This window comes from Phaeobacter gallaeciensis (assembly GCF_001678945.1).
In the GTDB taxonomy this organism is placed as follows: Bacteria; Pseudomonadota; Alphaproteobacteria; order Rhodobacterales; family Rhodobacteraceae; genus Phycobacter; species Phycobacter gallaeciensis_A.
Map to the genome: position 1 here is coordinate 2,469,303 of NZ_CP015124.1, position 227,182 is coordinate 2,696,484.

The following is a 227,182-nucleotide window of genomic DNA, read 5'->3' on the forward strand; positions in this document are numbered from 1 at the left end:
CATAGCCATAGCCACGCAGGCGAAATTGCCATTCACGGGTGCTCAGCGCCTTTTCACGCTCATCACGGATCATGGTCAGAACGCCCGGTTCAATGGCGCCAACAGTGCGGGTTTCGATGGGTTCCTGTTGCATTGCGATTCCCTTTTCAACAGCATTGTTTTCGGAATCGAAACTGTTCCAGCCAAATGGCGAAATTGCACCCGAATATAGGAAAAAATGAGGCAGCCCATTTCGCTAAATGGCGATATTCGGACCTCAATCATTCCCGTTTAACCCCTGAAATTATTAAAAACTTATTAAAGATGCGCTGAACTGCGCGGTTTCCGCCAATCTCAAGCCGCATGGCAGCCACATTCCCTGACGAAACGTTGATGCGTGGAATTGGTGTGTGGAGATTGGGATGTCTGAGGTATCCGATTATTCGGCCCTATTATATTATCTGGACGATGACGTCTTTCGCTGGAACGGACAGACATCCGTGGGCACGCAGGTCGTTGTCACCTACCGTTTTGTCGAAACGCAGGATCTGGCGCCGGTATCGACAGATCCCTATGGCGCGAGCTCCTATTGGTCCTTCAGTGAGGTGCAGCGCGGTTATTTCCGGCAGGTGACAGAAGAGTTTGAGGCCACAGCCGGGATACGGTTCGTCGAGGTGGACGGCCCGGCCATGGTCAATGTCTTCGGTTTCAACGGTGGCAGTGCGGGCGGCTGGGCCGATATCGCGCTATCTCAGGACGGTCACACCAGTCAGGGGGACCTTGCGATCGGGACCAGCGCACTCAGCCCCGGTAGCTATGGATACGAAACCATGCTGCACGAGTTGGGGCATTCGATGGGGCTGAAGCATCCGCATGACGGGGATCTGACCCTGAAAGAGAGCCTGGATAATCAGGAAAACACCGTGATGACCTACAGCTATGATGGCTACAGCGTCACGGATCTCGGAACAATGGACGCCCAGGCTCTGCAGAACATCTATGGTGACGCCAGCGCCTTTGAAGGTTGGAATGTCGGGCTCAATCGCGTGGGCAAGGTCAAGATCCGCGCGACGGGCGAGGACGATGTGATGGTCTCCACCGATCAGGCCACCGTGCTGGTGGGGCGCGGGGGAGACGACCAGCTCATCGGCCGCGAAGCAAAAGACGTGATGCGCGGCGGCGCAGGACAGGACACGCTGATCGGCGGGCTCGGCAATGACAAGCTGAATGGTGGTGGCGGCAGTGATGTACTTTATGGCGGCATCGGAGAGGACGACTACTCGGGCGGCGAGGACGATTCCGATGTGCTCCACGGACGCGGCGGACATGACCAGATCTTCGGTGGTGGCGGTGACGATCGGTTGACCGGTGCGCGGGGCGCGGACACCCTTGAGGGTGGCAACGGAAACGACCGCTTGCTGGGAGGCGGCGGCAGCGACATTTTGAACGGTGGCGACGGAGATGACGTCCTGACCGGTGGCGGCGGCGCGGATGTCTTCGTCTTTACGGACGATGATTTCTACGATGTGAATACCATCACCGATTTCACATCCGGCGTCGATGTAATCGATGTTTCGCAGGTCGATCCCGCATACTTTGGAGAAATGAACGCGCAGCAGGATGGCGGAGACACAGTGCTCAGTTACGGTTCCTGGTTCGAGATACGGCTGGAAGGCTTTACCGGCTCTCTGACTGAAGGCGATATTCTGTACCTATAGGAATACCGTCTCGCGCGTTTCGGCAGACCGGTGTTGCGGTCTGCCTTTTCTCAGTCGGCCTATCACCAGCCTCAGGACGACGTGCCTGTCTCGGCCTCGATCTGCTTGCGGCTTTTGCGGGCGCGTTCGGTGGCCGATTTCAGCTGACCGCAGGCCGCCAGAATATCCTCGCCACGCGGGGTGCGGATCGGCGAGGCATAGCCTGCCTGGTAGATGATATTGGCAAAGGCGTGGATGCGATTGTTCGACGACCGTTTGTAGGGCGCACCGGGCCATTCGTTGAACGGGATCAGGTTCACCTTGGCCGGAATGCCCTTGATCAGCTCTACCAGACGATGCGCGTCTTCGTCGCTGTCATTCACATCCTTCAGCATCACATATTCAAAGGTGATGCGTTCGGAATTTGTCAGCCGCGGATAGTCGCGCAGCGCGTTCAAGAGCGCCTCGATATTCCAGCGCTTGTTGATCGGCACCAGCTTGTTGCGCACCTCATCCGTGGTGGCGTGGAAGGACACGGCCAGCAGGCAGCCGATTTCCTCGGCGGTGCGGGCGATTTCCGGCACCACGCCCGAAGTGGACAGGGTGATCCGGCGGCGCGACAGGGAAATCCCCTCGGGGTCCATGGCGATCTTCATCGCATCGCGCACGTTCTCGAAATTATAAAGCGGCTCGCCCATGCCCATCAGAACGATGTTCGACAAAAGACGGGTTTCGTCCTTGGGCGCGCCGGGTACGGGCCATTCCTCCAGATCGTCGCGCGCCATCATAACTTGCCCGACGATTTCACCCGCTGTCAGATTGCGCACCAGCTTCTGGGTGCCGGTGTGGCAGAAGGAGCAGGTCAGGGTGCAGCCCACCTGGCTGGAAATACACAGGGTGCCGCGGCCCTCCTCGGGGATATAGACCACCTCGACCTCGTGCCCGCCGGCGATGCGCACCAGATACTTGCGGGTGCCATCGGTCGACACCTGCTTGCTGACCATCTCGGGGATGGCGATTTCGAAATGCTCGGCCAGTTGGGCGCGATAGGCCTTGGCGAGATTGGTCATCTCAGCAAAGTCGCGTTTGCCCCATTGGTAGATCCATTGCCAGATCTGCCCGACCCGCATCTTGGCCTGCTTTTCCGGCGTGCCGTGCTCGATCAGCGCCGCGCGCATCTGCTCGCGGGTGAGACCCACAAGGTTGATCTTGCCGCCCTCGGGCTGTTTGCGGGGCAGGGTCAGAACGTCTTGGGTGATCGGCGCGTTGGCGGTCATGGCAGGGCGACTCGGATTTATGGGCTGGATGCGGCTCTATATAGGAGTTTGACCAAAGATCAAAAGATTTCCTCCCCGGATACCACTGCAGAGGGGCTTGGGGTGGGGCGATAGCAAAAGCCCCGACTGCTGTCGCGGCCGGGGCAAAACGGTACTTTTATGCGAAACGCCCGGCTTAATTACTGGATGCAGCGCTTTTCCGCATCCTCGACTGCGGCAGTGAACCCAAGCAAGGAGAACCGGTCCTTGGTTTGGGTGCCCCGAGCCGAACGGGCGGTCAGCACCGCGTCTGATCCCCGTTTCATCGCGGTGATGATTTTAGCATCATCCGCTGGGGTCGCGGGCCAGGCCCATTCACCTTCGGTGAAGAGTTCGAATTCGGAATCCCCGATCACCATGTTGACGGTCGATCCGGGCGCGAAGGGGTATCCACCGGTAAAGCTGACCTGACCTTTGTCACTGTCATCCGGGCGATAGAGCACGAACAGCTGAATGTCGCTGCGGCGCACGGCGACAACCCGACCATCACGCGTATTGACGGTTTCCTTGGGGGCGGAAACGCCCCAGCATTCGGTTGGGTTTTCGGCCTGAAAAACGCTCCAATCCACGTTGGCGCCAACGCGGTTATCCGTTTTTGCTTGCTGTGCGTTCGCGCTGGTGGCCAATGCGGCCACACACAGGCCCGCGGCCAAGCGGGCGAGTTTCGATGCCATTTGTCCCGACTCCAAGACTGTCATAACCTCAATTTCAGGGAGATCGTACCGGGTCTGGCAGCGTTGTGACCGCCGTCTTCGCCCGTTTCCCCTGCTTGCCTTACTGAAGCACACTAACGTAACAATCACCACGAGCGAAAGTGCGTTTTGGCAGGATTTCGCCAAGAAGCGAGGCAGATATCATGAATAAACCCGTACCTATGGCCGAGATCTGGCGTGGCTCCCTTTTGGAAAGCCTGCATCTGGGGCATGCGGTCATCTGTGACGCCAGCGGCCAGATCGTGCGAAGCTGGGGTGACCCGGAGGCGGTGATCTATCCGCGCAGCTCGGCCAAGATGATCCAGGCGCTGCCGTTGATGACCTCTGGCGCCGCCGCGAAATACGGGCTGACATCCGAGCAGCTGGCGCTGTCCTGTGCCTCGCACAATGGCGCCCATATCCACACCGACCGGGTCAATGCCTGGCTCGGTCAGCTGGGGCTGGCGGATAGTGATTTCCGCTGCGGCCCGCAGGAACCGGCCGATATCCCGGCGCGCAATGAGCTGATCAAGACCGATCAAAGCCCCTGCCAGGTGCACAACAACTGCTCGGGCAAACACGCGGGCTTCCTGACCCTGAACCAGCATCTGGGCGGTGGGGCGGATTATGTCGAGATCGATCACCCGGTGCAGCAGGCCTGCCTGTCTGCCTTTGAAGAGGTGACCGGGCTGGAGAGCCCCGGATATGGTATCGATGGCTGCTCGGCGCCGAATTTTGCCACCACCGTGCACGGTTTGGCGCGGGCGATGGGCTGGTTTGCCTCGGCGCACACACGGTCCGACCGGGCCTCTGAAGGGGCGGCGCAGCTGGTGGCGGCGATGGCGAAACACCCCGAGCTGGTCGCCGGGGAAACCCGCGCCTGCACCAACCTGATGCGCGCCATGGGCGGCCGGGTGGCGATCAAGACCGGGGCAGAGGCGGTGTTCGTCGCCATCCTGCCCGAGCAGCAGCTGGGCGTTGCGCTGAAGATCACCGATGGCGCAACCCGGGCCAGCGAATGCGCCATTGCAGCCATTCTGGTGGGGCTTGGCGTTCTGGAGGCGGATCACCTGGAAACTCGCAAATATCTGAATGCGCCGCTTCTGAACCGGCGTAATATCGATTGCGGCGCCATCCGTCCCGCTGCCGAACTGGCATTCTGAATCGCTAGGGCGGGCTCCCGCCCGTCGGTCAGCTTTTGAAAAGCCGCCCTCCCGTTGGGCGTGGCGCCGCGCGATGCGCGGCGCTGGGCCCAAGGCCGCCATGGGGTGACGGCCCCAGGGCCGTTGCACCTGCGGGCGCGGGAGAGGCCCGGACGCTACATGGCGCGCCTTCTCGTCGGCCCGGGGTTCTGCCTTTAGAGCATGTCGAAGATCAGTTTCATCGCCAGCGCCACCGAAGTCAGAACCAGCAGCGGTTTGATCAACCGAGCGCCAATCTTCTGCGCCAGCCCGGCGCCCAGCCGCGCCCCTGCGATCTGCGCAAGACCCATGGCCAGTCCGGTCATCCACCAGGGCGTCGCAACAAAGGCAAAGGCGACCAGCGCCCCGGCGTTCGAGGCGAGGTTTAGCAGCTTGGTATGGGCCGTCGCCTTGAGAATGCCGTAGCCCGCCAGCGACACGAAGGCGAGCATGTAGAAACTGCCCGCACCCGGTCCCAGCAGCCCATCGTAGGCTGCGCAGAGCGGCACCATGGTACCTGCGAACAAGGCAGGTGACAGGCGGCGCGCGCGGTCGAGATCGCCAAGCCCCTTCTTGGTGGCAAAGAAGACCGCGATTCCGATCAGCAGCAGTGGCAGGATCATCCGGATCCACTCTGTCGGCAGAACCGAGACCAGAAGTGCCCCGGCGATCGCTGCGACAAAGGCGATCAGTGCTGATCCCCCCTGCCGACGCAGGTCCACATGGCCGCCGCGGGCATAGGACAGGGCGGCGGTGGCGGCGCCGAACAGGCCCTGAATTTTGTTGGTGGCCAGGGCTGTGACCGGGTTGGCTCCCGCGATCAGCAGCACGGGAACCGTGATCAGTCCGCCGCCCCCGGCGACGGCATCGATGAACCCGGCAAGAAACCCGGCTGTCATCAACAGCAGAAGGGTTTCGATCCCGACCTCAAAGCCGGGCAATAGGTCGAGCACGTCTATCAGGCCTGGAAATCGCTGCGGGCATAGCCCTGCACAAAAAGCAGCGCAGTGAGATCCCCGTGATTGATCCGGATATCACATTCCGCCGCCACCGACGGCTTGGCGTGCAGCGCTACGCCTGCGCCCGCACGGCTGAGCATGCCAAGATCATTGGCGCCATCCCCGACGGCGATCACCTCTGCCTCAACCAAGCCCAGCCGCGCGGTGATCTCTTCCAGCGCGTTGACCTTGGCCTCGCGTCCCAGGATCGGGCGGGCCACATCGCCGGTCAGAGTGCCTTCTGCCGTCAGCAGGGTATTGGCGCGGTTTTCGTCAAAGCCCAGCTGGCCCGCGACCCGCGCGGTAAAGGCGGTGAACCCGCCCGAGACCAGCGCCGTATAGGCGCCGTTTGCCTTCATCGTGGCGACGAGCTCCGCCCCGCCCGGCATCAGGGTGATACGGGTGTTCAGAACCTCGGTGATCATGCCTTCGGGCAGGCCTTTCAGCAGGCCGACACGTTCGGTCAGGGCGCCTTCGAAATCAAGCTCGCCGTTCATCGCGCGGGCGGTGATGTCCTTTACCCGTTCCCCGACGCCAGCAACCTCTGCCAGCTCGTCGATGCATTCCTGCTGGATCATGGTGGAATCCATATCCGCCAGCAGCATGCGTTTGCGGCGTCCCTCGGTCGGCTGGATGACCAGATCAACGGCCATGTTCTGCAGGTCCTGCCAGACGTCCCATTGGTTATCCGGCAGCGTCTCCAGCGCGAACTCGGCGGCCACGTCGGGGGCCAGCCACTGGGCCTCGCCGCCGCCCCAGGCATTGCGCAGGGACTCGACCAGGGTCGCCTCAAGGCAGGGCGCCGCAGGATTGCAAAGCAGGGTGACGGTATACATGGGCAGGCTCCGGAGCGGGGGAGAGACAGGAACAGGGTGAATTGCGGCATGTCATAGCGAGGCGGGATCGCCGGGGCCAGCCCCTGCGGCCAATCGCGCATGTGTGCCCGCGCCAGTGGTCAGACCTTGCCGTTCTGCGACATCAGCACCGCGAGCCAGCGGGTGGTGGGGATTTCGGCCAGGATGATCATCACCATCGCGGTTAGTGGTACCGCAAGAATGGCGCCGGTCATGCCCCAAAGCTCGGTCCAGAGCGCCAGCGCCAGCAGAACCGAAAACGGGCTGAGGTTGACCGAATGCCCAAGGTATTTCGGCTCAACGTAATAACCGATGATCATCTGCGGCGTCATCAGCGTCACCAGCGCCAGCGCCGCGTGGCCGAAGGAGCCGAACTGGATCAGGCTGATGGTGACCGGAAAGAACACCGCGATGATCGAGCCGATATAGGGAATGTAATTGAGCAGCCCGATCAGGATCGCCCAGAAGGCCGGGTGGGCAATCCCCAGCATTAGAAGGATCGCATAAGACACCAGCCCCAGAATGACGTTCACCAGCGTCTTTGCTGCCAGATACCCGCCGATCTTGTCGTTGATCTTGCGAGCCAGCTCCAGTGTGCGCTCGGCATCTTCCGGTTCACGCATCGCCATCAGGGTCTTTTCCGGCAGTCGGTCCAGTTCCGTCAGGATGAATACGGCGTATAGCGCGGCGCTGACGATCAGGGTGCCGCCGTTGCTGATGGTGGCAAGCATCGCGGGCATCAGCGTGGTGGCGTCGATCAGGTCCAGCAGGCTTTCGCCCAGATTGGCCCAGCTGGGCACCTCGTCGACGCCGAGATAGGTCAGGAAATCGTGCTGCAGCTTATCGAGATTGGCGGCGTATTGCGGCAGGGCGGCAGAGATCGCCGTGGCGCTGGCTGTAATGAAGGAGGCCAGCACCATGAAGGCGGCAAGAATGGCCAGCAGCACCAGCAGCCGCCGCGCAGTACGGGGCAGGCGGCCGAACCCAGGCACATCGGCCAGAACCTCGGCGGCGGTGGTCAGGATGTAGACGGCGATCACGGCTACGAGGATCGGCAACAGCACGGCCTGACCGGCCGTCAGCAACCAGCCCACCATCAGCAGCAGCGCAAAGGAATAGGTCACCAGCGCCAGTTTGCTCATCCGCGAAATCCGATTCGAAACACCATGGAGACAGACAACAGCATCCCATACCTCGCCGCAATGACAGAGCCTGTACGGGGCAGATCGGGTGCCGATCCGGGGTGGAAAGTTTCCGAAAGGCGTCAGGAGGGGTCGCAATTGCGCGCCAGATCGCCGCAATCTGTCGTTTTGCGTATTGCGCGGCCGCGCGGCAGGCCTTAGCTCCGTCCGTGGGACACCCCTCCCCAACGAGGGGCATTTATCTGGAAGGATAGCATCAATGGCTAACCAGCAACCGGCTACGCGGCCGGCCAATCCGCGTTTTTCCTCTGGCCCCTGTGCCAAACCCCCCACATTCGATCTGACCAAACTCGCAGATGCGCCTCTGGGCCGCTCGCACCGTGCCGCTGTCGGCAAGGACAAGCTGAAGGCCGCCATCGAAGGCACCCGCGAAGTTCTGGGGATCCCCGCTGACTACAAGATCGGCATCGTGCCCGCCTCGGATACCGGTGCCATGGAAATGGCCATGTGGAGCCTTCTGGGCGCCCGGGGCGTCGAGATGCTTGCCTGGGAAAGCTTCGGCTCCGGCTGGATCACCGATGTGGTCAAGCAGCTGAAACTGGATGCCGTCGCCAAGACCGCAGATTACGGCGAGATCGTCGATCTGGCCTCGGTCGATTTTGCCAATGACGTCGTCTTTACGTGGAACGGCACCACCTCGGGTGTTCGCGTCCCGAATGGCGACTGGATCCCGGCGGATCGCGAAGGTCTGACCCTTTGCGATGCCACCTCGGCGGCCTTTGCGCAGGACCTGCCTTGGGAAAAGCTGGATGTGACCACCTTCTCTTGGCAAAAGGTGCTGGGCGGCGAAGCGGCCCACGGCATGCTGATCCTCTCCCCGCGCGCGGTTGAGCGCCTGGAAAGCTACACGCCCGCATGGCCGCTGCCGAAAATCTTCCGCCTGACCAAGGGCGGCAAGCTGATCGACGGTATCTTCTCCGGTGCGACCATCAACACGCCCTCTATGCTGGCGGTCGAAGACTACCTCTTCGCGCTGGACTGGGCGCGTTCGGTTGGCGGTCTTGAAGGGCTGCAGAACCGCGCCAATGCCAACACCAAGGCGGTTGCCGATTTTGTCGAGCTACACGATTGGATCGATTTCCTGGCCAAGGATCCGGCGACCCTGTCGAACACCTCGGTCTGCCTGAAGTTCACCGATGACCGCATCAAGGACGGCGCTGCCTTTGCCAAGGCCGTGGCCAAACGCCTGGAAGCGGAAAACATCGCGCTGGACATCGGCGCCTATCGCGATGCGCCTGCCGGTCTGCGGATCTGGTGCGGTGGCACGGTCGAAACCTCGGATATCGAGGCCATGCTGCCCTGGCTCGAATGGGCCTTTGAGGCCGAGATCGCCGCGCAAGGCTGATTTTTCCAAGCTTACTCCGGGGCGTAGGCCCCGGATCGCCCCCGACCCGCCCCCCAGGGCGGGGGCGATATCGCCCCCACCCTCGTGCCGGGGACGATCCTTTGAATTCAACCGGGGACAATGAAACCCAGTTTAGGTCTCTCGCAGAGGCCCCCGCACAAAGGACCACCAGACATGGCCCCCAAAGTACTCATTTCCGACAAACTCTCCGAAGCCGCCGTTCAGATCTTCCGTGATCGTGGCATCGAGGTCGACTTCCAGCCCGACCTTGGCAAGGACAAGGACAAGCTGGCCGAGGTGATCGGCAACTACGATGGTCTTGCCATCCGTTCGGCCACCAAGGTCACCGAGAAGATCCTCGAGAACGCCACCAACCTCAAGGTGATCGGCCGCGCCGGTATCGGCACCGACAACATCGACAAGGAAGCCGCGTCGAAAAAAGGCGTGATCGTGATGAACACGCCCTTTGGCAACATGATCACCACCGCCGAACACGCCATCGCGATGATGTTCGCCGTCGCCCGCCAGATCCCCGAGGCCTCCGCCTCCACCCACGCGGGCAAGTGGGAAAAATCCAAGTTCATGGGTGTCGAACTTACCGGCAAGACCCTGGGCGTCATCGGTGCTGGCAACATCGGTGGCATCGTCTGTGACCGTGCCCGTGGCCTGAAGATGAAAGTCGTCGCCTATGATCCCTTCCTCGGTCAGGAGAAGGCCGACAAGATGGGTGTCGAAAAGGTCGAGCTGGACGAGCTTCTGTCCCGCGCCGACTTCATCACCCTGCACGTGCCGCTGACCGATCAGACCAAGAATATCCTGTCGGCTGAAAACCTCGCCAAGACCAAGAAGGGCGTGCGCATCATCAACTGTGCCCGCGGTGGCCTGGTCGATGAAGAGGCGCTGGCGGAAGCACTGAAATCCGGTCACGTTGCCGGTGCGGCCTTCGACGTCTTCTCGGAAGAGCCGGCCAAGGAAAACGTGCTGTTCAATCTGCCCAACGTGGTTTGCACCCCGCACCTGGGCGCCGCCACCACCGAAGCGCAGGAAAACGTCGCCCTGCAGGTGGCCGAGCAGATGGCCAACTACCTGCTGACCGGTGCGGTTGAAAATGCGCTCAACATGCCGTCCGTCACGGCGGAAGAAGCCAAGGTCATGGGACCCTGGATCAAGCTGTCCGAGCATCTGGGCGCCTTCATCGGCCAGATGACCGATGACGAGCCGATCAAGGCGATCAACATCCTCTATGATGGCTGCGCGTCCGAGATGAACCTTGAGGCCCTGAACTGCTCGCTGATTGCCGGGATCATGAAGTCGATCAACCCGGATGTGAACATGGTCTCCGCCCCGATGATCGCCAAGGAACGCGGCATCAAGGTCTCGACCACCAACCAGGAACAGTCCGGTGCCTTTGAAGGCTACGTGAAGGTGACCGTGGCGACCCCGACGCGTGAACGCTCCATCGCGGGCACCGTGTTCTCGGATGGCAAGCCGCGCTTCATCCAGATCAAGGGCATCAACATCGACGCCGAAGTGGGTGAGCACATGCTCTACACCACCAACAACGACGTGCCGGGCATCATCGGTACCCTGGGTAAGACCATGGGCGATCACGGCGTCAACATCGCGAACTTTACCCTGGGCCGCGCTGTGGCTGGCGGTGAAGCGATCGCGCTCTTGTATGTCGATGGTGTGGTCCCAGCCGAGGCGCGCGCCAAGCTGGCCGAAACCGGTCTGTTCAACCAGATCAAGCCGCTGCAGTTCGACGTCAAATAACCTGTCTTATGGCCTGAAATCGGAAAAGCCGCCCCTTCACCCGGGGCGGCTTTTTCATGTTCCGCTGAGCTGCGCGCCGGTTATTTCCGGATCGACCGCAGCACGACCACAAAAAACACCAACATCCCCGCCAGGGTCAGCACCGAACCAAGCTTGGCCAGCATTTCATTGTGACTGGCAATTGCCATGGCGATACCGGGCACAATCAGGCCCAGCCCGGCGGCAGACAGCGCGAAATGCAGCTTTGGCAGCAGTCCCTGATCCGCGGCTGGCACCAGATGATAGTAAAAGCCGAAGATCGCAAAGCTGACCCAGCCGATCAGGTTGAGATGCCCATGCGCGGGCGACAGGACGTGATCGCCCGTCGCGGCCATCTGGATGCCCCAGACCATCCCCCCAAGCGCCGCGCTGACCGCGACAATGAAAAATGCGGATGAAATACCTTTCATCTGATCGTCCCCCTTGAACTCACCAAAAACGCCTGCCGTATCATCCCATGCCCGCCTTGAATGGCGGATCGGTTGCGGCAGGTGGCGACAACTGTGACCGGTTTCCGGTTTTCGTTCCACATATTTCCCGCGCTGCGTCACCGGGCAGAGGGCGTCATTCGCGGCTAACCTTCGGCGTCTCACAGGCTGCCCCTTGTGATAGGGCGGTGCATCGGCCATCTATTCCGTATCGCAGCCAAGGAGATGCCCATGCCCGCGCCGATCTACGCCATAGGAGACATTCACGGACAGCGCGAGATGCTGGAAGAGGCGCTGGAGCGGATCGCGGCGGATGGCGGCCCGGACGCGCAGGTGGTGTTCCTTGGCGATTACGTGGATCGCGGACCGGACTGTCGGGGGGTCTTGGATCTTCTGATCGAAGGGCAGGCGGCGGGCAAGAACTGGACCTGCCTGATGGGCAACCACGACCGCATGTTCTCGATGTTCATGGAAGACTATCCGCGCAACGATGCCCGACTGCTGGTCGGCTATCACTGGCTGCACGAGAAGATCGGCGGGGTGCAGACGCTGGCCTCTTACGGGGTAGATGTTCCGGAACGGGCGCGTATCCACGAGGTGCACGAAGAAGCGCGCGCCGCAGTGCCGGAGCGCCACCGGGATTTTCTGGCGGCCCTGCCCAGCCACCATGAACAGGGCGAGCTGCTGTTCGTCCATGCGGGCATCCGTCCCGGCGTGCCGCTGCAGGCGCAGACCGAGGATGACAAGATCTGGATCCGGCATGAATTCCTCGACGACACCCGCCGACACCCCTGGCTGGTGGTGCATGGCCACACCCATGTCCCAAGCGCTGAGCATCGCGGCAACCGTGTAAACCTGGACAGCGGCGCAGGCTTTGGCCGCCCGCTGAGTGCTGCCGTCTTCGAAGGAAAGGACTGCTGGCTTCTGAGCGATCGGGGGCGCAAAAGCATAGGCTCCGCCTAACCAAAAGAACCGCGTTTTTTACGCAGAATCCCAGCGCTTTTCGTCGCAAATCACAGAGAAGTGTGCTAATAGTGAACTGTGGCTGGACGCTGCTTTACGAGTTTTATTCTGTTTTTCTTCTCGGTTCTGGGATGACATGTTTTAGCGCCAGTCACGCCAATTTACCGCGCTTGACCAGATTGCAAACCGCCTCTTGATAGGGCGGTTTTTTGTTATTTTATTGGATGTTACGCATAATTTTGGGCGTTGTTCTGTCCGCGCCGTTTGGTCAGGTCCAGTCTAGAATCACCTTGCCGCACTGACCGGATTTCATGGTGGAAAACCCATCTTTGAACGAATCTATTCCGAATCGGTTTGTGATGATTTCCGAGATATCGAGGCCGTTTTGCAGCATGGCGATCATCTTGTACCAGGTCTCGAAAATCTCGCGCCCGTAGACCCCTTTCAGGGTGATCGCCTTGAAGACGATACGGCTCCAGTCGACCGGGGATTTTCCGGGCGGAATGCCAAGAAGCGCGATCTTGCCGCCCATCACCAGTGCTTCGATCATCTGATCAAGCGCGGATTGGTTTCCTGACATCTCAAGCCCGACATCAAAGCCCTGGGTCATGCCCAGTTCCGCGATGACGTCTTGCAAGTCTTCCTGAGCCACGTTCACGGCACGGACATCCGCGACCTTTTCGGCAAGGGCCAGCCGCGCTGGGTTCACATCGGTGATCGCCACATGGCGCGCACCAACGTGGCGGGCAACCGCTGCGGCCATGATGCCGATAGGTCCGGCGCCGGTGATCAGCACGTCCTCCCCCACCAGATCAAAGCTGAGCGCGGTGTGAACCGCATTACCCAGAGGGTCCAGAATCGCGCCGATGTCATCCGGGATTTCATCCGGCAAAGGCACCACGTTAAAGGCGGGCAGGCGCAGATACTCGGCAAAGGCACCCTGTTCGTTGACGCCGATGCCGCGGGTTTCGGGATCCAGATGGAACTTGCCAGCCCGCCACTGGCGCGAGTGATGACCGATCAGATGCCCTTCGCCCGAGCAGCGTTGACCAATCTTCAGATCCGTCACGTTGCTGCCAAGCTCGACGATCTCCCCGGCGAACTCATGCCCGGTGATCAGCGGGACGGGCACAGTGCGCTGGGCCCAGTCGTCCCAGTTCCAGATATGCAGATCGGTGCCGCAGATGCCGGTCTTGTTGATCTTGATCAGCACATCATCCGCGCCGATCTCGGGCACCGGTGCGTCCACCATCCAGAGCCCCTCTTCGGGTCTGGATTTTTCCAGGGCCTTCATGGTGTTCGGTATCCTGTCAGGCCGTGTCATGAGATCACTCCCAGCGATTTGCCCACCTTGCCAAAGGCGGCAAGGGCGCGGGTCAGTTCTTCGCGCGTCAGGGCCGCGTTCATCTGGGTGCGGATACGCGCCTGGCCGCGCGGCACCACCGGGAAGAAGAAGCCAGAGACATAGACGCCTTCGTCAAAAAGCTGCGCCGCCATGTCCTGCGCCAGCTGCGCCTCGCCCAGCATCACCGGCACAATGGGATGCTCGCCCGGCAATAGATCAAAGCCTAGGCGTTCCAGCCCCGCGCGCCAGAACCGGGTATTCTCGAACAGGCGTGCGCGCAGATCCGCGCCCTGTTCGACAAGGTTCAGCGCCTCGATCCCGGCAGCAACGATGGAGGGCGGCAGCGAATTGGAGAACAGATAGGGCCGCGCCCGCTGCCGCAGCAGGTCGATCACTGGCTGCGGCCCGGCGATATAACCGCCGATGGCCCCCCCAAGTGCTTTGCCCAAAGTTCCCGTCAGAATGTCCACATCGACACCGAAATGGTCCGGTGTCCCGGCGCCATTCGGCCCCATAAACCCCGTGGCGTGACAATCGTCCACCATCACCACGGCGTCGTATTTGTCCGCGAGCGCGCGGATTTCGGGCAGTTTGGCCAGGTAGCCATCCATCGAAAAGACGCCATCGGTGGCGATCATGATATGGCGCGCGCCGTCCTCGCGGGCTTGTTTTAGCCAGGCCTCCAGATCATTCATGTCACTGTTGAGGTAGCGATAGCGTTTCGCCTTGCACAGGCGCACCCCGTCGATGATCGAGGCATGGTTGAGGCTGTCCGAGATGATGGCATCCTCGGGGCCGAGCAGGGGTTCGAACAGCCCGCCATTGGCATCAAAACAGGCGGCAAAGAGGATGGCGTCATCCTTGTTCAGGAACTTTGCCAGCTTCTGCTCCAACTCGCGGTGGATGTCCTGCGTGCCGCAGATAAACCGGACCGAGGCCATACCGAACCCCTTGTCATCCATGACATTGCAGGCGGCGGAGATCAGATCGGGGTGATCCGCCAGTCCCAGATAGTTGTTGGCGCAGAGGTTGATGACCTCGCGGTCGCCCACCGTGATTTCGCCCCCCTGTGGGGAGGTGATCATTCGTTCCCGCTTGGTCAGACCTTCGGCTTCGATCGCGTCCAGGGTCTTGGCGATATCTGTCAAAAAGGCATTGGACATGGGGAATCTCCTTCTACGTCGGAAGTGCGTCTACCATAGCGGATTTGATTCCCAAATAGGGGAAATTCTTAATGACGGAAAAATATCCGTAAAACTGGAATTCTGGAGTGAGACGATATTGAAATCTAATGACCGGATGGCATCGATGTGCTCAGCGTCCGCCGTGGGGCGGGCAGGGGCGTGCCTGCCGCATGTGCGACAGGCCAACAGGATCGGCTTCGGATCGGGCTCAGCCGTTTTTGACGATCAGAAAGACCCGCGCAGCGCTATCTGGTGCGGTGATGTTGTGGGGGATATCGGCGGCATAGCGCGCGGTATCCCCTGTGTGTAGGCGCATATGCGCGCTGCCCGATGTGACCGTGATATCGCCCTCCAGCACCGTCAGATGCTCGGCCGTGCCGCGCCCGTGCGGCTGGCTGTCCAGCGCGCCGCCCGCATCAAGCAGGATATCGTAAACCTCGTGCCCGCCTGCGTCCTCGGGCGGGGAGAGGATGCGGATCCGGCAGCCTTGCCCCATATTGTCGATGGTGGGCACATCACCGTCGCGCAGCACCTCGATCCGGTCCGCCTTGTCAGCGGCGTCCAGCAGCCCGGCAAAATCCACCTGCAAGGCGCGCGTCAGGTTCCATAAGGTCGCAATCGTGGGGCTGGATTCACCGCGCTCAATCTGGCTGACCATGGAGCGCGAGACGCCCGACAGGTTCGCCACGGCTTCTAGGCTTAGGCCCTTGGCGCGGCGGGCCTCTTTCAGGCGCGATGGCAGTAATGTCAGGATATCGTCTGTGTTTTCCGGCATAACGGAACCGTGCGGTTTGCGTCTTGATTTGTCAATGACGGTACGTTTGACAAGACAGCGGATGCTGCATCTGCATAATGCGCGCAACTGACTCGTGAGGAGAGAAAAATGACCGATATCGTGATCCTGGACGGCGCCCGGACCGCCATTGGCACCTTTGGTGGCGCTTTGGCCAACACCGCCCCCATCGACCTGGCCACCGTGGCTTCCAAGGCGGCGCTGGAGCGTTCGGGCGTGGCCCCGGAACAGATCGGCCACGTGGTCTTTGGCCATGTGATCAACACTGAACCGCGCGATATGTACCTGTCCCGTGTCGCAGCAATGCAGGCAGGCATTCCCAACGGCACCCCGGCGATGAACGTGAACCGCCTGTGCGGATCGGGTGCGCAGGCCATCGTGTCGGGTATCCAGTCGCTGATGCTGGGGGATGCGGATTACGCCCTGACCGGCGGCGCCGAGAACATGTCGCGCAGCCCTTTCATCACGCCGTCGGCGCGCTGGGGTCAGAAGATGGGCGATGTGAAATCGCTGGACATGATGCTGGGCGCGCTCAGCTGCCCCTTTGGCACCGGCCACATGGGGGTCACGGCGGAAAACGTGGCGGATGAACACGGCGTCACCCGCGAGCAGATGGATGAATTCGCGATGACCAGCCAGACCCGCGCGGCAGCTGCGATCGAGGCGGGGCATTTCGCCAGCCAGATCGTGCCGGTTGAGGTCAAGGTCAAGCGCGACATGGTGCCGTTCGAGGTGGACGAACACCCCAAGGCAACCTCGATGGAGGCGCTGGCCGGTCTGCGTCCGGTGTTCCAGAAGGATGGCCGTGTGACCGCGGGCAACGCCTCGGGCATCAATGATGGTGCAGCGGCGCTGGTTCTGGCGCGGGCCGAGGCGGCTGAAAAGGCGGGTCTCACGCCCAAGGCGCGGGTCGTCGGATACGCCCATGCCGGTGTGCGCCCCGAGGTGATGGGCATCGGCCCGGTGCCCGCGGTGCAGAACCTGTTGAAGAAAACCGGTCTGAAGGCGAGCGATTTCGACGTGATCGAGTCCAACGAAGCCTTTGCCGCGCAGGCGCTGGCTGTGAACAAGGAACTGGGACTTGATCCGGCCAAGGTGAACCCGAATGGCGGCGCCATCGCACTGGGCCACCCGGTTGGCGCCACCGGCGCGTTGATCACCATCAAGACGCTGTATGAACTGGAGCGCACTGGCGGCAAGCTGGGGCTGATCACCATGTGCATCGGCGGCGGTCAGGGCATCGCCCTGGCGATTGAACGTCTCTGATAAGCGATAACTGGCGCGCGTGGCAGGTCCACGCGCGCCGGGTTTCAGGGGGCAGACCTCCAACAGGAGGGCAAATCCGCGCGGGAGACCTTGTTCTTGCTTGCCGCGGTCAGCCTGCAAATACTGCTGTGCTGCTTTTGGTCGTTTCTGCTGATATTGATTTACCTCAACTACAAAACCATTTGGCGCGCCTAGTCTCCGAGTCCGGTGGACGCGATGGAGCGGTGTTTTGATAGGTGCACTTTCGAACAGTGTTTTGAGGGCTTTATCGATGTTCGCGGCGTCCCTCTGTGTCGGTTGTGACCAAGAGACTGCTGGCGCAGCGGGATTGACTGCGTCAAATGTTCTGGTCGCCCCTTTGGTCTACCCAGTAGCGGCTACAGCGCAGTTGGGTAGAAACCAAGAGAACACTGTTCAACCCGTTCTTGTCACGACTGGTGATGGAAAGGTTCTCTCGCCAAGTTTCGAAGGAACGCCTGAAGCTGAATTCCGGACTTCAAGAAGAACGGTTATTTGTTCAGGAGAGATCCCGTATTTTCGCGGAGCTGACGTCCACGATGGTTTTATCCCCTGCAGTGGCGGAAAAAGAGCGCAAGCGAAGCTTTTTTCTCACTACGGTAAGCAACTGGTTCTGGACATTGGTCCGGCGAATGTTGCTGTCAGGGAACTTAATAGACCTCAAGCCGCATATCCGATTTATGCGCTGGGGGAGGTCGAATTCCGTTGCAAAGGCAACTACTCCAGCTCATCTGGTCGCGCAGCGCCATTTATGGTCGGCTGCGGTTCTAGGTTCAGCGAGGGGGTGGGAGCCGTTTCGCTTCAGGCCAAGGACGGAAAGCGAAAACACTTGACGGTTTGGGTCGACGCCCCCCTCTGATTTTCGACCAGCTGCGGATTGTGGGCATCTTCACGGCCCTATGGTTTCGGCTTTTTGCGTGACTTTCCGGAGCCGACCGTGTTCAGAGAACAAGCGCCAACAGCCCCACACACAGACCACCTGCACCGGCTCCGATCATCGCCGGAGCAAGCCAGCCCCAGGAACTGCGCGGGTGCGCCTCTGTGTCCTGCACCTGCGCGACAAGCGCTCGTTCCACCAGCGCGGGCAGGCGCGGGCCAAAGCGAGCCATCACCCGGGCAGTGCTGAGCAGATCCGACGCCACCGCGCGCGGGCCGATGGATTTCTTGATGTAATCCTCGACCACGGGACGGGCGGCTTCCCAGATGTTGATATGAGGATCCAGCGAACGGGCGACACCTTCAACAACGACCATGGTGCGTTGCAAAAGGATCAGCTCGGTTCGGGTTTCCATGCCGAACCGCTCGGTCACCTCGAACAGATAATTCAGCAGGCGGCCCATGGAGATATGGCTGGCATCCATGCCAAAGATCGGCTCGCCTACCGCGCGCAGGGCGCGGGCGAATTCATCCACGTCTCGGTCGGCGGGGACATAGCCGGCTTCGAAATGCACCTCGGCGACACGTTTGTAATCGCGCTTGATGAAGCCGAACAGGATTTCGGCGTAAACCCGGCGGGTGTATTCGTCGATGTGCCCCATGATCCCGAAATCATAGGCGATGATATCGCCATTGGCGGCGACCTTCAGGTTGCCTTGGTGCATGTCGGCGTGGAAGAAGCCATCGCGCAGGGCGTGTTGCAGGAACAGGGTCAGCACCCGTGCGCCCAGTACCTGCCTGTCGTGGCCCGCCGCATCGATGGCGTCATTGTCACCCAGCGGCACCCCGTCGGCCCAGCCCAGCGTCATCACCCGGCGCGCCGAATGGTTCCACTGCACCTGCGGCAGGGTGAACCCTTCGTCCTGGCCGGTATTGGCGGCAAATTCCGAGGCTGCAGCACTTTCCAGGCGCAGGTCCAACTCGCCCTGAACCACGCCGTCGAAATGCTCGATCACATCGATGGGGCGCAGGCGCCGCGCGCCGGGGGCAAAGAGATCCACGATGCGGGCCGCGAAATAGAAGGCGTCCACGTCCTTCTTGAAGGCGCGCTCGATGCCGGGGCGCAGCACCTTTACGGCGACAAATTCGCCGCTATCAGCCAGTCGCGCACGGTGTACCTGCGCAATCGAGGCGGCTGCGATGGGTTCGCTGAACTCGGAAAAGACCTCATCCACCGGGCGGCTCAGCTCCTTTGCCACTTCGGCCATCGCAACTTCGCGTGGGAAGGGGGGCAGCTTGTCCTGCAGGACGCGCAACTGCTGAGCCAGATCCTCACCCACCACATCGGGGCGGGTGGACAGGACCTGTCCGAACTTGATGTAGGCGGGCCCCAGTGCGGTTAGGGCGCGTGTGGCGGGCGGCATCTTGGGATCGCCCTTGTAGCCCAGCCACTTGAACGGCCAACCCAGGGTATGGGCCAGAATGCGCAGGGGTTTGGGCGCCTCGAAGGCATCCAGAACCACGTTCATGGCGCCGGTACGCTCCAGCGTGGCGCCGGTGCGGATCAGGCGGATAATGTTGTGGGGACCGCGCATGGATCAGATCTTCCAGCCGGAGTGCAGCGCCGCGATGCCCAGCGACAGGTTGCGGTATTTGGCGTTTGCGAACCCGGCGTCCTTCACCATTTGCAGGAAGGTCTCTTGGTCGGGGAATTTGCGGATCGATTCGACCAGATACTGATAGCTGTCGTAGTCATTGGCGATCAGCTTGCCCATCCGGGGGATGACGTTGAAGCTGTATAGATCATAAAGCTTCTGCATGCCGTCATTCGGGAGCTGCGAGAATTCCAGCACCATCAGGCGGCCACCGGGTTTCAACACGCGGTAGGCCTCCTCCAGTGCCTTTTGCGGGCGGGTGACGTTCCGGATCCCGAAGGAGATCGTGTAGACGTCAAAGGTATTGTCCTTGAACGGCAGCGCCATGGCATCGCCTGTGACCCAATCCAGGCTGTCGGCCATCTGGGCGGCTTCTGCGCGCATACGGCCTTCCTCCAGCATTGGCTGGGTCAGGTCCAGCACGGTGGAATGCCCGTGCCCGGCGCGTTTCAGGAAGCGGAAGGAAATGTCGCCGGTGCCGCCTGCCACGTCCAGAAGACGCTGACCGGGGCGCGGCGCCAGCCAGTCCATCATCGCATCCTTCCAGATGCGGTGGATGCCGACGCTCATCACGTCGTTCATCACGTCGTATTTCGAGGCAACAGAGTTGAAGACGCCCTGCACGCGGCCCGCCTTTTCCCGCTCGGGAACGGTTTCAAAGCCGAAATGGGTTGTGGTGTCGTTTGTATCGCTCATGCGGCTTGCCGTTTTCCTAGGTTCGTCCCAGTTATAGGGCGCTTGCGGTCGGGCACAATGCGGCCCATGCATCTAAAGTGTCAGGAGCGATGTAATGCCAGAATTGCCAGAGGTCGAGACGGTGCGCCAAGGTTTGGCGCCTGCAATGGAAGGCGCGGTGATAACGCGGGCCGCAGTGAACCGCCCGGATCTGCGCTGGCCCTTCCCCGATCGCATGGCGGAGAGGTTGACCGGAGCCCGGGTCAATGCACTGAGACGCCGGTCGAAATACATCCTGGCCGACCTCGATACGGGGGAGACCCTGCTGGTGCATCTGGGCATGTCGGGCCGCATGACGGTGTCGGGGGATCCGCTGGGGCGTTTCGTGCATGAACATCCGCAGGCCCAGAAGCACGACCATGTGGTGCTGGACATGGACAATGGCGCGCGCATCACCTTCAACGACCCGCGCCGGTTTGGGGCGATGGATCTCTTGGAGACCTCCACGGCAGAGCAGCACAAGCTGCTGTCGGTGCTGGGGCCTGAGCCGCTTGGCAATGATTTCCACGAAGATCACCTGACCGCTGCCTTCAAAGGACGCAACACGCCGGTGAAATCGGCGCTTCTGGATCAGGGAATCATCGCCGGTCTGGGCAATATCTACGTCTGCGAAACGCTGTTCCGAGCCGGGATCTCGCCCAAAAGAAAGGCAGGGCAGATTGCCGCGCCGCGCGTGGCGGCGCTGGTGCCGATCATCCGCACCGTGTTGGAAGATGCCATTCGCGCCGGTGGCTCCTCGCTGAAAGATTTCCGACAAGCCAATGGAGAACTTGGATATTTTCAGCATACCTTTGATGTCTACGGCCGCGAGGGAGAGCCGTGTCGGCGGGAGGGATGCGGCGGAACCATTGCGAGAATCACCCAATCCGGGCGATCGTCTTTCTACTGTGGCAAGTGCCAAAGATAGCTTGAACGAGATATGTCTCGTGATAATGACTCGTTTCTGAACGGAACAATCGAAAGCGATACCCATGGCCTATGAGACGATCAACGTCGAAGTGAAGGACCACGTTTGCCTCATCAAGCTGAACCGACCCGAAGCGTTGAACGCGCTCAATCAAGAGCTGCTGACTGAACTCTGCGCCGCCCTGGAAGAGGCCGACGCCAGCGATAAGGTGCGCTGCATCGTTCTGACCGGTTCGGAAAAGGCATTTGCCGCAGGCGCCGACATCAAAGAGATGTCTTCGATGAGCTTCACCGAGGTGTTCTCGACCAATCTCTTTGCTTTTGTGAACGATCGCATCACGGCCGTCCGCAAGCCGATCATTGCCGCGGTATCCGGCTATGCGCTGGGCGGTGGCTGCGAGCTGGCGATGCTCTGCGATTTCATCATCGCGGCAGATTCGGCCAAGTTCGGTCAGCCCGAAATCAACCTCGGCGTCATCGCCGGTATCGGCGGTACCCAGCGTCTGACGCGTTTCGTGGGCAAATCCAAATCCATGGACATGAACCTGACCGGTCGTTTCATGACCGCCGAAGAAGCTGAGCGCGCCGGTCTGGTGTCGCGCGTTGTGCCCGGCAAGAAGCTGATCGAAGAAGCGATGGGCGCAGCCCAGAAGATCGCCGAGAAATCCCTGCTGACCGCGATGGCCGTCAAGGAAACCGTGAACCGCTCTTACGAGCTGCCGCTGAGCGAAGGCATGCTGTTCGAGCGCCGCGTCTTCCATTCGATGTTCGCCACCGAAGATCAGAAAGAAGGCATGGCGGCCTTCCTTGAAAAGCGCGAAGCGCAGTTCCGGGACAAGTAAGCCAGCCGTACCGATATGAACGCGAAAGGGCAGGCGCGGCCTGCCCTTTCTTTTTGAAAACCGGCCTCGTGTCTATTGGCCTTGCCAAGGTTCGGCAGCCTCTGTATAGACCTCCGCCATACATGCGCGTGCAGCCCGCCTAGGCTAGAATCACACCGGTGGTCGGATCCGGGTTCGGCTGGCATTGCGTCTATTGAAAAACACGAACTCGATACAAAGGTCAGACACCATGGCAAATTCGCCCCAGGCAAAAAAACGCGCCCGTCAGAACGAAAAGCGTTTTGCTGTAAACAAAGCCCGTCGTTCGCGCATCCGTACCTTCCTGCGTAAAGTTGAAGAAGCAATCGCATCCGGCGACAAAGAGGCAGCAACCGCAGCTCTGCGCGCAGCCCAGCCCGAACTGATGCGCGGCGTGACCAAAGGCGTCTACCACAAGAACACCGCCTCGCGGAAAGTGTCCCGCCTGGCCGCCCGCGTCAAAGCGCTGGGTTAAATCTTAAGAAATCTGAAATCTGCCATTGGTGGGTTTTTTACGGAAGGCATCGCGATTTGCGGTGCCTTTCTTTTTTGATCGCTTCTTAAGCCAGTGCTGCAGGCGCGAGAGATTCTTTGCGGCTAAAGCACGAGTCAACATCATAGTTTCGTTGCCGCTTCCCCCCACAAATTGCTACCACTAATACAGCGATTCACTCGCTGGGGGACAGGCTGCTCGCGGTGATCTTAACGGGCATTAAGATCACTTCCAGGGCTCAGATATATTGCGGTCATGCCAGATCGCAGTGGTCTGATACCAGAGCCGTGCCAGATGATCTGGCACATGGTCTTGTTTCGATTTTGGTGCATATCGACTCAACGCGTGTTGTGCGGCGGTCGAAGGATTTTGTGTGTGTTTCAGGATCCGTACCGCCCGACATGGGTACTGCGTCTGGTCTGACCGGCACGCACCGAATGTCCTGTGTGTGAACGCGCCTCCGGACGGGGAGGCTTGATGAAACGATAGGTCGAAAATGGCCGCTGCTTTTGGGGACGCGTGAGGCGTAGCATGACGGAAGAAAAATGGGGACAGCTCAGACAACGATTGCTCAAGACAGTCGGTCAAAACAATTTCACCACCTGGATCGAGCCGCTTGAATTCAGTTCGGTCGATGAAGGCGTCGCGGTCTTTCATGTGCCGACGAACTTCATGGGGAACTATGTCAGCCAGAACTTTGCAGATCTGATTCTGCACGAGCTCAGCATGTCCGGTGAATCGGTACAGCGGCTTGCGTTTAAGGTGGCTGCCAACTCACCTGCCCGCCCGGTGCGGCAGACGGAACGGGCCGCTGAACCCTTTGCCGAAATGGCCGAGGCGAGTACTGCTCAGGCAGGCGCTGCTGCGCGGACCGAGGATGCGGCTGCGTCGTCTTCGTCGTCGCGTGACGGGCTGGATGCCTTGCAGGCGGCACCGCTGGATCCGCGGTTCACCTTTGACAGCTTTGTTGTCGGAAAGCCGAACGAACTGGCCCATGCCGCTGCGCGCCGCGTGGCCGAGGGCGGTCCGGTGACTTTCAATCCGCTGGTGCTCTATGGCGGTGTTGGCCTGGGTAAAACCCACCTGATGCACGCCATCGCCTGGGAGCTGAAAGAACAGAACCCGCAGCTGAACGTGCTCTACTTGTCGGCGGAACAGTTCATGTACCGCTTTGTGCAGGCGCTGCGCGAACGCAAGATGATGGACTTCAAACACCTGTTCCGCTCGGTCGACGTGCTGATGGTGGATGACGTGCAATTCATTGCGGGCAAGGATTCCACGCAGGAAGAATTCTTCCATACCTTCAATGCGCTGGTGGACCAGAACAAGCAGATCATCATTTCGGCGGACCGTGCCCCGGGTGAGATCAAGGATCTTGAGGACCGCGTGAAATCGCGTCTGCAATGTGGTCTGGTGGTGGATCTGCACCCCACCGATTACGAACTGCGTCTCGGCATCCTTCAGACCAAGGTGCAGCAGCACCGCGAAACCTATCCGGGCCTTGAAATCGCTGATGGCGTGCTTGAATTCCTGGCGCATCGCATCTCGACCAACGTGCGTGTTCTCGAAGGCGCTCTGACTCGTCTCTTCGCCTTTGCCTCGCTCGTTGGGCGCGAGATCGACATGGATCTGACACAGGACTGTCTGGCCGATGTGCTGCGCGCCTCGGAACGTAAAATCACCGTCGAAGAGATCCAGCGCAAGGTGTCGGAATATTACAACATCCGCATGTCGGACATCATCGGCCCCAAGCGTCTGCGCTCCTATGCGCGGCCGCGGCAGGTGGCGATGTATCTGTGCAAGCAGTTGACCAGCCGGTCGCTGCCGGAAATCGGCCGCCGTTTTGGCGGGCGCGACCACACAACCGTGATGCATGGTGTCAAACGGATTGAAGAGCTGAAGACGACCGACGGCCAGATCGCCGAAGACGTCGAAATGCTGCGCCGCTCCCTGGAGGCATAAGCGCGATCCGACCGAGACGTGACAATGCGGCCCCGGCAATCCGGGGCCGTTTTTCCATGCAGGACCGGGATGCCATTTGTATGCCAGCGGGCAACGTTTGACGGTGTTCTGCGCCCTGCCGATCACAGGCCCCTTGACGCTGCCTCCTTTCCCTTGGAGAAGTCGATAAAAAGCCTTGTATGGCAGGGGTAAACCGCTAATTTGCTTATCCCGGCCACTGCCTGAGGCAAGACAAAAAGGACAAGGGACATGAAGATCAGCATCGAACGCGGCACGCTTCTCAAGGCTGTGGCCCAGGCACAATCGGTCGTAGAGCGGCGTAACACCATTCCGATCCTCGCCAATGTGCTGATCGAAGCCGAGGGCGATACCGCCCAGTTCCGCGCCACCGATCTGGACATCGAAGTGGTCGACAAGGCCCCCGCGCAGGTTGAGCGCGCCGGGGCGACCACCGTGGCTGCGACCACCCTGCATGAAATTGTGCGCAAACTGCCCGATGGCGCGCTCGTGACCCTGACGGCCGATGCCGCCACAGGCCGCCTGACGGTCGAGGCAGGCCGGTCGAACTTCTCGCTGGCGACCCTGCCGCGCGAAGATTTCCCGGTAATGGCCTCGTCCGAGTATCATTCGAATTTCACCGCCAACGCGGCCATGCTGCGTCGCCTGTTCGACAAGTCGAAATTTGCGATTTCGACCGAAGAGACGCGCTACTACCTGAACGGTGTCTACATGCATGTGGCCGACAGCTCCGAAGGCGGCAAGGCACTGCGCTGCGTGGCGACCGATGGTCACCGTCTGGCGCGGATCGATGCGCCGCTGCCGATGGGCGCCGAGGATATGCCGGGCGTGATCGTGCCGCGTAAAACCGTGGGTGAGCTGCGCAAGCTGCTGGACGATGACGAGATGGACATCGCCGTTTCGGTCTCCGAAACCAAGGTCCGCTTTGCCACGCCGAATATCACCCTGACCTCCAAGGTAATCGACGGCACCTTCCCGGATTACACCCGCGTCATTCCGGTGGGGAACACCCGCCGTCTGGAAGTGGATGCAGCCGAATTCGCCAAGGCTGTGGACCGGGTCGCCACCGTCTCTTCGGAACGTTCCCGCGCGGTCAAGCTGCAGCTGGAAGAAGATCGCCTGATCCTGTCGGTCAACGCGCCCGACAGCGGCGCAGCCGAGGAAGAGCTGGCGGTTGCCTACAGCGACGAGCGCCTGGAAATCGGCTTTAACGCCAAGTATCTCTTGGAGATCGCCAGCCAGGTGGACCGGGAAAACGCGGTGTTCCTGTTCAACTCCTCCGGCGATCCGACCCTGATGCGCGAAGGCAATGACGAAAGCGCGGTTTACGTCGTCATGCCGATGCGCGTCTGACGGCACGGATCCGGCGCTACGGACCCGGCATAGGGTTCTCACTATCAGGAAAGGGGCGCCCTAAGTGCTTGCCCTGACAGAGTTGACCATGTCTCACTTCCGCTCGCATTTGCGGGCGGAACTGCATTTGGATGGGCGGCCCGTGGCGCTGTTCGGGCCAAATGGGGCGGGTAAGACCAATATCCTTGAGGCAGTATCGCTGTTTTCCCCGGGCCGCGGCCTGCGCCGCGCCAGCGCTGCGGAAATGACCCGCCGCCCAGAGGCGCTGGGGTGGAAATTGAAGGCGACTCTGCAGGCCCCCACACAGTCCTACGAGGTGGAAACCTGGTCCGAAGGCGGCAACGCCCGGCAGGTCAGGATCGACAACAAGGCCTCCAACCAGATCGCACTGGGGCAGATCTGCCGCGTGGTCTGGCTGATCCCTGCGATGGACCGCCTGTGGATCGAAGCCGCCGAGGGCCGTCGCCGGTTTCTGGATCGCATCGTGCTCAGCTTTGACCCCTCCCATGCCGAGGCGACGCTGGCCTACGAAAAGGCGATGCGCGAACGCAACCGCCTGCTGAAAGATCAGAACCGCGATCCGGCCTGGTACCGGGTGCTGGAAACGCAGATGGCTGAAACGGGCCACCGCATCAGCGCCGCGCGGATTGCGGCGGTGTCGCTGCTGCAAGAGGCGCAGGCGGCCGCCGAAACCGCCTTTCCCGTGGCTGAACTGGAGTTGATCCAGACCGAAGGCGCCATGCCCGCAAGCGCAGAGGACCTGCGCGAGGCGCTGGCCGAAAGCCGGTTCCGTGATCTGGCGGCGGGGCGCACGCTGGTAGGCCCCCATCGCACCGATCTGATCGGGACCTATGCGGCCAAGGGCGTACCGGCCCGCGATTGCTCCACCGGAGAGCAGAAGGCGCTGCTGGTGTCGCTGATTCTCGCCAATGCCCGTGCGCTTGCTGGGCGCGAAGGGGCGCCGCCGATCGTGTTGTTGGACGAGGTCGCAGCGCATCTGGACGCGGCCCGCCGCGCCGCGCTTTATGATGAGATCTGTGCGCTGGGGGCGCAGGCCTGGATGACAGGGACCGAGGCAGAGCTGTTTGCAGAAATGGGTGGTCGCGCCCAGATGCTGGAAATCACCGAGGGCGCAGGCGGATCAAAGGTAGAGGTGCGGTCATGACCCTGTCGATCTGGGATCTGGTGCTTTATGCGGGCGGGCTGTTCGTTCTGTTCCTCACCCCGGGTCCGGTCTGGCTGGCGCTGCTGGCGCGGGCGGTGTCCGGCGGGTTTCATGCTGCCTGGCCACTGGCGTTGGGAGTGGCTTGCGGCGATATTCTGTGGCCGCTGGTGGCGGTGGCGGGCATGTCCTGGCTGGTGTCCGAATTTGCAGGCATCATGACCGTCCTGCGCTGGGTCGCCTGCCTGATGTTCCTGTTCATGGGCATCACCCTGATCCGCCACGCGGGCGCGCGCATTCAGGAAAATAGCGCGCTGCTCCGGCCCGGCACCTGGGCTGGGTTCATGGCCGGGATTGCCGTTATTCTGGGCAACCCCAAGGCGATCCTGTTCTACATGGGGCTGCTGCCGGGGTTCTTTGATCTGTCTGCGGTCACGAAGGTGGATGTGGCAGTGATCGTGACGCTGTCCTTTCTGGTGCCGCTGATGGGTAACCTGATACTGGCGGCGCTGGTGCACCGGTTGCGGGCGTTGCTGTCGTCGCCATCGGCGTTGAAGAAGGTCAACCTGGTGTCCGGCGGCCTCTTGATCTGCGTCGGGCTGATCATTCCCTTTTCCTGACGCCTTGTTGGCCCCGGGTCAGGCCTGCGGCGCCAACCAGGCCTCTAGAAATGGGCGCAGCGCATCCAGTGGGGTCTGTTCGTTGGGACTGGACATGCAGAACCAGATCGCGATCACCTGATTGAGAAAGGCCTGAATGCCTTCGGCCAGGAATTGCGCCGGGTAATCGTCGCGCACCAGTCCTGCCTGTTGCAGCTGCGCGATCCAACCGCCCCAGATGGCGATCTGGCGGTAGAAGCCTTCGGTCACGACCTCATCCGTTTCGGTGCCGGTGGATCCTGAATAACGCAGCAGCAGATCAAAGATCACCCGGTCTCCGGCCACATACTCCAGCAGGGGTGCGATATGTTCCAGCAGGGCCTCGCGGCTGTCTGGCGCCCCCTTTTCCTCCATCTGGTCAAGATGGCGCATCACCTCGGCCCCGATCAGCACCGCGAGCAGTCCGTCCTTGTCTCGGAAGTGGGAAAACAGCGTGCCCTTGGCCACGCCTGCGCGGTTTACAACGTCTTCAACCTTGAGACCGCTGTAACCTTCGGTCGCAACAAGCTCGGCTGTGACCTCCAGCAGTTTGGCACGGGTTTCTAGTCGGCGTTTCTGGGGCTGTCGCGGCATCTGCGTCCTCATCAAGAAAATGTGACCCTGGTCAATTTAAATATTGACCAGGGTCATTTATTGAGTCAATAAACTGACCAAGGTCAATTTAGTTGTAGGAAGTGTCAGATGTCCACCAAGAAAATCATCGTCCTGAATGGTCACCCCGGTGAAACCTCGCTGTCGAAATCGCTGTGCGATACCTATGCCGCCTCGGCCAAGGCCAAGGGTCACACGGTGCGCTATCACGATATCTCTGCTATGCAGTTCGACATGGATTACGGGCAGGGCGGTTATAAGAACCCCAAGCCGCTGGAGCCGGATCTGGAAGCCTTCCTTGCAGATCTGGAGTGGGCCGATCACGTGGTGGTGGCAACGCCGCTGTGGTGGGGTGCGATCCCGGCCAAGCTGAAAGGCGTCTTTGATCGCGCGCTACTTCCGGGTCGGACGTTTGACACGCGCAACCCCAACATGATGGGAGTTCCGGCACCGATGCTGACCGGCAAGACCGCCCGGGTGCTGCTGACATCGGACACGCCCCCACTGCTGCTGAGGCTGATTTACAGCAATGCGATCAAGAAAATCATCAGCCGCCAGATCCTTGGCTTTGTCGGTGTGAAGCCGACCCGGTTCTCCTCCTTTGCGCCTGCCACGGATGCCAAGGGCAAGAAGGTCGAGGGGTGGCTGCAAAAAGTCGCCGGTCTGGGGGCAAAAGCCGCTTGAATCCAAGAATAAAAGGGGCGCGTGCGCGTGACATTCCCCCCCGGACTGCGTATAAAATCTGAAAGCAAAAACAGGAACGCGCGAATGTCCGGAAACGAGCACGCCCCCGCCGAATACGGTGCGGATTCCATCAAAGTTCTCAAAGGCTTGGAGGCGGTTCGCAAACGCCCCGGCATGTATATCGGGGACACCGACGATGGATCGGGCCTGCACCATATGGTGTATGAGGTCGTCGACAATGGCATCGACGAGGCACTGGCGGGCCACGCGGACGCCGTGACGGTGAAAATTCACGCCGATTCCAGTGTTTCTGTCAGCGACAACGGTCGCGGCATTCCGGTGGATATCCACGCCGAAGAAGGCGTCTCGGCGGCCGAGGTCATCATGACTCAGCTGCACGCGGGCGGCAAATTCGATAGCAACTCCTACAAGGTCTCTGGCGGTCTGCACGGCGTGGGTGTTTCGGTTGTGAACGCCCTGTCCGACTGGCTGGAGCTGCGCATCTGGCGCAATGGCAAGGAGCACATCGCGCGGTTCGAGCGCGGCGACACGGCCAAGCACCTTGAGGTCGTGGGCGACTGCGGTGACCGTACCGGCACCGAGGTCCGCTTCCTGGCGTCGACCGACACGTTCTCGAACCTCGAATACTCCTTTGAAACGCTGGAAAAGCGTCTGCGGGAACTTGCCTTCCTCAACTCTGGTGTGCGGATCATCCTGATCGATGAACGCCCGGCCGAGCGGCTTGAGACTGAGCTGTTCTACGAAGGCGGTGTGAAGGAATTCGTCAAGTATCTCGACCGGTCGAAAAGCCCGGTCATGGATGCCCCGATCTATATCGTGGGTGAAAAGGACGACATCGGCGTCGAAGTGGCGATGTGGTGGAACGACAGCTACCATGAAACCGTGCTGCCCTTTACAAACAACATTCCCCAGCGCGATGGCGGTACCCATGTGGCGGGCTTCCGCGGTGCGCTGACGCGGACCATCAACAACTACGCGCAATCTTCCGGGATCGCCAAGAAGGAGAAGGTCTCTTTCACCGGTGACGACGCCCGCGAAGGTCTGACCTGTGTGTTGTCGGTCAAGGTGCCGGATCCCAAGTTCTCCTCTCAGACCAAAGACAAACTGGTCTCCTCCGAGGTTCGCCCGGTGGTGGAAAGTCTGGTGAACGAGAAACTGGCCGAGTGGTTCGAGGAAAACCCGACCCAGGCCAAGGAAATCGTCGGCAAGATCATCGAAGCCGCCCTGGCCCGCGAAGCCGCCCGCAAGGCGCGCGAGCTGACCCGGCGCAAGACGGCAATGGATGTGAACTTCCTCGCCGGCAAGCTGAAGGACTGTTCCGAGAAAGACCCCTCGAAAACCGAAGTCTTCCTCGTCGAGGGTGACTCCGCCGGGGGTTCTGCTCAGACGGGTCGTGACCGCCAGACGCAGGCAATCCTGCCCCTGCGCGGTAAGATTCTGAACGTGGAGCGCGCGCGCTTCGACCGGATGCTGGGAAGCCAGGAAATCGGCAACCTTGTGATGGCGCTGGGCACCGGTATTGGCCGGGATGAGTTCGACATCTCCAAACTGCGCTACCACAAGATCGTCATCATGACCGATGCGGACGTGGACGGCGCCCATATCCGGACGCTTCTGTTGACCTTCTTCTATCGCCAGATGCCCGAGCTGATCGAGGGCGGCTATCTCTATATCGCCCAGCCGCCGCTTTATAAGGTGGCCCGTGGCAAATCCGAGGTCTACCTGAAGGATCAGGCGGCGCTGGATGATTACCTGATCCATCAGGGCGTTGAAGGCGCGGTTCTGAAGCTGGGATCGGGCGAGGAAATCGTCGGGCAGGATCTGGCCCGCGTGGTGGATGAGGCGCGTCAGCTGCGTCGTGTCATCGATGCCTTCCCGACCCATTACCCCCGCCATATTCTGGAGCAGGCCGCCGTTGCAGGTGCGTTTGTTCCCGGCGCGGTGGATGCCGACCTGCAGGGCGTTGCCGACAGGGTTGCCAAGCGGCTCGACCTGATTGCACTGGAGTATGAAAAGGGCTGGCAGGGCCGCATCACCCAGGATCACGGTATCCGTCTGGCCCGCATCCTGCGCGGCGTTGAGGAGGTCCGCACGCTGGATGGTCCGATGCTGCGTTCGGGTGAGGCGCGCAAGACCGGCAGCTTTACCCAAAGCTTGCAGGAGATCTACGGCCAGACCGCGACGCTGGTACGCAAAGAGCGCAGCCAGCTGATCCACGGTCCGCTGGAGCTGTTGAAGGCGATTCTGGAAGAGGGTGAAAAAGGCCTGTCGCTGCAGCGCTACAAGGGGCTGGGCGAGATGAACCCGGATCAGCTGTGGGAAACCACGCTGGACCCGGACGCCCGCACCCTGTTGCAGGTGCGCGTGGACGACATGGTCGAGGCCGACGATCTGTTCACCAAGCTGATGGGGGATGTGGTCGAACCGCGCCGCGAATTCATCCAGAAAAACGCGCTGAGCGTGGAAAACCTGGATTTCTGATCCACAGAATTGCGTTCCGTCAGCCGGTCTATGTGTCGGCTGACGAGCCTGCGTGTCGCAGGGCGGGCGATCAGCCGATTTCGATCAACTGGTTTGTCGCCTTTTCGATGCTCAGCTGCTGGGCAATCCAGGCCGCAAACATCTTGATCAGCTCCAGATCGCTGCTCTCAAAGGGCGTGCGCGGTTCTGATGAGGTGAAGTTGACCGTGCCGAACCGTTCGCCATCGACCACCAACGGTACCCCGATATAGGTTTCAAGAACAAACAGACTGTAACAGGGGTGGGGTGCGTCTCCGACCTCTTGAGCTGAGCTGCAGGCAATCGGGCCATTGGCCTCCATCGCGCGTGCGCAGCAGCAATCGGCGATCTTGAACCGGCTGCCGCGTTCGATTTCCGCGATCTGGGAATAGCTGTAGAGCACGGTGTAGTCTTCGCCGTGAACCCAGCTAACTAAAGCCGAATCCGTTTGAAAATGGGCGCAGCCCATTTTGAGAATTTCACGGATCTTTTCATTGGTCTCAAGCTCTTGATCCGAAGAAACCCGATAGAGCCTAGCGAGCAATTCGTCAAAAGCGCGCGGTTTTGAAATGTCGCGGGTAATACCGAAATACCCCAAAACGACGCCACGGGAATCGCGAATTGGGCCGCCTGTTGTTTCGCCTAAAAAGGTTTTTCCATTTGATCGCAAATAGTTGCTTTCGTAATTATGTTGCTCTGCGGATCCGGATGGATTGAAATGTGCCGCGCCTGCGGACAGGTAGCCTTCTTCAGTGGGGTAAAGAATGGTGGTGCTGTGGCCGACCATCTGATCGATGGTGTGGCCAAACATGCTTAACGCGGCATTGTTGGCCCAGACGATGCGGCGGTTTTCATCCGCTACGATGACGGCTTCGGGCAGGTCGCGGAACAGGCTGGGGATCGATACTTTTCCAAGTTTAATATTGGCCGCTTCCTCTGGACGGTGCAGCAGCTCGGCTGAGCAATTGATCATCGAAATCACCTCATCTCAACATTTCTAAAATTGACTGTGCAAAATGGCACAAGCACCAGCGATCGAGCTTTGAAATACGCAAGCCTTGATAGGAGTCGCTGGCTACAATTAAATAAAATGAAAAAGTCGTGAAGAGAATGCAAGATTAAAATTCCACCACGAGGGGTATCGTGAAGGAAACTATTCTGCTTTAAGGCTTATTTCTGAAGGTTTACAGAACGGTCCACCTTAAAGAGCAATCGTGCCCAGATGATCCGCCCCGCGCGCCCGGGCCAGTTGCATTTGCTTCTGCCGCTCCCGGAACCGGGCTTTGTCGGCCTCGCTGGTCTCATGGATGCACATATGACAGGAGACCCCGGCCTCGTACTCGGGGCGCGACTTGTCCTCGGGCAGCAGCGGGCGACGACAGCCGTGGCACAGCTCATGCGGACCTTCCTTCAGCCCGTGCCCGACAGAGACACGGTTGTCGAAGACAAAGCACTCCCCCTGCCAGCTGCTGTCCTGTTCCGGAACCTCTTCCAGATAGCGCAGGATGCCGCCTTTCAGGTGGTAGACATCCTCTACGCCCTGACCTAGCAGGAAATTGGTGGACTTCTCGCAGCGGATCCCGCCGGTGCAGAACATCGCAACCCGCTTGTTGTGGAAACGGTCCTTGTTGGCCTCCCACCAGGCGGGGAATTCCCGGAAACTGCTGGTTTCGGGGTCGATCGCGCCTTCGAAGGTGCCGATCGCCACCTCGTAGTCATTGCGGGTGTCGATCACCACCACATCGTCCGAGCGGATCAGATCGTTCCAGTCTTCCGGCTCGACGTAGTTGCCGACGCGGGCCTTGGGGTCCACATCGGGCTGGCCCATGGTCACGATCTCTTTTTTCAGACGGACTTTCATCCGTCCAAAGGGCGCATCGGTGGCGGTCGCTTCTTTCCACTCCAGGTCGCTGCATCCGGGCAGGGCGCGGATATGCGCCAGCACGGCGTCGATCCCGGCGCGCGGACCGGCAATGGTGCCGTTGATCCCCTCACGCGCCAGCAACAGAGAGCCTTTGACCTCCTGTCTTAGGCAGAGATCCAGCAGCGGCCCCCGCAAAGCGTCGGGGTCGGAAAAACGGGTGAAGTGATACAAGGCAGCGATGGTGTACATAGCCAGCCCTTTACACCAGAGTCCGAAAATCCTGCAAGACGGGCTGTCGTGACGGCCCGGCTTTTCAGCGTGGTAATTGGTCGCGTTGCCGATCAGGCAGCATGTCGGAATGCTTCGCCCCGCAGTGGGCGCGGGGATTGACGCAACAGATGCTGCGCCCTACGCCTTGTGAAACGAGACAGGATAGTTTCATGCCCAGTGCTTTGATCGTTATAGATGTTCAGAATGACTTTTGCTCTGGTGGTGCGCTTGCAGTGGCCGGCGGCGAAGAGGTCACCGCTCCGATCAACGCCATGATGGATCGCTATGATGCGGTCATCCTGACCCAGGACTGGCACCCGGCGGGACACTCCTCCTTTGCCTCCAGCCATCCGGGCGAAGCTGCCTTTGGCCTGGTCGAGATGCCTTATGGACCGCAGGTTCTGTGGCCCGATCACTGTGTGCAGGGTACCCCCGGCGCTGCCTTTCACAAGGATCTGCGGCAGGACGGGGATCTGATCATCCGTAAAGGGTTTCGTGCGGCAGTGGACAGCTATTCGGCCTTTTTCGAGAACGACAAGACCACGCCGACCGGGCTTGAAGGATACCTGCGCAATCGGGACTTGATGGATCTGACGCTGGTAGGCCTGGCAACGGATTTCTGCGTTGCCTTCTCGGCGCTGGATGCCGCGCGGCTGGGATTTGATGTCCGGGTTGATCTCTCGGCCTGCCGTGCCATCGATCTGGAGGGATCGCTCAATACAGCCTTGAAGGACATGCAGGAGGCGGGTGTCCATTTGGGCCAGGGACCTGCTTAGTGTTTCTTAAAGGGAGTTTCGTTAACTCAAAGAGCGGATTGACACGCGCAAGGATAGACGATGAATGAGCAGCGCATGTCTGGTAATGGACCGCTGACAAGCCACTACCAGAAGTATAGCTCGGCCGGCTTGTTTGATCGCTATTCCAGAGGGCGCATCAAGGGTTTCAAGTCGCGCCTTGTGTTTGCGGTGCTGGTGTCCCTTGCGCTGGCCTATCTCATCTTGCCTGTTGTCGCTCTTCTCAGCTTTCTGGCGTCGATGCTCCCCGACCTTTTGGACTGCTGGTATCTGCATCAGGCCCGCAATCGCCTGCGCCGGGATGCCGCCGCTGAAAAACGGGTGCGGAGCGTCAGTTCCGCGACGGCAGCCCTTCACGGGATTGGCGTTGCCATCGCTGCCACGGCGCCGCTCTGGTCCGTTTATGTGGATGCAGGGTCGCCGGAGTTTTCGGAACGGCATGACCAGCTGTTTTCCATTGCCCTGCTGACCAGCGCGGCGATCAACGCAGGCTTGCTGTTTCCCTTCCACCGGATCGCGGTGTTCTTCCGTCTGGCGATCTATACGGCGACGCCTATCCTGATACTTATCGTGCGGGGGCCGGTGCTGCGCGGCAGCAGCACGGACACGCAGCTTCATTTCGCCGGGCTTTTGGTGTTCTTTGGCTCGCTGATTTGGCTGCTGACCTTTACCACGCGCGGTTTCCACCGCACCCGCAGTAGCCTGCTGGCCCAGGCCCTTCAGCGGCAGGAGTTGGAGACCGCCTATCAGCGCCTTTATGCGCAGCAACTTGAGACCCAGCGGCTGGCGCTGGTGGCCCGTCACGCCAATGACAGTGTCATGCTGATGGACAAGACCGGCAATATCATCTGGGTCAACGATGCCTTCACGCGGATCACGGGATGGCGCGCGGAAGAGGCGATCGGCCGTCAGCCCGGTGATCTTCTGAACCACCCGGACACCGACCCGGCGAGCCTTGACGTCATTGTCGAAGGGCGCAAGAGGGAGGAGCCCTTCAGGGTACAGGTGCTGAACCAGCGGCGGGACGGGAAAACGCTCTGGCTGGAGACCAATCAGGTGCCGATGCGGGACGATACCGGCGCCGTCACCACCTATATCGCGGTAGAACGCGATATCACCGAGTCCAAGGAATACGCCGCCAAGCTGGAAAAGGCCCGCCTCGCCGCCGAGGAAGGCGCGCGGGCAAAATCCGAATTCCTTGCCACCATGAGCCACGAAATCCGCACCCCCATGAACGGGGTGATCGGCATGGCGCAGCTGCTCGAAGACACCGACCTGGATGAAGATCAGAAGCTCTATGCGGATACCATCCTTAGCTCGGCCCGGACGTTGCTGGATCTGATCAACGATGTCCTCGACCTGTCCAAGCTGAACTCGGGCGAGGTGTCCCTTGATGCCGTGGATTTCAATGCCCGCCGCTGCTGTGAAAACACCATCCGCCTGCTGAAGTCGCAGGCCGATGCCAAGGGGCTGAAGCTGGTCTTTGAGTGCGATGATACCGTTCCGGCGTTGCTGAATGGCGATGACCGCAAGCTTGGCCAGATCCTGACCAATCTGGTTGGCAACGCCATCAAGTTCACCGAGACCGGCCAGGTCAAGGTCACGCTGATGGCGGAAAACAGCGACAGCGGCCGGGACATCACCATACATGTCGCCGACACCGGGATCGGGATCAGCAAGGACATGCTGAGCAAGATCTTCGAACGGTTCTCGCAGGCAGACGCCGCCATCAGCCGCCGCTTTGGCGGCACCGGCCTGGGGCTTGCCATCTCGCGTCGCCTCGCAGTGGCCATGGGCGGGGAAATCACCGTCGCATCTGAGCCGGGGCAGGGATCCTGTTTCACTGTGCGCCTGCCCTTCCAGGAAGCGAAAGATCCTGCCGCCGCTGCCCAGCAGGCCTGCGGCGCCTCCGTTGTAGACGAAGAGGTGCCCGCGGCGCTGAACGGATTGCGTCTGCTGGTGGCGGAGGACAACAAGGTCAATCAGATCCTGGTCCAGAAGTTCCTCAAGGATTTCCCGGTGGAGATCGAACTGGCCGAGGATGGCGCCAGAGCGCTGGAACTGACCCAGTCTTTTCAGCCCGATATCATCCTGATGGATATGAGCATGCCGGTCATGGACGGTCTCGAAGCGACCCGGGCAATCCGGGCGTTGCAGATCCGCCAGCCGGTGATCATCGCCCTGACGGCCAACGCCTTTGACACCGACAAGGCCGATTGCCTGGCGGCGGGCATGGACGAATTCCTCACCAAACCGATCAACCGCAAACAATTGATTGATGTCCTGCTGACCCACGGGGGCCACAGACACAACCTGCGCGCAGGCTGATTTCCTTGCTCCGGGCGTGGGCCTGCCCTATCACGTTGTGAAACAACGGAGCGAGGCCGCCGGTGGATATTGCAACCCGCGTCTACAATCACAAATGGAAGATCGATCCGATCATCCGGTCATTGATTGATACTGATTTTTACAAGCTGCTGATGTGCCAGTCGGTGTTCCGCAGCAAGCCGGACACCCAGGTCACCTTTTCGCTGATCAACCGGTCTTCGCAGGTGCCGCTGGCCCGGCTCATTGACGAGGGCGAGCTGCGCGAACAGTTGGATCACATCCGGTCGCTGTCGCTGTCCCGCGGCGAAAGCACCTTCCTGCGCGGCAACACCTTCTACGGCAAACGCCAGATGTTCCGCCCCGATTTCATGGAGTGGTTCGAAGGCCTGCGTCTGCCGCCCTATCATCTGGAGCGCAAGGGTGATCAGTACGAGCTGACCTTCGAAGGCAAATGGCACGAGGTCATGCTGTGGGAGATCCCGGCGTTGGCGGTGCTGATGGAGCTGCGTTCGCGCGCGGTTCTGAACGACATGGGCCGGTTCGAATTGCAGGTCCTTTATGCCCGCGCCATGACCCGCGTGTGGGAAAAGATCGAAGCCCTGCGCAAGATCGACGGGCTGTCGATTGCCGATTTCGGCACCCGGCGGCGGCATGGCTTCCTGTGGCAGGACTGGTGCGTGCAGGCGATGATGGAGGGGCTGGGACCGAAGTTCACCGGGACCTCAAATTGCCTCATCGCCATGCGTCGCGAGGTCGAGGCGATCGGCACCAATGCGCATGAGCTGCCGATGGTCTATTCCGCCCTCGCCGAAACGGATGAGGATCTGGCCCGCGCGCCCTATGATGTGCTGTCGGATTGGCATGATGAACACGACGGCAACCTGCGCATCATCCTGCCCGACACCTATGGCACCAAGGGGTTTTTGGAGCACGCGCCGGACTGGCTGGCGGGTTGGACCGGGATCCGCATCGACAGCGGCGATCCCGCTGCGGGCGCCGAGGTCGCGATCAAATGGTGGCGGGACCGCGGAGAGGATCCGAAACAGAAACGGGTGATCTTTTCGGATGGGCTCGACGTGGACAAGATCGCCGAGCTGCACGCGCAGTTCGCGGGCCGGGTCAAGGTGTCCTTCGGCTGGGGCACCTTGCTGACCAATGATTTCCGCGGGCTGGTACCGGATGATGCGCTGGCGCCGTTCTCGCTGGTCTGCAAGGCGGTCAGCGCCAATGGCCGCCCCACGGTGAAACTGTCGGACAATCCCGAAAAGGCGATGGGACCGGCGGATGAAGTCGCCCGTTACAAGCGGGTATTCGGCGTGGGCGAACAGGAACGCATCGACGTCATCGTCTGAAGCGCTTCTAACGGAGGCGGTGGCTCCCGCGCGGAAGGCTCGCATGGAACATGCAAGTCTTCCCCTTGGGCCCCGCAGGCCGCGCCGAAGGCGCGGCCTGCGGCCTCGCGATGCGCAAAGCGCAGCGCAAAACCTCTTCTGTTGGGCTGTGTCAACCGTGATAGGCAGCGACGGTTTTCAGCTGGGAGAAGCCATAAAGCGCTTCAAAGCCTTTCTCGCGGCCATGGCCGGATTTGCCGACACCGCCAAAGGGCAGTTCCACACCGCCCCCGGCGCCATAGTTGTTGAGGAAGACCTGACCCGCACGCAGCTTCTTTGCCAGCCGCATCTGGCGGGCGCCATCGCTGCTCCAGACGCTGGCCACGAGGCCGTAGTCGGTGGAATTTGCGATCTCGACGGCTTCCTCTTCGGTGTCAAAGGGGATCATCACCTGCACCGGGCCAAAGATTTCCTCCCGCGCCAGCGCGTGATCGGCGGGCACATCGGCAAACAGGGTCGGGCGCACATAGGCACCGTCCTCGGGCGCGCCGTCCACGATAATCCCCTGCGCGGCCACGGTCAGATCCGACCCCTTGGCCAGGAAGCCTTCGACGATCTCCTTCTGCCGGGCCGAGATCAGCGGCCCCAGACGCAGGTCTTCCGGGGCCGGTCCTACGGTCAGCTCTGCGTAGGCGGCGGACATGCGGGTCTTGACCTCTTCATAGACGCCGCGCTGCACCAGAATGCGCGAGGAGGCAGAACAGGTCTGGCCGGCGTTCTGAATGCCCGCGTTGACCAGAAACGGCAACGCGGCATCCAGATCAGCATCGTCAAACACCAGCTGCGGGGATTTCCCGCCAAGCTCCAGCGTCACCGGCACCACGTTCTTGCCTGCGGCCTGCTGCACCAGGGCGCCGGTGGCCACCGAGCCGGTGAAAGAGATGTGATGCACGCCGGGATGCGCGGTGAGAGCCGCGCCGGCTTCGGCGCCCAGTCCCGGCACCACGTTCAGCGCCCCGTCGGGCAGGCCCGCATCCAGCGCCAGCTGGGCAAAGGCCAGCGCGGTCAGGCAGGCTTCCTCGGCTGGTTTCAGAACGCAGGCATTGCCCATCGCCAGCGCTGCGCCAACCGAGCGGCCGATGATCTGCATCGGGTAGTTCCAGGGCACGATATGTCCGGTGACCCCATGCGGTTCGCGCAGCGTATAGACGGTGTAGCCGTCCAGATAGGGAATGGTCTCCCCGTGTACCTTGTCCGCAGCGCCGCCGTAGAATTCGCAGTAGCGCGCCAGCGCCACAGCATCGGCACGGGCCTGGGTCAGGGGTTTGCCGACATCCATTGCTTCCAGCGCGGCCAGCTCATCCACCCGCTCCAGCACCAGCTGGCCGATGCGGCACAGGATACGGCCACGCTCCAATGCGGGCATCTGGCCCCAACCGCTGTCTAGCGCCGCTTCGGCAGCCCGCACGGCGGCGTCGATGTCCTTGGCGCCGCCACGGGCGATCCGGCACAGTTCGTTGCCGTTCGACGGATTGATCAACGGCAGGGTCTCCCCGCTTGCCGAGGCCTGCCAGCTGCCGCCGATCAGGCAGAAACTGGGATCGAACCAGATATTGTTTTTTTCAGTCATGAGTGGGTCCTGTAATCTGGAAGGAATAGCTTTTGCTTTGCAACTCGGTAAAGGGTGCGCCCTCGCGCAGCTCGGTAACCCCGGGCAGGACGCTCAGACAGGTGCCCCAGAAGGCCAGGGCCGACGGGGACTGGGCCGAAATGCCCATCCGCCAGCGCCCCGGAAACTCCTGAAACAGGATCTCTGCCGCCACCCGGCCAAAGCCATGGCGGCGATGCGGGGCAAAGATCGAAAACTCGGACAGCTCGCGCCGGTCGTCGGGCAGGTTCAGAACCAGGGCAAAGCCGATGCGTTTCCCGTCGTTCAGCACCCAGAAGGCGATGACATCCTTGCGGTGCAGCATCTGCCGTGCCCTGTCGCCCGGATCGATCCGGGCCTGGCTTGCGGTTTCTTCGAAATACCCCGCCAGAACACTGGTCAGAACCGCATGCTCCTTTGGCAGGATCAGGGACAGTGTCAGGCTCATGCCGCTCCCTGCGTCAGATCGGGCAGAACAGGGGCGGCGGCAATCAGGGCCTGCGTATAGGGATGCCGGGGCGCCGACAGCACCTCTTCGGTGGCGCCTTCCTCGACGATCTGGCCTTTCTGCATCACCAGGCAGCGATCGGTGATTGTGCGCACCACCGAAAGATCGTGACTGATGAACAGGTAGGTGAGCTCATAGGCCTCACACAGCTCGGCCAGCAGGTCGAGGATTTGCGCACGGACAGAGACATCAAGGGCCGAGACCGCTTCGTCGAACAGGATCAGCTCGGGCCGGGTGATCAGAGCGCGGGCAATGGCGATGCGCTGGCGCTGACCGCCGGAGAACTGGTGAATGTATTTGTTTGCATCCTGCGGCCCCAGGCCGACGGCGGTCAGGGTCTCCGCGATCAGATCGGTGCGGGCGCTGCCGGTGGGGGCATCGGGCTGGCTGTAGAAGGGTTCGGTGATCAGCCGGTCGACCCGGTGACGCGGGTTGAAGCTGCCAAAGGGATCCTGAAATACCACCTGCATCTTACGGCGCGCCTCGGCCGCGTGACCGGCCGAAATCGGCTTCCCATCAAGCAGGATTTCACCACTCTGAAGTGGCTCCAGCCCCAGAATTGCCCGTGTCAGGGTCGATTTTCCGCATCCTGACTCGCCGACAAGGCCCAGCCGCTCGCCGCGGTTGAGGGTAAAGGAGACCTCGTTCACGGCGCGGAAATGCTGCTGCGGGACAAAGGGTGATTTGCGCGGCAGGCGGTAGTCACGTACGGCGCCCTTGACCTCCAGCAGCGGTTTCGGCTCCGGCGCCGTTGGCAGGGTGACCTGATGCGAGGAGGCGGCGAAGAGCATCCGCGTATAGGGGTGGCTCATGTTGTGCAGCAGCCAATCGGTTTCCCCGGTTTCGACCACTTCGCCGTGGCGCATGACGACGATCCGGTCGGCCAGATCCGCCACCACGGCCAGATCATGGGTGATGATCAGCAGCCCCATGCCGAATTCCTGCACCAGATCCTTCAGCAGGTCGAGGATCTGGGCCTGGGTGGTCACGTCCAGCGCAGTTGTCGGTTCATCCGCGATCAGCAGTTTCGGGCGCAGGGCGATGGCCATGGCGATGACGACCCGCTGGCGCTGACCACCGGACAGCTCGTGCGGGAAGCGGCTGAGCGGGAAGCGATCCGCAGGCAGACCGACCCGGTCGAGCATGTCGCGGGCGCGTTGTTCGGCCTCTTGTTTCGTCATGGCGCCGTGGATCAGGATGGTCTCCATCACCTGATCGCCAATCGTCCTGACCGGGTTGAGCGCGGTCATAGGCTCCTGAAAGACCATGCCAATAGATTGACCGCGTAGGGCACACATCTGCGCTTCGCTTTGCCGGGTCAGATCGGTGTCTTCCAGCAGGATCTGCCCCTGGATTGTGGTCCGCTCGGGCAGCAGTTGCATGACGGAAAAGGCGGTCATGGATTTCCCGGAGCCGCTTTCGCCGGTGACGGCGACGATCTCTCCGGCAGCGACCGAAAGGGTCACGTTCTTCAGGATCGGGTGGCTGCCGATGGAGAGCGACAGGTCGGTGATATTCAGCAGGCTCACGTCTGGCGTCCTTCCATAAGATCACACCAAGGGGAGCGCCCGAGCCTGGCTGGGCGCAATGCGCCCTCCCGGGGGGAGGGTCGGGCGCGGCCCGGCTGTGCCGGGCACATGGCCATTGCGGAGATGTGGGAAAGCGGTGTCATGTGCGGGCCTCCCGCAGTTTGGGGTCCAGCCAGTCGCGCAGCCCGTCGCCCATCAGGTTGAGGCCAAGCACGGTCAGCACGATGGCCGACCCGGGAATGATCGCGAGATGCGGGGCAAAGCTGACCATGGTTTGCGCATCCGCCAGCATGCGTCCCCAGCTGGGGGTCGGCGGCTGCGCGCCAAGGCCGACATAGCTGAGGCCTGCTTCGGCCAGAATGCCAAGGCTGAACTGGATGGTGCCCTGCACGATCAGCAGGTTCGCCACGTTGGGCAGGATATGCTCGGCTGAAATCCGCGCTGCGCCTTTGCCCGCAACCTGCGCCGCGAGAATGAATTCCCGCTGCCAGAGCGACAGGGCCGCCCCCCGTGTGATGCGGGCGAAGACCGGGATATTGAATATGCCGATGGCGATGATCGCGTTGATGGCGCCGGGGCCAAAGATGGCGGTGATCAGGATCGCGATCACAAGCGACGGGAAGGCAAAGACCAGATCGTTGCCGCGCATGATCAACTCGTCCAGAACAGAGCCTTTGCGCGCCGCCGCCGTTAGCCCCAGCGGGATGCCGATGGCCATGCCGATACCGACGGCCACCAGCGCCACCGCCAGCGAGGTGCGCGCGCCCACCATGATCATCGAAAAGATGTCGCGTCCGAAGTGATCGGTACCCAGCCAGTGCACGGCGTTCGGCCGTTGCAACTTGTCCGGGATGGCCATCGCCGTGTGGTCAAAGGGCGTCCAGACGAACGACAGCAGCGCCGCCAGCAGCACCAGCGAGGACAGGAATATGCCAAGGAACAGACTGCGGCTCATGTACGGCTCCTTAGCCGGGGATCGACCAGCGCATAGGCCAGATCGACCAGAAAGTTCACGGTGATCACGGCAAAGACCAGAAGCATCACCACCGATTCCACCACGATCAGATCGCGGGAGGAAATCGCCTGGAACACCAGCCGTCCAAGGCCGGGCAGGTAGAACACCTGTTCGATGATGATCGCCCCGGCCAGCAGAAAGGAAAACTGCAGACCGATGATGGTCAGCACCGGGATCATCGCGTTGCGCAGCCCGTGCCGCCACAGCGCCTGCCTGCGGGTCAGACCCTTGGCACGAGCGGTGCGCATGAAGTCCTCGCCCAGAATATCCAGCAGGGCGGAGCGCATCACCCGCGCCAGAATGGCCGCCTGCGGCAGGGCTAGCGCGATGGCGGGCAGGGTCAGGGATTTCATCCCGGCCCAGATTCCGTTTTCCCAGCCGCCAAAGCCCCCGGCGCTGAACCAGCGCAGGTTGATGGCAAAGACAAGCACAAGCAGCATCGCAAACCAGAAGTTCGGAATGGCGACGCCCAGCTGGGTTGCGCCCATCACCGCCATGTCTCCGGGTTTCCCACGCCGTGCAGCAGCATAGATCCCGGCGGGAAATGCGATCAGCGTCGACAGCGCCAGCGCATAAAGCGCCAGCGGCAGCGATACCCACAGCCGGTCGGCGATCATCTCGGCCACCGGGGTGCGGTAGGTATAAGATGTGCCGAAATCGCCGGTCAGCATGCCGCCGATCCAGGTCAGGTAGCGGTGCAGCTTCGATTCATCGAGCCCCAGCTCACTGCGCAGGGCCGCCACGGTGTCAGGCTGGGCGTTGATGCCCAGCATGAAGGACGCCGGATCGCCGGGCGCGATTTCGATCACCGCGAAGATCACGATAGAGGCCACAGCTAGGCTGAGGCACAGCGAAAGCAGTCGTTTGAAAGAATATTGTATCATTGTGACACAGGCTAGAATCAGCAGAGGGATCGGTCCAGAGCAAGCAGCGCAGAGGGTGAAACTGGCGCTATTATTTTTGTGATCTGGCCGTGAAAAATTGCCATTTCGGTCATCTTTTGTGCGGCTAACGCGCAGCCGTCGTGGAGCGTGCGGAATCCGAGCTAAGCAGCAGACATCAAAGCCATTTTTTCTTCAGGGCATTCACGATTCGATATGCGAATCCGTCTGGTCCGAGCCGCTGGCCGACGGAGAGGTGAAAGTACGGTGCGGGCATGAAAAAGGGCGCGCCGCAGCGCGCCCTTTGTTGGGGCAGATTGGCAGGGCTTATTCGGCCCAACTGACAGCAGTCAGATCGGTCGCCTGTGTCGGCGCATTGGCCCAAAGACCCTGAAGATCAGCCTTTGCCACGCTGAGAGAAGCCAGCTGGAACAGGTAGCCGTTGACGTAGTCGTCGGCGATGATCTGTTGCGCCTGCTGCAGCATCGCGGTCCGCTGATCGGGATCGGTGGTGCCGTTCAGGTCGGTCATCAGCTGCTGGAAGTCCGGATTGTCATACTGGAAGTAGTATTCCGGGCGGGCATAGATCCCGATGTCCATCGGCTCGGTATGGCTGACGATGGTCAGGCCAAAGTTCTTGCCGCGGAACACGGTTTCCAGCCACTGCGCCCATTCCACGTTGATGATCTCGGCCTTGATGCCGACATTTGCCAGCTGGGCGGCGATGATCTCACCGCCACGGCGGGCATAAGAGGGCGGCGGCAGGTGCAGGGTGGTTTCAAATCCGTCCGGCAGACCGGCCTCGGCCAGCAGCGCCTTGGCCTTTTCCGGATCAAAGGCGGACTGACCGGTCAGATCCACATAGGCCGGGTTGTGCGGCGCAAAATGGGTGCCGATCGGAGTGCCATAGCCGAACATGGCGCCATCGATGATGGCCTGACGGTCGATGGCATGGGCCAGCGCCTCGCGCACCTTCACATTGTCAAAGGGCGCCTGTTTGTTGTTGGTCGACAGGATGGTTTCCCCCTCGGTCGAACCGACCAGAACCTGGAACCGCGGATCGGCGTCGAACTGCGGCAGGTTCTCGGGCGCGGGGAAGCCGGAAAAAGCATCGACATCCTCGGCCATCACGGCTGCAAAGGCGGCGGTGGGGTCCGAGATGAACTTGAAGGTGGCCTTGTCCAGTTTCGCGGGGGTGCCCCAGTAATCGGCGTTCTTTTCCAGATCGATGCGGTCGCCCTGCACCCAGCCTGCGAATTTGAAGGCACCGGTGCCCATCGGCGCGGTCTTGATGTCCTCGATGCTTTCCGGCGCCACGATCACGGCATCGCCCCAGGCCAGATTGAACAGCAGGCTGCCGTTAGGCTGGCTCAGCGTGACTTTGACGGTCATCGGATCAACCACGGTGACATCTGCGATGTCCGAGAACAGCGCCTTTTGCGCATTTGTGCTGTCTTCGGCGCGGGCGCGGTCCAGGCTGAATTTCACGTCTTCGGCGTCCATGCTGGTGCCGTCATGGAAGGTGACGCCGTCGTGCAGGTGGAATGTATAGGTCAGACCGTCCTCGGAAATGTCCCAGCTTTTGGCGAGACCCGGCACAACCGAGCCATCCCCCATAAAGCGGGTCAGACCTTCGAAGACGTTGGAGTAGAGGACCTGATCGATGGCCCCGGCAGCGGCGCTGGTCGGGTCCAGATGCGGCGGTTCCAGCTGCAGACCGATGGTGACGCTGTCTTTGGCCCAGGCGGCTGCGGTGCTCAGCGCCAGCGCGGAACCGGCGGCAAAGAGGATGGATCTGAATGTCACTTTGAAACTCCCTGATGTTGGAAACACGCCCTTGTTGGCGGGCTTGCCAGAAGTCTGTCCTGATTTTGCAGTGTTAATCAAGAGCCTGTCGCGTTTTGGCGTTGCGGCAGAAAGAGACAAGGGGGGAGACATTTCGCGCACTGGATGCTGCGGGTGCGAAATGATACCCCTCCGCAACCCAAAACCAACGTGGGAAGAAGATGAGCGCGAACCTCCAGACCAAGGCCATCACGGCCGAAGATATCCGCGCCCGAAAGGGCCAGGATCCCATCGTCAGCCTGACAGCCTATACCACCCCGATGGCGGGGCTGATGGATGACACATGCGATTTCGTTCTGGTGGGGGATAGTGTCGGCATGGTGCTGCATGGGCTGCCCTCGACTCTGGGCGTCACCATGGAGATGATGGTCCTGCACGGTCAGGCGGTGGCGCGGGGGCTGAAACGGGCGCTGATGGTGATCGACATGCCTTTTGGCAGCTACGAGGAGGGCCCGGCACAGGCCTTTGGCAATGCGGCGCGGCTGATGCGCGAAACCGGTGCTGGCGCGGTCAAGTTGGAAGGCGGGGTCGAGATGGCCGAGACCATCCGGTTTCTTGTCAAACGCGGCATCCCGGTGATGGCGCATATCGGTCTGACGCCGCAGTCGATCAACACGCTGGGCGGGTACAAGGTGCAGGGCCGCGATGAGCAGGCAGAGACGGTGATTGCCGATGCCCACGCCGTTGCCGAGGCTGGCGCCTTTGCCGTGGTGCTGGAAAAGGTGCCGCAGGTCCTGGCCGATCAGATCACCGCAGAGATCGCCATTCCGACCATTGGTATCGGCGCCTCGGCAGGCTGTGACGGGCAGGTTCTGGTACTGGATGACATGCTGGGCATGTTCGCCGCCTTCAAACCGAAGTTTGTCAAACGCTACGCCGATCTTGGCCCCATGGCCGAGGCCGCGATCAAGGAATACGCGACCGAGGTGCGCAGCCGCAGTTTTCCGGCGGCTGAACATGTTTTCGCGGATGCGGCGCCCGGCGCCAAGAAGGACTGACCGAAACAATGACTGTTCCTATTCTGCGCCGCCTTGCGGACCTGCGCGCGCAACACGCCACCTGGATCCGCGCGGGTGAAGTTGTCGGCGTCGTGCCCACCATGGGCGCCCTGCACGCTGGGCACCTGTCGCTGGTCGAGGCGGCCAAGGCTACTTGTGACCGGGTGATCGTGACCATTTTCGTGAACCCGCGGCAATTCAACAGCCCCGAGGATCTGGCCAAATACCCGCGCACCGAACGGGCGGATGCCGAAAAACTCGCGCCGTTTGATGTCGATGTGGTCTATGTTCCGGACCCCGATCAGATCTATCCCGATGGCTATGCCACCTCGGTCTCGGTCGAAGGTATCACAGACGTTCTGGAGGGCACATTCCGGCCTGGACATTTCGATGGTGTCGCCACTGTCGTGGCCAAGCTGTTCCTGCAGACCGGCGCCCACAAGGCGTTTTTTGGCGAAAAGGATTTCCAGCAGCTGATGGTGGTGCGCCGCATGGCGCGGGATCTCGATATCCCGATCGAAGTGGTTGGCTGCCCCACCGTACGCGAAGACTCTGGTCTTGCCATGTCCTCGCGCAATATGCGCCTGTCGGTGGAGGCTTTGGAGAAGGCCGGTCGGCTTTATCCCATCATGACGGGCTGCGCGGACCGACTGGCTGCCGGGGAAACCTTCGACCAGATCGAGCCAGAGGCGCGCGCCGCCCTGCAGGCCGCGGGTTTTGGTGAGGTCGAGTATCTGGACCTGCGCTGCGCTGACACTCTGGCACCGCTGCAAACCCCAACCCGGCCCGCGCGGCTCCTGGTGGCGGCATGGCTCGATGGGGTGCGGCTGATCGACAATATCGCGGTTCCGCAACTAAGTGATTAGTCGGGTCTGGTCGCGCTAACACTTTTGCGTCTAAAGTCTGCCCTCAGAAGACAGGAGAGAGGGCAGGAGATGAGTTTTATTCTGGCGATCGACCAGGGCACGACCTCGACGCGGGCGATTTTGTTCGACGGGGACATGCAGGTCGCCCATACCGCGCAGCAGGAGTTCCCGCAGTATTTCCCGCAGGCCGGCTGGGTGGAACACGACCCCGAAGAAATCTGGTCCTCCACGCTGGAGGTCTGTCGCCGGGTGATCTCGGAACAGGGCATCTCGGCATCTGATATCACCGCCATCGGCATCACCAATCAGCGCGAAACCACGGTGGTCTGGGACCGGGAAACCGGCCAGCCCATCCACAAGGCCATCGTCTGGCAGGACCGCCGCACCTCGGCGATCTGCGAAGAGCTGCGGACCGCCGGGCATGGCGATCTGGTACACAAGACGACGGGTCTGCTGCTTGATCCCTATTTTTCCGGCACCAAGGTCAAGTGGATCCTCGACACTGTGCCCGGCGCCCGCAGCCGCGCGGCCGAGGGCAAGCTGATGTTCGGCACCGTGGACAGTTTCCTGATCTGGCGGTTGACCGGCGGCGCCGCCCATGTGACCGATGCCACCAATGCTGCGCGCACGCTGATGTATGACATCCGCGAAGGCGGCTGGAGCGCCGAGATCTGTGAGGTCCTGGATGTGCCAATGCAGATGCTGCCCGAGGTCAAGGACTGCGCCGCAGACTTCGGCATCGCTGCGGCCGAGCATTTCGGCGCTGAAATCCCGATCCTCGGCGTGGCGGGGGATCAGCAGGCGGCCACCATCGGTCAGGCCTGTTTCCAACCCGGCATGATGAAATCCACCTATGGCACCGGTTGTTTTGCATTGCTCAATACCGGCGCGACACCGGTTGAATCCCGCAACCGGATGCTGACCACCATCGCCTATCAGCTGGATGGCCAGCCGACCTATGCGCTGGAAGGATCGATCTTTATCGCGGGCGCAGCGGTGCAATGGCTGCGCGACGGGTTGGGCATCATCGGCTCGGCGCAGGAAACCGGCGGTCTGGCAGCCTCGGCAGACCCCGGGCAGGACGTGATCCTGGTGCCGGCCTTCACTGGCCTCGGCGCGCCCTATTGGGAACCGGATTGCCGTGGTGGCATGTTTGGTCTCACCCGCAATTCCGGCCCGGCGGAATTCGCCCGTGCCGCATTGCAAAGCGTCGCCTATCAGACCCGCGATCTGTGGGAGGCGATGCGCGCCGACTGGCAGGAGGCTGCCGAGGACAGCGTCACCCTGCGCGTCGATGGCGGGATGAGCGCCAGCGACTGGACCATGCAAAGCCTGTCGGACATCCTCGGGGCCCCGGTCGACCGGCCGGTAATGCAGGAAACCACGGCGCTGGGCGCGGCCTGGCTGGCGGGCATGAAGGCCGGTATTTATCCCGACCAGAGCGGCTTTGCCGCAACCTGGGCCCGGGATCGCCAGTTCACACCCGCGATGGAGGCGGACCAGAGAGAGGCCGCCTACGGTCGCTGGAAACGGGCGGTGCAGGCGGTGATCGGCGTCTGATCCTGCGGGTCAAACCCGCGCCGATTCGGGTCAAGGGCCGCTCGAGCGGCCCCGCCGCAGGCGGGGGCACCCTTGAGGCGACTCGGCGCAGTCCCAAACTGGAACAGGTGCTTTCAGGGCAGACCTGCCCCTGAAACGCTTCTCAGCAAAACCTGTCGCGGCGCACATCGTGCGCCGCCGGGCCCAACGCAGACCGCGTCATCTTTGATGACACGGGAAAGCGGCGGGAGCGCCCCTGTCGCAGTCGAGGTGGTTCAGTCCAGCTGAGCGCCTTCGGCTATCGTGCGGGGGCGGGCGTTCAGCTCTTCGATGCTGAAGCCGGCGATGGATTTGTACTTCGCCGCATGGGCGGCCAGATCCTCCATGGGGATCACATCCTCGACGGTCTCGAAATCGCCACCGCAGAGATCCTCGACCATCTGCAGCACCGCATCCGGGCCGCCGGCGCTGCGGTTGGCGAGGCCGACGTTGGTGGTCAGCGGGCGCACCGCCGCCTCATAGGCTTCCAGCGCGGCAGGGGTCAGCCCGTGCCGCAGCAGTTCGGCGCCGATCAGGCGGGCATCAAGAATGGCCTGGCTCGCCCCATTCGAGCCGACAGGATAGGTCGGATGCGCCGCATCGCCCATCAACGTCACTGATCCGTCGGTCCATTTCGGCAACGGATCGCGGTCCACCATCGGGTATTCATAAACCACATCAGCGCCGCGGATCAGGCCGGGTACGTCGATCCAGTCGAATGTCCAGTCCTCGAAGTCGCCGACAAAATCCTCGATATCCGCCGCGCGGTTCCAGTCTTCCTTCTTCCAGGCGGCACTCGGATCAAAGCTTTTCTCGGCGATCCAGTTGATCGTTGCCAGACCGTCGCTGCCGGGGTCCGAAATCGGATAGGCCACCATGCGCAGGGCGTTGTGGCCGATCATCACCATGGCGCCGCCACCGCTCCAGACCGGGGCCTGCGTCGTGGCGCGCCACAGGATCCGGCCGTTCCAGATCGGCTCGCCTTCGTTCGGGTACATCTGTTTGCGCAGGGCCGAGTGGATGCCGTCGGCCGCAATCAGCAACCGTCCCCCAAGACGCCGCCCATCGTCGAGCAAAAGCACGGCGCCCTCGGGTGTGGTTTCAAAGCCGGTGGCGCGGGCACCGGTCGAAATGCATTCTGCCCCGGCGCGGGCCACCAGCGCCTCATAAAGCATCATCTGAAGGGCGCCGCGGTGCACCGAATACTGCGGCCAGGCATAGCCTGCATCCATGCCACGCGGTTCTTCCCAGATCGTCTTGCCCAGCTTGGTGTAGAACCCCAGCTGCCGGGTGCGCACGCCGATGGCGTCCAGTTCCTTTTCCAGCCCCAGATCCAAGAGTTCCCGCACCGCATTGGGTTGCAGGTTGATGCCAACCCCCATTGGTTTCAGCTCGGGCGCGGATTCGCAGATGTGAAAGGGCACACCGATCTGGTGCAGCGTCAATCCAAGTGTCAGGCCGGCAATACCGCCACCTGCGATGAGAAGGGTCATTCCGCGTTTCTCCTGTTCGGTCTGGTGCCCTAGAAAACATGCTTCATCTGATCAGAGCAAGTGCGCGCTGACTCACCCCGAAGGCACAGACCCGGGCCCCGGTCTGTGCAGGCTCAATCCTGGGCGGCGATGATCAGATCGGGGCCAAAGATGACATCGGCGTAGTTGCCAAGATAGATCTTCAGCCAAGGGGTAAACCGGTCGGGGTGGCGCTGCACCTCTGCGATCAGGTCGTGATAGTCGATCCAGCGCGTGTCCATCACCTCGTCCGGATTGGGCTCCAGGTTCAGCGGCCGATGGGCATGGGCCAGAAAGACATCGACCACCTCGTGTTCGATCATGCTGTGTCCGACATCGGCGCGGTATTCCAGCTGGTGGCGGAATTCGGGGTAAAGGCCGGTAATGCCAAGTTCTTCGCCCATGCGACGCACGGCGCAGGCAGAGGAGGCCTCGTCCCACATCGGATGGGTGCAGCAGGTGTTCGCCCACAGCCCGGGGGTGTGATACTTGCCCATGGCGCGGCGCTGCATCAGGATTTCGGTGCCTTTGACCACGAAGACCGACACGGCCTTGTGCTTCAGCCCTTGTTCATGGGCCGCAAGCTTTTCAACCGGTGTCAGTTCGCCGTTCACCCAGGCCGGGATCGGATGAGTCATCGCGGGTTCAGGTCCGTTTCAATTCCCGTCAGCGGCTTTGGACAAGGGTCCGCTCACCGCATCTTCAATTCGTTATTCGCAAACACGATCAAGCGCAATTACGCGAAAGGCCGCGCCCCTTGGGCCGCGGCCTGTAGTGATTAAATCCGCGCCTATCGCTTATTCAGAGGCGGCGGGTCCGTGCTCGGCCAGGAAGGCATAGATGTCTTCGCCGCCTTTTTTCAGCTTGAAGGACATTTTCGATTTTGCACCGCTGTCGTCCAGGTATTCGCGCAGGAAGCCACGGGGGTCATGCGTGAAGGCGACAAAGTTCTCTTCGGTCCAGACCAGGCCTGCTTCACCGGCGGCGGTCATGTCACTACCGTATTTGAAACCTTCGTAGCTGCCTGCCGGACGACCAGCGACACCCCAGAGGTTCGGACCGGTCTTGCCGCCCTTGACGATGGTTTCGCCGCTGTCCGAGACGACCATGTGGCAGGATTTGCATTTCTTGAATCCCTTTTCGCCCTTGGCGGCATCGCCTTCGGCGAAGGCGGGGACGGCGAGAAGGCCAATTACGGCGGCGGACATCAGACGTTTCATATGCTTGCTCCAATTTGAGTTGGCTGTAGGGAATACGAGGTCTTTGGGGCGTATAGTCAATGGACGTTTTGACGCGCCGCCCCAAGTTCGCGTGATCTTGCTACTGCGACGGGGTGCCGGACGCACCGCTCCAGCAGGGCAAAAGGTCGCCGTTGGCGGGCTCTGCGTTATAGATTGCACGACCGATGGCGCGGCTGAGGCACAGCGCCGCAGCATGGCCGATCTGGCCCAATTCGGCCTCGGGCGATGCCAGAGGGCGGGCGCCGGTGGTGGCGGCAAAGACCAGATCGCCATCGCCCGGCGCATGGGCCGGAACGGTGGCGCGGCCAATGCCGTCATGGGCGGCGGTGGCCATGCGCTGGCACTGCGCCTTGGTCAGATCGGCGTCGGTGGCGACGATGGCAATGGTGGTATTGCCGCGCTCCTCGGGGATTGGTTCGGCCCCGGCCTGCGCCCGCATGGTCTGCATCTTGCGGCTGTTCAGCGCCTGACCCAATCCGCCCCGTGGATCCGGACCTAGGCCGCCGAATTCGTCATCGACCTCAAACGGGGCGGCCCAGAAATGGCGATCCCCCGGCGTGGTGACGGCGCCCATCGGGTTGGCCGCGACAAGGGCGCCAACGGTGACACCGCTGTCGAGCACGAAGGAGGCCGAGCCAAGCCCGCCCTTGACCATTGCGGTGAGCGCGCCAGTGCCTGCCCCGGCGGTGCCGATGGCAAACTCTTCCCCTGCGGCCTCGAACGCAGCGCGGCCAAGGGCGCGATAGGGGTTGTCCTGCCAGTCCTTGTTGCCGCCGTTCAGCAGGTCAAAGATGATGGCGCCGGGCACCAGCGGGATCACCGCTGGTCCGAGTTGGAACCCCCGGCCCGCCGCGCGCAGCGCATCCACCACACCGGAACAGGCATCGAGGCCAAAGGCCGAGCCGCCCGACAGCACCAGCGCGTCGATCTTGGCGACCGATTTGTCGGGCGCCAGAAGATCGGTTTCCCGCGTCCCCGGGGCCCCGCCCATGACATGGACCGAGGCCGTCAGGCCGTCCTTGGCCGTCAGCACCGTGGTGCCTGATTTCAGGTCATCATCCGCTGCATTGCCGACCAGCAGGCCGGGCACGTCGGTGATCAGGTTGCGGGGTCCGGGACGCATGGCGGCTCTCCTGACGTGTCGTTTCCGAGTGGTGATTGCGCGGGGTCAGATGCAGCGACCGCCGTCCACTTCCATGGCGACACCGGTGACCATGCTGGCCTCGTCCGAGCACAGGAAACAGGCGGCATTGCCCATGTCCTCAGGCGTGGAGAACCGGCCCAGCGGGATGGTCGACAGGAACTTGGCGCGCACCTCGGGGGTGTCCTCGCCCATGAAGGATTTCAGCAGCGGTGTTTCACCGGCCACCGGGTTGATCGCGTTGACGCGTACGCCGCTGGGCGCCAGCTCCACCGCCATGGTACGGGTCGCGGTGATCATCCAGCCCTTTGACGCATTATACCAGTTGAGGTTGGGGCGCGGCGACACGCCAGCCGTGGAGGCAACATTGAGGATGGCGCCGGTTTTGCGGCTCTTCATGTGCGGCACCAGGGCGCGGGCGGTCAGATAGACCGATTTCATGTTCACGTTGAACACCCGGTCGAAATCTTCCTCTGACACCTCATCCAGCGGGGTCGGCAGATGTGTGACGCCGGCATTGTTGACCAGAATGTCCACTTGGCCAAAGGCGGTCAGCGCAGCCTCTGCCATGGCATGGACCGATGCACCGTCCGCAACGTCGACCGCCTGCGCGATGGCATTCGGGCCCAGATCCGCCGCCATGGCGGCTGCGGCATCCCCGTTGATGTCCGCAATCATCACCTTGGCCCCTTCGGCCAGAAACTTTTCTACAATGCCCGCGCCAAATCCCGAGGCACCACCCGTGACAATCGCTGTTTTTCCTGCAAGCCGCATATTCGTTATCTCCCAAATCTCGTTTTGATAGCTTTAACAGCGATTTGGGCAGGTGCAATGCGAGATCAGTCCGGGTCGATCTTGCCACGGCCGGCCTTGATCTGGCCGCGCTGTTTCTTGGCCTCCAGGCGGCGGCGCACCGAGCCGCGTGTCGGTTTGGTGGCGATCCGCCGTTTTGGGGCCACCAGCGCCTGGCGCACCAGATCAGCGAGCCTATCGCGCACGATATCGCGGTTGCGCTGCTGCGAGCGGGTTTCGTCGCAATGCAGGATAATGGCGCCTTCCTTGGTCCAGCGCCGCCCGGCCAGACGTTTCAGGCGCGCCTTGACCGCCGGTGTCAGCGAGGGCGAGCGCGCGGCTTCGAAGCGCAGTTCGACGGCGGTGGCCACCTTGTTCACGTTCTGCCCACCCGGCCCAGAGGCGCGGATGAAGCTTTCGGTGATTTCCCAGTCCTGCAGGGCGATATCGTTGTCGATCCGTATCATAACGGGCAGAGCCTACAGCGGCTTGCAGCAAGGTAAAAGGCGGCAAGGTAAAAGGGCCGCCCCTTGCGGGACGGCCCTTCGAAAGTTTTCAGGAGGTCGGGTCGGTTAGATCTGCATCTTGCAGGCCAGCCGATAGGACCACACAGCAAAGGGCTGCCTCAGCAGGCGGACCCTCCGGTTGTTCCAACACCTTGCTCCAATACCTTTCTTGACACTGGATCACCTCCTTTACATTTCTGTTTCCGTTACCAATGAGCGTTGCACGGAATTTCCGATCTGCCAAACAAAAATTGCGGCAATCGGGAAAAGGCGGCGAAGCGTGTCTGATTTCTTGGCAGGTGGCCCTTTTGGGCGATCCCTACAGGGTGGGGACCGCAGTGAGCCGTTTGACGATCAGCCGGAAGGGGATCAGCGCCAGCAGCGCCAGCGCCAGTTTCACCATCCAGTCTGCCAGGGCAAGCGAGACCCAGAGCGGCGCCACCGGACCGCTGCCCAGCAGCGGCAGCATTTCACCGGCCCAGGAGACGTCATTGGCCGGTTCGATCCAGCTGAGCGTGCCGGAAAAGGCCACGGAAAAGAAGAGCGCGGTATCGACGCTGGAGCCAACCAGGGTCGAGGCCAGCGGCGCACGCCACCATTTGCCACCCCGCAGGGCGGAAAAGACCGAGATATCCAGCAATTGTGCGGTGAGGAAGGCAAGGCCCGAGCCAATCGCGATGCGCAGGGTCACCAGCGGGCCGAATTCGCCCATGATCTGAGTGCCGATCAGGGAGCAGATCACCCCGACGACGAAACCGGCCAGAACCACCCGGCGCGCCGGACCCTTGCCGTAGACGCGGTTCATCACATCGGTGACGAGAAAGGCGACAGGATAGGTGAAGGCGCCCCAGGTCAGCCATTGGCCGAACAGGAATTGCACCAGGATGTTGGAGGCCACAACGACGGCGGCCATGGCAAGAATGCCGGGAAAATAGGAACGTGTCATGTAACTGGTCCGTTTTGACAAGGTAGCGGAGACTTGTGGAATGTACCCGGCGCAGGGCGATTGCGCTAAGTATCGGGCCAGTTAGTCCTTTTTGACGCTATTGGCAAGACAGGGGAGGCTCCCGCCCGCCGGTGAGACATCACAGATGTCCCCCCGCCCGTTGGGCCGGGCAGCGTGCAGGGCACGCTGCGGGCGCGTCCTGTCGCGCAGTGGCATGCGGCAGCAGCCGGGGTCAATCGGGTAGGCTGTATTCCACCAGTTCCGTGCGCTGCACTGACAGGAAGTTATCGTCAGAGACCATCGTTGCGCGCAAGATCCCCGCTGCGTCGCGCCAGATTGACACCCCTTCGAGATTATCGTGGGTGCCGAGCGCGGTCTGCAGCAGGGTGGTTTCGTTCTGCGGCCCGTCCTCGGTGATATCCCAGCGCCGCAGGCGGCTGCGGAAGCCGAAGAACAGGAAGTTCCGCTCCAGCAGGTAGAACCGCCCGTCGGGGCCGAAATCCGCCCCCACCGGCATGAACCTTCCACGCCGGGGCAGGCTGAAGGGCTGGCTCCATTCACTGCCGTCCCACTTCCAGACCGGCAGGTTTCCGTCCTTGTCCGGGGCGTTTTCCGGCAGGGTGTAGAGGTGACCGGCGCCGTCTATGGCCAGCGCCTCCAACGCCTTGTTGGCGGGCATCTGTCGGAAAGCGTTGGGGCGGGGCAGAACCTCCGCCCGGCTGCCTCCACGCTGGTGATGCGCCACGCGCGACACCCCTTCGAAGGAGATATAAAGGCTGCCATCGGGGGCAATGGCCAGCCCTTCGCTGTCGACGATGCGCCCTTGCAGGATACGCCCGGTCGAGGCTCGCAGGCTGCGTCTTTTGGTGACGCGCGCCGAGGTGATCCTGCCCTCTGTACGATTGATCCGGGCCCTCACCAGATGCGCCCGGTCGCTGAGCAGGATCATGGAGCGGCCGTCCTTGCCCATCTCGATGCCGGAAAAGCCGCCGAACCAGGGTTTTTCGGGCTGCACCGGGGGCGCCCAGGTATAGCTGCCGATCAGCCGCGCCTCAGCCGACACCCGCCCGGCGCGGGCGCCTGCGTAGGTCGCCACGGCCAGCGCAGCTGCAGCCATGAGGGCAAGGCTTAATCTGATTGCAGGACTGCGGCGCATTGCCGGGGCAGATCCTTCATCGTGTAGTCGCGGCGCGGCTTGGGCTTTGGCGCATTGGGATCGCGCGGCTTGGGCGGCGGCGGGTTCAGGATGTCATCGACCCATTTCTGCGCATCGGCGCAGCCATCGCCGCGCGGGGGCGGGTTCTGATCGACGCAGCCGCGTGCGCCGCGTGGACAGTTGAGCCGCACGTGGAAATGATAGTGATGTCCCCACCAGGGGCGGATTTTTCGCAACCAGCGCCGGTCGCCCTTGGCATCCTTGCACATCTGAACCTTGGCGCCGGGAAAGACAAAGATCCGCGCCACGCGTTTGTCGCTGGCGGCGGCCTTGAGGATCTCGTGATGCTGACGGGTCCAGTCACTGTTCACAAAGGCGCCCTTGGCCCGGCGCATGGAAATCGAGGAAATCTTCTCGCGCTGACCGCGGCTGAGGTTCAGCCGGTCCGGCGGACGCATCCAGATGTCGATATCAAGGCCAATCTGGTGGCTGCGGTGGCCGGACAGCATCGGGCCGCCGCGCGGCTGGCTGATGTCACCGATATAAAGCCCCTTCCAGCCCGGTTGCCGGGCCGCGAATGTGCTAAGGTCACGGATGAAATCGACGGTCTCGGGGTGGCCCCAGTTGCGGTTGCGCGACAGGCGCATGGCCTGCCATGTCGGGCCGGTTTCCGGCAGTTGCACGGCCCCCGCGACGCAGCCCTTGGCATAAGAGCCAAGCGGTGCAGGCCGTTGCTGGGATCCGACCGCCTTGGCGCCGAACAGTTGCTTGGCCGGGGTTTCCGCCGCAACTGGCCCGATCAGCCCGGCAATCGCGACAAGCGTTGCAAACAGCAGTCTCACGTCTGGTCTCCCTCGGCCTCAACCCATTTCAACAGAATCAAGCCTAGAACAAAAAGTCCGATGACGGGAGTGATACCAAGTCGGGCGCTGCCGGTGATTGTGGTTGCAATGCCGATCAGCGCGGGCGCGAGGAAAGCAGTCGCGCGCCCGGAAAGTCCATAAAGTCCAAAGCTTTCCGTGGCTTTGGCGAGATCCGTGTGGCGCACCATCAGGCTGCGGCTGGCGGATTGCAGGATTCCGCCGAAACCGCCGATCAGAACGCCGCAGCCAAAAAATACGGCATCGGGCAGGGAGGAACCTTCGGATAGTGCGACGCCAAAGAACTGCTCCCGCGACATGGAGACCACGGTAATGCAGACCAGCGTCAGCACCAGAATGGCGACAATGATCACCGGCTTGGGACCATGGCGTTTGTCCGCCTTGCCGCCCAGCCAACTAAACAGGGCCGCCGAGATCGCGGCGATGATACCGAAGATACCGATATTGGTGATCGACCAGTCCAGAACCAGGCTCGCATAGACACCGCCAAAGGCATAAAGCCCATTGAGCGCATCCCGGTAAAGCATTGAGGAGACGAGGTAACTGGTCAGGCTGGCGCGGTGGCGCAGCCCGGCCACCAGATTGATTACCATCCGAACCGCCCGGCCCATGCTGCCACGCTGACCGGTGGCGTGGTTGTCATGCACCCACAGGAAATAGGGAACCATGAAGACGGCGAACCAGATGGCGGTCACCGGGCCGACGGCGCGGGTCCCCTCTTTTGCTTCGGCATCAAGCCCCAGAATGGGATCAAGACCGATCAGGGTCTTGCCGTTGCCTTGCTCCACGAAGAGCAGCAGCATGATAAAGAGCGCGATCACCCCGCCAAGATAGCCAAAGGCGAAACCGGAGCCGGAGATGGCGCCGACCTCTTCCTTGCTGCCCATCGACGGCAATTGCGCGTTGACGAAGATCAGGGCGAATTCAGCGCCGATAAAGCCAAAGCCGAAGCTGATCAGCATCCACCACAGGTTGCTGCCTGCCGGATCCATGTACCAAAGTCCCCAGGCGCCGATCAGGTACATCATGGAAAACACCATGATCCAGGGCATCTTGCGCCCCGAAATATCCGCCAGTGCGCCCAGAAACGGCGCACCAAAGCCGATGAGCAGCCCGGTCACGGTCATGCCGATGGACCAAATGGTCTGTGCCTGCGCCTTGGCGGCTTCCTCGGCCAGCCCCTGGCCCAGAAAATGCTGCGCGGCAACGGCCGCAAAGAAGGGGCCAAAGACAAAGGTTACAAGCAGCGTGTGATAGGGCTGGCTGGCCCAATCAAAGAACCACCACCCCCAGATCCGCTTTTTCTGTGACACCTCAGCCATGTCGCCCATCCCCCCGACCTTTTGTTGTTGCCGATAAGACAGGTGCTGGCATTACGAAGCAAGCCCATCCTGCGTCTTGGCCATCGGTGGCCAGGGGCGTGTGGCATCAGCCTGACACCATGCTGCGATCCACTCGGGCATTGTCGGGGTTTCGGCGTCCCCCTGACCGACGGCCGCCAGCACCTTTGTCGGAGGGACGATGCCCTTGGCGTCCGTAACGGCGGTGCGCAGCATCACGTGGCTGGCGCATTCGCCGTTCTTTTTCCACATGGATTGCTCCAGATAGATGAACTTGTCGTCCCAGGCCACGGCACGGCTGCGCATCTCGAAGCGTTCAAAGCCCCGGATACGGCGGCGGAAGCGCACCGAGGTGCCCGCCACGGTCATCCCCCAACGGTTCTGGCGCAGCGCGCCGATCAGCCCGACGCGCTGCGCCAGCATGGTGCGCCCCAGATCATAAAGCGTCATCGCGCGGCCGTTGTTCAGTTCCAGCCAGATATCCAGATCCCAGGGCCAGCAGATATGGCTGGAGCGGTGCACGGCCGTGAGCGGCAGGGGGTCCATGCGGCTGGCGACAAACAGATCTTTCAGCAGGCGGACGATGGGAAACATGGGCGGTCTTTCCTTTGCGATGTGCCCGTGTTGCCACCCATTTACCGCCCGTCAACCGCAACCTCGCGGAAGCCTTGCGCATCTGCACCCGGCTGCTTACCTGTTACGCTGGCTAACATAGGGGAATAGGATGTTATCGCTGTTTCAAATTCTGCTTTTGATCCTGGACATCGTCTGGTTCTTCATCATCGCGCATGTGATCATGAGCTGGCTGATCAATTTCCAGGTCTTGAACCTGAACCAGCAGTTCGTGGCGCAGATCTGGTATGGTCTCAACCGCATCCTTGAGCCTCTTTACGCGCCGATCCGCCGCCTGCTGCCCAATATGCAGGGGATCGATCTGGCGCCGCTTCTGGTGCTGATCGCGGTCTATGCGCTGCGCATCATCATTCAGAATAACATGATGATGTTCTACTGATCCGGTCTGGTCTGGCCGTGAGGTCGGGCAGCGCCTGTTCGGTGCGCCATGTTCGCGGAATAGACCGGTGATTTAACTGGGCGGCCTCTTGCCGCCCGATTCCTCCTGTGGGATTGTGTGCCAAATTCGAGCAGACACTCCCTTGAGGCCTTCCCTTTGATGACGCAGACGACAGACCTGCCACAGGCGACCCCGCTGCTGCGCGATATTTTCGGTTTTGATGCCTTCCGCCCCGGACAGGAAGAGATCGTCGATGCGGTGACCGCAGGCGAAAACGTTCTGGCCATCATGCCGACGGGTGGCGGTAAATCCCTGTGCTTCCAATTGCCTGCCCTGATGCGCGATGGGGTCACGGTGGTGATCTCGCCGCTGATCGCTCTGATGCGTGATCAGGTGCGCGCCTTGCAGGAAGCTGGGGTTGCCGCCGGTGCGCTCACCTCGGGCAATACCGAGGAAGAGACCGAGGCCGTCTGGGAGGCGATCGAGGCGGGGCGGCTGAAGCTTTTGTACATGGCGCCGGAACGGCTCGCTTCGGGGGCGGCGATGGGGATGCTGCGGCGTATCGGTGTTTCATTGATCGCGGTGGATGAGGCGCATTGCGTAAGCCAGTGGGGCCATGATTTCCGCCCCGATTACCTGCGCATCGGCGAGCTGCGCCAGGCGCTGGGTGTGCCACTGGCGGCTTTTACCGCGACGGCGGATCAGGAAACCCAGGAAGAGATCGTTCAGAAGCTGTTCGATGGACAGGCGCCGCGCGCCTTCCTGCGCGGCTTCGACCGGCCCAATATCCATCTGGCCTTTGGCACCAAGGACAGCCCGCGCCGTCAGATCCTCGGCTTTGCTGCCGCCCGCAAGGGGCAGTCCGGCATCGTCTATTGCGGCACAAGGGCCAAGACCGAGGCGCTGGCCGCCGCGCTGCGCGAAGAGGGCCATGTGGCCTGCCACTACCACGGTGGCATGGAGGCCGAGGACCGGCGCATCGTGGAAACCCGCTTTGCCCGCGAGGACGGGTTGATCGTGGTGGCCACGGTGGCCTTTGGCATGGGCATCGACAAGCCCGACATCCGCTGGGTTGCCCATGCGGATTTGCCCAAAAGCATCGAGGCCTATTATCAGGAAATCGGCCGCGCGGGCCGCGATGGCGCGCCTGCGGAAACCCTGACCCTGTTCGGGCCCGAGGACATCCGCCTGCGCCGCAGCCAGATCGACGAAGGCATGGCGCCGCCGGAACGCCGCGCTGCGGATCATGCGCGGCTGAACGCCCTGCTGGGGCTGGCCGAGGCGCTGAAATGCCGCCGTCAAAACCTTCTGTCCTATTTCGGCGAAGCGGCAGAGCCCTGTGGCAACTGCGATCTTTGCGACAACCCGGTGGAGGTCTTTGACGGCACCACGGCGGTGCGCAAGGCGCTGTCGGCGATCCTGCGCACGCAGGAAACCTATGGCGCTGGGCATCTGATCGACATCCTGCGCGGGACCGAAACCGACCGGGTGCGGGCCAAACGCCATGATGAGCTGTCGGTCTTTGGCTGCGGCAAGGAATACGCCAAGGGCCAGTGGCAGGCGGTGTTCCGGCAGATGATGGGGCACGATCTGGTGCGCCCGGACCCCGAGCGCCACGGCGCGCTGCGTATGACCGATGCGGCCCTGCCGGTGCTGCGCGGCGAGGCCGGGATCGAGTTGCGCAAGGATACCATCAAGACCGCTGACAGGCGCCCGGCCGTGAAGGCGCTGGTCTCGGACGAGGACGCGCCGCTCTTGTCGGCGCTGAAGGCAAAGCGCCGGGCGCTGGCCGAGGCGCAGAAGGTGCCTGCCTATGTGATCTTCCCGGATCGCACCCTGATCGAGATGGCTGAACAGCGGCCCGAAACGCTGGATCAGATGGCCCGCATCAGCGGCGTCGGCGCCAAAAAACTGGACCGATATGGCGATGAATTCCTGAGCGTGATCACCGGCGCCGTGGAACAGATGCACCCGCAGCGGCGCAAACTGGCGACACGGGAGGGGGCGGGGTCTTTGTACGATGCATTGCTTGAGGTTCAGGGGCAGCTGGCGCGGGGGGAATGCGGCACGCTTAAACCGCTCAGCTGCTCGGCCTCGCTGCTGGCCAAGGTGGCCCAGATGCGGCCGGGCGATGAGGCGGGGCTGGAGCGGCTTCTGGGGGAGCGCCGCGCGGAACGTTTCGCGGCGGCGTTTCTGGACGTCTTGCGCGGCGCGGGCTAAGTCTGGCCCAGAACAGAGCGAGGATGACAGATGCTGGTAGTGGTTTCCCCTGCGAAAAAACTGGACTGGGAAGAGCACGACATGGAAATGACCGCGCCTGCCTTTCAGGAGGACGCGGTGCGTCTCAACGCCGTGGCGCGGGAGCTGTCGGTGGCCGAGCTGATGAAGCTGATGCATATCAGCGAGGATCTGGCCAAGCTGAACTACGACCGCTTCCGTAGCTTTGAGGAAAAGCCGGCCACCGATAGCCTGCGCCCCGCCGTGCTGGCTTTTGCTGGCGATACCTATCAGGGGCTTGAGGCCGCCTCGCTCGATGCCGAGGAAATGGCCTGGGCCCAGGATCATTTCCGCATTCTGTCGGGGCTGTACGGGGTGCTGCGGCCGATGGACGGGATGCAACCCTACCGGCTAGAGATGGGATCGCGGCTGAAAAACGAACGCGGCAAGAACCTTTATGAATACTGGGGCAGCCAGATCGCCGAAGCCCTGAACCGCCAGGCCGAAGAAACAGGCAGCGATATTCTGGTGAACTGCGCCAGCCAGGAGTATTTCGGCGCAGTGGATCTGAAAGCGCTGAAGCCGAAGGTGATCACGCCGGTCTTCATGGAGATGAAGAACGACACGCCAAAGGTCGTCAGTTTTTATGCCAAACGGGCCCGCGGTGCGATGGCGCGCTATATCATCCAGCACCGTTTGAACGATGCCGAGGCGCTTAAGGATTTCGACACCGGAGGTTACGTCTACAAACCGGAGCTGTCGGAGCCGGACAAGCCGGTGTTCCTGCGCGGCTGAGCTCCGCCCGCCCCATTTGTGCCGCCCCAGAGCCATTCGCAGCTACAAGGGATCTGCAAATGGCGCTGTCGTGGAGGTGGATCAGGCGGCTGGGCTTAGATCGATCGGCTGGGCATCCTGCGGGGCGTATTCACCGATACGTTCGAGGATCAGCGCCTTGCGCAGAGGTTTGGTCAGATAATGATCCAGGCCCGCCGCCAGGATGCCTTCGGAATCGCCAGCCATGGCATGCGCAGTCAGGGCGACGATGGGCACGTGACGGCCTGTTTCCTCTTCGATCTTGCGGATTTCCATGGTGGCCTGCTTGCCATCCATCACGGGCATGGAAATATCCATGAAGATCAGGTCCGGTTCGAAGTCCTGATAGGCCGCAACGGCCTCGACCCCGTTATTGGCAAAGCGCAGGTCGATATTGATATGTTTGACCATCTTGCGGAACACCAGCTGGTTGGTCTTGTTGTCCTCGGCTGCCAGAACCCGCATCTGCCGGGGGGCCGAGGCCAGATCTTCGGATTGGTCCAGAACAGCACCTTCACCGTCGGGGGACACCACCTTGGCGTTGTCGGCGGCATAGGCCTCTTCCAGGGTCAACTCCCCGGGGGCGGCACCCGGTTCCGCGTCCGGCGCTGCAGGCTGCGCTCCAGGCAGGGCGGCCGCGATCTCGTTTAGCTTTTCAAACAGCTCATCCCGGGGCGTGGGCTTTTGCAGAATATATAGCTTCAGCTCCTCCACGTCGGCGTCCTGCACCGTGTGCGGGTTGGAGCTGAGCAGTAGGAGGGGCACGTCGTTCCATTTGCCGTTGCGCAGATCACGGGCCAGTTGCACGCCGCCACCGCCAGGCAGGCCATGTTCACAGATCACCAGATCGATGTCCGCGGCCATCGCATCCATGGCGTCAGCGATGGTATGGGCGGTGGTCACATCGATTCCGCGCAGTTTCAGCTGGCGTTGCAGAATTTCGCAGTTGAGTTGCAGATCGTCGACCAGAAGGATCCGCTTCAGGCCGGGTGTCATCTCGGGAACCGAGGTATGCGCCCCTTGCGGAATCGGAAGCGGCAGGCGGAAACCGAAACAGGATCCCTGGCCTTCCTCGCTTTCGACCCAGATCTCGCCGCGCATCATGCCGATCAGGCGTTTGGAGATGGCAAGACCCAGACCGGTGCCTTCGAATTTGCGGTTGCGCTCATCCTCGACCTGGTTGAACTCGCCAAAGATGTGCTCGATCTTCTCCGCAGGAATGCCGATGCCGGTGTCTTCGATGGTGACATGAATCCAGCACAGGTTCTCGTCCGGGTTGGTTACACCGGTGACCCGGAGGGTGACATGACCTTCCTTGGTGAACTTGAGCGCATTGCCGGCCAGGTTGGTCAGAACCTGACGAATACGGCCGGGATCGCCCACGAAACGGGTCGGCAGGAAGATGTCGTAATCCACCAGCATCGCCAGGCCTTTGTCCCGGGCCGTGGGTTGCAGCAGCATGACCACCTCGTGGATGCTGCGCTCCAGGTCAAAGGCCTCGGGGTGCAGTGCCAGCTTGTCCGCTTCGATCTTGGAATAATCGAGCACGTCGTTGATGATGACCAACAGCGCCTCGCCTGAGTTCTTGATCGTATTGGCGTAAAGACGCTGCTCCTCGCTCAGCTCGGTGTCGCTGAGAAGTTCGGCCATGCCGATGACGCCATTCATCGGCGTGCGGATCTCGTGGGACATATTGGCGAGGAAGGCGGATTTGGCGCGGTTGGCGGATTCGGCGCGTTCGCGGGCGGCCCGCAGCTCTTCCTCGTAACGGACCGAGGAGGTGATATCCAGCGCAAGGCTGACCACATCGCCGCCCTGTCCGCGCTGATCGAACAGCCGCAGATAACGGTCGTCCCACATCCGGATCACGATGGGCTCTGGTTTCAGGGACATCCAGCGATCAGTCATCATCGACCGCCAGTGATCCGGCTTGAGCTCTTCGGTATTGACCAGACCTTCGTCTGTCAGGATCTGAAGGATCCGCACATAGGAGACTCCGGGGGTGATTTCCTCCAGCCCGTCAAAGATGTTCAGATAGGCAGTGTTGGCGCCGATCAGCTTGCTGTCGGAATCAAAGAAGGCAAAGCCGTCCTGAAAGGCCTGGATCGAATGCCACAGACGACGTTCGGCCTTTTCGATTTTTTCGTTGGCCATGCTGAGGTCGGATTTCACCTTGGCGTTTTCGTCGCGCACGTTGGCGACTTCGGCCTGGGTCACACCGATCTGCCGGGTCAGAGCCAGCGCGTGACGCCCGAGTTTGCGATTCGCTGCGGTCAGCTCGGCCTGCTTCAGTTCAAGCAGCCGCTCTGCCGCCAGGCGTGCCCGGCGTTCCTCAGCGAGTTTCTCGGCAAGGTTCATCCCTGCTAGCTCCATCCTCAATTAAATGGCGTGTTTACTCCGAGCCTGAACTCGGGCGGCAAATTGGCCATGATTGGTGTTACGACGGGAAACCTTGCTATGGCGTTAAGTGCGTGCAAGCTTAACCTCAGTTCGGAGGGTGCCATGTTGGATCGGTTTCTTATTGTTTTGCTTTCATTTCTCGGTTTTTTTGCTGCGTCGGTGCAGGCGGGGCCGGATCCCGTTTTGCCACAGGTGCGGTACCAGTCCTTTGCGGATACTGACTATTACGGATCCGATCTGCAGGCCCTTTTCGATACGGATCTGAACGCCTGCCAAAGGGCCTGCAGCGCGCAGCAGGCCTGTGCCGGATTTTCTTATAACAACAAGGCAAACGCCTGTTTTCCAAAGTCCGAAATGAAAGAGGCCACGCCCTACACCGGTGCGATTTCGGCGCTGAAACGCCCAATATCTGCGGCGCAGCAGGCGGCGGCCTCCCAACGGGCAGGGCGGCTGGATCGTCTGCGCCCCGCCGATCTGCAGGCGGCATTGCGGCAGGCCCGGGAGATTGGTCTGCGCTACCCATCCCGCGGTGAAACCCTGAAGGATATGATCCGCGCCGGGCGCGGTCAGGCGCGGTCAGGCGGGGTGCAAAGCGCGCTTGGCTGGCTCAGCGCGGCAGTCGCTGTGAACGATGATCCGGCCCTGTGGACCGAGGTTTCCGCCCTGTGGCTGCGAATCGCAGACCAGAGCAAGCAGAACAAGAACGCCAAACGTCAGCAGGCGCTGGCTGCGGCCTTGAACGGATACCTGCGGGCCGAGGACGCGCCTTTGCAGGCCGAGGCTTTGGTGACGGCCGGGCGGGCGCTGGAAAGTCTGGGGCGTGGTCGCGACATGCTTTCGGTGCTGCGTCTGGCGCAGGATCTTGCGCCCCGCGCCGACACTGCGGCGCTGCTGGATGAGGCTATCGGAAAATATGGCTTCCGCGTCACCGACAGCACGGTGGAAAGCGATAGCGCCACGCCGCGTATCTGCGTGGAGTTCTCCGAAGATCTGGCTCGCAGCGGTGTGGATTATGGCGATTACGTCAAAGGGGCCGGGGCCGAACTGGCTGCCGAGGCAAATGGCCGCCAGCTTTGCCTTGATGGCGCCGAACATGGCGAGCGTTACCGAATCGCTTTGCGGCGCGGTCTGCCTGCGGCCAGTGGTGAGGTCCTGAGCAAAGAGGTCGAACTGACCCATTACGTGCGCGACCGCACCCCATCGGTCCGTTTCCCGGGCCGGGCCTATGTACTGGCGAAATCTGATCAGGTGGCGCTGCCGGTGGAGACCGTGAACCTGCGCGAAGTCGCGCTGCAACTGCGGCAGGTCAGCGACCGCAACCTGCTGCGCACCTTGCAGGAAGGCTATTTCGGCCGCCCGCTGTCCCATTGGCAGGATGAATACTTTGCCTCGGACATCGGGCAGGAGGTCTGGACCGGTACGGCCAGCGTTCAGGATACGCTGAACCAGGATATGACCACCCGGATTCCGCTTGTCGATGTGTTGGCTGACCGACCGGTAGGGATTTATGCGCTGACGGCCCGTGTGCCCGGCGCCGACCCGTATGAGGACCCCGGCGCGACCCAATGGTTCGTGCTGACGGACTTGGGCCTCAGCACCATGTCCGGCGCGGACGGGCTGCATGTTCAGGTGCAGGGTCTCACCGACGCCAAGCCGCGTGCGGATGTCGAAGTGACGCTGATTTCAAATGCAAACGCGGTGCTGGCCACGGCGCGGACCGATGCCACTGGCTATGTCCGGTTTGATCCAGGCCTGTCGCGCGGGCGCGGCGCCGCTGCCCCGGCAATGGTCATGGCGCAGCAGGGGGAAGAAGATTTTTCCTTTCTATCTCTGAAGGATGCAGCGTTCGATCTGTCGGATCGCGGGGTCGAAGGTCATCCCGCGCCGGGGCCGGTGGATGTCTTCCTGGCGACGGATCGTGGTGCCTACAGGGCCGGGGAGGTGATCCATGTCACCGCCCTGACCCGCGACAGCGGTGCCCGCGCCATTACCAACCTGCCGCTGACCGCAATACTGCACCGTCCCGATGGGGTGGAGTACAGCCGTCAGGTATCAGACGGCGGACAGGCCGGGGGTCATGTGTTCAACTTACCGATCGGTCAGTCTGCGCCGCGCGGCACCTGGCGTCTGGACCTGAAAACGGATCCCAAGGCCCCTGCGCTGGCCACCCGGCAGCTCCTGGTCGAGGATTTCCTGCCGGAACGGATCGACTTCACACAGACTGTCGCGAATGCTGCGGCACTGGTGCCGGGCGAGGCGGCGCAGCTTGATATTTCGGCCCGCTACCTGTTCGGCGCGCCGGGGTCGGGGCTGACCATCGACGGCGATCTGCGGCTCAGCGCCAGCGACAAGGTTGCGGCTTGGCCCGGCTATCGCTTTGGTCGCTATGACGCGCCGGGCAGCCCGCAGCGTTCCTATTTCGGCGGAGACAAGACGGATACGGCGGGGCAGGCCTCGGTCGTGGTGTCGCTGCCAGCGGCGGCGACTATGGGCAAACCGATGCAGGCGACCATCGTGACCCGCGTCATGGATGGCGCGGCCCGCCCGGTTGAGCGCGAGCTGACCCTGCCGGTGCGGCCCGCAACCCCGGTGATCGGCATCCGCCCCCTGTTCGATGATGTGGTGGGCGAGGGCAGTGAAGCCGGTTTCGAGGTGATCGCCCTCAGCCCTGATCTCACCCCGCTGCCGATGCAGGTGAAATGGACCCTGAACCGGGTCGAAACGCGCTATCAGTGGTATCAGCTTTACGGCAACTGGAACTGGGAGCCGACCACCCGCCGCACCCGCATCGCCACCGGCGAGACAACGCTGGGGCAGGAACCGGTGAACCTGTCCGAGCCGGTGGAGTGGGGCCGTTATGAGCTGGTCATCGAACGTCTGGATGGCACGCCGGTGACGGCGGCGCTTGATTTCTATGCAGGTTGGTATGCCCCGGCGGATAGCGCCGCGACCCCGGACCGGCTGGAGCTGTCGCTGGATGCGGAAAGCTATCAGCCCGGTGACACCGCCCGCCTGCGTATCGTACCCCGGGCTGGGGGAACGGCGCTGATCTCGGTGGTGTCCAACCATCTGATTGACCGCATGGCCGTCGAAGTGCCCGCAGGCGAAAGCACGATCCCCCTCACAGTGACCGAAGCCTGGGGCAGCGGCGCCTATGTGACGGCAACCGTGCTGCAGCCCGTCACCGGCAAGGCCAGCCGGACACCGGCGCGGGCGCTGGGTCTGGCGCATGCCAGCGTGACCCAGCCGGGGCAGGAGCTGTCGGTTGCCATCAATGTGCCTGAGGTCGCCCGTCCGCGCGGCACCGAAATGGCCCGGGTCCGGGTCGATGGGGCCGCAGCAGGGGAAGAGGTCTGGCTAACGGTTGCCGCTGTTGATCTCGGCATTCTCAACCTCACCGGTTTCAAAAGCCCCGATCCCTCTGCGCATTACCACGGCCAGCGGCGGCTGGGGATGGAGCTGCGCGATCTTTACGGGCGTCTGATCGATCCCGGAAATGGCGCGATGGGGCAGGTGCGTTCGGGCGGTGATGCGGATAACGGCATGCGCATGCAATCGCCACCGCCAACGCAGGATCTTGTGGCGGTCTTCTCTGGCCCCTTGCAGCTGGACGCCAATGGCGAGGCGCTGTTCCCGGTCGATCTGCCTGCCTTCAACGGCACCGTGCGGCTGATGGCAGTGGCCTGGTCAAAGCGTGCGGTCGGGCAGGCCGAGGCAGACATGCTGGTGCGCGATCCGGTGGTGGTGACCGCGACCGTGCCGCGTTTCCTTGCGCCGGGCGATAGCAGTCGCGCCCGGATCGAGATCGTGCATGCCGATGGAGCGGCGGGCGAGATGGCCCTGTCGGCGCGTGCCATCGGCACTGGGCTGGAGCTTGGCCCCCTGCCGGGCGCGGTAACGCTGGCCGAGCAGGGCAAGGCGGTGCTCGAATTGCCGCTGACGGCGCAGGCTGTGGGCGATCCCGAGATTGAGCTGACCCTGACGACGCCTGCCGGGCTGCCGTTGGTGCAGCGGCTGCGAATGCCGGTGCGGGCCAATGATCCCGTCGTGGCGCAGACCCGACGCTTCCGGCTGTCGGGCGGCGACAGTTTCCAGTTCAGCGCCGATGTCTTTGCCGGGCTGCGGCCCGGCTCGGCGCGGGCGGTGCTTTCTGCCGGACCTTTGGCCAAGTTCGACGTGCCCGGTCTTCTGGCGCAGCTGGATCGCTACCCCTATGGCTGCACCGAGCAGGTGACCTCGACGGCGATGCCGCTGCTCTATCTCTCTTCGGTGGCCGAGGCGGCGGGTCTGGGCAATGGACCGGCTGTGAAGGCGCGCATTGATGCGGCGATCCGCAAGGTGCTGACGCGGCAGGCCAGTAACGGTGCCTTCGGCCTGTGGCGCGCCGAAAGCGGTGATTTCTGGCTTGATGCCTATGCCAGCGATTTCCTGTCGCGCGCCCGGGCGCAGGGCTATGCGGTGCCCGATCAGGCCTTTGCCCAGGCGATGGACAATCTGCGCAACCGGATCAACTACGCCCCCGATTTCGACAATGGAGGCGAGGACATTGCCTATGCGCTGATGGTGCTGGCCCGCGAAGGGGCCGCCGCTATGGGCGATCTGCGCTACTATGCGGATGTGAAGGCAGGCGATTTCGCCACCCCGCTGGCGGCGGCGCAGCTGGGCGCTGCGCTGGCGGCCTATGGCGATCAACCCCGCGCCGACCGCATGTTCGGGCGGGCGGCGCAGATGCTGGGCCGCAGCGGCGCAGAAACCCCGGTCTGGCGGGTCGACTACGGCACCCATCGCCGTGATGCCGCCGCGGTCCTGGCGCTGGCAAGTGAGGCCGGAAGCGCAGCGGTCAGTCAGGAATACCTGATGGCCCGGGTGACCGAGGATGGCAGCCGAATGTCAACGCAGGAGGCCGCATGGACCCTGCTGGCGGCGCAGGCGCTGGTCTCCAGCCCCGAAGACAGCGGTCTGCTGGTCAACGGTCAAAGCGTTGCCGGGCCTTTTGTCGAGGTGCTGGATGGCAGCGCGGCAGGCATGGGGAAATCCATTTCAGCAGCTTCGGGACGCAGCACCGAGATCACCCTGACAACCCTTGGCGTGCCCGTAGTCGCTCCCGAGGCGGGCGGCTATGGCTACACGCTGAACCGCAGCTATTACACGCTGGAGGGCGAACCGATCGCGGAGCTGAGCTTTGAAACCGGGGCGCGTTTCGTGACCGTGCTGAGCGTGGTGCCGCATGAAGGCACCGGTGCCCGGCTGATGGTGGATGATCCGCTTCCGGCGGGGTTTGAGATCGACAATCCGAACCTGTTGCGCTCGGGCGATCTGCGCGATCTCGATTGGCTGAAGCTGGATCAGGCAACCCATGCAGAGTTCCGTTCTGACCGCTTCCTGGCAGCGGTAGATATCGGCGGCACCGAAACCGTGACGCTGGCCTATGTCACGCGGGCTGTGACGCCGGGCAGCTTCCACCATCCTGCCGCCTCGGTCGAGGATATGTACCGTCCGGCCTACCGCGCCCGCACCGCCGCCGGCCGCGTGCAGGTCCGGTGACCGGCGGCTGGCGGGCATACTTGCGCGTGCTTACCAAACGGTCAGTGCGCGTTGTCTCTGTCCGTCCTGGTTCCTTTTGGCGCCGCAGCCTGTGGGCTGTGGCGGTCCTGGCGTTGCTGCTGGGCATCGGCTGGCGTCTGTTCGACGACTGGGTCGCCGATACCGAGTTGCCGCTGACCCTTGCCGAAACCTCGGTCGAGGTGCTGGACCATGAGGACCGCCTGCTGCGGGTCTACCCGGTTGGGGATGGCATCTGGCGCATGGCGCTGCAGCTCGATCAGGTGGATCCCCGGTTCACCGAGATGCTGATCGCCTATGAGGACCGCCGATTCTGGTCGCATCCGGGGGTGGATGTTCTGGCACTGATGCGCGCGGGTGGGCAGGCGCTGTGGCATGGCCGGGTGGTATCGGGCGGCTCGACGCTGACGATGCAGCTGGCGCGTCTGCTGGAGGATGGCTCGACCGGGCGCTGGTCCGGCAAGTTGCGGCAGATCCGGGTGGCCTTGGCGCTGGAGCGACGCCTCAGCAAGGCAGAGATCCTGAGGCTCTACCTCACCCATGCGCCCTATGGCGGCAATATCGAAGGGCTGCGGGCCGCCAGTTACGTCTGGCTGGGCAAGGAACCGCGAAGGTTGACGGCAGCAGAGGCGGCGTTGCTGGTGGCGCTGCCGCAATCCCCGGAAAGCCGCCGCCCGGATCGGGCGCCCAAGGCCGCGCGACAAGCACGCGCGAAGGTGCTGTCGCGGATGGTTGCTGATGGTATTCTGGACAGCGAAAGCGCCGAGATCGCAACCAAGGCGCGCCTGCCCCGGCAGATGGCTGCGATGCCCCGGCTGGCACCGCATCTGGCTGACCGCGCCCTGTCCGCAAATCCCGGCGCCCGGCGCCTGTCTCTGACGGTGCAGGCCGATCTGCAGCAGCGGATGGAGCAGCTGGTACAGGCGGCGGCGCGGCGCAGCGGCGCGCGGCTCTCGGCGGCGCTGATGGTAGTGGATCACCAGAGCGGAGAGGTGCTCGCCTCGGTCGGATCCCCCGGGTACGCCGATCAGGGGCGGCAGGGATTTGTCGATATGACACAGGCGCTGCGCTCTCCGGGCTCGACGCTGAAACCGCTGGTCTACGGGTTGGCCTTTGATCGCGGGCTGGTGCACCCCGAGACGCTGATCCATGACGGTCCGGTGGATTTCGACGGCTACGCGCCGCAGAATTTCGACGGTGTCTTTCGTGGCGACTTGCGGGTGCGCGAGGCGTTGCAGCTGTCCCTGAATATCCCGGTGGTAAAGCTGACCCGCGAGCTGGGGGCGGCGCATCTGATGGCGGCCCTGCGCCGGGGCGGTGCCAGCCCCCGATTGCCCGGCGGTGGCAAACCGGGGCTGGCGATCAGCCTTGGCGGGCTTGGCACCTCGCTGCAGGATTTGGTGCAGATCTATACCGGGCTGGCCGCGGGCGGGCAGGGACCGGCGCTGCGGGTGCTGCGGGGGGCGTCGCAGCAGGATCGCCCCCGGATGATATCGGACGTGGCGGCCTGGCAGTTGGGCGATGTGCTGCGCGGGCTGGCGCCGCCACCCGGGGCACGGGCCGGTGTTCTGGCCTATAAGACCGGCACGTCCTATGGCCACCGCGATGCCTGGGCGCTGGGCTGGGACGGGCGCCATGTGATCGGCGTCTGGATGGGCCGGGCGGATGGCACGCCGGTGCCGGGGGCCTTTGGCGGTGATCTGGCAGCGCCGGTGCTGTTCGAGGCCTTTGGTCTGCTGAAACCCGATTTTGACGCGCTGCCACCGCCGCCCGCCGCGACCCTGATCCTGTCGGCGGCGGAATTGCCCGCGCCGCTGCGCCGCTTCCGGGCACGGGACGCGGTATTCGAACCGGCAGAGAATGCGCCGCAGATGCTGTTCCCCCCGAATGGCGCCCGGCTGGCGCTGGAGGGCGGCGGGCTGCCGGTCAAATTGCGCGGCGGCACTGCGCCTTTCGTGGTACTGGCGGATGGAAAACCGGTGCTGCAGGGGCAGCAGGCGCGGGAGTTCGAAATCCCCAGTCCCGGCCTTGGTTTTTCCGATCTGGTGGTGGTTGATGCGGCGGGCCGCTCGGCCCGGGCCGCGATCGAAATCGACTGATAGCAGATCTGCTACTGGGGTCAGCCGCGTCCCTCGCGCAGCCAGCCTGCGGTGATCAGCGCGGCAATAACCAGCAGCACCAGCCAGGCAGGCAGCAGCGGATGCTGTGACACCGACAGGGTTTCATAGGCCTCGCGAGGGGTCAGACCGATCCAGCCACGTCCGGCGGCCGGGCGCCCCTCGCGCACATCGCGCAGGCGCGGCAGACCGTCCTCCAGCCGCAGGATACCGCCCCGCGCTGTGGCGACCACCGGGCGCAGCACCTCGCCGGTGGCGACGGTTTCGCCGAACTCCCGGGGCGCCGCCGGACCCAGCCCGATGACGGCAGAGGCCTCGCCTTCGCTGAGGTGGTACAGGCCGATCTCGGCGCCTGTATAGCTGCCCTGCCAGACACCGGGGGCCCGTTCCTGCAGGTCCAGCACCGTCTCGGACCCATCCGGCGCGGTGATGGTGACGGCGCCGATGCTGTCCTGCAGCGTGCGCCGGGTGATCTGCATCTTCTGGCCGGTGGCCTCGGCGGTCAGAACCTCTTCCTCCAGCTCCGGCTCTTTCATCATCCAGTGGGCCAGGCGGCGCAGCAGTTCCAGCTGCGGCCCGCCGCCTTCATAGCCGCGGCTCCATAGCCAGGCATGATCCGAGGCCAACAGCGCCACGCGTCCCTCGCCTTCGCGGTTCAACACCAGCAGCGGCCGATCCTCGACCCCCTCCATCAGAACATGTCCCTGCGGTTCCTGCAGATCGATCTGGCGCAGCCAGCGGCCCCACGTCCCGTCTGTGCTCTCCCGTTTCAGTCCCGAGGTGACAGGGTGGCGGGCGCCAAGATCGGTGACCTGGGGCAGATAGGGCTGTTCGAAGACCCGCGCCGTGGGGCTGGCGGGCAGGACCGCCGACAGGGGGCTGCGGTAGATGCTGGCGGCGCTGGCGAAATCGGGCCCCGCCGCGATCAGAACGGCGCCGCCCTTGGCCACGTAATCGGCCACATTGTCGAGATAAATCGCAGGCAAGATGCCGCGTCGTTTGTAGCGGTCAAAGATGATCAGATCGAAATCGTCGATCTTTTCCAGAAACAATTCGCGCGTGGGAAAGGCGATGAGGCTCAGCTCATCCACCGGCACCCCGTCCTGCTTTTCCGGTGGGCGCAAAATGGTGAAATGCACCAGGTCCACCGAGCTATCCGATTTCAGCAGGTTGCGCCATGTGCGCCCGCCGGGGTGCGGCTCTCCTGACACCAGCAACACGCGCAGGCGGTCCCGCACGCCGTTGATCTGGATCAGCGCCGTGTTGTTGCGGGCGGTCAGCTCTCCGGCAGCTTCGGGTACCGAGAATTCGATCACGTTGCGCCCGCCATGCGGCAGGGCGATGGGCAGTTCGAAATCGACACCGACCGGCAGGGTGAACCGTTTCGCCTCGGCGCCATCGATCGCAATTTCCAGCGGCGCGGTTGCGGCGGCGTCAGGCGCGGCGCCCTGATCCTCGATCCGCAGCGTCAGGGTGACGGGTTCTCCGATGATGCCAAAGGCGGGCGCGTTGCGCACCACAAGGCGGCGGTCCCAGTCGCTGTCTTTGCCGGTCAGCAACAGGTGCAGCGGCGCAGGCAGCTCGGGGGCCTGATCGGCATCGTGGATCTGACCGTCCGACAGGGCGATAATCCCCGCGATCCGGCCACGCGGCGCATCGGCCAGCGCATCGGAAACCGCCTGCATCAGGGCGGTGCCGCTGTCATCGGCGGCATCCGGCAGGGTGACCCAGCGCGTTTCGGTATTGGGGCGGGCCTCTAGCGCCTGTCTCAGCTCTTCTTCGGCCTCGGCCATCTGCTCGGGCCGGGCAGGCAGGCTCTGGCTGGCGGTTTTATCGGCGACCACCACCACGATATCGCTTAAGGGGGCGGTGTTTTCGTTCTGCACCACTGGCCCAGCGAGCATTGCCAGCAGGCCAAGGGCGGCGCCCGCGCGCAGCAGCCAGCCGCGCATCCGCGCCCAGATGGCCAGCGCAAGGCCCAGCACCGTCACGGCGGTGAGCGCCCAGATCACGGGCCAAGGCAGTAGGGGATCGAACAGGATCGTCTGTGTCATCTCGGCTCCCTATTGCCCCAGCCGTTCCAGCAGCGCCGGAACATGGACCTGATCGGATTTGTAATTGCCCGTCAGCACATGCATCACCAGATTGACGCCAAAGCGCAGCGACAGCTCGCGCTGACGCTCACCGGCATAGCCGCGCCCGACCGGGCGCAGTGGGCGGCCATTGCTGTCCACCGCCCAGGCCGAGGCCCAATCGTTGCCGCCGATCACCACCGGCGTCACCCCGTCGTTAAGCGTGCGGAAGGGGATGCCTTCGTCTTGCTCTGCATCGGGCGGCGCGGCTTCGACCCAAAGCGGGCCGCGCGGATGGCGGCCGGGGAAGTCCTGTAGCAGGTAGAAGGTCCGGGTCAGCACGTGGTCCGGCGGCAGCGGCTCCAGCGGCGGAATATCCAGCCCCAGCGCCAGCTGTTGCAGGCGGCGCGCTTCGGGGCTGGTGGCGCCGACGGCGGCCAGATCGGCGTCGCGGGTGTCAAACAGGATCATGCCACCGCTGCGCAGGTAGGCGTTGAGCCTTGTATAGGCTGCGGCCGAGGGCATTTTCTGATCCGCCGTCACCGGCCAGTAAAGCAGCGGGAAGAACGCCAGCTCGTCCCGTTCCAGATCGACGCTTGCGGGCGTTGATGGCTCGACCGAGGTGCGGAAGAACAGCGTGTCCGACAGGCCCTGCAGACCGGCCCGGGCGATCCGGTCTACCTCTGCATTGCCGGTCAGCACATGCGCCAGGGTCAGCTCGGCGGCCAGCGCGACCGGATCGGCGGCGCCACTTTGCTGCGCTTGGGTCGGACGCGGTGATATCGCACCAAGCGCAAGCGCCGCCGCGAGCAAGGGCACAAGGGCGGTGCTGCGCCGCAGTTGCGCCAGCTGGCCAGAGACCAGCAGGGTCGCCAGCACATCCAGCGCCAGCAGCACAAGGGCCAGCCCCAGCAAGGCACCACCAAGCGGGCGTTCCTGCGCCGTGCTGTAGCCGGAAACCGGAACCGAGGCAGGCCAGGACGCCGCCGTCAGGCTATCGCCCGCGCGCAGCACGTTGCGTGCGAGGGTCTGATTGCCGCCATCATACAGGCCGGGCTGCAGCGCCGGGCCTGCCGGGGCGGCGACCAGATCAGGCCCTTGCACACCGGGCAGGGTGCCTGCCTCACGGCTGCGGCCAAATCCATCCAGCACCGAAACAGGCCGCCAGACGGTGCCTTCCAGGCTGGTTGCCTCGGGCGTGCCGACGGCCGAAGAAACCGCTAGCCGTTCCAGCATCTGCACGAACAGGCCAGAGAGCGGCAGGCTACTCCATTCGGCATTGGCGGTGACATGGAACAGCACCACCTGCCCCTGCCCCAGCGGCTTGCGGGTGACCAGCGGAGTGCCATCGCCAAGGGCGGCGATCACGCGGTCGGCAAGGGATGGGTCCGGCTGGGCCACCACCTGCGCCGAGACGGTGACTTCTTCTGGCGTGCGCAGCCCGGCAAAGGGAGAGTCATCCTCGAAAGGCGCCAACGTCTTTGGCTCACCCCAGCTCATGGCGCCGCCGATGCTGCGTCCGCCAAGGCGCAGACGCACTGGCATCAACGGTTCTTCCTCGCTGCGTGCGGTATCGCTGGCGGCCAGCCGTGGGCCGGCGAAGCGCACCAGCAGCCCGCCTTCCTCGACCCAGTCGATCACCGCCTGTTCCTGCGCCGGGGGCAGGCGGGCGACATCGGCAAGGATGATCACATCGGGATTGGCGGGCAGCAGATCGCTGAGCGCGCCTTCCAGCAGGTCCGCCGTGGGCGCCAGTGCCTGACGGAGGTAGTGCAGCGGCGACAGCAGCGCGAGGCCCTCGTCTTCGCTTTCCGAGGCGATCAGCGCGACCTCGCGGCGGCGCAACCCGTCATCGGCCAGGGCCACGGCCCCGGCGCTGCGCTGGCCTGCCAGTTCAAACCGGGTAATCCGGGCGCGCAACTCGGACGGCAAGGATAGGCGGACGCTTGCGTTTGTGGCGCCTGCATCGAAACGGGCGGTGGCCTGAGCGAGGCTGCGCAGGGTGCCGCCGGGATCGCGGCCCCGGGCCTGCACTAGCATATCCCGTGCCGGGCCAGGCAGGCTGCGCTCCACCGTCAGCTCCAGCGCGCCATCGGCATAGCTAGGCGGTGCCAGCGCAAAGGCGGCGCCGGGCTGCTCCAGCACCTGCAGGGCGCCGCGGTCCGACAGCGCCTCGGTCAGCTGCTCCCGCCCGGGATAGTCCAATCCATCGCTGAACCAGAGCGTGTCAAAGCCTTCTGTGGCTTCACTGATATGTGTGAGCGCGTGATCCACCTGATCGGCAGCCGGTTGCCAGGGATTGGGGGTGAGGCCGGCGACCTGCCGAGCCCAGTCGCTGGCGGCAAGGAACTGTAGCGGTTGCGGATCGCTCAGCCGCAGGACGGCGACGGTGCGGTCGCTGCGCCCGGCCTCCTCCAGCCGCGCGGTGATCTGATCGCGGGTCTCCTCCCAGCCATTAGCCCCGGCCCAGGTGGCATCCAGCACCACCAGCAGCGGTCCGCTGCCGCTGTCGCGTTCTTCCGGGTTCAGCACCGGACCGGCCAGACCGATGATCGCTGCCGCCAGCGCCAGCATCCGCAGCAGCAGCAGCCACCAAGGGGTGCGGTCGGACAGGCTTTCGTCATCGCCAAGGCCCAAGAGCAAGGTCACGGCGGGAAAGGCCTGCCGCCGCGGCGCAGGCGGCACAGCGCGCAGCAACAGCCACAGGATCGGCAGAGCCAGCAGGCCCAGCAGCAGCCAGGGATAGGCAAATCCGATACCGGCAATAAGGGTCATGCGGAGGACCTTTCCAGCGCGTGATAGAGCCACATCAGAGCAGCCTGGGCGCTGTCACCCGTGTGATGCAGACCCAGCCGCCAGCCTGCGGTGCGGCACAGCGCTTCCAGCGCGTCGCGCCGTTCGGCCATGCGGTCCAGATAGCGGTCACGTAGGGCCGAGGCCTTCAGCGTTTCATGCACCAGCCCGCCGGTCATGCTATGAAACCGGGTACGCCCGGCAAAGGGAAAGCTTTCCTCGCTTGGGTCCAGAACCTGCAACAGCACCCCGCGCACGCCGCGGTCGGCGGCCTTGCTCAGCGCCAGTTGCAGTTCGTCAAAGGGGCCAAGGAAATCGGAGATGAACAGGGCGCGGGCATGGGGCACCATGGCGCGGTGCTCGGGGGGTGCGTAATCGGCGTCGTCCTCGCGGTTCAGCATCTCGGCCAGACGCAGGATCTGGGCCTTGCCGCTGCGCGGGGGCAATCTACCGCCAGTGAGGCCCACGCGTTCGCCGCCGCGCAGCATCAGAACCGAGACTGCCAGCGCCAGCAGGCGCGCACGGTCGATCTTTTGCGGCAATTCGGGGCTGGAGGAAAACCGCATCGAGGCGCCAAGATCGGTCCAGACATGCACCGTCTGGGCGATCTGCCATTCCCGTTCGCGCACGAATTGCACATCGCCCCGGGCCGAACGCCGATGGTCGATCATGCGGCGGCTGTCGCCCTGTTGCAGGGGACGGTATTGCCAGAAATCATCGCCAGTTCCGGCGCGCCGCCGCCCGTGTTCCCCCAAAAGGACAGCACCTGCCAGCATCTGCGCATCGACCAGAAGCGGCGGCAGGGCGCTGGCCTCCCCTTCGGCCCGGTGGCGCAGATCTGCGGCCGGGGCGACGGGAGAAGACGCGTCAGAGGCGGCGGGTTGGGTCACGCGGCGGCTCCGGTGCGGGTCAGCTCGGCAGCGGTGCTGTCGATCAGATCGGCTAGGCTGTCACCCCGCGCGCGGGCCGAGAAGTTGAGCTGCATCCGGTGGGTCAGAACCGGCCGGGCCATATCGATTACATCCTCGGCATTGGGCGCCAGCCGAGCCTGCAGCAGGGCGCGGGCGCGCACCGCCAGCATCAGGGCCTGGGCCGCGCGCGGCCCAGGACCCCAGGCGACCGTATCGACGACGCGCTGCGAGGCGCCCGGTTCTTCGGGGCGGAAGGCGCGGACCAGGTCCAGGATCATCTCGACCACCGAGTCGCCCACCGGCATGCGCCGCAGCAGGTTTTGGGCGGCGATCAACTCATCGGCGGTAAAGACCTGATGCGCCTCGGCCTCGCTTGCACCAGTGGTGGCCAGCAGGATGTCCCGCTCGGTCTTGCGGTCGGGGTATTGCACGTCGATCTGGAATAGAAAGCGGTCCAGCTGCGCTTCGGGCAGGGGGTAGGTGCCTTCCTGCTCGATCGGGTTCTGGGTGGCCAGCACGTGAAAGGGCGTACCAAGCAGCCGGTCTTCACCTGCGACGGTCACCGTGCGTTCCTGCATCGCCTGCAGCAGCGCCGATTGGGTCCGGGGGCTGGCGCGGTTGATCTCATCCGCCATCAGGAGCTGACAGAACACCGGCCCTGGCACGAAACGGAAGGCGCGGCTGCCATCGGCGGCGGTGTCCAGCACCTCCGAGCCAAGGATATCCGCCGGCATCAGGTCGGGGGTGAACTGAATCCGGTTGCCATCCAGCCCCATCACCGTCGACAGGGTTTCTACCAGCCGGGTCTTGCCCAGGCCGGGCAGTCCGACCAGCAGTCCGTGACCGCCGCACAAAAGGGTGGCAAGGGTCAGGTCCACGACCCGCTCCTGGCCGATAAAACGGCGGGTGATCGACTCCCGCGCCTGTTGCAGCTTGGCTTCGAGCGCTTCGATGTCGGCCAGCAGATCATCGGGTTCGGACATGACTTTCCTTTCACGGCGCATATATGGTCTTAGTGTATCTCGCCCAACGGAAATGGCAAAAACAATGAGCGGACAAAACATCGTGACACCGACAGCCGACGGCATAGCAGCCGCAGCCACTGCGGCCAAGAAAGGCAAGGGATTGCCGCCGGTCCACTTGTGGAACCCGCCGTTTTGCGGCGATCTGGACATGCGCATCGCCCGGGACGGGACGTGGTTCTACCTTGGCACCCCCATCGGCAGGTTTGAGCTGGTGCGGCTTTTTTCATCAATCCTGAAACGCGAAGGCGACAAGTATTTCCTGGTGACGCCGGTCGAAAAAGTCGGAATCACCGTCGATGATGCGCCTTTCTTGGCAGTCGATTTCGAAGCCTCTGGCGCGGGAGAGGATCAGGTGCTGTCCTTCACCACCCATGTCGGCGACAGCGCCGTGGCGGGGCCGGATCATCCGATCCGGGTGGTGCGGGATCCCGAGACTGGCGAGCCGTCGCCTTACGTGATGATCCGGGCCGGGCTTGAGGCGCTGATCGATCGCAAGAGCTTTTACCGGCTGGTCGAACTGGGTAGCCATCATGACGGGTGGTTCGGCCTGTGGTCATCTGGGGAATTCTTCCCGGTCATCCCATCGGCAGAGCTGGATCAAGGCTGAAACCGCCCCAGAACTCCCGCCTTTCCGGCGCGTCGCAGGGAGCGAATTAAGCTATCGTTAGCAGGTTCTGGCATTTTGGGTAAAATAGAGTCGATTTTGTGGCAATATTGTGGCGGTTGCGTTTAATGCACCGTTTTCCCGCCCTTGGCGCCGAGTCTGCGAGGCCTTAAATCTGCGGCAAACGACAGGAGCTCCGATGCCAAGGTTTGCCGCAAATATCTCAATGCTCTTTGCTGAGTTGCCCTATCTTGAACGGTTCGCAGCGGCGGCTCGGGCCGGGTTCGACGCGGTTGAGATCCTGTTTCCCTATGAACTGGCGGCCAAGGAAACCCAGCGGGCGCTGGTGTCGAACGGGCTGGAACTGTTGCTGATGAACGCGCCGCCGCCGAATTACACTGGCGGTATGCCCGGCTATGCGGCGCTGCCGGGCGGCGGGGAACGGTATCAGCGCGATATCCGCCGGGTGCTGCGCTACGCCGAGATCCTGCGCCCCGGCGCCATTCACATCATGGCCGGTTATGCGACGGGGGATCTGGCGAAACAGACCTTCATCCAGAACCTGCAGTGGGCCGCTGATCGCGCGCCGACGCAGCAGTTCACCATCGAACCGCTGAATGTCGGGGACCAGCCGAACTACTTCCTGAACGACTACAATCTGGCGGCCGAGGTTCTGCAGGCGGTGAACCGCCCGAACGTGGGGCTGCAGTACGATGCCTATCACGCCCAGATGATCCACGGCGATGCGCTGAAGGTCTGGGAGACCTTCAAGGAGCATGTGGTGCACGTGCAGATCGGCGCCGCACCTGGGCGCTGTGAGCCGGGCACCGGTCCCGTCGACTTCGAAGAGCTTTTCGCAGCCATCGACGACAGCGGCTACAAGGGTTGGGTCAGCGCGGAATACACCCCTTCGACCCTGCGCACCGAAGACAGTCTCGGCTGGATGCTCTGAGCGTTTTTTGACCAGAATTCTCCAGGTGCGTTCACGCGGGATTACGATCCCGCGCCCCGGTCTGGCAATTGGTTGCTCCCTGCCACATATTCCTGCCGGAATGTGAACAAGGAGTCTTCCATGCTGCCCGCCCGTTTCGCGCCTGTTCTGTTTGGCTTCCTGTTGTCCGGGATCATGTCGGGCATCGTGATTATGGTGGCAACGCTCAGGACGCGCGGTTTCAGCGCGCAGGCCTTTGATACCTGGCTGACCTCCTGGCTCTATAGCTGGCCAGTGGCCTTCTGCGTGGTGCTGGTGGTGGCGCCGCTGGTGCGGCGCTTTGTGAACGGGCTTGTTAAACAGGGCTAGGGGGTGACCACGCATATCGGGCGGCATGGCTGGACGGGGCGGCGAAAATCCTCCAGACCTGTGGCCCACGTCCTTTGTTGCTGCAAGGTGCCCTGCCTATGATGTCTTCCCCGCCCTCTGCCTCCGTTCAGCAGGATCCCACCATCGCCGACTTTCTGGCCAAGCAGGGAGAGGCGGATGCAACCCTGTTGCCCTTGCCCGGCGATGCTTCGGCGCGGCGGTATATGCGGCTGGACGGGCGCGGCAGGATGCTGATGCAGGATCCGAGTGATCCGGCGGGGTTTGCCGGTTTCGTGTCTCTCGCTCGGCATCTGACAGAACTGGGCCTGAGCGCGCCGCAGGTCTATGGCGCCGATCCGGACACCGGCCTGGCCCTGATCGAAGATTTCGGTACCCAGACCTATAGCGTGCAGCTGGCTGCCGGGCGAGACGAGAGCATGCTCTATGCCCTCGCGGTGGATGCTCTGTTGCACCTGCACCATCATCCGCAGGCCGCATCGGTGCAGGTGCCAGCGTATGATCTGGCGACCTTGCTGGAGGAATTGTCGATCTTCTCCCACTGGTTCGCGCCGACGCTGCGCCCGGACATCGACCCGGAGGCGTTCGACGCGGAGTTCCGCGATCTGTGGCGGGAGCCGCTGACCCTGTCGCTGTCTGGTCCGCGCACATTGGTGCTGCGCGATTTTCACGTCGACAACCTGATGGAGCTCAGCGACCGCGACGGAGTGCGCCGCTGCGGACTGCTGGATTTTCAGGACGGCGTGACCGGTCCTGCGGAATACGATCTTGTATCGCTATTGCAGGATGCGCGCCGCGATCTGGAACCGGGGTTGGACCAGGCAATGCTGAACCGCTACATCGCCGCCGCGCCGGAGGCCGCCGGTGGCGCTGATGCGATCACCCGGCGCTATCACCTGCTGGGAGCGCAGCGCCATACCCGCATTGCCGGTGTGTTCCTGCGCCTGCATCAGCGCGACGGCAAACCCGGCTACCTGCACTTCCTGCCCCGCGTCTTGCGCCAGATGCAGGTGGGGCTGGATGCTGCCGGGCTGACCGAAGTGATCGCATATCTGGATCAGACGCTGCCGGGTTGGCGTGGTGCAGGTCCGGCGCTGGCAAAGGCTGGATAAGCGCCCCGGATCAGGGTGCCGGATCGGCCCGCGACAGGGTTTCTGATACGCTGTGCAGGTGGGTCTTCATTGCCTCTGCCGCGCGCGTTTCGTCGCCTTCGATGATCGCACTCGCCAGCGCCTGGTGCTGCTGCGCCAGCATCTCGAACACCGCGCCAGAGTAGGTTTCGGCGCGCGGGCGGATCCAGCTGGCCTCCTGACGCACGCTGCGGATCGCCTCGTACATGGTCAGGAACAGCGCGTTATGCGCCATTTCCGCGATCTTGTAGTGAAAGATATCATCTGCCGCATCATAGCTGCGCTGATCTTCTGCGGATTGGGTGGCGGCTGCGATCTGGGCGAATTGCGTGCGCTCCTGCGGGGTGGCGCGGGTCGCGGCCAGCGCCGCAAGGCGGGGTTCCAGTGACAGGCGCACCTCGATCACCTCGGCCGGAGTCACCCGCCGCGCCAGCGGTTTCAGGCGTGCGGCATCGGTGGCCGGGGGCGGCAGCACAAATGTGCCCTGCCCCCGGCGCCGGAAGATGGTGCCATCGGCGGCCAGCAGATCGAGCACCCGCCGCAGCCGCGCCCTGCTGATACCGTGGCGCTGGGCCAGCTCCCGTTCGGGCGGCAGGCGGCCATTCTTCAGCGGCGCGCCTTCGGCGATCTCCCGGCGCAGACGCGCAGCGATCTCGGTATCCGAAGGCGGGGCAGGGGGCGGTGTCATGGCAGGATCAGCCTCTGTTCAGCCTCGGATCAACCCAGAAACAGGTCTTTGAACATCCGGGCGGAGGTAATCAGCAGGAACAGCCCAAAGGACAGGCGCAGCCCCCGGCGCGGGATGCTATGGGCCAGTTTGACACCAACCCGGGCAAAGGTCGTGCTGAGCGGGATGATCACCGCCGCAAGCAGAAGGTTCACATAGCCGAGCGAGAAGGGCGGGAGACCTTCGGAGCCGAAACCGGTCGCCATGTAGATCAGCGCGCCCGGCACCCCGATAATAAAGCCGATTGCGGCAGAGGTGCCCACGGCCTTGCGGATGTCATAGCCAAGGAAGTTCAGCATCGGTACGCAAACGGTGCCGCCGCCGATACCCATCATCGCCGAAATCGACCCGGCCACGACGCCAAGCCCGGCCCAGACCGGTTTGGAAAAGCTGCGCGGAGTGTCGCTGTCTTGCGCCTTGCGCAGGATCATGTCGAGCGCGACGATCACCGCCACCGTGGCAAAGACCGCGATCAGCACCTGCCCCGAAACGATACCGCCCAGCACGCCGCCGATGACCACGCCCACAAGGATCGACGGTGCCCAGAGCCGCAGCAACGCCATGTCGATGGCGCCTTTCTTGTAGTGGCCATAGCCGGAGGACAGCGAGGTGAAGACGATGGTCGACAGCGAGGTGCCCACCGCCACCTGCATGGTCAGCGCGGGTTCCATTCCGGTCAGCGACAGGGCGAAGTAAAGCGCGGGCACGATGACGATTCCGCCGCCAACGCCAAGAAGGCCGGCAAGGACACCACCGATGATGCCAGAGCCGGCTGCAACGGCGACCAGAGGGAGGAGGGTTTCGAGTTCAAACATGAGAGATCGTCTTTCTGGTGGTGAACGCTACAGGGCGGGTGCTGTCGGAAGTCCGGCCGCGCGCCCGTCATCATATGGCAAGATGAGGGTCGCAACCAATTCTAAATTGGTTGCGATACATCGCGGAACGGGCCCCGGCTGTCAAGGCCGGTGCTCTCGGTCCCTTGTTTTGTCGGTGGGTGTTCTGGAGCTCAGCCTGCCAGTTGCCGCGCGGCGCGGGCCAGTTCGGTGATCCCGGCCCAGTCGCCCGCCTCGATCAGGTCTGCCGGGGCGACCCAGCTGCCCCCGGCGCAGACCACATTGGGCAGCGACAGGTAGGTGCTGGCATTGCCCGGGCTGACGCCGCCGGTGGGGCAGAAGGAGATCTGCGGCAGCGGCGCGCCGATGGCTTTCAGCGCGGGCGCCCCGCCCGAGGCTTCGGCGGGGAAGAATTTCAGCATGTCATAGCCGCGCTCCAGCAGGCGCATCGCTTCGGAGGCGGTGGCGGCGCCGGGCAGCATCGGCAGGCCTGCGGCCTCACAGGCGTCCAGAAGCTGATCGGTGGCGCCGGGCGAGACGCCAAATTGCGCGCCAGCCTCGACCGCCGCTGCAACGTCATCGGGGGTGACCAATGTGCCTGCGCCGACCACGCCACCGGGCACCTTTGCCATCTCGCGGATGACATCAAGGGCCGCTGGGGTGCGCAGGGTGACTTCCAGCGCGGGCAGCCCGCCTGCCACCAGCGCCTCGGCCAGCGGGCGGGCGTGGGCGGCGTCATGCACCACCAGAACCGGAACGATAGGTGCCATCTGGCAGATCTCGCGGGTGCGGGCGCTGGCCGCCTTTGGTGAAATTGACATGGGATCAGTCTCCGAAAACGCTGGCGCCGGTATCGGCGGATGTGACGGCCTGGCGGAACAGGGAAAACAGCTCGCGCCCGGTGCCGTGCTGATAGGCAGACAGATCCGCCGTAGCGGCCTGGCGGTCCAGCGCGCCGGGGGTGAGCACGTCGAGCGTGCCCGTGGTGGCATCGAGCCGCAGCACATCGCCGTCCCTGATCTTGGCGATGGGGCCGCCGTCCAGCGCCTCAGGCACCACGTGGATGGCGGCAGGCACCTTGCCCGAAGCCCCGGACATGCGCCCGTCGGTGACCAGCGCCACCTTGTGCCCCTTGCCCTGCAAAATGCCCAGCATCGGCGTCAGGCTGTGCAGTTCCGGCATACCGTTCGCCTTGGGGCCCTGGAAGCGCACAACGACGATCACATCGCCGGTGAACTCGCCTGCCTTGAAGGCGGCCTTGGCCTCCTCTTGATCGTGGAAGACGCGAGCGGGGGCCTCGATCACGTGGTGTTCCTCGGCCACGGCGGAGACCTTGATCACCGCTGTGCCCAGGCAGCCGGTCAGACGTTTCAGACCGCCGGTCTGCTGGAACGGAGCCTTTGCCGGGCGCAGGATCGCGTCGTTCAGCGATGTTTTGGTGCCGGGGCGGAAGGTCAGGCCATCCTCGGTCAGGAAGGGTTCCTGCGTATACTGTTCCAGCCCGGCGCCGGCGATGGTCTTGGTGTCGGGATGCAGGAAGCCCGCGTTCAGCAGTTCCCCGATCATATAGCCTAGCCCGCCCGCCGCGTGAAAATGGTTCACGTCGGCCAGACCGTTGGGATAGACCCGCGCCAGGAGCGGCACCACATCCGACAGATCCGCAAAGTCCTGCCAGTCGAGGATCACTCCTCCGGCGCGGGCCATGGCGATCAGATGGATCAGCAGGTTGGTCGACCCACCGGTGGCCATCAGCCCGACGATGCCGTTGGCATAGGCCTTTTCGTCCAGCACATCGCAGACCGGCGTGTAGCTGTTGCCAAGCGCGCTGAGCGACAGCGCCCGTTTTGCGCCCTCCACCGTCAGCGCCTCGCGCAGGGGGGTGCCGGGATTGACGAAGGAGGAGCCGGGCAGGTGCAGCCCCATGAACTCCATCAGCATCTGGTTGGTGTTGGCGGTGCCGTAGAAGGTGCAGGTGCCGGGGCCGTGGTAGGCGGCCATCTCGGCCTTCAGAAGTTCATCGCGGCCGATCTCTCCGGCGGCGTACTTCTGGCGGATCTTGGCCTTGTCGTCATTCGCCAGCCCGCTGGTCATCGGCCCGGCAGGCAGGAACACTGCAGGAAGATGGCCGAATGTCTGTGCGCCGATCACCAGACCCGGCACGATCTTGTCGCAGACGCCAAGATAGACCGCCGCATCAAACACATTGTGGCTCAGCGCGACGCCGGTCGCGAGCGCAATGGTGTCGCGGGAAAACAGGCTCAGCTCCATGCCTGCCTCGCCCTGGGTGACGCCATCGCACATGGCAGGCACGCCGCCCGCGACCTGCGCGGTGCCCCCGCTGGCGCGGACCGCATCGCGGATCAGCGTGGGGTAGGTTTCAAACGGCTGATGCGCCGACAGCATATCGTTATAGGCGGTGACGATCCCGAGATGTCCGGCGCTGCCACTGGCCAGCGTGCCCTGATCCGAACCGGTCGCCGCATAGGCATGGGCCTGACCGGAACAGGACAGATGTGCCCGCGCCGGACCCTTGCCTTGTGCCGCGCGCATCCGCGCCAGATAGGCGCTGCGGGTCTCCGCGCTGCGGGCGATGATCCGTTCGGTGACCTCTTTAAGTGTCTGGTTCAAGCTCATGTCAGATGCCTTTCGAATGGCTTGCGCGGGGCGGGCTGTGGGGCGGTGGCGTCGGGGACGTCAATCTCCGATACTACGCCATCGGCGCCCGTCCCGGTGCATCAGCAGCAGCGAATCCTCGGGGCCGGAGCCACCCTGATCATAGCGCTGCGGCACGGTTTCGCTGTCGGCCCAGCTGGCGATGATCGGATCGGCCCAGGCCCAGGCAGCTTCGACCTCGTCCCCGCGCATGAACAGGGTCTGGTTGCCGCGGATCACATCCATGATCAGCCGCTCATAAGCGTCCTGCGGGCGGCCCGCATCGGGCAGGCTGTCGGCAAAGGTCATATCGAGGTTGGCGCCAGTCAGGCGCATGCCGCCGGGGCCGGGATCCTTGATGGTGGTGCGCAGGGTGATGCCTTCATCCGGTTGCAGGCGGATCACCAGCACGTTGCCGTGCACCCCTGCGGCGCCTTCGAAGATATTATGCGGCGGGTCGCGGAAATAGACAGCGATTTCGGAAACGCGTTCGCGCAGGCATTTGCCGGTGCGCAGGTAAAAGGGCGTTCCGGCCCAACGCCAGTTCGCCACCTGCACCTTCATCGCGATGAAGCTTTCGGTGGTGCTGTCGGGATTGCCCGCATGCTCGCGGTAGCTGTCGCCGTTGCGGCCGCGATACTGGCCGCGGGCGATATCATCCGGGGCCACCGGGTCCAGCGCTTCGATCACCTTGACTTTTTCATCGCGCACCGCGTTCGGGGTGAAGCGCGCTGGCGGCTCCATCGCGGTGAGGCACAGCAGCTGCATCAGGTGGTTCTGCACCATGTCCCGCATGGCACCGGACCTGTCGTAATATTCGCCGCGCCCTTCGACCCCGATGCTTTCGGCGACGGTGATCTGCACGTGGTCGATATGGGAGGAATTCCATAGCGGTTCGAACAGGGAGTTGGCAAAGCGCAGCGCCATCAGGTTCTGCACGGTTTCCTTGCCCAGATAATGGTCGATCCGGTAGATCTGGTCTTCCTGAAAATGCGCCCGCAGCGCCTGGTTCAGCTCCCGCGCTGAGGCCAGATCGTGACCAAAGGGTTTTTCCAGCACGATGCGGCTCTCGGCTGTGACCATACCGCTTGCGCTGAGCCGGTCTGCGATATCGGTGAATAGGCTGGGGGCGACCGACAGGTAGAAGGCGCGGGTGACATCGGCGCGCAGGTGCTGGCCCAGATCGGCCCAGCCGCCATCACCGCGCGCGTCCACCGCGACATAATCCAGAAGCTTGATAAAGGCGGCGATATCCGCCTCGTTGGTTTCGCCGGGCTGGCCAAATTCGCGGATCGCGGCGGCGGTCAGCTCCTGAAACTCGGGCCGGTCCAGATCGGCGCGCGAAGAGCCGATGATGCGGGTATCGTCGCTGAACTGGCCGATCTGGAAGCGGTGAAACAGGCTTGGCAGGATCTTGCGGCGGGCCAGATCACCGGTGGCACCAAACAGGACCAGGTCGAACGGCTGAACGGGGATAACGCGGGAAACCATGTGTCTGTCAGATCCTTGCAGCGGGTCGGGTTGATGTCGGACCGGTCTTCAGGTCAGTTTTGCCAGCAGGCCCCGGGTCGAGCCGTCCTTGCCGGTGGGGTCGGCGCCGTCGAGAATCGGCATCAGGCTGAGCGCCAGTTCCTTGCCCAGTTCCACGCCCCATTGATCAAAGGAGTTGATCCCCCAGATCGCGCCTTCGGTGAAGACCCGGTGTTCAAAGAGGGCGATGATCTGCCCCAGCACAAAGGGCGTCAGCCGGGGGTAGGCAATGGTGACCGACGGGCGGTTGCCGGGAAAGGTCAGATGCACTGTCATCCGTTTGAGCTCGGCGCCTTCGAAGCCACGTTCGGCGGCCAGTTGGCGCGCCTCCTCCGGGCTGCGGCCGCGCATCAGCGCCTCGGATTGGGCCAGACAATTGGCCACCAGCATCCGGTGCTGATGGGCAAGCTCGGGCTCGTGCCCTTCGGCTGCGATCAGGAATTCTGCAGGCACCACGCGGGTGCCCTGATGCAGCAGCTGATAGAAGGCGTGTTGGCCGTTGGTCCCGGGCTCGCCCCAGACCACGGGCCCAGAGTGGCGGGTCAGCGGTTCGCCATCAAGGGTCACACCCTTGCCGTTGCTTTCCATGTCGAGCTGCTGAAGATAGGCGGGCAGGCGCGACAGGCGCTGATCATAGGGCAGCACCGCGCGGCTGTCATAGCCGCAGATATTGTTGTGCCAGATCCCGATCAGTCCAAGCAGGACCGGCAGGTTTTGCGCTAGCGGGGCAGTCTGAAAATGCGCATCCATGGCTGCGGCGCCGCTCAGAAGGGCGCGGAAATTGTCAGGGCCCACGGCAATCAGGATCGGCAGGCCGACCGGCCCCCACATGGAGTAGCGCCCGCCAACCCAATCGGCAAAGCCAAACACACGCTCGGGCGGGATGCCGAACGCGGCGGTCTTGTCCTGCGCCGAGGAGACTGCCGCCAGATGCGCGGTGGCGCCATCCCCCAGGGCCGCGCGCAGCCATCTGAGCGCGGTTTCGGCATTGGCCATGGTTTCGGTGGTGGTGAAGGTCTTGGAGGCGATGACGATCAGCGTCGTTTCAGGATCGAGATCCTTCAGCGTATCCGCAATATGCGCGCCATCGACGTTGGAGACGAAATGGCAGCGCGGACCATCGTGATAGGGCGCAAGGGCCAGCGTCGCCATCACCGGACCAAGGTCGGAGCCGCCGATGCCGATGTTGACCACATCGGTAAAGGCCGCGCCTGTCGCGGTTTTCGTCGCGCCGCTGCGCAGGCCCCCGGCAAAGGCTTCCATGCGGCGCAGAGTGTCCTGCACCTGAGGCATCACGTCTACGCCATCCACCAGGATCTTCTGATCCGCGGGTGCGCGCAGGGCGGTGTGCAGAACGGCCCGGCCCTCGGTCGCGTTGATCCGCTCGCCGCGGAACATGGCGTCGATATGATCCGGCAGACCGGTTTCCTTTGCCAGCGCGATCAGCAGCGACAGGGCCGTTTGGTCCAGTGCCGTCTTGGAATAGTCGAGGAGAAGGTCATCACTGTCGGCAGAGAAAGCATCGAACCGGTCCGCGTCATCGAACAGCGAAAGCAACGGCGTATTGGCGGTTTCGGCTCTGTGTCGGGCCAGCTGTGCCCAGATATCACTCATTCCAACAGGTTCCTTGCAAGTGGTCTGATTAGAGTCTGATCTTGTTCCCGGCGCGGTCCTGGCATATGCGAATTGCACAAATCGTTAGCGCTAACGTTGATAGTCGTAAATATGTCCGCACGCAATAGGTTCGGAGGGGTTATCTCAGGCCACCGTGGCTGCGTCAATTCGGCAGATTGGATCGGTCTCTTTGTGTTGCAGGTGGCGCGGCGGATGCTCCCGCCTGCTGCGGGGTATTCTTGAATACCTCCTCGCAGTTGGGCCGGGCGCCGCGCAAAAGCGCGGCGCCCGGCCCAAGACGGAACGCGCCTTTTTCAAAGGCGAGGTCAGGCGCGGGAGCTTCTGTCCTGCGCGCCCGGATCATGCGGTTTCTTGCAACAGCAGCGGTGACTGGACGCCGCCGATGCTGCACAGATGCGCGACGATATCCGCCACGCCCTTGTCATGGCGCAGGCTGGCAAAGACGAAGGGCAACGCCCCCCGCATCCGTGCGGCGTCTCGTTCCATCACCTCAAGCGAGGCCCCCACATAGGGCGCAAGGTCGGTCTTGTTGATCACCAAGAGGTCCGAGCGGGTGATGGCGGGGCCGCCCTTGCGAGGGATTTCCTCGCCTGCGGCCACATCGATCACATAAAGCGTCACATCGGCCAGCTCGGGGCTGAAGGTCGCCGACAGATTGTCGCCGCCGCTCTCGATCAGCACGATCTCCAGATCCGCGTGGCGCTCTTGCATTTCGGCGACGGCGGCCAGGTTGATCGAGGCATCCTCGCGGATCGCCGTATGTGGGCAACCGCCGGTTTCGACGCCGATCACCCGGTCCTGCGGCAGCACCTGCATGCGCATCAGTGCCTCGGCGTCTTCCTGCGTGTAGATGTCATTGGTGATCACCCCGATCGAGTGATGCGGCGACAGCGCGCGCGCCAGCTGCGCCGTCAGCGTGGTTTTTCCCGCGCCGACCGGGCCGCCGATGCCAACGCGCAAAGGTCCGTTGAAACTGCTCATGAGCGGAAGATCCTTGAGTATTGGGTTTCATGGGTCATCGAGGCGATGTCCGAGGCGAAGCTGGCCCCGGCCAGCGCCGCCAGATCCGTCTCGTAGGCGTTTTGTGCGGCCTCCCGGATCAGCGGGCCGAGATCCGTCAGGATCTGCTGGCCTTGCAGCTGGCCCACTGGCAACAGCCGCTGCCCGGCCGCCACAAGGTTCGAGACAAAGGCATGCACGAACATATGCGCCGTCAGTTCCAGCGACAGCCCGTGCAGGCGCGCCGCACGGCCAATGGCGCTGGGATAGGTGAGGACAGGCAGGGTATCGCCCCAGACACCGGATGTGGTCTGGCAAAAGGCACGCCCCTGATTGAGGCTTTCGGCCAGGCGTTCGCGCGACGGAGCAAAGGCCCGCGCCTGCATGTCCACCTCGGACAGGGCCACATCATCCGCTGCGCGGTAAGCAGCTGATAGAATGATCGGATCGCTGCGCCCGCTGCCGTAGAGCAGCAGATCGCCCAGCCAGTCCGCCAGTCCGGTCCCATCGGTAACCTGTCCGGTGGTGCAGGCAGCCTCCAGCCCGTGCGAATAGGCAAAAGCGCCCACCGGGTAGGCCGGGGAGAGCCACTGCATCAGAAGGACGGCGCCGGGTTCAATGCTCATGGGACTGCCCGCCTGCGTGATCGTGGCCATGGGAATGGCTGTGCCCGTGATCATGCTCATGCCCGTGGCTGTGATCGTGGGAATGTCCATGATCATGCGTATGACCGTGATCGTGAGAATGGGTGCGCCCGTGCCCATAGGCGCCGCCTTCGGGCGTGAAGGGCTCTTCAACCTCGCGCACATTGGCGCCAAGGCGTTCCAGCATGGCGCGGATGACGTGATCGCGCTGAATCAGCAGGCGCTCGGGCTGGATCTGACAGGGGGTGTGGCGGTTGCCGATATGCCAGGCAAGCCGGACCAATTCCGCGCCGCTCGTGTTGCCTGCTGTCACTTCCAGCAGCGCCTCGGGGGCGGCGGTGACGGCGATCTCGCCGCCGTCTTCGAGAATCAGAACCCCGCCGTGATCCAGAGAGGTCGTCTGCGGCAGGTCCACCAGCAGCCGGGCACCGGTTTCGGTGCTCAGAACCTTGCGGCGCAGGAACCGCGCTTCGTAATCCAGAACCACCCGGTCCCGGGGTTCTGGCTGATGGCTGTGGCCGTGATACTGGCGGGCGATCAGGCTGGGCAGCTGCGCGGGGGCGGTCATGACAGCCCCCGGCGCGGCGATTGGAGACCGGCGGTGCCGGGAATCAGATGTAGTAGACGTCCGAGAAGACGTGATGAACGATCTTGTCGCGGGTCAGGCCACGCTCGGCCAGATCGGCATCGCTCATGGCCATCAGGCGCTGAACTTTCTGGCTGCGGGTGTTGGCTTCGCCCAGCGCGATCATCACGCGACCAAAGGCGACGAAGGGTGCTGCCAGAATCGCCAGAACGGATTTCTCGCTGGCGGAGGCAGTGGTGTGTTGTGCGGCATATGCCATTGGAGGTCACTCCTTTTTGAGTTGTGATCTCCTCCCAGTGACACCCAAGGTAGGGCATGAATGCTGACCTAGCTAGGCCCCAGTTGGAATGGCTGCCATGCGCTCTGTGCAACGTTCTGAAAATGCTCATTTTTTGCGCTCCTTAGTACAAAAAGTAGCGTTGTGCCATCGGCAGCTCGGTTGCGGGGGCGCAGGTCAGCAATTCGCCGTCGGCGCGCACTTCGTAGGTCTCCGGGTTCACCTCGATCTTTGGCGTGGCCGCGTTGAGCCGCAGATCGGATTTGCCGATATCGCGGGTGCCGGTGACGGCAACGGTCTGCTTTGCCAGTCCCAGCTTTTCGCGCAGCCCGCTGGCCTGGGCGGCTTCGGACACAAAGGTCACGGCGGAGTTTTCCACTGACCGCCCATAGGCGCCCCACATGGGCCGCGAATAGACCGGCTGCGGTGTCGGGATCGAGGCGTTGGGATCGCCCATCTGGGCGCAGACGATGGTGCCTGCCATCAGCACCATCTCAGGCTTCACCCCAAAGAACGCTGGGTTCCACAGCACCAGATCGGCGCGCTTGCCTTCCTCGATGCTGCCGATTTCGTGGCTGATCCCATGGGCGATGGCCGGGTTGATGGTGTATTTGGCGATATAGCGGCGGACGCGGAAATTGTCGTTGTCGCCGGTCTCCTCGGGCAGGCGGCCGCGCTGTTTCTTCATCTTGTCGGCGGTCTGCCAGGTGCGGATCAGCACCTCACCCACCCGGCCCATGGCCTGGCTGTCGGAGGCGATGATCGAAAAGGCGCCCATGTCGTGCAGGATATCCTCGGCGGCGATGGTTTCGCGGCGGATGCGGCTTTCGGCAAAGGCGACGTCTTCGGGGATGGATTTGTCGAGGTGGTGACAGACCATCAGCATGTCGAGGTGTTCTTCGATGGTGTTGACGGTGAAGGGCCGGGTCGGATTGGTCGAAGAGGGCAGCACATGCTCTTCGCCGCAGATCTTGATGATATCCGGCGCATGGCCTCCGCCGGCGCCTTCAGTGTGGAAGGCGTGGATCGTACGGCCCTTCATGGCGGCGACGGTATGTTCGACGAAACCGGACTCGTTCAGCGTATCGGTGTGGATCATCACCTGCACATCCATGGCATCTGCCACGCCAAGGCAGCAATCGATGGCGGCCGGCGTGGTGCCCCAGTCCTCGTGCAGTTTCAGGGCGCAGGCCCCGGCCAGCACCTGTTCTTCCAGCGCCGCGGGCTGCGAGGCGTTGCCCTTGCCCGCAAAGGCCAGATTCATCGGAAAGGCATCCGCAGCCTGCATCATGCGGCCCAGGTGCCAGGCACCGGGGGTGCAGGTGGTGGCCAATGTCCCGTGGGCCGGCCCGGTGCCGCCGCCGAGCATTGTGGTGAGGCCGGAATGCAGCGCGTCTTCGATCTGCTGCGGGCAGATGTAATGGATATGGCTGTCAAAGCCGCCCGCCGTCAGGATCCGCCCTTCGCCTGCGATCACCTCGGTGCCGGGGCCGACGATGATATCGACGCCGGGCTGGGTGTCCGGATTGCCGGCCTTGCCGATCTTGTGAATACGCCCGTCCCGCAGGCCGACGTCGGCCTTGTAGATGCCGGTGTGATCGACGATCAGCGCATTGGTGATCACCGTGTCCACGGCGCCTGCCGCGCGGGTGGCCTGGGATTGTCCCATGCCGTCGCGGATCACCTTGCCGCCGCCGAATTTCACCTCTTCCCCATAGCGGGGGGCATTCTCGCCCGCGTTTTCGGTGATCAGGTCACGCTCCACCTCGATGATCAGGTCGGTATCGGCAAGCCGCAGCCGGTCCCCGGTGGTGGGGCCATACATGGCGGCATAATCGGCGCGAGAAAGTTTTGCGGGCATGATGGGTGTTCCTATCCGGTCGGGTGGTCACGCGCTGCGGTGACTCGGTTAATCTCGTATCTCAGGAGCTGACGGGACTGCCCGGTCGCAAGGCCGGGTCGCGCCCGACCCTCCCCACGGGAGGGCGCGTTTGCGACGTTTCGGACAGCGCGAGACCTGCGATGTGACGCGCGGGAGCAGGAATAGGCGGGTGAAGCAGCGCCCACCCAGGGTCAGCCGAGGCCCTTCCTCCTGCATCACAGATCCCCCATGATCTCTTGGTTGAAACCATAGATCCGGCGCGCACCGCTGATCGGGATCAGTGCCACGTCGCGGCGCTGGCCCGGTTCGAACCGCACGGCGGTGCCGGCAGCGATATCCAGACGCATGCCCCGGGCCGCGGTACGGTCAAAGTCCAGCGCCGGATTGGTTTCGGCGAAATGGTAGTGGCTGCCGACCTGCACCGGGCGGTCGCCGGTATTGGCAACCATCAGCGTCACCGCCTCGGCGCCATCGTTCAGGGTCAGCTCCCCCGCCGCAGGAAACAGCTCTCCGGGGATCATTTGCGCGACCGCACGTAGGCCAGAGCGGCAGCGCCGCCAACGGTGAGTGCGGCCAGGATCACGGGCAGCCAGCTTTCCGAGCCGTGCGGATGCAGGTGTGCCCCTCCATGGGCCAGAGCCGGACCAGCGGTGAGCGCGATGGCGGATGCGAGAGCGGGCAGGTGTTTCATGCTGTTTCTCCTGTCGGGTGTTATCGGATCGGGTTGTGGACGGTCACCAGCTTGGTGCCATCGGGAAAGGTTGCTTCGACCTGAACCTCGTGGATCATTTCGGGCACGCCCTCCATGCATTGATCGCGTGAGACGACGGCGGCGCCGGCCTCCATCATCTCGGCAACCGGGCGCCCGTCGCGGGCCCCTTCGACCACCGCATCGGTGATCAGGGCGATGGCTTCGGGGTGGTTCAGCTTGACGCCGCGCGCCAGGCGCTTGCGGGCAACTTCGGCGGCCATGGCCACCAGCAGCTTGTCTTTTTCACGGGGGGTCAGGTTCATCGGCTCACAGTCTCTCTGTCACAGTCTCCAGGCACGCGGCAGGCCATCGGGCAGCAAGCGGTCCAGAATGGGAACAAGGGTTTGGCGCAGGTCGAAGCCATCCGCTGCCAGCAGCCGCAGCACCAGCAGATCCTTGGCCAGCAGCGACACGCCACCGGTGCCCGGCAGCATCGCGCGCAGCGGCTCCAGCCAGCTTTCGGCGCGGGGATGGGCCAGGACCAGCGCTGCCATGGCGCGGGCGCCCCCGGCCACGGCAGGGCGGTCCAGGGTGGCGGCGATGTCATCGCGCAGCTCGACCCCGTCATAATAGATCATCTGCCCGTCGCGGCGGATCTCTACCCGGTCGCTGAACCGGGCCGAGGTCAGCGCCTCGCCCATGGCGATGCGGCCAAAGACGACGGGTTCGACCATCAGAAACCGGGCGTCGGCGGCCAGATCCACGCGCAGGCGGCGGGCAAAGCGGCTGCCGTTGAACAGGATGGTTTCCTGCGGCAGCCAGTTGAGGCGCGCGCCTGCGGCGACCTCAAGTCGGGTTTCCATGCGTCCGGTCTCGCCGGGCTGGGCGCGATAAGCGCGTTCGGCGGCCTGGGTGGTGACCGTCAGGCGGCTGTTGTCCAGCGCGGCGGCCGCAACCGAGAACCGATCACCGCCGGTGATTCCGCCTGCCGTATTGACCATCACCGCCTCGGGGTGCGGGCGGCCCTGCGGAAACAGCAGCTTCATCGCCCCGGCCTGATGCAGATCCTTCAGGCGCACCGCACCGTCCTTGTGGTGGACCGAGACCCGCGCGCGGCCCACGGCGCGTGGCTGCGCGGTCGGAACCGGGGTGGCGGTCTGGCGCGATATGATGGCGGCCTCGGTGATCTTTGACACTCCCTGACGCATGGCGGAACGCTGTCGTCTGCCCCAAAGAGTGCGCTTTGCCGGGCGCAATGACCATTTTGCAGGCGCTAAAAGGGCGGAGCGCCAGCATTCAGGATCAAAAAATGGGCGATCCCGCAAAAGGTCGCCTGCTTTTTGTGCATTTGGGGATTCCGCAGGGATGCGCCGCGGCTAGCGTTTGCCAAGTTTGCCGCGGTGCAGAAACCTGAGTGAGGCCGAGGCGCAAGACCTGCATCGGCTGTGGGAGTGTGGCGGCCATACGAATTGGACCTCGGTTAGACCGCCACACGATTTGCAACAACAGTTGCGGGGCTGACCTAGTGCTGCCGCCCTTCTTTCGCAAGGGAAGAGATGGCACGGGCCTGACCCTGTCTGGAGGGAAGTATGAGTTTCTTGAATAAAACTGCGGCCAGCGTGCTGGCACTGGGCCTGAGCGCAAGCGCCGGTCTTGCTGAGGATTGCACCATCAAGGTGGGCGTTCTGCACTCGCTGTCCGGCACCATGGCGATTTCCGAAACCACGCTGAAGGACACCATGCTGATGCTGGTGGCCGATCAAAACGAAAAAGGCGGCCTTCTGGGTTGCGAACTGGAAGCAGTCGTTGTTGACCCAGCTTCCGACTGGCCGCTGTTTGCCGAAAAGGCGCGCGAGCTGCTGACCGTGCATGATGTGGACGTGATTTTTGGCAACTGGACCTCCGTGAGCCGTAAATCCGTCCTGCCCGTCATCGAAGAGCTGAACGGCCTGCTGTTCTACCCGGTCCAGTACGAGGGCGAGGAAAGCTCGAAAAACGTCTTTTACACCGGCGCTGCGCCGAACCAGCAGGCGATCCCGGCCACGGACTATTTCCTTGAGGAACTGGGCGTCGAGAAATTCGCGCTGCTGGGCACCGACTATGTCTACCCGCGCACGACCAACAACATCCTTGAAAGCTATCTCAAGGGCAAAGGCATCGCCGACAGCGATATCTTCGTGAACTATACGCCCTTTGGCCATTCCGACTGGTCCAAGATCGTCGCCGACGTGGTGGCGCTTGGCGCCGACGGTAAAAAGGTCGGTGTGATCTCCACCATCAACGGCGACGCCAACATCGGTTTCTACAAGGAACTGGCAGCGGCAGGCATTTCCGCCGATGACATCCCGGTCGTGGCCTTCTCGGTGGGTGAGGAAGAACTCTCGGGTCTGGATACCTCGAACCTGGTCGGCCACCTTGCGGCCTGGAACTACTTCCAGTCGGCGGACACCGAAGCCAACGAAGCCTTCGTCGCCAAGTGGAAAGAGCTGATGGGCGAAGAGCGCGTCACCAATGACCCGATGGAAGCGCATTATATCGGCTTTAACATGTGGGCGAACGCCGTGACCGAAGCAGGCAGCGCTGATGTCGATGCCGTGCGCGCCGCCATGTACGGGCAGGAATTCCCGAACCTGACCGGCGGCACCGCCGTGATGCTGCCGAACCACCATCTGGCCAAGCCGGTGCTGATCGGTGAAATCCAGGAGGACGGCCAGTTCGACATCATCTCCGCCACCGATCCGGTGCCGGGCGATGCATGGACCGACTTCCTGCCGGAATCGGCGGTTCTGAAGTCCGACTGGAAGGATCTGGGCTGCGGTATGTACAACACCGAAACCGAGACCTGCGTTCAGACGCTTTCGAACTACTGATCTTCTTACCCTTGAAGACAGAGTCGCGGCGGGGGCCCTTGTTGGGTTCCCGCCGCGGCAGACGCGCCGCGCGGCCTGCCCATGTGGGTCACGCAAGGCGGATCTTTCAGAGCGGATCTCAACGATATGAAACGACTATTCCTTGCGTGCCTCGCGCTGTTCTGCGCGTGTCAGATCGCCCTTGCCCAGACCCCGGCGGGGGACGGGCCGCTGCAGCAGCTGCTGCAGGAAAACCGGGCGCTGATCGAGAAAAGTTCCCGCACCTCCATCGGACCGGTGATCGCCGCGATCGCCGACAGTGGCCTGCCGCAGGCCCGCGGGTTCCTGGAGGCCTGGCAGAACAAGGACATCTGGCAACGCAAAGAGGACGGTTTGTTCTTCGTGGGCGAGGAAGTCGCCAAACGGACCTATGCCCTCAGCAGCCCGGATGACGGCACTCTTGCCGGAGAATATCCCAAGAAAGAATTGAAACAGCTGAAACCCAACAGTGGCGTGCGGGCGCTGATCGCCACCGCGCTGGTGCAGTTCCAACTGAGCGACCCTGACCCTGCCACCCGCGCCGAGGGACTGCTGGCCATCGAACGCGCCCCCGGCGCCGATCTGCTGGCGCCGCTGCGCGCCTCGATCCCGGGGGAGGAGGATCCGGCGCTGAAGGCCCGCAAGACTCGGCTGGAGCGGCTTTTGACCATCGCCTATGGTGCCGATGAGGCAGAGCGGATCGACGCGATCAAAGGTGTCTCAAACGATCTCAGCGTCGATGTGCGCGCCGCCCTCAATCCGCTGGTGGCGGTTACTGTGGAGGTTGCCGAGGAGCTGCCCGAGGACCGCAATATCACCCGCACCCTGACGCCCGGCGAAGATGGTATATCCCGCAACGACGCCTATGACATGTTGGTTACCGCTGGCCACGTGCCCGCGCGCACCACTGCCGATGCCCTGCGCCAGACCCTCGCCGAGCATATCGAGGGTGGACGCGTCGCGGGCGTGCCGCTGGCGCAGCTGTCAAACGAGATGATCCGGCAAAAGGTATACGACAGCCTCGCCTCGGACGGGAAGGTGGACCCTTTCGTGGGCGAAGAGACGATTACCATCGCCCTCAGCCATTATGTGTTCTTTGAAACCTACGCCGAACCCTCTGCCGCCGTGACCGATGCCGCCGAACAGGCGCTGGAGACGATCGGCACCAAGGTTGCGCTCAACCAGGCGGTGGATCTGGGGCTGGATGCGGTCTCGCTCGCCTCGATCTATTTCCTTGCGGCTATCGGGCTTGCCATCACATTTGGCCTGATGGGGGTCATCAACATGGCCCATGGCGAGTTCATCATGATGGGCGCCTACACGGGTTATGTGGTGCAGCAGATCATTCCCAATCATACGGTTTCGATCCTTGTCGCCATCCCGCTGGCTTTTGCGGTGACATTTGCCGCCGGTGTCGCGATGGAGCGGCTGGTGATCCGGCATCTCTATAACCGCCCGCTTGAGACCCTGCTGGCGACCTTCGGGATTTCCATCGCTTTGCAGCAGCTGGCCAAGAACATTTTCGGCACGCAGGCCCGCCCCTTGACGGCGCCCGGTTGGCTAGATGGGGCCTGGATGATCAACGACGTGGTGTCGATCAGCTATATCCGCATCGCGATCTTCGTACTGGCGCTGATCTTTCTGGCGCTGTTCCTCTTCATCATGCGGCGCACGCGGCTGGGGCTTGAGACCCGCGCGGTGACGCAGAACCCGCGCATGGCGTCGTCGATGGGGATCAATCCGGGACGGGTGAACATGCTGACCTTTGGTCTGGGATCGGGCATTGCCGGGATCGCGGGTGTCGCCATTGGGTTGTTCGCCAAGGTCACGTCGGAACTTGGACAGGATTACATCGTGCAAAGCTTCATGACCGTGGTCGTGGGCGGTGTCGGCAATATCTTCGGCACCCTGGCCGGTGCGGCGATGATCGGCTCCCTGCAAAAGGGGATCGAGTGGCTGAACCCATCCAACACGCTGGCGGCGCAGACCTACATGATCATCTTCATCATCATCTTCATTCAGTTCCGCCCACGAGGGATCATCGCCCTCAAGGGCCGCGCGGCGGGGGATTGACCCATGCGACAGTCATTCATTGCAAAGAACCCTTCGGTTCTGGTCTTCCTGTCTATCCTCGCGCTGTTCACCCTCTTGGTGACTGTGTTTGCCGAAGGGCCGGGGGCTGGGCTGATCCCGACGAGTTTTGTGAAAACACTGGGCAAGACCCTGTGCCTGTGTCTGATCGCCATCGCGATGGATCTGATCTGGGGCTACACCGGTATCCTTTCGCTGGGCCATTTCGCCTTCTTCGGGCTTGGTGGCTACATGATCGGCATGTGGCTGATGTATGAACGCACCCGCCTGATCGTCACCGAGGCGCTGGCGCAGGGCGACATCCCCCCGACCGAGGCCGAGGTGGTCGATGGCATCGGCAGCCAGATCTTCGGCGTGGTCGGCAGCAGCGAATTCCCCGTGGTCTGGATGTTCGCCGACAGTCTGGTGCTGCAACTGATGCTGGTGGTGCTGGTGCCGGGCATTCTGGCGGCCATCTTTGGCTGGCTCGCCTTCCGCAGCCGGGTCACGGGTGTCTATCTCTCGATCCTGACGCAGGCGATGACGCTGGCGCTGGCGCTTTACCTCTTTCAGAACGATTCCGGCCTGCGCGGCAACAATGGTCTGTCGGGCCTGCAAAACCTGCCGGGTGTCGAGGCACCGCAGGCAGAGGTCTCGATGTGGTTCTTCTGGGCCTCGGCGCTGGCACTGGGTCTTGGCTATATGCTGGCGGCCTGGGTGGTCTCGGGCAAGTTCGGATCGGTCATTCGCGGCATCCGCGACAACGAGGCCCGCGTGCGTTTCCTTGGCTACCCGGTTGAGACCTTCAAACTGGCGGTGTTCACCCTCACTGCCTGCATCGCCGCCATCGCGGGCGCGCTTTATTATCCGCAGGCGGGCATCATCAACCCGGCGGAAATGGCCCCCGTTGCCTCGATCTATCTGGCGGTCTGGGTCGCCATCGGCGGGCGCGGGCGGCTTTACGGCGCGGTGATCGGTGCGGCCTTCGTTTCGCTTGTGTCCACATGGTTCACCGGCGGGCAGGCGCCTGACATTCCGCTGGGATTCTACACCATCAAATGGGTCGACTGGTGGCAGGTGATCCTAGGCCTCTCCTTCGTTCTGGTGACGCTGTTCGCGCCCAAGGGCATCGGCGGCCTCTTTGACCTCTTGCAGCGAAAGGACCGGACATGAGCACCCTTCTCGAAGTCTCCGGCGTCTCCGTCAGCTTTGACGGGTTCAAGGCGATCAACAACCTGTCGTTCCAGATCGCCGAGGCCGAGCTGCGCGCGGTGATCGGTCCCAACGGCGCGGGCAAGACCACCTTCATGGATATCGTCACCGGCAAGACAAAACCGGACGAGGGCCGGGTGATCTGGGGCGAGAAATCCCTGTCCCTTCTCGATATGGACGAGGCGCAGATCGCGCGGCAGGGGATCGGGCGCAAGTTCCAGAAACCCACGGTGTTCGAGGACCAGTCGGTGCGCGACAACCTGATGATGGCCCTGAAAAAGGACCGCTGGGTGATCGCGGTGCTGCTGTTTCGCGCCTCAGACGCCGACACTGCGCGGGTCGAGGAACTGGCGGCAGAGGTTGGCCTTGCGGACCAGCTGGACCGGATCGCCGGAGAGCTGTCCCACGGCCAGAAGCAGTGGCTCGAGATCGGCATGCTTCTGGCGCAGGAGCCGCGGCTTTTGTTGGTGGATGAACCGGCGGCGGGCATGACGCCGGAGGAACGCGAACATACCACTGATCTGCTGGTGGAGGCGGCCAAGACCCGCGCCGTGGTCGTCGTCGAACACGATATGGAGTTCGTGCGGCGCCTCAATTGCAAGGTCACGGTGCTGCACGAGGGCGCGGTGCTGGCCGAAGGGGGATTGGATCACGTGACCTCCGATCCCGAAGTCATCGATGTTTATCTGGGGCGCTGAGCGATGCTGGATCTGAAAGATATCACCCTCCACTATGGCCGCAGCCGCATCCTGAATGGCATTTCCATGCAGGCCGATCTGGGCGAGGTCACCTGCGTGATGGGCTGCAATGGCGTCGGCAAGACCAGCCTGATGAAGGCGGTCACCGGCACCCACCCGCGGTCGGGCGGCACCATGACGTTTGACGGGCAGGAAATCGGCGTGGTGCCTGCGCATCAACTGGCGCGTGCGGGCATCGCCTATGTACCGCAGGGGCGCGATATCTTCCCGCTTCTGACGGTGAAGGAGAACCTTGAGACGGGCTTTGCCTGTCTGCCGAAGGAAGAGCATTTCATCCCTGACCACATTTATGAGCTGTTCCCGATCCTGAAGGATTTCCTGGCCCGGCGCGGTGGCGACCTGTCCGGCGGGCAGCAACAGCAGCTGGCCATTGCCCGGGCCCTGATCACCAAGCCGAAACTCTTGGTGCTCGACGAGCCGACCGAGGGTATCCAGCCCAATATCATCAAGCAGATCGGCGAGGTCATCAAACTCCTGCGCACGCAGGGCGACATGGCGATCATCCTGGTCGAGCAGTTCTTCGATTTCGCCTATGAGCTGGCCGACCGCTTCGTGGTCCTGCGCCGGGGCGAGGTGGTGCTGGAGGGCCGCAAGGGCGCGGTCGAGCGTGACGCCCTTCTGGAGGGGGTTTCGGTCTGACCTGTTCTTGGCGGGGCCTTGCTCTCAGGCGAAAACCGGCGCCTTTCGCGCCTGTGGCAGCAGGAAGGGCATGCCGACGGGTGGGGTGGTATTGACCGGCACCGGGCAGCCATAAACCTCAGCCAGCGCCTGATCCGTCAGCACCTCTGCCGGGGAACCCGTGGCCGCGATGCGGCCGGCCTGCATCAGCACCACGTGATCGGCGAACATGGCGGTGAGGTTCAGATCGTGCATTACTGCAACCACGCCGCCGCCCTGCGCCGCATAGCGCCGCGCCAGATCCATCACCGTGAACTGATGGCCGATATCAAGGCTCGCCACCGGTTCATCCAGGATCAGCCAGCGCGGGGTGCCATCGACCACTGGCTGCCAGACCTGCGTCAGAACGCGGGCCAGTTGCACGCGCTGCTGCTCGCCCCCTGACAGGTCCTGATAATACCGTCCGGCAAACCCTCCCAGATCCACCGCTTCCAGCGCCTGCATCGGCAGGTCGGTTTCGCCCGCCGACAGACCGGCGCTGAGCCCCAGCCGCACGATCTCCAGCACGGTAAAGGGAAAGGCGATGCTGGTGCTTTGCGGCTGTACCGCGCGGATCGCGGCCAGCTCCCAGGGTTTCAGTGTGGTGGTGTCCTGCCCATTGAGCAGCACCCGGCCTGTATGCGCGATCTCGCCTGTCATGGCGCGCAGAAGCGTGGTCTTGCCCGAGCCATTGGGGCCGACGATGGCGGTGACGCGTCCCGGTTCAGCGGCAAAATCCACCCCGTGCAGGATGGTGCGGCTTCCCAGCTTTACGGTGATGTCAAAGGCTTGCATGTCTCTGTCCAATCAAAGTCCCAAACCCGCGCGACGTTTCAGCAGGATCCACAGAAAGACCGGCGCGCCAAGGACGGCGGTGACGATCCCGATGGGTAGCTCTGCCGGGGCGATGATCACCCGCGCGATCATGTCGGCGGCCAATAGAAGCGTGGCCCCCAGAAGGGCGGCATTGGGTAAAAGCGGATGGTGATCCGGCCCGGTGGCAAGGCGCAACAGATGCGGCACCACGATGCCGATGAAGCCGATACCACCCGATACCGCCACAGCAGCGCCGGTGGCGCCGGCGACAGCCATGATCGCGATATTCTTCACCCGCTGCACAGGGATGCCGATGTGCCCGGCGGCGGCCTCTCCCAGCGCCAGCCCGTTGAGACCGCGCGCAAGGAAGGGCGCCGCACACAGGGCCAGTGCGATCACTGGCAGGGCCGCCAGCACCTTGGTCCAGGTGGCCCCCGCAAGCGACCCCATGCCCCAGAAGGTCAGATCGCGCAGCTGGTTGTCATCGGCCATGTAGACCAGGATGCCAGACAGTGCTCCGGCCAGCGCGCCAAGGGCGATACCGGCCAGCAGCATGGTTGCAACCGAGGTCTGCCCGCCGCGCGTTGCGGTGCGATAGAGGATCAGTGTCGATCCCCAGCCGCCAAAGAAGGCCGCGACCGGCACCAGACCATTGCCCAATGTGTCGCGCAAGGACACCGGCAGCATACTGCCCAGCACGATGGCGGTGATCGCGGCCAGACCCGCACCGGCGCTGACGCCGACGATACCGGGATCGGCCAGCGGATTGCGGAAGAGCCCCTGCATCACCGCGCCGGAGACCGCCAGCGCAGCCCCCACGAGGATGCCAAGGCACAGGCGCGGCAGGCGGATGTCGAACAGGATGATCCGGTCCAGTTGTGACAGCTCGCGCCCCGCGATCAGATTCCCAATGGCGGACCAGACCGACGTGCCCGCTGCGCCAAAGGTCAGAGAGCTCACCGAAGTGACCAGCAGCAGAGCCACGAGCGCCAGCGTCAGCCGCCGGGCCTGATGGCGACGGTCCACCGGCGCCCCGGTGGACCGACCCTGAGCCTGACCTCGGTTCTGGGTTGTCGCCTCTGCTGCCAGTCTCATTTCGCGTGAGCCTCGTAGAAGGCTTCTGACAGGGTCCGGATCGTGTCAGCGGTGCGCGGGCCAAACCCCAGCAGGGATTGCCCGTCCATGCGCACCAGCCGTCCGTTCTGTGCCGCTGGTGTGGGGATCAGCGCAGGCAGGCTGGCCAGCTGCTCCATCGCGACGCCGTGGTCGCCGCCCCGGTCCATTGCCAGAATCACATCCGGGGCGGTGGCGGAAACCGCTTCATCCGTCATCGGTTTGTAGCCCTCGAAGGCGTCGATGGCGTTGATGCCGCCCGACAGGCGGATGATGCCATCGGCGGCGGTGTTGCGACCTCCGGCCATGATCCGCCCGCCTTGCGTGGACAGCACGAACAGCACCCGCACCGGCGCTTCGCCTGCGCGCGCCTGCGCCTCTGCATGGGCCGTCTCCAGGTCGGGGGCAATGTCACCCAGCAGGGCCTTGGCCTTGTCCTCGGCGCCAAGGGCGGCGGCCACGGTTTCGATCTTCGTGATCACGCCAGCAGGTGAGTAGACCTCGGGCACCTCGGCATAGGCGATGTCGGCCTGTTTCAGCACATCCAGCGTTTCCACCGGACCGGCCCCGGCGCTGGCGATGATCAGATCGGGCGATACCGACAGGACACCTTCGGGAGACAGGGCACGGGCATAACCGATATTGGGCAGCGCCTCGGCCTCTGCCGGGTAGCTGGAGGTGCTGTCGCGGGCCACCAGACGATGGCCTTCACCCAGAGCATAGACGATCTCGGTGACCGATCCGCCGACGCTGACAACGCGTTCTGCCGGGGCGGCGCAGGCTATCTGCCCGGCAAGAGTGCCGAGCAGGAACAGGCCAACGCCTTTGGAAAGACGGGAGAGCAGAGACATCACGCGGTCTCCGGCTCTGCCGGGGTTTCAGCCTGGAGCGAGGGAAGCGCGGCAACAATTGCATCCCATGCCGGGCGGCTGTCGTTGTCGTCGGTGCGGCGGCCAAAGACCTGGAACAGGATGGTGCCATTGGCATCAAAGGCCTCATAAGACACTGCATCGCCCCGCTTGGTCGGCTTGTTGACGGCCCAGACCTCGGCCACGTGATCAAGGCGCAGGTGCAGATCGAAACCGGGGTCGAGGATGTTCTGCCAGGGCCCCATTTCGCGCAGGTTCCGGACCGGGCCGCCATGGATTTCGATGCAGCCGCGGTTGCCGACAAAGATCATCACTTCGATCTCCTGCTCGCGCACGGCTTCCAGCATCGGGGTGACGGTGTCTGTCGGCAGCTTGCGGGCCAGAGGCTCCCCGGCGATGCGATAGGCACCCAGACGGTTCATCTTCAGTTTCGAGCACAGGCGCAGGAACTGGTGCGTATCGGTCATCTTGGCCCATTCGGCGCGCAGGACCTCGACCTTGTCCGGGTCGGATTTGGCACCCTCGGGCGGGGTACGGGGCGCGACTTCCAGCGTGTCGGATTGTTCCGGCAGCGCCAGATCGGCGACGATCCGGTCCCAGGCCGCCAGGTCGGAGGCTTCGCGCAAGTGGATCTTGTGCACCGCGTCACCGGCGGCATCAAAGAACTGCAGCGAGCGGGTGGTGCCGTTTTTGCCTTCACGTTCCACCGCAAAGGCAGTGACGAAATGGCGCGGGAACAGGCGCAGGTCGATTTCCTCGGTCAGCACCAGAGAGGCGTGAACGCCACCCTGATAGTGGCTGTAACGCCCGACCTTTTCGATCACGCAGGAATCGTTTCGGGTCAGCGCCATGACCTCGCCCAACTCTTCCAGCCGGGGAAAGACGACATCGGGGTTTGCTTCAATGCGGGTCACACCCGCGCCACTGAAGGCGGCGACAAGCTGCGCCTCGGTGATGTTGAACTTGTCGGCAAAATCGCGGTCGCGCAGCTGCGCATGGTCAGCACGTTCGGCGCGGATCTGCTCTGCGGAGACAGGAGTCGGAGTGGTCATGTCGGGCCCTTTCGGAGGCGGTCTGCATATCGTTTGGAAAGGGCTGGCTGTGGCTGCCGGTCGGGGCAGATCACGCTGGCGGCTGAGGGATCAGCGGGTCGGAATTTATGTTGACTGTTTTTATCATCTTTACTAACAGGCTCAAGCGGAATTTTGAATTTCGCCAAAGATCAATCCTGAAATACCGTGCCAGCCCCCACGCAAGCCTTCGGTTCGAATACGAATAGATGCGAAGGAAAATGTGATGGGCAAACAGCGTATGTCTATGCGGCTGTTGGGGACGGTGTCAGTGCTGGGGCTGACAATGAACGCGGGCGCGCAGGCGCAGGATCTGCCGCTGGATCTGCAGGGCGAGGGGTTTCTCGGCACTGTTGAACTGGGGCAGGGCAAGCGCGAGGTGCAGACCGCAACCGCGACGCCGCAGACCGTGATTACCCAGGACGAGCTGAACGATAGGCAGGCCGGATCCGTGGCTGAGCTGATCGATTCGGTACCCGGTGTCACGCTGGTGAATGGCAGCCGTCCGCAGGGATCGGGCCTCAATATCCGCGGTTTTGGCGCCACCAGCAGCTATGGCACCGACCAGAAGGTGCAGATCATGATCGACGGCGCCTCCACCGGGTCAGAGGAGCTTTACCGGATCGGCACGCAGCTGTTCACCGATCCCGAGCTCTACAAACGCGTGTCGGTGATCCGGGGCACCATCGGCAGTTTCGCATACGGCTCGGGCATTATCGGCGGCGTGGTACAGCTTGATACAAAGGATGCGGCGGATTTCACCGGCGGTGAGATCGGTCTGCGCTTCCGCCAGACCATCGGCGCCTCGAGCAATGCAAAGGGCTTCGTGACGTCCTCCATTCTGGCCTGGCAACCCACCGAACGGCTGGAGGTCCTGTTCAATTACACCCTGCGCGATGTCGATGCCTATAAGGACGGAAACGGGCAGGTCGTGCCCAATACCGAAAGTCGCATGCCCTCCTATCTGGGCAAGGTGAAATACAGCTTTGGTGACAATGGCGATCATTCGATCACCGCCTCCTACAACTATTCCGAAACGGATGAAAAAGACGTCCCCTACGATACTTTTGGCACCACCGGCGGCTCCTTTGGCAACGTCGACCGCAAGGTCAGCAACGAGGTCGCCGGGCTGCGCTATCGCTGGAACCCGGTTGGCAACGATCTGATCGATCTGGACGTTAACCTGACCCGCTCGACCCAGCATATCGATACCGCCTATGTGCCCGGTTCCAGCCCGCTGGAGGGCACCTCTTCGGGGCCAAGCGTCATCGCCCTGGCCGATGCGGATCAGGATTACGAGATCACCAAGCTGACCGCGAAGAACAGCATGTATTTCGTGACCGGCATGGCAACGCACGATCTGCGGCTTGGGGTCGAGGTGATGCAGCGTGAACGTCTGAACGCGCCCTCGGCGCCCGGCGGCACTGACCGGCGTGTGGCCTTGTTCGCGGTGGATGACATCGGCATCGGCGATCACTGGACCATCACCCCGGCCATGCGGTTTGAAACCCAGGATATCGAGGCCCACGACGGATCCTCGTCCTATGACAACTCGGCACTGATGGGCGGGCTGTCGGCGCGCTATGAATTCGCTTCGGGCTGGGCGTTATTTGGCAGCGGCGCCTATACCGAGAACTTGCCGATCATCGATGATCTTGGCACGCCGCGCTACATGACCCAGCCGGAGCGGTCCCATACCTTTGAATTGGGCGCCTCCTATACCTCCAGCAGCGTGTTTACGGCGGGCGATGCCCTGCAGGCCAAGGTGAACCTGTTCAAAGGCAAGCTTTGGGACATCACCTCTTACGTGGACAGCAATTTCAACCCGATCCGCGAAGTGAACAGCGAAGGCATTGAGATCGAAGCCACCTATAGCATGGAAAACGGTTTTTATGCCGATTTCAACGCGGCGGTCGGTGAATACACCGCGGTTTCGGCGGGCGGGGCCAGCGGCGTCTGGCGCAACACCCCGGCCGACAGCGCCCGCCTGACCCTGGGCAAGCGGATCGGCGAGGCCTGGGAGCTGAGCTGGGAACTGGTCGGCAGCAAATCCTTCACCGACTACAACGGCGATCTGATCAAGGGGTATGGCGTCAGCAACCTGCGCGCCACCTACCGGGTGCAGACAGGCGCGCTGAGCGGCGCCGAGGTGCGGCTTGGCGTCGAAAACGCCTTTGACAGGGTCTACACGCCCGCGCTGGCGACCCGCACCGCACCGGGGCGCAACATCAAGCTGACCCTGGCGAAAACCTTCTGACCCAACGGAGATTGAAGAGGTTCCATATGGTACGCGTAAACAGGAAATGGGTGGCCCCGGCAGCAGTTCTGCTGGCGGGGCTGGGCAGCATGGCACGGGCCGCAGACCCGGCCGTGTCGATCGAGCTGAGCACGGCAGAGCAGGTCGGTGAGGCCTGCCTTCTGTCATTTGTGGCGCAGAGCGACCATGCGCAGGACATCGGTCAGGCGGTCTATGAGACCGTCCTGTTCGATGCAAAAGGACAGGTGGCGCGGCTGACATTGCTGGATTTCCAGGACCTGCCTGCGGGGCGGATGCGGGTGCGCCAGTTCCAGTTTCCCTATGCCTGCGACGCCATCAGCCGGGTGCTGATCAACGGTGCCACCACCTGCACCGGCGGCGCTGATCTGCCAGAGGCCGCCTGCAGCCGGGGCATCACGCTCAGCAGCCGCACCGATCAGGAGTTGCTGGGATGATGTGGCTTCACGATGCGCTGCTTGGCGTTCTGGATCTGGGCGGGCCGGTGGTTCTTCTGCTGCTCTGCGTATCGGTGCTGACAGCGGCTTTGGTGCTTTACAAGATCTGGCAGTACCGCACTGCGCGGGTGGGTCGCCACGCCCATCTGTCTGCGGCTGTCACCGCCTGGGACCATGGCGACCATGACGCCGCCCTGCGGCAGCTGGAAAGCAGCCGCTCCTACCTTGCGCCAGTGTTCCGCCTCGCGCTGGCGGCCGGTCCGGGCACCGCGGCGGATGCGGCCCTGTCCGACCGTGCCGATGCCGAGGCGGAGGATTGCTTTGCCCGGCTCGAACGGGGGCTTGGGGCGCTTGATATGGTGTCGCAACTGGCGCCGCTGATGGGGCTTTTCGGCACCGTGATCGGCATGATCGAAGCCTTCCAGAAATTGCAGACCGCAGGCTCTTCGGTGGATCCGGCGCTGCTGGCCGGTGGCATCTGGGTGGCGCTCCTGACCACGGCGGCGGGGCTTGCCGTGGCGATGCCGACCTCGCTGGTGCTGAGCTGGCTGACGGCGCGGATGCAACGCGAACGGGTCTTTGCCAACCGTGCCTTGCGGGTGCTGTTCTGTCCCTCCGAACAGGCTGAGGCTTCTCATGGCGGTTAAGCTGCAGGGACAACGGCGCAGACGTCTTTCGATGACCTCGCTTATCGACGTGATCTTTCTGCTGCTGCTGTTTTTCATGCTGACCTCGACCTTCTCCAAATACGGCGAGGTGGAGCTGATGGCGGCCGGTCAGGGCACCAAGGCCCAGGACCGGCAGAAGCTGTTTGTGACCCTTGGCGCCGAACGTCTGATGCTGAACGGGCAACAGGCGGATCTAGCCCGCATTGCCGATCTGGTGCGGCTGCAGCCGCAGGACGGCGGCGGCCATCTGGTGCTAATCAGCCCCGATGACACGGCCAGCGCGCAGCGGCTGGTGGATCTTCTGACCGCCCTGCGGCAGGTCGAGGGACTGCAAACGGTGGTGCTGGGCTGATGCGGATCACGCGGCATATCCAGAGCGAGCGCGAGCCGACCATCGCGCTGATCAATATCGTCTTTCTGATGCTGGTTTTCTTCATGATCGCAGGCACCCTGGCGCCGCCGCTGGACCGCGATGTGACGCTGATCAAGACCGCCGATCTGGAGGGCAGCGCGCCGCCGGATACATTAGTGATTCACGCCGACGGACGGCTTAGCTATCGGGGCGCTCCGGTAGCAGATGCGGCATCATTTGTTGCTGACCTGCCCGAGGAACAGCGCGCCGCGCTGCGGGTGGTGCCGGACCGGGACCTACCGGCGAAGAAACTGGTGTCCATCGGCAATGATCTGCGGGCGGCAGGCGCCAAGCGCGTCATCCTGATGTCGGAACGGGTGCTGCAATGAGCCGGGTGCCCCAGTCCCGCCTCGCCGCGCTTCTGGCGCTGACCATGGCCGCCGTGGCCCATGCTGGTGCAGTGGTGTTCACCGATACCGCGCCGGTCGAGCAGGCAGGTGGTGAAACTGCGCTGGCTGCCGAAGGCAGCGCCTTTGCCAATCTCGCCGTGGGGGTGGAGGCACCGCAGCCCGCCGCCGTGATGCCGGAGCAGCCCCGCGCCGCGCAACAGACGCCCGAGGCGGCCCAGCCGGTGGAGACGCCACAGGTGCAGCGACAGGCGCAATCCCCCATGTTAGAGCCTGTTTTTGTCCCTGTTGTCACCGCCGCGCAGACACCGGGCATCGAGGTCACGCCGCCGCAGGTGCAAAGCGATCCCATACCGCTCAAGGCTGTAACACCGACACCGCCGACGACTGCTCTGCCGCCCACCCAGCCAGCGGTGCAGCAGGCGGCAAAACCTATGGAAGCTGTTGAACAGGAACCGGTTGAACAGGCTGAGGCACCACAGTCTCCTATGGAGCAGGCGCCTCCGGTCGAACAGTCGTTGAAGCCAAGGTCCCGCCCGCTGCGCCCTCCGCAGATGGCAAAGGCAGAGCCGGTGCGCACCCCTCCTGAGCCGACAACGCCAAGCGCGCAACCGCGCGGCAACGCCAACGCGACCCGCGGTGTCGCAGAGGGCGCTGCGAAACAGCCGGGCGGGCAATCGCGCCAGGCGGGCGGCAAGGCCCGACAGCAGGGCAATGCGGCGGCGAGCAACTATCCCGGGCAGATCCTGCGCCGGATCGAGAGGGCCAAGCGCCGTGCCAATGTGCGGGGCGAGGCAGTGGTTTCCTTCCGGATCGCGCCCAGCGGCGCGCTGGCGCAGGTCGCCATTGCCCGCAGTTCCGGCTCGGGGCGGCTTGATGATATCGCGCTGGCGCAGGTGCGCCGGGCGGCGCCCTTTCCGCCGCCGCCTGCGGGTGCGCGCACCAGTTTTACCGTGCGGATCAAGGGCAAGTGACAAAGGGGCGCGGGGGGATTTGATCAAAACACCCCGGCGCCGATTGCTGCGTCCGGAGGGCTGGGCTACACAGGCGCAACAGCGACAAGAACAGGAGCCGCCATGACCCCGCTTTCAGGCCTCAAAGTGGTTGAACTCGCCCGTATTCTGGCTGGCCCCTGGATTGGCCAGTCTTTGGCGGATCTGGGCGCCGAGGTGATCAAGGTCGAAAGCGAGGCAGGCGATGATACCCGCCACTGGGGCCCTCCGTTCATCGAGCGGGATGAGGACAAGACGGCGGCCTATTACTATGCGGCCAACCGCGGCAAGGATTGTGTCACCGCAGATTTCCGCACCGAGGAAGGTCGCCAGACAGTCATCGATCTGATCAAGGACGCCGACATCCTGATCGAGAATTTCAAGGTTGGCGGTCTCAAGAAATACGGTCTGGATTACGACAGCCTGAAACAGGTGAACCCGCGGCTGATCTATTGCTCGGTCACCGGTTTCGGGCAGGACGGCCCCTATGCCTCCCGCGCGGGCTATGACTTCCTGCTGCAGGGCATGTCGGGGCTGATGTCGATCACCGGCGATCCCGAGGGGCAGCCGCAGAAAGTCGGCGTCGCCATCACCGATATCGTGACCGGGCTTTACGGTACCATCGGGATCCTTGCAGCGGTGGAGCAGCGCCACACCACCGGCCGGGGGCAGCATCTGGATATGTCGCTGCTCGATTGTGCCACGGCAATGCTGGCCAATCAGGCGATGAACTATCTCGCCACCGGCACCAGCCCGACGCGGCTGGGCAATGATCACCCCAATATCGCGCCCTATCAGGTGATGGCGGTGAAGGATGGCCATATCATTCTGGCGGTGGGCAACGACGGCCAGTTCCAGCGGCTGTGTGATGCGCTGGGCCTGCCGGATCTGAAGGTCGATCCGCGGTTCCTGACCAATCAGCTGCGGGTGGCGAACCGTCAGGAGCTGACCGCGCTGCTGGAAGCGGCCCTGATGCAATGGAGCCAATCTGATCTTCTGGCGGCGCTGGAGGCGGCGACGGTTCCCGCCGGGCCGATCAACACCATCGGCCAGGCCTTTGACGATCCGCAGATCCAGCATCGTGGTATGCAGATCGCGCCTGAAGGGGTGCCGGGCGTGCGGGGGCCATGGAAATTCTCGGATGCCGAATTGGCGCTGGAAAAATCCGCGCCAAAGCTTGCCAAATAAGGACGCGCGAAGGCAGGGTGGCGCCAAACTTTTTTTGAGATTGGATGCCCCCTATGCCCGTGCCCTTTACCCTGATTGAAAACACCTGGATTCCGATGGCTGACGGGCGTCGTCTGGCGGCGCGGATCTGGCTGCCCGAAGGGGAGGGGCCGTTTCCGGCGATCCTGGAATACCTGCCCTATCGCAAACGCGATGGCACCCCGCCGCGGGATGAGACCACCCATACCGTTTTTGCCGGAGAAGGCTACGCCTGCATCCGCGTCGATATCTCGGGCAGCGGCGACAGCGAGGGGCTGTTCGACGATGAATATTCCGAACAGGAGCTGAGCGACGGTGAGGCGGTCCTCACCTGGATCGCGGCGCAACCCTGGAGCAGTGGCAAGGTCGGGATGATCGGTATTTCCTGGGGGGGCTTCAACGGCTTGCAACTGGCCTATCGCCGCCCACCCGAATTGCAGGCAGTGGTCTCGGTCGCGTCCACCGCAGACCGCTATGCCGATGACATCCACTACATGGGGGGATGCCTGCTCAGCGACAATGCTAACTGGGGCAGCCAGATGTTCGCCTATATGACGCGGCCCCTGGATCCCGAGCTGCGCCCCGACTGGCGCGATGCCTGGCTGGAGCGGATCGAGAAGCTGCCCTTCATGTCCGCCGACTGGCTGCGCCACCCGTCCCGCGATGATTTCTGGAAACATGGCTCGGTCTGCGAGGACTGGTCGGCGATCACCGCCCCGGTGCTGGCGATCACTGGCTGGGCGGATGCCTATCTCAATACGCCCGCGATGCTGGCCGCCAACCTGACTGCGCCCACCAAGGCGTTGATGGGTCCGTGGGAGCATCGCTATGCGCATATCTCGAAACTCGATCCGGCGGATTTCCACGGTGAGGTTTTGCGCTGGTTCGATCAGTGGCTGAAGGGCGAGGAAAGCGGCGCCGAGGCGCTGCCCGACTACCGTGTCTACATGCAGGAGCATTTCGGCCCCACCAAGGAAAACAAGCCCCGCAAGGGCCGCTGGGTGGCCGAGCAGAACTGGCCCTCGCCCAATGTCAGCGAACGGGTGGTTTATCTTTCGACAGGCAGTCTGACAGACACTGCAGGCAGCGGGGAGTGCAGGATTTCTAACCCTGCAACCGTCGGTGAGGCGGGGGGGTATTTCTGTCCAGGCATGCGGTTCGACAATGAACTCGCCGGTGATCAGGCGGGGGATGATGTGCTGTCGACCTGTTTCGACACCGCGCCGCTGGAAGATGAGTTGCAGATCCTTGGCCGCCCGCGCGTGCGCATCGCCTTTACCGTCGATCGCCCGGTTGCACAGATCGTCGGGCGCCTGTGCGATGTGGCGCCGGATGGTTCCTCGCAGCGGATCAGCTATCGCCCTTTCAACCTGACACATCTGAATGGCCATGACGCGCCAGAGCCGCTGGTGCCGGGGCAACGCTACGAGGTAGAGTTCCCCTTGAACGAATGCGCCCATGCGCTGCGTCCCGGTCATGTGCTGCGGCTGGCGCTCTCGACCTCTTACTGGCCCATCGTCTGGCCCGCGCCCGAGGCGGCAGAGATCATGCTGGACCTGAAGGACTGCGCCCTGATCCTGCCAGAGCGAAAGGTGAGCGAGGAAATCCCGCCTGAGGCCCCCGGCCCCGCGCAGCCCTATCCGACCCTGGGCGGCAGGCAGCTGCGCGCGCCTTCGGGCACGTCAGAGACCAAGGCGCTTCCGGATGGTACGCTGGTGCTGGATACCTTTGACGACTACGGCGAGGCGGTGAACCCGCATAACGGCATGCAGGTGGGCAGCCATGTGTCGATGCACTATGCGATCCACCCTGATGATCCGGCCACGGCGACCTTCAAATCCGACTGGCGCTTTACCTTTGCGCGCGGCGACTGGCAGGTGGCGATCGACACGGAAAACAGGATGACCTGCGATGCGCAGAATTTCTACCTCTGGCGGCGCATCCACGCCTATGAGGGCGGTGCATCAGAGCCGGTTCTGGTCAAGGAATGGTCCGAGACCGTACCGCGCGGCTGCCTGTAACGGCAGCCGTCAGCGCGGCGTTCAGAAGTCGAGGCCGAGGTCCAGAGTCGGCGCCGAATGGGTCAGCGCGCCGGAGGAGATGTAATCAACTCCGGTGGCGGCGACCTCGGCAATGCGCTCCAGCTTCATGTTGCCGGATGCCTCGGTCACCAGATGGCCGCGCGCCATCTTGACGGCCTCTGCCAGCGTCGGCGTGTCCATGTTGTCGAGCAGGACCACATCCGCGCCGCCGGTCTTCAGCACCTCTTCGAGCTGGGACAGCGTGTCGACCTCGATCTCCACCTTCATCATGTGGCTGACGCTGGCCTTTGCGGCCTCCAGCACGGCAGTAATGCCTCCGGCGGCAGCGATGTGGTTGTCCTTGATCAGGATCGCATCCGACAGGCCAAAGCGGTGGTTGTAGCCACCGCCGTGCAAAACCGCCTGCTTTTCCGCGATGCGCAGGCCCGGCGTGGTCTTGCGGGTGCAGGTGATGCGGGTGTCCGTTCCAGTTGTTTCGCGCACGAAACAATGGGTCAGTGTTGCGATCCCAGTTAGCCGTCCCGCGAAATTCAGCGCCACCCGTTCCCCCGACAGGATCGAGGCAGCCGAGCCTTCGATGGTCATCAGCGTATCGCCGGGTTTGCAGGGGCTTCCGTCTGGCAGCAGGGTTTCCACCTTCAGTCCCGCATCCACCAGATGAAAGGCGATGCGGGCGATCTGCATCCCCGACACGATGCCTGTTTCGCGGGCGTTCAGCCGGGCGGAATAGGTCACATCCGCCGGGATCACCGCGCGGGTGGTTATATCGCCGTTCTGGCCCAGATCCTCGTGCAGGGCGGCGCGCACCATCGGTTCCAGGATCAGGTCGGGCAGGGTGGCGAAGGCGGTACTCATGTGGGCTCCTTTGCGCTCTCGCCCGCGATCCGGTCGCGCAGGGCAAGGGCCTCGGTCAGGGTGATATGGGTGCGATGGGCCTGTGCGGGATCGGCCTCGGGGAAATCATCGCGGTAATGCCCGCCCCGGCTTTCGCGGCGCATCAGGGCGGCGGCGGCGATCAGGGTGGCGGTGGCGCACATGTTGACGAAGGGTTCATCCTTCGCGTTCTCTGCCTCCAGCCGGGCAATGGTGACAAGCGCCGTCTTGAGGCCGTCCTCGGTGCGACGTACGCCGACATTGGCGGTCATGGTCTCCCGCAGGGTCTGAACGGCGCTGGGATCTGTTTCGTGACCATCCGGGGCAAAGGTGATCGCGACCTCCGACAGATCGCCCTTTTGCGGCAGATCCTTCATATCGGCCGCGGCGGTGCGGGCAAAGACCAGTGCCTCCAGCAATCCATTGGAGGCCAGCCGGTTGGCACCGTGCAACCCGGTCGAGGAAGCTTCGCCGCAGACCCACAAATGGCCAAGGCTGGCACGCCCCTGCATGTCGGTGTCCACCCCGCCCATGTGGTAGTGGGCGGCGACGGCCACGGGGATCGGCTGGGTCACAGGGTCGATCCCGGCGCGGGCGCAGGTTTCGGCGACGGTGGGAAAGCGGGTTGCAACCTCGGCGCCAAGGGCCTGCCGGGTGTCCAGAACCGGTCGGCGCCCGGCTTGGGTCTCGGCAAAGATGGCGCGGGCCACGATATCGCGCGGGGCCAGCTCGGCGTCCGGGTGGACCGTCAGCATGAAGCGTTCGCCCTTGTTGTTCAGGAGCACTGCGCCATCGCCGCGCAGGGCCTCGGTCGCCAAGGGCGCCGGGTCTTCACCGATATCAAAGGCGGTGGGGTGGAATTGCACGAATTCAGGGTCGGCGATACGCACGCCCGCGCGGGCGGCAAGACCGATAACCTGCCCACGAATGCGGGGCGGGTTGGTCGTATGGGCATAAAGCCCGCCCGAGCCGCCCCCGGCCAGAAGAACGCCGGGGCAAGTGATCAGGACGGGATCCGACGGCGCATCGGCCTGCGAGATCCAGACTCCGGTAACGGTATCGCCGTCTACCTCCAGCCGGACGGCCTGGGTGTTCTCCAGCACCTGCACCGAAGGGGCGGCGCGCACGGCGGCGATCAGGGTTTCCATGATCTGCGCCCCGGCCCGGTCGCCCTTCACGCGCACCACGCGGGCGGCGGAATGGGCGGCTTCGCGGCTCATCACGTAGTTGCCCGCGGCGTCGCGGTCAAAGGGCGTGCCAAGATCGGTCAGGTCGAGGATATGCTCGCGCGCAACGCGGGTGACCATGGCGGCCACCTTTGGATCGACAGTGCCCGCGCCAGCGGTCCGGGTATCGGCGGCATGGGCTTCGGGGCTGTCGCTTTGATCCATGGCGGCGGCAACACCGCCCTGCGCCCAGGCAGAACTTGCACCCTGACCAACCGTTTCAGGAGAGATCATCAGCACTGGCCGCGGCGCCAGTTCCAGCGCCGCGTAAAGCGCGCCCAGACCGGCGCCGACGATGACGATGCGGCCGGTGTCAATGCGCCCGGTGCTGGCCTCTGTCACCGGTCAGATGCCCAGTTTCTGGCTGAGATCGATCATCCGCTGCACTGCAAGCCGCGCCTTGTCCGCGACCTGAGGGTCAACCTCGACCGGTTCGGACATGGTGTGCAGCGACCACAGGATTTTCTCCAGCGTGATCATCTTCATGTAGGGGCACATGTTGCAGGGGCCGACGAAATCCACCTCGGGCAGCTCATCCGCGATGTTCGAGGCCATCGAACATTCGGTGATCAGCATCGCCTTTTCCGGTTTTTCGTCCGTCACATATTTGATGATGCCGCTGGTGGAGCCGGAGAAATCCGCCTCGGCCACCACATCGGGGGGGCATTCGGGGTGGGCGATCAGTCGGGTGCCGGGGTTCCACTCGCGGAATTCGCGCAGGTCCTTGGCGGTGTATTGTTCGTGCACGATGCAGGAACCGTCCCACCAGACGATATTCTTCTGCGGCACCTGGTTCGCCACGTTCTGCGCCAGGTATTTGTCCGGCGTCATGATGACGGTGTCGCTGTCCATCGCGGCGACGATCTGCGCTGCATTGGAGGAGGTGCAGCAGATGTCGGAGGCGGCTTTCACCTCGGCGGTGGTGTTCACGTAAGTTACAACCGGCGCGCCGGGATATTTGCGGCGCATCTCTTCCACGCCCGCGGCGGTGATGCTTTCGGCCAGCGAACAGCCTGCCGCCATATCGGGCATCAGCACGGTTTTCTCAGGAGAAAGGATCTTGGAGGTCTCGGCCATGAAATGCACGCCGCATTGCACGATCACATCCGCTTCGACGCGGGCGGCTTCGATGGCCAGCTGCAGGCTGTCGCCGACGAAATCCGCAACGCCGTGATAGATCTCCGGCGTCATGTAGTTGTGGGCCAAAATGACCGCGCCGCGTTCTTTCTTCAGCGCGTTGATCGCCGCGACATAGGGCGCATAGCGCGCCCAGTCGACCGGGTTCACCACGCGGTCCATGGTCTGGTACAGATCTGACATCTGTTCGGCCAGATCGGGGTTGGGCGCCAGATCATAGGTGCTGGCGAGTTGATCGCGCATGGTTTGCAGATCGAACATGGCATTTCCTCGAAAACGCGCCCTTGCGGAACTGTGGTGGGCACTTTGGGTCGGTCTTCTTTCACGTTCACATGCCGCGCGCAAGTAATGGTGCGAAAAGGCCGCAGGCTGGTCGCTGCTGCGCCGGGGCTGCTGTTGGGGTGGCCGGAAGGCCAAGAATCTCTTGCTCCGCGGGTTTGTAAACCCGGCGATAGAAGATCTGTTCCCCGGATCAAGCGCGGGCGTTGGGCATCTTTCTGTCCGGCGATGCGCAGTCACTCATCGATATAGTGGACAAATTGTCCTTTTTCAGGGGCGGCTGCATTTTTTTCTGTTTCGGGGTGCTTTCCTGTGTTTTGACACTGGGGAAAGCTGAGGGAAACAGGCCTGTAACCCTAAGCCATCGGGGGGAAAATCAAGCGTCATGTCTGATCTGTGGGACGGTCTGAGCCAGGCGTTCTGGCTGGTGGTGATGCTGGATCCTGATCTGGTCGAGATCACTTTGCGCTCTCTCAGGGTCACTTTGACCGCCCTTGCCATCGCCTCTGCCATCGCCTTGCCATTGGCGGCCTTGCTGGCTGTCCGCCGGTTTCGCCTGCGCCGTCCGACGATTGCGGTGCTCAATGCGCTGATGGGGCTGCCGCCGGTGGTGGTCGGCCTGATTGTCTATGTCTTCCTGTCGCGGTCCGGGCCGCTGGGGGTGCTGGGGCTGTTGTTCACGCCCTCGGCGATGGTGATCGCTCAGGTGATCATCATCGTGCCGCTGGTGGCCTCGATCGCGCATCAGTCCCTGCGCGAGCTGTGGAGCGATTACCACGATCTGCTGATTTCACTGAATACCACCCAGGGTCAGCGGATCCGGGCGTTGTTGTGGGATGGGCGGCGGGCGCTGCTGACAGCGGCGCTGGCCGGGTTTGGCCGGGCCATCGGAGAAGTCGGCGCCATCATGGTGGTCGGCGGCAATATCGACCATGCCACCCGGGTGCTGACCACCGCGATCGCGCTGGAAACCGGCAAGGGGGAATTTGCAATGGCTCTGGGCCTTGGCTTTGTGCTGATTGGCATGGCGATTGCCGTCAACCTGTCGATCCACTGGATTGGCCATACCGAACGCGGGGGACGCTGGTGATGCAGATGTTCCCGCTGACCGTGGATCAGGGCGTGGTGCGCAGGCGTGGCAAGGTGCTGGTTGGCCCGGTGGACCTGACGCTGGAAGGCGTGGGAGCGACTATCGTGGTGGGGCCGAACGGAGCCGGCAAGACCTCGTTTCTGAAAATGCTGCACGGTGTCGTACGTCTCAATGGCGGTAGCCTGACCTGGGCTTGCCCCAGGGCGGAGGCGGAAAAGCGTCAGGCCTTTGTGTTTCAGACACCGGTGATGATGCGCCGGTCCGTGGTGGAAAACATCGCCTACCCCCTGCGCCTGATCGGGGTACCACGCAAGGAGGCCCGAGCCCGTGCTGCGGACTGGGCGCGGCGGATCGATCTGGGCGATGCGCTGGAGCGGCCCGCGGTGCTGCTTTCGGGTGGTGAGCGGCAAAAGCTGGCGCTGGCCCGGGCGCTGATCCGGGATCCGGAAGTGCTGTTTCTGGACGAACCCTGCGCCTCGCTTGATGGACGGGCGACGCGGGAAATCGAAGAGATCCTGACCGAGGCGGCCCAAAGCGGCACTCGCCTGATCATGTCGACCCACAACATGGGTCAGGCGCAGCGGCTGGCGGATGAGGTGATCCTCATCATTGGCGGCCGCATTCACGAGTTCGCTCCGGCCGAAGCGTTTTTTGCCGGGCCTCAAACCCCGCAGGGGCAAGCATTCTTGAGAGGAGATATAGTAGAATGAAACATCTGGTGTTGGGCGTTGTCGCCTCGGCCGTCATGGCCACCGCATCCTTTGCCGAAGAGATGAAGATGGCGGTGACCACCTCGTTCCACAATTCCGGCCTGGCAGAGATCCTGCTGCCGGAGATCAAGAAGGATCTGGATCTGGACGTGCAGCTTCTGGTCGTTGGCACCGGTCAGGCGATCCGCCTGGGCGAAGCGGGCGATGTGGATGCGATCCTGGTGCATTCGAAAAAGGCCGAAGAGCGTTTTCTCGCTGGGGGTAACGGCACCCATCGCCGCGAGATCATGTACAATGATTTCGTCTTTATCGGACCCAAGACCGATGGCGCCGGGATTGCGGATGCGGAAACCGCAGTTGATGCCCTGCAGAAGGTTGCAGGTGCAGAGGCGCTGTTTGTCAGTCGCGGCGATGACAGTGGCACCCACAAGAAAGAGCTGAGCCTCTGGGCGGCTGCCGGTCTGGACGCCGGGAGCTTTGGCGACTGGTACCGCGCAGTGGGGGCTGGCATGGGGTCGGCGCTCAACACGGCAGCGGGGATGAATGCTTATATCATGGCCGACCGTGCCAGCTGGCTGAACTTTGGCAACAAGGGGGATCTGGCGCTATTGTTCTCGGGTGATCCGGTGCTGTTCAACCAATACGCCTATCTGCCGGTGAACCCGGAGAAACACACGCATGCCAAGAACGATCTGGCGATGAAGCTGGAAGGCTGGCTGGTGTCGGACAAGGCCAAGGCGTTGATCAACGATTACAAGATCAACGGTGAGACCCTGTTCGTGTTCAACGCCAAACAGTAAGTCTTGCGTGAGCCACGGCGCGGGGATCTCCCGCCCGTGGCGCCGCATTTGAAAATGCGTTGTCCCGGTTGGGCCAGGCGCCGCGCTTTGCGCGGCGCTTTTCCTTTGCTGAGAGGCGCCTCAGGGGCAGGTTTGCCCTGATGCGCCATATCGAGTGTCCAGTCCGCCAACTCCGCCTCAAGGGTGAACCGTGCATGCGCACGGCCGCTTGCGCGGCCCTTGACCCGGATTTGGCGAACGGCTTTTCGGCAGGTAGCGCTGGGCCCAACGGGAAAGGGCCATCGTCAGAAGTGCTTTGATGGGCGAGAGCTTTCTATTCGTCGCCGCCGACGGTCAGGGTCACCCTGTCGCCTGCAAACCAGGTGCGGCCGTATTCGATGGGGATACCCTTTGCGTCTACGTTGATGCCCGTGGTGCGCAGGATCGGGGCGCCTTCGGGGACGCGCAGGTGCAGCGCCTGTGTTGCTGTCGCCTGGCGGGCGGTGATGCGGGTCTCGCTGCGGGTATAGTCTTCGATGCCGCAGCGTTGCAGCGCGGCAGTGACGGATTGTGTCTCTTCCAGCGCCGTGAGCATCTCGGGGAACCGTTTGGCTGGAAAGATGCTTTGGAACAGGGCAATCGGCTGCCCATCTGCCAGCGACAACCCGTCGTAGACATGCACCGGATCGCCGGGGGGCAGCGCCAGCGCGGCGGCTTCGCCAGCGGAGGCTGCGCGGGTTTCGGTGGTCAGGATCTGTTTCGCCGGTGTCTGCCCGCCTTTCGAGATGTTCTGGTGAAAACGCACCCGTTTGCCAATCGGGTAATCCGTCGGTTTGGCGGCAACAAACACCCCGGCGCCGCGCCGTGCATGCACCAGACCTCCTGCGGCCATTTCCGCCAGAGCGCGGCGCACCGTGTGGCGGTTAACGCCGAACCGCGCCGCCAGCTGCGCCTCTGCTGGTAGCTTGTCGCCGGTATCATAGCGCCCCTGGGCGATATCGTCGGTCAATGTGCCTGCGATGGATTTCCAGACCGGGGTTCGGGCCATGTCATCAAACTTTCACAAGGATTGGCTTGCGCCCTTGCAGGCGAGTCACCTATGATTTGTCTAGTTGTATAGTTTATGTAGACAACCCGGCCAAGAGGCTTTGACACGATGAACACCACAATTTCCGCAGAGGATCGCACAAGAGATCGCAAGGCCTGGATGGGTCTTCTGGCCTCGGCTGACGATGCCCGGCTTGACGAGCTTTGGCGCGCCTTTGATCATGAGCCTGCCTTTGACTGGCTGCGCGCGCCTGAGGCGGGCGGCGTGATGGTCCGGGGCCGTATGGGCGGCAGCGGCGCGCCCTTCAACCTCGGTGAGATGACCGTCACCCGCTGCGCCCTGTCGCTGGCCGATGGCACGGTTGGCCACGGCTACGTGCAGGGCCGGTCCAAGGCCAAGGCCGAGATGGCCGCCAAGATCGACGCATTGATGCAGACCGATGCGGCCGAGGCGTTGCGCGCGACGGTTCTGACCCCGCTGGAGCAAGAGCGGGCGTCCGCCAAAGAGGCGCGTGCCTCAAAGGCGGCTGCGACCAAGGTCGATTTCTTCACCATGGTGCGGGGAGAGGACTGATGAACCAGATGACGGACAACACGGTCTATGCGGGTGGGTTTGCCAACCCGCCAGTCGCCTCGGCCCATGCCTTTCGTGCGGCGATGAATGCGATGGCGCGGCCCGGCACGGTGCAAAAGATCACGGGCGCTATCCCGCCCGAGGGGATTTCCCATGCGGCGGGCAGCCTGCTGCTGACGCTTTGCGATCCCGAAACCGGCGTCTTTCTGGCGCCTGATGTGGACAGCGCGGCCCTGCGTGGCTGGCTGACCTTCCATACCGGCGCGCCGATTGTCAGTGCGGAGCAGGCGGATTTTGCCCTTGGCGGCTGGGACGCCCTTGTGCCACTGGACCGCTTTCCCATCGGAACGGCGGAGTACCCGGACCGCTCGACCACCCTGATTGTCGAGGTCGCGGGATTTGATGCGCCCAATGCCACGCTCAGCGGTCCCGGTATCAAGGACACGGCGCAGATGGCCCTACCGGATCCGGTGGCCTGTGCGGGCAATGCGATGCTTTATCCGCTCGGCGTCGATTTCTTTTTCACCACTGGCTCTCAGGTGGCGGCGCTGCCGCGCTCGACCCAGATCCGTGCGGAGGCCTGAGCCATGTATGTAGCCGTAAAGGGTGGCGAGCGCGCCATCGACAATGCCCATGCCTGGCTGGCGGAGGAGCGTCGCGGCGATGCTTCGGTAGCCGAGTTGTCACTGGCGCAGATCCGCGAACAGCTGGCTCTGGCGGTGAACCGGGTGATGGCCGAAGGATCGCTGTTCGATCCCGATCTGGCGGCGCTGGCGATCAAACAGTCGCGCGGCGATCTGATCGAGGCGATATTTCTGATCCGCGCCTATCGCACCACCCTGCCGCGCTTTGGCTATACGCTGCCGGTGGACACCGGCGCTATGGCCTGCGACCGGCGGATTTCGGCGACCTTCAAGGATGCGCCGGGCGGGCAGGTGCTGGGGCCGACCTTCGACTACACGCATCGCTTGCTCGACTTCAAACTGGCCGCCGAGGGCGAGGTGCCGGAAGCCCCCGCTGCAACGCCCCGGACCGAACCGACGCCCCATATCACCGAGTTCCTGCAAGGCGAGGGCATCATCGAGCGTGAACCGAGCTCAGAGGCCCAGCCCGGAGACCTGACGCGCGAACCGATGGCCTTTCCCGCTGACCGATCGGTCAGGCTGCAATCGCTGACGCGCGGGGATGAGGGGTTCATCCTTGGCATGGCTTACTCCACCCAGCGCGGATATGCGCGCAACCACGCTTTTGTTGGTGAATTGCGCATCGGCACCGTGGCGGTGGAGATGGAGATCCCGGAGCTGGGATTTGCCATCGAGATCGGCGAGGTGGAGTTGACCGAGTGCGAGACGGTGAACCAGTTCAAAGGCTCCAAGACCGTGCCGCCGCAGTTCACCCGTGGCTATGGTCTGGTGTTCGGCCAGTCAGAGCGAAAATCCATCGCCATGGCGCTGGTGGATCGCGCGCTGCGCTGGAAGGAGTTGGGCGAGGACAATCTGGGCGCTGCCGCGCAGGACGAGGAATTCGTGCTGAGCCATAGCGACAATATCCAGGCGACCGGGTTCCTCGAACATATCAAGCTGCCCCATTACGTCGATTTCCAGTCCGAACTGGAACTGGTGCGCAAGCTGCGCCGTGAAGCCGCCGAGGCGGTGGAGCAGATGGCTGCACGGGAGGCGGCGGAATGAGCGCCGTGCAACACAGGACCGAATTGAAGGAGATTGTACCGGGGAAATTGCTTGCAAGGCGCGGCGATTCAATCCCCACCGCCTCCGTCCCCTCCATCTCCGCCTCCACCGTCCGAGTGCCACTCACCTCCGGGGGAATCCGGGTGAGTGTCCGATCGACATTCCCGGCCTTTATGGTCAATCCAGACCCAGGTTCCACCGTCATCTTGGCGAAGTGTTTTTCTTCTTCGGGAGGATCGTCGGAAATCCCAGATGCTGTACGCCACACTGAGGGTCAGCACTGTTGCCAAGAAGATGACCGCGCCCATTTTGAAACCTCGTCAGGAAATGGAGAAAACCATGTCTGACTATAACTTTGCATACCTCGACGAGCAGACCAAGCGGATGATCCGCCGGGCGATCCTCAAAGGTCTTGCCGTGCCGGGCTATCAGGTGCCCTTTGCCAGCCGCGAAATGCCCATGCCCTATGGCTGGGGCACCGGCGGCGTGCAGGTCTCGGCGGCGACGCTGACGCCCGAGGATACCTTCAAGGTGATCGATCAGGGCGCCGATGACACCACCAACGCGGTGTCGATCCGCAAGTTCTTTGAACGCACCGCAGGCGTCGCCACCACCGAGGAAACCGAAAAGGCGAGCGTTATCCAGACCCGCCACCGCATCCCCGAGGCGGAGCTGAGTGAGGATCAGATCCTTGTCTATCAGGTGCCGATCCCGGAGCCTTTGCGCTTTCTTGAGCCGCGCGAGACCGAGACTCGCAAGATGCACGCCCTGCAAGAATATGGTCTCATGCATGTGAAACTTTACGAGGACATCAGCCAGCACGGCGCTATCGCGACCTCCTATGCATATCCGGTGAAGGTGTCGGATCGCTACGTGATGGACCCCTCGCCGATCCCGAAATTCGACAACCCCAAGATGGAGATGGCGGCGATCCAGCTGTTCGGTGCAGGCCGCGAGCAGCGCATCTACGCGGTGCCACCCTACACAAAGGTCGTGAGCCTCGATTTCGAGGATTATCCTTTCGAGGCCAGCAAGGCCGATCATCCCTGCGACCTTTGTGCGGCAGAGGACAGCTATCTCGACGAGGTGATCCTCGATGATGCGGGCAACCGGATGTTTGTCTGCTCGGACACCGACTACTGCCGTTCGCGGCGCGAGGCAGGCCATGTGGGCCGCCTGGGAGAGGAGGCCGCGGCATGACCCCTTTGCTGCAAGTGAAAGACGTCGCCAAGATGTATGGAGCGCGGATCGGCTGCACGGATGTGAGCTTTGATCTTTACCCTGGTGAGGTGATGGGCATCGTCGGCGAAAGCGGCTCGGGCAAGTCCACCCTATTGAACTGCCTTGCCGGGCACCTTGCGCCGGATCGGGGAGAGGTCGTGTTTGACACCCGCGCTGACGGGCCGGTGGATACGGTCACCATGTCGGAACCCGCGCGGCGGATGCTGGGGCGTACCGACTGGGCCTTTGTCCACCAGCACGCCCGCGATGGCTTGCGCATGTCGGTCTCAGCCGGTGGCAACATCGGTGAGCGGTTGATGGCCGTTGGCGACCGTCACTATGGTGGTATCCGCGCCCGCGCCGCCGACTGGCTGGGCCGGGTGGAGATTTCCGATGCCCGCATCGACGACCGCCCCTCGGCCTTTTCCGGCGGCATGCAGCAGCGGCTCCAGATCGCCCGCAACCTGGTGACCGGGCCAAGGCTGGTGTTCATGGATGAACCTACCGGCGGCCTCGATGTCTCGGTGCAGGCGCGTCTGCTGGATCTGTTGCGGGGCCTCGTGCGCGAGATGGGGCTCAGCGCCATTATCGTCACCCACGATCTGGCGGTGGTGCGGCTTCTGGCGGACCGGCTGATGGTAATGAAGGACGGTCACGTGGTGGAAACGGGTCTCACCGATCAGGTGCTGGACGATCCGCAACATGGCTATACGCAGCTGCTGGTCTCCAGCGTGTTGCAGGCGTGAGGGTAAAGTGATGATCGAACTCCAAAACGTCAGCAAAAGCTTCACCCTGCACAATCAGGGCAGCGCGGTGATCCCGGTGATGGAGGGAGCAACGCTTTCCGTCAAACCCGGCGAATGCGTCGGGCTGGTGGGGGCCTCGGGGGCCGGGAAATCGACCCTGATGCGGCTCATTTACGGCAACTACCTCGCAGCCAGCGGCAGCATTCTGGTGGGCGGCACCGACGTGGCACAGGCCGAGCCACGCGAGATCCTTGAGTTGCGCCGCAAGACGCTGGGCTATGTCAGCCAGTTCCTGCGTGTGGTGCCGCGTGTGCCCGCGCTGGATGTGGTGGCAGAGCCACTGCTTTCGGTGGGCACCCCCATTGAAGAGGCACGCGAAAAGGCGGCGCAGCTCTTGACGGGCCTAAATATCCCGGACCGGCTCTGGAGCCTCAGCCCCACGACCTTCTCCGGCGGGGAGCAGCAGCGGGTGAATATCGCGCGCGGTTTTGCCTATGACTATCCGGCGCTTTTGCTGGATGAACCAACCGCCAGCCTTGATGCGCAGAACCGGGCCACGGTGCTGGGCCTTATCGAAGGGGCCAAGGCGCGCGGCGCGGCCATTGTCGGGATCTTCCATGACGAGGCCGCGCGCGAACAGGTCTGCGACCGCTTCGTCGATGTTTCGGGTTTTACCCCAAGGGCCGCCGCATGAGCATGGGTGCGCAAAAGGGGCCGGTGATTGCCGTTGTCGGCCCCTCAGGCGTGGGCAAGGACAGCCTGATGGAGGGGCTGCGGCAGGCCGATCCCGGCATAAAATTGATGCGCCGCGTGATCACCCGCGCGCCCGAGGCCGGGGGGGAGGATTACACCCCGGTGACCGAAGCCGCGTTTCTGGATCTGGCAGGCAAGGGCGCCTTTGCCCTCCATTGGCCTGCCCATGGGCTGCACTATGGCATCCCCAAAGAGATCGAGTCTCTGCGCGTCGGGGCTACGGCCGTTCTGGTGAACCTTTCGCGCGGGGTGCTGCTGGAGGCGCAGGACGCCTTTGACGATTTCCGCATCCTGTCCGTCACCGCCCGCCCCGAGGTGCTCGCCGCCCGTCTGGCGGCGCGCGGGCGCGAGGATGCCGCCGAGGTGCAGCGTCGGCTTGCCCGCGCGGTGAAACCGCTGCCTGCGGGGCTGGCCGAGGTGCACGAGATTGACAACAGCGGCGATCTCAGCGCGGCGGTGACCACCGCGCTGAGAGTCCTTCAGCCGGTCAGGGTGTAGCGGTGGATCAGGTGAAACTTCCCCTCAGCGTCCTCGCCCATCAGCGCCAGATCCTTGATCACGAAGGGCGCTGGCACCAGCGGCATCAGATGCGCCTGCAATGCAGCCTCAACGCCGGGCAGCTCGGGCTTGGGCAATTTGCCGGTCAGGGTGATGTGAAACCGGAACTGATCCAGCACGTAAGGGTAGCCCCAGTTCAGGAGGTTCTGCTCCTGTTCGGGGCTGAGCCCGTTCGCACGACGGCGGGCAAGCTCCGCCTCGGGCCCGGGGGCGCGAAAGGCGTCCAGTTCCGTGACACAGGCCGCCGCCAGCGCATTGAGCGCTCTTTCATCGCCCAAGGGGCGCAGCGCCAGGAACCGGCCCAGCCGCGCCAGCTGCAACCCGTCCAGCGCGACAGGCGCCTGTGTGGCGGCCAGCGTGGCGCAGGCAGCCTCCAGATCGGCCAGGGAACACCCCTCCGCCAGCCGCATCGGCGGCTTCATGGTTGCATGCAGGCCATATTTGCGCGGCGTCGCGGTGATCGCGGCAACGTCCAGCCCTTCGATCTCCGGGTGCGCCACATCGGCCCCGACCTCCATGTCCCAGCCCAGCCAGCTGGCCCCAAACTGGCTCCAATCCGCCCCATGGGGCGGCGCAAAATAGATCGCGTATCGCGTGAATGTCACTTTGGCCTCCTAAACGTGGCCTTCTCCATAGCTCGAAAGATGTGAAATCCAGATGACACAAGAGATGATCCTTGCCAATGCCACCCTTGTCCTGCCCGGCGAAACCCGCACCGGCAGCATCAAGATCACAGATGGGGAAATCACGGATATTGCCGGAGGCACCGGTGTTCCGGCGGGCGCAGTGGATTGCGGCGGCGATTTTGTCAGCCCCGGCCTGATCGAGCTGCACACCGACAATCTGGAACGTCACATCCAGCCCCGTCCCAAGGTGGACTGGCCCCATGCCGCCGCGATCATCGCTCATGATGCGGAGCTGGCGGGCACCGGGATCACCACGGTCTTTGACGCATTGCGGGTCGGTTCGATCAAGAGCAAGGAGGCGCGATATGGTCAATACGCCCGTAGTCTTGCCTCTGAACTCTTGGAGTTGCGCGGCAAGGATGCGCTGAAGATCAGCCATTTCCTGCACCTGCGGGCCGAGGTCTGTTCGGAGACACTAGTGGACGAGCTGAACGAGTTCACGGATGAGGACCGCGTCGGTCTGGTCTCGCTGATGGACCACACGCCGGGGCAGCGCCAGTTCCGCGATATCTCGAAACTCGAGGCCTATGTGAAGGGCAAGCATGGCTTCGATGATGATGCCTTCCTGCAGCATGTCGCCAACCTCAAGACCATGCGCGACACCTATGGCGACCTGCACGAGGTCGAGGCGGTAAAGGCCGCGCAGCGGTTTGGCGCGGTGCTGGCCAGCCATGACGACACCACCGAGGATCAGGTGGCGGTCTCGGCCGGTCACGGTATCCGTCTGGCCGAGTTCCCCACCACGGTGGAGGCCGCCCGTGCCTGCCATGCTCATGACATCCAGGTGATGATGGGGGCGCCGAATCTGATCCGCGGCGGCTCGCATTCGGGCAATGTGGCGGCGCAGGAGCTGGCCGAGCTGGACCTTCTGGATATCGTGTCGTCCGATTATGTGCCGGCGGCGCTCTTGCTGGCAGCGGCGCGTCTGGGAGAGATCTGGGGCGACATGGCGCGGGGGCTCGCCACCGTCACCAGCGCCCCGGCCAAGGCGGTTGGCCTTGAGGATCGCGGGCTGCTGGAGATCGGCAAACGCGCGGATCTGATCCGCTTTGCCATGCGTGCTGGTGTGCCTGCGCTGCAGGGAGTCTATTCCCGGGGCCAGCGGGTGGCCTGAAAAACAACTCAGATTCATGCATAAAGGCCCCGGCGCAAAGCGCATCGGGGCCTTTCGTTTCCTAATATGTCGTTGGGCGGCGCGTCAGGCGCGGTAGAACATGTAGCGGCCTTCGGGGATGCCTTCTGGGCCGTCCAGCTCCTCAAAACCCACCAGAGGCTGGCCCGAGACGATGATACCGCCCGGCGCCATGACGGAGGCGATGACCGGCGACATGGTGGCGGCCTCGGCGACGTCCTTTTCCTTGACGCCAAAGCCGAAATCATAGTGCGCCAGCACGATCTTGTGGCCCTCAGTCGCAAGGCGCTGCAGCATCGGCTCGGCTTCGCCTTGCAGGAAATCCTTTTCGGGCGGCACGCAGGAAGGGTGGCATTGCAGCACCCGGTCGATCACCCAGATACGGCGATCCGGCAGGATCTCGCGCAGGTGGTCATAGGTGCGTCCGTTGCCCAACCCCATGTCCAGCGCGTCGCCGGGAACATCCGTGATCTGCTCAGCGGCCCAGTTCAGCCCGTCCCGTTGCGCGGTCAGGCGGCGCAGCATCGAATCCAGTCGGCTCATTCAGGAAATCCTTTCGTCATAGGTCCAGGCCATGGCGGGCCCGGCCAGAAGACGTGCAATCAAAGTTTCGGTAAACCCCCAGATCCGGTCGTCATGCACCAGATGGTGGGTCAGGATGCCATAGGGTTCGCGGGTGTCGGCGCGGCCCTGACGGCGGTCTTTCAGCTGCGATGCGACCTGCGCGATCAGCTGCGCCTCGGGCAGCAATGACCGGCTGCCCTTCCAGTCGATCGGGTCCAGATGCGTGTTGATCTGCACCAGACCCGGCGCGGCCTTGGTCCGGGAGCGCAGGGTAAAGGTCGACAGGGCGCAATAGCCAAGACCCGCCATCCAGGGCAGGATCTCGGGCGCGATGCGGTTCCAGGGCGGCACGAACATTGGGCGCAGGCCGGATCCGAAAAAGCTCTTCAGCCGCTCCAACCCGGCTTCGGCCTCGCCCAGCATATCCTGCACCGGACGGTGGGCGCCGAACTCGGCCTTTTTCTCGCCCTCCGGGGCGTGGCTTTTATGAGCCCAGCCATGCACCACGGGGATCAGATCAGTCGTGTTCTGCATATGCGCGGCCAGTTCCGGCTGGGCGTCCCGTGGGATGATCGCCAGATGCACCGGCAGACCCAGCCGCTGCGCGGTTTCGGTCAGCTGCTGTAGTTGCGGCGTGACCTCGGTGGCGTCATCATCGCGCCACCACAGGGGGAGCTGCAATCCGGCCTGCTGCCAGGCCTCAAGCTCCTGATCCAGCGCGCTCCAATCCGGGGTGATTGCCGGGGTCATCGACGGTCTCCTGCCAGTTCGGCAGCAATCTCTACCGTTCTGGCGGCGCCGTCAAACCGGAAGCGGTCGGTGGCGCGCGGCGCCTCGGCCATCACGCCTTTCACCGCCTGTACCAGCGCGCTTGGCGTCAGATCGGCGGTCTTCAGCACGGCGATGCCACTTAGCGGTGCAAGGCTCTCGGCGCGCAGGGATTGCTCCACTTCCTTGCCCGCATCAAAGGGCACAAGAACGGCGGGGCTACCCGCCTGCAGCAGGTCCAGCGCGGTGTTGTAGCCGCACATGCTGACCGAGGCGGCGGCGTGGCACAGCATCTGACGGAAATCGGGGCGGGCGGCTTCGATGATGGCGCGGGAGGTTTTGGCAGTGAACCGCGCGATCCGTTCTGCCGCGTCGCTGCCGCCGACCAAAAGCCGCCACGTGATATCGGGCGACTGCTGCGCGGCCTCCAGCGCGGTGTCATATAGAGCATCGCCAACGCTGCCGCCGCCGGCGCTGACCAGCACCTCACCCGCGCCTGCCTGTTGGGGGTGCGGAAGGGCGGCTGGAGGCGCCACGTAACCGGTATAGCGCAGCTTGCCCGCCAGCATCTCCGAGACCGGCCAGCTGATATCCAGCCGGGTGGCGGCGGGGTCGGAATGCACCAGCACTGCATCGTAGAACTCCGCGATCACCGCGTCTGCCTCTACCGCCTTTTTGGGCTTGGAGGGCGGGGCCAGGATATCGCGGATCGAGGCCAGCACTACGGGCCGGTGCGGCAGGGCGTGGGCGGCCTTCAGCAGTGACAGAAACTCTCCCTTCAGGCTGCGGCGGCCAAAGGGGTAAAGCTCAGTGATCAGCACATCGGGCTGCATTTCGCGCAGGGCGTCGCTCAAGGCCTGTTGCCGGGCGTTGTGATAGGCGTCATCCGCCACGGTGCCCTCGGCTGTCAGAAGCCGGGTGAAATCCACCCCGTCCGAGCGCAGCGGAGGCAGTTGCACCAGATCCAGCCCCGCAAGGCTCAGCTGCGGTGCCGGAAATCCACCCGAGGCCACGCGGACCTGATGGCCTGCCGCCGCAAAGGCCCGGCCCAGCGTCAGCGCCCGTGACAGATGGCCGGTGCCCAGTAGATGGGTGACTGCGATCAGGACCCTCATTGCGGCTCTTTCGGGATCAGGCGGATGGGATCCGGCTGCGGGCGCAGGGCGTCGCCGTCGATCTCCACCACGAAGAGGCGGTTGCGTTTGATCCGGAAGGGCGCCGGACCGTCGAAGTCCCAGCCATAAGCGCGCGCCAGGATCATCCGCATGATCCCGATATGGCAGACCGCGACCGTGTCCCGGGTGAGGCGTTGCAGCCAGGGCGCGATACGTTCCCAGACCTCGGCCGGGGTCTCGCCGCCGGGGGGGCGGTAGTCCCAGCCCCAGTGCTCGATATCGCGAAAGCCGCTTTTCGGGTCGGCCTTGAGGTCGATCCCGCGCAGACCTTCCCAGTCGCCCCAGTCCATTTCAATCAGCTCGGGCGCCGTTTGGGGATCACGCCCGGCCACCAGTTTCGCGGTTTCGGCGGCGCGCAGCAGCGGGCTGGACCACAGATCCGCCGCATCCCAGGGCGCTGGCAATGCCTGCGCGGTCAGCTCGCTGCGGGCGGTATCATCCAGCGCAATATCGCTGCGGCCCTGAATGCGGCCCGCGCGGTTCCAGTCGGTATGTCCATGGCGCAAAAGGGCAAGACGGATCATGGATGGGCCTCCATCAGCGGGGCCACGGCGGCCCAGAAACGGGCGCTTGCGGCGGGGGCAAGGTGGGTTGTGGCAATCATCTGGCGCGCCTCGGCGCTGCGGCGGGTGCGCAGATCGGGATCGGTCAGCAGGGCGTTGATCTGCTCTGCCAGCGCCTCTGGCCCCTCTTCCGGTGCCGGGTATGCGGCAGGGGTGAGCACGTCGCGCATGCCGGGACGATCCTGCGCCACCACGGGCAGGCCGTGCGCCTGTGCCTCAAGATAGGCCATGCCGAAGGCCTCGTTGACGCCAGGCCAGAAGAACAGGCTGGCGCGCCCATAGGCAGCTGTCAGGCCGTCGCGATCCAGCTGTCCCAGAAACTGCACACGGTCGCCAAAGGGCGCCATCATCGCCTCGACCTCGGCCCGGGCGGGGCCATCGCCTGCGATCTCAAGCTGCCAGTCGCCCTCAAGATGGCTGAGCGTTTCCGCAATGATACGATACGACGACAGCTTGTCCCCCGCGCGCATCATGCCGACGCTGAGCATGGGACCGTCCAGCGTCGATGGCTCCGGCAGTTCGCGTTGCGGCAGGAAGGGCGGCAGATGCACCAGCGCCTGGCTGCCAAAGCGCTCGCGCTCCAGCGTGATCAGGTCGTTGGCAGTGAAATAGAAGATGGTATCGGCCGCATCGGCAGCGTCATGGGCGGCCTTGGCAAACCCGGCCCAGGGGCCCGTCAGGCGGCTGGTGGCGCGGGTGCTTTCGATCTGCACATAGGGAATGGAACGGGCGTGGGCCACGGCAGGCCCGATCAGGTCCGGTGCCTTGTAGTAGTTGTGGTAGGTTACCCAGAGATCCACGGGCGGCATCTCGTCCAGCAGGCGACGAACCTCTTGCCGGGCGGTCTCTTGCAGGTCGTTCTGCCGCTGCGCATCGCCTGTCTTGTCATAGATGCGCAGCTCGCTAACCAGATCGACGCGGGCGCCGCCTGCGGCAATCACATCCATCAGGTTGCGGGCCACTTCCCGGTCGCCCGAGGGCACCGGGCTGCGCGGCGATTTCATCGGCGCATAAAAGGCGATGTGTTTGCCGTTGCCGCTGGTCATGCGCCATTCAGCATGGCGTTGAGCCGTTCGGAAAGGCGGGCAATGCCCGGATCCATGCCAAAGTCACGGCGCAGGCGCTGGAGCGCGGCTTCGGCCATGGCGGCGGTCTTCTCTGGATCCTCGGCCATCTTGCAGATGGCGCCTGCCAGCGCTGCGGGCGCATCATCGCTGAGCAGACCATGGGTGCCGCTGTCGATGAATTCGGGGATGGCAGAGACGGGCGTCGACAGGATCGGCAGCCGCTGCGAGGCGGCTTCCATCAGCACGTTCGGCAGCCCGTCGCGGTCACCATCTGCAGCAACGCGGCTGGGCAGGACGAAGATATCGCTCTGGCGCATCGCCTCGATCACCTCGGGCTGGTCGCAGGCACCGCGCCAGGTGATGCGATCAGCAACGCCCGCGTCCTCGGCGATGCCCTGCAACAGATCGCCAAGGCCGCCACCGCCGATATGGGTCCAGTGCCAGTCCAGATCCTTGGGCAGCAGTGCCAGCGCGGCGATCAGCCGGTCAAATCCCTTTTTCTCGACCAGGCGGCCCACGGACATCAGGTACAGCGGATCGCTGGCCTTGCGCCAGATGCGCTCGGGCGGGGCGGGAAAGCGGCTGAGGTCGAGGCCGTGATAGATCAGATCGATGCGGGCGGGATCGTCCGACATCTCTTGCAGGTGTTTGGCGCCGAATGCGGTGCAGGTGGCGCCGAATGTGGCGCCGTGATCGTTGCTGGACAGTTTTTCACGGATCTCCCAGTCGGGCGAGGTCCAGATGTCCTTGGCATGGGCGGAAAAGCTCCACGGCAGGCCACGCATGATCGCCGCATAGCGCGCCACCGAGGACGGCGTGTGTAGGAAATGGGCATAAAGCCCCAGAACCGCGTCCGGCATTTCAGTGGCCAGCACGCAGGCTTGGCCAAAGCGGCGGATGCGGTTGCGGCTGGGGTCGCGGCGCAAGTCGGCGCGCCAGATCCGCCGGGCCTCGGCGTAGCCCGGCAGCTTTTGCGCCGTCTCGCGGGCGCGCCAGACGCGCTCCGGCTCCTGAAAGAGGTATTCGGGAAGGTAGTTCACCTGCGCCTGCAAGCGGTCGTGCAGCGGGTGGCGTTTGACATCGGTGGGATGGCGCAGGGACCAGATCTCGAAACTGTGGCCCGCGGCCTCCAACGCGACAAGTTCTTGCGCGATAAAGGTCTCGGACAGGCGCGGCCAGCCCTTGACCAGCACCGCAAGCGGTGGCCGGTTTGTGGTCATTCGGTTGCCTTTCGCGGCGCGTCCTGCAGCAGGGCGCTCACCCGGTGGGTGACATAATCGAGCCCGTCGAGGAACCCTTCGCCAAAAGCGGCAGAGGGGGGGTTTTGATCCTTCAACGCGTCTATCGCGCGGATCATCGCCTCGGGGGTCCAGCCATCGCGGTCTTCGTCCAGCATGGAAACAAGGCCCAGTTCCTCGGCGCGGCTGGCGCGGATCCACTGTTCCAGACGCGGCGTGGTACGGGGCACGATTACCGCAGGTTTGTCAAAGGACAGGACCTCGCAGAAGGTGTTGTAGCCGCCCATGCAAACCACGCCGCAGGCGCCTGCAAACAGCGTTTCGATCCGGCTTTCGAAACCAACGCTGGTGACGCGGCCATCCAGCGCGGCAACGCGGGCCTCAAACGCCTCGCGGGTTTCTCCGGACAGGAAGGGGCCATAGACCAGCACGGCACGCGGGCTGAGGTTTGGGTCCCGTTCATAGGCCGAAAGCACCAGATCCACCATCATCGCCCCGTCGCCACCACCGCCGGGGGTGATCAGGATATAGGGCTGTTCGGGCGGCTCACCGATCTGGCCCAGATCGCGGCGCAGGTAGCCGGTCCAGTGCATGCGGGCGCGGGCCTCGGGCGACAGATCCAGCCCCTGCGTGGGGTCATAGACCGAGCTGAGGCCATAGACCCAGATTTCGTCGTAAAACTGTTCGGTCACCGGAACCGCGTTCTTGCGTTCCCATTCGGCGGCCAGCACCTCGGGTTCGTCCAGAACATCGCGCAGGCCCAGCACCAGCTTGCAATGGCCACGGCTGCGCAGGCACTCCAGCGCGGGCATCAGCTCGCCGCGGAAACCGGTTGGCTCCTTGTCGACGATCAGCACGTCGGGATCGTATTGCTGCGCCATGGAGCGGATCAACCCGGCGCGCATCTCGGTGGTTTCCTCGATGCTCATACCCATGGTGCGCGAAGCATAGCTGCCGTCGGAGCGTTTGATCACCCCGGGCAGGCGCATGTGATCGACCCGGCTGGGAAAGGCAAACCGCCCGGCAACCGGTGAACCGGTCAGGATCAGCGCCGACGCAGAAGGATCGGCGGCGGTAATCGCCCCGGCAAGCGCCCGCGATCTGCGCAGGTGGCCCAGCCCGAAGGTGTCATGACTGTAGAGCATGACCCGGGGGCTGCGGGCGCCGTTTTCCCTGTCGGCGGTGGAGCTTGTCTGATCTTTCATTGGGTCGCCTGAACAGGTGTATTATCAGGGTGGTGCAATAGGCAGGCGCCGAAATCAAGGGCGATCGGCCTTTGCGGTCCCGATTGCGCAACAAATGGCAGCTAAAGCCCCGCGCGTCACCGCCATGTGCCAAAATCGTTCCGCTGTTGTTGCAGTAGGGCAATTGCGCCGACTGGGGGCGCTGGCTAGTCTGGTTTGAACTGTCCTGAGGATTTCAGACCATGAACTTCATTCCCATCCGGCGGCTTCTCCCGGGGTTATTTGCCCTGTTTCTTTTGTGTGCGCTGGTCATCGGGACTGCGGGCACAGGACATGCGCAGACGGCGGCTGACAACGGCGAGGATCCGATTGCCCGGGCCATCGAGCTGGCTGCCGAAAGCGGCGTTGATGTGATCATCGTCGACAGCGGCGGCGCCCGCGCGCAGGACGGGGCTGCGGAACAGGCCATCAGCGAACACGATGCCAAGATGGAAGGTGCATCGATGCTGATGAAAGCCCAGTCGGAGATGGATATCTTCCGGGCCGAATTGCGCAGTCGTTTGGAGGCGCTGCCCTATTCCATCTTTGAGATGAAATACATCCTGCGCCAGACCAGCCCCGATGGCCGGATCGCCACCTATGCGGAAATCCTGTTCTGGAGCCTCCTGTTCCTGTTTCTGGGGCGCTGGGTCACCGTTGAGCTCTACGGCAAGAGATTTGCGCTGCACCACGTGGTGGCCCGCACCAAGGAAAAGCCCGAAGGCTATCGCGAGAAAATGCCGTTTTTGTTCTTTCGCTTCCTGCTGGGCGTCGGGGGAACGATCTTTTCGATGGGGATCGCTCTGCTGGGATCCTATCTTGTGCTGGGTTCCTCAGGCAATTCGTCGGTGCGGCTGACGGTGCTGGCGATCTATACCGCCTTTTTCCTGTCCCGGACCATATCGGACCTGTGGCGCATGGTGCTGTCGCCCTACCTTAGCCAGTACCGGATACCGGCATTTTCCGACCGGGATGCCAAACGGCTTTATATCTGGGCTTCGGTGCTGGCGACCTATGATATTTCGACCCTCGTCTTTGCCGCCTGGGTCGGGGATTTCGGGCTGACTTACAACGTCTATGCCATCGTCTATGGCGGGTTGGCGCTTTTGGGGATTGTCGGCAATCTGGCGCTTGTCGCCTTTAACGCCGGGGCCATCAGCCGCGCCATCCGTGCGGGTCGCGATGCTGAGGAATGCTCCTGGCTGGTGCGGCTGCTGTCGGTGGCTTGGGCGCCTGCGGTCGTGGCCTATATCGTCTTTGGCTGGCTTCAGCTGGCCTTTGATCTGGTGCTGGAGCGGGAGATGTCGATCCCGCTGATGGCGGGCACCTATATGGTGCTGACCTCAATCCTGGTGGTCTATGGGATCATCAACTACGGGATCGAAGTCTATGCCTACAGGCGGCGTCTTCCCGCGCAAATGGTTCAGCCAGAGGACAGCGATGCGCAAGACGCCGATGGCCCTGACGGGGAGGCTGAAGAAGTAGATGAGGCGGCCGCCGCTTCGATGCGAAAGCGCCACCCGATTGCCACCTATGAGGATCTGGCGCGCAGGGTTGCCGGGGTTCTGGCCTTTGTCGGCGGGGCGCTGGCGCTGATCTACGTGTGGAACCCGGACATCGACTGGACTGACAATTCGGCCATCGACCGGATCTTTGACATCGTGGTGATCCTGTTCCTCGGCTATATCATCTACAGCGTCTCGCGGATCTGGATCGACAGCAAGATCGACGAGGAAGTCGGCGATATGCCCGAGAGCGAGCTGGGCGATGAAGGCGGCGCAGGCGGGGCCAGTCGGCTTGCCACGCTGCTGCCGCTGTTCCGGGGCGCCATTCTGGCGGTGGTCGTGGTGTCGATTGCTCTGATCCTGCTGATGCAACTGGGGATCAACGTCAGTCCGCTGTTCGCTGGTGCAGGCGTTGTCGGTCTGGCGGTGGGCTTTGGCTCACAGACGCTGGTGCGGGATATCTTTTCCGGCGCCTTCTTTCTGGTCGATGATGCCTTTCGCAAGGGTGAGTATATCGACATCGGCGACGTGAAAGGCACGGTCGAGAAGATCTCGGTCCGGTCCTTCCAGTTGCGCCACCATCTGGGCGCGCTGCACACCATTCCCTTTGGCGAAATCCGGGTGCTGACCAACTATTCCCGCGACTGGGTGATGATGAAGCTGCCCTTGCGGGTGACCTATGACACCGATGTGGAAAAGGTCCGCAAGCTGATCAAGAAACTGGGGCAGGAGCTGTTGGACGATCCGGTCATTGGCGACAATTTCATCCAGCCGCTGAAATCCCAGGGTGTCATCGAGATGCAGGATTCGGCGATGATCATCCGGGTGAAATTCATGACCAAACCGGGCGATCAGTGGCTGGTGCGCAAGAAGGTCTACGAGGAAATCCGCCAGCTGTTCGCACGTGAAGGCATCAAGTTCGCTCATCGCGAGGTCACGGTGCGCCTTGCGGAGGATCAGAACGAGAACCTGACCCCGCAGCAAAAGGAGGCGGCGGCGGGGGCCGTGCAGGCGGCGATTGATGCCGATCTTCTGGACGCCGATGAGGGCAGGGGCGGCGACGACCGATAGGTCTGTGCTGCATAAATTCTGAAATTCGCGGTGCGTGAGAACGGGGCGCTCCCGCCCCCGCGCCTGAGCGCCTCTGCGCTCCGCCTGGGGGTGGGCCGGGCGCCGTGCAGGGGCACGGCGCGGGCGGTCTGCCGTTCTTGAGGGAGATGCCAGATGGCTAAGGGTCAGCTGGTCCAGACCGGCTCGGAAGAGCCGCATTTGTCTGCAGGTAGGTCCCAGCGCATGCCGGTCTCTCCCAGCGCAAGCGGCGGTTTCAGGCGCAGACCCGGTCCCCATCCGGAATGTTCGCGGGAAGGTGCATAATCCTGCGCCTCGGCCTGGGTGATGGAGGGGCCACCCTGCGATGGGCGCAGGCTGGCAAGCAGCTCGGCGGTGCGGGCCAGGGACAGCCGTGCCTGCGGGGTTTTACCGGTCTCGGTGGCCCGGCTGAGGGCGGAAATCACCGCCGCAGCCAGAAGATAGCCGGTGGCGTGATCCAGTGCTTGCACCGGCAGCGGGGTCGGTTTCTCTGCGCCTGCCCAGATCCGGCCTGCATCGGCGATGCCCGCACTCATCTGTACCAGACTGTCAAAGCCGCGGCGGCGCACCCAGGGGCCGGTCCAGCCATAGGCGTTGAGCGTTGACTCAATCCGGTTTGGGGCGATCCGGTCGCGGGTTGCCTGATCATAGCCAAGACCTGCAAGGGCGCCGGGGCGGTAGCCGTGCACCAGCACATCGGCTTTGGCCAACAGCGTCTCGAAACGGCGCCGGTCCGGGTCCTTGCGCAGATCGAGCATGGCCATGCGCTTGCCCAGCGAAATATCCGGTATCACCCCCGGCTCATCCCAGCCGGGCGGGTCGATCCGCAGCACCTCGGCGCCAAATCCGGCCAGCGTCCGGGTGGCAATCGGCCCGGCCAGGACCCGGGTCAGATCCAGCACCTTCAGTCCGGCCAGCGGCCGTGCCTCGCTTGCTTCAGGACGCGCACGCGGAGAGACGTCGCGGGGGGCGGTCCATTGTACCAACGGTTCCGAGCCGACTGCCTGTCCCTGCGGGTGCGACAGCCACAGCTCGCGGCTGCGCATGGTGGCCGACACGCCTCCGGCAGCGACGATCTCGCGCTCCAGCAGGTCGCCGTCCCATTTGCTGACGGCCGTGCGCACCGCCTCGGGCGTGCCTTCGCAGCCGAGCACCTGAAGCGCGGCGGCGCGGTGATGGGGCAGGTTGGTGTGCAGGCGGATCCAGCCATCGGCGCAGGGATAGTCCCCGGCAATCGGATCCCAAAGCGATGGCATCTCCCAGCCTGCGGGGCGAAAACTGTAGCCGAACCACAGCGCCGCCAAACGCTGATCCACGGTGACTTCGGGCGCGCGGGGCGCAAGACCTGCCACCTTCATGTAGCGGGCCAGTTCCACGCCGACGGCAGCAACAGAGGCAGTGGCTAGCCCGGTCACCGCAAAGGCACTGGGCCTGTGCCCGCTGCCAGTGATGGCATAGCTTGCGGGATCGGGAAGGGCGGCAAGCAGGGTCATTGTTGATAGGGGTCCAGACTGTCGCGCAAGCCGTCACCAAGGAAGTTGAAGGCCAGCACTACCACCACGATGGGCAGCATGGGAATGGCGGTCCACCAGTAGATCTCGATATTGGCGAGGTTCTGCGCATCGTTCAGCATCACGCCCCAACTGACCGCAGGCGCGCGCAGACCCAGGCCCAGAAAGGAAAGCGCGGTTTCGCCCAGGATCATCGCCGGGATCGACAGGGTTGCCGAGGCGATGAGGTGGCTCATGAAATTCGGCAAGAGATGCTTGCGGATCACCCGGCCCGATGTGGCGCCCATCATTTCGGCGGCGCGCACGTATTCCTCTTCGCGCAAGGACAGGAACTTGGCCCGCACCGAGCGCGCAAGGCCGGGCCAGTCCAATATGCCAAGGATCACCGAGATGATGAAGAAGACCGCCACCGGAGACCAGTTCGAGGGCACGGCTGCTGAGAGCGCAAGCCACAGAGGCAGCTCCGGCAGGCTGCGCAGGATCTCGATCACCCGGTTGATCACCCAGTCGATCCGGCCACCGAAATAGCCCGCAATAGAGCCGAAAAAGATGCCTAGAACGAAGGAGACCGTGATCCCGATCAGACCGACGGTCAGCGACAGCTGCGCGCCATAAAGGATGCGGCTGAAGACATCGCGGCCCAGCCGGTCCGAGCCCCAAAGGAACAGCGGCACATCGGCGCCGGGCGCGCAGACCAGATGGGTGTCGGCCGGGATCAGCCCGGCGATATCGTAGGAGCTGCCTTCGCAGAAGAATTTCAGCCGCAGCGGGTTGTCCAGATCCGGTTTGAACTCCCACTGGAAGGTTTCCAGGTTCGCCTCAGAGGTCATCGGGTAGATGAAGGGGCCGAGGAACTCGCCCTCGTGGAAGAGATTAATCTCCTGCGGCGGCGCATAGAGATGCTCGCTGTGACGTTCGTTCGGGCCATAGGGCGCGACAAAGCCGACAAAGGGCAGCATCAGATAGCAGAACAGCAGGAAGGCACCGGAGATCAGGCCCAACCGGTGCGTCTTGAACTTGCGCCAGATCAGCACCCAGTTCGGGGCATCCAGATCCTTGCGCTCCAGCTCGCGCAGGGACTGTTCGGCATCATAGGGGGCATCGTCGACATAGCGACCGTCAGGCAGCTTGCTCATGCGTCACGCCCCTCATAGCGGATGCGCGGATCCAGAAGGACCAGCAGCACGTCCGAAATCATCGTGCCGATCAGGGTCAGCAGGGCGACGAACATCAGAATGAAGGCCGACAGGAACATGTCCTGCGATTTCAGCGCCTGCAGCAGATCCGGCCCGATGGTCTGCAGTCCCAGAACCACCGAAACCAGAACCGATCCCGACACCATTGAGGGCAGCAGGTTGCCGATGTCTGCAACAAAGGGATTGAAGGCCACCCGCAGCGGATATTTCGCCAGCATCCGCGATGGCGCCATGCCCTTGGCAATCGCGGTTTCCACATAGGGTTTGCCCAGTTCGTCCAGCATATTGGCGCGCAACCGCTGCATCATCGCCGAAGCGCCCGAGGTGCCGATGACAAAGGTTGGAACGATCAGGTGAATGAGGATCGATTTCACCTTGTCCCAGCTCATCGGTTCACCCTCGTAGATGGGATCCATCAGCCCGCCGATGGGCAGGTCGAACCAGCGATGGCCGTAGTAGAACAGGATCAGCGCCAGGAGGAAGTTCGGCGTCGCCAGACCGAGGTAACCGACAAAGGCCGAGGTGTAATCCACCCAGGTGCGCGAGCGCGCCGCGGCCAGAACTCCCAGCGGGAGGGCCACCATATAGACAAAGAGAACCGCTGCGAGATTGACGAGAACCGTCAGCCACAGGCTGTCACCGACGATTTCGGCCACCGGGCGGTCGAATTCAAAGGACCAGCCGAAATTGCCCTGAATGAGGCCTGAGAAGCCGTGCGGGCCTGGCATGAAGCCAGCCCAGATGAAATACTGCTGCCACATGGGCTTATCGAGCGCGTATTCCGTGCGCAGGAACTCTGCCTTGGCCACGCCTGCGGTCTGACCGCTGGCACGCAGCTCGGCGATCTGGTTGGACAGATAATCGCCGGGTGGCAGGTTGATGATCACGAAGATCAGCACCGACACCACCCAAAGCGTCAGCAGCATGGTGCCGAAGCGGTATATGGCGTAGCGCAGGATTTCCATCAGCCCTGACCATCCTCGAAGAAGAACTCATCCATGCGGTGGACGCCAAAATGAGCGCCGGGGTCCCAGGCCCAGATGCCGCGTTCTGGCACGTTGCGCAGGCGGTTTGATACCACCACGGGCTGCGGCGCCTCGGCCACAAGGCCAATGCCGTAGACCTGCTCGGAATGGATTTTCAGCATTTCTTTCCAGGCGGCGACCCGCTCCGCTTCGGTGGTGGCGATCCGCCAGTCATGTGCCAGCTCCATCAGGCGCTGGGCGGGTTCCATATCGGGCGCTTCGCCGACCTCTCCGCCGGTCTGGTAATATTGCCCCCATTTCGGCCAGGCCAGAAAGACCTGATCGGTTGGCGCCAGATAGGCGGGCGAGGTATAGGGCTGCGGCAGGCCGTTGTCCCAGCCGTACCAGACCGAGGCCGCAGTGGTGCCTGAGAACACCCGGTTGCGCAGGATGTCGCGATCGAGCGGACGCATCACCAGCTTGACCCCCACGTCGCGCCAATCATCGGTGATGATCTGCAGGGCGTTTTCGACTTCCTGCCGCTCTCCGGCGGTTTCCACGATCAGCTCCATCGGACGCCCGTCGGGCAGTTGGCGGATGCCATAGCCATCCTTTTCGGTCAGCCCGGCCTCATCCAGCAGCTGATTGGCCAGATCGGGATCGAACTGCGCCCAGGCTTCGCGCAGGGCGGGATCGAAGAAGGGGCTTTTTTCCAGCACGGTCATGGCGCCGGGCTTGGCCAGTTTGAAATAGAGCGATTTGTTGATGGCGGCGCGGTTGATGGCGACCGACAGGGCGCGGCGCACCCGGACATCGCGCAGCAGTTTGCGCCAGACAGGATCGTTTACGTTGAGGTTCGGATAGATCGCGATCTGCGAGGCGGTGCCGGTGCCCCAGAGGAAGGTCCTGTAGTTGCCGCCGTCGGCTTCGCCCTTGCGCAGGATCGGAATGTCGCGAAAACCCAGACCACGCGCCTGAAGGTCTGCCTCTCCGGCGTTGGCTTTGGCAGCCACCAGCCCGCCCGAGACGATCTCCATTTCCACCGTGTCGATATAGGGCAGCTGTACGCCCTTGGCATCGATCCGGTGGTAATAGGGGTTGCGCACGAACAAGTGGCGGATCTTCTTGCCCGCCGTCGCGTTCATCCACGGCTGCAGGGTGGGCAGCTCGTGATTGTCGAACTTGTACATATTGTCGTATTTGTTGTGCAGCGCCGCCCAGCTTTTGACGCGGGCGTAATCCACTTCCTCGGCCAGTTTGGCCGGGTCGGCGTAATCGGCGTGGAACTGCTTCAGATAGGCTGAGGGCCGGTAGATGAAGGGCGGGCGCGCCTGCGCCAGATGGTGCAAAAAGCTGGGGTTCGGGTTCTGCCATTCAAAGACGACGGTGGTCTCATCTGGGAATGTGACCTCGGGCAGCTCACCCTCGGCACGCAGAAATTCCGGCGGCCCGGCCGGGCTCAGCAGCGGATTGTTGGCAATGTCCTTCCACCAGTATTCGAAATCCGCCGAGGTGAAGGGAGACCCGTCAGACCAGCGGTGCCCGGGGCGCAAGTGCAAGGTAAAGCGCTTGTTGTCCTCTTCCTCATAGCCCAGCAGGATATCCGATTGCAGTTTGTAATCCGCGTCATAGCCGACCAGCCGCGCGTAGCCATAGACCACCATCTGGCGGATGTCTTTCGACCGGGTCACCATGGTGTTGAGCGCACCGCCCTGCACGCCAAAGGCACGGCCCTTGGCCTCCAGATTGACCACAAGCGGCGCATCCGGCAGGCGCTCTGCCGCCTTGGGCAGGTTGCCAGAGGCGACCTCCTGATCCCAGAAGGCGCTTTCCTGCGGGGTGGGCAGCGTGCCTGCCAGCGCGGCGAGCGGTGCCAGCAGTGCGGCCAGCGCGATGGCCAGTACGGGTTTCAGGGCGGTTCGTTTTGTCGCGGGTTTCGGGGCGTTATACATGGCAACGTACCTTATGTCCGGGTTCCAGGATGACCAGAGGCGGGGCCTCGGCTCCTGTGAATCTGAAATGTTCGGGCCAGCTGTCCGGCGCGCCGGCGCCTTGCGAAACCAGATCCAGATTGATCGGGCGCCCGATATCGGGTTCCGGCTGCGCTGCGATCAGCGCCTTGGTGTAGGGGTGCTGCGGGTTGTGGAACAGCGTCTGCGGTGGAGCCTGCTCGACGATCAGCCCGCGCCGCATCACCGCGACCTCATCGGCGATCCGCGCCACCACCGCCAGATCGTGGCTGATAAAGAGATAGGACAGCCCTTGCTGTTCCTGAATGTTTTCCAAGAGCCGTAGGATCTGTTCCTGCACCGACACATCCAGAGCCGAGGTCGGCTCGTCGCAGACGATCAGCGAGGGGTCGAGCATCAGCGCACGGGCAATCGACAGGCGCTGGCGCTGGCCGCCGGAAAAGGCATGCGGATAGCGTTGCAGCATCTCGGGGCCAAGGCCGACGGTCTTCAGCATCTTTGCTGCCTTGTCGCGGCGGTCGGCGGGGGTGCCGATACCGTGGATCTCTAGTGGCTCGGTCATGGTGTCCGCGATGCGCATGCGCGGGCTGAGCGAGGAATAGGGATCCTGAAACACCATCTGCGCCTCGCGCTGAAACGCGGTGCGGGCGGCGCGGTCCATCTGTTGAACCTTGACGATCTCGCCATCCGGATCGGGGCGGAACAGAACCTCGCCGCCGGGATCCGGCGGTTCGGCGCCAAGCGCGATGCGGGCGGCGGTGGTCTTGCCAGAGCCGCTTTCGCCGACGATGGCCAGCGTCTTGCCGCGTGGCAGTTTCAGATCGACGCCGCGACAGGCGTGTATAAGAGTGGGGGCAGCCCAGCCCTTTCCGGCGCGCAGGGTGTAGGTCTTGGACACCGATTTCAGCTCAAGGATCAGATCTTCCTTGGGCTCTGGCGGCACAGCCTGCGTGGCGGCGGGGATTTTGGGCGCGGCGTTGATCAGCGCCCGGGTATATGCATGCGCGGGTGCCGAAAGGATCGGTGCAGCAGGACCAGCTTCCATTACCCGGCCCTTGTGCATGACCACCACCTCTTCGGCCATATTGGCAACGACACCCAGATCGTGGGTCACAAGGATCATCGCCATGCCGGTGTCGCGCTGCAATTCCTTCATCAGGCCCAAAACCTGTGCCTGCGTTGTCACGTCCAGCGCCGTGGTCGGCTCATCCGCGATCAGAAGATCGGGTTTTGCCACCATCGCCATGGCAATCATCGCCCGCTGGCGCATGCCCCCGGACAGCTCAAAGGGGTACGAGTCATAGGTGCGTTGCGGCTCGGGAAAACCGACCCGTTCGAAACACTCCAGAACTTCCTTGCGGGCGGCGGCTTCGCTTTTGCCTTCGTGCAGCCATAAAACTTCGGAGACCTGGTTGCCGATCCGGTGCAACGGCGACAAAGAGCGCATCGGCTCCTGAAAGATCATCGCGATCCGGTTGCCGCGCACATCCCGCATGCGCCGTTCGCCAAGGCGGCTCAGCTCCAGCGGCGCGTCGCCGCCGTGGAGGGTGATGCGGCCAGAACGGATCTGGGCGGCACGTGGCAGAATGCGCAGCACGGCGCGGCAGGTGATCGTCTTGCCGGAACCACTTTCCCCGACCAGCGCCAGGGTGCCGCCGGGGGCAACGTCAAAACTAACATCGCGCACGACAGCTTCATCCCGGCCAAAGCCGATGCTGAGGCCCTCGACTGACAACAGCGGCGCCATTCAGTTCAACCCGTCTGAGGTCCGGTGATGTCTCTTCATGATCTTCCCGTTTCCCTGTTTTTTCCCCCACCATCGCGCGGCCTGCGGGCACTAGTCAAACCCCATTCGCAGATAGCAGCTCCAGATGCGGGAAATATGACGCGCCGGTGGGGTCTTTACGCAATTGTGAAGGCGCTCAGGCCGTTTTCGCTATTCGCTACACATTTGCGTAAAAGTCTGACACATCTGCACGGGATTGGCCGCCGCGCGGCCATGGCGTGCAAGGAGACCGTAACATGATCACCCGTCTGGACCTTTTTATCGATCGCATGGTGTCCCAGCGTGCCTGTCTGGATTACGCCATTGCCGAAACCGCTGGTATGAGCGGCCCGGTCTTTGAGCTGGGGCTTGGGAACGGGCGCACCTACCACCACATGAAGCACAATATCAACGGCCGGGATATCTATGTCTTCGAACGCGCTGTTGCCTCGCATCCTGACAGCACCCCGCCCGAGGAACTGACGATCCTTGGCGATGTGCGTGAAACGCTACCGGCAGCCGTGGAACGGTTCGGTGCGACCGCCAGTCTGATCCACGCGGATCTAGGCGGTCACAACCGCGCCAAGAACGATGCCTTTGCCCGGCTGGTGTCGCCGCTCATCGAACCGCTGCTGGCGGTGGGCGGCATGATGGTGTCCTCGGACCGGATGTATTTTGACAGCTTGCGCGAAATGCCCCTGCCGCCGGACGCGGTCGAGGGGCGCTGCTTCATCTACCGCCGCGACGCCTGATCCGCGCGACGCTCCGTCATGCTGGCCTCACGTGCTGCCCTGCCCCTAGGCTGGCGGTAACAGAGGGAGGCTGCCATGATTTTCTACGATTGCTCCACCGCGCCGAACCCGCGTCGGGCGCGGATGTTTCTTGCGGAGAAGGGGCTGAGCCCTGAAACCCATGACATTTCCATCGCCAAGGGAGAGCAGCTGGACGCGACCTTTCTGGCGGTGAACCCGCGCGCGACGATCCCGGTTCTGGTCACCGATACGGGCACTGTCCTGACCGAAAACCTTGGCATTGCCGCCTATCTGGAGGCGGCGCATCCGGAACCGCCGTTGATGGGACGCGACGCCGATGAAAAAGGGCTGGTGCTGATGTGGAACTCCATCGTCGAACAGCAGGGCGGCGCCCCCGTGGCCGAGGTGTTGCGCAACACTCACCCGGCGTTTGAAAACCGCGCCATTCCCGGCCCCGATCACTATGCCCAGATCCCTGAGCTGGCCGAACGGGGACAGGCGCGGACTGCGCGGTTCTTTGATCTCTTGGAAGAGCGCCTGCAGGACAGCCCCTTCCTTGCCACTGATCATTTCACGCTGGCGGATATCTCGGCCTTCGTCTTTGTCGACTTTGCTCGCGTGATCAAGATGCGCGTGCCCGAAGCCAACACGGCCACGCTGGCCTGGCAAGAGGCCATTCGGGAGCGTCCAAGTTCGCAGTTGTAGGCCGGGAGGGCAGAGGAGGAGGTCTCGCGCAGCGATGGCACGTCCTGACAGCCCGATTTGGGAGCCAATATCAGGATTTAGTCACGCGCTACTTGCCCTTAATTCGGGCTTGAAAGGCGTCAAATTCCGTTTCGGCGACGCGATAGCTTTGCTTGGTCATTTTCGGTGCTGCAAGCGCCTCATAAAATCGTTGTGCGCCACCGTTGGTGCCGTCTGTGGCCCAGTCAAAACGGGTGCAGCCCTCGCGACGTGCCACATCGATGAGGGCGGATAACAATGCTTTTCCAACACCCTTTTGTCGTACGGTCGGAGAAACAAACAGCTCTTTCATGACCAGTGATATGCCCGGGCCGGCCGGGAAGCTTAGTCCCCATGTGGCCAACCCGACGGGCTGGGTGCCATCAAAGGCCAGATGGCACGCCATGTGCCTTTCGGCGCGGAGCAGTGCAAGCACCCGCTCTTCTTGATCATGGGTGGCAGGGGCAATCTGGTAATACGCGAGGCAGGCCCGGTGAAGAGTACGGAACGCCTCTGCATCTTCTGCCCTGAACGCTCGGACTGTCACGCTCATTGGTTTTTCTCCAAGGCAATCGGGCGGGTAGTCTCGTTTCCCTTGCGGTGGCAGATGGCATGACGGCGGATGTTCTCGCGGCATCTCACTGTGCAGCCATTGCTCATTTCATGTCACCTTAGAAACCGTCTCAGCGTGAAGGCTCGCATACATAATGCGGGTGCTCAATGACCGTTCGTTCGCGGGCGGTGCGGGCCCGCGCGATGGACTGACACGATTTCGAGAGTCCAGGTGCCCTGGCCTTAAAATGAGACAAATGTCGCAACACCGTCAAATGCGGTGGACAAGGCGCGGTGGGCGCCGCAGGATGTTTGGTGCCCTGATTGGCGCACGTCACGAGGTGTTCTGTCCATGCCCCCCAAACCGATCCTGCACCGGGATGATCCCACCGCCGAACCCCTGACCGGCAACGTCAAGGTTACCCGGGCCGACTGGCTGAATGTGGCGATGGATGTGCTGATCAGCCACGGGGTTGAGCAGGTCAAGGTGCTGGCCCTGGCCGAGCGCATGGGCGTGTCGCGCTCCTCCTTCTACTGGTATTTCAAATCGCGGCAGGATCTGCTGGATGCGCTGTTGCAGACGTGGGAGCAGACCAACACCGCCGCGATGGTTGCCCAGACCGAAGCCCCTGCCGCCGCGATCACGGGTGCGGTGCTGAACGTCTTTCACTGCATTGCCAACCCGGATCTGTTCAATACCGCGCTCGATTTCGCGGTGCGGGACTGGGCGCGGCGCTCGGGCAAGGTGCGCAGCCTGCTGGACCGTTCCGATGCACGGCGGGTGAAAGCGCTCAGCGACATGTTCTCCCGCTATGGCTATCCGGAGCTGGAGGCAAAGACCCGGGCCAAGGTTCTTTACTACATGCAGCTTGGCTATGACATGGCGGAGCCGAACGAGAGCCATAAGGAACGGTTGCAGATGACGCCTCATTACCTGCGGGTCTTCACAGGCAAAGAACCCCTGCCGGAGGAGCTGGAAGAATTCGCCGTCTACACGGAAAGATACTGGGACGTCTGAGACGACCGGGTCTGGCAACCATCGCCTAGGCGGGGCTGGGCACAGGCGGCTGACAAATCTCCCAAAACCGGAAAAGAGAGGTCAGCAGCGTCTTCAGCTCGGCCGCACCTTGGGGCTTGATGAAATATCCGCTGACATTGTGCTTATAAGCCTCGGCAATGTCCGCGTGATTGTCTGATGTGGTGAACATGAAGACGATCTGATCTGCCGTGTCCGGGTTGGCGCGCAGGGCGCTCAGAAAATCATGGCCGTTCATGCGCGGCATATTGATATCCAGCAGGATAAGGAACGGGCTTTCGATTGATATCCCCGGGGCTGTGCCCGCCAGGATATCCAGTGCTTCGACGCCGTCACGCGCCCGCACGACGGTTGCCGGAAGATCAAGCCGTTTCAAAGTACGTTCCAGGATCATCGCATCCAGGTCGCTGTCTTCGACCAGAAGGATGTTCATTTCAGTTGGCATACAGGCAGGCCCTTTCCGAACCGTCTGGTGTGCGTGTCCCGGCACTGCTTGGCCGGTTTCCCAAGGCGCGTTGCGTCCTTATCGGAACGAAGTCACCCATCGTTCGAAAATTATGCATTTCTGTGGCTACTTTTACAATTGCCAATCCGGCACTGGCCGCAATCGGTCGCACTGTGCAGCCCGATGGGAGAGGCGTTTTCAATCCGGGGCAGCGGAAAGCGGTGCTGGATAAGCAAGAGTTTTGGATCAAAAAAGGGCGCGCTGCGCAGAGGTAGGCGCGCCCTTGATCGGGAGAGACGGCACTCAGAGCTGGCCGAGCTGTTGGTCGACCTCTTGGCGCACCTTGGCGGCGGCCTCCATGCGGACTGGGCCATAGCCCCGGATCTCCATCGGTGCTGCCAGGATGTCGGCGCAGGTGTCGTGCCGGTCCGCGCCATAGGCACGTGCGACCTTGGTCATCGCCGCCTCGTACCAGTCCAGAAGGTCGCGGTGCAGGCGGGCCTCGGCGTGATAGCCAAAGGGGTTGAACGCGCTGCCACGCAGGCCCTTGGCCTTGGCCATCACCGACAGAGCCGGGCGTAGCCAGGCGCCAAAGGCGCTTTTCTTCGGGCGGCCCCGGCTGTCCTTGCCGCGCGCCAGCAGAGGCGGCGCGAGATGGTATTTGACTGAATAGTTGCCGTCGAATTCCGACGCGATCTGCTCCTTGAAACTGTCTGCGGTCAGCAGGCGGGCGACCTCATATTCATCCTTATAGGCCATCAGTTTGAACAGGGATTTGGCGGCGCGTGTGACCAGATCATCCTGCACGTCGGCTGGCAGGGCGCTGCGCAGGCGGTCCAGCGTGGCGCGATAGCGGGCAGCGTAATTGGCATCCTGATACTCGGTCAGGAAGGCCGCGCGGTGGTCGATCATCTGCTCCAGCGTTTCGGTCTCTTCCGGGGTTTCGTCGTAGAACTGGCTGACAAGGCCGGGGTCCACCGCCATGGCGCGCCCGATGGCAAAGGCGAGGTGGTTCTTGTCGATGGCCACGCCGTTGAGTTCGATCGCCTGATTGAGTGCTGCACCGCTGACCGGCACCAGCCCCTTTTGCCAGGCAAAGCCCAGCATCATCACATTGGCCAGAACCGCATCGCCCAAGAGCGCCTCGGCCGCCTCATTGGCGTTGAAGCCCGACAGGTTCTCGGCCCCGACCACCGCTTCGATCTCCTTTTCGCGCAGGCCTGTCATCAGGTCGGCGTCGCGGCGCAGCACCAGATCGCCCGTTGGCATCTCGGCGCGGTTCAGCACCACCTTGGTGCCCGCGCGATAATGGGCCGACGCCTTGGGGGCGGAGGAGACCACCACATCGCAGCCAATGACCGCATCTGCGGCGGCCTGATCGATACGCACCTGGTTCAGCGTTTCGGGCGCGTTCGACAGGCGGATATAGCTGAGGACGGTGCCGAATTTCTGCGCAAAGCCGGTGAAGTCCAGCACGCTCGACCCCTTGCCTTCAAGGTGCGCGGCCATGGTGATCAGCGCGCCGACGGTGACAACGCCTGTGCCGCCCACCCCGGTGACGAGCAGATCGAACGGCTCGGCGAGGGAGGGAAGGTCCGGGGCGGGCAGGCGGGCCGCCAACTGGTCTGCATCGAGACCGGCAGGCTGCTTCTTGCGCCGCTCGCCACCTTCAACGGTGACAAAGCTGGGGCAAAAGCCGTTGAGACAGGAGAAATCCTTGTTGCAGGAGGAGAGGTTGATCTTGCGCTTGCGCCCAAAGGGCGTCTCTTTCGGCTCTACACTCAGGCAGTTGGATTCCAACGAGCAATCGCCGCAGCCTTCGCAGACCAGATCGTTGATGAAAGCGAATTTCTTCGGGTCTTCCATCTTACCGCGCTTGCGGCGGCGGCGTTTCTCGGTGGCGCAGGTTTGTTCATAGATCAGGACGGTGACGCCGGGTATTTCACGCAGTTCACGCTGTACCGCGTCCATTTCTTCCCGGTCGTGGAACGATGTGCCTGCCGGAAAATCGGCGCGGCTGAACTTACCGATGTCGTCGGACACCAGTGCGATCCGGTCCACCCCTTCGGCGCGGCAGGTCTGGGCGATGCCCGAAACGCTGACCGGCCCGTCCACCGGCTGACCACCGGTCATGGCGACCGCATCGTTATAGAGGATCTTGTAGGTGATATTGGTTTTCGCCGCGACCGCCTGCCGGATCGCAAGGCTGCCCGAGTGATACCAGGTGCCCTCGCCCAGGTTCTGGAACACGTGCTTGTTCCCGTTGAACTGCGAGGCAACGGCCCAGGGCACACCTTCGCCGCCCATCTGGGCATAGCCTGCGGTTTCGCGGTCCATCCAGCTGGCCATGACGTGGCAGCCGATGCCGGAGAATGCCTTGGAGCCCTCGGGCAGCTTGGTCGAGGTGTTGTGCGGGCAGCCCGAGCAGAAATAGGGCGTGCGGGTGGCGCCGGGCACGTTGATCAGTTTGGGGGGCTCAGCGGTCAGCGCGGCGGCCTTGGCGGGCAGGTTCTCTTCGGGGAAGAAGGCATCAAGCCGCGCGGCCACGATGGGTGCCAATTGCAGCGGGCTGAGTTCCCCGGTCCATGGGATCAGCGGCTCGCCCGCGCTGTCGTATTTGCCGACCATTTTCTTGGGCTTGTCGCCAGGCCAGTCGTAGAAATATTCCTTGAACTGGCTTTCGATGATGCCGCGCTTTTCCTCGACGACCAGTACCTCTTCCTTGCCGTTCACAAAGCGCAGCGCCTCGGGGCGGGCCAGCGGCCAGACCATGCCGACCTTGTAGATGTCGATGCCCAGTCGGCGGCAGGCGGTCTCGTCCAGACCCAGAAGGCGCAGCGCCTCCATCAGATCAAGGTGCCCCTTGCCGGTGGTCACGAAACCGAACTTGGCGTCCTCGACGTCGTAGATGCGGCGGTCGATCGGGTTGGCTTCTGCAAAGGCGCGCACCGCCTTGATCTTGGCCTGGATCCGGGTCTCGATCTCGGGCGAGGGAAGATCAGCGCGGCGGATGTGCAGCCCGCCGGGGTAGGGCGGCAGCTCGGGCAGAACAAATTCACGGTCCGGCTGCAATTCCACGGACCGCGCGCTTTCGACGGTTTCCGACACGGCCTTGAAGCCGACCCAGGTGCCGGAATAGCGCGACAGGGCAAAGCCGTATTCGCCAAATGTCAGGAATTCGGAGACATCCGCCGGGTTCAGCACCGGCATGAACCAGGCCATGAAGGCGACGTCCGACTGGTGCGGCATCGAGGAGCTGACGCAGCCGTGGTCGTCGCCCGCAACCACCAGCACGCCGCCCTTTTCGGACGATCCATAGGCGTTGCCATGCTTCAGTGCATCGCCAGAACGGTCGACGCCCGGCCCCTTGCCGTACCACATGGAAAAGACGCCCTCGACCTCGCAATGGGGATCCAGAACCGCCTGCTGCGCGCCCAGAACGGCGGTGGCGCCCAGATCCTCGTTCACGGCGGGCATGAATTTGACCTTGGCCTCTTCCATCCGCTTGCGTGAGCGCCAGAATTCCAGATCGACGGCGCCAAGGGGCGAGCCGCGATAGCCCGAAACGAAACCGGCGGTGTTCATTCCGGCGTTCTGATCGCGGCGGGACTGGTCCAGCATGATCCGCGCCAACGCCTGCGTGCCGGTGAGGAACACGCGGCCCTTGGTCATCTCGTAACGGTCATCGAGCTGGTAGCTGCGGAAGTCGTGGCTCAGCTTGGTCATCGGGGAGTCCTCGCGCGGGTAGTCTGTGATCGGGAAAGGATAATCCATTTGAGGCGGAAAATTTTGCCGCATCTACTGGCGTTTTGGCAATTTGTGGATAAATTGACCGATGTTGATCGCTATTATGAACTGGATAACCGTTGCAATGAAGTTGGACGACCGCGACCGCCGTATATTGACCCTGTTGCAGGAGGATTCGCGTATTTCCAATGCGGATCTGGCCGAGGCTGTGGGCATGTCTCCTTCTGCCCTGTGGCGGCGGGTGCGTGCGCTGGAAGAAGCGGGTGTGATCGAACGCTATGGCGCGGTGGTGAATGCGGCGGCCATGGGGCTTGGCTTTCACGCCATGGTGCATGTGCAGCTGACACGGCATGATCCGGAAAAGCTGAAGGAGTTCATCCGCGCGGTTGAGAACAATTCGCTGGTGCAGGAGTGTTTTGCGACCACCGGCCAGTCGGATTATCACCTGCGGGTTCTGGCGCCGGATCTGGAGGCCTATAACCGGTTCCTGGAAGAGTTCCTGTTCCGCCTGCCTGCGGTGGCCAGCGCCCAGACCAACGTGGTGCTGCGCACGATCAAGCGGGACAGGCCGGTTGTCCCTTAGGCGGGTTGTGCCCTAGGTCGCGTATTTCAGCCAGGCGGCGGCCATGGCGATATAGGTCAGCTGGTGCAGCGCCTGATCGGTACCGGCAGCGCGCCAGAAAGCCGCCTGTTGCGGCGTCAGTTTCTTGCTGTCGGAATAGCGCGCCTTGCAGTAGTCGATGTTGAAATGCACGATCCATTCCAGCACGCAGGTGATCAGGATGAACAGGACGGGCGCGCCCATCAGCACGAAGACCAGAATGGAACCCAGCGTGTGAACTCCGGCATGCTGCGCACGACCGCTGTGCAGGTATTCGCCGCGCCCCGACAGCATCTTTGGTGTCTGCAGAAAGAAATCTGCGAACATATGTTTGACCTGCATCAGGCAGAGCAGCAGCAATAATGTTCCGGTATGCTCCGGCAAAACAGTCCCCTGTCATCTATACTGTCCGGGAACCTTACGTTTTTTTGCCGCCATGGCAAATGCTGCGTGCCCTTGTGCCGTGACGACAGGCCAAAAAGGGCTTTGGTGCAGTTGCCATTGCCTGTCACAGGTAAACCGCGCTAGGCATATGTTGTACCGAATTTCAGACGCCTATCCGGAGCTGTCTCATAGAACGTTCTTTGTTCCGTTTTATCTGGAAGTATTCCAAACGTGATCAGCTCGTGCTTCTGGTGGTCACGGCCTGCCTGTTTCCGCTTTTGTACCTGACACTGGAACTGCCCAAGCGTATCATCAACGATGCCATTGGTGCCGAGACCGACACGATTGCGGTGTTGGGGTATTCCTTCGACAAGCTGACTTTCCTGTGGATCCTTTGCGTGGCCTTTCTGGTGTCGGTGCTGATGCACGGTCTGCTGAAAATGCGCATCAACACCATGAAGGGGGTTCTGGCCGAACGGATGCTGCGCCGGTTCCGCTATCAGCTGATCGCCCGCGTTTTGCGGTTCCCGCAGCCCTATTTCGAACGGGTCAGCCAGGGCGAACTGGTGTCGATGGTGACATCGGAATCCGAGCCGATGGGCGGTCTGATGGGCGATGCCGTCAGCCAGCCGGTGTTGCAGGCCGGGCAGATGCTGACCATCCTCTATTTCCTGTTTGTGCAAAGCTTCTGGTTCGGTCTGGCCGCCGTGGCACTGATCCCGCTTCAGGGCTGGTTGATCCCGATGCTGCAGCGGCGCATCAACCTTCTGAACAAGGAGCGCATCAAAGAGGTGCGGGCGCTGGCCTCGGAAATCGGCGAAAGCGCAGCAGGTGCCGCCACGCTGCGCATCAATGGCGGCTGGCGCTACCGGATGGCGGTGATCACCGACCGGCTGGGGCGGCTTTATGATATCCGTTTCGATATCTACCAGAAAAAATTCTTCATGAAGTTCCTCAACAACTTCATCACCCAGCTGACGCCATTCTTCTTTTACGCCGTGGGCGGCTTCCTGGTGCTGCAGGGTAAGGTGTCGCTGGGCGCGCTGGTGGCGGCGCTGGCGGCGTACAAGGATATCGCCTCGCCCTGGAAGGAACTGCTGACCTATTACAACCAGACGCAGGACATGTCGCTGCGCTGGGAGGTGATCCTGGAGCGTTTCGCGCCGCCGGGCATGGTCGATGAAGCGCTGATGACCGGCGAACCTGACGATATTCCACGCCTCAAGGGCGATATCGAGCTGAAAGACGTCAGCGTGCGCGACGCCGATGGCAATCTCGTGCTAGAGGATCTTACCGCCACGCTGCCTGCGGGGAAGGTCATCGGCATTGCCGCCCCGTCCGAGGAAGACCGCCGCGCCATGGCCGAATTGCTGACCCGTGAAGTGCTGCCTGCGGCGGGCGCCGTGACGGTCGCAACCTTTGATCTGCGCGAGGTGCATCAGGCCATCGTTGCTTCGCGCATCGGTCATGCGACCTCGCGGCCGGTGTTGTTCCGGGGCTCTTTCGGGGACAACGTCATGATGCCGATGCGGCAGCGCCCGCAGGGTGAGGCCCGAGACATGTTGCAGCTGGATGCGGCGTTGAGGGCGGGCAACAGCCCCGACCCCTACGATGCGGCCTGGCTGGACCCATCGCTTGCGGGTTTTTCGACCGAGGCGGAATTGCGCGACTGGTGGGTGCAGCTGGTGTCGGGCATCGGCACCGATACCGCCCTGTTCCGGCGCGGCATGGACCAGAAATTCGACAGCAACGCGCATCCTCGCCTGACCGCCAGCCTGATCGAGCTGCGCCCCAAGGTGCAGGCGGCCATTGAAAAGGCTGGACTGGAGGCGCAAGCGCATTTCTTTGCACCAGACCGCTATAACCCGGCGCTGCCGGTAGCGGAAAACCTGCTGTATGCCACCCTGCGCGAGCCGATCACCGAAGCGGTGCTGAAACGCCACGTCAATTTTCTGGACCGGCTGCGCGAGCTGAAGCTGGACACCGACCTTGTGACGCTGACGCAGGACGTGGTGGACATGCTGCGGCAGATCTTTGGTATCGATGGTACCGGCCACCCGCTGTTCCGCAAACTGGGGCTGGAACCGTCGGCCTATGAGGCGGCGCTGGCGCTGGTGGACAAGACCCGCAGCAAGGGCGTCGATGCGCTGGACCGGGACGAGCTGGCACAGATGCTGATCGTGCCCTTCAGCATCTCGGCCGAGCAGATCGGCCCGGCCTTCAGTCAGGAAATGCAGGACCGCATCCTGCAGTTCCGCCGCAGCCACGCGGACGAGCTGATGGAAACGCTTGAGGACATCTTTGTCCGTATCGACGACAGCAGCTTTGCCCCGGGTCTGACGGTGATGGAGAACGCCATGTTCGGCAAAATCTCCGACACTGCGGGCGCCCGAGGCGACGAGCTGCGCAAGCTGGTGTCGGACGTGCTGGTGGAAAATGGCACCCGCAACATGGTGGTCGAACTGATCTTTGATCTGCCGGTCGCGCTGGGCGGGCAGGGCCTGCCTGCCAGTTTTGCCGAACCGCTGGCCTTTGCCCGGGCGACGATCAAACGGCCCGATATCCTGATCCTGGAATCGGCGCTGGCGAGTTACGATCTGGAAACCCGCGTTTCGGTGCACAAGAACCTGCGCAAGCTGTTGCCGGAGACGACGCTGGTCTATCTCGACAGCGATTTCGAACGCTCCGAAGTCTTCGATGTTTTCTACCAGTTGCGCCAGGGGCGGCTGGTCAGCGACCAGATGCAGGAGGCCGCCGTGGCCGACAGCGCCGCCAGCCAGGATCTGGCGCGCAAACTGCGGGCGCTGGAACAATCCGAGCTTTTCTCAGGTCTCAACCGGCGCCAGCTGCGGCTGCTGGCCTTTGGCGCGCGCTGGTACGAGGCCAAGGCGGGCGATGCGGTCTTTTTGAAAGACGACGATGCCAGCGACGGTGCCTATATGATCACCGAAGGCGAAGCGGGGCTATTCCTGCCACAGGATGGCGAAGAGGACCGGTTGATTGCCACGGTTGGACCGGGACGGCTGGTCGGGGAACTGGGGCTGATCCGCAAGGAGCCCCGTGCGCTCAGCATGATCGCGCAGACGGATCTGACCTGTCTGCGTATCGGCGAGGAAGAGTTCCTCGCCGTGGTGGAAAACGACGCCGCGACGGCCTTTAAGCTGTTGCAGGTGGTGGCCGGCTACGTGTCGAGCTGATCTGACGAAGACAACCAACAAGACGGGAAGAATAGAATGAAACTGCTGCGATATCGCGTGGGAGACACTGTGCGTCCGGGGATGCTGGCGGCCGATGGAACGGTCCGCGATCTGTCGGATCATGTAGAGGATATCACAGGCGCAACCCTGGATGATGCCGCGCTGGCGAAGCTGGCGGCACTGGATGTGGCGGCCCTGCCAGTGGTCGAAGGCGATCTGGATCTGGCACCCTGCGTCGGCGGCGTCGGCAAGTTCCTCTGCATCGGTCTCAACTATTCGGACCACGCCGAAGAGGCCGGAATGCCGATCCCCGAACATCCGATCCTATTCATGAAAGCGACCTCGGCCATTGTCGGCCCCAATGACGATGTGGTGCTGCCGCGCGGCTCGGTCGCTGGCGACTGGGAGGTCGAACTGGGCGTGGTGATCGGAAAGACAGCCAAATACGTGAGCGAAGAAGACGCGCTGGATTATGTGGCCGGGTATTGCGTGGTCAACGATGTGTCCGAGCGGGATTTCCAGATCAAGCTGACCGGCCAATGGACCAAGGGCAAAAGCTGCGACACCTTTGGTCCCATCGGTCCCTGGCTGGTGAGCCGGGACGAGGTTGCCGATCCGCAGAACCTGTCGCTGTCCTGTGATGTGAACGGTCAGCGCATGCAAAGTGGCACCACCGGCAAGATGATATTCTCGGTGGCGGAAATTATTGCCCACCTCAGTCAGTTGATGACCCTGCATCCGGGCGATGTGATCGCGACAGGCACCCCGCCGGGCGTCGGCATGGGGATCAAGCCTGATCCGATCTATCTGAAACCGGGTGACGTGATGGAGCTGGAAATCGAAGGTCTGGGCCGTCAACGGCAGACCGTGCGTGCGGACGACTGATCCGGGCGTTCTGAGAAACCATCATTGAAAAGCAGGCGGGGCACTCCCGCCTGGTTTCGGCCATTCAGGGAATACCCTGTGCCAGTTGGGCGTGGCGCGGCGAAGCCGCGCCACGCCCAAAGCGTGTTTGGGGCTTTGCCGCAGGCAAGGGACCTGACTGCACGGGAGCACCCGCGTTCTTGTCGAACGGGGTCAGGTGCCGTAGGTCTCAAACCCAGCGGGTTTGATCCGGTGTAGTCTTGGAATGGAGACGTCTGTGGGCCGCTCGGTGCCGGGCGCAGTGGGTGCTTATTCCGGGCCGCAGAACTGGCGGTAGAGCAGCGCGATGATCTCTTCGGTGTTCCGGTCCTTCAGGGAATAGAAGATCGTCTTGCCGTCGCGGCGGGTTTCGACCAGCCCCTCGTCGCGCAGTCGCGCCAGCATCTGGCTGACGGCGGCCTGACGCATATTCAGCAGCGCTTCCAATTCGCCTACGGATTTCTCACCCGTGCCGAGATGGCACAGGATCATCAACCGCCCTTCATGGGCCAGCGTCTTAAGGAAAGACGCGGCATCGGCGGCGCGCTGGGCCATGTCGATCGGGGTATCCGGCGACATCGTATCGGGATGCTGAATGGTCACGTGTCCGGGGTCCTGCGATAAATGATGGACCGTATAATGCCCCATTTTGTCCCTGTTGCACAAGCCATCGATGAAACAGAGTCACTCGGGCAGCGGCGGGGCGCCTCCGGCAAAGGAATTTCCCTTGGCATAGTCGCAGGGCGCCTCTTGCATGTTGAGGTGCAGATCATCACCGGTAAAGGGATTGGCGCGGGCCAGGTCCTCGTCCACCTCAATGCCCAGACCGGGGGCCTCGGGCGGGCGGATGAAGCCCTCTTCGACGCGGATCGCGCTTTTGATCAGGGCGTCGTGAAAGGGAGTTTCGATGGTTTCGGCCATCAGGATATTCGGAATCGAGGCCGCCAGATGGATATTCGCGGCCCATTCTACCGGCCCAGCATAAAGATGCGGCGCCATCTGCGCGTTGAAGGCCTCGGCGATGGCGGCAACCTTCTTCATCTCCCAGATGCCGCCGGCCCGTCCCAGCGCCGGTTGCAGGATCTCGGCAGCGCCCGCACGCAACACCGCGCCAAACTCGGCCTTGGTGGTCAGCCGCTCGCCGGTGGCAACCGGGATGCGCACCTGCCGGGCGACGCGGGCCATGTCCTCGATATTGTCGGGGGGCGTGGGTTCTTCGAACCACAGCGGCGAATAGGGCTCCAGCGCCTGGCCCAGCCGTACGGCGCCTGCGGTCGAGAACTGGCCATGGGTGCCGAACAGCAGGTCGGCGCGATCGCCGACCGCCTCCCGGATCGCCTTGCAAAAGGCGACCGACTGGCTGATGTCGCGCATCGCGGGCATATGGCCGCCGCGCATCGTATAGGGGCCTGCGGGGTCAAATTTCACCGCCGTATAGCCCCTCAGCACCATTTCGGTGGCGCTTTCGGCGGCCATATCGGGCGAGGTCCAGAAGGCGGCGATGTCGTGATGGGGCAGCGGATAAAGATAGGTATAGGCGCGGATGCGATCGTTCATCCGCCCCCCGAGCAGTGCGTGCACCGGGCGGTCCCTGTCCTTGCCCAGAATGTCCCAGCAGGCGATTTCCAAGCCGGAAAAGGCACCCATGACCGTCAGGTCGGGACGCTGGGTAAAACCCGAGGAATAGGCGCGGCGGAACATCAGCTCGATGTTTTCCGGATTCTCGCCCGCCATATGCCGGTCAAAGACATCGCGGATCACATGGGTCATGGCGTCCGGCCCGATCGAGGCGGCATAGCATTCGCCCCAGCCGGTGATCCCGGTGTCGGTGGTCACTTTAACGAGGATCCAGTAGCGCCCGCCCCAACCCGGGGAAGGCGGTGCGGTGACGATGATGTCGAGGTTCTGCAGCTTCATGGGAGGACTCCTTTGGGCTGCGGCAGCCGTTAGTGGTTGAAGAGGATGACGTTGCGCCGGGCTGAGCCGGTCTTGGTATCGGCGATGGCCTCGTTGATCTGGTCAAGGCGCCAGCGGCCGGAGATCAGCTCGTCCAGTTTGAGCCGCCCCTGATCGTAAAGGTCGATCATCCAGGGGATATCGCGCTGGATCACCACATCGCCCATCTTGGAGCCGACCATGCCCTGACCGATGGCGGCCATTACGACGGGCTCGTATTCCGCCTTTTGGCCGGAATGCGGCATGCCGATCATCACCGCCTTGCCGCCCCTTCCCAGATAGCGCACGGCCTGATCATAGGCGGGGATGGCGCCTACAGTGACCAGCACCGCATCGGCCCCCTTGCCGCCAAGCGCTTTGTAGGCGGCCCGCCAGGGTGAGGCCTGGCTGGCGAGCACCCCGTGGGTGGCGCCGAATTCCTTGGCAACCTCCAGCTTTTCCTCGCTCATGTCGACGGCGACAATGCGGCGGGCGCCTGCGATACGGGCGCCCTGAATGGCGTTGAGGCCAACGCCGCCAGCGCCGATTACCACCACGTCCTGCCCAGGGCGCAGACCGGCGGCATTAACCGCGGCACCAACGCCGGTGATCACCCCGCAGGAAATCAGCGAGGCGACATCCTTGGCCATGGTGTCGGGGATCTTCACGATCTGGCGCTGATCGACCACCACCTTTTCTGCGAAGGCACCGCAAGCCATGGCTTGTTCCAGCGGGCCGCCATCGGCGGTGGTGAGGGGGCCGTTTTTAACCCCGTCATAGGGCGTTTCGCAGATCGTTGGCTTGCCGCCTGCGCAGCTGGGGCAGGTGCCGCAGGCGCGAATCAGGGTGACGACAACGCAGTCCCCCTCTTCAAATCCGTTGACGCCGCCGCCAACCGCGGTGATCGTTCCGGCCGCCTCGTGGCCATAGACGGCAGGCAGGTGACCGCCCCAGGCACCTTCGGCATAGGAAATATCGCTGTGGCAGATGGCCACCGCATCCAGCGTCACCTCGACCTCGCCCATGCGCGGGGCGGCCAGCTGAATCTCCTCGATGACAAGCGGACTGCCGAAGGCGTGGCAGACGGCGGCTTTGATGGTTTGCATGGTGCGTTCTCCCCGTTGGCCCGTGTTTTTTAGACCGTGCATTTTCCGCACGGTGACCCGGACAGTTGATTGTCGCAAGAGGAGAGTTGAAGGGGAGATTGCGCGTTTACGTGGGGGAACGGCTGGCGCGCAAGAACAGCAGACACCCACCCAGCATCAGCACCAGCGCCAGCAGGAACGGCGCCCCCGGCAGGTAGATGGCGGTCTCGGCGCGGGTGAAATGGGCAAAGGTCAGCGTCATCATCATCGGAGAGATGATCATCGACAGGGCGTGTACGGCGGTCATCACCCCCTGTAGCTCCCCCTGTTGGTTGTCGTCCACCGCGCGGGACATGATCCCCTGCAATGCGGGCTGCACCACCGCGCCAAGGGCCGAGACCGGGATCAGCGCAAGCGCCAGCGACCCGCTGGTGATGAAGGCGAGAATGCCAAAGGCGACAAAGTCGAAGATCTGCCCCCAAAGCACGGTGCGTCGCTCGCCGAACCAGCGAACGCAGTGGCGCAAAAGCCAGCCCTGCACCAGCGCCATCGAGACGCCGTAGATGGCCAGTGACACGCCGATGACCCTGGTGTCCCAGCCAAACCGTTCGGCGGTGAAATAGGACCAGATCGACGGGTAAACGTAGATCGCCACGGAATAGAGGAAATAGACCCACAGAAGGTTGGCAATACCAGGAATGCGGGCCATGGCGCGAAAGGCGCCAAAGGGGTTGGCGCGGCGCCAGTCAAAGGCGCGGCGGGTCTTGTCGGTGACCGTTTCCCGCATCACGAACCAGCCAAGGGCAAAGTTCAGCGCTGACAGGGCGGCGGCCGCATAGAACGGTGCCCGGGTGCCCATCTCGCCAAGCAGACCACCGATCAGCGGACCCAGCACGAAACCAGCGCCAAAGCCCGCGCCCAAGAGGCCAAAATTCGCAGCCTTTTCATGCGGTTTCGAGATATCGGCGATATAGGCACCTGCGGTGGAGTGGGTGGCGGCGGTGATGCCGCCGATGATGCGTCCGGCCAGCAGCAGCCACAAGGACCCGGCCAATGCCATCACCAGATAATCCAGCGCCATCACGAATAGCGACACCAGCAGCACGGGACGGCGGCCAATGGCATCTGACAAGGAGCCCAGTACCGGGCTGAACAGGAATTGCATCACCGCAAAGACGGTGCTGAGAACGCCGCCCCAGATCGCCGCATCCGCCAGCGATCCGCCCTGCACCTCGACAATCAGGCTGGGCATGATCGGCATGATCAGACCGATGCCCATGGCGTCGATCATCACGGTCAGCAGAACAAAGACCAGCGGCAGGCGCATCAGAAGGGCACCGCCCCGCGTCTGTTGTGCCTGCGTTTCATGAACGCGGGCACAGCCTCTGCCAAACCGTCTTTCCCGCGCCGCATCCTGATGTCTCTTTGCCGGTTAATTCTGGCCGCAGATTTCGGCGGCTTTTTCGGCAAAACGCAAGGCTTCCGCCGGGGCATGTCCCAGTTGCCGGGCAGGATCAAACAGCGCCTCAGTATCCAGATCGGCAAAGGTGCGCGCTGTAAGGATGCTAAGCGGTGTTGCGGTCTCGTTGGCCTCCAGGCAGAGCTTTTTGACGGCGGCCTGCGCCTCCGGTCGGGGCATTGTGGCGGCGAGGGCAAAGCTCAGCGCCTCGGCGTGGATCATGTCCAGACCGCTGGCGAGCGCTGCGCCCATGGCATCGGCGTTGGGGGTGATCCCGGCGCTCAGATCCTTGGCCATGGCGGCGGCGCTTGCGGCGCCCAGCACGATCTGTGGCAGGCACATCCATTCGGTGAACCAGGCGGCACCGTCGCGCTGATGCTGCTGCATGGCGGCGCCGTGCAGGACCGAGAGAAGCCCCGATCCCTGCCGCGCCAGCGCCACCAGCGCCGAGGGCGCAACCGGGTTCTGTTTCTGCGGCATGGTCGATGAGGCCCCGGCGCCGCCAAGGCGGATTTCCTGAATGCCGGTCTGCACCAGCGCGATGCAATCCTCACCCATCTTGCCAAGCGCCAGATTGACCCGCACCAGCCAGTCAGTGAGGCGAAGCACCGGGGTGCGGTCGCTGTGCCAGCTGCGTCCGGGATCGCCCAGAGACAGACCTTCGGCCAGGGCAGTGCGGATCTGCGGCGCCTCGGGCCCCAGCGCCCCGGCGGTTCCGGCAGCACCAGAGAGTGAGACCAGCAGGCAGGACTGGCGCAAGGCGGGCAGCTCTTCAAGAAGCGCGATCAGTGGCGCGCCCCAGGCGGAGACCACGGCGCCAAAACTGGTCGGGGTGGCATGCTGGCCATAGGTGCGGGCAGGCATCGGTAGCCCGGCATGGTCTTTGGCCAGCCGGGCCAGCGCCGTCAGTGCTGCTTTCAAATCGATTTCAACCGCCGTCAGAACCTGCCGCAGCCGCAGCATCAGGCCGGTGTCCATGATATCCTGCGAGGTGGCACCCCAATGCACGTATTGCGCATGTTCCGGCGCGTTCATCTCGCTGCGCAGGGCGGCGACCAGCGCGGGCACCGGCACGCCGTTCTGTCCGGTGGCCTTGCGCAGCGCACCGGGGTCCAAAGCGACTTCCATCACCGCTCGCTGGATGGCGGCGGCGCTGTCGGCGGGGATCACGCCCGCCGCGCCCTGCGCCTTGGCCAGCGCACCCTCGACCAGCAGCATGGCGCGGATTTCGGCGCTGTCGCTGAACAGGCGCGCAGCATCGCCCGCCGGGAAAAGATCGCCATAAAGCTGGCTGTCAAAGACCGATCCGGCCATGTCAGAGATCCTTTTCGATCTGGGTGAGCAGATCCGCCAGCGCATCCGGCGCGGCGAAGAACGGGGAATGAGAGGTCTGCATCACATGTACGCGGCTCTTGGGCCAGTCCTTGACCATATCGGCCTGATATTCCGGCGGAATGGTCTGGTCATTTGCACAGCGGATATAGGCCTTTGGCGTACCGTCCCAGTTGGCGCCAAGGGTCAGCGGCGTGTCCTGCGGGCGGATCGCCTGCGGGCAAAGACGTTCCAATGCGTAATCCACCGCCTCTTGCGGGCAATCGTGGTAGAACAGGCGCGGCACCTCGGCCGGGTCAACCGTGTAGCTGTTGCTGGCTTCGTCCTTGATCGCCGCATGGGCCAGCGTCTGGCGCGGGCCGCGCTTGCGCATGTCGATCATGGAAAGGCCCGAGACTGGCACATAGGCGCAGAGATAGATCAGCCCGCGCAGGCGGCTGGGGTCCTTTTCTGCGGCGGCCGAGATCGGAAAACCCGCCCAGGAATGGCCCAGCACGATGGTGTCCGGCCCGGCGGCCATCAGGATCGCCTCAGCGGTTTCCTCCAGCGTGACACTGGTCAGGTCGCGCCCGTCGTTGTGGCCGGGCAGGTCGATGGCGCGGGCGGTATGGCCGCGCGCCTCCAGCGCCGGGATCAGGTCGCGCCAGCACCAGGCGCCGTGGCAGGATCCGTGGATCAGCAGAAAGTCAGCCAATGTGTCCGATCTCCTTGAGGAAGGTGGTCAGCCGTTCGGTGTATTCATCGGGCTTTTCGACGCAAGGGATGTGGCCCGCGCGGCGGATCAGGTGGAATTGCGATCCGGGGATCAGATCGACGGTTTCGCGCACCAGATCGGGCGGGGTAGAGCCATCCTCGGCCCCGGCAAAGCCAAGGCAGGGGAGGCGCAAGCCGCTGGTGGGGGTGTAGAAATCGGTGCCCGCGATGGCGGCGCAGCAACCTGCGTAACCGGCGCGCGATTGCTGCACCAGCATGTTGCGCCAGAGGGTGAGTTCGGGTGTGGCGCGGAAATCCTTGCCGAACCAGCGCTCCATCACGTTGTCCGCCAGCGCCTCGATGCCCTGTTCCTCGACCGCCTTGATCCGTTCCTGCCACATCTCGGCGGTGCCGATCTTGGCGGCGGTGTTCGACAGTACCAGCGCGCGCACCTGATCGAGCCGTTTTACGGCCAGCCCCTGTGCGATCATGCCGCCGATAGAGAGACCGACAAAGACGCAGTCGCGCACATTGAGATGATCCAGGAGCCGCTCGGCATCGCGTACCAGCGCCCCCATGGAATAGGGAGCGGGCGGAACGGTGGACAGACCATGCCCGCGCTTGTCATAGCGGATCACCTTCAGACCCGCAGGCAGGCGTTCGACCACCGCGTCCCAGACCCTGAGGTCGGTGCCCAGAGAGTTGGCAAAAACGATGGGCGCGCCGTCCGGATCGCCGTCGACACGGTAGTGCAGCTGGACATCGCCCAGATCCGCGATTTGCATGATATCTCTCCCCGTCACGTTTGCGGCGCACCATATCCGCGAAGGCACGGGAAGGTAAAGCAAAGGTCGGGGAGGGACGGGTGCCGCCTTAGGCGTGCTGCTCCAGTGCGCGGATGAACATCGCGGGATCCACATTGCCGCCGGTGGCCACGGCGATCACCGCATCGCCTTGGATCTCATCCCCGTGGAACAGTGCCGCGGCAAGGGCAGCAGCGCCGCCCGGCTCGACAACGATCTTCAGCCGCAGGAAGGCCAGCGCCATGGCGCGCAGGGCTTCATCCTCGGTGATGACAATGCCGGGGCCGCAAAGGCGCGACAGGATGGGAAAGGTGATTTCCCCCGGCGCAGGCGTCAGGATGGCATCGCAGATGGAGCCGGAGGTGGCGGGATTGCTTTCGACTTGCCCGCTTGAGAGCGACCGGGCCACGTCGTCAAAGCCTTCGGGTTCGGCGGGACGTACCCGCAGACCGGGCGCGCGGGCCTCCAGCGCCAGCGCCACGCCGCCGGTCAGACCGCCGCCACCGCAGCAGACCAGCACATCGCCCGAGGTGACGCCTTCGGCAGCGGCCTGCTCTGCGATCTCCAGACCAACGGTGCCCTGACCGGCGATCACCTGCGGGTCGTCATAGGGTTTGACCAGCGTCAGGCCGCGGGTCTTCTCGTAATGCGCGCCGATCTCTTCGCGGCTTTCGCCTGCACGGTCATAAAGCACCACCTCGGCGCCAAGGGCGCGGGTGTTGTCGATCTTCAGCTGCGGCGCGTCAGAGGGCATGATGATCACGGCAGGGACGCCATGGGCCTGCGCGGCGGCTGCGACACCCTGCGCATGATTGCCACTGGAATAGGCCAGCACGCCACGTTTGCGGGTGTCCTCGTCCATTGCCGAGAGCGCTGCCCAGCCGCCCCGGAACTTGAACGATCCAGTGTGTTGCAGGCATTCGGGTTTGACCAGCAGGCGACGGCCCGCAACCTCGTCGAGGAAGGGCGAGGAGAGCAGCGGTGTCTTGCGGGCGTGGCCATCAAGCCGCTGGGCAGCGGCTTCGATCATGGAAATGGAAGTCATCAAATCTGGTCCAATACGGAATGAATAAGGGTGAGGGCAGCCGGTTCGTCCAGAAACGGGACATGGCCGCGATTGTCCAGCTCTACCGCCTGCAGGGCAGGCAGGCGGCGCTGCATTTCAAGATAGGTCTCATGGCTCAGCACATCGGAATTGGCGCCCCGGATTGCGCCGCAGGGCAGCCCCTCGAGCGCCATGAACAGCGGCCAAAGATCGGGGGGCGGGCCAGCCTTGGCCTGCTCCAGCAGCGCATCGCGCAGGCGTGGATCATAGCGCAAGGCAAGGCCATCCGGCGTTTCGTCGTAGAAGACTTCGACCTCCTCGCGCCAGCGGGCGGGCGGCACGTCGGGGAAGGCGGGTGCCATCAAAGCCGCCAGAGTTTGCGCAGCCTTATCATAGGTTTTTGCAGCGGGGCGGCGACCGACGTATTCCATGATGCGGGCAATGCCACCTTGAGGGATTTCCGGTCCCACATCGTTCAGCACCACGGCGCTAAGGCGGTCCTTTGCGGTGGCGGCCAGCACCATGGCCACCATTCCCCCACGTGAGGTGCCGAGGATCGCGGCCTGTTCCAGGCCTAAGTGATCCATCAGTTCGGTCACATCCTGCGCCTCGCGCATGACGTTGTAATTGGCGATCTTAGGGTCGGGGTCCGATTGCCCGCGCCCGCGCGCATCCAGCGTGATCATCCGGTAGCGTGCGCCATGCGGTGCGAAATAGCGGAAGTCCTGCCCATCGCGGGTAAGGCCCGGCAAGCAGATCAGCGGCAGGGCCTTACCCTGCGCGCTGTCGGTGTAGTGGAGCGACAGCCCATCCGAAGTGGTGAAATTTGGCATCGGTGCGATGTGCTCCTTTGGGATTGAGGGGATCAGCCCTTGGCGATGTCCGGGATCGTGGTGAGATCATTCAGCACGTGCTGCGGCGTCCAGGGCAGGCGGTCCATCGGTTCTCCGGCGCGGTTGACCCAGACGGTTTCGAAGCCGTAACCGCTGGCCGCCGCCGCGTCCCAGCCGTTGGAGGAGACGAAGAGCACCTCGGACGATGCGCAGTCAAAGCGTTTGCCGACCAGATCGTAGACGCTGGAATGCGGCTTGAAGACGCCGACGCTTTCGACCGACAGGAGATCGTCCAGAACCGCGCCCACTCCGGCGGATTGCACGCATCCTTCAAGCATCCCGGGCGAGCCGTTGGACAGGATGGCCGTGTTGAAACCGGCCTCTTTCAGCGCTGTGAGCATGGCGGGCACCTCGGGGTAGGCTTGAAGTTCCCAGTAGAGCGCCAGCAGACGCTCGCGCAGGGCGTCATCTCCGGCCAGACCGGCGGCCTCCAGCGACCAGTCCAGCCCGTTCTGGGTGACCTCCCAGAAATCGGTATGGGCGCCTGTCACCGCACGCAGCCAGGTATATTGGATCTGCTTCTGGCGCCAGTTGGCGGCCAGAGTTGCCCAAGTGCCCTGAAGCTGCGGGAAGTCCGGCTCGGCCGCGGCCTGCCGGGCGGCGGCGGCAACATCGAACAGGGTGCCATAGGCGTCGAATACACAGGTGGTGATGGGCATGGGGTCCTCCGTTGCCGCGACTTTGTCATAGGAGGCAGCTTGGAACAAAGCGGGAAGTTGTACCTGTCACAATTGCGCGAGGGTGCCCGGATGGCGGTCAAATATTGTCTCTGCTGCGGTCCGGGCCGTGGGTTTACATCACAAACAGGTCCTGTAGGGTCCGGCCCTTTAGATTCTGAACACGAACTGGAGGTCACATGACCGAGGTAAAGAATGGCGACACCGTGCGCATCCACTACACGGGCCGACTGACGGATGGGACCGTTTTTGACAGCTCCGAAGGGCGTGATCCGCTGGAGTTCACCGTTGGCGCCGGTCACGTGATCGGCGGCATGGATGCCGGTCTGCCGGGCATGGTCGCGGGCGACAAGAAGACGCTCGAGATCGCCTGTGATGACGCATACGGTCCGTCCAACCCTGACGCACGTCAGGCGATCCCGCGCGAAGGTATTCCGGATGACATCCCGCTGGAGCCGGGCACGCAGCTGCAGATGCAGACCCCGGAAGGCCAGGTCCTGCCGGTAACCGTGGTCGAAGCGGACGAAGCGACGGTTACGCTTGATGCCAACCATCCGCTGGCGGGCAAGGATTTGATTTTCGATATCGAGCTGGTGTCGATCAACTGATCTGCGAATTATTCTGCAAGGCGGGGTTCTCCCGCCCGAAAAGGCCGGATCCCAGATCCGGCCTTTTCCGTTGGGCCCGTTCCGTCGGAGTGGCGCCGCTGCGCGGCGCGAAGGACGGCTGAGAGGCGCCAAAGGGAGGGCTTTGCCCCTCCTTTGGGCGCCAGAGCCAGTTTGTGTGCGGCCAGAGCCGCCTCAAGGGCAAGCCGCACCTAGGGTGCGGCGGCTGCGCCGCCCTTGACCCGGCTCCGGCCAAAGGGGGGATGGGCGTTTCGCTTTCTCTACTTGCATGGGCATGAAACTGCGGCTTTGCTGGCCGAGGGGCAAAACAGGGAGACATATGGCATGGCTGCAACGGAGCTTATCCGGGCACTGAACCTTGAGGTGCCGATCTTTCAGGCGCCGATGGCGGGGGTCAGCTCTCCTGCCATGGCGGCGGCGGTCAGCAATGCAGGCGGGCTTGGCGCGCTGGGCATCGGCGCCTCTGGAGTGGCGCAAGCGCGGGAGATGATCCGCCAGACGCGGGCGCTGACTGCGCGGCCATTCAACGTCAATGTTTTCTGCCACCGGCCCGCTGTGCCGGATCCGGCGCGGGAGGCGGCCTGGCTGGATCTGCTCGCCCCGGTCTTTGCCCGGTTCGATGCGGAGGCGCCAGCGGCCTTGAGCGAAATATATACCAGCTTTGTGGTGGACAGGGACATGCAGGAGATGCTGCTGGCAGAGCGCCCGGCGGTGGTCAGCTTTCATTTCGGCCTGCCTGCGCTGGATGTGATCCTGGCACTGAAAGAGGCGGGTATCTTTCTGATGGCGAGCGCCACATCGTTGGCGGAGGCGCGTGCGATCCGCGACGCCGGGGTGCAGGCGGTGGTGGCGCAGGGCTGGGAAGCGGGCGGCCATCGCGGCATCTTCGACCCCGCAGCCCCGGATGAAAGGTTGAGTTCCCTTGATCTGACGCGGCTGCTGGTGGCGGAGGTTGACCGGCCGGTGGTGACAGCAGGCGGGCTGATGACGGGGGGCGATATCGCAGCGGCACTGCGTTTGGGAGCCTCGGCGGCGCAGCTGGGCACCGCCTTCATCGATTGTAGCGAAAGCCTGGCAGATGGTGCGTACCGCGCCCGGCTGCATTCGAAAGCGGCGGAGGCCACCCAGATGACATCGGCGATTTCAGGCCGCCCGGCCCGTTGCCTCGCCAACGATTTCACCGCATGGGCGGCAGAGCACTCAGACGCGGCTGTTCCGGACTATCCGATCGCCTATGATGCGGGAAAGGCGCTGAATGCGGAGGCTAACTCGGCCGGGGCCTCCGGGTTTGGCGCGCAATGGGCAGGCCAAGGCGCGCCGCGCGCCCGCAGCGGTTCGGCGTCGGATATCATGGCAGCGCTGATTGCCGAATGGCGGGTGGCCACGGCATAGTTCAGCAGGGGCGAAACAGAGCGCGGTCCGCGCGCCGGTGTAACGAGCAGATGGAGGGTATGAGATGAGCACGCGAATGGAGGATCTGCTGGCCCGGATGCGGGAGCTGCAGGACGAGCTGGAGGATGAAATCGCCGACAAGCGCGCCGCGTTTCAGTACAAGCTGGAGAACGGCCGCATCGTCTGGGAGGAAGAGGCCCGCCGTCGTCACCGGGCTTTGCGGGTGCGCTGGCTACGCTTTCTTGCCTACACACGGCCGATGGTGCTGATCACCGCCCCTTTCATCTATGCGCTGATCGTGCCCTTCGTGCTGCTGGACCTCTTCGTGCTTGTCTATCAGGCCGCCTGTTTCCCGGTTTACGGTATCCCAAAGGTGCCGAGGCGCGATTTTATCCGGATGGACCGGCACCATCTGGCCTATCTCAACGGGGTGCAGAAACTGAATTGCATCTACTGCGGGTATTGCAACGGGGTGATCGCCTGGGTGCGTGAAGTTGCCAGCCGCACCGAAGCCTATTGGTGCCCGATCAAGCATGCCGCGCGGGTTGCAGGGGCCCACGCGCGCTATGCCGAGTTTTCCGAATTCGGAGATGGCGAGGGGTTCGAGGCAGGATTGGCGCGCTCCCGCCGTAAGGTTCAAGAGAAGGATGGCCCGGACGAGGCTGACGGAGGGTGAGCCGTTTGGGATCGCGCCTGCCATAAAAGAAAAACGGGCGTCCGGTGAGGGCGCCCGTTTTTCCATTGTGAAGGATGCAGCTTGTGGGAACCTTAGAGGTTTTCCTGCTGCGGCATACCAAGGATATGAAAGCCACCATCGACACGGATGACCTCACCCGTTGTATAGGCGCCCGCATCCGAGGCCAGATAGACGGCGGTGCCGCCCACAGCTTCAAGCGTTGCGTTTGACCGCAAGGGCGCGTTCTGTTCGGTGTGCTTGTAGGTCTTGCGCGCCCCGCCAATAGCGGCGCCGGCGAGGGTCTTCATCGGGCCGGGCGAGATCGCGTTGACGCGGATGCCATCGGGGCCAAGGTCATTGGCCAGATAACGGGTGGCGCTTTCCAATGCGGCCTTGGCAACGCCCATCACGTTGTAGTTCGGGGTCACCCGGTTGGAGCCGCCATAGGTCAGCGTCAGCAAGGTGCCACCGTTCTCCTCCATCATCGGATAGGCGCGGCGCGCCACCTCGATGAAGGAATAGGCGGAGATATCCATGGAGTTCTTGAAGTTCGCGCGGCTGGTGTTGATGAACCGGCCGGTCAGCTCTGTCTTGTCCGAATAGGCAATCGCGTGCACCACAAAATCGATCGTCGGCCAGCGCGCTGCGAGCTGTTCGAATGCGGTGTCGAGCGAGGCATCGTCGGTCACATCCACATCAACCATGAAATCGCTGCCGACAGAGGCCGCGAGCGGTTCCAGCCGCTTGCCAAAGGCTTCACCCTGATAGGTGAAGGCCAGCTCGGCTCCGGCCTCGTGCATCGCCTTGGCGATGCCCCAGGCGATGGAACGTTCGTTGGCCACGCCCATGATCAGGCCCCGTTTGCCGGTCAAAACTCCAGACATGACGCGCTTATCCCTTGTACTTGCTCAGAACCATGGAGCCGTTAGTGCCCCCAAACCCAAAACTGTTGGTCATCACGCTGTCCAGACCGGCGTTCTCCACATAGGAGGTGGCGATTTCGCCCTCTTCGATGCCTTCGGACAGGGTTTCGACGTTGATCGACGGGGTGATGAAATCGTTTTCCAGCATCAGAAGGCAGAAGATCGCCTCCATCGCTCCGGCAGCCCCCTGGGCGTGGCCTGTCATCGACTTGGTCGAGGAAATCGGCGGCACCTGGCCTGCGCCAAAGACGCGGCGGGCGGCTTCGACTTCGCCAAGGTCGCCAACCGGGGTCGAGGTGCCATGGGCGTTGATATAGGAGACCTTGCGGCCCTCGGGCAGGGTGGACAGGGCCAGACGCATGGCGCGCTCGCCGCCTTCACCGCTGGGGGCCACCATGTCGTGCCCGTCCGAGGTAGCAGCAAAACCGGTGACCTCGGCATAGATCTTGGCACCGCGCGCCAGCGCGTGATCGAGATCTTCCAGCACCACGATGCCGCCGCCGCCGGTGATCACGAAACCATCGCGGTTCTGGTCAAAGGCGCGCGAGGCCTTTTCGGGCGTGTCATTGTATTTCGAGGACATCGCGCCCATCGCGTCGAACAGGCAGGACAGGGTCCAGTCCAGCTCTTCGGCGCCACCGGCGAACATCACGTCCTGCTTGCCCATCATGATCTGCTCGGCGGCGCTGCCGATGCAGTGCAGCGAAGTGGAGCAGGCCGAGGTGATGGAATAGTTGATGCCCTTGATCTTGAACGCGGTCGACAGGTTCGCGGAGATCGTGGAGGACATGCATTTCGGAACCGCGAAAGGCCCGATCCGCTTGGTCGCGCCGGTTTTCAGAACGGTCTGATGCGCGGCCAGCAGGGACGAGGTCGACGGTCCGCCGGACCCTGCAATGAGACCGGTGCGGTCGTTGACGATCTGATCTTCGGAAAGGCCGGAATCAGCGATCGCCTGTTGCATGGCGATATGGGCATAGGCAGCCCCTGGCCCCATGAAGCGCAGGGTGCGCTTGTCCACATGTTCGGCAGGATCGATTTTCAGCGTGCCGGCCACCTGGCTGCGAAAGCCGTGTTCGGCCATTTCAGGGCTGGCTACGATACCGGATTTCCCGGCCTTGAGCGATGCAAGAACCTCTTCGGCTGTGTTGCCGATCGAGGAGACGATGCCAAGACCGGTGACGACGACGCGACGCATAGGTGCACTCCCTTAATAGCTTTTGTCTTACTAGGCCGTGCAGGGCATGGGTGCAAGATGGGTTGGGGGGGGTGAGCGAGAGCAAGAACCAGATCTTAGCGAGGCCGGTGCCGGGTAAGTTCCTTAAACAGTCTAACGGTGTTGCGGGACATTCCGCCATCACTGGAGCGTTTCATGGTCGGATCCTACAGACAAAATCGCGGCCAGTGCCGTATCAACACTCTTTGATGCGTCCGACAGAAAGTCCAAGAGATCAATCGTTGCTGCACGTACGCGCCGCTTGCCTTGGTTAAGCTTGGAAGTCATTCTAGGTATTGATGTTATTGATTCCTGAAAACTGGAGACTTGTCCGTGAACGGTGTTCAAAACTGATTTAATAGAGGTAAGTTCGCGAGTAAGTCCTGTTATATCCTGCTGGTTGCTCAGACCATCCTGGCTTGAGATCAGGATCGCATGTTGCATTCCGCTTATGGCTGAGGAAAAGTAACGCCTCGCATCCGGAATGCGAGTGTCAAGAACCCCCGCATACCGCTGCATTTCGTTTGCTGTTTCCTCTATTATTGCTTTGGCCACCCTCTGATCTCTGCGAGCGTCTCCGGTGGATTGCAGATTTTCTATTTCACTTGTTTTGTCTGTTAAGTGAAGGCCAAATGCCTCAGTTTCTTGGGCCATAGTATTCAGCGTGTCTGTGAAGTTATCGAGTGCCTCAAAAACAATTTCGGATAAATCAAACAGGCCAATGTCTTCATCGAACAAAATTGGCTCACTTTCGGAGTTCGCCGTATCCGAAATGCCGTTCTTTTCGGTGGTCTCAGGAGCGTTGGGTGAGTTTTCAATCGCGTCGGCGTGAGCAAGGCGATCTATTGCTTGCGTCAGTGCGGCTACTACGAGAGTCTTTAAGCTATCGTGGCTGTCAAAGTCACTGTAGATTCCGAGGCTGCTGATTTTCTCCTTGAACTCAGCTACCTTCAAAAACTGTTCTGCTTCTATGGGAGCTTCTGATTTTCTCGGGTCTTTGAAGTACATTAAAATTTCTGGACCGTTTTTTCCGTTCTTTTTTCTGCCGTAGGCGTTAAAGAACTCTTCTTCCGTTCCTGACTTGTATTTCTCGGTTTCTCTCCCGAAACGGCTGCACAGTATTCCGATGAATATGTCATATTCATCGCCGACTTGAGTGTTGATTATTTCTTGTGGGTGATTTCCAATTTGTGAAACCACGTTTTGTTCCCAGCGGATAGGCCTAAGTAAAAATCCTGATTTTAAGCCGGTAACTTGGTTGACTAGATCCAAGGCATCCTGAACTACGTCGCGTTCCGCAGAAACATCAGATGGGGAGGAGATAAATACTTCGTAAATTTTTATGTCTTTTGCCATATTTCACCTTATGGTATAGTGATGATTCTTTTTAAGTGGTCGTCTCGACATTCACAAGTCACACCGACGTTGGGACGTATTCAGGGCGGCTGTGTCAACGCTCAGAGTGTCGCTTCTGCTCGTCTTACCGGTGTCTGGGTTTTGTATTTGGTTGTGGCCTTCCGGTCCCCAAGCTGGCTGAGCGTGTACTTTTCCAAAAAAAAGAGGCCCCGCGGGGCCTCCTGATCGTCTAACCTGATTGTGACTGGGGTCAGCCGTCGCGGGCCTCAGCCCTCGCTCAGAACCACCCGCATGTCCTTGACCTGATAGATCTCTTCGCCATCGGCCTCCACCGTGCCGTCGGCAACGCCCATGGTCAGGCGGCGGGTCTGCATCGCCTTTTTGAAATCCACCTTGTAGGTCAGCATCTTGCGGTCGGGGCGGACCATGCCGGTTAGCTTCACTTCGCCGACGCCCACGGCCATGCCCCGGCCCTTCCAGCCGCGCCAGCCGAGGTTAAAGCCGGTGAGCTGCCACAACCCGTCCAGACCCAGACAACCGGGCATGATCGGGTTGCCGGGGAAGTGGCATTCGAAGAACCACAGGTCCGGGGTGATGTCGAATTCCGCAAGGATGTGGCCCTTGCCGTGGCTGCCGCCGTCGGCGCTCACTTCGGTGATGCGGTCCATCATCAGCATCGGCGGCGCGGGCAGCTGGGCATTGCCCGGGCCGAACAGCTCGCCTCGGGCGCATTTCAGCAAATCTTCTTTGTCAAAGCTGCTCGGGTAGTCGGCCATGCTGGCGGTGCTCCTGCTGAGGTGTCTGTTTTCAATCTGGCCTCCTGTAGCATCGGCCCTGCGGGTCCTGCAAGGGTTCTGCATCTGTCCCGTCCATGTGCTGCCCATGTGCTGCGGGGGCTTTGCGCGGGGCGCGGTGCAAGACGCCGCAGGGGAATCCATTTGAAAATCCCCCCCCGTTGCCCCTATATATACGGTCAGCAACGCGAGGCAGGATCTGCACATGACGCCAAACAGCGAAGATCTGGCAACCAACTGGCTGGGACAGGCCGGTCTGCGCCCGACCCGGCAACGGGTGGCGCTGGCTGAACTGCTGGTCGGGGATGGCAAGCATCGCCATGTCACCGCCGAAAGCCTGTTCGAAGCCGCCAAGGACAAGGGCGCGGCCGTGTCGCTGGCCACCGTCTACAACACGTTGCGCGCCTTTTGCGAGGCGGGCGTGCTGCAGGAGATCACGGTGGACGGGTCGAAAAGCTATTTCGACACCAACACCCATGACCACCCGCATTACTACTGGGAGCAGGAAGGCCGCGTCAGCGATGCGCCCTCGGATCAGCTGGTGATCCAGAGCCTGCCCGAGGCGCCCGAAGGCATGGAGATCGCATCGGTCGATGTGGTGGTCCGCCTGCGCAAGAAGGCCGATCACGGCTGATCGTCTGATTCTCTTTCCGTAGCGTCCTTTTTGAATGCCTGCGTCAGCGCAGGCATCGCCCGCGCGGTGAGCGAGTTCGGCGCCGGGTCTGCGTGGCAGGTCAGCACGACTGGCTCCACCGCCTGCGGCGCGGCCAGCGGGCGGGCGATCAGTGGCAGTCCTTCATAGCTGTGATCCGATTGCGGCAGGCTGTAGGCCAGCCCGATGCCTTCGCCGCTGGCGGCTAGGCTGCGCAAAAGTTCCAGAGAGGCGGCGCGATGGGCGATGGCGGGCACCAGCCCTGCGCCGCGAAACAGCCGCATCATATGAGCAATCGACAAGCCTTCGCGCGACAGGATCAGCGGCTGGCTCGCGAGGTCGTCAAGGCTGACCTCAGCCCGGGCGGCCAGCGCATGATCCGGCGGCATCAGCGCCTGTGGCGTGACGCGATAAAGCTCCTGCCGGGTGAAGCTGGAATCAAGCCCCAGATCCCAGGTCAGCGCCAGATCGCAGGCGCCGGACAGCTGCGCTGCGATCAGATCCTCGAAATCGCTCTCCAACAGGTCCAGCTCCACCCCCGGCAGGGTCTGGCGCAGCACCCGCAGGGCGCGCGGCAGCAGAAAAGGCGCAAGATCACGGAAACATCCGAGCACCAGCCGTCCCTGCGGTGCAGCACCGGTGCCCGCGTGTTCCAGCCGCGCGGCCTCCGACAACAGCGCCTCGGCTGCGGTGACAAACTCGCGCCCTTGCGGCGTCAGTGCCAGCGCCGCGCCTTTTCTGCGCAGGAACAATACCCGGCCCAGATGTGCCTCGATCCGGGCCAGCGCGGCGGACAGGGCGGGCTGGCTGACATGCAGCGCCGACGCCGCACCCGACAGGCTGCCGTGGCGGGCGATGGCGGTGACATATTCATAGTGGCGCAGAGTGAGGTATAACATGTTCCGAAGGGTATATTAGAAAGATATGATTTGAAATTATGTTCTAGCCAGATCAACTTTGCCAGCAGCAAGACGTCCAATAAGGGAGACGAAAGATGGTGCATCCGCTGATCACCGAAGAGCAGGTCGAAGCCTACCAGCGCGACGGGGTGGTGATGATCAAGGGCCTGTTCAAGGATCAGGTCGATCTGCTGCGAAAGGGGGTAGAGGCCAATATGGCAGAGCCGGGCCCCTATGCGTCCAACAACGAAAAGAAGGGCCAGACCGGGCGTTTCTTTGACGACTACTGCAACTGGACACGGATTTCCGAGTTTGACGAAGCGATCAAGGCCTCGCCAGTGGCCGAGGTTGCGGCCGATCTGATGCGCTCTGACCGGGTGCAGATGTTCCACGATCACGTGCTGGTCAAGGAACCGGGCACCTCGATGGCCACGCCCTGGCACCAGGATGGCCCCTATTACTTTGTCGAGGGCCAGCAGACGATCAGCTTCTGGTCGCCGCTGGATCCCGTGCGGGAGGCGTCGCTGCGCTGCGTCGCCGGATCGCATGCCTGGGAAAAGGAAGTGCTGCCCACCCGCTGGGTCTCGGAAGAGGGGTTCTTTGCCGACGAGGGCCAGTACATGCCGGTGCCCGATCCCGATGCCGAAGGCATGCGGGTCATGGAGTGGGAGATGGAGCCCGGCGACGCCGTTGCCTTCAACTATCGCACGCTGCATGGCGCGCGCGGTAATACCGCAGATCAGCGCCGCCGTGCCTTTTCCCTGCGGCTGGTGGGCGACGATGCACGTTATGTCGAACGCCCCGGCCCGACCTCACCGCCGTTTCCGGGGCATGACATGCAGCCGGGCCAGCGCCTGCGCGAGGATTGGTTCCCGGTGCTGTTGCAGCGGTAGCAAGACTGGCCCCGACCTATCGCGGGACAGGGCAATCCGTTTTCGACTTGGGACGATAGCCGGGATCGATGGGGTAGAAATCGTTTCGGCGGTAGCTCCACGCCATGAAACCTCCATCAACGATAGCAATGGCATGGCGGGGTGCCCAAGGGCTGTAGATGGCCGTTCGAACAGATGACCACAGGCTGCGCGTTTCCAGGCAGGTCGCGCCAAGTTCAGTCGCGCGCTTAGCTATCCGGGTTTGCACCTCACTGTTCATGAGCCAAAGGCTGACGAGAGTCGCCATTGAGATTGGGGCCACCAGAGCGACATGGGCCAGATCAAGCGCCTTGGTCTTGACGCCAATGACGAGCAAGACAGCACTGACACCTCCTGTTGCGAGCCAGGTCAGTGTCGTTGCGCCCAGCGGCAGGTTCAGTTCCCGGGCGGTTTCAAGATGGAAGGATGCAGAGAACAGCCAATAGGGTGGGAACAAAAGGCCAAGAAACGCCCCAAACGCACCCAATTGCAGTGCGCCCCATAGGGCCGAGAGCAGGCTGAATTGCAGCATGAAGGATGCGGATAATGGAAGAGCGGACTTCCTGCGCCGGGCACGCACGTAGGCAATGATGGGCCAGCCCCACCAGAGGGCGATAATGAGCACACCTAAAATGAGCAAACCTAAAATGGCTGGCAGAGCCAGTATCACCTCGGTCAATTACGTGTCCTCAGAACCACTGCCCCGGCTCCATCAACCCCAGATCCAGCAACTGGCGCGAATGCCATTCGAACGGGGTGGAATTGTGCCAGCGGAAGCTGTGGATATCGAACGAAGAGCCGGGATTGCGTTTCAGCGCCTTGGCGGTGCGGAAGGAACAGATGGCTGCCGTCAGGTTGTGATGCCAGGGGCAGGAATAGGTGTTGTATTCGTCGATATTGAAAGTGTGGTTCGGCTGTAACTCCAGGTCGGGTCTGGCCCGGAACAGAGAGATCCGGTCGATCTTGCGGCTGGCCTGCGGGATGTGTTCCTCGTGGCGCCAGCGCACACCGCCGAAAAAGTCGAGCTGTCGCTCCTCGGGGCTGCTTTTGGCGCCAATGTAGCGGGACTGCGCATAGTACCCCGACTTATCCAGGTAGGCATTGGCCAGCGACACGGCGTTGGGATGAGCCTCAAGATCACCTGCATAGAGGTCGATCACATAGGTCAGCATCGCCGCGCGCTTTTCCTCTGTGTGAAAGGTCAGCATTTCCGCGACAGTCCGCGTTTCGCAAAACGGGAAGAACAGGTATTCCGCGTTGTAGCAGTAGTAGAGCCAGCATCCGGGGCTTGCGGTGCGGATCACCTTGTTGATTGCGGCAAAGACGGTTTCGGGCACGCTGCAGTCAAACGGCACCCGGTGCACCCGGTTTTTCACATCCCCCGGCAGGTCAAAGGCATCGGGGATCAGGGCGATCACCTCGGCAAAGCCGCTTTGCAGGTGGTGGCGCAGGGTGGTGCCGATTTCCACGTCATCTTCGAAAAAGATCAGCGCGACGGGCCCCTTGATCAGCAGCGCCGACTGCTGCTCAAGAAAATCGTCGAGGGAAGAATACATCACGGCGGTCTGCTCCTGCCTTTCTGGCATTTGCTCCCAAAATCGGGTAAGTGCGCCTGCATTGCAAGCGGCGTCATTTCCCAGTATGGCAGGCCGCTGATCCCTATGTCCGGCTGGAAGGCAACGAACCCATGAGCGCCCCCAAGAAGCTGTTTATCAAGACCTACGGCTGTCAGATGAATGTCTATGACAGCGAACGCATGGCCGAGGCGCTGGGCGGGCAGGGCTATGTCGAGACGAAATCGGCGGATGATGCCGACATGATCCTGCTGAACACCTGCCACATCCGGGAAAAGGCCGCCGAAAAGGTCTATTCCGAGCTGGGCCGGTTCAAGGGGCTGAAGGCGGAAAAACCGGATCTGAAGATCGGCGTTGCGGGCTGCGTTGCGCAGGCCGAGGGCGAAGAGATCATGCGCCGTCAGCCGCTGGTCGATCTGGTGGTCGGACCGCAAAGCTATCACCGCCTGCCAGAGATGGAGAGCAAGGCGCGCGCGGGGGAGAAGGTGCTCGACACCGATTTCCCCGAAGAAGACAAATTCGAAAAGCTCAAGAACCGCCCCAAGGCCAAACGTGGCCCGACGGCCTTCCTGACAGTGCAGGAGGGCTGCGACAAGTTCTGCGCCTTCTGCGTGGTGCCCTATACCCGTGGTGCCGAAGTCTCCCGCCCCGTGTCCCGCATCATCGGTGAGGCGCAGGAACTGGTGGAGCGCGGCGTGCGCGAGATCACGCTGCTGGGTCAGAACGTCAACGCCTACCACGGCGAGGGGCCGAATGGCGCCGACTGGACCCTGGCGCAGCTGATCTGGGAGCTGGACAAGATTGACGGGCTGGAGCGCATCCGCTTTACCACCTCGCATCCGAACGACATGATGGATGACCTGATCGAGGCGCATGGCACCTGCAAAAAGCTGATGCCTTATCTGCACTTGCCCGTGCAGGCCGGATCGGACCGGATCCTGAAACGGATGAACCGCAGCCATACCGCCGAAAGCTATATCCGCCTGATCGAACGCATTCGCGCCGCGCGGCCGGATATCCTGATCTCGGGCGATTTCATCGTTGGCTTCCCGGAAGAGACCGAAGAGGACTTTCAGGCCACGCTCGACCTGATCGAGGAAGTGAAATACGGCACCGCCTATTCCTTCAAATACTCGACCCGTCCGGGCACCCCGGCGGCCGAGCGCGCGCAGGTAGAAGCTGCGGTGGCGGATGAACGCCTGCAGCGGCTGCAGGCCCTGCTGACCCGCCAGCAGCGCGAGGTGCAGGACAGCATGGTCGGGCGTGAGGTTGGCGTGTTGTTCGAAAAGGCGGGCCGTCTGCCCGGGCAGATGGTGGGCAAATCCGACTATCTGCACGCGGTCCATGTGGCCGATTGCGACCGCGCCATCGGCGATCTGGCGCGGGTGCGCATCGTGTCCTCGGGGGCAAATTCGCTGGCCGGTGAACTGATCGGCTGACCATTTCCTCGGGCCTCTGCAGCCTTTCATCACCTCGCTCCTTTGGCGCGGGGTGAGTCTTTATTGCATCCATTTTGTGGACAGTTTTAAGAAATTTGTTTGAGTGTTGGGGAAATCCGCATAGTTTTGGGAAAAAATAGGCTCCGCCAAGGGGCAATAGGCTGAAAAGTTGTGTAGTTTATTGTTTATACATGGATTGATGCTGTTACCGTGAGGCTTAACGCTCGTGGTGGCATGCTCCCGGGGGGACTTAGGTGAAGGATATCTGGTTGTGCTGAATTTCAAGTTGAGAAAAGCAGGCGCTTTGCTGGCCGCTGCCACGGTCGCATTCAGTCTGGCAGGGGCGTCTGTTCAGGCGCAGGATACGCAGACACGCACTGTTGTCGGGGAACGCTATGTGCCGACCATCTGGGTTGATCCGGATGGCTGTGAACATTGGGTGATGGACGATGGCGCCGAAGGTTACATGACACCGCATGTCACACCGGACGGCAAACCTGTGTGTCGTCCCGGTCTGCTGTGCGGTATGATGCCGACGGATCAGTTCTTTGCCACGGACAAGCATTTCATCAACGCGGCAGGCCGCAAGCGCCTGACGGAATTCTTCCAGAAGACAAAACCGAGCACACGGTATTTCGTGATTGCCGGTCACACCGACAGCCGCGCCTCGGATGAATACAATATCGGCCTGTCGCAACGCCGGGCCAATGCGGTGGCTCAGGTCGCACGATCTGCCGGTGCGCGGGTTGGTGATATCCGCGCCTACGGCGAACGTGATCCGCGCGTTCCCAATACCAGCGCGGCCAATATGGCGCAGAACCGTCGCGTCGAAATCTATTGTGTGCGCTAAGGGGGATTACAGCATGACCATTCTCAAAGGGGCCGCTGCTCTGTGCCTTGCGCTTTCGGTTGCTGCGTGTACCGATGTCACCGACAAGACTCGCGACCAGAACATTTTTGACGGCAAAAGCGGCGATCTTTCGCAGCTGACTGCCGGTATCTGGGTCGATCCGCAGGGCTGTGAACACTGGATCATCGATGACGGTGTCGAAGGCTATGCCGACCTGCGCCGTACGCCGGATGGCAAACCGGTCTGTAACAGCGAATTGCCGCGTAATGTGGCGACTGGCCCGTTCAAGTCCGGTTCCACCTATGGCGACCCGCTGTAAGCGCATCAAACGATTTTAAGAACAATGCAGCCGCCCGTCTCTGGGCGGCTGTTTTCTTTTGCCGTTCTGACCCCGTCCGTATTGTGTCAGCCCATTTTTGTTTCAACCGTGTGAATTTTGCCGGGCTGCGCTTGCACCGGGCGCGCGGCAGAGGCACATTGAAGGAAACCGCAAGCCAGAGGAATAGAGATTGGTCACCAGCGCCCCGCCGTCGTCGTCCCACCCCCATCCCGACACCGCACATGAAGTGCTGCTGGAATTTCCTGACAATCGCCTGCTGATCGACCTCTGTGGGGAATACGACCGCAATATCGCCGATATCGAACAGAAGCTGGGCGTGCAGATCCTGCGCCGGGGCAATCTTTTGTCGGTGATGGGCGAGGAAGCAAGCCGCGAACAGGCCGCAGCGGTTCTGACTGCGCTCTATGATCGGCTGGAAACAGGCCGTAGCGTAGAAAGCGCCGATGTGGATCGCGAATTGCGCATGGGGCCGTCGGATCAGACCGATCCGGGCGGCCAGTTGGAAATGTTCAGTGGCGGCAAGGTCGAAATCAAGACCCGCAAGAAGCTGGTGGAGCCGCGCACCGACGCGCAGAAGGCCTATGTGCAGGCCCTATATGAACACGAGCTGGCATTCGGCATCGGCCCGGCCGGCACCGGCAAGACCTATCTGGCTGTCGCGGTCGGGGTCAGCATGTTCATCACTGGACAGGTGGACAAGATCATCCTCTGCCGTCCTGCTGTTGAGGCGGGCGAACGGCTCGGCTTCTTGCCTGGCACCCAGGAGGAAAAGGTCGATCCCTATATGCAGCCGCTTTATGACGCGCTGAATGACTTCCTGCCCGGCAAGCAACTGGCCAAGCTGAAGGAAGAGAAGACGATCGAGATCGCGCCGCTGGCATTTATGCGGGGGCGCACGCTTTCGAATGCCTTTGTGGTGCTGGACGAGGCGCAGAACGCCACCACCATGCAGATGAAGATGTTCCTGACCCGCCTTGGCGAAGGTTCGCGCATGGTGATCACCGGCGACCGCAGCCAGGTCGACCTGCCGCGCGGCGTGCCGTCTGGCTTGGCGGATGCGGAGCGCTTGCTGAGCAGCATTCCCAAGATCAGTTTCAACTATTTCACCGCCCGCGATGTGGTGCGTCACCCACTGGTGGCGGCGATCATCGAAGCCTATGACGCGGATGTTCCGGCAATCTGATCCCGGCGCCCTGCGCCGGGTCCGTGATGTCGGACCCCAGCGGATATGTGAAAGCGACAGATGACATTAGAGATTTACACCGAAGACAGCCGCTGGGATGCGGTTGCGCTTGAGGCGCTGGCGGAGCGGTCCATCGGCGCTGCGCTTGCGCATTTTGATCTGGAGGCCGAGGAGTGCGAGATTTCCCTGCTGGCCTGCGACGATGCGCGCATCGCGGATCTGAACGCAGAATTCCGTGAAAAGCCGACCCCGACCAATGTGCTCAGCTGGCCAGCCGAGGAACTCTCTGCTGAGGAGCCGGGTGGCGCGCCCTTGCCGCCAGAGACTGATTTTACGGGCGAGATTTCGCTGGGTGACATTGCCATTGCCTATGAAACCTGCGCCCGTGAGGCTGAGGAAGCGGGCAAACCGCTGGCAGATCACCTCTGTCATCTGCTTGTTCACGGAGTGTTGCATCTTTTGGGTTACGATCACATTCGCGACCCCGACGCCACACTTATGGAGGGGCTGGAGGTCGAGATACTTGGCAAACTGGGTATCGATAACCCATATACGGTAAATGGAAGCCCCTGAACGGGGCATATTGGATAGGATAAATGGGCGACATAGAAGGCAGTTCTAACGCAGCGCATGGCGCGCTGCATATGAAGAGTGAGGCCATAGAGGCCACGGAACACGCGGAAAAGACCGGACTGTTGGGGCGTATTTTCGGCTCCCTGTCGGCCTCTGCCACGACGGAGGAACAGGAAGAGCAGCAAGACGCTGTCTCCGAGGTTCAGCCACATGGCATGATCAATCTGCGCCGGATGCGGGTTGAAGACGTTGCTATCCCCTCGGCCGAGATCGTGGCCGTCCCCGTGACAATCGAAAGCGACGATCTGGTGCAGGTATTCCGCGACAGCGGCTTTACCCGAGTCCCGGTTTACGAGGGCACGCTGGACACGCCGCTTGGCTTTGCTCACCTCAAGGATTTTGCCCTGACCCATGGGTTCAACTGCGGGGCGGAGCCGTTCAATCTGCGCGAGATGCTGCGCCCGCTGCTGTTTGTGCCACCGTCCATGCCCATCGGGGTGCTTCTGGCCAAGATGCAGGCCGAACGTCGGCACATGGCGCTGGTGATCGACGAATATGGCGGTGTTGATGGTCTGGTGACCATCGAAGACCTCATTGAGCAGGTCATCGGTGAGATCGAGGACGAACACGACACCGGCGAGGATCAGACCTGGTTTCGGGAAAAATCTGGCTGCTATATCGCCCAGGCCCGCACGCCACTGGATGAATTTGAGGCCGAGATCGGCCAGTCGCTGACCAATCACGACGATGTCGACGAAGAAGAGATCGACACGCTGGGTGGACTGGTCTTCATGCTGTCGGGCCGGGTGCCCGCCCGCGGTGAGGTGATCGTGCACCCGGACGGGCCTGAGTTCGAAATCATGGATGCCGATCCCCGTCGGATCAAACGGCTGCGGGTACTGGTGCCCAACGCTGCGGAATGACGAAGGTTTCCGGTCTGCGCAGCAGGTTGGGGCGGCTAGCACCCCATTTGCCAGTCCTTGCGCTGGCCTTTGGCTTTGGCGCGCTCATGTCGCTGGCGCTGGCCCCCAATCAGATGCTCTGGACCGTGCCAATTGCACTGGCGGTGATTGGCGCCTTTGCCCTGCGGGCGCAGACGTCCTGGTCTGGCGCCATGTTGGGCTGGGCCTTTGGGCTTGGGTATTTCGCTTTTGGCCTGTCGTGGATCGTTGAACCCTTTCAGGTGGATGCGCAGCGGCACGCCTGGATGGCGCCCTTTGCCCTTGTGTTTCTGGCCGGTGGTCTGGCGCTGTTCTGGGGCGCCGCCTTTGCCGGGGCCGTGCGGTGGAGCAGGGGGGCGGCGCGGGTCACCCTGCTGATTGCCTTCTGGAGCCTTGCAGAATTTGCCCGCGCCTATCTTCTGACGGGGTTTCCCTGGGCCGCTTTCGGACAGTTCTGGATTGATACGCCCGCAGCGCAGCTGCTGCCGTGGATTGGCCCGCAGGGGCTGGCGGTGCTGACGCTTGCCGCGTTTCTACCGCTGGCGCTGCTGCGCTCTAGCCCCGCGCGGGCGGTCCTGCCCGGTGGTGCGCTTGTGGCTCTGGTGGCGCTGCTGCCGTCTCCTCCCGAGGTCGAACTGACGGATCACAGGGTGCGCTTGGTGCAGCCCAATGCGCCGCAGCACCAGAAATGGCACCCGGATCTGCGGTGGGATTTCGTGCGCCGCGCCATGGGTTTTAACGCCCAAGGCCCGCGTCCTGATATGATCATCTGGCCGGAAACCGCGGTGCCGCAGTTGTTGAACTATGCCGGCAATACGCTGGAGGCGATCCTTGAGCAGGCGCCGGGCGTGCCGCTCTTGCTGGGGATCCAGCGCGAAGAAGGCGGCGCCTATTTCAATTCGGCTGCTCTGATCAGCGCCGATGGTTCTGCCGGGCAGATCTATGACAAGGCACATCTGGTGCCGTTCGGGGAATACGTGCCCTTTGGCGATCTGATGGCGCGGTTCGGATTCCATGGATTGGCCTCTCAGGCCGGTGCGGGCTATGCTGCGGGACCCGGCGCGCGGCTGATGGATCTGCCTATCGGCAAGGCATTGCCGCTGATCTGTTACGAGGCAGTCTTCCCGCAGGATGTGAACGCCGCCCCCGATCGCCCGGACATGTTGGTGCAGATCACCAATGATGCCTGGTTCGGCACTCGTTCGGGGCCCTATCAGCATCTGGTGCAGGCGCGGATGCGGGCCGCAGAGCAGGGGCTGCCGATGCTGCGCGCCGCCAATACCGGTATTTCCGGCGTGATTGACCCCTATGGGCGCCTTGGCCCGTCGCTGCCCTTGGGGGAGGCTGGCTATGTGGATGTGATCCTGCCCGCGGCGCTTCCCGCGACCCCTTACAGCGGCACCGGGGACTGGCCGGTGCTGATCCTGCTGCTGGGGCTGGCAGGTGCGGCGCTGCGCCGCGGCGGAAATATGCAGGCGCGTTCATAGCTGCTCAACCTCTGGCCGGTAAAAGCATTGACGACAACCGTCTTCCCACGTAGGTAGTTTCGGTTCCTCCCACAACGGCTTCCTGGCGTGGCGAGGCGAAACCAAATGGAGCACTTTTCATGACCCGCAAGCACTATATTTTCACTTCGGAATCCGTTTCCGAGGGCCACCCGGATAAGGTCTGTGACCGGATTTCCGATGCCGTTCTGGACGCCTTTCTGGCGGAAGAGCCAGAAGCGCGTGTCGCGGCAGAGACCTTTGCCACAACCAATCGCGTTGTGATCGGGGGCGAGGTGGGTCTGTCCGACCAGGACAAACTGCACGATTACATGGGCAAGATCGACGAGATCGCCCGCGCCTGCATCAAGGACATCGGCTACGAGCAGGACAAGTTCCACCACGAGACCGTGGAAATCACCAACCTGCTGCATGAACAGTCCGCTCATATCGCGCAGGGTGTCGATTCGGCCGAGAACAAGGACGAAGGTGCTGGCGACCAAGGCATCATGTTCGGCTTTGCCACCAATGAAACCGACGCGCTGATGCCCGCGCCGATCCAGTTCAGCCACGCGATTCTGCGCCGCCTTGCCGAAGTGCGCAAGAACGGCACCGAACCTGCACTGGGTCCCGATGCCAAATCGCAGCTGTCCATCAATTATGAGAACGGCAAGCCGGTGGGCGTCAACTCGCTGGTGCTGTCGACCCAGCATCTGGACGAGTCGCTGACATCCGACGATATCCGCCAGATCGTGGAACCCTATATCCGCGAGACCCTGCCCGAGGGCTGGCTGACCGCAGAAACCATCTGGCACGTAAACCCGACCGGCAAGTTCGTGATCGGCGGCCCCGATGGCGATGCCGGCCTCACCGGCCGCAAGATCATCGTCGACACCTATGGCGGTGCGGCCCCGCATGGCGGCGGCGCTTTCTCGGGCAAGGATCCGACCAAGGTTGACCGTTCGGCGGCCTATGCTGCGCGCTATCTGGCCAAGAACGTCGTTGCCGCTGGGATGGCCGACAAATGCACCATCCAGCTGTCTTATGCGATTGGCGTGTCTCAGCCGTTGTCGATCTATGCTGACACCCACGGCACCGGCGACGTCGCGCCTGAGGCGATTGAAAAAGCCATTGGTCAGGTGATGGATCTCAGCCCGCGCGGCATCCGCTCGCATCTGGGCCTCAACAAGCCGATCTATCAGCGCACCGCAGCCTATGGTCACTTTGGCCGCGAACCCGATGCCGATGGCGGCTTCAGCTGGGAACGCACTGATCTGGTCGAGGCGCTGAAAAAGGCCGTCTGATCCGGTCAGGCAGTGTATTGCAAAACGGGGGCGGGCCACGGGGCCTGCCCCTTTTTTGATCCGCGACTGGTGTAGGGCGCAGGGCTTGAGCTACGCGCCGGGGCCGAACTAGTCTTTTCCGGCGGGGAATGCCCTTCGCGCAAAGGAAGCCATGTCCATATGAACCGTTCATCCCTGCCTATATTCTCGCTGCTTTGCCTTGTGATGCTGGCATTGCCGTTACACCTGCTGGCCAGGGAGCCCCTGCCGCAGAAATTTCGCATCGACGGCGAGGCCTTGGTGTTTGACACCGAAACCGACATCACCGGCGCGGCGTCCGAGATCACCCCCGAGGACATCGACGCCTTTCGCAGCATCCTGGCAGACAACCCGCAGGTCACCGAGGTGCGGCTGAACAGTGGTGGCGGCAGTGTCTATGCCGGGGCCGAGATCGCATGGATCGTCATGGACCATGGGCTGAATACTTCGGTCGATGGCGAATGTGTCAGCGCCTGTGTCGATATCTTCCTGGCCGGGCAGCGGCGGCGCATGATGCTGGGGTCCAAGATCGGGTTTCATCAGCGCAGTTGGGCGCCGGAAGCGGTGCAAAGTTATTATCGGGAATGGCGCGATGACGAAGATTGGGCCACCCCTTTTGAATTCGGCTCCTGGATCTATCAGGACACTCAGGAGGAAATCTACGAACAGCTGACCTATCTGGTATCGCGCGGGGTCGATCCGGCCTTTGCGATTGAAACCATGCGGGTGCGCCCCAATGCCGAATGGTACCCGTCCCGCTTGCGACTGGTGGCTGCCGGAGTGTTGCGGGAACAGGCGCCGCAGGATCAGTAGCACCGGGACAGCTCTCTTGACCCGCAGGGCGGCTTGCGGCAGATGGACGCCCAGCATTCGCCCGCCTGCGCCTGTTAATGGCGAAACGCAAGATCGGGCGTCGAAACACCGGCAATGAAAAGGCCCGTCCGATGTCTGATGACAAGAAAACCAGCTCTGCCAGCCACCCGGCGCGGACCGATGCGGCCGACAAACACGCCAGCGGCGCGCCCTGGCGCAATTTCTATGGCCGTTTCAGCGGCAAGACCCTGAAGGACAGCCAGCGACGTTATCTGGACGAGGACCTCGGGGCGCTGTCGCCCGGGGCCGTGGGCTGGGATGAAAACCCGGAGCGCAATCCGCTGGATCTGCAGGCGCTGTTTGGCGGTCGCGATGTCTGGCTCGAGGTCGGCTTTGGTGGCGGCGAACATCTGGTACATCAGGCCCAGAACAACCCAGGAGTCGGCATCATCGGTGCCGAACCCTTTATCAACGGGGTGGCCATGCTGCTGGGCAAGATCCGTAAGGCAAATGCGGATAATATCGCGGTGCATCCCGGCGATGCGCGCGATCTGATGGATGTGCTGCCCGAAGCGTCGATTTCGCGCGCCTTCCTGCTCTATCCCGATCCCTGGCCTAAGAAACGCCATCATCGCCGCCGTTTTGTGACCCAGGAACATTTGGAGCCGCTGGCCCGCTGCCTGAAACCCGGCGCGATTTTCCGGGTGGCGACGGATATTCCTGATTACGTCCGCCAGACCCTGGAAGAAGTGCCAAAAGCGGGCTTTGAATGGCTGGCCGAGCGCCCTGCCGACTGGCGCGAGCCCTGGGACGACTGGATTTCTACCCGATACGAGCAAAAGGCCCTGCGAGAGGGGCGCACGCCGCATTACCTGACCTTCCGCCGCCTTGGCTGATATCGGGGTGATATGGGCGTGATCTTGCGCTGATCGGCGCTGGACCGGATCACGGCAATTCGTTACCGATAGCGGAAACAAAAGCATTCGCGACACTCTGACAAAGGAAGCCTTCATGTCCGGACACGGTACGCCTACCCCGATGATCTCTCACCGTGCCGACCCGCTGGCAGGCGTGGCCAAGGTGCCGGGCGACAAGTCGATTTCGCACCGGTCCCTGATCCTTGGCGCCATGGCCGTGGGCGAAACCCGGATTTCGGGACTTTTGGAGGGCGAGGACGTGCTGGACACGGCCAAGGCGATGCAGGCCTTCGGGGCCGAGGTCATCAACCATGGCGGCGGAAAGTGGTCGGTCTTTGGTGTCGGTGTCGGCGGTTTTGCCGAGCCGGACAATGTGATCGACTGTGGCAATTCCGGCACCGGCGTGCGGCTGATCATGGGCACTATGGCGACCTCGCCGATTTCCGTGACCTTCACCGGCGATGCCAGCCTCAACAAACGCCCGATGGCGCGGGTGACCGATCCGCTGGCCCTGTTCGGCGCGCAGGCGGTGGGCCGCTCTGGCGGGCGGCTGCCGATGACCATCGTCGGGGCGGCGGATCCGGTGCCGGTGCGCTATGTGGTGCCGGTGCCCTCGGCGCAGGTGAAATCGGCTGTTCTGCTGGCAGGGCTCAACGCGCCGGGGCAGACCGTGGTGATCGAGAAGGAAGCCACCCGCGATCATACCGAGCGGATGCTTGAAGGGTTCGGCGCCGAGATTACCACCGAAGAGACGGAAGAGGGCCGGGTCATCACCCTCACTGGTCGGCCCGAGCTGAAACCGCAGGTGATCGCGGTGCCGCGCGATCCATCCTCCGCCGCCTTCCCGGTTTGCGCGGCGCTGATCACGCCCGGATCGGACGTGCTGGTGCCAGGTATTGGCCTCAACCCGACCCGCGCGGGACTGTTCACGACCCTGCGCGAGATGGGCGCGGACCTCACTTATGAAAACGAGCGGGTCGAGGGCGGTGAGCCGGTTGCCGATCTGCGGGCGCGCTACTCCCCCTCCATGCAGGGGATCGAGGTGCCGCCTGAACGCGCCGCCTCGATGATCGATGAATACCCGGTGCTCTCCGTCGTTGCCTCCTTTGCACGGGGCGAGACGATGATGGCGGGCGTCAAAGAGCTGCGCGTCAAGGAAAGCGACCGGATCGACGCCATGGCGCGGGGCCTGCGGGCCAATGGCGTTGCCGTCCGTGAAGGCGACGATTGGTGGGCTGTGATGGGCCTTGGCCCCGAAGGCGTACCCGGCGGCGGCACCTGCGAGAGTTTCCTTGATCACCGGATCGCCATGTCCTTCATGGTGATGGGCATGGCGGCGCAAAACCCGGTCTCCGTTGATGATGGCGGCCCGATTGCGACCTCCTTCCCGATCTTCGAGCCGCTGATGACCGCGCTTGGCGCCAAGTTCACCCACGCTTGAGATTTCGGAGCGCTTTGCAACATGACCACCCGTTTCACCATCGCCATCGACGGCCCGGCAGCAGCGGGCAAAGGCACGATCTCCAAAGCGGTCGCCGCGCATTTCGGTTTTGCCCATCTGGACACGGGCCTGTTGTACCGGGCTGTCGGGGCGCGGGTGTTGGCTGGCGATAAACCACTTGAGGCCGCGCAGTCTCTGGTCGCTGCCGATCTGGAGGCCGAGGGGCTGCGCACGGCCGAGGTGGCCCAGGCCGCATCGAAAGTGGCGGTGATCGCCGAGGTCCGTCAGGCCCTAGTAGATTTCCAGCGCAGCTTTGCCCGCCGGGCCGGGGGCGCGGTGCTGGACGGGCGCGACATCGGCACGGTGATCTGCCCGGATGCCGAGGCGAAACTCTTTGTCACCGCCAGCGCCGAGGTCCGCGCCCGCCGCCGGTTCCTGGAGCTGAGCGAAAACGGATCGGACAGCGATTACGACACCGTTCTGGCTGATGTGAAGGCCCGGGACGAACGCGACATGAACCGCAGCGAGGCGCCGCTGAAGCCTGCGGATGATGCGGTGGTGATCGACACCAGCGATCTGAGCATCGAAGCCGCTATCGCGGCGGCCATTGCTGCGATCAAGGACCGGCAAGGCTGACCGGAAACGGGGGAGGCGGCGGCTGTTTCCACCGCCAATAGCCGGGGCGCATCCTTGTCGTGACAGGGATGCCGAGTCCATTTCCCCTTGCCAGCAAGGGGGAATCTGCTTATACGGCCCCTGTCGAAAGAGATGCGAAAACGCACCACGGACAGTCTGAGCAGGGTCGGGGCAACCTCCGGCCCTTTGTGTTTGTTTGCTCCAGACGGTTCAGATGCGTGATCTCAGACCGACCAACCCATTCAGACCGGCGGAGACAACCGCATGGCCAGCTAAATAAGATATGTAAAGGAAATCCGAGACCACATGGCTCAGAACACATCGATGGAGGAATTCGAAGCCCTCCTGAACGAAAGCTTCGAAATGGACACACCCGATGAGGGGTCCGTTGTTAAAGGCAAGGTCATCGCAATCGAAGCGGGCCAGGCCATCATCGACGTCGGCTACAAAATGGAAGGCCGCGTTGATCTGAAAGAATTCGCAAATCCTGGTGAAACTCCCGAAATCGCCGTTGGCGATGAAGTGGAAGTCTTCCTGCGCTCGGCTGAAAACGCCCGTGGCGAAGCTGTCATCTCCCGCGAGATGGCGCGCCGCGAAGAAGCATGGGATCGCCTGGAAAAAGCATACGCAGACGATGCCCGCGTCGAAGGCGCGATCTTCGGCCGCGTCAAAGGCGGCTTCACTGTCGACCTCGGCGGCGCCGTGGCCTTCCTGCCCGGTTCGCAAGTTGACGTGCGCCCCGTGCGCGACGCCGGCCCGCTGATGGGTCTGAAACAGCCCTTCCAGATCCTGAAAATGGACCGTCGCCGTGGCAACATCGTTGTCTCCCGTCGCGCCATCCTGGAAGAATCGCGTGCCGAACAGCGTGCAGAAGTCATCGGCAAACTGTCCGAAGGCGATGCGGTTGACGGCGTGGTCAAGAACATCACCGAATACGGTGCGTTTGTTGACCTCGGCGGCGTTGACGGCCTGCTGCACGTCACCGACATGGCATGGCGCCGTGTGAACCACCCCTCCGAGATCCTGTCGATCGGCGAAACCGTCAAGGTTCAGGTCATCAAGATCAACAAAGAGACCCACCGTATCTCCCTCGGCATGAAGCAGCTGCAGGAAGATCCGTGGGATCTGGTTGGCGCCAAGTTCCCGCTGGGTTCGGTCCACAAGGGTCGCGTCACCAACATCACCGATTACGGTGCATTTGTTGAGCTGGAGCCCGGTGTCGAAGGTCTGGTCCACGTCTCCGAGATGTCCTGGACCAAGAAGAACGTGCACCCCGGCAAGATCGTTTCGACCTCGCAGGAAGTCGACGTCATGGTTCTGGAAATCGACGGCGCCAAGCGTCGCGTGTCCCTGGGCCTCAAGCAGACCATGCGCAACCCGTGGGAAGTCTTTGCTGAGACCCACCCCGAGGGCACCGAAGTCGAAGGCGAAGTCAAGAACATCACCGAATTCGGTCTGTTCATCGGCCTCGAAGGCGACATCGACGGCATGGTTCACCTCTCCGACCTCAGCTGGGACGAGCGTGGCGAAGATGCGATCCAGAACTACCGCAAAGGCGACATGGTTTCGGCCGTTGTCTCCGAAGTGGACGTTGAAAAAGAGCGTATCTCCCTGTCGATCAAAGCCCTGGGCGGCGACAAGTTCGCCGAAGCCGTGGGCGGCGTGAAGCGTGGCTCGATCGTGACCGTCGAAGTGACCGCCATCGAAGACGGTGGCATCGAAGTGGAATACGAAGGCATGAAGTCCTTCATCCGCCGCTCCGACCTGTCGCGTGACCGTGCCGATCAGCGCCCCGAGCGTTTCTCGGTTGGTGACAAGATCGACGTCCGCGTGACCAACGTTGACAGCAAGACCCGCCGTCTGGGTCTGTCGATCAAGGCACGCGAGATCGCGGAAGAGAAAGAAGCAGTGGAACAGTATGGCTCCTCGGATTCCGGCGCATCGCTGGGCGACATCCTGGGCGCAGCGCTGAAGACCGGCGACTGACCTTCAGAGATTTCTCTGTTCTGACAATCTGGAAAGCCCCGCAATTTGCGGGGCTTTTCTGTGTTCTGGGGCATGGAAAGGTGACAGTCCGGAGCGTGGGTTAGTAAAATTCCACGCAATCTCCTTTTGGTTGTAGTGATGTCTAAATGTCTTTGGTTGAGACTGCAGCGAACGAATTCAGCTTCAGGAGTAGAGACATGACCACATTTTCCGGCCTTTCTATTGTCAATAATTCCGCCCTTACACTGATTAATGCCTCAGCCAGCGACAGGGGCGCTCAGGCCCGGGTCGAATCGGGTGATCAAGGGACGGCCTGGGGCGTGGACAGGCTGAACACCATTGCGAAAGCAGAGAATGACTATCAAGCTGAGAAACTCCAAACCGGGATAGATACCCGGAAAAAATTAAACGCCCAAGACTCAAGCAAGAACAGCGCGGCCCGGAGTAGAATTCTCGCCGAGCATTACCGCAAACTGGCGGCCAATATGGCGGCGGCCCTCGACAAACTTGGCGGTCAGAGCCGATCTTCTGCCGGAACAGTTGTCGCCTTGTTCAAGACCCCGGACTCCGATGCGCTAAGCATTGTTAGCGGCAAAACCGTCAGAAATGTTTCCTCCCAAAATGAAGCCTCTTTTGCCATTCGTGCCAGCACAGTTAAGGGGGTTTACACGCGAGGTGGGAATGATGCCATCAGTATTGAAGCTGATTGGGTGGAATCCGTATACACAGATCGAAGTAGCGGCCTACACGCCAAGAAAACCAAATCTGGCGATACTGTACTCGGATGGCACTCAAAAACAGTCAGCAATGATGCGGTCGCCATCAAGGCCAAGCGCGTAAGTAGTGTGTACACCAAAGGCGGCAATGATGCGATTGCGATCGAAACCGACTTGGTGAAGGCCGTCTATGCGGGCGAGGGGAGCGATTCCGTAGCAATTCGCGCTGGGGTTGTAAATGGTGTATACAGCGGCGATGGCCATGACACCATATCCGTTGATGCTGGAATTGGTGGGACAGCCGTAACGAAGTTCGGAGCCACCTATATAGGGATCTCCGAAGTTACCAGCTATACCCGAGCAGGAACGGCGGAGGAACGCGTAAAGCAGGCAAGACTGGGCTATGCGCAGAGAGCGGATATCAACGCAGGGGCAGGGGATGATTTCATTTCAGTCACGGTTGAGGAAGCCCTGACGATTGATGGTGGTACTGGCAATGATACCATTGCGATTGGCGGTGGAACTGTCGGGATGAGTGTTCGATTTGACTCAGGCCATGACACCGTTCAGGTGGCGCGCGGCGCCGAATTCGTACTGCGGGTCGAAGAAAATGGCCCGTATACTGTGAAGAAAGACGGAAACGACCTGATCGTTACGCACGCCGGTGGGTCAGTAACAATCAAAGACTATGAACAGGCTTCGGCAATTGCCGTAAGAGGCAGATATGCGGCAAGTGAAGACGAAATTAATGACCTGCTCAGTCCTGAGGAAGCCCAGCGAACTATCGCTTTTGGTGCTGAACAGAAAGCCAAGCTGCGGGAGGAGCGTACGGCCAAGATTGAGAGTTTTGTGGCTGATGGTGATACCATGGAGCTCGCCAAGAAAAGCATCGATATTCCCGAGCGCGTCACTGTGCCAAAGGACGCGGATGCGCAGCCGAGGCGCTGGGAAGATACTCTGTCTTCCCCGCCAATGGCATATGGTATTGTGATGTTTCATCTGGACCCCAAGGAACCTGTCGATCAGAAGATTTGATCTCAACATGAGATTTTCTTTCTAATTTTGATGTCTCTGAACCCCGGGTCTGAGCGGGCGGCGAATCAGGTCCGGGCGCAGGCCGTCGGCGGCGCGAAACCGGGGCTGGGCGGCGGCAAACTGCCCTATGAGCAGCAAATGGCTGGTTTTACAAAGCAATTTCGTGCAATCTCCTCAGATATGGAGATTGGCGACGCCTGTTTTTGTTCCCGGCGCGCCGATTTTTTCCTATAGTCGGGAACACTCGACAAAGGATTGCGTTGGCTTGGGAGGGCAGAAAGGATGATCCGCTCTGAACTGATTCAGAAGATTGCAGACGAAAACCCGCACCTGTATCAGCGGGACGTCGAAAGGATCGTGAACACGGTATTTGAGGAAGTGACCGATGCGATGGCCCGGGGTGACCGGGTCGAGCTGCGCGGCTTTGGCGCTTTTTCGGTGAAAAAGCGCGATGCGCGGGTTGGTCGCAATCCCCGTACCGGCGAAACGGTCCATGTTGAGGAAAAACATGTGCCGTTCTTCAAGACTGGAAAGCTCTTGAGGGACCGTCTGAACGGAAAGGCTTAAATGCGCTATATTCGTTATGCCATCCTGGCTTCGCTTGGGATCATTCTGGTCTCGGTGAGCCTTGCGAACCGCTCTGTCGTGGAGCTGAAGCTGATGCCAACCGCCCTGGCGGAACTGGTGGGTTGGAACCCGGGCATCGCCCTGCCGCTGTTTGTCGTGGTTCTGGGCGGCGTTGCCGCTGGTCTGGTGATTGGCTTCATCTGGGAATGGCTGCGCGAGCACAAGCACCGCCGCGAGGTCGGTAACCAGACCCGCGAGGTGAAGAAACTTTCCCGCGAAGTGCAGAAGCTGAAAAAGCAAAAGCACGAAGGCAAAGACGAAGTTCTGGCATTGCTGGACGACTCGGTCTGATCTGATGGCTGCTGACATCCGGGTAAAGGTCTGCGGCCTCAGCACGCCGCAGGACGTCGATTGCGTGGCGCGTGCGGGCGCGGCCTACGCGGGCTTTGTCTTCTTCGAAAAATCACCACGCAACGTCTCTTATGAAACCGCGGCAACCCTGGCCGCAGCGGCGCCTGTCGGCTTGTGCAAGGTTGCCCTGACGGTCAACGCGGGCGATGCGGAGCTGGACGCGCTGACAGAGGCCGTGCCGCTGGACATGTTGCAGCTGCACGGCAAGGAAACGCCCCAGCGCGTGGCCGAGGTCAAGGCGCGCTACGGCCTGCCTGTGATGAAGGCCATCGGGGTGGCTGACGCGGCGGACCTGGCGCAGATTGATATTTACTCCGATGTGGCTGACCAACTGCTGATCGATGCCAAACCGCCCAAGGGCGCTGACCTTCCGGGCGGCAACGGGCTTGCCTTTGACTGGCGCCTGCTGGCCGGGCGCAAGTACTGGCGCAAGCCCTGGATGCTGGCTGGCGGTCTGACCCCGGACAACGTCGCCGAGGCGATCCGCATGACCGGTGCCCGTCAGGTTGATGTGTCCTCGGGCGTTGAAAGTGCCCCCGGCGTCAAGGATGCGGACCTGATCCGCGCCTTTGTGGAGCACACAACGGGTTAAGCCCAGGTTGGCGACGGGCTTGCGGCTACCGGAGCTGCGTCCCGGCTTCGTGCCGATCATCCCGGTGACTTTACCGCAGATGGCGCGATTCCTGTCTGGTGTCTCTTTACCCGTCGCCTGCTGCGCTATACTCAGAAGCAGTGCCGCGCAGAGAGGAACAATCATGGCCGAAGATCTTTTCAACAGCTTCATGAACGGGCCCGACGAAAAGGGTCGCTTTGGCATTTTCGGCGGGCGTTTCGTCAGTGAAACGCTGATGCCGCTGATCCTCAGCCTTGAAGAGGAATACGACCGGGCCAAGGACGACCCGACCTTCTGGGCCGAAATGGACGATCTGTGGAAAAACTACGTGGGCCGTCCCAGCCCGCTGTATTTTGCGGAGCGCCTGACCAATCATCTGGGCGGCGCCAAGATCTATATGAAGCGGGACGAGCTGAACCACACCGGCGCCCACAAGGTGAACAACGTGCTGGGTCAGATCCTGCTGGCCCGCCGCATGGGCAAGACCCGGATCATCGCCGAAACCGGTGCCGGTCAGCACGGCGTCGCCACCGCGACTGTCTGCGCCAAGTTCGGCCTGAAATGTGTGGTCTACATGGGCGCGCATGATGTCAAACGTCAGGCCCCGAACGTGTTCCGCATGCGTCTGCTGGGCGCCGAAGTGATTCCGGTGACTTCGGGCCGGGGCACGCTGAAGGATGCGATGAACGATGCGCTGCGCGACTGGGTGACCAACGTGCGCGATACCTTCTACTGCATCGGCACCGTGGCAGGCCCGCACCCCTATCCGGCGATGGTGCGCGATTTCCAGTCCGTGATCGGCAAGGAAGTGCGCTGGCAGCTGGCCGAGCAGGAAGGCGAAGGCCGCCTGCCTGATACGCTGGTTGCAGCCATTGGCGGCGGTTCGAACGCGATGGGGTTGTTCTACCCGTTCCTGGACGACAAGAGCGTTGGCATTATCGGCGTCGAGGCTGGCGGCAAGGGCGTTGACGAGAAGATGCAGCATTGTGCCTCGCTCACCGGCGGTCGCCCAGGCGTGCTGCACGGCAACCGCACTTACCTCTTGCAGGATGACGATGGTCAGATCCTCGAGGGCTTCTCGATCTCTGCGGGTCTGGATTATCCCGGCATCGGCCCGGAGCACGCTTGGCTGCATGACACGGGGCGCGCCGAATATGTGTCGATCACCGACAAGGAAGCGCTGGAGGCGTTCCAGCTGTCCTGCGCAATGGAGGGAATCATCCCGGCGCTGGAGCCGAGCCACGCGCTGGCCCATGTGATGAAGATCGCGCCGACCCTGCCCAAGGACCATATCATCGTGATGAACATGTGCGGTCGCGGCGACAAGGACATCTTCACGGTGGCGCGCCATCTGGGGTTTGACATGTCCGACACCGAAGAGGGGCGCGATCTGGAAGACTGATCCAGATCTCCTGATCTATCTGTAAACACAGGAAAAGAGCTGCCATTTGGCGGCTCTTTTTTCGTTTTCGGGGCCATAAACCCAGGTTTATGCGCCCTAAACCAACCGCAGTCCGGCCAGAATTTAAACCTCTGTCGAATGGTTCTTGCCGGGTCGAGCGGTTCAGTCTGGGTCGAGGCGGCTGAAAACCCACCGCCAACGTGATCAATAAAAGGAAGATCCTGATGAACCGCGTACTTCTGACCAGCACCGCAATCCTCTTGGGCCTTGCAGCGACCACCTATGCCTCTACCGAGACAGGCTCGGGCGAGCAGAACCAGAATTCCTACGAGCACGCCTATCAGAACCAGAACCAGCATCAGAACCAAAATGAGCATGCCTATGCCTATGGGAAGTCCGATGATGCGGGTGAAGACGACCACGGCGAAGGCCATGGAGAGGGCCACGGCGAGGGCGGCGAAGGCCACGGTGAAGGTGGCGAGGGCCATGGCGGTGAAGGTCACGGTGGCGAGGGCCACGGTGGTGAAGGCCATGGCGGTGAGGGTCACGGCGGCGGTGGCGAAGGCCACGGTGGTGAAGGAAACGGTGGCGAAGGTCACGACTAACCCGACGCGCGTCCCTTAAGCGCACCCAAGGCGCCTGTGGAGCATCCGTCCCAACGCTCCATTTCCCCCCGGCGCCTCACAAGGTTCAACCGCGGTATTTTCTGCCTGATACCGCGGTTGAGCTTTTCTGCCGATCAGTGGCATTGTCCCACAAGGCCCCTATCGAACCGTCCATTTTCACTCAAAGGAGGACACAGCCCATGCGCCGCCGGATCGCTCACGTCCTCTTTGTGCTTGTCATGTTGCTGGTCCAGCCGGGCGTCGCCTTGGCCGACCCCTTCACGGATAGAATTACCGATCAGCTGCGCAGTCAGGGCTATGGCGAGATCGTGGTGACGCGGACTTTCCTTGGCCGCTACAGGATCGTGGCCACAACCGACCGGATCGAGCGCGAGATCATTGTGAACCCCGGCACCGGTGAGATCCTGCGCGATTACATCGAAGACAAGGATGACGACAGCGCCAGCAGCGGTCTTTTCAGTCTGTTTGATCGCCTTGGTGGCGAAGACGGAGACAGCGACGGGGATGATGTCGGCGAAGACGGAGATGACGATGGCGGCAACGGCGATGGTCCCGGCGCGGGCGGCCACGGCGGTCATGGGGGTGACGGACAGGGTGGCGAAGGGCAGGGCGGCTCCGGTGAAGGTGGCGATGGCGAAGGCGGGGACGGTGATGACTGATCATGGGCCGGGCGCGCCTGTGCTGACTAAACGCAGGGCAGCCGCATGAAGACGGGTTGGTTTCTTCCCGTTCTGGTATTGGTGCAGGGCATTTGCGCCACGTTCTTTGTTTCCGATATTGCGCTTACGGTGCTGGGGCTGCGGTCCCGTCCGATCAGTTGGCAGACCCGCGAATTTCTGGAAATCGGCGCCGCACTGGGGCTCGTGCTGGGGGTGGTGCTGGGCTGGATTGCCTACCGGCGCAGCCAGCAGCGGGTGCGCGCCGTCGAGGAAAGCCTGCGCCTGATGCAATCCGCCTTCAAGGATCACCTAGAGGAACGGTTCTGCGCCTGGGGTCTGACCCCGGCCGAACGCGATGTGGCGCTGTTTTCCCTCAAGGGCCTCAGCCTTTCGGAAATCGCAGAGCTGCGCCAAACCTCGGACGGCACAGTCAAGGCGCAGAGCAATGCCATCTACCGCAAGGCCGGGGTCAGCGGGCGCACACAGCTGCTGAGCCTGTTCATTGAGGATCTGATGAGCGACGGTGACTAGTCAGACACTGTGGGCCTTCAGAACCTCAAGCGGAACGATGTCCAGCGCCCGCTGGTGGGTGCCTCGCAGGTTCACCTGCGGCGCGCAGCCTTCGTCGGCAGCCTGCAGGAACCGGGCGGCACAGAGGCACCAGCAATCGCCGGGTTTCAGCCCCTTGAACTGGAATTCGGGTCGCGGCGTGCTGAGATCATTTCCGACGTATTTCGAATAGGCGAGGAACTCTGCCGTCATCACCGCGCAGACGGTATGGCTGCCCTGATCCGCCGCGCAGGTGTTGCAGGCGCCATCGCGGAAAAAGCCGGTCATCGGATCGGTGGAGCAGGGCTGAAGCGCCTCTCCCAGAACGTTGATGCTGTCGTCTTTTTCCATGCGGGTCTCCCTATAATGCGCGGGCGATCTGTCGAAACATCTCGATATTAGCGCGGTTTACGCCCTTGTCGCGGAATTTTCTGTCTGCTGCCGTGCTGACGATCACCACGTCCCGGTCCTGGTCGATATAGATGTATTGGCCATAGACACCGCGGGCGAGGAATTCGCCGTCATGGGCGCCGATGGGGACCCACCATTGATAGCCATATCCGATCTTACCCTCCTTGGTCGGAGCAGAGGGGCGGGTCGAGGCGGCGATCCAGTCGGCAGGCACGATCTGCTGTCCGTTGTACCGGCCGTCCTGTTCTATCAACAGACCGAACCGGGCATAATCGCGGGTGGTGATGTTGAGCCCGCCCAGCACGAAAGCCACGCCGTCGCCATCGGTCACGTAATAGGGTGCCTGTTCCAGCCCCAGCGGGGTGATGATCTTTTCCGACAGGAGGTCCGGAATGCTGCGTCCGGTGGCGCCCCGGATCACCATGCCGATCACATGGGTGTCGATCGACACATATTGCCAGGTGCTGCCCGGAGCGGCGAAGCGGTCCTTCAGATCGGCAGCGAACTGGTCCAGCGCCCCGCCCAATGCGATCTCGCGGCCCATGCGGTTAATGTCGGAATCATAATCCAGGTAATCCTCGTCAAAGGTGACGCCGCTGGCCATGTTGAGCACGTTACGGATGCTGGCGCCGTCATAGGCGCTGCCCGTCAGTAGCGGCGCGTATGTGGTGACCGGATCGTCGAGCGAGGCAATCGCGCCTTCCTTCAGCAGGATCCCAAACAGCGCCGACAGATAACTTTTTGCCACCGACCAGGAAATCCGCCGGTCCGTCTCAGCAGTGCCAAGGTGATAGCTTTCGTGCCGGATCTTCCCGTCCTTCAGCACCAGAAGAGAGGTCACGGCGCGGGCATTGATCCAGTCGCCCGCTCCGGCGGGCAGGGTCATCGCCTCTCCTGTGGCAAGGGGTACGACGGGCCCGTCGCCGCGCGACACCGGCCGGGTCAGAAAGGCGCCCTCCATGTTGGAGAAATTCGCAACGATCCTGTCTTCGGCAAACAGCGAATTCACCGCCCAGAGGCGCATGATTTCGTCCCGTTTCCACAGGCCTGCCGCCAGCAAGACAACGGCTGCAATGGCCAGGATACGCCCGGCTATCCGCATGAGTTTGCGCATGTCTTTCCTCCCCTTTACGGTCAGCCTAGCCGCCGGGGTGAGTCCGCGCAAAGCGGACGCAACGGAAAGCAGCCTACTTGAACTTGTCCACCAGACGCTCAAGCGGGGAGCGGTTGTCCTGTGTCTCGGGGGCTTTGTCCGCCTGCTTTTCCGCCTTGGCCTGCTTCTCCTGCCCCTTGGGCGAAGTGGAGCTGCGTGGCGGCGCGGTGCGCAGGGCAACCGCATTCATGAATTTGCCGCCGTCCCCTTTGGCCAGCGATGCTGCGCCGTCGGAAATGCCGCGCATTAAATCGTCGAGCCAGTCTTCGTCCGCCTTGGGGAAATCGCGTAGCACATAACCTGCCACGGCGTCCTTATGGCCGGGATGACCAATGCCCAGACGCACGCGGGCGTAGTCTGCGCCGATATGGGCGTGGATCGAGCGCAGCCCGTTGTGGCCCGCGTGGCCACCGCCCTGTTTGATGCGCGCCTTGCCGGGAGCCAGGTCCAGTTCGTCATGCAGCACGGTGACATCCGCTGGTGTCAGCTTGTAGAACCGCATGGTTTCCCCGACGGACTGGCCGGAATTGTTCATGAAGGTCTGCGGCTTCAGCAGCAGCACTTTTTCACCGCCCAGGGTGCCTTCGCAGATCTGTCCCTGGAATTTCGACTTCCAAGGGGAAAATCCGTGGTCTTCGGCGATCCGGTCCAGCGCCATGAAGCCGATATTGTGCCGGTTTCTTTCGTATTTGGCGCCGGGGTTCCCCAGTCCGACAAAGAGTTTCATGGGCTCTCTCGCTGTTTGCAGATCTTTGCCTGATACATGCCTGCTGCGCGCCGGGAAATCCAGTGCCGGGGCCCGTCGACGGTTTTCGGTGTGGCAAAAGAAAACGGAGCCCGAAAAGGGCTCCGTTCCTTGATCCTGCCAATGTGGCGTAGATCTTATTCTTCTGCGGCTTCTTCCGCTTCGCCTTCTTCCTCGTCGTCCGAGGCAGCCAGGCCAGCAGGTGCTGCGATGTTCGCAATCACGAAGTCGCGGTCGATGGTCGGCTTGGTGCCGTTCGGAAGGTCAATCGACGAGATGGTGACGGTGTCACCGATCTGCAGCTCGGAGATGTCCACGACGAGCTTCTCCGGAATATCGCCAGCGGTCACGACCAGTTCCACCTCGGGGCGGACGACGGACAGCATGCCGCCTTTTTTGATTCCGGGTGCAACGTCTTCACCGACGAACTCAACCGGGATGAACAGGTTGATCTTGGTGGTGCGGCGCAGGCGCATCAGGTCAAAGTGAGTCGGCAGGTCCTTGACCACGTCACGCTGGACGTCGCGGCAGATGACGCGGACGTCTTCCTGACCTTCAACCTTCAGGTTCCACAGAGTGGACTTGAAGCGACCGGCTTTCAGCTTTTTGAACAGCTCGTTAAAGGGGATCTGGATCGCAATGGGATCAACGTCACCACCAAAAACAACACCAGGAACCATGCCAGCGCGACGCGCTGCGCGAGCGGCGCCCTTGCCCGTCCCCGCACGTTCCTGGCAAACGAGATCAGGAATCTCTCCAGCCATTTTAATTCTCCAATATGTTAGGGCGGGATGCCTCCAAGGCTGTCACCCCGCGTGAAGCCGCGCGTATAGCGGAGAATCCCCGCAATGCAAAGCTTAAAAATCGCTGCCGGAGATCAGTCCTGCCAGCGCCCTTCGAACCCTTCGGGGACCAGCAGGTTATGACGGCCAAGATCCGCCACGTTGCGCTCGCCGCACAGGGCCATTGTGGTGTCCAGCTCTTTCTGGATGACTTCCAGAGCAGTTGTCACACCCTTCTGCCCCATGGCACCCAGGCCATAGACAAAGGCGCGGCCTATCATGGTGCCCTTGGCCCCCAGCGCCAGCGCCTTCAGGACGTCCTGACCTGAGCGGATACCACTGTCCAGATGCACTTCGACCTCGTCGCCGACAGCATCCATGATCTGCGGCAGCATCCGGATCGAGCTGAGCGCCCCGTCCAACTGGCGCCCGCCGTGGTTGGAGACAGTGATGGCATCGGCGCCGACCTTGGCGGCCATCTTGGCGTCCTCGGCGTCCAGGATCCCCTTCAGGATCACCTTGCCGCCCCACATTTCCTTCAGCTTTTCGATCTTGCCCCAGTCGAGCGAGGGGTCGAATTGCTCGGCCGTCCAGGCGCCCAACGAAGACGCGTCGGAAATGCCTTCGACGTGGCCGACGATATTGCCGAACTCGCGGCGCTTGGCGCCCAGCATTTCGATGCCCCAAGCCCATTTCGTCATCAGGTTGGCGATGGTCTTGGGTGTCAGTTTCGGTGGTGCGGAAAGACCGTTTTTCAGGTCCTTGTGGCGCTGCCCAAGGATCTGAAGGTCCAGCGTGATCACCAGCGCCGAACATTTGGCCGCCTTGGCACGTTCGATCAGGCGCCGCACGTAATCCTCGTCTTTCATGGTATATAGCTGGAACCAGAAGGGTTTGGTGGTCGCCTCCGCCACGTCCTCGATCGAGTTGATCGACATTGTCGACAGGGTAAAGGGCACACCAAAGGCCTCGGCGGCGCGGGCGGCTTTGATTTCACCATCGGCATGCTGCATGCCGGTCAGGCCGACGGGCGCCAGTGCCACGGGCATCGCAACGTCCTGGCCGATCATTTGGCTGGCGGTGGAGCGGCCGGACATATCAACGGCCACGCGCTGGCGCAGGCGGATCTGTTCAAAATCCGAGGTGTTCTCGCGGAACGTCTGCTCGGTCCAGCTGCCGCTTTCGGCGTAGTCGTAAAACATCCGGGGAACGCGGCGTTCGTAGATGCGCTTCAGGTCGTTGATATTGGTGATAACAGGCACCGGTTCGTCCTCGCCCTAGTGGTGGTCAGGATTGTTTACCAATTTCACCCTGCTGGCGCAATGATGGCCTGCGCAAATTGTCTGTCGGTAAAATTTTACGGTATATTTATTGTAGAAAACCTATAGGTTTCAAAACAAGACGTCGAAATCTTGCAGGGTAGCCGTATTTCTGGCGCCATTTGAGGCCGGCTCAGGGCGGTGTCTGTATGGGTTTGGGCGATTATTGAAACGTACGAACCGATTGAGGCATGTCATTTCGACAGTGAACCGCAATTCCGAACCCAGGTTGCCCGCAACAGCAACAACTGCCGATCTGCGCCTTGCACTTGAGCAGGAACGGGCCGCTCGGCAGGAGGCCGAAGCGGCCAACCAGGCCAAGTCGGCCTTCCTGGCAGTGATGAGCCATGAAATCAGGACGCCGTTGAACGGCGTTCTGGGCATGGCCGAGGTGCTGGCCGACAGCGGCATGCGCGAGGATCAGAAACAGGCGCTTGATACCATCGCTGACAGCGGCAATCTGTTGCTGACCATCGTCAATGACATTCTGGATCTCTCCAAGGTCGAAGCGGGTAAGCTTGAACTGGAGATGATGCCAACCTGCGTGACTGAGGTATTTCACTCCCTCTGCCGCCAGTTTCGCCCCCGGGTCGAAGCAAAGGGCCTGTCCTTTACCAGCGTGCTGAGCGGGCTGATGGCCCGCGAAGAGGTCTGGGCTGAACTGGATCCGACGCGGCTTACTCAGGTTTTGGGCAATCTTCTGGCCAATGCGCTGAAGTTCACTTCCGAAGGGGCCGTAACCTTTACCGTGCATGCGCGGGAGGTAACAAACGGCTGTGTGGCGCTGGATTTCAGAATCCGCGATACCGGCAGTGGCATCCACGCGGCGCAGCACAAGAAACTATTCAGTCCCTTTGCTCAGGCCGAGGTCAGCGTGAACCGGCTGCATGGCGGGACCGGGCTGGGGCTGGTGGTGGCGCAGCAGATCTGCCGGGAAATGGGCGGCGGGATCGATTTCACCAGTGCAGCCGGGGAGGGCAGCGAATTCCATGTCTCACTGGTGTTGCAAAGCACCGAACCCAGTGCGGAGGATCCGGCGCAGGACGAACTGGACTGGAGCAATGAGGTGTTGCAGCGTCACCGCTGGCGGGTTCTGGCGGCTGAGGACAATCTGACCAATCAACTGGTCCTGCGCCACCTGCTGAAGGAGTTCGATCTGGATCTGACCATTCTGCCGGATGGCGCCGAGCTCTGTGCGCTCTGGCGGGCGGGTGGCGCTGATCTGATCCTGATGGACGTGAACATGCCCGTTATGGACGGTGTTGCCGCAACCAGTGAGATCCGCCGCGCCGAACGTGAAGAGGGGTGTGCGCCGGTGCCGATCATTGCCATTTCGGCCAATGCGATGGCGCATCAGATCGAGGGCTATCTGGCGCAGGGCATGACGGCGCATGTGGCCAAACCAACCCGCAAATCCGACCTTGTTGCGGCAATGGCGCGCGCGCTTGCCGGGAGCAGCCTGCCCTGACCTACCTGATCCGCAAACGCGGATCAGGTTGTTGTTCTGAAGGAGGCGTCAGGCGGCGTGGGCGCCATCCGACAGCGATTTCACAAAGGCCAGAACTTCTTCCACCGGTTTTCCGGCTGCGATCTGGCTGACGATGGCGCTGCCGACTACGGCACCGTCCGAAATCGACGCGATATTGCGCGCCTTTTCCGGGGTATTGATGCCAAAGCCCACGATCACCGGCAGGTCGGTGGCGGCCTTGATGCGCGCCACCTCCGGTCCGACATCGCCTGCTTCTGCCTCGGCTGCGCCGGTGATGCCGGTGATGGAGACGTAATAGACAAAGCCCGAGGTGTTCTGCAGCACCCGCGGCAGGCGTTTGTCATCGGTGGTGGGCGTCGCAAGGCGAATGAAGTTCAGCCCGGCCGCTTGGGCGGGAATGCACAGCTCATCGTCTTCTTCCGGGGGCAGGTCGACCACGATCAGCCCGTCGATCCCGGCGGCCTTGGCGTCGGTCAGAAATTTATCGACGCCGCGGTTATAGATCGGGTTGTAATAGCCCATCAGCACGATCGGCGTGGTGTCGTCACCTTTGCGGAATTCCGCGGCCAGCTGCAGGGTACGTTCCAGGGTCATCCCGGCGTCCAGCGCCCGTTGCCCGGCCAACTGAATGGTGGGCCCATCCGCCATCGGATCGGTAAAGGGCAGGCCCAGTTCGATAATGTCGACCCCGGCGGCAGGCAGTCCCTTGACCACCTCCAGCGCGGTGTCGAAATCCGGATCTCCGGCCATGACATAGGAGACGAAAGCTTTCTTTCCGGCGGCCGAAAGCTCGGCGAATTTGGCGTCAATGCGGGTCATGATCGGGCCTTGTTTGTGATGTCCGCTCTGGTGTGCCGAATGTTCTGCCGGAAATCAATCCCAAGCCACATCAACCCTGCAGCACATGCCCCAGATCACAGCGGAAAATGCCAGCGCAGATGCAGGGAATTTACGCCGGGATTGATATCGGCGGTCGAAGCATTGGATTTATGCGACAGGGACAGCGACAGGGCGGTTCCGTTGGCAAAGCTGCGTCCGACGCCTGCCATGCTGCGGATCTCGAAGGTTGACCCCAGATCGTTCAGCGCCACGCTTTCGAAATAGGCGCCCGGCAGGACGCTGGCCTCGATGAACCAGGATTGGCCCAGATCCCATTTGCCCGCCACACCGGCGCCGATGAAGAGGTCTCCGGTCTCCTGCACGTCCAGGGCAGCACCGAAACGGGCGGAAAAGATGCCCTTTTCGTAAAACGCGTTGTGCCGGTAATCCAGCGACACAAGCGCGCTGTTTTCCGAACCGGGCCGGGAAAATTCGGAGTATCCGATCCCGACAGATAGTTCGCGGTCCTGCGCGGCGGCAGCGCCTGCGGACAAAAGGACGGCGGTCAGGGCAGCAATGTATTTCATCGTCTCACTCAGCATCAGGAGAATTGGGTGACCGGGACATGGGTATTGAAGTCCGTTTGCAACAGGAAAATCAAGACAATGATAGCGGCCGTGATATGGCGTGAACGGGGCGGCCGGGGCTGATGACAATGGTTGCTGCGGGACCATGACCGCTTGCGCCACCGCCCAATGCTGCCTAGAAGCGGCTCCCAAGTGGCATCAGGAGGCCGGTATGGGCTTTAAAATGGGAATCGTCGGTCTGCCCAATGTTGGTAAGTCGACATTGTTCAACGCATTGACGAAAACAGCCTCGGCGCAGGCAGCGAATTTTCCGTTCTGCACGATCGAGCCGAATGTGGGCGAGGTCGGGGTGCCCGATGCGCGCCTTGATAAGCTGGCAGCCGTCGCGGGATCGAAACAGATCATCCCGACACGGATGACATTCGTGGACATCGCCGGCCTCGTCAAAGGCGCCTCCAAGGGCGAAGGGCTGGGCAACCAATTCCTGGCCAATATCCGCGAAGTGGACGCCATCGCCCATGTGCTGCGCTGTTTCGAAGACGGCGATGTGACCCACGTCGAAGGGCGCGTCGATCCGGTGGCCGATGCTGAAACCATCGAAACCGAACTGATGCTGGCCGACCTGGAAAGCATCGAGAAACGCCGTGCGGGCCTCGTGCGCAAGCTGAAGGGCAATGACAAGGAGGCCCAGCAGCAGGATCGCCTTCTGGCCGACGCCCAGGCAATGCTGGAAGAGGGCAAACCCGCGCGCCTCGTCGAGGTTGACGCCGAAGATGCCAAGGCTTGGCGGATGCTGCAGCTGCTGACCACCAAACCGGTGCTTTATGTCTGCAACGTCGGCGAATCCGAATCCGTTGAAGGCAACGAATATTCGGCCAAAGTGGCAGAAATGGCAGCGGCACAGGGCAATGCCCATGTGATTATCTCGGCCCAGATCGAAGAGGAAATCAGCCAGCTGGATCCCGAAGAAGCAGAGATGTTCCTTGAGGAAATGGGCCTCAGCGAAGCTGGGCTCGACCGTCTGATCCGCGCGGGCTACGAGCTGCTGCATCTGGAAACCTATTTCACCGTCGGCCCGAAAGAGGCCCGCGCCTGGACCATCCGCGCGGGCACCTCGGCACCGCAGGCCGCAGGCGTCATCCACGGCGATTTCGAAAAAGGTTTCATCCGGGCAGAAACCATCGCCTATGAGGATTTCATCGCCAACAATGGCGAACAGGGCGCCAAGGAAGCCGGCAAGATGCGCGCCGAGGGCAAGGCCTATATCGTCAAGGATGGCGACGTGCTGCATTTCCTGTTTAACACCTGAACACCCGGTATGCCCACGAAGATCGCAGCGCCCGCCAGTATCCCTGGCGGGCGTTTTTCTGTGCACCTTTACTGACTGGCGTCTCAACCGCGGGCGGGGAGAAGCCATGAAAAACAGCGATTTCAAGGGGTTCTTGGATTTTCCAAGAAAATGCCCGTCGTTTCAAGAATGCCCTTGTATATCCGATAGTTGCTGGGCTATACGCGTCGACGGAGACGTGGCCGAGTGGTCGAAGGCGCTCCCCTGCTAAGGGAGTAGGCCCGGAAGGGTCTCGAGGGTTCGAATCCCTTCGTCTCCGCCATTACCCAAGAAATCATGGGAAACGGCGATTAGGGAAGCCTACCCGCCAGCATACCGCTAACAGGTTCACGCTTGGACACGACGTGAAGCAACGGCTTCGGCATGTGCGAAATCGTGAGAAATCTGGACCGGTCGTTCTGCGACTATGCTTTCGGAAGTTGGTCTTTAGCTGCTTTATATAGCTGTTCGGGTAGGTCTCGCCAGATTGATCTAACCCTGTCTGCCCGCAGAGGTTCAATCTGAAGGTAGCCATTGTGTCTCTGCATCTTCGGTTCCCTAAAGGGAGCCATATTGTGTTTTTGATGAGAGGTTTGGCGCAAAGAAGGTCTGCGGACTTGCGGAAAACCAGCTGGTGCAGGGGTTGCCTGGCGACAGTCAGGCCGAGCTGGCCGCTGCCCGCGCGCTGGTCCGGGATGCGGCGCGCACGTATGACGCAACCGGGGCTGCGGTGCTGGAAGCCTCTTGTGCCAAATACTTCTGCACTGAAATGGCGGGCCGGGTTGCAGACCGCGCGGTGCAGGTGCATGGCGGCGCCGGCTACATGGCCGAATACGCCATCGAAAGACTGTACCGAGACGCGCGGCTGCTGCGCATTTACGAAGGTACCAGCCAGATCCAGCAGATCATCATTGCCCGCAACATCGTGAAGGCCGCAAAAGACCGCATGTAAGCGGCAGGGAAGGAAAGAATATGTTTGAAGACGTCGTAATTTGCGAACCGGTCCGCACGCCGGTTGGCCGTTTCGGAGGCCAGTTCCGCGACCTGCACGCCCATGAGTTGGGCCGCATGGTGATCGAAGGCCTCTTGGCGCGCACCGACCTGCCGGGTGATCGCGTGGACGAGGTGATCTTCGCCCAATGCTACCCATCGATGGATGCGCCGGCGCTGGGCCGTGTGGTGGGGCTGGATGCCGGTCTGCCGATCAGCATTGGCGGCTATCAGATCGATCGCCGCTGCGGCTCTGGCCTGCAGGCGGTGATCAACGCAGTAATGCAGGTGGCGACCGGAGGGTCTTCGCTGGTGATCGCAGGCGGCGCCGAGTCGATGTCGAATGCGCCCTTCTATTCGACCAAGGGTCGCTGGGGCATCAAGGGCACCGCGATGGTGTTCGATGATGCGCTGGCGAAGGGACGTGTGACGGCAGGCGGGATCAACCACCCGGTGCCGGGGGGCATGCTGGAAACCGCCGAGAACCTGCGCCAAGAATACAATATCGGCCGCGAGGAACAGGATGCCTTTGCGGTGGAAAGCCATCGCCGCGCGGTGGCGGCGCAGGACGGCGGGCTGTTCGATGATGAAATCATTCCGGTGTCCGTCAAAAGCCGCAAGGGCGAAGAGACTTTCTCGAAGGATGAGCATCCGCGCCCCGAGGCCACGATGGAGAGCATGGCCAAGCTGCGCCCGATCCGGGGCGGTATCGACAGTCAGGCGACGGTCACGGCGGGCAATGCCTCTGGTCAGAACGACGGCGCCTCGGCGGCGATCATCACCACCCGCGCCATTGCGGAGGAACTGGGGCTCAAGGCCTATGCCCGGATCAAGTCCTGGGCCGTGGCCGGTGTCGGTCCCGAGGTCATGGGCATCGGCCCGGTGCCGTCGGTGGCCAAGGCGCTGGACCGTGCGGGTATGGCGCTGAAGGACATCGACCTGATCGAACTCAATGAAGCCTTCGCGGCGCAGGTTCTGGCCTGCACCCGTGAATGGCAATTCGCCGACAGCGATTTTGAGCGAATGAACGTCAATGGCTCGGGCATTTCGCTGGGGCACCCGGTGGGTGCGACCGGCGGACGGATCATGGCTGGGCTGCTGCGCGAGATGCACCGCCGCGATGCGCTGTATGGGGTTGAAACCATGTGCATCGGTGGCGGTCAGGGTCTGGCCGCGATCTTTGAAAAGGTCTGACCGGGCCGCGCTTTGCGCCTGATCTTAAAACGGACAGGGCCGCTCTGGCTGGAGCGGCCCTTTTTCGTGTGTGGAGTAGGTGACAGAAACGGCCGCCCCGATGTACTGGGACGGCCGCAGGGTCTGTCAGCCCGTTGGTCAGTCGTTGTTCAGCATGATCACGTTGCGCCGCGCGTTGCCGGCCATGGTGTCGGCAAAGGCCTCGTTCACCTGATCCAGCGTCCAGCGCCCGGTGATCAGCTCGTCCAGCTTCAGGCGGCCCTGCTGGTAGAGGTCCACGATCCAGGGAATGTCGCGCTTGATCACCACGTCGCCCATTTTCGAGCCGAGGATTTTCTGCCCCGCGTCCGCCATCACAAGCGGCGAATAGCTCGCGTTAGAGCCGAAATGCGGCATGCCGACCATGACGATCTTGCCGTTGTGGGCAAGGTAACGGGGCGCCTGATCATAGACCGCAGCGACACCGACCGTCACCAGCACCGCATCTGCGCCGCGCCCGTCCAGCAGCGCCTTCACCTCCTTGAAGGGTTTGCCTTCGGCCAGCACACCATGGGTGGCGCCAAAGGCTTTGGCGTCTTCCAGTTTGGCGGGGTTCATGTCGACCGCGACGATGCGGCGGGCGCCAGCGATACGGGCGCCCTGAATGGCATTGAGGCCGACACCGCCCGCGCCGATCACCACCACGTCGTCACCGGGGCGGACATTGGCGGTATTGATCGCGGCGCCGACGCCGGTGATCACGCCGCAGGAGATCAGCGAGGCCGCATCTTTCGGCATGTCGGCGGGGATCTTCACGATCTGGCTTTGATCCACGACCACCTTTTCGGCAAAGGCGCCGGTGAAAACCGCCTGCCAGACCGGGTCGCCTTCGGTCGTGGTGATCGGGCCCTCGGCCGGATCGCCCGGTTCTTCGCAGACGGTCGGATGGCCCTGGCCGCAGGACGGGCAGGTACCGCAGGAACGGATCAGGGTAACGGCCACGCTGTCGCCTTCGGCAAAACCTTTGACGCCCACGCCGACAGCGGTGACGATGCCAGCAGCCTCGTGCCCGAAGACCGCGGGAACGGCGCCGCCAAACCCCCCCTGCCACAGCGAGATGTCTGAATGGCAGACAGCCACGGCATCAATCTTCACCTCGACTTCACCCAGTTCGGGTGCGCGCAGTACCACCTCCTCGATCACAAGGGGCTCTCCGTGTTTGTGGCAAACGGCGGCTTTGACTTTGGTCATGGGAGGTCCTTTCGGTCTGTCGTGTCATGCGCGGGCAGCGCGGATTTCCGTATGTACATGAAGCTGTCGATTGCAGTGGCGCGCGGTCTTGGTTTGGATATCCGCGAAACGGAACATGCAAAGCTTCTCCTCTTTCGCAAATTTTAGGGTGCCATGGTGATTGTTAGCAATCTAATTAAACCACGTGACGCAACGGACTATGCAAAGATCAGCAGCGCAACGGTCAGGATCGACATGGCAAGCGTACCATATGCGAGGTTCCAGCGCAGACCGACGCGGGCGGGATCTTCATCGATCATGCGCGCCGACAAGCGGACCGAGGCCGAAAACGGCGTTACGTTCACCACGATGGACCAGATCGACACCATGGTAACCGCAACCGCGAGCGGGCTGATGGCCAATGGCGTCAGGTTCGGCAGCGTGCCCGCCAGGATGGTGACCGAGATGATCGGGCTGACGCCCACCATCGACAGCAGATAGGCGATCCAGCCCGCCAGCGCCAGAACCGCACCGCTGCCAAGTCCGAGGGCGACGATGGTCTGACCAAGGGCATTGGTGTCGATCAGCGGTAGCACCAGAACACCCAGAAAGGCCGAGGTTGTGAACAGGCCGATTTCGGAGCGCATGCTGGGCAATCCGGGGAGCAGCCCGGTCACGGTGGCTCGGGCGGTGCCGGTGAGCGCCGGAAGCGCGCCCTCATGCCAGCGCTGGATCGCCATCCAGCCAAGGGAGACCAGCGGCAAGCACAGAAGCAGCGCCTGAATGAGTGTAACGCCGAGTATTACGGAGACGCCCCAGGAAAACGACGGCACGAAGATTACCATCCCCATCAGGGGCAGCAATCCGGCAAGGGAGGGCGCCTCGGGCAGGCCCGGAAGCACCCGGCGCGGATAGCTCATCCGGTCGATCCCCCAGCCCAAAAGCAGCATCACCACCGCCAGCGGCAGTGAATAGATGACGATCTGCCCATAGGCGACGCTGGGAATGGCCGCAGTGATCAGTGCCATGGTGACGGTCATCGGCGACCACATCGGAAGCGAGGAAAACCCGCGCATCATGGCCAGCGTCATGCGGCGGCGGCGGATGCCCGCGATGCGCTTTTGCTCGTCGGTTTCGCCGGGAGATACACCCTTGGCGATCATTGTCCCCAAGAGGCCGATGGTCGAGAAATTCAAGAGGATGCCAAATACCGCCGCGCCGAAGGTCAGGACCAGATAGCGGCGGCCCGGGCGCTGGTTCACCAGGATCTCGCCCGAGCGCAGGATCAGCGGTGAGCTGTTCGCGGCGAACTGAAGGAAGCTGAGCGAGGTGAGGAAAAAGGCGAAGAACGCGGCCCGGTCGATGGCAGTGGAGGCGCGGGCAAGATTAAAGGTGCCTTGGCTGACCTCATAAAGCGGCAGCGCGATGCACAGTGAAAGGAGGATTAAAGCGACTTTGGACAGGCCGCGCAGCTCCAGCGCCAGAAAGCCCAGGATCCCCACGAGCTCCATCAGCCGCAGAGCGGGCGCATCGGTAAAGATTTCACCGATGGCCCCGATGCTGACAAGAAGAAGAAAAGCGGATGACAGCATTATTGGGCGCTGTATCGTGACGGCGAGGTTTGCTTGGCCATCTTGTCAGAACTCCTCAGAGCTGTGCGGGTTAGAGTGGTGCAGCTCCGTGCGAGAGCTGCCTCCGCCGGTTGCGGAAGCAGAGCCAAAGCCTTTTGCTTAGGGTATTTATCTTGCAAATAATAATCAAGCTAATTACCTTTTTTGCCAAGCGGTCGCGCGGGCGGGCGGGGGGAGATTGGCGAAGTATGGGGCGGCAGTATGACCAAAAGCGATAAGGCAACCACGGCTCGCAATGAAGGGGTCTCGGGCCCGGTGTTTCAGGATATCGCGCGGTTTCGCGGCATTCTGTTTGACGGGTTATTGCGGCCGCACGACATCACCATGGCGCAGGGTTGGGCGGTGCTCAGCCTCATGCGAGAGGCTGGTCAGCGGCAGGCGGATCTTGCGGCCAAGCTGGACATCGGGCCAGTGACCACTTCCAAACTGATCGACCGGTTGGAGGCACGCGGCTTTGTTGAACGGCGCGCCGATCCCGGCGACCGGCGGTCGAAACGGATCTTTGCAACAGACAAGGCGCACCAGCTGATGGATATCATGACCGAGACGCAGCGCCAGGTGGATACCATCGCCAATACAGGGATCGAACCGGAAGAGCTGGTCACCGCCATGAAGGTGCTGGCGAAGATGCGGCAGAACCTCAAGGCGTCGATGACGCGGGATTGAGGCGGGTCAGGATCTGGTCTTTAGGCTGGGCTCAACCCGGGCAATGCACGGGCTCCGCTGGCCGCGGCTCCTTCCACCGTACAAGTCGATTGCCCCGACCGCCTGTGACGCGTGCCTTCGCCTCGGACCTTCTTGGGACGGGACGAATTTGCAATTAATTACCAGGCTAATTGTTTGCCAAGTATCTATTCGGCCTTATAAGGGCGCTAACGCGCCCGGTCCGGTGCAGACCGGACCGGCATCCTTTGCAATGCGACGGGAGAAAACATGTCTTTGGTGCTCATCGAACGCCCCGGTGACCGGGTTGGTGTGATCCGGCTCAACCGCCCCGAACGGCGCAACGCGCTGTCGACCGAATTTCGGGCGGAAATCGCCAAGGCGGTGACTGAACTGGACGCCGACCCCGGGATCCGGTGCATCGTGATGACGGGCGATGAAAAGGCCTTTGCCGCCGGGGCGGATCTGGCCGAGCTGGCCGAGGTCCGGCCGATGCAGGAGGTCTTCGACCGTCTGGGTGCTGTCAAACGCGCGCTTGAAGCGTCGAATACCCCCGTCATCGCAGCGGTGCGTGGCATGGCGCTGGGCGGCGGCTGTGAGATGGCGATGATGTGCGACATCATCATTGCAGGCGACACCGCCAAATTCGGCCAGCCGGAAATCAAGGTGGGCATCATGCCCGGCGCCGGAGGCACCCAGAAGATCCTGCGCACGGCAGGCAAGGCCAAGGCGCTGCGTTACATTCTGACAGGCGATCTGTTCCCGGCGGATGTGGCGTTGGACCTGGGCATCGTCTCAGAAGTGGTGCCGGATGCCGAGGTGATGGACACGTCGCTTGCCATGGCCAAGAGGATCGCCGCCCAGCCTGCCAAGGCGGTGCAGGCGATCCGTGACGCGGTGCGCGAGGGGGCGAATACGCCGCTGGATACCGCGCTCATGCTGGAGAACCGCCTGTTCCAGATGCTGTTTTCCACTGACGATCAAAAAGAGGGAATGCGCGCCTTTCTTGAAAAACGCGCCCCTGAGTTCAAAGGACAATAAGTGATGGTTTATGCATTCGACGATATCAAAAAGGTTGGCGTGATCGGCGCCGGGCTCATGGGGGCGGGCATCGCGCAGGTGCTGGCGACCGTGGGCTATGACGTGGTGCTGAACGACATGAACGCCGAGGCGCTGGCCAAGGCGAAGACCGATATCGAAGGCCGCATCGACCGTATGGTCGAAAAGGGCAAGCTGGAGGCGGACGCCGCCGCTGCGGCCAAGGGGCGGCTGACCACCTCTGGCGATCTGACATCCCTTGCGGATACGCAGATGGTGATCGAAGCCATCATCGAACGGCTCGACATCAAACAGAGCCTGTTTGCCGAACTTGAAGGCATCGTCAGCGCGGACTGCATTCTTGCGTCGAACACCTCCTCGCTCTCCATCGCATCGATTGCGAAGAACTGCGAAAACCGCGCCCGCGTGGTGGGCATGCACTTCTTCAACCCGGTGCCGCTGATGAAGCTGGTCGAGGTGATCGGCGGCGCGGCCACCGATGCGGGAGTTGTCGATGCGACCTATGAAATGGGCAAGGCGATGGGCAAGGAGCCGGTGATCGCCAAGGATGGACCCGGCTTCATCGTGAACCTGGGTGGGCGGGCCTATTACACCGAAGGTCTGCATATCGAGGCCGAAGGCGTCGCCCCGCCTGAGCAGATCGACCGCATCATGAAGATGGCAGGCGGCTTCCGGATGGGCCCGTTCGAGTTGATGGATCTCACCGGCATCGACACCAACTTCCCGGTCTCGACCTTCATCTTCAACGGCTACCATAGCGATGCGCGCCTGCGCACCACGCCGCGCCATGGTTATATGGTTGAAGCGGGGCTGCTGGGGCGCAAGGTGGGGCGCGGTTTCTACGACTACGCGCAGGACCTGCCCAAGCTGCCGACCCCGCCCGAAGCCGGACCAAAGACCCCGCTGACCGCAGTTCTGCCGGAACGCTCGGATGCCTTTGCGCCGCTGGTGGAAAAGGGCCTCAGCGCGGCTGAGGATGACGGCAAGGCGCCGATCCTGGTCAGCCCGCTTGGCGAGGATTGCACCAGCACCGTTGCCCGCCTTGGCCTTGACCCCAAACGAACCGTTGCAGTGGACCTGAGCGCGGTCGAACGCGGGATCGTTACCGTGATGACCGCCCCTGGCGGCTCGGATGTGCTGGAGGCGGTGACCACCTGGCTGGCGGGCGCGGGCCTGCATGTCGAGGTCATCAAGGACAGCCCCGGCTTTGTTGCACCGCGTATCATTTCGATGATCGTGAACCTGTGCTGCGAGATGGCGCAGATCGGCGTCGGCAGCCCCGAGGATCTGGGCAAGGCTATGACCATGGGACTCAACTACCCGTTCAACCCGCTGGAGTATGGCGACAAGGTCGGCGCAGACCGGGTGCTGTCGATCATGGAAGGGCTGCAATCCACGACAGGGTCGGAACGCTACCGCCCCAGCCTCTGGCTGAAACGCCGCGCGCTTCTGGGTCTGTCGCTCAGCACCGCGGACTGACAGGCGCGAATACTGCGAACGACGGGCGCGCTGGATCAGGCGCGCCCGGCAAGATACCCCAAAGTCACCGCCGCCAGCAGCCCGTTGCCCGATAGATAACCGCTGTCGCCGGTGCCCGAAACGCCGCAGGCCGCGCCGCCCACGGCATGAAGGTTGTCAAAACTTCCACCCGCCGCGCGGCGCACCCGGGTCGTTGCGGGATCGACCTCTAGCCCGCCTTGGGTATGGAACAGCGCGCCGGTGACCTTCACCGCGTGATAGGTTGGGCGCAGTGGCGGGGTCTGCCCGCTCCAGAGTCTGCCAAAGGCGTCCGTGCCCTCGTTGGGTATATCGCCAATGGTATTGGCCAGCGCATCTGCGGGCAGGCCAGCCGCCTTGGCAAGCTCTGCAATGCTTTCACCGGCTAGCACCGCGCCTTGCTTTTCTGCGTTCTTGAAATCCTCGAACTGCCGCGCCACGGCGGCGATGCGACTGTCGAACACCACCCAGGCGGTGCCGCCCGGCTGCGCCAGTACGGCGCGGGCTGCCTCGGAATAGCCCTGCGCCTCGTTCCAGAACCGTTTGCCCTGGCAATTCACCTGCATGCCGCCTTCGGTGATGGTGGCCCAGGTAATCAGGATGCCATGCGGATGCGCGACATTACCGTGCCCCTGATAGGCGCCCAGATGGGCGGTCGCTGCGCCCAGAGCCTGCCCCCAGGCCACGGCCTCGCCGCGGTTGCCGTCATGGCCGAACCAGACCGCATTGTCGATCTCTGCCATATGGGTGGAGACCATGGTGCGATTGCCACCAAAGCCGTTGCAGGCGAGGATCAGCCGCGCGCAGCCGATGGTTTCTGTACTGTCATCGGGCAGCTGCAACTGGGCGCCAAAGATGCGGTTTTCCTTCGAATAGAGTCTGATTGCGCGGCGATTGCAGATCAGCGGCACATCCAGCGTTTCGATCCGGGCGCGCAGGGCGTCGATCAGTTCCTGCCCGGAACGGGTCGGCAGCCCGTGCATGCGGCGGCGGCTGTGGCCGGGGTAGTCAAAGTCGGTGACCAGTGAAAACGGCAACCCGTGATCGCGGGCCAGCCATTCGATCACCGGCGCCGCCGTGCTGGCCATGCTGGCGACCAGATCCGGATCGTTTTCATCATGGGCCTTGGCCTGAATGTCCTGCGCAAACCGCTCTGCGTTGTCCTGGATGCCTGCCTCGGTCTGAAACTGCGTGCCCGCAGCGGGGATCAGACCGGCGCTGAGCGCGGTGGAACCCGATGGTACGGCGTCGGCCTCGACCAGCAGAACTTCCTGTCCTGCCTCATGGGCGGCCAGGGCGGCCACCATCCCCGCAGCGCCCGCCCCGATGATCAGGGTTTCGACCGTCAGGTCAAAGGATGCGGGTGGTTCAGCGACATCAGGACTTGCCATCGAACCGCTTTCCAAGGGCCAGCATTCCAGGTGTTCCAATGGCCGCGTTCAGCCCGTCGAAATCGTGCATCCGGTCGGAAAATGGCTTGTTAGAGCCTGATTCTTTCAGGCTGGCATAGTAATTCTGCGCGGTCATCGCCAAGGCGCGAACGATGCCACCGGGGAAGATCACGATGTCGAAGCCCATGTCCTGAAGGGTCGTGGCCGAGGAAATCGGCGTGGCTCCGCCTTCGACCATATTCGCCAGCAGCGGCACCTTGCCTTTGAAGGTCGCCGCGATCTTTGCCAGCTCGTCACTGTCGCGCGGGGCCTCGATGAACAGCACGTCGGCGCCTGCCTCGATGTAGCTACCGGCCCGGTCGATGGCGGCATCAAATCCTTCGACGGCGATGGCATCGGTGCGGGCAATGATCAGCGTGTCCTGACGGCGGGCATCGGCCATGGCGGCGATCTTGCCCGACATCTCGGTCTTGGAGATCAGCGATTTGTCGGACAGGTGGCCGCATCTTTTGGGATAGCTCTGGTCTTCGACCTGAAGGGCGGCAGCACCTGCACGTTCATAGCTTTGCATGGTGCGCCGTGCATTGAGCGCGTTGCCAAAGCCGGTGTCGGCATCCATGATCACCGGCAGGTCGGTGCGATCCGCGATCAACGCCATGGTATCTGCCATCTCCGAGGCGGTGGTGAGACCGATATCGGGGCGGCCAAGGCGGGTGTAGGCCACCGCGGCCCCCGACAGGTATAGGGCCTCGAACCCGGCATCGGTGGCCAGCGCGGCCGTCAGGCCATCGTAGACACCGGGGGCCAGCAGGATCTCGGGCGAGGTCAGGCGCTTGCGCAGGCTCATGACGTGCCTCCCAGCAGTGTCACTGCCTCGGCGCAGGTCATGATCTCCGTCACCGAGCCGAGAGATTTCAGAGTGGCCTCGTGCACGTCGTCCTTGAAGGCCGCGCAGCCATCCGACAGCAGGATAGTGTGGATATCGCGCAGGTGGGCATCGCGGACGGTGCTGGCAACGCCGCCATTGGTGACGATACCGCCGATGATCAGCGAGTCGATCTTCATCGCCCGCAGGATATATTCAAGACGGGTCTGATATAGTGCCGAATAGGCCACCTTTTCCACCGTGAAATCGGCCGGAGCCAGAGTATCGACAAGGCTGTGCCCAAAGCTGCCCGGTTCAAAATCGCCCTTGGTCAGAAAGGGGCGCAGCTTTTTCAGGTGTGGCGAGATCAGCGGCTCCCGACCACGACCCGGCACCAGCGTGAACTGGGCCGAGATATAACTCCCCCCGGCCTTGGTCAGTGCGGTTTTCACCGGCGCGATCCGGTTCGGAAGGGCCTTGATGCTGTCGGCGCCCTGACCCGCACGGCCATAGGCACCCTCGGGGTGCAAAAAGTCGTTTTGCAGGTCAATTGTCAGCAGGGCAGTGGAGGAGGGGGTCATGCGCTGGCCCTTTCGATCAGTGTATTGCCGTAGGCGTCGACTTTGCCGACGAGCCCGGGTTCGATCAAGACGGTGGTGTCGGGCTGCTCCAGAATGGCCGGACCCGCGATTTCGGCGCCGACGGGCAGGGCCAGCCGGTCATAGAGGCTGGTTTCGTGCCAGATGCCGTCGAAATGCACCTGCCGGGTGCCCCGGAAGGCCTGCTCGGTACTGCCGCCCTTGGGTGCTAGCGTTGCCAGATCGAACCGCGGACGGCGGCCTGTGATGGCCGAGCGCAGGTTGATCACCCGCCGGGTGCCGTTTTCCAGAAGTCGACCGTAGGTGGCGCGATAGGCCGCATCAAAGGCATCGGCGATCTGCGCCTCGGTCGGCGGTGTCACGACGCCGTTTTCAACGGTGACCGGCAGGGTGACGGGCACCGTGTGGGTCTGCCCGAGATAGGCCATATCAAGGGTGAATTCGGTGTCGCGCCGCTCGAAATGGGTGCGCGCTGCGTCCAGTGTGGCCAGCCCGCTGTCGACGTGGCTTTGCATGAACCCGGTCAGGCTTTGCAGGTCGATACCGGCCAGGACCGAATTGATAGTCTGCACGAAATCTTGCCGCATATCGGCGATCACGCAGCCCATCGCCGAGGTCACGCCGGGATAGCGCGGTACGATGGCGCGGGCGAGACCGACCTCGGCCAGCATGGCGCCCGAATGCAGCGCGCCGCCACCGCCAAAAGGCATGAAGGCAAAACGTTCGGGATCAAAGCCGCGCTCGATAGAGACCAGTCTGAGCGCTCCGGCCATACGGCTATTGGCAACGCGCAGGATCGCCTCGGCGGCTTGCAGTGCATCCATGCCCAGCGGACGCCCGACGTGTTCCAGGATCGCAGCCTTGGCGGCCTCGACATCCAGCCGGTCCAGCTTACCGCCGATGGGATTGTCGGGATCGATGCGGCCCAGAACGACATTGGCATCGGTCACGGTGGGGCGGGTGTTGCCCTGACCATAGGCCACTGGGCCGGGAGTGGAGCCGGCGCTTTCCGGTCCGATGTTCAGCAGGCCACCCTTGTCGACCCAGGCAATCGAGCCGCCGCCCGCGCCGATAGTGGTGATTTCGATCATCGGGGAGCGGACCACCATGCCGAAATCGATCGAGGTTTGCGGCGACAGCATGGATGTGCCCTTGGCGATCAGGCTGACATCAAAGGAGGTGCCGCCCATGTCGCCGGTGATGACATCTGGAAATCCGGCCGCTTCGGCAATGTATCCGGCTGCGATGACACCGGCCGCCGGGCCGGACAGAGCAGTGCGGACCGGCAGTTTTGCCGCCGTGTCCACATCCATCACGCCGCCATTGGACTGGACGATCATGAATTCCCCGGCGAACCCGCCTTCCTTCAGCGCGGTTTCGAGCCGCGCCAGATAACCCGAGACTTCGGGTTGCAGATAGGCATTGAGCGCGGTCGTGGAAAAACGTTCGAATTCCCGGATTTCTGGCAGGATCTCCGAAGATGCCGAAACATGCGCATTGGGCCACATCTCGCGCACGGCAGAAACGGCGGCGCGTTCGTTTTCGCCATTGGCATAGCTGTTGGCAAAGAGGATCGCGCAGGCAAGGCAGCCTTCGTCGATCAGTTGCTGAGCTGCGGTGCGCACCGCGTCCAGATCGACCGGCGTGCGCACGGTGCCATCGGCCAGTGTGCGCTCCGGCACCTCCAGCCGCAGGGCGCGGTCCACCACCGGAGTGAAGTTCCCCCGCAGACCCCAGGTGCGCGGGCGATCGCGGCGGCGCATCTCCAGAACGTCACGTAGGCCCATTGTGGTTATCACCCCGATCCGGGCGCCCTTACGCTCGAGCAGCGCATTGGTGCCTGCGGTGGTTCCGTGCACCACCACCGAGACGGTCGAAAGATCATCGACGCGGGAATTGATCCCGGAGAGGAAGCCGCCGGATTGGTCCGGGCGCGTGGTGGGTACCTTGGCGACTTCGGCGGTGCCGGTGGCTTCGTCCAGAACGAAGATATCGGTGAAGGTGCCGCCGACATCGACGCCGATCATGCGGTTGCTGCTGGTCATTGGGTCACCTCTTTCCAGGCCGGGCCATAGGTTTCGGTCGCTGCGTCAGGGCTCATCAACCCGCCTGCCACATCGCGGGCGACATCGGCTGCCGGGCGCTGTGACGCCGGGCCGTAGCCGCCGCCGCCTGGGGTATCGAGCCGCACTGACTGGCCGCGCTCCAGCTTGATTCCAACCATTTTCGAGGCCATCGGCGGGTGATGCCAGCCATCTGCCTGCTCGTAGGAAAAGACATTGAGCGCAGCATCGCCGCCGCCAGCCGCGCCCTTGGGCGCAAAGCGGCCACGTTCACCGAAGAGGAAGGCGGTGGCGCTTTCCTCCAGTACTTCAATTTCATAGGTCGCGCCCATGCCGCCCCGATGCATGCCGGGGCCTGCGCTGTCTGGGCGCAGGGCCCATTGCTTGAACATCACCGGATAGGCTGCCTCAAGGATTTCCATCGGCGGGATTGTCGCGGTCGAAATTGGCGCATTGCCGTGATTCAGCCCGTCGCCTTCGATGGAGCCGCCATGGCCGCCGCCGTAAAAGCTGAACATGACCCAGGGCTGACCATTGGCGCGTTTGCCGGAAATCGACAGGGCGTTGATGGTGCCATAGGCATTGGCGACGACGCGATCCGGCGCCGCCTGTGAGGCCGCGGCAAAGATCACGTCAACCATGCGCAGGATCGTTTCGGTGTAGCCGCCGACCGGCGCCGGGAAGGGCGCAGACAGCAGCGATCCATCGGGGATCTTCACCTCGATCGGGCGCATTACGCCAGAGTTCGCAGGCAGGGACGGGAAGATATGCTTGATCGCCACATAGGCGGTTGCGACCGCCGTCGGCAGTGCAATGTTCACCGGGCCTGCGCAGCGGTCTGCCGTTCCTGTGAAATCCAGCGTCATCCGGTCATCATTGATCTCCAGCGCGACTTTGATTGCCAGCGGCGTATCGGTGATGCCATCATTGTCGAGGAAATCCTCGGCCTCCCAGCGACCGTCGGGCAGTTCACTCAGCTCCGAACGCATCAGCGCTTCGGCACGGTCCTGCAAGGCATCAAGGGCCGCGCGCACGGTTTCGGCGCCATATTCGGCCAGCAATTCATCAAGACGTTTCACGCCCAGATCCAGCGCTCCCAGCTGACCGTTCAGATCGCCCTGCGCCGATTGCGGCAGACGGGTGTTGCGCATCAGAATGTCGGTGATGTCGGTTTGGATCTTGCCTGCCTTGGCCAGCCGGACCGGCGGCAGGACAAAGGCCTCCTGAAAGGCATCGGTGGCAGCGGGGTTGTAGTTGCCCGGCACCGCGCCGCCCACATCGTGCCAATGTCCGACCGAGGCGAGATAGCAGAACAGTTTGCCATCGTGGAAATAGGGCCGCACTAGCCGCATGTCGCTGAGGTGGGTGCCGCCCAGATGCGCATCGTTGAAAATATAGATGTCGCCGTCTTCCAGGTCGCCGTTTTCGGCGGCCTTTTCGATGACGGCCTTCACCGCAAAGGACATCACCCCGACAAAGATTGGCAGGCCGGATTTGCCCTGTACCAGAGTGTCGCCCGACACCGCGTGATAGAGGCCGTGCGATGCGTCATGGGCCTCGGCGATGATTGGGTTGAAGGCGGCGCGAAACAGAGTGGCATCCATTTCATCCGCGATTTGCTCCATCCGTCCGGCCAGCACGGCCAGCGTGATCGGGTCTATCTCTTTGGTCATGGGTTTGCCTTTGTTTCAGCGATATCGTTCCAGACGTCCTGCCGGGTGAGACGCCCGTCCACCACTTCGAAGCGGTCGATGAACCGGATGCCGCTGAAGGGGGTGCCATCCGGCCATTCGCCCGACAGGGTGCCGCGGCAATAGACAACGGCGGCGTCCTGCGGCGATTGCAGCGCTTCGAAGCCCTCGTATGTCTTGGTGACGAAATTGTATCGGGGCTTTGCCCATTCGATCAGCTCTTCCAGCGTCGTCATCGGGGCGGTGCCGGGGAACGTCATGGAGAAGCCGGGAGCCAGCAGCGCCCGGGCCGTGTCTATCTCTCGCGCTTCCATCGCGGTCAGGTAGTTGCGCACCAGAGATACCGGATCGGGCAGGGCGGGGGCGGGGCTGCGATGCGCGCCACCGCGCATGTAGCCCGCAGGATCCAGCTCATGAATCATAACGGTGACGGCCTCGGGCGGGGCGGGCACGACGATTCGCACCGCGTTGGTCAGCGCCGCGCACAGCCGCGTTTTCTCGTCTGCGCTATATCCCTGCATCACGTGGAGTTCGATGACGGGCATGAAGTCTCCTTTTCTAAATTGGTATCTTTTGTAATACAGATTAATTGCTGCGCATAGGTCAAATATTTTGAACATCTGTGAATAGATTTGTTGCTTTTGAAAAAACCATTGCTAGGCTTGAGAGGCAGTGAAAGGAGAAATATGGGACAGAATCTGGCATCTTCCGCAAGCAAAGGTCTGCCTGAAGGGGGCAAGGCGCAGCGTGTCTTTTTGCATCTGCATCAAGAGATTACCCGTGGTGTCTACGCGCCGGGGAGCGTGCTGCCGGGTGAGCAGAAGCTGGCCGCGACTCTGGGCGTGTCCCGTGTCACTGTGCGTCGGGCGCTAGATGTGCTGGAGAAGGACGGGCTGGTTGAGCGCCGTGTCGGATCCGGCACAACGGTCTGCGCGCAGAAGTCCAGTCCTTCGATGGCGGCGGACTTCAGTACCCTGATGCCGCAGTTGGTTGAAATGGGGCAGAACACCACTGCACGGCTGCTCTCCTTCAGCTATGGCGCTGCGCCCGGCGGCGTTGCCGAGGCGCTGGGCCTTGGGGCTCAGGTACGGGTTCAAACAGCGGTACGCCTGCGTCTGGTTGAAAATGAACCTTTCTCCCATCTGACCACATGGGTGCCGGAAGAAATCGCGCAGAATTACACAGAGGCTGAACTGGCCACGACGCCACTGTTCCGCCTTCTGGAGCGCTCGGGCGTCAAAGTCGATTCCGCCCATCAGACGGTCAGCGCGACGCTGGCCTCTCCGGAAGTTGCCGAAACGCTGGGTGTTCGGATCGGCGCGCCGCTCTTGTCCCTCGACCGGGTTGTGCGCGACGAGGAAGGCCGCGGGGTCGAATACCTTGCCGCGCTCTACCGGCCTGACATGTTCCGGCTTGAGATGTCGCTGAACCACGTCGGCGTGGGCGAAACCCGCCATTGGGAGCCGGTGATCAATCCGGCCCGCAAAGAGGCAGCCGAATGACTGCCCCGCAGACCCTGTTCGACAAGCTCTGGGCTGCGCATGAGATCATGCGACGCGACGATGGCATGTCCCTCCTGTGGGTGGACCGGCATCTGGTGCACGAAGGCTCGCACCACGCCTTTGCCAAGCTGGCGCAGCGGGGCCTGAAAGTGGCCGAACCTGATCTGACCTTTGCGGTGGTCGATCACTATGCGCCAACACGACCGGGCGCTGTCGCGCCCGATATCCGCCGGATGATCGACACTCTGGGCCAGAATGCACGGGCACAGGGCCTCCGGCTGTTCGATCTGCACGATCCGGGGCAGGGCATTGTGCATGTGCTTGGTCCCGAGCAGGGGCTGACGCTGCCTGGACTACTGATCAACTGCGGGGATAGCCATACCTCCACTCACGGGGCGCTTGGGGCTTTGGCCTTTGGCGTCGGGGCGACCGAAGTCGCCCATATTCTGGCAACCCAAACGATCTGGCAGCGTCGGCCCAAGACCATGCGGATTTCGGTCAATGGCGCCCTTGGCGCTGGTGTCACGGCCAAGGATCTTGCACTGCACTGGATCGCCGAACTGGGCGCGGATGGCGCCAGGGGTCACGCAATCGAATACGCGGGCAGCGCGGTTGAGGCGTTGAGCATCGAAGGTCGCCTGACCCTGTGCAATCTCAGCATCGAGGGTGGTGCCCGGCTGGGTCTGATCGCGCCGGATCAGATCACTTTCGACTATCTGAAAGGGCGCAATTTCGCCCCGAAGGGTGCCGCCTGGGAGGCTGCTCTGGCGGATTGGCAGAAGCTCTACAGCGATGCGGAGGCCATCTTCGATCAGGAGGTTGCAATCGAAGCCGCAGAGATCGCCCCGACGGTGACCTGGGGTACTTCTCCGGAAGAGGCGCTGCCGATCACTGGCCGTGTACCGCGCCCGGCAGACCTGCCCGGAGGAAAGCAGGGTCAGGCGCGTGCGACGCTCGATTACATGGGCCTTGAAGCAGGGATGCCGCTTGAGGACATCGCGGTTGATCAGGTGTTCATCGGCTCCTGCACCAATGGCCGGATCGAGGATCTGCGCCTCGCGGCCAAGGTTCTGGCGGGACGCCAGGCCAAGGTGCCCGGTCTGGTGTCGCCGGGGTCCGCCGTTGTCAAGAAACAGGCCGAGGCTGAAGGGCTGGCGCAGATCTTTACCGATGCGGGCCTGGAATGGGCCGATGCCGGCTGTTCCATGTGTGTGGGCATGAATGGTGATCTGGTCGAGGCAGGCAAACGCTGCGCCTCCTCCACCAACCGGAATTTCCGCGGGCGGCAAGGACGCGGCGCGCGGACCCATCTGATGAGTCCCGCCATGGTCGCCGCCGCCGCCGTTACCGGACATCTTGCCGATGTGCGCCCGCTGCTGGAGGGCCGGTCATGAGCGGGTGGAGCAAGATCGAAGGCCGGGCGGTGGCGCTGGCGCAGGAGAATGTGGACACGGACCAGCTGATCCCGGCGCGGTTCATGTCGGCGCCGCGCAGCGAGGGGTATGGCCAATTTCTGCTGCACGATGCGCGTCAGGATGACGACGTGCATGTGCTGAACCTGCATCCCGGCGCCTCGGTGCTCGTGACGCGGCGCAATTTCGGCAGCGGTTCCAGCCGCGAGGCTGCCGTTTATGCGCTGGTGGATTTCGGGATCAAGGCAGTCTTCGCCCCCAGTTTTGGCGACATCTTTTCTGGCAACGCCGTCAACAACGGCCTGCTGCCCGCACGCCTGCCAGAAGAACAGATCGAGGCGCTGATCAGCGCTATCGGCAGCAATGATGTGGCGGCCACCGTCGATCTGGCTGCTGGCCGTGCCAGCATCGCCGGGCAGGAGGTCTCTTTCGAGATTGACCCCGTCTGGCAGCAAAAACTGGTCAACGGTTGGGACGACATCGACCTGACCGCTCAGCACCAAGAACGGATTTCAACGTTTCGGGCGGCCCGTGCTTCTCAGCACCCATGGGCTTGGCCCGCGACGTAAGACGGCAACGGGCCCCGCTGGGGGCCGGGGCCACAACCAAAGGGGCGTCACAAGGCACCCCATCACCAGGGAGAAAGACAAAATGAAGCACAGTATGATTGGTGCAGTCCTTGTCACCACGGCGATGACCTCGGCTGCCTTTGCCGAAGACACGCTGACCGCCGTACACGCCTTTCCGGAATCGCTGATCTACACCAAATCCTTCCTTGAATTCGTCGACAAGGTGAACGCGGCGGGTGAAGGTGTCGTCAATATCGAGGTCCGTGGCGGCCCCGAGGCCATCGGCATGTTCCAGCAGCCGGACGCCGTGCGTTCGGGCGTTGTGGACATGGTCTACACACCGGGCAGCTTCTACGCCGGCGCCCTGCCGGAAAAAGACGCGCTTGTGACCTCAAACCTGACGGCGGTAGAAACCCGCGCCAATGGCGGTCTGGAACTGATTGACCAGATCCACCAGGAAAAGATGGGCGTCAAATACCTCGGCTGGTTCGACTCGGGAGTCTGCTACAACCTGTGGACCCGCAATGAGCCGAAGCTGGACGCCGACGGCAACCT

General features: G+C 62.7%; 206 protein-coding genes, 1 tRNA gene, 1 pseudogene and 1 riboswitch (2 of these 209 only partly in view). Of the genes and pseudogenes, 99 read left to right on the plus strand and 109 right to left on the minus strand.

Annotated elements, in window-relative coordinates:
* Window positions 1-133 carry the 5' portion of a hypothetical protein gene (locus JL2886_RS11795; protein ID WP_065272181.1) on the minus strand. The gene continues 86 nt to the left of window position 1, outside the view, so the window shows 133 of its 219 coding nt (coding positions 1-133); its start codon is at window positions 131-133; its stop codon lies beyond the left edge, outside the window.
* 268 nt (window positions 134-401) lie between these two features.
* Between JL2886_RS11795 and JL2886_RS11800 the strand changes: the two genes are divergently transcribed.
* Window positions 402-1,697, plus strand: coding sequence for a hypothetical protein (locus JL2886_RS11800; protein WP_065272182.1), 1,296 nt, complete (start codon window positions 402-404; stop codon window positions 1,695-1,697).
* Between the two features lie 71 nt (window positions 1,698-1,768).
* On the opposite strand, the gene rlmN is transcribed toward JL2886_RS11800, so the two are convergent.
* Window positions 1,769-2,953, minus strand: a complete 1,185-nt coding sequence (rlmN, locus tag JL2886_RS11805; RefSeq protein ID WP_065272183.1) for a 23S rRNA (adenine(2503)-C(2))-methyltransferase RlmN — start codon at window positions 2,951-2,953, stop codon at window positions 1,769-1,771.
* Window positions 2,954-3,132: 179 nt separating this feature from the next.
* Window positions 3,133-3,666 (minus strand): invasion associated locus B family protein, encoded by a 534-nt coding sequence (locus JL2886_RS11810; protein WP_065272184.1) that lies wholly within the window; start codon window positions 3,664-3,666, stop codon window positions 3,133-3,135.
* A 182-nt stretch (window positions 3,667-3,848) separates the two neighbouring features.
* Here JL2886_RS11810 and JL2886_RS11815 point away from each other — a divergent pair, with 182 nt between their 5' ends.
* Complete coding sequence (locus JL2886_RS11815) at window positions 3,849-4,847, plus strand: asparaginase (protein ID WP_065272185.1); 999 nt, start codon at window positions 3,849-3,851, stop codon at window positions 4,845-4,847.
* Window positions 4,848-5,041: 194 nt separating this feature from the next.
* Here JL2886_RS11815 and JL2886_RS11820 read toward each other — a convergent pair whose 3' ends face one another.
* The 3 genes from JL2886_RS11820 to JL2886_RS11830 form a co-directional block, all read right to left on the minus strand.
* Window positions 5,042-5,764, minus strand: a complete 723-nt coding sequence (locus JL2886_RS11820; RefSeq protein WP_065273669.1) for a TSUP family transporter — start codon at window positions 5,762-5,764, stop codon at window positions 5,042-5,044.
* A 59-nt stretch (window positions 5,765-5,823) separates the two neighbouring features.
* Window positions 5,824-6,699 carry a phosphoserine phosphatase SerB gene (gene serB, locus JL2886_RS11825; RefSeq protein WP_065272186.1) on the minus strand — a complete coding sequence of 292 codons (876 nt, stop codon included), beginning with the start codon at window positions 6,697-6,699 and terminating at the stop codon, window positions 5,824-5,826.
* A gap of 119 nt (window positions 6,700-6,818) precedes the next feature.
* Window positions 6,819-7,859 (minus strand): AI-2E family transporter, encoded by a 1,041-nt coding sequence (locus JL2886_RS11830; protein WP_065272187.1) that lies wholly within the window; start codon window positions 7,857-7,859, stop codon window positions 6,819-6,821.
* A 259-nt stretch (window positions 7,860-8,118) separates the two neighbouring features.
* Between JL2886_RS11830 and JL2886_RS11835 the strand changes: the two genes are divergently transcribed.
* Both JL2886_RS11835 and serA read left to right on the plus strand, forming a co-directional pair.
* The gene (locus tag JL2886_RS11835; protein WP_065272188.1) at window positions 8,119-9,264 is read left to right on the plus strand and encodes a phosphoserine transaminase; all 1,146 of its coding nucleotides are present in this window, start codon (window positions 8,119-8,121) and stop codon (window positions 9,262-9,264) included.
* Window positions 9,265-9,438: 174 nt separating this feature from the next.
* Window positions 9,439-11,037: a phosphoglycerate dehydrogenase gene (gene serA / locus JL2886_RS11840; protein ID WP_065272189.1), complete on the plus strand. Its 1,599-nt coding sequence runs from the start codon at window positions 9,439-9,441 to the stop codon at window positions 11,035-11,037.
* A gap of 80 nt (window positions 11,038-11,117) precedes the next feature.
* Here serA and JL2886_RS11845 read toward each other — a convergent pair whose 3' ends face one another.
* The gene (locus JL2886_RS11845; RefSeq protein ID WP_065272190.1) at window positions 11,118-11,486 is read right to left on the minus strand and encodes a hypothetical protein; all 369 of its coding nucleotides are present in this window, start codon (window positions 11,484-11,486) and stop codon (window positions 11,118-11,120) included.
* Between the two features lie 249 nt (window positions 11,487-11,735).
* Between JL2886_RS11845 and JL2886_RS11850 the strand changes: the two genes are divergently transcribed.
* A complete protein-coding gene (locus tag JL2886_RS11850; RefSeq protein ID WP_065273670.1) occupies window positions 11,736-12,467 on the plus strand; it encodes a metallophosphoesterase family protein in 732 nt (243 codons plus the stop codon).
* Between the two features lie 268 nt (window positions 12,468-12,735).
* On the opposite strand, the gene tdh is transcribed toward JL2886_RS11850, so the two are convergent.
* The 3 genes from tdh to JL2886_RS11865 form a co-directional block, all read right to left on the minus strand.
* A complete protein-coding gene (tdh, locus tag JL2886_RS11855) occupies window positions 12,736-13,791 on the minus strand; it encodes an L-threonine 3-dehydrogenase (RefSeq protein ID WP_065272191.1) in 1,056 nt (351 codons plus the stop codon).
* Complete coding sequence (locus JL2886_RS11860) at window positions 13,788-14,975, minus strand: glycine C-acetyltransferase (protein WP_065272192.1); 1,188 nt, start codon at window positions 14,973-14,975, stop codon at window positions 13,788-13,790. Before JL2886_RS11860 ends, tdh begins: the two co-directional genes overlap by 4 nt.
* A 229-nt stretch (window positions 14,976-15,204) precedes the next feature.
* Entirely contained in the window at window positions 15,205-15,771 is a 567-nt protein-coding gene (locus JL2886_RS11865) for a helix-turn-helix domain-containing protein (protein WP_065272193.1), read from the minus strand.
* A gap of 108 nt (window positions 15,772-15,879) precedes the next feature.
* On the opposite strand from JL2886_RS11865, the gene JL2886_RS11870 reads away from it, so the two are divergent.
* Window positions 15,880-17,055 (plus strand): acetyl-CoA C-acyltransferase family protein, encoded by a 1,176-nt coding sequence (locus tag JL2886_RS11870; RefSeq protein WP_065272194.1) that lies wholly within the window; start codon window positions 15,880-15,882, stop codon window positions 17,053-17,055.
* 959 nt (window positions 17,056-18,014) lie between these two features.
* On the opposite strand, the gene ubiB is transcribed toward JL2886_RS11870, so the two are convergent.
* Together ubiB and ubiE are read right to left on the minus strand one after the other, a co-directional pair.
* Entirely contained in the window at window positions 18,015-19,544 is a 1,530-nt protein-coding gene (gene ubiB / locus JL2886_RS11875) for a 2-polyprenylphenol 6-hydroxylase (RefSeq protein WP_065272195.1), read from the minus strand.
* Between the two features lie 3 nt (window positions 19,545-19,547).
* Window positions 19,548-20,300 (minus strand): bifunctional demethylmenaquinone methyltransferase/2-methoxy-6-polyprenyl-1,4-benzoquinol methylase UbiE, encoded by a 753-nt coding sequence (gene ubiE / locus JL2886_RS11880; protein ID WP_065272196.1) that lies wholly within the window; start codon window positions 20,298-20,300, stop codon window positions 19,548-19,550.
* Between the two features lie 94 nt (window positions 20,301-20,394).
* Between ubiE and mutM the strand changes: the two genes are divergently transcribed.
* From mutM to JL2886_RS11915, 7 genes are all read left to right on the plus strand, one after another.
* On the plus strand, window positions 20,395-21,246 hold the full coding sequence (gene mutM, locus JL2886_RS11885) for a bifunctional DNA-formamidopyrimidine glycosylase/DNA-(apurinic or apyrimidinic site) lyase (protein ID WP_065272197.1): 852 nt from the start codon (window positions 20,395-20,397) through the stop codon (window positions 21,244-21,246).
* Between the two features lie 64 nt (window positions 21,247-21,310).
* Window positions 21,311-22,087: an enoyl-CoA hydratase gene (locus JL2886_RS11890; RefSeq protein ID WP_065272198.1), complete on the plus strand. Its 777-nt coding sequence runs from the start codon at window positions 21,311-21,313 to the stop codon at window positions 22,085-22,087.
* A gap of 229 nt (window positions 22,088-22,316) precedes the next feature.
* On the plus strand, window positions 22,317-22,580 hold the full coding sequence (gene rpsT, locus JL2886_RS11895) for a 30S ribosomal protein S20 (protein ID WP_065272199.1): 264 nt from the start codon (window positions 22,317-22,319) through the stop codon (window positions 22,578-22,580).
* Between the two features lie 549 nt (window positions 22,581-23,129).
* A complete protein-coding gene (dnaA, locus tag JL2886_RS11900; RefSeq protein WP_065272200.1) occupies window positions 23,130-24,560 on the plus strand; it encodes a chromosomal replication initiator protein DnaA in 1,431 nt (476 codons plus the stop codon).
* Between the two features lie 249 nt (window positions 24,561-24,809).
* On the plus strand, window positions 24,810-25,931 hold the full coding sequence (gene dnaN, locus JL2886_RS11905; protein ID WP_065272201.1) for a DNA polymerase III subunit beta: 1,122 nt from the start codon (window positions 24,810-24,812) through the stop codon (window positions 25,929-25,931).
* Between the two features lie 64 nt (window positions 25,932-25,995).
* On the plus strand, window positions 25,996-27,096 hold the full coding sequence (gene recF, locus JL2886_RS11910) for a DNA replication/repair protein RecF (RefSeq protein WP_065272202.1): 1,101 nt from the start codon (window positions 25,996-25,998) through the stop codon (window positions 27,094-27,096).
* The gene (locus tag JL2886_RS11915) at window positions 27,093-27,713 is read left to right on the plus strand and encodes a LysE family translocator (protein WP_065272203.1); all 621 of its coding nucleotides are present in this window, start codon (window positions 27,093-27,095) and stop codon (window positions 27,711-27,713) included. Before recF ends, JL2886_RS11915 begins: the two co-directional genes overlap by 4 nt.
* A gap of 18 nt (window positions 27,714-27,731) precedes the next feature.
* Here JL2886_RS11915 and JL2886_RS11920 read toward each other — a convergent pair whose 3' ends face one another.
* Window positions 27,732-28,325, minus strand: a complete 594-nt coding sequence (locus JL2886_RS11920; RefSeq protein WP_065272204.1) for a TetR/AcrR family transcriptional regulator — start codon at window positions 28,323-28,325, stop codon at window positions 27,732-27,734.
* A 108-nt stretch (window positions 28,326-28,433) separates the two neighbouring features.
* Here JL2886_RS11920 and JL2886_RS11925 point away from each other — a divergent pair, with 108 nt between their 5' ends.
* Both JL2886_RS11925 and gyrB read left to right on the plus strand, forming a co-directional pair.
* A complete protein-coding gene (locus JL2886_RS11925) occupies window positions 28,434-29,027 on the plus strand; it encodes an NAD(P)H-dependent oxidoreductase (RefSeq protein ID WP_065272205.1) in 594 nt (197 codons plus the stop codon).
* 84 nt (window positions 29,028-29,111) lie between these two features.
* The gene (gyrB, locus tag JL2886_RS11930; protein WP_065272206.1) at window positions 29,112-31,529 is read left to right on the plus strand and encodes a DNA topoisomerase (ATP-hydrolyzing) subunit B; all 2,418 of its coding nucleotides are present in this window, start codon (window positions 29,112-29,114) and stop codon (window positions 31,527-31,529) included.
* Between the two features lie 70 nt (window positions 31,530-31,599).
* Here gyrB and JL2886_RS11935 read toward each other — a convergent pair whose 3' ends face one another.
* Complete coding sequence (locus JL2886_RS11935; RefSeq protein ID WP_065272207.1) at window positions 31,600-32,520, minus strand: GAF domain-containing protein; 921 nt, start codon at window positions 32,518-32,520, stop codon at window positions 31,600-31,602.
* Window positions 32,521-32,748: 228 nt separating this feature from the next.
* Window positions 32,749-33,660 carry a rhodanese-related sulfurtransferase gene (locus tag JL2886_RS11940; protein ID WP_065272208.1) on the minus strand — a complete coding sequence of 304 codons (912 nt, stop codon included), beginning with the start codon at window positions 33,658-33,660 and terminating at the stop codon, window positions 32,749-32,751.
* Window positions 33,661-33,851: 191 nt separating this feature from the next.
* Here JL2886_RS11940 and pncA point away from each other — a divergent pair, with 191 nt between their 5' ends.
* From pncA to pncB, 3 genes are all read left to right on the plus strand, one after another.
* On the plus strand, window positions 33,852-34,457 hold the full coding sequence (gene pncA / locus JL2886_RS11945) for a bifunctional nicotinamidase/pyrazinamidase (protein ID WP_065272209.1): 606 nt from the start codon (window positions 33,852-33,854) through the stop codon (window positions 34,455-34,457).
* Between the two features lie 75 nt (window positions 34,458-34,532).
* Complete coding sequence (locus tag JL2886_RS11950) at window positions 34,533-36,803, plus strand: PAS domain-containing hybrid sensor histidine kinase/response regulator (RefSeq protein WP_237028365.1); 2,271 nt, start codon at window positions 34,533-34,535, stop codon at window positions 36,801-36,803.
* Between the two features lie 62 nt (window positions 36,804-36,865).
* A complete protein-coding gene (pncB, locus tag JL2886_RS11955) occupies window positions 36,866-38,155 on the plus strand; it encodes a nicotinate phosphoribosyltransferase (RefSeq protein WP_065272211.1) in 1,290 nt (429 codons plus the stop codon).
* A 151-nt stretch (window positions 38,156-38,306) separates the two neighbouring features.
* Here pncB and JL2886_RS11960 read toward each other — a convergent pair whose 3' ends face one another.
* From JL2886_RS11960 to JL2886_RS11985, 6 genes are all read right to left on the minus strand, one after another.
* Complete coding sequence (locus JL2886_RS11960) at window positions 38,307-39,764, minus strand: aldehyde dehydrogenase family protein (protein WP_065272212.1); 1,458 nt, start codon at window positions 39,762-39,764, stop codon at window positions 38,307-38,309.
* The gene (locus JL2886_RS11965) at window positions 39,757-40,230 is read right to left on the minus strand and encodes a GNAT family N-acetyltransferase (protein WP_065272213.1); all 474 of its coding nucleotides are present in this window, start codon (window positions 40,228-40,230) and stop codon (window positions 39,757-39,759) included. Before JL2886_RS11965 ends, JL2886_RS11960 begins: the two co-directional genes overlap by 8 nt.
* Window positions 40,227-41,819, minus strand: a complete 1,593-nt coding sequence (locus JL2886_RS11970; RefSeq protein WP_065272214.1) for an ABC transporter ATP-binding protein — start codon at window positions 41,817-41,819, stop codon at window positions 40,227-40,229. The genes JL2886_RS11965 and JL2886_RS11970 overlap by 4 nt, the downstream gene beginning before the upstream one ends.
* A 139-nt stretch (window positions 41,820-41,958) precedes the next feature.
* On the minus strand, window positions 41,959-42,774 hold the full coding sequence (locus JL2886_RS11975; protein WP_065272215.1) for an ABC transporter permease: 816 nt from the start codon (window positions 42,772-42,774) through the stop codon (window positions 41,959-41,961).
* Window positions 42,771-43,718, minus strand: coding sequence for an ABC transporter permease (locus JL2886_RS11980; protein ID WP_065272216.1), 948 nt, complete (start codon window positions 43,716-43,718; stop codon window positions 42,771-42,773). Before JL2886_RS11980 ends, JL2886_RS11975 begins: the two co-directional genes overlap by 4 nt.
* Window positions 43,719-44,042: 324 nt before the next feature.
* A complete protein-coding gene (locus JL2886_RS11985; RefSeq protein WP_065272217.1) occupies window positions 44,043-45,521 on the minus strand; it encodes an ABC transporter substrate-binding protein in 1,479 nt (492 codons plus the stop codon).
* Between the two features lie 200 nt (window positions 45,522-45,721).
* On the opposite strand from JL2886_RS11985, the gene panB reads away from it, so the two are divergent.
* From panB to glpK, 3 genes are all read left to right on the plus strand, one after another.
* Complete coding sequence (gene panB, locus JL2886_RS11990; RefSeq protein ID WP_065272218.1) at window positions 45,722-46,558, plus strand: 3-methyl-2-oxobutanoate hydroxymethyltransferase; 837 nt, start codon at window positions 45,722-45,724, stop codon at window positions 46,556-46,558.
* Between the two features lie 8 nt (window positions 46,559-46,566).
* Entirely contained in the window at window positions 46,567-47,424 is an 858-nt protein-coding gene (gene panC, locus JL2886_RS11995; RefSeq protein WP_065272219.1) for a pantoate--beta-alanine ligase, read from the plus strand.
* Window positions 47,425-47,493: 69 nt separating this feature from the next.
* Complete coding sequence (glpK, locus tag JL2886_RS12000) at window positions 47,494-48,984, plus strand: glycerol kinase GlpK (RefSeq protein WP_065272220.1); 1,491 nt, start codon at window positions 47,494-47,496, stop codon at window positions 48,982-48,984.
* A gap of 254 nt (window positions 48,985-49,238) precedes the next feature.
* Here the strand turns inward: glpK and JL2886_RS12005 are convergent, their stop codons facing one another.
* From JL2886_RS12005 to JL2886_RS12055, 11 genes are all read right to left on the minus strand, one after another.
* Window positions 49,239-50,495 carry a flavin-dependent oxidoreductase gene (locus JL2886_RS12005; protein WP_065272221.1) on the minus strand — a complete coding sequence of 419 codons (1,257 nt, stop codon included), beginning with the start codon at window positions 50,493-50,495 and terminating at the stop codon, window positions 49,239-49,241.
* Between the two features lie 113 nt (window positions 50,496-50,608).
* Window positions 50,609-51,151: an isopentenyl-diphosphate Delta-isomerase gene (idi, locus tag JL2886_RS12010; RefSeq protein WP_065272222.1), complete on the minus strand. Its 543-nt coding sequence runs from the start codon at window positions 51,149-51,151 to the stop codon at window positions 50,609-50,611.
* A 159-nt stretch (window positions 51,152-51,310) separates the two neighbouring features.
* Window positions 51,311-51,733: a c-type cytochrome gene (locus JL2886_RS12015; RefSeq protein ID WP_065272223.1), complete on the minus strand. Its 423-nt coding sequence runs from the start codon at window positions 51,731-51,733 to the stop codon at window positions 51,311-51,313.
* 100 nt (window positions 51,734-51,833) lie between these two features.
* A complete protein-coding gene (locus JL2886_RS12020) occupies window positions 51,834-52,877 on the minus strand; it encodes a P1 family peptidase (RefSeq protein ID WP_065272224.1) in 1,044 nt (347 codons plus the stop codon).
* 45 nt (window positions 52,878-52,922) lie between these two features.
* The gene (locus JL2886_RS12025) at window positions 52,923-53,669 is read right to left on the minus strand and encodes an SDR family oxidoreductase (RefSeq protein WP_065272225.1); all 747 of its coding nucleotides are present in this window, start codon (window positions 53,667-53,669) and stop codon (window positions 52,923-52,925) included.
* Between the two features lie 65 nt (window positions 53,670-53,734).
* Window positions 53,735-54,154, minus strand: coding sequence for an alternative ribosome rescue aminoacyl-tRNA hydrolase ArfB (gene arfB / locus JL2886_RS12030; RefSeq protein WP_065272226.1), 420 nt, complete (start codon window positions 54,152-54,154; stop codon window positions 53,735-53,737).
* A gap of 358 nt (window positions 54,155-54,512) precedes the next feature.
* A complete protein-coding gene (locus tag JL2886_RS12035) occupies window positions 54,513-55,139 on the minus strand; it encodes a queuosine precursor transporter (RefSeq protein ID WP_065272227.1) in 627 nt (208 codons plus the stop codon).
* Between the two features lie 232 nt (window positions 55,140-55,371).
* On the minus strand, window positions 55,372-56,295 hold the full coding sequence (locus JL2886_RS12040; RefSeq protein WP_065272228.1) for an esterase-like activity of phytase family protein: 924 nt from the start codon (window positions 56,293-56,295) through the stop codon (window positions 55,372-55,374).
* Window positions 56,268-57,128 carry a penicillin-insensitive murein endopeptidase gene (mepA, locus tag JL2886_RS12045; protein WP_237028464.1) on the minus strand — a complete coding sequence of 287 codons (861 nt, stop codon included), beginning with the start codon at window positions 57,126-57,128 and terminating at the stop codon, window positions 56,268-56,270. The genes JL2886_RS12040 and mepA overlap by 28 nt, the downstream gene beginning before the upstream one ends.
* A 5-nt stretch (window positions 57,129-57,133) precedes the next feature.
* Entirely contained in the window at window positions 57,134-58,498 is a 1,365-nt protein-coding gene (locus JL2886_RS12050; protein ID WP_065273671.1) for an MFS transporter, read from the minus strand.
* Between the two features lie 51 nt (window positions 58,499-58,549).
* Window positions 58,550-59,110, minus strand: a complete 561-nt coding sequence (locus JL2886_RS12055) for an acyl-CoA thioesterase (RefSeq protein ID WP_065272229.1) — start codon at window positions 59,108-59,110, stop codon at window positions 58,550-58,552.
* 130 nt (window positions 59,111-59,240) lie between these two features.
* On the opposite strand from JL2886_RS12055, the gene JL2886_RS12060 reads away from it, so the two are divergent.
* The 3 genes from JL2886_RS12060 to yaaA all read left to right on the plus strand — a co-directional run bounded on the left by JL2886_RS12060 (window position 59,241) and on the right by yaaA (window position 62,540).
* A complete protein-coding gene (locus JL2886_RS12060; protein ID WP_065272230.1) occupies window positions 59,241-59,528 on the plus strand; it encodes a YggT family protein in 288 nt (95 codons plus the stop codon).
* Window positions 59,529-59,687: 159 nt separating this feature from the next.
* A complete protein-coding gene (recQ, locus tag JL2886_RS12065; RefSeq protein ID WP_065272231.1) occupies window positions 59,688-61,748 on the plus strand; it encodes a DNA helicase RecQ in 2,061 nt (686 codons plus the stop codon).
* Between the two features lie 30 nt (window positions 61,749-61,778).
* The gene (yaaA, locus tag JL2886_RS12070; protein ID WP_065272232.1) at window positions 61,779-62,540 is read left to right on the plus strand and encodes a peroxide stress protein YaaA; all 762 of its coding nucleotides are present in this window, start codon (window positions 61,779-61,781) and stop codon (window positions 62,538-62,540) included.
* Between the two features lie 81 nt (window positions 62,541-62,621).
* Here yaaA and JL2886_RS12075 read toward each other — a convergent pair whose 3' ends face one another.
* A complete protein-coding gene (locus JL2886_RS12075) occupies window positions 62,622-64,916 on the minus strand; it encodes a response regulator (protein ID WP_065272233.1) in 2,295 nt (764 codons plus the stop codon).
* Window positions 64,917-65,060: 144 nt separating this feature from the next.
* Here JL2886_RS12075 and JL2886_RS12080 point away from each other — a divergent pair, with 144 nt between their 5' ends.
* Together JL2886_RS12080 and pbpC are read left to right on the plus strand one after the other, a co-directional pair.
* Entirely contained in the window at window positions 65,061-70,502 is a 5,442-nt protein-coding gene (locus tag JL2886_RS12080) for an alpha-2-macroglobulin family protein (protein ID WP_082996073.1), read from the plus strand.
* Between the two features lie 98 nt (window positions 70,503-70,600).
* Window positions 70,601-72,619: a penicillin-binding protein 1C gene (gene pbpC / locus JL2886_RS12085; RefSeq protein WP_065272234.1), complete on the plus strand. Its 2,019-nt coding sequence runs from the start codon at window positions 70,601-70,603 to the stop codon at window positions 72,617-72,619.
* 20 nt (window positions 72,620-72,639) lie between these two features.
* Here pbpC and JL2886_RS12090 read toward each other — a convergent pair whose 3' ends face one another.
* Genes JL2886_RS12090 through JL2886_RS12105 form a run of 4 tightly spaced genes read right to left on the minus strand, consistent with a single transcriptional unit; the run spans window position 72,640 to window position 79,396 of the window.
* On the minus strand, window positions 72,640-74,691 hold the full coding sequence (locus JL2886_RS12090; RefSeq protein ID WP_065272235.1) for a hypothetical protein: 2,052 nt from the start codon (window positions 74,689-74,691) through the stop codon (window positions 72,640-72,642).
* Window positions 74,692-74,700: 9 nt separating this feature from the next.
* Window positions 74,701-77,484, minus strand: coding sequence for a DUF4159 domain-containing protein (locus tag JL2886_RS12095; protein WP_065272236.1), 2,784 nt, complete (start codon window positions 77,482-77,484; stop codon window positions 74,701-74,703).
* A complete protein-coding gene (locus JL2886_RS12100; protein WP_065272237.1) occupies window positions 77,481-78,392 on the minus strand; it encodes a DUF58 domain-containing protein in 912 nt (303 codons plus the stop codon). The genes JL2886_RS12095 and JL2886_RS12100 overlap by 4 nt, the downstream gene beginning before the upstream one ends.
* The gene (locus tag JL2886_RS12105; protein WP_065272238.1) at window positions 78,389-79,396 is read right to left on the minus strand and encodes an AAA family ATPase; all 1,008 of its coding nucleotides are present in this window, start codon (window positions 79,394-79,396) and stop codon (window positions 78,389-78,391) included. The genes JL2886_RS12100 and JL2886_RS12105 overlap by 4 nt, the downstream gene beginning before the upstream one ends.
* 64 nt (window positions 79,397-79,460) lie before the next feature.
* On the opposite strand from JL2886_RS12105, the gene JL2886_RS12110 reads away from it, so the two are divergent.
* The 4 genes from JL2886_RS12110 (at window position 79,461) to JL2886_RS12125 (ending at window position 82,472) form a co-directional block, all read left to right on the plus strand.
* Window positions 79,461-80,045, plus strand: a complete 585-nt coding sequence (locus JL2886_RS12110; protein ID WP_065273674.1) for a DUF1285 domain-containing protein — start codon at window positions 79,461-79,463, stop codon at window positions 80,043-80,045.
* A 196-nt stretch (window positions 80,046-80,241) separates the two neighbouring features.
* Window positions 80,242-80,994, plus strand: coding sequence for a hydroxypyruvate isomerase family protein (locus tag JL2886_RS12115; protein WP_065272239.1), 753 nt, complete (start codon window positions 80,242-80,244; stop codon window positions 80,992-80,994).
* Between the two features lie 120 nt (window positions 80,995-81,114).
* On the plus strand, window positions 81,115-81,342 hold the full coding sequence (locus JL2886_RS12120) for a DUF2798 domain-containing protein (RefSeq protein ID WP_065272240.1): 228 nt from the start codon (window positions 81,115-81,117) through the stop codon (window positions 81,340-81,342).
* Window positions 81,343-81,440: 98 nt separating this feature from the next.
* Window positions 81,441-82,472, plus strand: a complete 1,032-nt coding sequence (locus JL2886_RS12125; protein ID WP_065272241.1) for an aminoglycoside phosphotransferase family protein — start codon at window positions 81,441-81,443, stop codon at window positions 82,470-82,472.
* A 10-nt stretch (window positions 82,473-82,482) separates the two neighbouring features.
* On the opposite strand, the gene JL2886_RS12130 is transcribed toward JL2886_RS12125, so the two are convergent.
* From JL2886_RS12130 to JL2886_RS12195, 15 genes are all read right to left on the minus strand, one after another.
* Window positions 82,483-83,178, minus strand: coding sequence for a FadR/GntR family transcriptional regulator (locus JL2886_RS12130; RefSeq protein WP_065272242.1), 696 nt, complete (start codon window positions 83,176-83,178; stop codon window positions 82,483-82,485).
* 29 nt (window positions 83,179-83,207) lie between these two features.
* Window positions 83,208-84,032 (minus strand): sulfite exporter TauE/SafE family protein, encoded by an 825-nt coding sequence (locus JL2886_RS12135; protein WP_065272243.1) that lies wholly within the window; start codon window positions 84,030-84,032, stop codon window positions 83,208-83,210.
* A 191-nt stretch (window positions 84,033-84,223) separates the two neighbouring features.
* Window positions 84,224-84,871 (minus strand): bifunctional 4-hydroxy-2-oxoglutarate aldolase/2-dehydro-3-deoxy-phosphogluconate aldolase, encoded by a 648-nt coding sequence (locus JL2886_RS12140; RefSeq protein WP_065272244.1) that lies wholly within the window; start codon window positions 84,869-84,871, stop codon window positions 84,224-84,226.
* A gap of 4 nt (window positions 84,872-84,875) precedes the next feature.
* Entirely contained in the window at window positions 84,876-86,684 is a 1,809-nt protein-coding gene (gene edd / locus JL2886_RS12145; protein WP_065272245.1) for a phosphogluconate dehydratase, read from the minus strand.
* A 60-nt stretch (window positions 86,685-86,744) separates the two neighbouring features.
* On the minus strand, window positions 86,745-88,193 hold the full coding sequence (zwf, locus tag JL2886_RS12150) for a glucose-6-phosphate dehydrogenase (protein WP_065272246.1): 1,449 nt from the start codon (window positions 88,191-88,193) through the stop codon (window positions 86,745-86,747).
* A gap of 48 nt (window positions 88,194-88,241) precedes the next feature.
* Window positions 88,242-89,846, minus strand: a complete 1,605-nt coding sequence (pgi, locus tag JL2886_RS12155) for a glucose-6-phosphate isomerase (protein WP_065272247.1) — start codon at window positions 89,844-89,846, stop codon at window positions 88,242-88,244.
* A gap of 360 nt (window positions 89,847-90,206) precedes the next feature.
* On the minus strand, window positions 90,207-90,848 hold the full coding sequence (gene ureG, locus JL2886_RS12160) for an urease accessory protein UreG (protein ID WP_065272248.1): 642 nt from the start codon (window positions 90,846-90,848) through the stop codon (window positions 90,207-90,209).
* Complete coding sequence (locus JL2886_RS12165; RefSeq protein ID WP_065272249.1) at window positions 90,845-91,492, minus strand: urease accessory protein UreF; 648 nt, start codon at window positions 91,490-91,492, stop codon at window positions 90,845-90,847. The genes ureG and JL2886_RS12165 overlap by 4 nt, the downstream gene beginning before the upstream one ends.
* Window positions 91,482-92,078 carry an urease accessory protein UreE gene (ureE, locus tag JL2886_RS12170; RefSeq protein ID WP_065272250.1) on the minus strand — a complete coding sequence of 199 codons (597 nt, stop codon included), beginning with the start codon at window positions 92,076-92,078 and terminating at the stop codon, window positions 91,482-91,484. The genes JL2886_RS12165 and ureE overlap by 11 nt, the downstream gene beginning before the upstream one ends.
* A gap of 43 nt (window positions 92,079-92,121) precedes the next feature.
* Window positions 92,122-92,355, minus strand: a complete 234-nt coding sequence (locus JL2886_RS12175) for a hypothetical protein (RefSeq protein WP_065272251.1) — start codon at window positions 92,353-92,355, stop codon at window positions 92,122-92,124.
* 142 nt (window positions 92,356-92,497) lie between these two features.
* Window positions 92,498-94,234 (minus strand): urease subunit alpha, encoded by a 1,737-nt coding sequence (gene ureC / locus JL2886_RS12180; protein WP_065272252.1) that lies wholly within the window; start codon window positions 94,232-94,234, stop codon window positions 92,498-92,500.
* 236 nt (window positions 94,235-94,470) lie between these two features.
* Window positions 94,471-94,776: an urease subunit beta gene (locus tag JL2886_RS12185; protein WP_065272253.1), complete on the minus strand. Its 306-nt coding sequence runs from the start codon at window positions 94,774-94,776 to the stop codon at window positions 94,471-94,473.
* Complete coding sequence (locus JL2886_RS19600; RefSeq protein ID WP_165832673.1) at window positions 94,773-94,946, minus strand: hypothetical protein; 174 nt, start codon at window positions 94,944-94,946, stop codon at window positions 94,773-94,775. Before JL2886_RS19600 ends, JL2886_RS12185 begins: the two co-directional genes overlap by 4 nt.
* Before the next feature lie 20 nt (window positions 94,947-94,966).
* Window positions 94,967-95,269, minus strand: a complete 303-nt coding sequence (locus tag JL2886_RS12190) for an urease subunit gamma (RefSeq protein WP_065272254.1) — start codon at window positions 95,267-95,269, stop codon at window positions 94,967-94,969.
* An 18-nt stretch (window positions 95,270-95,287) separates the two neighbouring features.
* Window positions 95,288-96,142, minus strand: a complete 855-nt coding sequence (locus JL2886_RS12195; protein WP_335645276.1) for an urease accessory protein UreD — start codon at window positions 96,140-96,142, stop codon at window positions 95,288-95,290.
* 393 nt (window positions 96,143-96,535) lie between these two features.
* Here JL2886_RS12195 and urtA point away from each other — a divergent pair, with 393 nt between their 5' ends.
* The 5 genes from urtA (at window position 96,536) to urtE (ending at window position 102,513) form a co-directional block, all read left to right on the plus strand.
* Window positions 96,536-97,816: an urea ABC transporter substrate-binding protein gene (gene urtA, locus JL2886_RS12200; protein WP_065272255.1), complete on the plus strand. Its 1,281-nt coding sequence runs from the start codon at window positions 96,536-96,538 to the stop codon at window positions 97,814-97,816.
* Between the two features lie 126 nt (window positions 97,817-97,942).
* Window positions 97,943-99,907, plus strand: a complete 1,965-nt coding sequence (gene urtB / locus JL2886_RS12205) for an urea ABC transporter permease subunit UrtB (RefSeq protein WP_065272256.1) — start codon at window positions 97,943-97,945, stop codon at window positions 99,905-99,907.
* Between the two features lie 3 nt (window positions 99,908-99,910).
* Complete coding sequence (urtC, locus tag JL2886_RS12210) at window positions 99,911-101,077, plus strand: urea ABC transporter permease subunit UrtC (protein WP_065272257.1); 1,167 nt, start codon at window positions 99,911-99,913, stop codon at window positions 101,075-101,077.
* Window positions 101,074-101,814, plus strand: a complete 741-nt coding sequence (gene urtD, locus JL2886_RS12215; RefSeq protein WP_065272258.1) for an urea ABC transporter ATP-binding protein UrtD — start codon at window positions 101,074-101,076, stop codon at window positions 101,812-101,814. Before urtC ends, urtD begins: the two co-directional genes overlap by 4 nt.
* Before the next feature lie 3 nt (window positions 101,815-101,817).
* Complete coding sequence (gene urtE, locus JL2886_RS12220; RefSeq protein WP_065272259.1) at window positions 101,818-102,513, plus strand: urea ABC transporter ATP-binding subunit UrtE; 696 nt, start codon at window positions 101,818-101,820, stop codon at window positions 102,511-102,513.
* A 24-nt stretch (window positions 102,514-102,537) separates the two neighbouring features.
* Here urtE and JL2886_RS12225 read toward each other — a convergent pair whose 3' ends face one another.
* From JL2886_RS12225 to JL2886_RS12240, 4 genes are read right to left on the minus strand one after another with little or no spacing between them, the layout of a single operon-like run.
* Window positions 102,538-103,326, minus strand: a complete 789-nt coding sequence (locus JL2886_RS12225) for a heme ABC transporter ATP-binding protein (protein WP_065272260.1) — start codon at window positions 103,324-103,326, stop codon at window positions 102,538-102,540.
* 12 nt (window positions 103,327-103,338) lie between these two features.
* A complete protein-coding gene (locus JL2886_RS12230) occupies window positions 103,339-104,442 on the minus strand; it encodes a FecCD family ABC transporter permease (RefSeq protein WP_082996075.1) in 1,104 nt (367 codons plus the stop codon).
* Window positions 104,439-105,311, minus strand: coding sequence for a heme/hemin ABC transporter substrate-binding protein (locus tag JL2886_RS12235; RefSeq protein ID WP_065272261.1), 873 nt, complete (start codon window positions 105,309-105,311; stop codon window positions 104,439-104,441). The genes JL2886_RS12230 and JL2886_RS12235 overlap by 4 nt, the downstream gene beginning before the upstream one ends.
* Window positions 105,311-106,381 carry a hemin-degrading factor gene (locus JL2886_RS12240; protein WP_065272262.1) on the minus strand — a complete coding sequence of 357 codons (1,071 nt, stop codon included), beginning with the start codon at window positions 106,379-106,381 and terminating at the stop codon, window positions 105,311-105,313. Before JL2886_RS12240 ends, JL2886_RS12235 begins: the two co-directional genes overlap by 1 nt.
* A 244-nt stretch (window positions 106,382-106,625) precedes the next feature.
* On the opposite strand from JL2886_RS12240, the gene JL2886_RS12245 reads away from it, so the two are divergent.
* The 8 genes from JL2886_RS12245 to JL2886_RS12280 all read left to right on the plus strand — a co-directional run bounded on the left by JL2886_RS12245 (window position 106,626) and on the right by JL2886_RS12280 (window position 114,757).
* Entirely contained in the window at window positions 106,626-108,656 is a 2,031-nt protein-coding gene (locus JL2886_RS12245) for a TonB-dependent receptor domain-containing protein (RefSeq protein WP_065272263.1), read from the plus strand.
* Window positions 108,657-108,682: 26 nt separating this feature from the next.
* Entirely contained in the window at window positions 108,683-109,111 is a 429-nt protein-coding gene (locus tag JL2886_RS12250; RefSeq protein WP_065272264.1) for a hypothetical protein, read from the plus strand.
* Window positions 109,108-109,758 carry a MotA/TolQ/ExbB proton channel family protein gene (locus JL2886_RS12255; RefSeq protein WP_065272265.1) on the plus strand — a complete coding sequence of 217 codons (651 nt, stop codon included), beginning with the start codon at window positions 109,108-109,110 and terminating at the stop codon, window positions 109,756-109,758. The genes JL2886_RS12250 and JL2886_RS12255 overlap by 4 nt, the downstream gene beginning before the upstream one ends.
* Window positions 109,748-110,131 (plus strand): ExbD/TolR family protein, encoded by a 384-nt coding sequence (locus JL2886_RS12260; protein WP_237028366.1) that lies wholly within the window; start codon window positions 109,748-109,750, stop codon window positions 110,129-110,131. The genes JL2886_RS12255 and JL2886_RS12260 overlap by 11 nt, the downstream gene beginning before the upstream one ends.
* Complete coding sequence (locus JL2886_RS12265; protein ID WP_065272267.1) at window positions 110,131-110,520, plus strand: ExbD/TolR family protein; 390 nt, start codon at window positions 110,131-110,133, stop codon at window positions 110,518-110,520. The genes JL2886_RS12260 and JL2886_RS12265 overlap by 1 nt, the downstream gene beginning before the upstream one ends.
* Window positions 110,517-111,512, plus strand: coding sequence for a TonB family protein (locus JL2886_RS12270; protein ID WP_065272268.1), 996 nt, complete (start codon window positions 110,517-110,519; stop codon window positions 111,510-111,512). Before JL2886_RS12265 ends, JL2886_RS12270 begins: the two co-directional genes overlap by 4 nt.
* Window positions 111,513-111,614: 102 nt before the next feature.
* Entirely contained in the window at window positions 111,615-112,718 is a 1,104-nt protein-coding gene (locus JL2886_RS12275; protein WP_065272269.1) for a CaiB/BaiF CoA transferase family protein, read from the plus strand.
* Window positions 112,719-112,771: 53 nt separating this feature from the next.
* Entirely contained in the window at window positions 112,772-114,757 is a 1,986-nt protein-coding gene (locus JL2886_RS12280; protein WP_065272270.1) for a CocE/NonD family hydrolase, read from the plus strand.
* Window positions 114,758-114,778: 21 nt separating this feature from the next.
* Here JL2886_RS12280 and nadC read toward each other — a convergent pair whose 3' ends face one another.
* From nadC to nadA, 3 genes are read right to left on the minus strand one after another with little or no spacing between them, the layout of a single operon-like run.
* Complete coding sequence (gene nadC / locus JL2886_RS12285; protein WP_065272271.1) at window positions 114,779-115,633, minus strand: carboxylating nicotinate-nucleotide diphosphorylase; 855 nt, start codon at window positions 115,631-115,633, stop codon at window positions 114,779-114,781.
* Entirely contained in the window at window positions 115,630-117,219 is a 1,590-nt protein-coding gene (locus JL2886_RS12290) for an L-aspartate oxidase (protein ID WP_065272272.1), read from the minus strand. Before JL2886_RS12290 ends, nadC begins: the two co-directional genes overlap by 4 nt.
* A gap of 3 nt (window positions 117,220-117,222) precedes the next feature.
* On the minus strand, window positions 117,223-118,275 hold the full coding sequence (nadA, locus tag JL2886_RS12295; RefSeq protein WP_065272273.1) for a quinolinate synthase NadA: 1,053 nt from the start codon (window positions 118,273-118,275) through the stop codon (window positions 117,223-117,225).
* Between the two features lie 403 nt (window positions 118,276-118,678).
* Between nadA and JL2886_RS12300 the strand changes: the two genes are divergently transcribed.
* Genes JL2886_RS12300 through JL2886_RS12310 form a run of 3 tightly spaced genes read left to right on the plus strand, consistent with a single transcriptional unit; the run spans window position 118,679 to window position 120,893 of the window.
* A complete protein-coding gene (locus JL2886_RS12300) occupies window positions 118,679-119,383 on the plus strand; it encodes an ABC transporter permease (RefSeq protein ID WP_065272274.1) in 705 nt (234 codons plus the stop codon).
* Entirely contained in the window at window positions 119,383-120,093 is a 711-nt protein-coding gene (locus JL2886_RS12305) for an ATP-binding cassette domain-containing protein (protein ID WP_065272275.1), read from the plus strand. Before JL2886_RS12300 ends, JL2886_RS12305 begins: the two co-directional genes overlap by 1 nt.
* Window positions 120,090-120,893 carry a substrate-binding domain-containing protein gene (locus JL2886_RS12310; RefSeq protein WP_065272276.1) on the plus strand — a complete coding sequence of 268 codons (804 nt, stop codon included), beginning with the start codon at window positions 120,090-120,092 and terminating at the stop codon, window positions 120,891-120,893. The genes JL2886_RS12305 and JL2886_RS12310 overlap by 4 nt, the downstream gene beginning before the upstream one ends.
* Before the next feature lie 313 nt (window positions 120,894-121,206).
* On the opposite strand, the gene phnF is transcribed toward JL2886_RS12310, so the two are convergent.
* The gene (gene phnF, locus JL2886_RS12315) at window positions 121,207-121,920 is read right to left on the minus strand and encodes a phosphonate metabolism transcriptional regulator PhnF (protein ID WP_065272277.1); all 714 of its coding nucleotides are present in this window, start codon (window positions 121,918-121,920) and stop codon (window positions 121,207-121,209) included.
* A 108-nt stretch (window positions 121,921-122,028) separates the two neighbouring features.
* Here phnF and phnG point away from each other — a divergent pair, with 108 nt between their 5' ends.
* The 7 genes from phnG (at window position 122,029) to phnN (ending at window position 127,399) form a co-directional block, all read left to right on the plus strand.
* Entirely contained in the window at window positions 122,029-122,493 is a 465-nt protein-coding gene (gene phnG, locus JL2886_RS12320; protein ID WP_065272278.1) for a phosphonate C-P lyase system protein PhnG, read from the plus strand.
* Complete coding sequence (gene phnH, locus JL2886_RS12325) at window positions 122,493-123,077, plus strand: phosphonate C-P lyase system protein PhnH (protein WP_065272279.1); 585 nt, start codon at window positions 122,493-122,495, stop codon at window positions 123,075-123,077. Before phnG ends, phnH begins: the two co-directional genes overlap by 1 nt.
* Before the next feature lie 3 nt (window positions 123,078-123,080).
* Complete coding sequence (locus JL2886_RS12330) at window positions 123,081-124,181, plus strand: carbon-phosphorus lyase complex subunit PhnI (RefSeq protein ID WP_065272280.1); 1,101 nt, start codon at window positions 123,081-123,083, stop codon at window positions 124,179-124,181.
* A gap of 339 nt (window positions 124,182-124,520) precedes the next feature.
* Window positions 124,521-125,381 (plus strand): alpha-D-ribose 1-methylphosphonate 5-phosphate C-P-lyase PhnJ, encoded by an 861-nt coding sequence (locus JL2886_RS12335; protein WP_065273677.1) that lies wholly within the window; start codon window positions 124,521-124,523, stop codon window positions 125,379-125,381.
* Window positions 125,378-126,148: a phosphonate C-P lyase system protein PhnK gene (gene phnK, locus JL2886_RS12340; protein WP_065272281.1), complete on the plus strand. Its 771-nt coding sequence runs from the start codon at window positions 125,378-125,380 to the stop codon at window positions 126,146-126,148. The genes JL2886_RS12335 and phnK overlap by 4 nt, the downstream gene beginning before the upstream one ends.
* A 10-nt stretch (window positions 126,149-126,158) precedes the next feature.
* Window positions 126,159-126,842: a phosphonate C-P lyase system protein PhnL gene (gene phnL / locus JL2886_RS12345; RefSeq protein ID WP_065272282.1), complete on the plus strand. Its 684-nt coding sequence runs from the start codon at window positions 126,159-126,161 to the stop codon at window positions 126,840-126,842.
* Window positions 126,839-127,399, plus strand: a complete 561-nt coding sequence (phnN, locus tag JL2886_RS12350) for a phosphonate metabolism protein/1,5-bisphosphokinase (PRPP-forming) PhnN (protein WP_065272283.1) — start codon at window positions 126,839-126,841, stop codon at window positions 127,397-127,399. The genes phnL and phnN overlap by 4 nt, the downstream gene beginning before the upstream one ends.
* On the opposite strand, the gene JL2886_RS12355 is transcribed toward phnN, so the two are convergent.
* Entirely contained in the window at window positions 127,381-128,064 is a 684-nt protein-coding gene (locus JL2886_RS12355) for a DUF1045 domain-containing protein (RefSeq protein ID WP_065272284.1), read from the minus strand. The two genes, phnN and JL2886_RS12355, sit on opposite strands and share 19 nt — an antisense overlap.
* 52 nt (window positions 128,065-128,116) lie before the next feature.
* On the opposite strand from JL2886_RS12355, the gene JL2886_RS12360 reads away from it, so the two are divergent.
* Window positions 128,117-129,259: an alpha-D-ribose 1-methylphosphonate 5-triphosphate diphosphatase gene (locus JL2886_RS12360; RefSeq protein ID WP_065272285.1), complete on the plus strand. Its 1,143-nt coding sequence runs from the start codon at window positions 128,117-128,119 to the stop codon at window positions 129,257-129,259.
* An 84-nt stretch (window positions 129,260-129,343) separates the two neighbouring features.
* Here the strand turns inward: JL2886_RS12360 and JL2886_RS12365 are convergent, their stop codons facing one another.
* From JL2886_RS12365 to JL2886_RS12395, 7 genes are read right to left on the minus strand one after another with little or no spacing between them, the layout of a single operon-like run.
* Window positions 129,344-129,820, minus strand: a complete 477-nt coding sequence (locus JL2886_RS12365; protein ID WP_065272286.1) for a class I SAM-dependent methyltransferase — start codon at window positions 129,818-129,820, stop codon at window positions 129,344-129,346.
* A complete protein-coding gene (locus tag JL2886_RS12370) occupies window positions 129,821-130,579 on the minus strand; it encodes a polysaccharide deacetylase family protein (RefSeq protein ID WP_065273678.1) in 759 nt (252 codons plus the stop codon). It abuts the gene before it with no gap.
* Between the two features lie 8 nt (window positions 130,580-130,587).
* On the minus strand, window positions 130,588-131,724 hold the full coding sequence (locus tag JL2886_RS12375; protein ID WP_065272287.1) for a glycosyltransferase family protein: 1,137 nt from the start codon (window positions 131,722-131,724) through the stop codon (window positions 130,588-130,590).
* Window positions 131,721-132,308: a histidine phosphatase family protein gene (locus tag JL2886_RS12380; protein WP_065272288.1), complete on the minus strand. Its 588-nt coding sequence runs from the start codon at window positions 132,306-132,308 to the stop codon at window positions 131,721-131,723. The genes JL2886_RS12375 and JL2886_RS12380 overlap by 4 nt, the downstream gene beginning before the upstream one ends.
* Window positions 132,305-133,393 carry a glycosyltransferase family 4 protein gene (locus JL2886_RS12385; RefSeq protein ID WP_065272289.1) on the minus strand — a complete coding sequence of 363 codons (1,089 nt, stop codon included), beginning with the start codon at window positions 133,391-133,393 and terminating at the stop codon, window positions 132,305-132,307. Before JL2886_RS12385 ends, JL2886_RS12380 begins: the two co-directional genes overlap by 4 nt.
* Window positions 133,390-134,634, minus strand: a complete 1,245-nt coding sequence (locus JL2886_RS12390) for a glycosyltransferase family 4 protein (RefSeq protein WP_065272290.1) — start codon at window positions 134,632-134,634, stop codon at window positions 133,390-133,392. The genes JL2886_RS12385 and JL2886_RS12390 overlap by 4 nt, the downstream gene beginning before the upstream one ends.
* Window positions 134,631-135,857: a glycosyltransferase family protein gene (locus JL2886_RS12395; protein WP_237028367.1), complete on the minus strand. Its 1,227-nt coding sequence runs from the start codon at window positions 135,855-135,857 to the stop codon at window positions 134,631-134,633. The genes JL2886_RS12390 and JL2886_RS12395 overlap by 4 nt, the downstream gene beginning before the upstream one ends.
* A gap of 221 nt (window positions 135,858-136,078) precedes the next feature.
* On the opposite strand from JL2886_RS12395, the gene JL2886_RS12400 reads away from it, so the two are divergent.
* Window positions 136,079-138,451, plus strand: coding sequence for a mechanosensitive ion channel family protein (locus JL2886_RS12400; RefSeq protein ID WP_065272291.1), 2,373 nt, complete (start codon window positions 136,079-136,081; stop codon window positions 138,449-138,451).
* A gap of 164 nt (window positions 138,452-138,615) precedes the next feature.
* On the opposite strand, the gene JL2886_RS12405 is transcribed toward JL2886_RS12400, so the two are convergent.
* Genes JL2886_RS12405 through JL2886_RS12425 form a run of 5 tightly spaced genes read right to left on the minus strand, consistent with a single transcriptional unit; the run spans window position 138,616 to window position 145,858 of the window.
* Window positions 138,616-139,962 (minus strand): CoA transferase, encoded by a 1,347-nt coding sequence (locus JL2886_RS12405; RefSeq protein WP_065272292.1) that lies wholly within the window; start codon window positions 139,960-139,962, stop codon window positions 138,616-138,618.
* On the minus strand, window positions 139,959-141,116 hold the full coding sequence (locus JL2886_RS12410; protein WP_065272293.1) for an ABC transporter permease: 1,158 nt from the start codon (window positions 141,114-141,116) through the stop codon (window positions 139,959-139,961). The genes JL2886_RS12405 and JL2886_RS12410 overlap by 4 nt, the downstream gene beginning before the upstream one ends.
* Entirely contained in the window at window positions 141,113-142,141 is a 1,029-nt protein-coding gene (locus tag JL2886_RS12415; RefSeq protein ID WP_065272294.1) for an ABC transporter permease, read from the minus strand. The genes JL2886_RS12410 and JL2886_RS12415 overlap by 4 nt, the downstream gene beginning before the upstream one ends.
* A complete protein-coding gene (locus JL2886_RS12420; protein WP_065272295.1) occupies window positions 142,141-144,093 on the minus strand; it encodes an ABC transporter substrate-binding protein in 1,953 nt (650 codons plus the stop codon). Before JL2886_RS12420 ends, JL2886_RS12415 begins: the two co-directional genes overlap by 1 nt.
* Window positions 144,086-145,858: an ABC transporter ATP-binding protein gene (locus tag JL2886_RS12425; protein WP_065272296.1), complete on the minus strand. Its 1,773-nt coding sequence runs from the start codon at window positions 145,856-145,858 to the stop codon at window positions 144,086-144,088. Before JL2886_RS12425 ends, JL2886_RS12420 begins: the two co-directional genes overlap by 8 nt.
* A gap of 275 nt (window positions 145,859-146,133) precedes the next feature.
* Here JL2886_RS12425 and JL2886_RS12430 point away from each other — a divergent pair, with 275 nt between their 5' ends.
* On the plus strand, window positions 146,134-146,628 hold the full coding sequence (locus JL2886_RS12430) for a class I SAM-dependent methyltransferase (RefSeq protein WP_116560325.1): 495 nt from the start codon (window positions 146,134-146,136) through the stop codon (window positions 146,626-146,628).
* 75 nt (window positions 146,629-146,703) lie between these two features.
* Window positions 146,704-147,333, plus strand: a complete 630-nt coding sequence (locus JL2886_RS12435) for a glutathione S-transferase family protein (protein ID WP_065272297.1) — start codon at window positions 146,704-146,706, stop codon at window positions 147,331-147,333.
* Between the two features lie 88 nt (window positions 147,334-147,421).
* Here the strand turns inward: JL2886_RS12435 and JL2886_RS12440 are convergent, their stop codons facing one another.
* The gene (locus JL2886_RS12440; protein WP_065272298.1) at window positions 147,422-147,904 is read right to left on the minus strand and encodes a GNAT family N-acetyltransferase; all 483 of its coding nucleotides are present in this window, start codon (window positions 147,902-147,904) and stop codon (window positions 147,422-147,424) included.
* A 351-nt stretch (window positions 147,905-148,255) separates the two neighbouring features.
* Between JL2886_RS12440 and JL2886_RS12445 the strand changes: the two genes are divergently transcribed.
* On the plus strand, window positions 148,256-148,921 hold the full coding sequence (locus JL2886_RS12445) for a TetR/AcrR family transcriptional regulator (protein WP_065272299.1): 666 nt from the start codon (window positions 148,256-148,258) through the stop codon (window positions 148,919-148,921).
* A gap of 25 nt (window positions 148,922-148,946) precedes the next feature.
* On the opposite strand, the gene JL2886_RS12450 is transcribed toward JL2886_RS12445, so the two are convergent.
* Entirely contained in the window at window positions 148,947-149,384 is a 438-nt protein-coding gene (locus JL2886_RS12450; RefSeq protein ID WP_065272300.1) for a response regulator, read from the minus strand.
* Between the two features lie 303 nt (window positions 149,385-149,687).
* Entirely contained in the window at window positions 149,688-153,110 is a 3,423-nt protein-coding gene (locus tag JL2886_RS12455) for an indolepyruvate ferredoxin oxidoreductase family protein (RefSeq protein WP_065273681.1), read from the minus strand.
* Window positions 153,111-153,255: 145 nt separating this feature from the next.
* Here JL2886_RS12455 and JL2886_RS12460 point away from each other — a divergent pair, with 145 nt between their 5' ends.
* Window positions 153,256-153,714, plus strand: coding sequence for an Lrp/AsnC family transcriptional regulator (locus JL2886_RS12460; protein ID WP_065272301.1), 459 nt, complete (start codon window positions 153,256-153,258; stop codon window positions 153,712-153,714).
* 12 nt (window positions 153,715-153,726) lie between these two features.
* On the opposite strand, the gene JL2886_RS12465 is transcribed toward JL2886_RS12460, so the two are convergent.
* A complete protein-coding gene (locus JL2886_RS12465; protein WP_065273682.1) occupies window positions 153,727-154,074 on the minus strand; it encodes a DUF3307 domain-containing protein in 348 nt (115 codons plus the stop codon).
* Between the two features lie 242 nt (window positions 154,075-154,316).
* Here JL2886_RS12465 and JL2886_RS12470 point away from each other — a divergent pair, with 242 nt between their 5' ends.
* A complete protein-coding gene (locus tag JL2886_RS12470; protein ID WP_065272302.1) occupies window positions 154,317-157,313 on the plus strand; it encodes an ABC transporter transmembrane domain-containing protein in 2,997 nt (998 codons plus the stop codon).
* Between the two features lie 36 nt (window positions 157,314-157,349).
* Entirely contained in the window at window positions 157,350-158,198 is an 849-nt protein-coding gene (locus JL2886_RS12475) for a fumarylacetoacetate hydrolase family protein (RefSeq protein WP_065272303.1), read from the plus strand.
* A 288-nt stretch (window positions 158,199-158,486) separates the two neighbouring features.
* Here the strand turns inward: JL2886_RS12475 and JL2886_RS12480 are convergent, their stop codons facing one another.
* From JL2886_RS12480 to JL2886_RS12525, 10 genes are all read right to left on the minus strand, one after another.
* Complete coding sequence (locus JL2886_RS12480; RefSeq protein ID WP_335645308.1) at window positions 158,487-158,795, minus strand: metalloregulator ArsR/SmtB family transcription factor; 309 nt, start codon at window positions 158,793-158,795, stop codon at window positions 158,487-158,489.
* 105 nt (window positions 158,796-158,900) lie between these two features.
* The gene (locus JL2886_RS12485; protein ID WP_065272304.1) at window positions 158,901-160,133 is read right to left on the minus strand and encodes a mandelate racemase/muconate lactonizing enzyme family protein; all 1,233 of its coding nucleotides are present in this window, start codon (window positions 160,131-160,133) and stop codon (window positions 158,901-158,903) included.
* Between the two features lie 29 nt (window positions 160,134-160,162).
* Complete coding sequence (locus JL2886_RS12490) at window positions 160,163-161,257, minus strand: Zn-dependent alcohol dehydrogenase (RefSeq protein WP_065273684.1); 1,095 nt, start codon at window positions 161,255-161,257, stop codon at window positions 160,163-160,165.
* A 106-nt stretch (window positions 161,258-161,363) separates the two neighbouring features.
* Window positions 161,364-162,563: a TCR/Tet family MFS transporter gene (locus JL2886_RS12495; protein WP_065272305.1), complete on the minus strand. Its 1,200-nt coding sequence runs from the start codon at window positions 162,561-162,563 to the stop codon at window positions 161,364-161,366.
* 105 nt (window positions 162,564-162,668) lie between these two features.
* Window positions 162,669-164,009: a lyase family protein gene (locus tag JL2886_RS12500; protein WP_065272306.1), complete on the minus strand. Its 1,341-nt coding sequence runs from the start codon at window positions 164,007-164,009 to the stop codon at window positions 162,669-162,671.
* Window position 164,010: 1 nt separating this feature from the next.
* Window positions 164,011-164,721: an alpha/beta fold hydrolase gene (locus tag JL2886_RS12505; protein WP_065272307.1), complete on the minus strand. Its 711-nt coding sequence runs from the start codon at window positions 164,719-164,721 to the stop codon at window positions 164,011-164,013.
* Entirely contained in the window at window positions 164,714-165,505 is a 792-nt protein-coding gene (gene pcaD, locus JL2886_RS12510; protein WP_065272308.1) for a 3-oxoadipate enol-lactonase, read from the minus strand. Before pcaD ends, JL2886_RS12505 begins: the two co-directional genes overlap by 8 nt.
* Window positions 165,506-165,593: 88 nt before the next feature.
* Window positions 165,594-166,568, minus strand: coding sequence for a threonine ammonia-lyase (locus tag JL2886_RS12515; protein ID WP_065272309.1), 975 nt, complete (start codon window positions 166,566-166,568; stop codon window positions 165,594-165,596).
* Entirely contained in the window at window positions 166,568-167,401 is an 834-nt protein-coding gene (locus tag JL2886_RS12520) for an alpha/beta fold hydrolase (protein ID WP_065272310.1), read from the minus strand. Before JL2886_RS12520 ends, JL2886_RS12515 begins: the two co-directional genes overlap by 1 nt.
* 32 nt (window positions 167,402-167,433) lie before the next feature.
* Window positions 167,434-168,120, minus strand: a complete 687-nt coding sequence (locus tag JL2886_RS12525; protein WP_065272311.1) for a haloacid dehalogenase type II — start codon at window positions 168,118-168,120, stop codon at window positions 167,434-167,436.
* A gap of 197 nt (window positions 168,121-168,317) precedes the next feature.
* Between JL2886_RS12525 and JL2886_RS12530 the strand changes: the two genes are divergently transcribed.
* From JL2886_RS12530 to JL2886_RS12540, 3 genes are all read left to right on the plus strand, one after another.
* Entirely contained in the window at window positions 168,318-168,746 is a 429-nt protein-coding gene (locus tag JL2886_RS12530; RefSeq protein ID WP_065272312.1) for an FKBP-type peptidyl-prolyl cis-trans isomerase, read from the plus strand.
* Window positions 168,747-169,088: 342 nt separating this feature from the next.
* Window positions 169,089-170,156, plus strand: coding sequence for an NAD(P)H-dependent flavin oxidoreductase (locus JL2886_RS12535; RefSeq protein ID WP_065272313.1), 1,068 nt, complete (start codon window positions 169,089-169,091; stop codon window positions 170,154-170,156).
* Between the two features lie 64 nt (window positions 170,157-170,220).
* Window positions 170,221-170,832, plus strand: a complete 612-nt coding sequence (locus JL2886_RS12540; protein ID WP_065272314.1) for a hypothetical protein — start codon at window positions 170,221-170,223, stop codon at window positions 170,830-170,832.
* A 92-nt stretch (window positions 170,833-170,924) separates the two neighbouring features.
* On the opposite strand, the gene JL2886_RS12545 is transcribed toward JL2886_RS12540, so the two are convergent.
* The 4 genes from JL2886_RS12545 to fabA all read right to left on the minus strand — a co-directional run bounded on the left by JL2886_RS12545 (window position 170,925) and on the right by fabA (window position 175,103).
* Window positions 170,925-171,716 (minus strand): enoyl-ACP reductase FabI, encoded by a 792-nt coding sequence (locus JL2886_RS12545; protein WP_065272315.1) that lies wholly within the window; start codon window positions 171,714-171,716, stop codon window positions 170,925-170,927.
* Window positions 171,717-171,723: 7 nt separating this feature from the next.
* A complete protein-coding gene (gene fabB, locus JL2886_RS12550) occupies window positions 171,724-172,953 on the minus strand; it encodes a beta-ketoacyl-ACP synthase I (RefSeq protein ID WP_065272316.1) in 1,230 nt (409 codons plus the stop codon).
* A gap of 159 nt (window positions 172,954-173,112) precedes the next feature.
* Window positions 173,113-174,327: a DUF4062 domain-containing protein gene (locus JL2886_RS12555; RefSeq protein WP_065272317.1), complete on the minus strand. Its 1,215-nt coding sequence runs from the start codon at window positions 174,325-174,327 to the stop codon at window positions 173,113-173,115.
* A gap of 266 nt (window positions 174,328-174,593) precedes the next feature.
* Window positions 174,594-175,103 carry a bifunctional 3-hydroxydecanoyl-ACP dehydratase/trans-2-decenoyl-ACP isomerase gene (fabA, locus tag JL2886_RS12560; RefSeq protein WP_065272318.1) on the minus strand — a complete coding sequence of 170 codons (510 nt, stop codon included), beginning with the start codon at window positions 175,101-175,103 and terminating at the stop codon, window positions 174,594-174,596.
* A gap of 223 nt (window positions 175,104-175,326) precedes the next feature.
* On the opposite strand from fabA, the gene irrA reads away from it, so the two are divergent.
* Window positions 175,327-175,755 (plus strand): iron response transcriptional regulator IrrA, encoded by a 429-nt coding sequence (irrA, locus tag JL2886_RS12565; protein WP_065272319.1) that lies wholly within the window; start codon window positions 175,327-175,329, stop codon window positions 175,753-175,755.
* Here irrA and JL2886_RS12570 read toward each other — a convergent pair.
* Window positions 175,746-176,672, minus strand: a complete 927-nt coding sequence (locus tag JL2886_RS12570) for a LysR family transcriptional regulator (protein WP_065272320.1) — start codon at window positions 176,670-176,672, stop codon at window positions 175,746-175,748. The two genes, irrA and JL2886_RS12570, sit on opposite strands and share 10 nt — an antisense overlap.
* A 95-nt stretch (window positions 176,673-176,767) precedes the next feature.
* Here JL2886_RS12570 and JL2886_RS12575 point away from each other — a divergent pair, with 95 nt between their 5' ends.
* Entirely contained in the window at window positions 176,768-177,565 is a 798-nt protein-coding gene (locus JL2886_RS12575) for a phytanoyl-CoA dioxygenase family protein (RefSeq protein ID WP_065272321.1), read from the plus strand.
* A gap of 16 nt (window positions 177,566-177,581) precedes the next feature.
* On the opposite strand, the gene JL2886_RS12580 is transcribed toward JL2886_RS12575, so the two are convergent.
* Both JL2886_RS12580 and JL2886_RS12585 read right to left on the minus strand, forming a co-directional pair.
* Window positions 177,582-178,262, minus strand: a complete 681-nt coding sequence (locus tag JL2886_RS12580; protein ID WP_065272322.1) for a hypothetical protein — start codon at window positions 178,260-178,262, stop codon at window positions 177,582-177,584.
* 10 nt (window positions 178,263-178,272) lie between these two features.
* Entirely contained in the window at window positions 178,273-179,142 is an 870-nt protein-coding gene (locus tag JL2886_RS12585) for a hypothetical protein (RefSeq protein ID WP_065273686.1), read from the minus strand.
* Window positions 179,143-179,270: 128 nt separating this feature from the next.
* Between JL2886_RS12585 and miaB the strand changes: the two genes are divergently transcribed.
* The 21 genes from miaB to JL2886_RS12695 all read left to right on the plus strand — a co-directional run bounded on the left by miaB (window position 179,271) and on the right by JL2886_RS12695 (window position 199,642).
* On the plus strand, window positions 179,271-180,596 hold the full coding sequence (gene miaB, locus JL2886_RS12590; RefSeq protein ID WP_065273685.1) for a tRNA (N6-isopentenyl adenosine(37)-C2)-methylthiotransferase MiaB: 1,326 nt from the start codon (window positions 179,271-179,273) through the stop codon (window positions 180,594-180,596).
* Window positions 180,597-180,861: 265 nt separating this feature from the next.
* Window positions 180,862-181,446, plus strand: coding sequence for an OmpA family protein (locus JL2886_RS12595; RefSeq protein ID WP_370571264.1), 585 nt, complete (start codon window positions 180,862-180,864; stop codon window positions 181,444-181,446).
* Window positions 181,447-181,459: 13 nt separating this feature from the next.
* Window positions 181,460-181,765, plus strand: a complete 306-nt coding sequence (locus JL2886_RS12600; protein WP_065272323.1) for a hypothetical protein — start codon at window positions 181,460-181,462, stop codon at window positions 181,763-181,765.
* A gap of 190 nt (window positions 181,766-181,955) precedes the next feature.
* Window positions 181,956-182,969: a PhoH family protein gene (locus tag JL2886_RS12605; protein WP_065272324.1), complete on the plus strand. Its 1,014-nt coding sequence runs from the start codon at window positions 181,956-181,958 to the stop codon at window positions 182,967-182,969.
* 60 nt (window positions 182,970-183,029) lie between these two features.
* Complete coding sequence (ybeY, locus tag JL2886_RS12610) at window positions 183,030-183,542, plus strand: rRNA maturation RNase YbeY (protein ID WP_065272325.1); 513 nt, start codon at window positions 183,030-183,032, stop codon at window positions 183,540-183,542.
* A 23-nt stretch (window positions 183,543-183,565) separates the two neighbouring features.
* Entirely contained in the window at window positions 183,566-184,465 is a 900-nt protein-coding gene (locus JL2886_RS12615) for a hemolysin family protein (RefSeq protein ID WP_065272326.1), read from the plus strand.
* Window positions 184,462-185,970 (plus strand): apolipoprotein N-acyltransferase, encoded by a 1,509-nt coding sequence (gene lnt / locus JL2886_RS12620; protein ID WP_065272327.1) that lies wholly within the window; start codon window positions 184,462-184,464, stop codon window positions 185,968-185,970. The genes JL2886_RS12615 and lnt overlap by 4 nt, the downstream gene beginning before the upstream one ends.
* A gap of 63 nt (window positions 185,971-186,033) precedes the next feature.
* Window positions 186,034-186,083: riboswitch (SAM-SAH riboswitch) on the plus strand.
* A 6-nt stretch (window positions 186,084-186,089) separates the two neighbouring features.
* Window positions 186,090-187,271: a methionine adenosyltransferase gene (gene metK, locus JL2886_RS12625; RefSeq protein ID WP_065272328.1), complete on the plus strand. Its 1,182-nt coding sequence runs from the start codon at window positions 186,090-186,092 to the stop codon at window positions 187,269-187,271.
* A 159-nt stretch (window positions 187,272-187,430) separates the two neighbouring features.
* Complete coding sequence (locus JL2886_RS12630) at window positions 187,431-188,102, plus strand: hypothetical protein (RefSeq protein ID WP_065272329.1); 672 nt, start codon at window positions 187,431-187,433, stop codon at window positions 188,100-188,102.
* A 131-nt stretch (window positions 188,103-188,233) separates the two neighbouring features.
* Entirely contained in the window at window positions 188,234-188,998 is a 765-nt protein-coding gene (trmB, locus tag JL2886_RS12635; RefSeq protein WP_065273688.1) for a tRNA (guanine(46)-N(7))-methyltransferase TrmB, read from the plus strand.
* A gap of 115 nt (window positions 188,999-189,113) precedes the next feature.
* Window positions 189,114-190,460: a 3-phosphoshikimate 1-carboxyvinyltransferase gene (gene aroA, locus JL2886_RS12640; RefSeq protein WP_065272330.1), complete on the plus strand. Its 1,347-nt coding sequence runs from the start codon at window positions 189,114-189,116 to the stop codon at window positions 190,458-190,460.
* A gap of 21 nt (window positions 190,461-190,481) precedes the next feature.
* Window positions 190,482-191,096 carry a (d)CMP kinase gene (gene cmk / locus JL2886_RS12645; RefSeq protein WP_065272331.1) on the plus strand — a complete coding sequence of 205 codons (615 nt, stop codon included), beginning with the start codon at window positions 190,482-190,484 and terminating at the stop codon, window positions 191,094-191,096.
* Between the two features lie 306 nt (window positions 191,097-191,402).
* Window positions 191,403-193,082, plus strand: a complete 1,680-nt coding sequence (gene rpsA, locus JL2886_RS12650) for a 30S ribosomal protein S1 (RefSeq protein WP_065272332.1) — start codon at window positions 191,403-191,405, stop codon at window positions 193,080-193,082.
* Between the two features lie 197 nt (window positions 193,083-193,279).
* A complete protein-coding gene (locus JL2886_RS12655) occupies window positions 193,280-194,833 on the plus strand; it encodes a hypothetical protein (protein WP_133245357.1) in 1,554 nt (517 codons plus the stop codon).
* Window positions 194,834-195,115: 282 nt separating this feature from the next.
* Window positions 195,116-195,400, plus strand: coding sequence for an integration host factor subunit beta (ihfB, locus tag JL2886_RS12665; RefSeq protein ID WP_065272335.1), 285 nt, complete (start codon window positions 195,116-195,118; stop codon window positions 195,398-195,400).
* On the plus strand, window positions 195,401-195,751 hold the full coding sequence (locus tag JL2886_RS12670) for a lipopolysaccharide assembly protein LapA domain-containing protein (protein WP_065272336.1): 351 nt from the start codon (window positions 195,401-195,403) through the stop codon (window positions 195,749-195,751).
* Between the two features lie 4 nt (window positions 195,752-195,755).
* Window positions 195,756-196,403, plus strand: coding sequence for a phosphoribosylanthranilate isomerase (locus JL2886_RS12675; RefSeq protein WP_065272337.1), 648 nt, complete (start codon window positions 195,756-195,758; stop codon window positions 196,401-196,403).
* A 163-nt stretch (window positions 196,404-196,566) separates the two neighbouring features.
* Window positions 196,567-197,826, plus strand: a complete 1,260-nt coding sequence (gene trpB, locus JL2886_RS12680) for a tryptophan synthase subunit beta (RefSeq protein ID WP_065272338.1) — start codon at window positions 196,567-196,569, stop codon at window positions 197,824-197,826.
* Between the two features lie 224 nt (window positions 197,827-198,050).
* Window positions 198,051-198,431 carry a hypothetical protein gene (locus tag JL2886_RS19460; protein ID WP_065272339.1) on the plus strand — a complete coding sequence of 127 codons (381 nt, stop codon included), beginning with the start codon at window positions 198,051-198,053 and terminating at the stop codon, window positions 198,429-198,431.
* 200 nt (window positions 198,432-198,631) lie between these two features.
* Window positions 198,632-199,111 carry a hypothetical protein gene (locus JL2886_RS12690; protein ID WP_065272340.1) on the plus strand — a complete coding sequence of 160 codons (480 nt, stop codon included), beginning with the start codon at window positions 198,632-198,634 and terminating at the stop codon, window positions 199,109-199,111.
* A 45-nt stretch (window positions 199,112-199,156) separates the two neighbouring features.
* Entirely contained in the window at window positions 199,157-199,642 is a 486-nt protein-coding gene (locus tag JL2886_RS12695; RefSeq protein WP_065272341.1) for a helix-turn-helix transcriptional regulator, read from the plus strand.
* Here JL2886_RS12695 and JL2886_RS12700 read toward each other — a convergent pair whose 3' ends face one another.
* From JL2886_RS12700 to JL2886_RS12720, 5 genes are all read right to left on the minus strand, one after another.
* Window positions 199,643-200,011 (minus strand): DUF2237 family protein, encoded by a 369-nt coding sequence (locus JL2886_RS12700; protein WP_065272342.1) that lies wholly within the window; start codon window positions 200,009-200,011, stop codon window positions 199,643-199,645. It lies immediately after the preceding gene.
* Window positions 200,012-200,021: 10 nt separating this feature from the next.
* Window positions 200,022-201,185, minus strand: a complete 1,164-nt coding sequence (locus JL2886_RS12705; RefSeq protein WP_065272343.1) for a serine hydrolase domain-containing protein — start codon at window positions 201,183-201,185, stop codon at window positions 200,022-200,024.
* Between the two features lie 73 nt (window positions 201,186-201,258).
* Window positions 201,259-201,951: an aminoacyl-tRNA hydrolase gene (gene pth, locus JL2886_RS12710; RefSeq protein ID WP_065272344.1), complete on the minus strand. Its 693-nt coding sequence runs from the start codon at window positions 201,949-201,951 to the stop codon at window positions 201,259-201,261.
* A 155-nt stretch (window positions 201,952-202,106) separates the two neighbouring features.
* Entirely contained in the window at window positions 202,107-202,733 is a 627-nt protein-coding gene (locus tag JL2886_RS12715) for a 50S ribosomal protein L25/general stress protein Ctc (protein ID WP_065272345.1), read from the minus strand.
* A 113-nt stretch (window positions 202,734-202,846) separates the two neighbouring features.
* Complete coding sequence (locus JL2886_RS12720; protein WP_065272346.1) at window positions 202,847-204,013, minus strand: alpha-hydroxy acid oxidase; 1,167 nt, start codon at window positions 204,011-204,013, stop codon at window positions 202,847-202,849.
* 286 nt (window positions 204,014-204,299) lie between these two features.
* On the opposite strand from JL2886_RS12720, the gene JL2886_RS12725 reads away from it, so the two are divergent.
* A complete protein-coding gene (locus JL2886_RS12725) occupies window positions 204,300-205,538 on the plus strand; it encodes an ATP-binding protein (RefSeq protein WP_133245358.1) in 1,239 nt (412 codons plus the stop codon).
* A gap of 48 nt (window positions 205,539-205,586) precedes the next feature.
* Here the strand turns inward: JL2886_RS12725 and trpA are convergent, their stop codons facing one another.
* Together trpA and JL2886_RS12735 are read right to left on the minus strand one after the other, a co-directional pair.
* Window positions 205,587-206,378: a tryptophan synthase subunit alpha gene (gene trpA / locus JL2886_RS12730; RefSeq protein WP_065272348.1), complete on the minus strand. Its 792-nt coding sequence runs from the start codon at window positions 206,376-206,378 to the stop codon at window positions 205,587-205,589.
* Window positions 206,379-206,473: 95 nt separating this feature from the next.
* The gene (locus tag JL2886_RS12735; protein WP_082996165.1) at window positions 206,474-206,965 is read right to left on the minus strand and encodes an acyloxyacyl hydrolase; all 492 of its coding nucleotides are present in this window, start codon (window positions 206,963-206,965) and stop codon (window positions 206,474-206,476) included.
* Between the two features lie 211 nt (window positions 206,966-207,176).
* Between JL2886_RS12735 and ychF the strand changes: the two genes are divergently transcribed.
* The 4 genes and pseudogenes from ychF to JL2886_RS12755 all read left to right on the plus strand — a co-directional run bounded on the left by ychF (window position 207,177) and on the right by JL2886_RS12755 (window position 210,476).
* Complete coding sequence (gene ychF / locus JL2886_RS12740) at window positions 207,177-208,274, plus strand: redox-regulated ATPase YchF (RefSeq protein WP_065272349.1); 1,098 nt, start codon at window positions 207,177-207,179, stop codon at window positions 208,272-208,274.
* Window positions 208,275-208,485: 211 nt separating this feature from the next.
* Window positions 208,486-208,575, plus strand: a tRNA-Ser gene (locus JL2886_RS12745).
* A 315-nt stretch (window positions 208,576-208,890) separates the two neighbouring features.
* Window positions 208,891-209,244, plus strand: a pseudogene (locus tag JL2886_RS12750) (acyl-CoA dehydrogenase family protein); the annotation flags it as partial.
* 20 nt (window positions 209,245-209,264) lie between these two features.
* Window positions 209,265-210,476: an acetyl-CoA C-acetyltransferase gene (locus JL2886_RS12755; protein WP_065272351.1), complete on the plus strand. Its 1,212-nt coding sequence runs from the start codon at window positions 209,265-209,267 to the stop codon at window positions 210,474-210,476.
* A gap of 138 nt (window positions 210,477-210,614) precedes the next feature.
* Here JL2886_RS12755 and JL2886_RS12760 read toward each other — a convergent pair whose 3' ends face one another.
* Together JL2886_RS12760 and JL2886_RS12765 are read right to left on the minus strand one after the other, a co-directional pair.
* On the minus strand, window positions 210,615-211,706 hold the full coding sequence (locus tag JL2886_RS12760; protein WP_065272352.1) for a Zn-dependent alcohol dehydrogenase: 1,092 nt from the start codon (window positions 211,704-211,706) through the stop codon (window positions 210,615-210,617).
* A 197-nt stretch (window positions 211,707-211,903) separates the two neighbouring features.
* Window positions 211,904-213,277 (minus strand): hypothetical protein, encoded by a 1,374-nt coding sequence (locus tag JL2886_RS12765; RefSeq protein WP_065272353.1) that lies wholly within the window; start codon window positions 213,275-213,277, stop codon window positions 211,904-211,906.
* Between the two features lie 240 nt (window positions 213,278-213,517).
* Between JL2886_RS12765 and JL2886_RS12770 the strand changes: the two genes are divergently transcribed.
* The 3 genes from JL2886_RS12770 to JL2886_RS12780 all read left to right on the plus strand — a co-directional run bounded on the left by JL2886_RS12770 (window position 213,518) and on the right by JL2886_RS12780 (window position 216,517).
* A complete protein-coding gene (locus JL2886_RS12770) occupies window positions 213,518-213,982 on the plus strand; it encodes a MarR family winged helix-turn-helix transcriptional regulator (protein WP_065272354.1) in 465 nt (154 codons plus the stop codon).
* Window positions 213,983-214,249: 267 nt separating this feature from the next.
* Window positions 214,250-215,020, plus strand: a complete 771-nt coding sequence (locus tag JL2886_RS12775) for an enoyl-CoA hydratase-related protein (RefSeq protein WP_065272355.1) — start codon at window positions 214,250-214,252, stop codon at window positions 215,018-215,020.
* A gap of 3 nt (window positions 215,021-215,023) precedes the next feature.
* Complete coding sequence (locus tag JL2886_RS12780; protein ID WP_065272356.1) at window positions 215,024-216,517, plus strand: 3-hydroxyacyl-CoA dehydrogenase; 1,494 nt, start codon at window positions 215,024-215,026, stop codon at window positions 216,515-216,517.
* Window positions 216,518-216,552: 35 nt separating this feature from the next.
* Here the strand turns inward: JL2886_RS12780 and JL2886_RS12785 are convergent, their stop codons facing one another.
* From JL2886_RS12785 to JL2886_RS12810, 6 genes are read right to left on the minus strand one after another with little or no spacing between them, the layout of a single operon-like run.
* Window positions 216,553-217,926 (minus strand): FAD-dependent oxidoreductase, encoded by a 1,374-nt coding sequence (locus JL2886_RS12785; protein ID WP_065272357.1) that lies wholly within the window; start codon window positions 217,924-217,926, stop codon window positions 216,553-216,555.
* Window positions 217,913-218,773, minus strand: coding sequence for an isocitrate lyase/PEP mutase family protein (locus tag JL2886_RS12790; RefSeq protein WP_065272358.1), 861 nt, complete (start codon window positions 218,771-218,773; stop codon window positions 217,913-217,915). Before JL2886_RS12790 ends, JL2886_RS12785 begins: the two co-directional genes overlap by 14 nt.
* A complete protein-coding gene (locus JL2886_RS12795; protein ID WP_065272359.1) occupies window positions 218,770-219,372 on the minus strand; it encodes a cysteine hydrolase family protein in 603 nt (200 codons plus the stop codon). The genes JL2886_RS12790 and JL2886_RS12795 overlap by 4 nt, the downstream gene beginning before the upstream one ends.
* Complete coding sequence (locus JL2886_RS12800; protein ID WP_065272360.1) at window positions 219,369-221,435, minus strand: hydantoinase/oxoprolinase family protein; 2,067 nt, start codon at window positions 221,433-221,435, stop codon at window positions 219,369-219,371. Before JL2886_RS12800 ends, JL2886_RS12795 begins: the two co-directional genes overlap by 4 nt.
* Window positions 221,432-223,126 carry a hydantoinase B/oxoprolinase family protein gene (locus JL2886_RS12805; RefSeq protein ID WP_065272361.1) on the minus strand — a complete coding sequence of 565 codons (1,695 nt, stop codon included), beginning with the start codon at window positions 223,124-223,126 and terminating at the stop codon, window positions 221,432-221,434. Before JL2886_RS12805 ends, JL2886_RS12800 begins: the two co-directional genes overlap by 4 nt.
* On the minus strand, window positions 223,123-223,689 hold the full coding sequence (locus tag JL2886_RS12810) for a nuclear transport factor 2 family protein (RefSeq protein ID WP_065272362.1): 567 nt from the start codon (window positions 223,687-223,689) through the stop codon (window positions 223,123-223,125). Before JL2886_RS12810 ends, JL2886_RS12805 begins: the two co-directional genes overlap by 4 nt.
* 141 nt (window positions 223,690-223,830) lie before the next feature.
* Here JL2886_RS12810 and JL2886_RS12815 point away from each other — a divergent pair, with 141 nt between their 5' ends.
* The 4 genes from JL2886_RS12815 to dctP all read left to right on the plus strand — a co-directional run.
* On the plus strand, window positions 223,831-224,646 hold the full coding sequence (locus JL2886_RS12815) for a GntR family transcriptional regulator (protein ID WP_065272363.1): 816 nt from the start codon (window positions 223,831-223,833) through the stop codon (window positions 224,644-224,646).
* Window positions 224,643-226,040 (plus strand): 3-isopropylmalate dehydratase large subunit, encoded by a 1,398-nt coding sequence (gene leuC, locus JL2886_RS12820; protein WP_065272364.1) that lies wholly within the window; start codon window positions 224,643-224,645, stop codon window positions 226,038-226,040. The genes JL2886_RS12815 and leuC overlap by 4 nt, the downstream gene beginning before the upstream one ends.
* The gene (gene leuD / locus JL2886_RS12825) at window positions 226,037-226,627 is read left to right on the plus strand and encodes a 3-isopropylmalate dehydratase small subunit (RefSeq protein WP_065272365.1); all 591 of its coding nucleotides are present in this window, start codon (window positions 226,037-226,039) and stop codon (window positions 226,625-226,627) included. The genes leuC and leuD overlap by 4 nt, the downstream gene beginning before the upstream one ends.
* Window positions 226,628-226,709: 82 nt before the next feature.
* On the plus strand, window positions 226,710-227,182 hold the 5' end (the start) of the coding sequence (gene dctP, locus JL2886_RS12830; RefSeq protein ID WP_065272366.1) for a TRAP transporter substrate-binding protein DctP. The gene runs 526 nt beyond the window's last position; the window shows 473 of its 999 coding nt (coding positions 1-473); it begins with the start codon at window positions 226,710-226,712; the stop codon falls past the right edge of the window.

Bases quoted from the DNA above. Each gene is read 5' to 3' on its own strand.
- recQ (WP_065272231.1), top strand. From the start codon at position 59,688: ATGACGCAGACGACAGACCTGCCACAGGCGACCCCGCTGCTGCGCGAT.
- JL2886_RS12005 (WP_065272221.1), bottom strand. From the start codon at position 50,495: ATGACCCTTCTCATCGCAGGTGGCGGTATTGCCGGCCTGACACTTGGA.
- JL2886_RS12655 (WP_133245357.1), top strand. From the start codon at position 193,280: ATGACCACATTTTCCGGCCTTTCTATTGTCAATAATTCCGCCCTTACA.
- JL2886_RS12330 (WP_065272280.1), top strand. From the start codon at position 123,081: ATGTATGTAGCCGTAAAGGGTGGCGAGCGCGCCATCGACAATGCCCAT.
- JL2886_RS12080 (WP_082996073.1), top strand. From the start codon at position 65,061: ATGTTGGATCGGTTTCTTATTGTTTTGCTTTCATTTCTCGGTTTTTTT.
- JL2886_RS12055 (WP_065272229.1), bottom strand. From the start codon at position 59,110: ATGTTTCCCATCGTCCGCCTGCTGAAAGATCTGTTTGTCGCCAGCCGC.
- dnaN (WP_065272201.1), top strand. From the start codon at position 24,810: ATGAAGATCAGCATCGAACGCGGCACGCTTCTCAAGGCTGTGGCCCAG.
- aroA (WP_065272330.1), top strand. From the start codon at position 189,114: ATGTCCGGACACGGTACGCCTACCCCGATGATCTCTCACCGTGCCGAC.
- JL2886_RS11850 (WP_065273670.1), top strand. From the start codon at position 11,736: ATGCCCGCGCCGATCTACGCCATAGGAGACATTCACGGACAGCGCGAG.
- JL2886_RS12335 (WP_065273677.1), top strand. From the start codon at position 124,521: ATGTCTGACTATAACTTTGCATACCTCGACGAGCAGACCAAGCGGATG.
- yaaA (WP_065272232.1), top strand. From the start codon at position 61,779: ATGCTGGTAGTGGTTTCCCCTGCGAAAAAACTGGACTGGGAAGAGCAC.
- JL2886_RS12025 (WP_065272225.1), bottom strand. From the start codon at position 53,669: ATGCGGCTTGCAGGAAAAACAGCGATTGTCACGGGTGGTGCCTCGGGA.
- JL2886_RS12460 (WP_065272301.1), top strand. From the start codon at position 153,256: ATGAAGTTGGACGACCGCGACCGCCGTATATTGACCCTGTTGCAGGAG.
- JL2886_RS12265 (WP_065272267.1), top strand. From the start codon at position 110,131: ATGCGGATCACGCGGCATATCCAGAGCGAGCGCGAGCCGACCATCGCG.
- JL2886_RS12760 (WP_065272352.1), bottom strand. From the start codon at position 211,706: ATGACCAAAGTCAAAGCCGCCGTTTGCCACAAACACGGAGAGCCCCTT.
- JL2886_RS12405 (WP_065272292.1), bottom strand. From the start codon at position 139,962: ATGACCCTGCTTGCCGCCCTTCCCGATCCCGCAAGCTATGCCATCACT.
- JL2886_RS12310 (WP_065272276.1), top strand. From the start codon at position 120,090: ATGAAACATCTGGTGTTGGGCGTTGTCGCCTCGGCCGTCATGGCCACC.
- trmB (WP_065273688.1), top strand. From the start codon at position 188,234: ATGTCTGATGACAAGAAAACCAGCTCTGCCAGCCACCCGGCGCGGACC.
- JL2886_RS12395 (WP_237028367.1), bottom strand. From the start codon at position 135,857: ATGAAAGATCAGACAAGCTCCACCGCCGACAGGGAAAACGGCGCCCGC.
- JL2886_RS12495 (WP_065272305.1), bottom strand. From the start codon at position 162,563: ATGCGCCTGCCGCTGGTCTTTGTTCTGCTGACCGTGATGATCGACGCC.
- JL2886_RS12785 (WP_065272357.1), bottom strand. From the start codon at position 217,926: ATGGCAAGTCCTGATGTCGCTGAACCACCCGCATCCTTTGACCTGACG.
- JL2886_RS12260 (WP_237028366.1), top strand. From the start codon at position 109,748: ATGGCGGTTAAGCTGCAGGGACAACGGCGCAGACGTCTTTCGATGACC.
- pcaD (WP_065272308.1), bottom strand. From the start codon at position 165,505: ATGCAAATCGCGGATCTGGGCGATGTCCAGCTGCACTACCGTGTCGAC.
- urtD (WP_065272258.1), top strand. From the start codon at position 101,074: ATGAGCACCCTTCTCGAAGTCTCCGGCGTCTCCGTCAGCTTTGACGGG.
- JL2886_RS11980 (WP_065272216.1), bottom strand. From the start codon at position 43,718: ATGATACAATATTCTTTCAAACGACTGCTTTCGCTGTGCCTCAGCCTA.
- fabA (WP_065272318.1), bottom strand. From the start codon at position 175,103: ATGGCCGACTACCCGAGCAGCTTTGACAAAGAAGATTTGCTGAAATGC.
- JL2886_RS12050 (WP_065273671.1), bottom strand. From the start codon at position 58,498: ATGGCTGAGGTGTCACAGAAAAAGCGGATCTGGGGGTGGTGGTTCTTT.
- JL2886_RS12690 (WP_065272340.1), top strand. From the start codon at position 198,632: ATGCGCCGCCGGATCGCTCACGTCCTCTTTGTGCTTGTCATGTTGCTG.
- JL2886_RS12815 (WP_065272363.1), top strand. From the start codon at position 223,831: ATGGGACAGAATCTGGCATCTTCCGCAAGCAAAGGTCTGCCTGAAGGG.
- JL2886_RS12060 (WP_065272230.1), top strand. From the start codon at position 59,241: ATGTTATCGCTGTTTCAAATTCTGCTTTTGATCCTGGACATCGTCTGG.
- panB (WP_065272218.1), top strand. From the start codon at position 45,722: ATGAGCGCGAACCTCCAGACCAAGGCCATCACGGCCGAAGATATCCGC.
- JL2886_RS19460 (WP_065272339.1), top strand. From the start codon at position 198,051: ATGAACCGCGTACTTCTGACCAGCACCGCAATCCTCTTGGGCCTTGCA.
- metK (WP_065272328.1), top strand. From the start codon at position 186,090: ATGACCCGCAAGCACTATATTTTCACTTCGGAATCCGTTTCCGAGGGC.
- mutM (WP_065272197.1), top strand. From the start codon at position 20,395: ATGCCAGAATTGCCAGAGGTCGAGACGGTGCGCCAAGGTTTGGCGCCT.
- pgi (WP_065272247.1), bottom strand. From the start codon at position 89,846: ATGAGTGATATCTGGGCACAGCTGGCCCGACACAGAGCCGAAACCGCC.
- JL2886_RS12360 (WP_065272285.1), top strand. From the start codon at position 128,117: ATGACACAAGAGATGATCCTTGCCAATGCCACCCTTGTCCTGCCCGGC.
- JL2886_RS12255 (WP_065272265.1), top strand. From the start codon at position 109,108: ATGATGTGGCTTCACGATGCGCTGCTTGGCGTTCTGGATCTGGGCGGG.
- JL2886_RS12735 (WP_082996165.1), bottom strand. From the start codon at position 206,965: ATGAAATACATTGCTGCCCTGACCGCCGTCCTTTTGTCCGCAGGCGCT.
- JL2886_RS12525 (WP_065272311.1), bottom strand. From the start codon at position 168,120: ATGCCCATCACCACCTGTGTATTCGACGCCTATGGCACCCTGTTCGAT.
- JL2886_RS12280 (WP_065272270.1), top strand. From the start codon at position 112,772: ATGCCCGTGCCCTTTACCCTGATTGAAAACACCTGGATTCCGATGGCT.
- JL2886_RS12020 (WP_065272224.1), bottom strand. From the start codon at position 52,877: ATGCGTCCCGGACCCCGCAACCTGATCACCGACGTGCCCGGCCTGCTG.
- urtC (WP_065272257.1), top strand. From the start codon at position 99,911: ATGCGACAGTCATTCATTGCAAAGAACCCTTCGGTTCTGGTCTTCCTG.
- JL2886_RS12810 (WP_065272362.1), bottom strand. From the start codon at position 223,689: ATGCCCGTCATCGAACTCCACGTGATGCAGGGATATAGCGCAGACGAG.
- JL2886_RS12300 (WP_065272274.1), top strand. From the start codon at position 118,679: ATGTCTGATCTGTGGGACGGTCTGAGCCAGGCGTTCTGGCTGGTGGTG.
- JL2886_RS12555 (WP_065272317.1), bottom strand. From the start codon at position 174,327: ATGGCAAAAGACATAAAAATTTACGAAGTATTTATCTCCTCCCCATCT.
- phnF (WP_065272277.1), bottom strand. From the start codon at position 121,920: ATGGCCCGAACCCCGGTCTGGAAATCCATCGCAGGCACATTGACCGAC.
- ureE (WP_065272250.1), bottom strand. From the start codon at position 92,078: ATGACCGCCCCCGCGCAGCTGCCCAGCCTGATCGCCCGCCAGTATCAC.
- JL2886_RS12110 (WP_065273674.1), top strand. From the start codon at position 79,461: ATGAGCGGACAAAACATCGTGACACCGACAGCCGACGGCATAGCAGCC.
- JL2886_RS11950 (WP_237028365.1), top strand. From the start codon at position 34,533: ATGTCTGGTAATGGACCGCTGACAAGCCACTACCAGAAGTATAGCTCG.
- fabB (WP_065272316.1), bottom strand. From the start codon at position 172,953: ATGCGTCGCGTCGTCGTCACCGGTCTTGGCATCGTCTCCTCGATCGGC.
- phnN (WP_065272283.1), top strand. From the start codon at position 126,839: ATGAGCATGGGTGCGCAAAAGGGGCCGGTGATTGCCGTTGTCGGCCCC.
- JL2886_RS12165 (WP_065272249.1), bottom strand. From the start codon at position 91,492: ATGAGCATTGAACCCGGCGCCGTCCTTCTGATGCAGTGGCTCTCCCCG.
- ureC (WP_065272252.1), bottom strand. From the start codon at position 94,234: ATGCCCGCAAAACTTTCTCGCGCCGATTATGCCGCCATGTATGGCCCC.
- ychF (WP_065272349.1), top strand. From the start codon at position 207,177: ATGGGCTTTAAAATGGGAATCGTCGGTCTGCCCAATGTTGGTAAGTCG.
- JL2886_RS12775 (WP_065272355.1), top strand. From the start codon at position 214,250: ATGTCTTTGGTGCTCATCGAACGCCCCGGTGACCGGGTTGGTGTGATC.
- JL2886_RS11960 (WP_065272212.1), bottom strand. From the start codon at position 39,764: ATGACTGAAAAAAACAATATCTGGTTCGATCCCAGTTTCTGCCTGATC.
- JL2886_RS12520 (WP_065272310.1), bottom strand. From the start codon at position 167,401: ATGCCAAATTTCACCACTTCGGATGGGCTGTCGCTCCACTACACCGAC.
- pth (WP_065272344.1), bottom strand. From the start codon at position 201,951: ATGAAACTCTTTGTCGGACTGGGGAACCCCGGCGCCAAATACGAAAGA.
- JL2886_RS12800 (WP_065272360.1), bottom strand. From the start codon at position 221,435: ATGACCAGCAGCAACCGCATGATCGGCGTCGATGTCGGCGGCACCTTC.
- arfB (WP_065272226.1), bottom strand. From the start codon at position 54,154: ATGATACGGATCGACAACGATATCGCCCTGCAGGACTGGGAAATCACC.
- JL2886_RS12035 (WP_065272227.1), bottom strand. From the start codon at position 55,139: ATGACACGTTCCTATTTTCCCGGCATTCTTGCCATGGCCGCCGTCGTT.
- serB (WP_065272186.1), bottom strand. From the start codon at position 6,699: ATGTATACCGTCACCCTGCTTTGCAATCCTGCGGCGCCCTGCCTTGAG.
- JL2886_RS12175 (WP_065272251.1), bottom strand. From the start codon at position 92,355: ATGGCATATGCCGCACAACACACCACTGCCTCCGCCAGCGAGAAATCC.
- JL2886_RS12755 (WP_065272351.1), top strand. From the start codon at position 209,265: ATGTTTGAAGACGTCGTAATTTGCGAACCGGTCCGCACGCCGGTTGGC.
- JL2886_RS12615 (WP_065272326.1), top strand. From the start codon at position 183,566: ATGGGCGACATAGAAGGCAGTTCTAACGCAGCGCATGGCGCGCTGCAT.
- JL2886_RS12695 (WP_065272341.1), top strand. From the start codon at position 199,157: ATGAAGACGGGTTGGTTTCTTCCCGTTCTGGTATTGGTGCAGGGCATT.
- glpK (WP_065272220.1), top strand. From the start codon at position 47,494: ATGAGTTTTATTCTGGCGATCGACCAGGGCACGACCTCGACGCGGGCG.
- JL2886_RS11870 (WP_065272194.1), top strand. From the start codon at position 15,880: ATGACCGATATCGTGATCCTGGACGGCGCCCGGACCGCCATTGGCACC.
- JL2886_RS12040 (WP_065272228.1), bottom strand. From the start codon at position 56,295: ATGCGCCGCAGTCCTGCAATCAGATTAAGCCTTGCCCTCATGGCTGCA.
- zwf (WP_065272246.1), bottom strand. From the start codon at position 88,193: ATGGTTTCCCGCGTTATCCCCGTTCAGCCGTTCGACCTGGTCCTGTTT.
- JL2886_RS11860 (WP_065272192.1), bottom strand. From the start codon at position 14,975: ATGTCCAATGCCTTTTTGACAGATATCGCCAAGACCCTGGACGCGATC.
- JL2886_RS12765 (WP_065272353.1), bottom strand. From the start codon at position 213,277: ATGCTGTCATCCGCTTTTCTTCTTCTTGTCAGCATCGGGGCCATCGGT.
- JL2886_RS11925 (WP_065272205.1), top strand. From the start codon at position 28,434: ATGTCCACCAAGAAAATCATCGTCCTGAATGGTCACCCCGGTGAAACC.
- JL2886_RS12125 (WP_065272241.1), top strand. From the start codon at position 81,441: ATGATGTCTTCCCCGCCCTCTGCCTCCGTTCAGCAGGATCCCACCATC.
- JL2886_RS12075 (WP_065272233.1), bottom strand. From the start codon at position 64,916: ATGAACCTTGCCGAGAAACTCGCTGAGGAACGCCGGGCACGCCTGGCG.
- JL2886_RS12130 (WP_065272242.1), bottom strand. From the start codon at position 83,178: ATGACACCGCCCCCTGCCCCGCCTTCGGATACCGAGATCGCTGCGCGT.
- JL2886_RS12245 (WP_065272263.1), top strand. From the start codon at position 106,626: ATGGGCAAACAGCGTATGTCTATGCGGCTGTTGGGGACGGTGTCAGTG.
- JL2886_RS12135 (WP_065272243.1), bottom strand. From the start codon at position 84,032: ATGTTTGAACTCGAAACCCTCCTCCCTCTGGTCGCCGTTGCAGCCGGC.
- JL2886_RS11845 (WP_065272190.1), bottom strand. From the start codon at position 11,486: ATGAAAGGTATTTCATCCGCATTTTTCATTGTCGCGGTCAGCGCGGCG.
- JL2886_RS11915 (WP_065272203.1), top strand. From the start codon at position 27,093: ATGACCCTGTCGATCTGGGATCTGGTGCTTTATGCGGGCGGGCTGTTC.
- JL2886_RS12270 (WP_065272268.1), top strand. From the start codon at position 110,517: ATGAGCCGGGTGCCCCAGTCCCGCCTCGCCGCGCTTCTGGCGCTGACC.
- JL2886_RS12515 (WP_065272309.1), bottom strand. From the start codon at position 166,568: ATGACTTCCATTTCCATGATCGAAGCCGCTGCCCAGCGGCTTGATGGC.
- phnH (WP_065272279.1), top strand. From the start codon at position 122,493: ATGAACCAGATGACGGACAACACGGTCTATGCGGGTGGGTTTGCCAAC.
- JL2886_RS12545 (WP_065272315.1), bottom strand. From the start codon at position 171,716: ATGTCTGGAGTTTTGACCGGCAAACGGGGCCTGATCATGGGCGTGGCC.
- JL2886_RS12115 (WP_065272239.1), top strand. From the start codon at position 80,242: ATGCCAAGGTTTGCCGCAAATATCTCAATGCTCTTTGCTGAGTTGCCC.
- rpsT (WP_065272199.1), top strand. From the start codon at position 22,317: ATGGCAAATTCGCCCCAGGCAAAAAAACGCGCCCGTCAGAACGAAAAG.
- tdh (WP_065272191.1), bottom strand. From the start codon at position 13,791: ATGACACGGCCTGACAGGATACCGAACACCATGAAGGCCCTGGAAAAA.
- JL2886_RS12415 (WP_065272294.1), bottom strand. From the start codon at position 142,141: ATGGAAATCCTGCGCTACGCCATATACCGCTTCGGCACCATGCTGCTG.
- JL2886_RS11965 (WP_065272213.1), bottom strand. From the start codon at position 40,230: ATGAGCCTGACACTGTCCCTGATCCTGCCAAAGGAGCATGCGGTTCTG.
- lnt (WP_065272327.1), top strand. From the start codon at position 184,462: ATGACGAAGGTTTCCGGTCTGCGCAGCAGGTTGGGGCGGCTAGCACCC.
- JL2886_RS12365 (WP_065272286.1), bottom strand. From the start codon at position 129,820: ATGAGCCGACTGGATTCGATGCTGCGCCGCCTGACCGCGCAACGGGAC.
- JL2886_RS12425 (WP_065272296.1), bottom strand. From the start codon at position 145,858: ATGGCGCCGCTGTTGTCAGTCGAGGGCCTCAGCATCGGCTTTGGCCGG.
- JL2886_RS12485 (WP_065272304.1), bottom strand. From the start codon at position 160,133: ATGAAGCTGCAGAACCTCGACATCATCGTCACCGCACCGCCTTCCCCG.
- JL2886_RS11800 (WP_065272182.1), top strand. From the start codon at position 402: ATGTCTGAGGTATCCGATTATTCGGCCCTATTATATTATCTGGACGAT.
- rlmN (WP_065272183.1), bottom strand. From the start codon at position 2,953: ATGACCGCCAACGCGCCGATCACCCAAGACGTTCTGACCCTGCCCCGC.
- urtE (WP_065272259.1), top strand. From the start codon at position 101,818: ATGCTGGATCTGAAAGATATCACCCTCCACTATGGCCGCAGCCGCATC.
- JL2886_RS12230 (WP_082996075.1), bottom strand. From the start codon at position 104,442: ATGAGACTGGCAGCAGAGGCGACAACCCAGAACCGAGGTCAGGCTCAG.
- JL2886_RS12420 (WP_065272295.1), bottom strand. From the start codon at position 144,093: ATGTATAACGCCCCGAAACCCGCGACAAAACGAACCGCCCTGAAACCC.
- JL2886_RS12185 (WP_065272253.1), bottom strand. From the start codon at position 94,776: ATGATCCCCGGAGAGCTGTTTCCTGCGGCGGGGGAGCTGACCCTGAAC.
- JL2886_RS12480 (WP_335645308.1), bottom strand. From the start codon at position 158,795: ATGTCGCCGGATACCCCGATCGACATGGCCCAGCGCGCCGCCGATGCC.
- JL2886_RS12795 (WP_065272359.1), bottom strand. From the start codon at position 219,372: ATGACCCCCTCCTCCACTGCCCTGCTGACAATTGACCTGCAAAACGAC.
- nadC (WP_065272271.1), bottom strand. From the start codon at position 115,633: ATGAGTACCGCCTTCGCCACCCTGCCCGACCTGATCCTGGAACCGATG.
- JL2886_RS11810 (WP_065272184.1), bottom strand. From the start codon at position 3,666: ATGGCATCGAAACTCGCCCGCTTGGCCGCGGGCCTGTGTGTGGCCGCA.
- JL2886_RS12700 (WP_065272342.1), bottom strand. From the start codon at position 200,011: ATGGAAAAAGACGACAGCATCAACGTTCTGGGAGAGGCGCTTCAGCCC.
- pncA (WP_065272209.1), top strand. From the start codon at position 33,852: ATGCCCAGTGCTTTGATCGTTATAGATGTTCAGAATGACTTTTGCTCT.
- rpsA (WP_065272332.1), top strand. From the start codon at position 191,403: ATGGCTCAGAACACATCGATGGAGGAATTCGAAGCCCTCCTGAACGAA.
- JL2886_RS12465 (WP_065273682.1), bottom strand. From the start codon at position 154,074: ATGCAGGTCAAACATATGTTCGCAGATTTCTTTCTGCAGACACCAAAG.
- JL2886_RS12790 (WP_065272358.1), bottom strand. From the start codon at position 218,773: ATGAGCCTGCGCAAGCGCCTGACCTCGCCCGAGATCCTGCTGGCCCCC.
- JL2886_RS12540 (WP_065272314.1), top strand. From the start codon at position 170,221: ATGAGCACGCGAATGGAGGATCTGCTGGCCCGGATGCGGGAGCTGCAG.
- ybeY (WP_065272325.1), top strand. From the start codon at position 183,030: ATGACATTAGAGATTTACACCGAAGACAGCCGCTGGGATGCGGTTGCG.
- phnL (WP_065272282.1), top strand. From the start codon at position 126,159: ATGATCGAACTCCAAAACGTCAGCAAAAGCTTCACCCTGCACAATCAG.
- JL2886_RS12475 (WP_065272303.1), top strand. From the start codon at position 157,350: ATGAAACTGCTGCGATATCGCGTGGGAGACACTGTGCGTCCGGGGATG.
- JL2886_RS12225 (WP_065272260.1), bottom strand. From the start codon at position 103,326: ATGCAAGCCTTTGACATCACCGTAAAGCTGGGAAGCCGCACCATCCTG.
- JL2886_RS12275 (WP_065272269.1), top strand. From the start codon at position 111,615: ATGACCCCGCTTTCAGGCCTCAAAGTGGTTGAACTCGCCCGTATTCTG.
- ubiE (WP_065272196.1), bottom strand. From the start codon at position 20,300: ATGAGCGATACAAACGACACCACAACCCATTTCGGCTTTGAAACCGTT.
- JL2886_RS12375 (WP_065272287.1), bottom strand. From the start codon at position 131,724: ATGAGGGTCCTGATCGCAGTCACCCATCTACTGGGCACCGGCCATCTG.
- leuC (WP_065272364.1), top strand. From the start codon at position 224,643: ATGACTGCCCCGCAGACCCTGTTCGACAAGCTCTGGGCTGCGCATGAG.
- JL2886_RS11935 (WP_065272207.1), bottom strand. From the start codon at position 32,520: ATGATCAATTGCTCAGCCGAGCTGCTGCACCGTCCAGAGGAAGCGGCC.
- JL2886_RS12250 (WP_065272264.1), top strand. From the start codon at position 108,683: ATGGTACGCGTAAACAGGAAATGGGTGGCCCCGGCAGCAGTTCTGCTG.
- JL2886_RS12410 (WP_065272293.1), bottom strand. From the start codon at position 141,116: ATGAGCAAGCTGCCTGACGGTCGCTATGTCGACGATGCCCCCTATGAT.
- JL2886_RS12630 (WP_065272329.1), top strand. From the start codon at position 187,431: ATGAACCGTTCATCCCTGCCTATATTCTCGCTGCTTTGCCTTGTGATG.
- cmk (WP_065272331.1), top strand. From the start codon at position 190,482: ATGACCACCCGTTTCACCATCGCCATCGACGGCCCGGCAGCAGCGGGC.
- JL2886_RS12500 (WP_065272306.1), bottom strand. From the start codon at position 164,009: ATGGCCGGATCGGTCTTTGACAGCCAGCTTTATGGCGATCTTTTCCCG.
- ureG (WP_065272248.1), bottom strand. From the start codon at position 90,848: ATGAGCAGTTTCAACGGACCTTTGCGCGTTGGCATCGGCGGCCCGGTC.
- ihfB (WP_065272335.1), top strand. From the start codon at position 195,116: ATGATCCGCTCTGAACTGATTCAGAAGATTGCAGACGAAAACCCGCAC.
- JL2886_RS12575 (WP_065272321.1), top strand. From the start codon at position 176,768: ATGGTGCATCCGCTGATCACCGAAGAGCAGGTCGAAGCCTACCAGCGC.
- JL2886_RS11815 (WP_065272185.1), top strand. From the start codon at position 3,849: ATGAATAAACCCGTACCTATGGCCGAGATCTGGCGTGGCTCCCTTTTG.
- JL2886_RS12770 (WP_065272354.1), top strand. From the start codon at position 213,518: ATGACCAAAAGCGATAAGGCAACCACGGCTCGCAATGAAGGGGTCTCG.
- JL2886_RS12400 (WP_065272291.1), top strand. From the start codon at position 136,079: ATGAACTTCATTCCCATCCGGCGGCTTCTCCCGGGGTTATTTGCCCTG.
- JL2886_RS12450 (WP_065272300.1), bottom strand. From the start codon at position 149,384: ATGCCAACTGAAATGAACATCCTTCTGGTCGAAGACAGCGACCTGGAT.
- JL2886_RS12235 (WP_065272261.1), bottom strand. From the start codon at position 105,311: ATGTCTCTGCTCTCCCGTCTTTCCAAAGGCGTTGGCCTGTTCCTGCTC.
- JL2886_RS12440 (WP_065272298.1), bottom strand. From the start codon at position 147,904: ATGAGCGTGACAGTCCGAGCGTTCAGGGCAGAAGATGCAGAGGCGTTC.
- phnK (WP_065272281.1), top strand. From the start codon at position 125,378: ATGACCCCTTTGCTGCAAGTGAAAGACGTCGCCAAGATGTATGGAGCG.
- edd (WP_065272245.1), bottom strand. From the start codon at position 86,684: ATGAGCTTGAACCAGACACTTAAAGAGGTCACCGAACGGATCATCGCC.
- dnaA (WP_065272200.1), top strand. From the start codon at position 23,130: ATGACGGAAGAAAAATGGGGACAGCTCAGACAACGATTGCTCAAGACA.
- JL2886_RS12675 (WP_065272337.1), top strand. From the start codon at position 195,756: ATGGCTGCTGACATCCGGGTAAAGGTCTGCGGCCTCAGCACGCCGCAG.
- JL2886_RS12015 (WP_065272223.1), bottom strand. From the start codon at position 51,733: ATGAAACGTCTGATGTCCGCCGCCGTAATTGGCCTTCTCGCCGTCCCC.
- JL2886_RS11890 (WP_065272198.1), top strand. From the start codon at position 21,311: ATGGCCTATGAGACGATCAACGTCGAAGTGAAGGACCACGTTTGCCTC.
- JL2886_RS11830 (WP_065272187.1), bottom strand. From the start codon at position 7,859: ATGAGCAAACTGGCGCTGGTGACCTATTCCTTTGCGCTGCTGCTGATG.
- JL2886_RS12705 (WP_065272343.1), bottom strand. From the start codon at position 201,185: ATGCGCAAACTCATGCGGATAGCCGGGCGTATCCTGGCCATTGCAGCC.
- JL2886_RS12535 (WP_065272313.1), top strand. From the start codon at position 169,089: ATGGCTGCAACGGAGCTTATCCGGGCACTGAACCTTGAGGTGCCGATC.
- idi (WP_065272222.1), bottom strand. From the start codon at position 51,151: ATGACTCATCCGATCCCGGCCTGGGTGAACGGCGAACTGACACCGGTT.
- JL2886_RS12530 (WP_065272312.1), top strand. From the start codon at position 168,318: ATGACCGAGGTAAAGAATGGCGACACCGTGCGCATCCACTACACGGGC.
- JL2886_RS12715 (WP_065272345.1), bottom strand. From the start codon at position 202,733: ATGGCTGGAGAGATTCCTGATCTCGTTTGCCAGGAACGTGCGGGGACG.
- phnG (WP_065272278.1), top strand. From the start codon at position 122,029: ATGAACACCACAATTTCCGCAGAGGATCGCACAAGAGATCGCAAGGCC.
- miaB (WP_065273685.1), top strand. From the start codon at position 179,271: ATGAGCGCCCCCAAGAAGCTGTTTATCAAGACCTACGGCTGTCAGATG.
- JL2886_RS11975 (WP_065272215.1), bottom strand. From the start codon at position 42,774: ATGAGCCGCAGTCTGTTCCTTGGCATATTCCTGTCCTCGCTGGTGCTG.
- JL2886_RS12095 (WP_065272236.1), bottom strand. From the start codon at position 77,484: ATGACCCTTATTGCCGGTATCGGATTTGCCTATCCCTGGCTGCTGCTG.
- JL2886_RS12385 (WP_065272289.1), bottom strand. From the start codon at position 133,393: ATGACCAGCGGCAACGGCAAACACATCGCCTTTTATGCGCCGATGAAA.
- JL2886_RS12780 (WP_065272356.1), top strand. From the start codon at position 215,024: ATGGTTTATGCATTCGACGATATCAAAAAGGTTGGCGTGATCGGCGCC.
- serA (WP_065272189.1), top strand. From the start codon at position 9,439: ATGGCCCCCAAAGTACTCATTTCCGACAAACTCTCCGAAGCCGCCGTT.
- JL2886_RS11940 (WP_065272208.1), bottom strand. From the start codon at position 33,660: ATGTACACCATCGCTGCCTTGTATCACTTCACCCGTTTTTCCGACCCC.
- JL2886_RS12090 (WP_065272235.1), bottom strand. From the start codon at position 74,691: ATGACACAGACGATCCTGTTCGATCCCCTACTGCCTTGGCCCGTGATC.
- JL2886_RS12305 (WP_065272275.1), top strand. From the start codon at position 119,383: ATGCAGATGTTCCCGCTGACCGTGGATCAGGGCGTGGTGCGCAGGCGT.
- gyrB (WP_065272206.1), top strand. From the start codon at position 29,112: ATGTCCGGAAACGAGCACGCCCCCGCCGAATACGGTGCGGATTCCATC.
- trpA (WP_065272348.1), bottom strand. From the start codon at position 206,378: ATGACCCGCATTGACGCCAAATTCGCCGAGCTTTCGGCCGCCGGAAAG.
- JL2886_RS12570 (WP_065272320.1), bottom strand. From the start codon at position 176,672: ATGTTATACCTCACTCTGCGCCACTATGAATATGTCACCGCCATCGCC.
- JL2886_RS12105 (WP_065272238.1), bottom strand. From the start codon at position 79,396: ATGTCCGAACCCGATGATCTGCTGGCCGACATCGAAGCGCTCGAAGCC.
- JL2886_RS12435 (WP_065272297.1), top strand. From the start codon at position 146,704: ATGATTTTCTACGATTGCTCCACCGCGCCGAACCCGCGTCGGGCGCGG.
- JL2886_RS11920 (WP_065272204.1), bottom strand. From the start codon at position 28,325: ATGCCGCGACAGCCCCAGAAACGCCGACTAGAAACCCGTGCCAAACTG.
- JL2886_RS19600 (WP_165832673.1), bottom strand. From the start codon at position 94,946: ATGAAACACCTGCCCGCTCTCGCATCCGCCATCGCGCTCACCGCTGGT.
- JL2886_RS12490 (WP_065273684.1), bottom strand. From the start codon at position 161,257: ATGCAAACCATCAAAGCCGCCGTCTGCCACGCCTTCGGCAGTCCGCTT.
- JL2886_RS12670 (WP_065272336.1), top strand. From the start codon at position 195,401: ATGCGCTATATTCGTTATGCCATCCTGGCTTCGCTTGGGATCATTCTG.
- JL2886_RS12240 (WP_065272262.1), bottom strand. From the start codon at position 106,381: ATGACCACTCCGACTCCTGTCTCCGCAGAGCAGATCCGCGCCGAACGT.
- JL2886_RS12380 (WP_065272288.1), bottom strand. From the start codon at position 132,308: ATGATCCGTCTTGCCCTTTTGCGCCATGGACATACCGACTGGAACCGC.
- JL2886_RS12140 (WP_065272244.1), bottom strand. From the start codon at position 84,871: ATGTCAATTTCACCAAAGGCGGCCAGCGCCCGCACCCGCGAGATCTGC.
- ubiB (WP_065272195.1), bottom strand. From the start codon at position 19,544: ATGCGCGGTCCCCACAACATTATCCGCCTGATCCGCACCGGCGCCACG.
- panC (WP_065272219.1), top strand. From the start codon at position 46,567: ATGACTGTTCCTATTCTGCGCCGCCTTGCGGACCTGCGCGCGCAACAC.
- urtB (WP_065272256.1), top strand. From the start codon at position 97,943: ATGAAACGACTATTCCTTGCGTGCCTCGCGCTGTTCTGCGCGTGTCAG.
- JL2886_RS12805 (WP_065272361.1), bottom strand. From the start codon at position 223,126: ATGACCAAAGAGATAGACCCGATCACGCTGGCCGTGCTGGCCGGACGG.
- JL2886_RS12445 (WP_065272299.1), top strand. From the start codon at position 148,256: ATGCCCCCCAAACCGATCCTGCACCGGGATGATCCCACCGCCGAACCC.
- urtA (WP_065272255.1), top strand. From the start codon at position 96,536: ATGAGTTTCTTGAATAAAACTGCGGCCAGCGTGCTGGCACTGGGCCTG.
- nadA (WP_065272273.1), bottom strand. From the start codon at position 118,275: ATGTTCGATCTGCAAACCATGCGCGATCAACTCGCCAGCACCTATGAT.
- JL2886_RS11820 (WP_065273669.1), bottom strand. From the start codon at position 5,764: ATGACAGCCGGGTTTCTTGCCGGGTTCATCGATGCCGTCGCCGGGGGC.
- JL2886_RS12190 (WP_065272254.1), bottom strand. From the start codon at position 95,269: ATGAACCTGACCCCCCGTGAAAAAGACAAGCTGCTGGTGGCCATGGCC.
- trpB (WP_065272338.1), top strand. From the start codon at position 196,567: ATGGCCGAAGATCTTTTCAACAGCTTCATGAACGGGCCCGACGAAAAG.
- JL2886_RS11835 (WP_065272188.1), top strand. From the start codon at position 8,119: ATGGCTAACCAGCAACCGGCTACGCGGCCGGCCAATCCGCGTTTTTCC.
- JL2886_RS12390 (WP_065272290.1), bottom strand. From the start codon at position 134,634: ATGACCACAAACCGGCCACCGCTTGCGGTGCTGGTCAAGGGCTGGCCG.
- irrA (WP_065272319.1), top strand. From the start codon at position 175,327: ATGACGCCAAACAGCGAAGATCTGGCAACCAACTGGCTGGGACAGGCC.
- leuD (WP_065272365.1), top strand. From the start codon at position 226,037: ATGAGCGGGTGGAGCAAGATCGAAGGCCGGGCGGTGGCGCTGGCGCAG.
- JL2886_RS11865 (WP_065272193.1), bottom strand. From the start codon at position 15,771: ATGCCGGAAAACACAGACGATATCCTGACATTACTGCCATCGCGCCTG.
- JL2886_RS12600 (WP_065272323.1), top strand. From the start codon at position 181,460: ATGACCATTCTCAAAGGGGCCGCTGCTCTGTGCCTTGCGCTTTCGGTT.
- JL2886_RS12120 (WP_065272240.1), top strand. From the start codon at position 81,115: ATGCTGCCCGCCCGTTTCGCGCCTGTTCTGTTTGGCTTCCTGTTGTCC.
- JL2886_RS12430 (WP_116560325.1), top strand. From the start codon at position 146,134: ATGATCACCCGTCTGGACCTTTTTATCGATCGCATGGTGTCCCAGCGT.
- JL2886_RS12455 (WP_065273681.1), bottom strand. From the start codon at position 153,110: ATGACCAAGCTGAGCCACGACTTCCGCAGCTACCAGCTCGATGACCGT.